This window comes from Nocardia sichangensis (assembly GCF_047200615.1).
GTDB classification, from domain to species: Bacteria; Actinomycetota; Actinomycetes; order Mycobacteriales; family Mycobacteriaceae; genus Nocardia; species Nocardia sichangensis.
Map to the genome: position 1 here is coordinate 1 of NZ_JBJZOK010000007.1, position 230686 is coordinate 230686.

Annotated in this window: 198 protein-coding genes and 7 pseudogenes (1 of these 205 cut by a window edge); 118 read left to right on the top strand and 87 right to left on the bottom strand. The window is 68.1% G+C overall.

From position 1 onward, the window contains the following. From ACL03I_RS11730 to ACL03I_RS11750, 5 genes are all read left to right on the top strand, one after another. Window positions 1–429 (top strand): cytochrome P450 (locus ACL03I_RS11730; RefSeq protein ID WP_412805885.1); only part of this gene is annotated, 429 nt, incomplete at its 5' end. Then, window positions 429–1235, top strand: coding sequence for an SDR family oxidoreductase (locus ACL03I_RS11735; RefSeq protein ID WP_412805886.1), 807 nt, complete (start codon window positions 429–431; stop codon window positions 1233–1235). The genes ACL03I_RS11730 and ACL03I_RS11735, both read left to right, overlap by 1 nt. A 9-nt stretch (window positions 1236–1244) precedes the next feature. After that, window positions 1245–1442, top strand: a complete 198-nt coding sequence (locus ACL03I_RS11740; protein ID WP_355075050.1) for a ferredoxin — start codon at window positions 1245–1247, stop codon at window positions 1440–1442. Between the two features lie 139 nt (window positions 1443–1581). Next, a complete protein-coding gene (locus tag ACL03I_RS11745) occupies window positions 1582–3174 on the top strand; it encodes a succinic semialdehyde dehydrogenase (RefSeq protein WP_412805887.1) in 1593 nt (530 codons plus the stop codon). A gap of 95 nt (window positions 3175–3269) precedes the next feature. Next, window positions 3270–3755 carry a glutathione peroxidase gene (locus tag ACL03I_RS11750; RefSeq protein ID WP_412805888.1) on the top strand — a complete coding sequence of 162 codons (486 nt, stop codon included), beginning with the start codon at window positions 3270–3272 and terminating at the stop codon, window positions 3753–3755. Window positions 3756–3972: 217 nt separating this feature from the next. On the opposite strand, the gene ACL03I_RS11755 is transcribed toward ACL03I_RS11750, so the two are convergent. From ACL03I_RS11755 to ACL03I_RS11765, 3 genes are all read right to left on the bottom strand, one after another. Then, window positions 3973–5337 (bottom strand): NtaA/DmoA family FMN-dependent monooxygenase, encoded by a 1365-nt coding sequence (locus ACL03I_RS11755; protein ID WP_355075055.1) that lies wholly within the window; start codon window positions 5335–5337, stop codon window positions 3973–3975. A 19-nt stretch (window positions 5338–5356) separates the two neighbouring features. Then, entirely contained in the window at window positions 5357–6391 is a 1035-nt protein-coding gene (locus ACL03I_RS11760) for an LLM class flavin-dependent oxidoreductase (protein ID WP_412805889.1), read from the bottom strand. Between the two features lie 171 nt (window positions 6392–6562). Beyond that, window positions 6563–8008 (bottom strand): MFS transporter, encoded by a 1446-nt coding sequence (locus ACL03I_RS11765; protein WP_355075059.1) that lies wholly within the window; start codon window positions 8006–8008, stop codon window positions 6563–6565. A gap of 255 nt (window positions 8009–8263) precedes the next feature. Here ACL03I_RS11765 and car point away from each other — a divergent pair, with 255 nt between their 5' ends. Beyond that, on the top strand, window positions 8264–11737 hold the full coding sequence (car, locus tag ACL03I_RS11770; RefSeq protein ID WP_412806036.1) for a carboxylic acid reductase: 3474 nt from the start codon (window positions 8264–8266) through the stop codon (window positions 11735–11737). Window positions 11738–11740: 3 nt separating this feature from the next. Here car and ACL03I_RS11775 read toward each other — a convergent pair whose 3' ends face one another. Further along, complete coding sequence (locus ACL03I_RS11775; protein WP_412805890.1) at window positions 11741–13405, bottom strand: sulfatase-like hydrolase/transferase; 1665 nt, start codon at window positions 13403–13405, stop codon at window positions 11741–11743. Between the two features lie 196 nt (window positions 13406–13601). Next, complete coding sequence (locus ACL03I_RS11780; protein WP_355075063.1) at window positions 13602–14291, bottom strand: TetR/AcrR family transcriptional regulator; 690 nt, start codon at window positions 14289–14291, stop codon at window positions 13602–13604. Window positions 14292–14440: 149 nt separating this feature from the next. Between ACL03I_RS11780 and ACL03I_RS11785 the strand changes: the two genes are divergently transcribed. Together ACL03I_RS11785 and ACL03I_RS11790 are read left to right on the top strand one after the other, a co-directional pair. After that, on the top strand, window positions 14441–15382 hold the full coding sequence (locus tag ACL03I_RS11785; protein ID WP_412805891.1) for an NAD-dependent epimerase/dehydratase family protein: 942 nt from the start codon (window positions 14441–14443) through the stop codon (window positions 15380–15382). 446 nt (window positions 15383–15828) lie between these two features. Continuing rightward, complete coding sequence (locus ACL03I_RS11790; protein WP_412805892.1) at window positions 15829–16272, top strand: nuclear transport factor 2 family protein; 444 nt, start codon at window positions 15829–15831, stop codon at window positions 16270–16272. Window positions 16273–16292: 20 nt separating this feature from the next. Here the strand turns inward: ACL03I_RS11790 and ACL03I_RS11795 are convergent, their stop codons facing one another. After that, a complete protein-coding gene (locus ACL03I_RS11795; protein ID WP_412805893.1) occupies window positions 16293–17402 on the bottom strand; it encodes a hypothetical protein in 1110 nt (369 codons plus the stop codon). A 435-nt stretch (window positions 17403–17837) separates the two neighbouring features. Further along, the gene (locus tag ACL03I_RS11800) at window positions 17838–18509 is read right to left on the bottom strand and encodes a chymotrypsin family serine protease (protein ID WP_412805894.1); all 672 of its coding nucleotides are present in this window, start codon (window positions 18507–18509) and stop codon (window positions 17838–17840) included. A gap of 301 nt (window positions 18510–18810) precedes the next feature. On the opposite strand from ACL03I_RS11800, the gene ACL03I_RS11805 reads away from it, so the two are divergent. Beyond that, on the top strand, window positions 18811–19389 hold the full coding sequence (locus ACL03I_RS11805) for a hemerythrin domain-containing protein (protein ID WP_355075075.1): 579 nt from the start codon (window positions 18811–18813) through the stop codon (window positions 19387–19389). A gap of 239 nt (window positions 19390–19628) precedes the next feature. Further along, window positions 19629–20678: an FAD-dependent oxidoreductase gene (locus ACL03I_RS11810; RefSeq protein WP_412805895.1), complete on the top strand. Its 1050-nt coding sequence runs from the start codon at window positions 19629–19631 to the stop codon at window positions 20676–20678. Between the two features lie 61 nt (window positions 20679–20739). Here the strand turns inward: ACL03I_RS11810 and ACL03I_RS11815 are convergent, their stop codons facing one another. The 4 genes from ACL03I_RS11815 to qcrB form a co-directional block, all read right to left on the bottom strand. Then, the gene (locus tag ACL03I_RS11815) at window positions 20740–21384 is read right to left on the bottom strand and encodes a TetR/AcrR family transcriptional regulator (RefSeq protein WP_412805896.1); all 645 of its coding nucleotides are present in this window, start codon (window positions 21382–21384) and stop codon (window positions 20740–20742) included. Beyond that, a complete protein-coding gene (locus ACL03I_RS11820) occupies window positions 21381–22358 on the bottom strand; it encodes an NADP-dependent oxidoreductase (protein ID WP_412805897.1) in 978 nt (325 codons plus the stop codon). The genes ACL03I_RS11815 and ACL03I_RS11820 overlap by 4 nt, the downstream gene beginning before the upstream one ends. A 241-nt stretch (window positions 22359–22599) precedes the next feature. Beyond that, the gene (locus tag ACL03I_RS11825) at window positions 22600–22842 is read right to left on the bottom strand and encodes a hypothetical protein (protein ID WP_355075083.1); all 243 of its coding nucleotides are present in this window, start codon (window positions 22840–22842) and stop codon (window positions 22600–22602) included. Continuing rightward, window positions 22839–24446: a cytochrome bc1 complex cytochrome b subunit gene (qcrB, locus tag ACL03I_RS11830; RefSeq protein ID WP_412806037.1), complete on the bottom strand. Its 1608-nt coding sequence runs from the start codon at window positions 24444–24446 to the stop codon at window positions 22839–22841. The genes ACL03I_RS11825 and qcrB overlap by 4 nt, the downstream gene beginning before the upstream one ends. 315 nt (window positions 24447–24761) lie before the next feature. Here qcrB and ACL03I_RS11835 point away from each other — a divergent pair, with 315 nt between their 5' ends. Together ACL03I_RS11835 and ACL03I_RS11840 are read left to right on the top strand one after the other, a co-directional pair. Further along, window positions 24762–25853, top strand: a complete 1092-nt coding sequence (locus ACL03I_RS11835; protein WP_355075085.1) for an AMP-binding protein — start codon at window positions 24762–24764, stop codon at window positions 25851–25853. After that, window positions 25853–27256, top strand: coding sequence for an aldehyde dehydrogenase family protein (locus ACL03I_RS11840; RefSeq protein WP_355075087.1), 1404 nt, complete (start codon window positions 25853–25855; stop codon window positions 27254–27256). Before ACL03I_RS11835 ends, ACL03I_RS11840 begins: the two co-directional genes overlap by 1 nt. On the opposite strand, the gene ACL03I_RS11845 is transcribed toward ACL03I_RS11840, so the two are convergent. After that, window positions 27253–27936: a PAS and ANTAR domain-containing protein gene (locus ACL03I_RS11845; protein ID WP_412805898.1), complete on the bottom strand. Its 684-nt coding sequence runs from the start codon at window positions 27934–27936 to the stop codon at window positions 27253–27255. The genes ACL03I_RS11840 and ACL03I_RS11845 overlap by 4 nt on opposite strands. A 345-nt stretch (window positions 27937–28281) precedes the next feature. On the opposite strand from ACL03I_RS11845, the gene ACL03I_RS11850 reads away from it, so the two are divergent. After that, window positions 28282–28977: a type 1 glutamine amidotransferase domain-containing protein gene (locus ACL03I_RS11850; protein WP_355075091.1), complete on the top strand. Its 696-nt coding sequence runs from the start codon at window positions 28282–28284 to the stop codon at window positions 28975–28977. Between the two features lie 97 nt (window positions 28978–29074). Here ACL03I_RS11850 and ACL03I_RS11855 read toward each other — a convergent pair whose 3' ends face one another. Beyond that, window positions 29075–30142: a glycerophosphodiester phosphodiesterase family protein gene (locus ACL03I_RS11855; RefSeq protein WP_412805899.1), complete on the bottom strand. Its 1068-nt coding sequence runs from the start codon at window positions 30140–30142 to the stop codon at window positions 29075–29077. A gap of 264 nt (window positions 30143–30406) precedes the next feature. Between ACL03I_RS11855 and ACL03I_RS11860 the strand changes: the two genes are divergently transcribed. The 7 genes and pseudogenes from ACL03I_RS11860 to ACL03I_RS11890 form a co-directional block, all read left to right on the top strand. Further along, complete coding sequence (locus ACL03I_RS11860; protein ID WP_379253851.1) at window positions 30407–31045, top strand: SgcJ/EcaC family oxidoreductase; 639 nt, start codon at window positions 30407–30409, stop codon at window positions 31043–31045. Next, window positions 31042–31761 (top strand): SDR family NAD(P)-dependent oxidoreductase, encoded by a 720-nt coding sequence (locus ACL03I_RS11865; protein ID WP_412805900.1) that lies wholly within the window; start codon window positions 31042–31044, stop codon window positions 31759–31761. Before ACL03I_RS11860 ends, ACL03I_RS11865 begins: the two co-directional genes overlap by 4 nt. An 11-nt stretch (window positions 31762–31772) precedes the next feature. After that, window positions 31773–32216 carry an SgcJ/EcaC family oxidoreductase gene (locus tag ACL03I_RS11870; RefSeq protein WP_412805901.1) on the top strand — a complete coding sequence of 148 codons (444 nt, stop codon included), beginning with the start codon at window positions 31773–31775 and terminating at the stop codon, window positions 32214–32216. Continuing rightward, window positions 32216–32839, top strand: a complete 624-nt coding sequence (locus tag ACL03I_RS11875; protein WP_355075100.1) for an NAD(P)-dependent oxidoreductase — start codon at window positions 32216–32218, stop codon at window positions 32837–32839. Before ACL03I_RS11870 ends, ACL03I_RS11875 begins: the two co-directional genes overlap by 1 nt. A gap of 99 nt (window positions 32840–32938) precedes the next feature. Beyond that, a complete protein-coding gene (locus ACL03I_RS11880; RefSeq protein ID WP_412805902.1) occupies window positions 32939–33526 on the top strand; it encodes a hypothetical protein in 588 nt (195 codons plus the stop codon). A gap of 360 nt (window positions 33527–33886) precedes the next feature. Further along, entirely contained in the window at window positions 33887–34858 is a 972-nt protein-coding gene (locus ACL03I_RS11885; RefSeq protein ID WP_397282402.1) for a DNA polymerase domain-containing protein, read from the top strand. Between the two features lie 497 nt (window positions 34859–35355). Next, a pseudogene (locus tag ACL03I_RS11890) lies at window positions 35356–35512 on the top strand (transcriptional regulator); the annotation flags it as partial. A gap of 349 nt (window positions 35513–35861) precedes the next feature. Here the strand turns inward: ACL03I_RS11890 and ACL03I_RS11895 are convergent. The 3 genes from ACL03I_RS11895 to ACL03I_RS11905 form a co-directional block, all read right to left on the bottom strand. Further along, complete coding sequence (locus ACL03I_RS11895; protein WP_280475415.1) at window positions 35862–36215, bottom strand: hypothetical protein; 354 nt, start codon at window positions 36213–36215, stop codon at window positions 35862–35864. Further along, complete coding sequence (locus tag ACL03I_RS11900) at window positions 36208–36663, bottom strand: hypothetical protein (RefSeq protein ID WP_412805903.1); 456 nt, start codon at window positions 36661–36663, stop codon at window positions 36208–36210. The genes ACL03I_RS11895 and ACL03I_RS11900 overlap by 8 nt, the downstream gene beginning before the upstream one ends. Window positions 36664–36770: 107 nt before the next feature. Continuing rightward, window positions 36771–37751, bottom strand: a complete 981-nt coding sequence (locus ACL03I_RS11905; RefSeq protein ID WP_412805904.1) for a zinc-dependent alcohol dehydrogenase family protein — start codon at window positions 37749–37751, stop codon at window positions 36771–36773. Between the two features lie 99 nt (window positions 37752–37850). Between ACL03I_RS11905 and ACL03I_RS11910 the strand changes: the two genes are divergently transcribed. Continuing rightward, the gene (locus ACL03I_RS11910) at window positions 37851–38420 is read left to right on the top strand and encodes a TetR/AcrR family transcriptional regulator (protein ID WP_355075111.1); all 570 of its coding nucleotides are present in this window, start codon (window positions 37851–37853) and stop codon (window positions 38418–38420) included. Window positions 38421–38570: 150 nt separating this feature from the next. Here the strand turns inward: ACL03I_RS11910 and ACL03I_RS11915 are convergent, their stop codons facing one another. After that, the gene (locus ACL03I_RS11915; protein WP_412805905.1) at window positions 38571–39536 is read right to left on the bottom strand and encodes a DMT family transporter; all 966 of its coding nucleotides are present in this window, start codon (window positions 39534–39536) and stop codon (window positions 38571–38573) included. 280 nt (window positions 39537–39816) lie between these two features. Here ACL03I_RS11915 and ACL03I_RS11920 point away from each other — a divergent pair, with 280 nt between their 5' ends. Both ACL03I_RS11920 and ACL03I_RS11925 read left to right on the top strand, forming a co-directional pair. After that, a complete protein-coding gene (locus ACL03I_RS11920) occupies window positions 39817–40380 on the top strand; it encodes an RNA polymerase sigma factor (RefSeq protein ID WP_355075115.1) in 564 nt (187 codons plus the stop codon). Next, window positions 40377–40748, top strand: a complete 372-nt coding sequence (locus ACL03I_RS11925; protein WP_355075117.1) for a hypothetical protein — start codon at window positions 40377–40379, stop codon at window positions 40746–40748. Before ACL03I_RS11920 ends, ACL03I_RS11925 begins: the two co-directional genes overlap by 4 nt. Window positions 40749–40960: 212 nt before the next feature. Here ACL03I_RS11925 and ACL03I_RS11930 read toward each other — a convergent pair whose 3' ends face one another. Beyond that, the gene (locus tag ACL03I_RS11930; RefSeq protein WP_412805906.1) at window positions 40961–41857 is read right to left on the bottom strand and encodes a LysR family transcriptional regulator; all 897 of its coding nucleotides are present in this window, start codon (window positions 41855–41857) and stop codon (window positions 40961–40963) included. Window positions 41858–41957: 100 nt separating this feature from the next. On the opposite strand from ACL03I_RS11930, the gene ACL03I_RS11935 reads away from it, so the two are divergent. Both ACL03I_RS11935 and ACL03I_RS11940 read left to right on the top strand, forming a co-directional pair. Next, window positions 41958–42800: a TIGR03620 family F420-dependent LLM class oxidoreductase gene (locus ACL03I_RS11935; RefSeq protein WP_412805907.1), complete on the top strand. Its 843-nt coding sequence runs from the start codon at window positions 41958–41960 to the stop codon at window positions 42798–42800. 51 nt (window positions 42801–42851) lie between these two features. Next, window positions 42852–42974 (top strand): annotated as a pseudogene (locus ACL03I_RS11940) (ABC transporter permease); the annotation flags it as partial. A gap of 124 nt (window positions 42975–43098) precedes the next feature. Here the strand turns inward: ACL03I_RS11940 and ACL03I_RS11945 are convergent. Further along, complete coding sequence (locus tag ACL03I_RS11945) at window positions 43099–43656, bottom strand: TetR/AcrR family transcriptional regulator (RefSeq protein WP_412805908.1); 558 nt, start codon at window positions 43654–43656, stop codon at window positions 43099–43101. 83 nt (window positions 43657–43739) lie between these two features. Here ACL03I_RS11945 and ACL03I_RS11950 point away from each other — a divergent pair, with 83 nt between their 5' ends. Together ACL03I_RS11950 and ACL03I_RS11955 are read left to right on the top strand one after the other, a co-directional pair. Continuing rightward, entirely contained in the window at window positions 43740–44957 is a 1218-nt protein-coding gene (locus tag ACL03I_RS11950; protein WP_412805909.1) for an FAD-dependent monooxygenase, read from the top strand. Between the two features lie 69 nt (window positions 44958–45026). Beyond that, window positions 45027–45497 (top strand): DIP1984 family protein, encoded by a 471-nt coding sequence (locus ACL03I_RS11955; RefSeq protein WP_355075129.1) that lies wholly within the window; start codon window positions 45027–45029, stop codon window positions 45495–45497. 433 nt (window positions 45498–45930) lie between these two features. Here the strand turns inward: ACL03I_RS11955 and ACL03I_RS11960 are convergent, their stop codons facing one another. Then, window positions 45931–46065, bottom strand: a complete 135-nt coding sequence (locus tag ACL03I_RS11960) for a hypothetical protein (protein WP_412805910.1) — start codon at window positions 46063–46065, stop codon at window positions 45931–45933. Here ACL03I_RS11960 and ACL03I_RS11965 point away from each other — a divergent pair. From ACL03I_RS11965 to ACL03I_RS11980, 4 genes and pseudogenes are all read left to right on the top strand, one after another. After that, complete coding sequence (locus tag ACL03I_RS11965; RefSeq protein ID WP_412805911.1) at window positions 46064–46303, top strand: hypothetical protein; 240 nt, start codon at window positions 46064–46066, stop codon at window positions 46301–46303. The two genes, ACL03I_RS11960 and ACL03I_RS11965, sit on opposite strands and share 2 nt — an antisense overlap. 650 nt (window positions 46304–46953) lie before the next feature. Beyond that, complete coding sequence (locus tag ACL03I_RS11970; protein ID WP_364432396.1) at window positions 46954–48174, top strand: PucR family transcriptional regulator; 1221 nt, start codon at window positions 46954–46956, stop codon at window positions 48172–48174. Between the two features lie 282 nt (window positions 48175–48456). Continuing rightward, entirely contained in the window at window positions 48457–48681 is a 225-nt protein-coding gene (locus ACL03I_RS11975) for a hypothetical protein (RefSeq protein ID WP_355075138.1), read from the top strand. Window positions 48682–48744: 63 nt separating this feature from the next. Continuing rightward, window positions 48745–48918: pseudogene (locus ACL03I_RS11980) on the top strand (CoA transferase); the annotation flags it as partial. Between the two features lie 56 nt (window positions 48919–48974). Here the strand turns inward: ACL03I_RS11980 and ACL03I_RS11985 are convergent. Beyond that, window positions 48975–49595 (bottom strand): hypothetical protein, encoded by a 621-nt coding sequence (locus ACL03I_RS11985; protein ID WP_355075140.1) that lies wholly within the window; start codon window positions 49593–49595, stop codon window positions 48975–48977. Between the two features lie 74 nt (window positions 49596–49669). On the opposite strand from ACL03I_RS11985, the gene ACL03I_RS11990 reads away from it, so the two are divergent. The 5 genes from ACL03I_RS11990 to ACL03I_RS12010 all read left to right on the top strand — a co-directional run bounded on the left by ACL03I_RS11990 (window position 49670) and on the right by ACL03I_RS12010 (window position 54779). Then, window positions 49670–49801, top strand: coding sequence for a hypothetical protein (locus tag ACL03I_RS11990; protein ID WP_355075142.1), 132 nt, complete (start codon window positions 49670–49672; stop codon window positions 49799–49801). 218 nt (window positions 49802–50019) lie between these two features. Then, window positions 50020–51870, top strand: coding sequence for an SCO2524 family protein (locus tag ACL03I_RS11995; protein ID WP_412805912.1), 1851 nt, complete (start codon window positions 50020–50022; stop codon window positions 51868–51870). 10 nt (window positions 51871–51880) lie between these two features. After that, window positions 51881–52795 (top strand): SCO2523 family variant P-loop protein, encoded by a 915-nt coding sequence (locus tag ACL03I_RS12000; RefSeq protein ID WP_355075146.1) that lies wholly within the window; start codon window positions 51881–51883, stop codon window positions 52793–52795. Next, window positions 52796–53806, top strand: coding sequence for an SCO2522 family protein (locus ACL03I_RS12005; RefSeq protein ID WP_355075148.1), 1011 nt, complete (start codon window positions 52796–52798; stop codon window positions 53804–53806). It begins immediately after the preceding gene. A 1-nt stretch (window position 53807) separates the two neighbouring features. Next, a complete protein-coding gene (locus ACL03I_RS12010) occupies window positions 53808–54779 on the top strand; it encodes an SCO2521 family protein (protein ID WP_412805913.1) in 972 nt (323 codons plus the stop codon). Window positions 54780–54791: 12 nt separating this feature from the next. Here the strand turns inward: ACL03I_RS12010 and ACL03I_RS12015 are convergent, their stop codons facing one another. The 4 genes and pseudogenes from ACL03I_RS12015 to ACL03I_RS12030 form a co-directional block, all read right to left on the bottom strand. Next, window positions 54792–55613, bottom strand: coding sequence for a hypothetical protein (locus ACL03I_RS12015; protein ID WP_412805914.1), 822 nt, complete (start codon window positions 55611–55613; stop codon window positions 54792–54794). 1 nt (window position 55614) lies between these two features. Beyond that, on the bottom strand, window positions 55615–56091 hold the full coding sequence (locus ACL03I_RS12020; RefSeq protein WP_355075154.1) for a GNAT family N-acetyltransferase: 477 nt from the start codon (window positions 56089–56091) through the stop codon (window positions 55615–55617). Window positions 56092–56282: 191 nt separating this feature from the next. After that, window positions 56283–56554, bottom strand: a pseudogene (locus ACL03I_RS12025) (hypothetical protein); the annotation flags it as partial. A gap of 57 nt (window positions 56555–56611) precedes the next feature. Beyond that, window positions 56612–57265, bottom strand: coding sequence for a TetR/AcrR family transcriptional regulator (locus tag ACL03I_RS12030; RefSeq protein ID WP_412805915.1), 654 nt, complete (start codon window positions 57263–57265; stop codon window positions 56612–56614). Between the two features lie 151 nt (window positions 57266–57416). Between ACL03I_RS12030 and ACL03I_RS12035 the strand changes: the two are divergent. Further along, a pseudogene (locus tag ACL03I_RS12035) lies at window positions 57417–57668 on the top strand (enoyl-CoA hydratase-related protein); the annotation flags it as partial. An 88-nt stretch (window positions 57669–57756) separates the two neighbouring features. Here the strand turns inward: ACL03I_RS12035 and ACL03I_RS12040 are convergent. After that, window positions 57757–58266 (bottom strand): threonyl-tRNA synthetase editing domain-containing protein, encoded by a 510-nt coding sequence (locus tag ACL03I_RS12040; protein ID WP_412805916.1) that lies wholly within the window; start codon window positions 58264–58266, stop codon window positions 57757–57759. A gap of 519 nt (window positions 58267–58785) precedes the next feature. Between ACL03I_RS12040 and ACL03I_RS12045 the strand changes: the two genes are divergently transcribed. From ACL03I_RS12045 to ACL03I_RS12055, 3 genes are all read left to right on the top strand, one after another. After that, window positions 58786–59115, top strand: a complete 330-nt coding sequence (locus tag ACL03I_RS12045) for a WXG100 family type VII secretion target (protein ID WP_355075160.1) — start codon at window positions 58786–58788, stop codon at window positions 59113–59115. 118 nt (window positions 59116–59233) lie between these two features. Continuing rightward, window positions 59234–59491 carry a hypothetical protein gene (locus ACL03I_RS12050; protein ID WP_412805917.1) on the top strand — a complete coding sequence of 86 codons (258 nt, stop codon included), beginning with the start codon at window positions 59234–59236 and terminating at the stop codon, window positions 59489–59491. Window positions 59492–59754: 263 nt separating this feature from the next. Further along, window positions 59755–60141 carry an HIT family protein gene (locus ACL03I_RS12055; RefSeq protein ID WP_412805918.1) on the top strand — a complete coding sequence of 129 codons (387 nt, stop codon included), beginning with the start codon at window positions 59755–59757 and terminating at the stop codon, window positions 60139–60141. Window positions 60142–60224: 83 nt separating this feature from the next. On the opposite strand, the gene ACL03I_RS12060 is transcribed toward ACL03I_RS12055, so the two are convergent. The 5 genes from ACL03I_RS12060 to ACL03I_RS12080 are packed head-to-tail and all read right to left on the bottom strand — an operon-like array spanning window position 60225 to window position 62894. Continuing rightward, window positions 60225–60539, bottom strand: a complete 315-nt coding sequence (locus tag ACL03I_RS12060) for a hypothetical protein (protein ID WP_412805919.1) — start codon at window positions 60537–60539, stop codon at window positions 60225–60227. A gap of 10 nt (window positions 60540–60549) precedes the next feature. Next, window positions 60550–61992, bottom strand: a complete 1443-nt coding sequence (locus ACL03I_RS12065) for a hypothetical protein (protein WP_412805920.1) — start codon at window positions 61990–61992, stop codon at window positions 60550–60552. A gap of 2 nt (window positions 61993–61994) precedes the next feature. Beyond that, entirely contained in the window at window positions 61995–62303 is a 309-nt protein-coding gene (locus ACL03I_RS12070; protein WP_412805921.1) for a WXG100 family type VII secretion target, read from the bottom strand. Then, a complete protein-coding gene (locus ACL03I_RS12075) occupies window positions 62300–62533 on the bottom strand; it encodes a hypothetical protein (protein WP_412805922.1) in 234 nt (77 codons plus the stop codon). The genes ACL03I_RS12070 and ACL03I_RS12075 overlap by 4 nt, the downstream gene beginning before the upstream one ends. Before the next feature lie 31 nt (window positions 62534–62564). Continuing rightward, window positions 62565–62894: a WXG100 family type VII secretion target gene (locus tag ACL03I_RS12080; protein ID WP_412805923.1), complete on the bottom strand. Its 330-nt coding sequence runs from the start codon at window positions 62892–62894 to the stop codon at window positions 62565–62567. Between the two features lie 571 nt (window positions 62895–63465). Here ACL03I_RS12080 and ACL03I_RS12085 point away from each other — a divergent pair. The 7 genes from ACL03I_RS12085 (at window position 63466) to ACL03I_RS12120 (ending at window position 69459) form a co-directional block, all read left to right on the top strand. Further along, window positions 63466–63780 carry a WXG100 family type VII secretion target gene (locus ACL03I_RS12085; protein WP_412805924.1) on the top strand — a complete coding sequence of 105 codons (315 nt, stop codon included), beginning with the start codon at window positions 63466–63468 and terminating at the stop codon, window positions 63778–63780. 4 nt (window positions 63781–63784) lie between these two features. Continuing rightward, window positions 63785–64084 (top strand): WXG100 family type VII secretion target, encoded by a 300-nt coding sequence (locus ACL03I_RS12090; protein ID WP_412805925.1) that lies wholly within the window; start codon window positions 63785–63787, stop codon window positions 64082–64084. 1 nt (window position 64085) lies between these two features. Next, entirely contained in the window at window positions 64086–65345 is a 1260-nt protein-coding gene (locus tag ACL03I_RS12095; protein ID WP_412805926.1) for a polymorphic toxin type 37 domain-containing protein, read from the top strand. Further along, window positions 65342–65650 carry a hypothetical protein gene (locus ACL03I_RS12100; RefSeq protein WP_412805927.1) on the top strand — a complete coding sequence of 103 codons (309 nt, stop codon included), beginning with the start codon at window positions 65342–65344 and terminating at the stop codon, window positions 65648–65650. Before ACL03I_RS12095 ends, ACL03I_RS12100 begins: the two co-directional genes overlap by 4 nt. Before the next feature lie 230 nt (window positions 65651–65880). Beyond that, complete coding sequence (locus ACL03I_RS12110; protein ID WP_412805929.1) at window positions 65881–66195, top strand: hypothetical protein; 315 nt, start codon at window positions 65881–65883, stop codon at window positions 66193–66195. A gap of 465 nt (window positions 66196–66660) precedes the next feature. Beyond that, a complete protein-coding gene (locus tag ACL03I_RS12115) occupies window positions 66661–68142 on the top strand; it encodes a phospholipase D-like domain-containing protein (protein ID WP_412805930.1) in 1482 nt (493 codons plus the stop codon). Between the two features lie 477 nt (window positions 68143–68619). Next, window positions 68620–69459: an alpha/beta fold hydrolase gene (locus tag ACL03I_RS12120; protein WP_412806038.1), complete on the top strand. Its 840-nt coding sequence runs from the start codon at window positions 68620–68622 to the stop codon at window positions 69457–69459. Between the two features lie 326 nt (window positions 69460–69785). Here the strand turns inward: ACL03I_RS12120 and ACL03I_RS12125 are convergent, their stop codons facing one another. Together ACL03I_RS12125 and ACL03I_RS12130 are read right to left on the bottom strand one after the other, a co-directional pair. Then, window positions 69786–69977: a hypothetical protein gene (locus ACL03I_RS12125; RefSeq protein WP_412805931.1), complete on the bottom strand. Its 192-nt coding sequence runs from the start codon at window positions 69975–69977 to the stop codon at window positions 69786–69788. Window positions 69978–70077: 100 nt separating this feature from the next. After that, on the bottom strand, window positions 70078–70275 hold the full coding sequence (locus ACL03I_RS12130) for a hypothetical protein (RefSeq protein ID WP_062977773.1): 198 nt from the start codon (window positions 70273–70275) through the stop codon (window positions 70078–70080). A 191-nt stretch (window positions 70276–70466) separates the two neighbouring features. On the opposite strand from ACL03I_RS12130, the gene ACL03I_RS12135 reads away from it, so the two are divergent. From ACL03I_RS12135 to ACL03I_RS12165, 7 genes are all read left to right on the top strand, one after another. Continuing rightward, window positions 70467–71453, top strand: a complete 987-nt coding sequence (locus tag ACL03I_RS12135) for a helix-turn-helix domain-containing protein (protein ID WP_412805932.1) — start codon at window positions 70467–70469, stop codon at window positions 71451–71453. Then, on the top strand, window positions 71443–71649 hold the full coding sequence (locus tag ACL03I_RS12140) for a DUF397 domain-containing protein (RefSeq protein ID WP_412805933.1): 207 nt from the start codon (window positions 71443–71445) through the stop codon (window positions 71647–71649). Before ACL03I_RS12135 ends, ACL03I_RS12140 begins: the two co-directional genes overlap by 11 nt. Window positions 71650–71876: 227 nt before the next feature. Continuing rightward, the gene (locus ACL03I_RS12145; RefSeq protein WP_412805934.1) at window positions 71877–72242 is read left to right on the top strand and encodes a hypothetical protein; all 366 of its coding nucleotides are present in this window, start codon (window positions 71877–71879) and stop codon (window positions 72240–72242) included. 32 nt (window positions 72243–72274) lie between these two features. Further along, complete coding sequence (locus tag ACL03I_RS12150; protein WP_412805935.1) at window positions 72275–73189, top strand: aminoglycoside phosphotransferase family protein; 915 nt, start codon at window positions 72275–72277, stop codon at window positions 73187–73189. A gap of 293 nt (window positions 73190–73482) precedes the next feature. After that, the gene (locus tag ACL03I_RS12155) at window positions 73483–73905 is read left to right on the top strand and encodes a hypothetical protein (RefSeq protein ID WP_412805936.1); all 423 of its coding nucleotides are present in this window, start codon (window positions 73483–73485) and stop codon (window positions 73903–73905) included. Window positions 73906–74241: 336 nt separating this feature from the next. Then, on the top strand, window positions 74242–75087 hold the full coding sequence (locus ACL03I_RS12160) for an LLM class F420-dependent oxidoreductase (protein WP_364432211.1): 846 nt from the start codon (window positions 74242–74244) through the stop codon (window positions 75085–75087). A gap of 130 nt (window positions 75088–75217) precedes the next feature. After that, the gene (locus ACL03I_RS12165; RefSeq protein WP_355075187.1) at window positions 75218–75964 is read left to right on the top strand and encodes a DUF6882 domain-containing protein; all 747 of its coding nucleotides are present in this window, start codon (window positions 75218–75220) and stop codon (window positions 75962–75964) included. 9 nt (window positions 75965–75973) lie between these two features. Here ACL03I_RS12165 and ACL03I_RS12170 read toward each other — a convergent pair whose 3' ends face one another. Continuing rightward, window positions 75974–77167 (bottom strand): hypothetical protein, encoded by a 1194-nt coding sequence (locus tag ACL03I_RS12170; RefSeq protein WP_412805937.1) that lies wholly within the window; start codon window positions 77165–77167, stop codon window positions 75974–75976. Between the two features lie 426 nt (window positions 77168–77593). On the opposite strand from ACL03I_RS12170, the gene ACL03I_RS12175 reads away from it, so the two are divergent. Together ACL03I_RS12175 and ACL03I_RS12180 are read left to right on the top strand one after the other, a co-directional pair. Next, the gene (locus ACL03I_RS12175; protein ID WP_412805938.1) at window positions 77594–78178 is read left to right on the top strand and encodes a hypothetical protein; all 585 of its coding nucleotides are present in this window, start codon (window positions 77594–77596) and stop codon (window positions 78176–78178) included. Between the two features lie 122 nt (window positions 78179–78300). Beyond that, entirely contained in the window at window positions 78301–80256 is a 1956-nt protein-coding gene (locus tag ACL03I_RS12180) for a GMC family oxidoreductase N-terminal domain-containing protein (protein ID WP_412805939.1), read from the top strand. An 18-nt stretch (window positions 80257–80274) separates the two neighbouring features. Here ACL03I_RS12180 and ACL03I_RS12185 read toward each other — a convergent pair whose 3' ends face one another. The 7 genes from ACL03I_RS12185 to ACL03I_RS12215 all read right to left on the bottom strand — a co-directional run bounded on the left by ACL03I_RS12185 (window position 80275) and on the right by ACL03I_RS12215 (window position 89439). After that, a complete protein-coding gene (locus ACL03I_RS12185) occupies window positions 80275–80649 on the bottom strand; it encodes a DUF742 domain-containing protein (RefSeq protein WP_355075194.1) in 375 nt (124 codons plus the stop codon). Further along, window positions 80646–81062 (bottom strand): roadblock/LC7 domain-containing protein, encoded by a 417-nt coding sequence (locus ACL03I_RS12190; protein ID WP_355075196.1) that lies wholly within the window; start codon window positions 81060–81062, stop codon window positions 80646–80648. The genes ACL03I_RS12185 and ACL03I_RS12190 overlap by 4 nt, the downstream gene beginning before the upstream one ends. Before the next feature lie 30 nt (window positions 81063–81092). Continuing rightward, window positions 81093–83420, bottom strand: a complete 2328-nt coding sequence (locus ACL03I_RS12195; protein ID WP_412805940.1) for a sensor histidine kinase — start codon at window positions 83418–83420, stop codon at window positions 81093–81095. 698 nt (window positions 83421–84118) lie between these two features. Then, entirely contained in the window at window positions 84119–85825 is a 1707-nt protein-coding gene (locus ACL03I_RS12200; RefSeq protein ID WP_412805941.1) for a 3-deoxy-7-phosphoheptulonate synthase, read from the bottom strand. 50 nt (window positions 85826–85875) lie between these two features. Beyond that, window positions 85876–87345: an NAD(P)/FAD-dependent oxidoreductase gene (locus ACL03I_RS12205; protein ID WP_356965660.1), complete on the bottom strand. Its 1470-nt coding sequence runs from the start codon at window positions 87343–87345 to the stop codon at window positions 85876–85878. Window positions 87346–88132: 787 nt separating this feature from the next. Further along, a complete protein-coding gene (locus ACL03I_RS12210) occupies window positions 88133–88615 on the bottom strand; it encodes a nuclear transport factor 2 family protein (RefSeq protein ID WP_412805942.1) in 483 nt (160 codons plus the stop codon). Window positions 88616–88782: 167 nt separating this feature from the next. Then, complete coding sequence (locus tag ACL03I_RS12215; protein ID WP_412805943.1) at window positions 88783–89439, bottom strand: TetR/AcrR family transcriptional regulator; 657 nt, start codon at window positions 89437–89439, stop codon at window positions 88783–88785. 172 nt (window positions 89440–89611) lie between these two features. Between ACL03I_RS12215 and ACL03I_RS12220 the strand changes: the two genes are divergently transcribed. Further along, complete coding sequence (locus tag ACL03I_RS12220) at window positions 89612–90103, top strand: GyrI-like domain-containing protein (RefSeq protein ID WP_364432241.1); 492 nt, start codon at window positions 89612–89614, stop codon at window positions 90101–90103. Between the two features lie 195 nt (window positions 90104–90298). On the opposite strand, the gene ACL03I_RS12225 is transcribed toward ACL03I_RS12220, so the two are convergent. Next, the gene (locus tag ACL03I_RS12225) at window positions 90299–90451 is read right to left on the bottom strand and encodes a hypothetical protein (protein WP_355075209.1); all 153 of its coding nucleotides are present in this window, start codon (window positions 90449–90451) and stop codon (window positions 90299–90301) included. Window positions 90452–90686: 235 nt separating this feature from the next. Beyond that, complete coding sequence (locus ACL03I_RS12230) at window positions 90687–91295, bottom strand: TetR/AcrR family transcriptional regulator (RefSeq protein WP_355075211.1); 609 nt, start codon at window positions 91293–91295, stop codon at window positions 90687–90689. A gap of 55 nt (window positions 91296–91350) precedes the next feature. Here ACL03I_RS12230 and ACL03I_RS12235 point away from each other — a divergent pair, with 55 nt between their 5' ends. Beyond that, window positions 91351–94536: an acetyl-CoA carboxylase family protein gene (locus ACL03I_RS12235; RefSeq protein ID WP_412806039.1), complete on the top strand. Its 3186-nt coding sequence runs from the start codon at window positions 91351–91353 to the stop codon at window positions 94534–94536. Between the two features lie 183 nt (window positions 94537–94719). After that, window positions 94720–94863, top strand: coding sequence for a hypothetical protein (locus ACL03I_RS12240; protein WP_412805944.1), 144 nt, complete (start codon window positions 94720–94722; stop codon window positions 94861–94863). 37 nt (window positions 94864–94900) lie between these two features. On the opposite strand, the gene ACL03I_RS12245 is transcribed toward ACL03I_RS12240, so the two are convergent. Continuing rightward, window positions 94901–96076, bottom strand: coding sequence for a serine hydrolase domain-containing protein (locus tag ACL03I_RS12245; RefSeq protein ID WP_412805945.1), 1176 nt, complete (start codon window positions 96074–96076; stop codon window positions 94901–94903). 155 nt (window positions 96077–96231) lie between these two features. Here ACL03I_RS12245 and ACL03I_RS12250 point away from each other — a divergent pair, with 155 nt between their 5' ends. The 7 genes from ACL03I_RS12250 to ACL03I_RS12280 all read left to right on the top strand — a co-directional run bounded on the left by ACL03I_RS12250 (window position 96232) and on the right by ACL03I_RS12280 (window position 102617). Continuing rightward, the gene (locus ACL03I_RS12250; protein ID WP_355075219.1) at window positions 96232–96645 is read left to right on the top strand and encodes a YciI family protein; all 414 of its coding nucleotides are present in this window, start codon (window positions 96232–96234) and stop codon (window positions 96643–96645) included. Between the two features lie 2 nt (window positions 96646–96647). Beyond that, a complete protein-coding gene (locus ACL03I_RS12255) occupies window positions 96648–97889 on the top strand; it encodes an RNA polymerase sigma factor (RefSeq protein WP_412805946.1) in 1242 nt (413 codons plus the stop codon). Window positions 97890–97969: 80 nt separating this feature from the next. Next, window positions 97970–98614, top strand: coding sequence for a pentapeptide repeat-containing protein (locus tag ACL03I_RS12260; protein WP_412805947.1), 645 nt, complete (start codon window positions 97970–97972; stop codon window positions 98612–98614). A gap of 168 nt (window positions 98615–98782) precedes the next feature. Beyond that, on the top strand, window positions 98783–99823 hold the full coding sequence (locus ACL03I_RS12265; RefSeq protein ID WP_412805948.1) for an AraC family transcriptional regulator: 1041 nt from the start codon (window positions 98783–98785) through the stop codon (window positions 99821–99823). A 294-nt stretch (window positions 99824–100117) separates the two neighbouring features. After that, window positions 100118–101140 carry a PP2C family protein-serine/threonine phosphatase gene (locus ACL03I_RS12270; RefSeq protein ID WP_412805949.1) on the top strand — a complete coding sequence of 341 codons (1023 nt, stop codon included), beginning with the start codon at window positions 100118–100120 and terminating at the stop codon, window positions 101138–101140. Window positions 101141–101175: 35 nt separating this feature from the next. After that, window positions 101176–102036 carry an SDR family oxidoreductase gene (locus ACL03I_RS12275; RefSeq protein ID WP_364432265.1) on the top strand — a complete coding sequence of 287 codons (861 nt, stop codon included), beginning with the start codon at window positions 101176–101178 and terminating at the stop codon, window positions 102034–102036. A 53-nt stretch (window positions 102037–102089) separates the two neighbouring features. Continuing rightward, the gene (locus ACL03I_RS12280; protein ID WP_355075229.1) at window positions 102090–102617 is read left to right on the top strand and encodes an AAA family ATPase; all 528 of its coding nucleotides are present in this window, start codon (window positions 102090–102092) and stop codon (window positions 102615–102617) included. Between the two features lie 16 nt (window positions 102618–102633). Here ACL03I_RS12280 and ACL03I_RS12285 read toward each other — a convergent pair whose 3' ends face one another. The 5 genes from ACL03I_RS12285 to ACL03I_RS12305 are packed head-to-tail and all read right to left on the bottom strand — an operon-like array spanning window position 102634 to window position 106298. After that, window positions 102634–104139, bottom strand: coding sequence for an FAD-dependent oxidoreductase (locus tag ACL03I_RS12285; protein WP_412805950.1), 1506 nt, complete (start codon window positions 104137–104139; stop codon window positions 102634–102636). A gap of 52 nt (window positions 104140–104191) precedes the next feature. Continuing rightward, the gene (locus tag ACL03I_RS12290; RefSeq protein ID WP_412805951.1) at window positions 104192–105127 is read right to left on the bottom strand and encodes a glycosyltransferase family 9 protein; all 936 of its coding nucleotides are present in this window, start codon (window positions 105125–105127) and stop codon (window positions 104192–104194) included. After that, complete coding sequence (locus ACL03I_RS12295; RefSeq protein WP_355075235.1) at window positions 105124–105441, bottom strand: hypothetical protein; 318 nt, start codon at window positions 105439–105441, stop codon at window positions 105124–105126. Before ACL03I_RS12295 ends, ACL03I_RS12290 begins: the two co-directional genes overlap by 4 nt. Then, on the bottom strand, window positions 105438–105896 hold the full coding sequence (locus ACL03I_RS12300) for a hypothetical protein (RefSeq protein ID WP_355075237.1): 459 nt from the start codon (window positions 105894–105896) through the stop codon (window positions 105438–105440). The genes ACL03I_RS12295 and ACL03I_RS12300 overlap by 4 nt, the downstream gene beginning before the upstream one ends. 57 nt (window positions 105897–105953) lie before the next feature. After that, a complete protein-coding gene (locus ACL03I_RS12305) occupies window positions 105954–106298 on the bottom strand; it encodes a hypothetical protein (RefSeq protein WP_412805952.1) in 345 nt (114 codons plus the stop codon). Between the two features lie 195 nt (window positions 106299–106493). Between ACL03I_RS12305 and ACL03I_RS12310 the strand changes: the two genes are divergently transcribed. After that, window positions 106494–106913, top strand: coding sequence for a CBS domain-containing protein (locus tag ACL03I_RS12310; protein ID WP_355075241.1), 420 nt, complete (start codon window positions 106494–106496; stop codon window positions 106911–106913). Window positions 106914–106925: 12 nt separating this feature from the next. Here the strand turns inward: ACL03I_RS12310 and ACL03I_RS12315 are convergent, their stop codons facing one another. Genes ACL03I_RS12315 through ACL03I_RS12325 form a run of 3 tightly spaced genes read right to left on the bottom strand, consistent with a single transcriptional unit; the run spans window position 106926 to window position 108484 of the window. Next, window positions 106926–107645: a metallophosphoesterase family protein gene (locus ACL03I_RS12315; RefSeq protein WP_412805953.1), complete on the bottom strand. Its 720-nt coding sequence runs from the start codon at window positions 107643–107645 to the stop codon at window positions 106926–106928. 5 nt (window positions 107646–107650) lie between these two features. Next, window positions 107651–107920, bottom strand: coding sequence for a BON domain-containing protein (locus ACL03I_RS12320; protein WP_355075244.1), 270 nt, complete (start codon window positions 107918–107920; stop codon window positions 107651–107653). Next, on the bottom strand, window positions 107921–108484 hold the full coding sequence (locus ACL03I_RS12325; protein ID WP_355075246.1) for a nucleotidyltransferase family protein: 564 nt from the start codon (window positions 108482–108484) through the stop codon (window positions 107921–107923). It lies immediately after the preceding gene. A gap of 141 nt (window positions 108485–108625) precedes the next feature. Here ACL03I_RS12325 and ACL03I_RS12330 point away from each other — a divergent pair, with 141 nt between their 5' ends. Continuing rightward, window positions 108626–109051, top strand: coding sequence for a ChaB family protein (locus tag ACL03I_RS12330; protein ID WP_355075248.1), 426 nt, complete (start codon window positions 108626–108628; stop codon window positions 109049–109051). Then, entirely contained in the window at window positions 109038–109550 is a 513-nt protein-coding gene (locus ACL03I_RS12335) for a DUF6328 family protein (protein WP_355075250.1), read from the top strand. Before ACL03I_RS12330 ends, ACL03I_RS12335 begins: the two co-directional genes overlap by 14 nt. A 1-nt stretch (window position 109551) precedes the next feature. Here ACL03I_RS12335 and ACL03I_RS12340 read toward each other — a convergent pair whose 3' ends face one another. Continuing rightward, the gene (locus ACL03I_RS12340) at window positions 109552–110763 is read right to left on the bottom strand and encodes a glycosyltransferase (RefSeq protein ID WP_412805954.1); all 1212 of its coding nucleotides are present in this window, start codon (window positions 110761–110763) and stop codon (window positions 109552–109554) included. 384 nt (window positions 110764–111147) lie between these two features. Between ACL03I_RS12340 and ACL03I_RS12345 the strand changes: the two genes are divergently transcribed. The 11 genes from ACL03I_RS12345 (at window position 111148) to thpD (ending at window position 120094) form a co-directional block, all read left to right on the top strand. Next, the gene (locus ACL03I_RS12345; RefSeq protein WP_355075253.1) at window positions 111148–111561 is read left to right on the top strand and encodes an STAS domain-containing protein; all 414 of its coding nucleotides are present in this window, start codon (window positions 111148–111150) and stop codon (window positions 111559–111561) included. Between the two features lie 90 nt (window positions 111562–111651). Beyond that, the gene (locus ACL03I_RS12350) at window positions 111652–112335 is read left to right on the top strand and encodes a PAS and ANTAR domain-containing protein (RefSeq protein WP_412805955.1); all 684 of its coding nucleotides are present in this window, start codon (window positions 111652–111654) and stop codon (window positions 112333–112335) included. A 168-nt stretch (window positions 112336–112503) separates the two neighbouring features. Further along, window positions 112504–112935 carry an ATP-binding protein gene (locus ACL03I_RS12355; RefSeq protein WP_355075255.1) on the top strand — a complete coding sequence of 144 codons (432 nt, stop codon included), beginning with the start codon at window positions 112504–112506 and terminating at the stop codon, window positions 112933–112935. Next, window positions 112925–113710, top strand: a complete 786-nt coding sequence (locus ACL03I_RS12360) for an RNA polymerase sigma factor SigF (protein WP_355075257.1) — start codon at window positions 112925–112927, stop codon at window positions 113708–113710. The genes ACL03I_RS12355 and ACL03I_RS12360 overlap by 11 nt, the downstream gene beginning before the upstream one ends. A 513-nt stretch (window positions 113711–114223) precedes the next feature. After that, window positions 114224–114571: a hypothetical protein gene (locus tag ACL03I_RS12365; protein WP_355075259.1), complete on the top strand. Its 348-nt coding sequence runs from the start codon at window positions 114224–114226 to the stop codon at window positions 114569–114571. Window positions 114572–115017: 446 nt separating this feature from the next. Then, on the top strand, window positions 115018–115728 hold the full coding sequence (locus ACL03I_RS12370) for a response regulator transcription factor (RefSeq protein WP_355075261.1): 711 nt from the start codon (window positions 115018–115020) through the stop codon (window positions 115726–115728). Continuing rightward, window positions 115715–116824 carry an ATP-binding protein gene (locus ACL03I_RS12375; RefSeq protein ID WP_412805956.1) on the top strand — a complete coding sequence of 370 codons (1110 nt, stop codon included), beginning with the start codon at window positions 115715–115717 and terminating at the stop codon, window positions 116822–116824. The genes ACL03I_RS12370 and ACL03I_RS12375 overlap by 14 nt, the downstream gene beginning before the upstream one ends. An 84-nt stretch (window positions 116825–116908) precedes the next feature. Further along, on the top strand, window positions 116909–117511 hold the full coding sequence (gene ectA, locus ACL03I_RS12380; protein ID WP_355075265.1) for a diaminobutyrate acetyltransferase: 603 nt from the start codon (window positions 116909–116911) through the stop codon (window positions 117509–117511). After that, the gene (gene ectB / locus ACL03I_RS12385; RefSeq protein WP_412805957.1) at window positions 117508–118785 is read left to right on the top strand and encodes a diaminobutyrate--2-oxoglutarate transaminase; all 1278 of its coding nucleotides are present in this window, start codon (window positions 117508–117510) and stop codon (window positions 118783–118785) included. Before ectA ends, ectB begins: the two co-directional genes overlap by 4 nt. Further along, window positions 118782–119180: an ectoine synthase gene (locus ACL03I_RS12390; RefSeq protein WP_355075269.1), complete on the top strand. Its 399-nt coding sequence runs from the start codon at window positions 118782–118784 to the stop codon at window positions 119178–119180. The genes ectB and ACL03I_RS12390 overlap by 4 nt, the downstream gene beginning before the upstream one ends. A gap of 8 nt (window positions 119181–119188) precedes the next feature. After that, window positions 119189–120094, top strand: a complete 906-nt coding sequence (gene thpD, locus ACL03I_RS12395; RefSeq protein WP_412805958.1) for an ectoine hydroxylase — start codon at window positions 119189–119191, stop codon at window positions 120092–120094. Window positions 120095–120184: 90 nt separating this feature from the next. Here the strand turns inward: thpD and ACL03I_RS12400 are convergent, their stop codons facing one another. From ACL03I_RS12400 to ACL03I_RS12410, 3 genes are all read right to left on the bottom strand, one after another. Then, a complete protein-coding gene (locus ACL03I_RS12400) occupies window positions 120185–121348 on the bottom strand; it encodes a lactate 2-monooxygenase (protein WP_412805959.1) in 1164 nt (387 codons plus the stop codon). A 66-nt stretch (window positions 121349–121414) separates the two neighbouring features. Further along, window positions 121415–122221 (bottom strand): 23S ribosomal RNA methyltransferase Erm, encoded by an 807-nt coding sequence (gene erm, locus ACL03I_RS12405; protein WP_412805960.1) that lies wholly within the window; start codon window positions 122219–122221, stop codon window positions 121415–121417. Between the two features lie 294 nt (window positions 122222–122515). After that, a complete protein-coding gene (locus ACL03I_RS12410) occupies window positions 122516–124672 on the bottom strand; it encodes a tetratricopeptide repeat protein (RefSeq protein WP_412805961.1) in 2157 nt (718 codons plus the stop codon). A gap of 405 nt (window positions 124673–125077) precedes the next feature. On the opposite strand from ACL03I_RS12410, the gene ACL03I_RS12415 reads away from it, so the two are divergent. Next, window positions 125078–126160: an NAD(P)H-dependent amine dehydrogenase family protein gene (locus tag ACL03I_RS12415; protein ID WP_355075279.1), complete on the top strand. Its 1083-nt coding sequence runs from the start codon at window positions 125078–125080 to the stop codon at window positions 126158–126160. Beyond that, window positions 126157–126648: a carboxymuconolactone decarboxylase family protein gene (locus tag ACL03I_RS12420; RefSeq protein ID WP_412805962.1), complete on the top strand. Its 492-nt coding sequence runs from the start codon at window positions 126157–126159 to the stop codon at window positions 126646–126648. The genes ACL03I_RS12415 and ACL03I_RS12420 overlap by 4 nt, the downstream gene beginning before the upstream one ends. 16 nt (window positions 126649–126664) lie before the next feature. Here ACL03I_RS12420 and ACL03I_RS12425 read toward each other — a convergent pair whose 3' ends face one another. Continuing rightward, on the bottom strand, window positions 126665–127372 hold the full coding sequence (locus ACL03I_RS12425) for a hypothetical protein (RefSeq protein WP_364432317.1): 708 nt from the start codon (window positions 127370–127372) through the stop codon (window positions 126665–126667). A 77-nt stretch (window positions 127373–127449) separates the two neighbouring features. Next, complete coding sequence (locus ACL03I_RS12430) at window positions 127450–129012, bottom strand: amino acid permease (RefSeq protein WP_364432320.1); 1563 nt, start codon at window positions 129010–129012, stop codon at window positions 127450–127452. A 151-nt stretch (window positions 129013–129163) separates the two neighbouring features. Here ACL03I_RS12430 and ACL03I_RS12435 point away from each other — a divergent pair, with 151 nt between their 5' ends. Beyond that, window positions 129164–130537, top strand: coding sequence for an FAD-dependent oxidoreductase (locus ACL03I_RS12435; RefSeq protein WP_412805963.1), 1374 nt, complete (start codon window positions 129164–129166; stop codon window positions 130535–130537). A gap of 5 nt (window positions 130538–130542) precedes the next feature. On the opposite strand, the gene ACL03I_RS12440 is transcribed toward ACL03I_RS12435, so the two are convergent. After that, window positions 130543–130932, bottom strand: a complete 390-nt coding sequence (locus ACL03I_RS12440) for an ankyrin repeat domain-containing protein (RefSeq protein WP_355075288.1) — start codon at window positions 130930–130932, stop codon at window positions 130543–130545. 28 nt (window positions 130933–130960) lie between these two features. Further along, window positions 130961–131596 carry a UdgX family uracil-DNA binding protein gene (locus ACL03I_RS12445; RefSeq protein ID WP_397074959.1) on the bottom strand — a complete coding sequence of 212 codons (636 nt, stop codon included), beginning with the start codon at window positions 131594–131596 and terminating at the stop codon, window positions 130961–130963. Window positions 131597–131721: 125 nt separating this feature from the next. Here ACL03I_RS12445 and ACL03I_RS12450 point away from each other — a divergent pair, with 125 nt between their 5' ends. Further along, a complete protein-coding gene (locus tag ACL03I_RS12450) occupies window positions 131722–133029 on the top strand; it encodes a glycosyltransferase 87 family protein (RefSeq protein ID WP_412805964.1) in 1308 nt (435 codons plus the stop codon). Between the two features lie 24 nt (window positions 133030–133053). Here ACL03I_RS12450 and ACL03I_RS12455 read toward each other — a convergent pair whose 3' ends face one another. Further along, entirely contained in the window at window positions 133054–133500 is a 447-nt protein-coding gene (locus ACL03I_RS12455; protein ID WP_364432333.1) for a nuclear transport factor 2 family protein, read from the bottom strand. A 73-nt stretch (window positions 133501–133573) separates the two neighbouring features. Further along, window positions 133574–133765: a hypothetical protein gene (locus ACL03I_RS12460; protein ID WP_355075296.1), complete on the bottom strand. Its 192-nt coding sequence runs from the start codon at window positions 133763–133765 to the stop codon at window positions 133574–133576. Between the two features lie 110 nt (window positions 133766–133875). Here ACL03I_RS12460 and ACL03I_RS12465 point away from each other — a divergent pair, with 110 nt between their 5' ends. Together ACL03I_RS12465 and ACL03I_RS12470 are read left to right on the top strand one after the other, a co-directional pair. Next, on the top strand, window positions 133876–135069 hold the full coding sequence (locus ACL03I_RS12465; protein ID WP_412805965.1) for a GNAT family N-acetyltransferase: 1194 nt from the start codon (window positions 133876–133878) through the stop codon (window positions 135067–135069). A 58-nt stretch (window positions 135070–135127) separates the two neighbouring features. Continuing rightward, window positions 135128–135892: a trans-aconitate 2-methyltransferase gene (locus tag ACL03I_RS12470; protein ID WP_355075297.1), complete on the top strand. Its 765-nt coding sequence runs from the start codon at window positions 135128–135130 to the stop codon at window positions 135890–135892. 13 nt (window positions 135893–135905) lie between these two features. On the opposite strand, the gene ACL03I_RS12475 is transcribed toward ACL03I_RS12470, so the two are convergent. Next, entirely contained in the window at window positions 135906–136190 is a 285-nt protein-coding gene (locus ACL03I_RS12475; protein WP_355075299.1) for an ANTAR domain-containing protein, read from the bottom strand. A 173-nt stretch (window positions 136191–136363) separates the two neighbouring features. Between ACL03I_RS12475 and ACL03I_RS12480 the strand changes: the two genes are divergently transcribed. After that, on the top strand, window positions 136364–136645 hold the full coding sequence (locus tag ACL03I_RS12480; RefSeq protein WP_355075301.1) for a hypothetical protein: 282 nt from the start codon (window positions 136364–136366) through the stop codon (window positions 136643–136645). Between the two features lie 37 nt (window positions 136646–136682). Here ACL03I_RS12480 and ACL03I_RS12485 read toward each other — a convergent pair whose 3' ends face one another. The 4 genes from ACL03I_RS12485 to ACL03I_RS12500 all read right to left on the bottom strand — a co-directional run bounded on the left by ACL03I_RS12485 (window position 136683) and on the right by ACL03I_RS12500 (window position 138554). Then, window positions 136683–136883: a hypothetical protein gene (locus ACL03I_RS12485; RefSeq protein ID WP_157170965.1), complete on the bottom strand. Its 201-nt coding sequence runs from the start codon at window positions 136881–136883 to the stop codon at window positions 136683–136685. Window positions 136884–137060: 177 nt separating this feature from the next. Next, a complete protein-coding gene (locus tag ACL03I_RS12490) occupies window positions 137061–137480 on the bottom strand; it encodes a MerR family transcriptional regulator (RefSeq protein WP_412805966.1) in 420 nt (139 codons plus the stop codon). A 9-nt stretch (window positions 137481–137489) separates the two neighbouring features. Continuing rightward, on the bottom strand, window positions 137490–138044 hold the full coding sequence (locus tag ACL03I_RS12495) for a class I SAM-dependent methyltransferase (protein WP_355075306.1): 555 nt from the start codon (window positions 138042–138044) through the stop codon (window positions 137490–137492). Between the two features lie 339 nt (window positions 138045–138383). Further along, a complete protein-coding gene (locus ACL03I_RS12500; protein ID WP_355075308.1) occupies window positions 138384–138554 on the bottom strand; it encodes a hypothetical protein in 171 nt (56 codons plus the stop codon). A 489-nt stretch (window positions 138555–139043) separates the two neighbouring features. Between ACL03I_RS12500 and ACL03I_RS12505 the strand changes: the two genes are divergently transcribed. From ACL03I_RS12505 to ACL03I_RS12515, 3 genes and pseudogenes are all read left to right on the top strand, one after another. Beyond that, on the top strand, window positions 139044–139805 hold the full coding sequence (locus ACL03I_RS12505) for a hypothetical protein (RefSeq protein ID WP_355075310.1): 762 nt from the start codon (window positions 139044–139046) through the stop codon (window positions 139803–139805). 72 nt (window positions 139806–139877) lie between these two features. After that, window positions 139878–141494: an FAD-dependent monooxygenase gene (locus ACL03I_RS12510; RefSeq protein WP_412805967.1), complete on the top strand. Its 1617-nt coding sequence runs from the start codon at window positions 139878–139880 to the stop codon at window positions 141492–141494. 86 nt (window positions 141495–141580) lie between these two features. Further along, window positions 141581–142252, top strand: a pseudogene (locus ACL03I_RS12515) (dienelactone hydrolase family protein); the annotation flags it as partial. On the opposite strand, the gene ACL03I_RS12520 reads toward ACL03I_RS12515, so the two are convergent. Both ACL03I_RS12520 and ACL03I_RS12525 read right to left on the bottom strand, forming a co-directional pair. Continuing rightward, window positions 142233–143354, bottom strand: a complete 1122-nt coding sequence (locus ACL03I_RS12520; protein WP_412805968.1) for a CapA family protein — start codon at window positions 143352–143354, stop codon at window positions 142233–142235. The pseudogene ACL03I_RS12515 and the gene ACL03I_RS12520 sit on opposite strands and share 20 nt — an antisense overlap. An 89-nt stretch (window positions 143355–143443) precedes the next feature. Further along, a complete protein-coding gene (locus ACL03I_RS12525) occupies window positions 143444–143983 on the bottom strand; it encodes a hypothetical protein (RefSeq protein ID WP_355075316.1) in 540 nt (179 codons plus the stop codon). Between the two features lie 732 nt (window positions 143984–144715). On the opposite strand from ACL03I_RS12525, the gene ACL03I_RS12530 reads away from it, so the two are divergent. Both ACL03I_RS12530 and ACL03I_RS12535 read left to right on the top strand, forming a co-directional pair. Beyond that, window positions 144716–145492: an MHYT domain-containing protein gene (locus tag ACL03I_RS12530; protein ID WP_355075318.1), complete on the top strand. Its 777-nt coding sequence runs from the start codon at window positions 144716–144718 to the stop codon at window positions 145490–145492. Window positions 145493–145658: 166 nt separating this feature from the next. Continuing rightward, entirely contained in the window at window positions 145659–146627 is a 969-nt protein-coding gene (locus ACL03I_RS12535; RefSeq protein ID WP_355075320.1) for a TIGR03557 family F420-dependent LLM class oxidoreductase, read from the top strand. A 177-nt stretch (window positions 146628–146804) separates the two neighbouring features. Here ACL03I_RS12535 and ACL03I_RS12540 read toward each other — a convergent pair whose 3' ends face one another. From ACL03I_RS12540 to ACL03I_RS12550, 3 genes are all read right to left on the bottom strand, one after another. Next, complete coding sequence (locus ACL03I_RS12540) at window positions 146805–147416, bottom strand: TetR/AcrR family transcriptional regulator (protein ID WP_355075322.1); 612 nt, start codon at window positions 147414–147416, stop codon at window positions 146805–146807. After that, entirely contained in the window at window positions 147413–149044 is a 1632-nt protein-coding gene (locus tag ACL03I_RS12545; RefSeq protein WP_412805969.1) for an FAD-binding oxidoreductase, read from the bottom strand. Before ACL03I_RS12545 ends, ACL03I_RS12540 begins: the two co-directional genes overlap by 4 nt. Before the next feature lie 100 nt (window positions 149045–149144). Further along, window positions 149145–150182 carry a cupin domain-containing protein gene (locus ACL03I_RS12550; RefSeq protein WP_412805970.1) on the bottom strand — a complete coding sequence of 346 codons (1038 nt, stop codon included), beginning with the start codon at window positions 150180–150182 and terminating at the stop codon, window positions 149145–149147. A gap of 363 nt (window positions 150183–150545) precedes the next feature. Here ACL03I_RS12550 and ACL03I_RS12555 point away from each other — a divergent pair, with 363 nt between their 5' ends. Continuing rightward, the gene (locus ACL03I_RS12555; protein ID WP_412805971.1) at window positions 150546–159653 is read left to right on the top strand and encodes a non-ribosomal peptide synthetase; all 9108 of its coding nucleotides are present in this window, start codon (window positions 150546–150548) and stop codon (window positions 159651–159653) included. On the opposite strand, the gene ACL03I_RS12560 is transcribed toward ACL03I_RS12555, so the two are convergent. Then, a complete protein-coding gene (locus tag ACL03I_RS12560; protein ID WP_412805972.1) occupies window positions 159643–160779 on the bottom strand; it encodes an NAD(P)/FAD-dependent oxidoreductase in 1137 nt (378 codons plus the stop codon). The two genes, ACL03I_RS12555 and ACL03I_RS12560, sit on opposite strands and share 11 nt — an antisense overlap. A 188-nt stretch (window positions 160780–160967) precedes the next feature. On the opposite strand from ACL03I_RS12560, the gene ACL03I_RS12565 reads away from it, so the two are divergent. From ACL03I_RS12565 to ACL03I_RS12595, 7 genes are all read left to right on the top strand, one after another. Then, on the top strand, window positions 160968–162335 hold the full coding sequence (locus ACL03I_RS12565) for a wax ester/triacylglycerol synthase family O-acyltransferase (RefSeq protein WP_355075331.1): 1368 nt from the start codon (window positions 160968–160970) through the stop codon (window positions 162333–162335). A gap of 187 nt (window positions 162336–162522) precedes the next feature. Continuing rightward, the gene (locus ACL03I_RS12570) at window positions 162523–162975 is read left to right on the top strand and encodes a pyridoxamine 5'-phosphate oxidase family protein (protein WP_355075549.1); all 453 of its coding nucleotides are present in this window, start codon (window positions 162523–162525) and stop codon (window positions 162973–162975) included. A 314-nt stretch (window positions 162976–163289) separates the two neighbouring features. Next, window positions 163290–164930 (top strand): MFS transporter, encoded by a 1641-nt coding sequence (locus ACL03I_RS12575; RefSeq protein WP_412805973.1) that lies wholly within the window; start codon window positions 163290–163292, stop codon window positions 164928–164930. A 156-nt stretch (window positions 164931–165086) separates the two neighbouring features. Next, window positions 165087–165989, top strand: coding sequence for a universal stress protein (locus ACL03I_RS12580; protein WP_412805974.1), 903 nt, complete (start codon window positions 165087–165089; stop codon window positions 165987–165989). A 213-nt stretch (window positions 165990–166202) separates the two neighbouring features. Beyond that, window positions 166203–169019, top strand: coding sequence for a cation-translocating P-type ATPase (locus ACL03I_RS12585; protein ID WP_412805975.1), 2817 nt, complete (start codon window positions 166203–166205; stop codon window positions 169017–169019). Between the two features lie 1192 nt (window positions 169020–170211). After that, complete coding sequence (locus ACL03I_RS12590; RefSeq protein WP_412805976.1) at window positions 170212–194679, top strand: non-ribosomal peptide synthetase; 24468 nt, start codon at window positions 170212–170214, stop codon at window positions 194677–194679. Beyond that, the gene (locus ACL03I_RS12595) at window positions 194673–195467 is read left to right on the top strand and encodes an FkbM family methyltransferase (protein WP_355075341.1); all 795 of its coding nucleotides are present in this window, start codon (window positions 194673–194675) and stop codon (window positions 195465–195467) included. Before ACL03I_RS12590 ends, ACL03I_RS12595 begins: the two co-directional genes overlap by 7 nt. 177 nt (window positions 195468–195644) lie before the next feature. On the opposite strand, the gene ACL03I_RS12600 is transcribed toward ACL03I_RS12595, so the two are convergent. The 3 genes from ACL03I_RS12600 to ACL03I_RS12610 all read right to left on the bottom strand — a co-directional run bounded on the left by ACL03I_RS12600 (window position 195645) and on the right by ACL03I_RS12610 (window position 201591). Beyond that, entirely contained in the window at window positions 195645–197996 is a 2352-nt protein-coding gene (locus tag ACL03I_RS12600; protein ID WP_412805977.1) for an arylsulfatase, read from the bottom strand. 313 nt (window positions 197997–198309) lie between these two features. Further along, on the bottom strand, window positions 198310–200145 hold the full coding sequence (locus ACL03I_RS12605; protein ID WP_412805978.1) for an acyl-CoA dehydrogenase: 1836 nt from the start codon (window positions 200143–200145) through the stop codon (window positions 198310–198312). A gap of 216 nt (window positions 200146–200361) precedes the next feature. Further along, window positions 200362–201591: a TetR/AcrR family transcriptional regulator gene (locus ACL03I_RS12610; RefSeq protein ID WP_355075346.1), complete on the bottom strand. Its 1230-nt coding sequence runs from the start codon at window positions 201589–201591 to the stop codon at window positions 200362–200364. A 219-nt stretch (window positions 201592–201810) separates the two neighbouring features. Here ACL03I_RS12610 and ACL03I_RS12615 point away from each other — a divergent pair, with 219 nt between their 5' ends. Then, complete coding sequence (locus ACL03I_RS12615) at window positions 201811–202323, top strand: MarR family winged helix-turn-helix transcriptional regulator (protein ID WP_355075348.1); 513 nt, start codon at window positions 201811–201813, stop codon at window positions 202321–202323. On the opposite strand, the gene ACL03I_RS12620 is transcribed toward ACL03I_RS12615, so the two are convergent. Continuing rightward, window positions 202300–202956, bottom strand: coding sequence for a TetR/AcrR family transcriptional regulator (locus ACL03I_RS12620; protein WP_412805979.1), 657 nt, complete (start codon window positions 202954–202956; stop codon window positions 202300–202302). The genes ACL03I_RS12615 and ACL03I_RS12620 overlap by 24 nt on opposite strands. A gap of 190 nt (window positions 202957–203146) precedes the next feature. Between ACL03I_RS12620 and ACL03I_RS12625 the strand changes: the two genes are divergently transcribed. After that, on the top strand, window positions 203147–203932 hold the full coding sequence (locus ACL03I_RS12625; RefSeq protein ID WP_412805980.1) for an alpha/beta hydrolase: 786 nt from the start codon (window positions 203147–203149) through the stop codon (window positions 203930–203932). Between the two features lie 171 nt (window positions 203933–204103). Next, window positions 204104–205549, top strand: coding sequence for an NADP-dependent phosphogluconate dehydrogenase (gene gndA / locus ACL03I_RS12630; protein ID WP_355075354.1), 1446 nt, complete (start codon window positions 204104–204106; stop codon window positions 205547–205549). A gap of 55 nt (window positions 205550–205604) precedes the next feature. Here the strand turns inward: gndA and ACL03I_RS12635 are convergent. Further along, a pseudogene (locus ACL03I_RS12635) lies at window positions 205605–207564 on the bottom strand (heavy metal translocating P-type ATPase). A 94-nt stretch (window positions 207565–207658) separates the two neighbouring features. On the opposite strand from ACL03I_RS12635, the gene ACL03I_RS12640 reads away from it, so the two are divergent. Both ACL03I_RS12640 and ACL03I_RS12645 read left to right on the top strand, forming a co-directional pair. Beyond that, window positions 207659–208021: an ArsR/SmtB family transcription factor gene (locus ACL03I_RS12640; protein WP_355075358.1), complete on the top strand. Its 363-nt coding sequence runs from the start codon at window positions 207659–207661 to the stop codon at window positions 208019–208021. Between the two features lie 94 nt (window positions 208022–208115). Beyond that, window positions 208116–209507: a DUF1214 domain-containing protein gene (locus ACL03I_RS12645; protein WP_412805981.1), complete on the top strand. Its 1392-nt coding sequence runs from the start codon at window positions 208116–208118 to the stop codon at window positions 209505–209507. Window positions 209508–209538: 31 nt separating this feature from the next. Here ACL03I_RS12645 and ACL03I_RS12650 read toward each other — a convergent pair whose 3' ends face one another. Further along, a complete protein-coding gene (locus ACL03I_RS12650; RefSeq protein ID WP_355075362.1) occupies window positions 209539–209883 on the bottom strand; it encodes an ArsR/SmtB family transcription factor in 345 nt (114 codons plus the stop codon). Window positions 209884–209944: 61 nt separating this feature from the next. On the opposite strand from ACL03I_RS12650, the gene ACL03I_RS12655 reads away from it, so the two are divergent. Together ACL03I_RS12655 and ACL03I_RS12660 are read left to right on the top strand one after the other, a co-directional pair. Then, entirely contained in the window at window positions 209945–210283 is a 339-nt protein-coding gene (locus tag ACL03I_RS12655) for a putative quinol monooxygenase (RefSeq protein ID WP_412805982.1), read from the top strand. Between the two features lie 89 nt (window positions 210284–210372). Beyond that, window positions 210373–211248, top strand: a complete 876-nt coding sequence (locus ACL03I_RS12660; RefSeq protein ID WP_355075366.1) for an LLM class F420-dependent oxidoreductase — start codon at window positions 210373–210375, stop codon at window positions 211246–211248. 96 nt (window positions 211249–211344) lie between these two features. Here ACL03I_RS12660 and ACL03I_RS12665 read toward each other — a convergent pair whose 3' ends face one another. After that, a complete protein-coding gene (locus ACL03I_RS12665; RefSeq protein WP_355075368.1) occupies window positions 211345–211827 on the bottom strand; it encodes an adenosine-specific kinase in 483 nt (160 codons plus the stop codon). Window positions 211828–211904: 77 nt separating this feature from the next. Next, window positions 211905–212672 carry a PP2C family protein-serine/threonine phosphatase gene (locus ACL03I_RS12670; protein ID WP_412805983.1) on the bottom strand — a complete coding sequence of 256 codons (768 nt, stop codon included), beginning with the start codon at window positions 212670–212672 and terminating at the stop codon, window positions 211905–211907. 647 nt (window positions 212673–213319) lie between these two features. On the opposite strand from ACL03I_RS12670, the gene ACL03I_RS12675 reads away from it, so the two are divergent. Further along, on the top strand, window positions 213320–214273 hold the full coding sequence (locus ACL03I_RS12675) for an EamA family transporter (protein ID WP_412805984.1): 954 nt from the start codon (window positions 213320–213322) through the stop codon (window positions 214271–214273). 242 nt (window positions 214274–214515) lie between these two features. Continuing rightward, window positions 214516–215913 carry a superantigen-like protein SSL4 gene (locus ACL03I_RS12680; RefSeq protein ID WP_412805985.1) on the top strand — a complete coding sequence of 466 codons (1398 nt, stop codon included), beginning with the start codon at window positions 214516–214518 and terminating at the stop codon, window positions 215911–215913. 19 nt (window positions 215914–215932) lie between these two features. Here the strand turns inward: ACL03I_RS12680 and ACL03I_RS12685 are convergent, their stop codons facing one another. Then, on the bottom strand, window positions 215933–216271 hold the full coding sequence (locus tag ACL03I_RS12685) for an MmcQ/YjbR family DNA-binding protein (RefSeq protein ID WP_355075375.1): 339 nt from the start codon (window positions 216269–216271) through the stop codon (window positions 215933–215935). Window positions 216272–216486: 215 nt separating this feature from the next. On the opposite strand from ACL03I_RS12685, the gene ACL03I_RS12690 reads away from it, so the two are divergent. The 5 genes from ACL03I_RS12690 to ACL03I_RS12710 all read left to right on the top strand — a co-directional run bounded on the left by ACL03I_RS12690 (window position 216487) and on the right by ACL03I_RS12710 (window position 222010). After that, on the top strand, window positions 216487–218037 hold the full coding sequence (locus ACL03I_RS12690; protein ID WP_412805986.1) for an acyl-CoA carboxylase subunit beta: 1551 nt from the start codon (window positions 216487–216489) through the stop codon (window positions 218035–218037). Between the two features lie 75 nt (window positions 218038–218112). Beyond that, on the top strand, window positions 218113–219570 hold the full coding sequence (locus ACL03I_RS12695) for a lipase maturation factor family protein (protein WP_412805987.1): 1458 nt from the start codon (window positions 218113–218115) through the stop codon (window positions 219568–219570). A gap of 160 nt (window positions 219571–219730) precedes the next feature. Continuing rightward, window positions 219731–219877, top strand: a complete 147-nt coding sequence (locus tag ACL03I_RS12700) for a hypothetical protein (RefSeq protein WP_355075381.1) — start codon at window positions 219731–219733, stop codon at window positions 219875–219877. Between the two features lie 192 nt (window positions 219878–220069). Further along, on the top strand, window positions 220070–221146 hold the full coding sequence (locus ACL03I_RS12705; protein WP_412805988.1) for a mechanosensitive ion channel family protein: 1077 nt from the start codon (window positions 220070–220072) through the stop codon (window positions 221144–221146). Between the two features lie 60 nt (window positions 221147–221206). Then, window positions 221207–222010: a class I SAM-dependent methyltransferase gene (locus ACL03I_RS12710; RefSeq protein ID WP_412805989.1), complete on the top strand. Its 804-nt coding sequence runs from the start codon at window positions 221207–221209 to the stop codon at window positions 222008–222010. A gap of 51 nt (window positions 222011–222061) precedes the next feature. Here the strand turns inward: ACL03I_RS12710 and ACL03I_RS12715 are convergent, their stop codons facing one another. Further along, window positions 222062–222562: a metallophosphoesterase family protein gene (locus ACL03I_RS12715; protein WP_412805990.1), complete on the bottom strand. Its 501-nt coding sequence runs from the start codon at window positions 222560–222562 to the stop codon at window positions 222062–222064. Window positions 222563–222770: 208 nt separating this feature from the next. Here ACL03I_RS12715 and ACL03I_RS12720 point away from each other — a divergent pair, with 208 nt between their 5' ends. Continuing rightward, on the top strand, window positions 222771–222923 hold the full coding sequence (locus tag ACL03I_RS12720; protein ID WP_355075386.1) for a hypothetical protein: 153 nt from the start codon (window positions 222771–222773) through the stop codon (window positions 222921–222923). Window positions 222924–222960: 37 nt separating this feature from the next. On the opposite strand, the gene ACL03I_RS12725 is transcribed toward ACL03I_RS12720, so the two are convergent. The 4 genes from ACL03I_RS12725 to ACL03I_RS12740 form a co-directional block, all read right to left on the bottom strand. Continuing rightward, the gene (locus ACL03I_RS12725; RefSeq protein ID WP_355075388.1) at window positions 222961–223317 is read right to left on the bottom strand and encodes a hypothetical protein; all 357 of its coding nucleotides are present in this window, start codon (window positions 223315–223317) and stop codon (window positions 222961–222963) included. Next, window positions 223314–224168 (bottom strand): MbnB/TglH/ChrH family RiPP precursor modification enzyme, encoded by an 855-nt coding sequence (locus tag ACL03I_RS12730; protein WP_412806040.1) that lies wholly within the window; start codon window positions 224166–224168, stop codon window positions 223314–223316. The genes ACL03I_RS12725 and ACL03I_RS12730 overlap by 4 nt, the downstream gene beginning before the upstream one ends. A gap of 13 nt (window positions 224169–224181) precedes the next feature. Continuing rightward, window positions 224182–225102, bottom strand: a complete 921-nt coding sequence (locus ACL03I_RS12735) for a TIGR04222 domain-containing membrane protein (protein WP_412805991.1) — start codon at window positions 225100–225102, stop codon at window positions 224182–224184. Between the two features lie 113 nt (window positions 225103–225215). Beyond that, window positions 225216–226442 carry a PucR family transcriptional regulator gene (locus tag ACL03I_RS12740; RefSeq protein ID WP_412805992.1) on the bottom strand — a complete coding sequence of 409 codons (1227 nt, stop codon included), beginning with the start codon at window positions 226440–226442 and terminating at the stop codon, window positions 225216–225218. A 170-nt stretch (window positions 226443–226612) separates the two neighbouring features. Here ACL03I_RS12740 and ACL03I_RS12745 point away from each other — a divergent pair, with 170 nt between their 5' ends. From ACL03I_RS12745 to ACL03I_RS12755, 3 genes are all read left to right on the top strand, one after another. Further along, on the top strand, window positions 226613–228082 hold the full coding sequence (locus ACL03I_RS12745; RefSeq protein WP_355075395.1) for a class I adenylate-forming enzyme family protein: 1470 nt from the start codon (window positions 226613–226615) through the stop codon (window positions 228080–228082). Between the two features lie 100 nt (window positions 228083–228182). Next, window positions 228183–230003 carry a DUF3556 domain-containing protein gene (locus tag ACL03I_RS12750; RefSeq protein ID WP_412805993.1) on the top strand — a complete coding sequence of 607 codons (1821 nt, stop codon included), beginning with the start codon at window positions 228183–228185 and terminating at the stop codon, window positions 230001–230003. A gap of 28 nt (window positions 230004–230031) precedes the next feature. After that, on the top strand, window positions 230032–230686 hold the start of the coding sequence (locus tag ACL03I_RS12755) for a phytoene desaturase family protein (RefSeq protein WP_355075399.1). The gene runs 752 nt beyond the window's last position; 655 of the gene's 1407 nt are visible here — the first part of the coding sequence; its start codon is at window positions 230032–230034; the stop codon falls past the right edge of the window.

Genomic DNA, 230686 nt, shown 5'->3' on the forward strand with positions numbered 1-230686 from the left:
CAGTACGCGAAGGTCGTCGCCGATCCCAATCTGGTCTCCGACTGGGTGGAGGAGACCCTGCGTTATGACACCTCGAGTCAAATGATCGCTCGTACCGCGACCGAGGACCTCGCGTATCACGGGGGCGTGGTTCCGGCGGGGGCGAAGGTGTTGTTGCTGATCGGTTCGGCCAACCGGGATGCGGCGGTGTTCGAGGACGGTGACAGTTTCCGTATCGATCGTGCCGATCGGTCCGGGCTGGTGAGTTTCGGGGCGGGTGTGCATTTCTGCTTGGGGGCGCACTTGGCGCGTGTGGAAGCGACGGTGGCGCTGACGGAGTTCGCGTCGCGTGTGCGGTCCTACGACGTCCTCGAATCCGGGATCGCCCGGGTTCATTCGTCCAATGTGCGTGGCTTCGCGCACCTACCCATCACCGTGGAGACCCGATAATGCCAAGATTCGCACCCCATCCGGAGCGCAGGCCCGCGCTCGTCGCCGGCGCCTCCTCCGGGATCGGCGCGGCCACCGCCGTCGCCCTGGCCGAACTCGGCCACCCGGTCGCGCTCGGCGCGCGTCGCGTCGAGCAGTGCGCCGAACTGGCGGACAAGATCCGGGCCGACGGCGGTGCGGCGTTCGCCCATCGGTTGGACGTCACCGAGCCGGATTCGGTGGCGGAATTCGTGCGTGCCGCCGAAGAAGCGCTCGGCCCTACCGAGATCCTGGTCTCCAGTGCGGGCGACATCGAGTTCGGGCAGGCGTACGCGATGGATCCGGAACGATTCGTGCGCCAGGTGCAGGTCCATCTGGTCGGCGCGCAGCGTCTCGTGCACCGGGTGCTGCCCGGCATGCTGCGCAGGCAGCGCGGCGACATCGTATTGATCAGTTCGGATTGCGCCTCCGAGCCGCGTCCGCGCACAGGCGCCTACAGCGCGGCCAAGGCGGGACTGGAAGCGATGGCCGCACAGATGCGTATGGAGCTCGAGGGTAGCGGCGTCCGCCTGTCCCAGGTGCGCCCCGGACCGACCTTGACCGGCATGGGCATGGACTCCACGCCCGAGATCGTCGGCCCGGTGCTGGAGGACTGGAAAGCGTGGGGGTTCGCCAGGCATCCGTACATGTTGCGCGCGAGCGACTTGGCCGCCGCGGTGGTCGCGGTGGTATTCACCCCGCGCGGCTCGCACTTGGTGCTGGTCGAAGTGCAACCCGAGGCGCCGATACGTCCCCTCCCGGACGACGCGGGACCGAACGAACAGTAAGGAGTCACGATGCGAGTGCTCGCCGATCTCGATCTGTGTCAGGGGCATGCCGTGTGCCAGGACGAGGCGCCGGAGGCGTTCCACGTCCCCAAACGCGGCAAAGTCGAGATCCTCGACGCCGCCGCGGACCCGCGGGCCCGCGACGACGTACAGCGCGCGGTCCGATACTGCCCGACCCAAGCGCTGTCGATCGCCACGGACGAATGAGCGGAATTCGTCCCTCGCGGCAGGTAGGCAGGGCGCGGCCGGGCGAATACGATGAATCCAAAATCGGAACGTGTTCTAATTCAGTCGCGCGGTCCGGCCCGGCACCTGCGGCGATGCCCGACGTCATGGAGAAGATCCGATGAGCACAGCACACACCGACAAGGCCGAGAGCACCTTGCCCGCCAGGATCACCGGGGAACTGCTCGCCCGGTTGACCGGCCTGGTCGCCGCCGACGGTGGTGCGGCGCCATATGAGATGACCGAGGTCTACACCGGCGCGCCGGTCGGTGCGCTTCCGCAGTCGTCCCCGCAGGACGTGCTGACGGCGTGCGCCGCCGCCCGGGCGGCGCAGACGGAGTGGGCCGCACTGCCGCTGCGTCAGCGGCTTCGGGTGTTCGAGCGGCTGCACGAACTGATCCTCGGCGAGGTGGAGACCATCGCCGACCTCATCCAGATCGGGTGCGGCAAGACCCGTCGCATGGCCGTCGAGGAATCCTGCGACGTGCCCATGGTGATCAGCCATTACCTCAAGACCGCGCGCCGGGTGCTGCGGCCGAAGCGGCGCGGCGGCGCGATGCCGCTGATCACCTCCTCGATCGAGCAGCACCGGCCCAAAGGTCTCGTCGCCGTGATCGCGCCGTGGAACTTCCCCTTCGCCATCGCCCTGTCCGACGCCATGCCCGCGCTGATGGCAGGCAACGGCGTGGTCCTGAAGCCGGACAACAAGACCGCGCTGTGCGTGCTCTTCGGCGTCGAACTGCTGCACCGCGCCGGGCTGCCCCGCGGCCTGGTCCAGGTGGTGTGCGGTGAAGGGCCCGACATCGGGCCGACCCTGATCGACAACGTCGACTTCGTCATGTTCACCGGCTCGACCGCCACCGGCCGGATCGTCGGCGAGCAGGCCGGTCGCAACCTCATCGGATGCAGCCTGGAACTGGGCGGCAAGAACCCGATGATCGTGCTCGCCGACGCGAACCTGGACGAGGTGGTTCCCGGCGCGGTGTTCGCCGCGTTCGCCAACTCGGGGCAGGCGTGCATGCACATCGAACGGATCTACGTGCACCGGTCCCTCCACGAGGAATTCCTGCGCCGGTTGGTGGCCGCGGCGGCGGAATTGAACGGAAAGATCGGCGGGGCCTACGACTACACGCCGGAGTTCGGTTCGCTGGTCTCCCCGCAGCATCTGGAACGGGTCGCCGCGCACGTCGACGACGCTCGGGCCAAAGGCGCCACCGTGCGCGTCGGCGGGCAAGCGCGCCCGGATGTCGGTCCCGCTTTCTACGAGGCCACCGTGCTGACCGGCGTGACACCCGAGATGACCCACGCGACGCTGGAGACCTTCGGCCCGGTCGTCACCGTGTACCCGTTCGACGACGAGCAGGAAGCGGTGCGCCTGGCCAACGCGACCGACTACGGTCTCAACGCCAGCGTGTGGACCCGGGATGCGGCACACGGCGAGCGGATCGCCGCACAGCTGCAAGCGGGCAACATCAACATCAACGACGGCTTCGTCGCGACCTACGCCGCCAAAGGCACGCCGTCGGGTGGAGTGAAGCAGTCCGGAGTCGGCACCAGGCACGGTGACCAGGGCCTGTTGAAGTACACCGATACGGTGAACGTCGGCGTGCTCAAGAAGCAGGTGCTCGCCGCGCGGGCCGGTCAGCCTTACGACAAGCAGCTGAAGATGACCTTGATGTCACTGCGGCTGATGCGCCGGACCAGGTTGCGCTGAAAGCTCGTAGGCCGATGCGCCCGCGGCGGTCGGAAACCCGGTGATCCGGTAGCGTGGCCGTCGGGGTGGATCTACGGAATCGAGAACGGATACCTATGAGCCTTCGAGAAGTCCCGCTACGCACGCTGTCCGGCGAGTCGACGACCTTGGCCGACTTGGTCGGCGACCGCGCCGTGCTGCTGGTGAACGTGGCCTCGAAATGCGGGCTGACACCGCAGTACTCCGGCCTGGTCGAACTGCACGAGTCCTACGGCCCGCGCGGTTTCAGCGTGGTCGGCGTGCCGTGCAACCAGTTCATGGGGCAGGAGCCCGGCACGGCGGAGGAGATCCAGCAGTTCTGTTCCACCACCTACGGCGTCGACTTCCCCTTGCTGGAGAAGACCGACGTCAACGGCGACCAGCGCCACCCCCTCTACCAGACCCTGGCCGACACCCCCGACGCCGAAGGCAACGCCGGCGACATCCAATGGAACTTCGAGAAGTTCCTCATCGACCGCGACGGCAAGGTAGCGGGCCGCTTCCGCCCCCGGACGACTCCCGACGCCCCGGAACTGATCGCCGCCATCGAATCCGTACTCTGACCGGACGCGAACCCGGAGCCGCCGTCACCCGGGACGGCGGCTCCGGTCGTATCCACTCACGAATGGCGCATCGCTGCGGCGAATCGCGAGTAGACCTCTCGATGGCGTGCCACTCGACAACTTCGGGCCCGATCGGTCGCGCGGCCTCCGGGCACAGGCGTGCGGAGTGGTTGCCGAGCCGTCGCACAAGTTGGGCGGCGGCTCGGCTGTCGTGCGATCAGGAGCGGCGGGTGAGGGGTTCGCGTAGGCCGAGGTGGGCGCGGAGGGTGGTTCCGGTGTATTCCGTGCGGTAGACGCCGCGGTCTTGGAGTTCGGGAACGAGCCAGTTCACGATTTCGTCGAGGCCGGTCGGGACCAGGTAAGGGGAGATGTTGAAGCCGTCGGTCGCGCCGTGGCGGACCCAGCGGGCCAGTTCGTCCGCGACCTGGGTGGGGGTGCCCGCGAAGCCGGAACGTTCGGTGGAGGCGATCACGACTTCGCGCAGGGAGAGGTTTTCCGCCTCTGCCCTGGCCCGCCATTCGCGGGCGATGGCGATCGGGTCCTGTCCGGAACGCGGTGCGCCTCGGGTCTCCGAGATCGGGCGGGGCTGCGGATCGTCCGCGGGCAGGGGACCGTCGGGGTCGAGGCCGGACAGGTCGCGGCCCCAGATCTGGCCGGCCAGCGACAGCGCGGTCTGGCCGGTGTACTGGCCGCTCTTCACCCAGCGCACTTTCTCCTCGACCTCGGATTCCTTCTCCGCGAGGATGATCTGCGTGCCGGGCAGGATCCGGATGTCGTCCTCGGGGCGGCCCGCCGCGCGCAGGCGTGTACGGATGTCGTTCGCGAAGGCCAGCGCGTCGTCGAAATGCGTTCCGTGCCTGGAGAAGATGACATCGGCGTGCGCAGCGGCGAAATCGCGGCCGGTGGGTGAATCACCCGCCTGGAAGATCACCGGATGCCCTTGCGCGCTGCGCGGCAGCGTGGGGGTGATCGTCACGTCGAAGTGCGGGCCGGTCCGCACCACCGGATGGATCGCCTCGGCACGCGCCCACGACGGGCTCTGCTGCGAGGTCGCGATCGCGCCGTCGTCCCAGGCGTCCCAGATCGCCCGCACCGTGGCGACGAACTCCCCGGCGCGCTCGTAACGCAGCGCGTGGTCCAGGAACCCGCCGCGCCGGAAGTTCGCGCCGGTCCAGGCGTTGTCCGTGGTGACCGCGTTCCAGCCCGCCCGGCCACCGGACAGCAGGTCCAGGCCGCCGAGTTTGCGCGCCAGGTCGGCGGGCTCGTTGTAGGTGGTGTTCTGGGTGGCCACCAGGCCGATGTGGCGGGTGACGCCCGCCAGCGCGGCGAGCTGGGTGATCGCGTCGGGGCGGCCCGCGATGTCCAGCTCCAGGATCGCGCCGTCCTGCTCGCGCAGGCGCAGGCCCTCACCGAGGAAGAACGCGTCGAACAAGCCGCGCTCGGCGGTCTGCGCGACCCGGCGGAAGGTTTCGAAGTCGATCTGCGAGCCGCTGGACGGGTCGGACCAGATGGTGGTGTGGTTCACGCCCTGGAAGAAGACGCCGAAATGGACCTGGGCGTCGGGACGCGGGAAGTCGGTCACGGAAACGATCTCCTGACGATCAGCGGGTGGTCGCGTAGCGGTTGGCGGGGCGGTTCAGGCCGAGGTTGGCGCGCAAGGTCGAACCGGGGATCGGGCGGTGCGCGACGCCGGTGCGCAACAGCGCGGGGACGACCTCGCGCGCGAGCACGGGCAGATCCTCGTCGATCACGGCGAGGTGCAGCCGCACACCGTCCAGGTGCGCGCTGAGTTCGGTCAGCAGATCGGTCAATTCCCCGGCCGATCCGGAGAACGCCAGGCGGCCCGGCGAACCGGAGGATTCGCCGAATCGCTGTGCTGCGCGCGTGCCCGGAACGTCCAAGGTCACTTCGACTTCGGCGAACGCGAGTGCGGCCCCGTCGGAGTCCGCCGCCACGGCCGCCGCGACGGAATCGGCGGCGACGAGCCGGACATCGACCTCGCCTTCGGTGCCGAACACCACGGGCTGACCCTGTGGCGGCCGCGGCACGATCGCGGGTCCCTTCACCGAGAAGGTCTCGCCCTGGAAGTCGATGTAATGCAGCTTGTTCCGGTCCAGGAATCGGCCGCTGGCGTAGTCGCGGATCACCGCGTCGTCTTCCCACGAGTCCCACAGGCGACGGGCCACCTCGATCGAATCCCGTTGCTCGCGGGCCAGATCGGCGTCTTCCGACACCGGTCGACGTCCCCAGGTGGCGGCGGCGCGCGGATCGTCGACGCGCTCGGCGATCCATCCGGCCCGTCCCCGCGAGGCGTAGTCCAGCGACGCCACCTGCGATGCCGTGTGGAACGGTTCGGCGTAGGTGGTGGCGACGGTAGGAACCAGACCGATCGTGCTGGTCGTCGCCGCGACGAAGGACGCCCGCGTCACCGCGTCGATGCGACCGGGAATCTCCTGCCCCGGCAGGATCGAGTCGGCGAACGTGGCCAGGGTGAACCCGGCGTTCTCGGCGGCGGCCACCCGCCTGTGCACGGTATCCGCGGTGAGCAGACGGTCCGGCGCGTGTGCCGCCCGCCGCCACGCCTCGGGGCGGAACCCCTCTCCGTCGAGTTCTACACCGAGCGCGAAAACGCCCATCCCGCACCTTCTTTCATCCCGCGAACGATGACGCGACGATCGGTGGCCCGAGCCGGGCACGATGCGGCTCGGGCCACCGGCGGCGCACCCCTTGCGAGCATGCGCGCAAGGGGCGGCCGATCGCGATGGTTTGCGTCGCGATGATTCGAAGGTTGTCGAACGGAGGGTCGGCTACCGTGCCGCACGAGCCGCGAAAGCGGCCGCCAGCAGGACCGTGACGCCCTCGGCGATCGCGGTGCCGCCGAGCGCATGCGCCGCACTGCGCACCGTGCTGCCCGCGAGGCCGAGGAACAGCGACCCGAAACCGGCGATCCCGACCACCACGCCGAGTTGCACGTTGGTCACCAGGATGCCGCTCGCGTCGGCCGCCAGGCTCATCGGGACCTTGGCCAGCGTGCGGGTCATGAGCGGACTGAAGGCGATACCGTTGCCCGCGCCGCACAGGCCGAGCAGGGTCAGCGCGAGCGGTCCGACCTCGCCGCCGTCACGTAGCAGCACGCCGAGGGCGACCATGCTCACCGCCCCGACGACCAGGCCGAGCGGGATCATCACCGGATGGAACCGGGCCGGGACGCGTTCCCAGTTCAGGCTGGCGACGGCGAAGGTCACGCCGAGGGGGACGAACAGCAGACCCGCGTGCAGCGCGCTGTAGCCCAGCGTGCTCTGTAGGTGGATCGCCATGACGAACATCCAGCCGCCGAAGGTCGCCATGGTCACGAACAGCGCGACCGCGGCGGGCACGAGGCCGGGCGCGGTGAGTACCGCCCGCGCGAACAGGGGCTCGCCGCCACGGGTGGCGACGACCCGCTCGATCGCCACGAACGAAGCGAAGCCGAGCACGCTGGCGGTCAGGGCGATCCACGACCACAACGGCCAATCCAGCTCCCGCCCCAGGACGAGCGGCAACACCAGCATCAGCACCGACGCGGTGAGCGTGGCCAGTCCCGGCAGATCGAGCTTGCGCTCGAGCCGCTGGGCCGAGGACGGCAGGATGCGCGGCGCCGCCGCGAGCAATACGAGGCCGATCGGCACGTTCACCAGGAACACGCCGCGCCAGCTGCTGCCGAAGAGATCGGCGTTGACGATCAGCCCGCCGAGGACCTGTCCGGCGACCATGCCGCCGGAGATGATGGCCGAGTAGACGCTCAGCGCCCGCGCGCGGGCATCGCCGGTGAAGGTGCGCTGGATGAGCGTCATGATCTGCGGCACCATGGCCGCCGCGCCGACGCCCTGGGCGAACCGGAAGACGATCAGCGATGCCTCGTTCCAGGCCAGACCGCAGGCCAGCGAGGAGAGGGTGAACAGCGCGAGTCCGGCGATGAACGCGCGGCGCTGGGTGAATCGGTCGCCGAGGCGCGCCCCGGTGACCAGCAGGACGGCGTAGGCGATGACGTACCCGGCGACGATCAGTTGCAGCGCCGCGCCGCTGGTGTGCAGGGAATTGCGGATGGAGGGAATGGCGACGTTGACGATGGAGGCATCGAGCACCGCCATGAACTGCCCGGTGAGAATGACGGCGAGGAGGGCAAGCGAACGCCGCGCTCCCAGCACGGCCGGTGCGGCCGCGGCCGCGGCGGCCGTCGTCGCCGCGGGCCCCGGCGATATGGTCTGTGTCATGCATCGAGCATGCGGTGCGGCGGGCACCGGTAACAGGAGCCCGATAACACTGGTACCGACAGCACCAGGCTGAGTGTGCGGCACAACGCAATACCGAGTAGTTTCCGGACCTTCCCGGCGCCGTGTCCAGTGTCACAGACGTGCGCGGCGGCTATTGCCTGACCAAAGTACTTAGTCGAGCTAACGTGTTTAGGAAGGCGCGTTCAAGGACCGAAGGAGGTCGTCGTGGCACCCGAAACACGCGGGGAGCGGCTCATGCGCCGCATCACCCGGCTATATGCCGAATACGACGACATCCGCAACGCCACACCGCGTGCGGACGTCGCCGAGAAGATTCGCGACCCCGGAGCGGGGCTCGCTCAGATCGTCGAGACGGTGATGGTCGGCTACGCCGACCGGCCCGCCGTCGCCCAGCGCGCGACCGAGCTGCGCACCGACGAGACCGGACGCACCACGCTGACGCTGCTGCCGCGGTTCGACACCATCACCTACGGCGAGCTGTGGGAGCGCGTGCGCGCGGTCGCCGCCGCATGGCACGGTGACGCGGACACACCGCTGCGGGCAGGCGACTTCGTGGGCATCCTGGGCTTCACCAGCAGTGACTACACCACGCTCGACCTGGCCTGCATCCACCTCGGCCTGGTCGCGGTACCCATGCAATCCAGCGCCCCGGTCGCCCAGCTCACCGCGATCGTGGCGGAGACCGAGCCGCTGGCGCTGGCGGCGACACCGGAACTGCTCGACACCGCGGTGACGTGCGCGCTGTCGGAGTCCGGGCCACAACGGCTGGTCGTCTTCGACTACCACCCGGAAGACGACGACCAGCGGGCGGCGTTCGACGCGGCCCGCGCGCGGCTGGCCGACGCGGGCAGCGCGGTGCGCGTCGAATCGCTCGACGAGGTGCTGGCGCGCGGCCGGACGCTGCCGCCGGCGCCGCTGTTCGTCGCCGAGCCCGGCGAGGACCCGCTGGCGCTGCTGATCTACACCTCGGGCAGTACCGGAACCCCGAAAGGCGCGATGTACAGTCAGCGGCTGGTCGCCAGGGGATGGGTGAACCGGCCCGACGTCGCCGCGATCAACTTCAACTACATGCCGATGAGCCATGTGGCCGGTCGCGGGTCGCTGACCGGCGTGCTGGCGCGCGGCGGCACCGCGTACTTCGCGGCCGAGAGCGATATGTCGACGCTGTTCGACGACATCGCGCTGGCCCGGCCGACCGAGCTGTTCTTCGTTCCGCGCGTGTGCGACATGGTCTTCCAGCGCTACCAGAGCGAGGTGGACCGGCGCTACGGACCCGGTGTGGACCGCGTCGCGCTGGAAGCGGAGGTGAAAACCGAACTGCGCGAACACTTCCTGGGTGGACGGCTGGTCATGGCGATCTGCGGGAGCGCCCCGGTGTCGGCGGAGATGAAATCGTTCGTCGAGTCGGTGCTCGATCTGGAGTTGCACGACGGCTACGGATCCACCGAGGCGGGCGGCGTGGTCGTCATCGACGAACGGGTGCAGCGGCCGCCGGTACTGGACTACAAACTCGTCGACGTCCCCGAGCTGGGCTACTTCCGGACCGACAAGCCGCATCCGCGCGGCGAGCTGCTGTTGAAGAGCAGCACCCTGATCTCCGGGTACTACAAGCGGCCCGAGGTCACGGCCGAGGTCTTCGACTCCGACGGCTTCTACAAAACCGGCGACATCGTCGCCGAACTCGGCCCGGATCACCTGGTCTACGTCGATCGGCGCAACAACGTGCTGAAACTCTCCCAGGGCGAATTCGTCGCGGTCTCGCGCCTGGAGTCGGTCTACGCGACCAGTCCGCTGATCCGGCAGATCTTCGTGTACGGCAGCAGTGAACGCGCCTATCTGCTCGCCGTGATCGTGCCCACCGAGGACGTGCTGGCCTGGGGCGATCCCGAGAAGATGAAGACGGCGCTGAGCGACTCGCTGCGACAGCTGGCCAAGGACGCCGAGCTGCAGTCCTACGAGATCCCGCGCGAGTTCCTGATCGAGCCGGAACCGTTCACCACCGCCGACGGGTTGCTGAGCGGCATCGGGAAGCTGTTGCGGCCCAAGCTCAAAGAGCACTACGAGCCGCGCTTGCAAGCACTCTACGCCGAGCAGGCCGCCGGGCAGGCGAACGAACTGCTCGACCTGCGCCGCACCGCGGATCACCTGCCCGTGCTGGAGACGGTGAGCCGCGCGGCGAAGGCCGTACTGGGCTGCGCGGACGCCGATCTGCGCCCCGACGCGCACTTCGGCGACCTCGGCGGCGATTCGCTCTCGGCGCTGTCGCTGTCGAACCTGCTGCACGAGATCTTCGAGGTCGAGGTGCCGGTGTCGGTGGTGATCAGCCCGGCCAACGGTCTGCGCCAGGTGGCGGCTTACATCGCGGCCGAGCGCGCCTCGGGGACGCGGGGCGCCACCTACGCCTCGGTGCACGGCGCCGGGTCGCAGGTCCGCGCCGCCGATCTGACCCTCGACAAGTTCCTCGACGCCCGCACCCTCGCCGAGGCGCCGAATCTGGCGCGCCCCTCCGCAACCGTGCGCACGGTGCTGCTGACCGGCGCGAACGGCTACCTCGGCCGTTTCCTGTGCCTGGAATGGCTGCGACGGATGCACGACAGCGGAGGCACGCTGGTCTGCCTGGTCCGGGGTTCCGACGCCGCCGCGGCGCGCAAGCGACTCGACAGCGCCTTCGACACCGGAGACCCCGGCCTGGTCCAGGAATTCCAGGATCTGGCCGCCGCGCATCTGGAGGTGATCCCCGGCGACATCGGTGATCCGAACCTGGGGCTCGACGATCGGACCTGGCAACGGCTGGCCGAACAGGTCGACGTGATCGTGCATCCCGCCGCGCTGGTCAACCACGTGCTGCCGTATCGGCAACTGTTCGGTCCCAACGTGGTCGGCACCGCCGAGTTGATCCGTCTCGCCCTGACCACGCGGCTCAAGCCGTTCACCTATCTGTCCACGGTCGCCGTGGCCACGCAGATCGACTCGGCCGTCTTCGCCGAGGACGGCGACGTCCGCGAGCTCAGCGCGGTGCGCGCGGTGGACGACAGTTACGCCAACGGCTACGGCAACAGCAAGTGGGCAGGCGAGGTGCTGCTGCGCGAGGCCAACGACCTGTGCGGGCTTCCGGTGGCGGTGTTCCGGTCGGACATGATCCTCGCCGACCGGCGTTACACCGGTCAGCTCAACGTGCCCGACATCTTCACCCGGCTACTGCTGAGCCTGCTCGTCACGGGGATCGCGCCGTTCTCCTTCTACCGCACCGACGCGAACGGTCAACGCTCGCGCGCCCACTACGACGGCTTGCCCGCCGATTTCACCGCCGAGGCGATCACCATCCTCGGCGCGACGGCGGGGACGGGTTTCCACAGTTTCGACGTGCTCAACCCGCACGACGACGGCCGCTCGCTCGACGAGTTCGTCGACTGGCTGATCGAGGCGGGCCATCGCATCGAGCGGATCGCCGATTACGACGAGTGGGTCACCCGATTCGAGACCTCCCTGCGGGCGTTACCGGAAGCTCAGCGCCAGGCCTCCGTGCTGCCGTTGTTGCACGCCTATCGACGACCGGCCCCGGCCGTTCGTGGCTCGGCATTGCCCGCGGACAAATTCCGTGCTGCCGTCCGAGCCGTGAAAATCGGCGCCGATCAGGATATTCCGCAGATCTCCCGGGAGCTGATCGAGAAATACGTCACCGACCTGGGCGTGCAGGGCTTGCTGTAGGAGCTAGGACGGCTTCGGCACGGCATCGAGCAAGGCGTTGCCGATGCGTTCGGCTTGGATCAACACGTTCGTCTGCGCCGAGAGGTAGTCGCCGATGCCTTCGTCCTGCGCGGCCCGCAGATACGGCGGCAGCGGTTGCTGGATCTCGGTGCGAATGACGTTGTCCAGCAGCGACTCCATCTCGCCGCGCAACGGATTCCCGGTGGCGGCTTGGTTGTCGAGTTCGAGCCTGCCGCCGTCGGTGCTGTAGTCGTAGAGCTCGAATTCCTGTGCGGCCGCCGGGTCGATCTGGATCCGGCCGTGCACCCAATGGGAATAGGAGGCGAATTTCGCGTCCGGGGTGCGCACCATCGCGACGTGGCCCGGGGCGTTCTGATCGAACAGCATCGCGGCTTCCTCGATCGAAGCCTCGTCGGTGGTATGGGCGACCCACGGCCTGCCCGCGGCTCCCGGGTTGCGGCACAGCGCGGCGATGTCGAGACGCCCGCTGAGATGTTCGTAGCGTCCGTCGCCGCGCCATTCGTCGCCGCCGGTGCCGATGGTGAGCAGCAGGGGAGTGAAATCGACACTGGAAGTGAGCTGGTCCCTGGTGCTCGTCCCGTTCACCGGGCTCAAGTGGCCGCGCGGATCGTGAACGTAGAGCGGGACGCGCAGCGCCTCGTCGTAGGCGGCGCCGCCTTTGCCGTGCAGGCCGTGGGAGCCCGCGTAATCACCGTGGTCGGAGGTGAAGACGACGACGGTGTTGGCGGCGACGTCCGGACGCGACTGCAAGGTGTCCAGCACGCGGCCGATCTGGATATCGACCTGCTGCTGCGCCCACAGATACAGATTGCGCATCTCGATCCAGGCCTGCATGGCTTCCGGCGTTCCGTAGGGCGCCGCTCCGAACGCTACCGCCGAGACCTCCACCAGCGCCATCTGCAGGCGCGGTTTGCGCGAAAGTTGTTCGAGCGACTCGAAATTGGGCGGCAGCTCGTTCATCCAGCGTGGGATGTCGGCGTTGAACTGGTCGCGACGGGTCCAGCGCGGCCACCATTGGATGTCGTGCGGGTTGACCAGCGACACCGTCGTGCACCAGGGCGCATTGCCGGAATCGTTGTGGAACCAGTCGACGAACTGGTCGACGATCTTCGGATCCATTTGCAGCCCTTGACCCGGCGCGCCGTTCGGTGAGGGATAGGTGCCGCCGTGGAATCCGTAGGCTTCGAGCGCGCCCGGTGTGCGATCCGGGTAGCTGCCGAGATGCCACTTGCCCCAGTATGTGGTGTCGTAACCGTGGTCGCGCAGCATGGACCCCCACGTCGGGAACAGCGGCGACAACGTCGATTCCGACACGACCATGACCCCGGTCTGCTGCGCGTAGAGGCCGGTCAGCAGGCAACCCCGGGCGGGCGTGCAGTCGTTGGCCGCCGTGTAGTGATTCTCGAACGACACGCTGCCCCGGCGGATCCGTGCGATGTTCGGCAGCACGGCGTCCAGCGTCTGCTGGTCGGGAAACCATACGGGTGTCCGCATCTCGTCCACGATGATCAACAGGATGTTCGGCTTGTCCGGATCGGTGTCCGCTCGGGCCTTGCCCGGCGCGGCTCCGGTCGTGACGGCGGCCGCGGCCGTGGCCGAAGTGGCCGCACTGGACAGAAATCCCCTGCGAGTGAACGAGCTCGGCAATGTTCCTCCACGAATGAGTCGTGTTCGGTCGAATGGAACGCGGAGAATCTCGGTGCTGTGTACCGTAGCGCCGCCCGGTGTGCGCTACCCGCACGCCGGTGCGGACACGCCGCCATGTCGTCGTACAGATGAGCTGGTCGGACCGGATCGAGGCCGGGCTGCGAAGAAGGCGGCGAGGAGACTGCCGGAGGCCGGGTTACGGCAGGCCGACCAGGTCGGCCATCACGTTCATGTGGTGACCGAAGTATTCGTCGCGGGCGTCGATGGTTCCGTTCAGGCGGCCGAAGATCTCGAAGCTGATCAGGCCGAACAGCTGGGTCCAGCCGACGAAGACCCGGTCGAGTACGTCTTCGGGCATGTCGGCGGGCGGCTTCTGCTCGATGAGTCGGCGCAGGTCGGTGCGGACGGGCGCGGGCAGCGGGGCCGGAAGCGGTGGCGGTGTCAGTTTTCCCGCCCCCTCCTGCGCGATGGCGACCAGCCGGAAGACCACGGCCGTGGCGGGGGCCACGGTGTCCTCGGGTGCGAAGTATCCGGGTACCGGGCTGCCGTAGAGCAGTCCGTATTCGGCCGGATGGGCCAGCGCCCAGTCTCGCACCGCCGAGCACACCGCCAGCCACCGGCCGCGTAGATCGGCGGTGGGAACCTTCGCGTCGGCGGTTTCGGCTTCGGCGGCCAGGGCGCGGTAGGCGTCGAGAATCAAGGCGGTCAACAGGTCGTCCCGGCTCGGGAAGTAGCGGTAGAGCGCGGACGGAACGATGTCCATATCCCGTGCGACCCCGCGTAAGGACAGGTTCGCGCCGTCCACGGCCAACCGTCTGCGCGCGACCTCTTTGATCTCCTCGGTCATCTCGGAGCGGATGCGGGCGCGTAGGGATCGGGCGGACATCTCCCCAGTGTAGAGAACAAGCAACCGATAACAGAACATATGTTGGTTCGGTGAACAGTGCTCTTGACTTCACGCATTGTTCTGACTTACGGTGAAGCCGCATTGAGAACACTGTTCTCTAAACGGAACGCCCGACAGGATGGATTGCCATGGTTCTGCACGTTGTCATCGGAGCCGGCCCGGTGGGCGCGACCACCGCCGCGTTGCTCGCCGCACGCGGCGCCCAGGTGCGCGTGATCACCCGGCGCGGCGTCGGCCCGGATCATCCGCTGATCGAGCGCGTCGCCGCCGACGCCACCGACTCGGCGGCATTGATCGGGCATTGTGCGGGCGCGGAGGTGATCTTCCAGTGCGCGCAGCCTCCGTATCACCGCTGGGCGAGCGACTTTCCGCCCCTGGCCGCCGCCGTGTTGCAGGCGGCGGAGGCTACCGGCGCCGCGCTGCTGAGCGTCGGAAACCTCTACGGCTACGGTCAGGTCGACGGTCCGATCAGCGAACAGCACCCGCTGCGTCCCAACAGCGTGAAAGGGCGCGTGCGCGCGGAGCTCTGGACCGAGGCGCTGGCGGCGCACGAAGCGGGCCGCGTCCGCACCGCCGAAGTACGCGGATCGGACTACCTCGGCGCCGGAGCGACGTCGGCGTTCACCGTCGCGGCGCTGCCCGCCGTGCTGGCCGGCCGCCGGGTGCTGTTCCCCGCCGATCCGGACGCCGCGCACAGCTGGACCGACGTCACCGACACCGCACGTACTCTCGTCGCGGTCGCCCACGACGAAAACGCTTGGGGCCGCGCTTGGCACACGCCCACCGCGCCGCCGATGTCCCTTCGCGAACTCGCCGGGCTCGCGGCGACGGTCGCGGACGCGTCGCCCGCGCGGGTGAGCCGGATGCCCGCCGCGGTGCTCTGGGTCGGAGGGCTCTTCGATCCCAACGCCCGCGAGATGCGCGAACTGCGGTATCAGTTCGATCGTCCGTTCGTGATCGACTCCTCGGCCGCGACCGCGGCCTTCGGCATCGAGCCGACGCCCACCGCGGAATCACTGCGCGCCACGATCGCCGCCCTTCGCGACGAGGCGTCCGCATCCATCGACTGACGTCCGGCGGACGATTCGTGGGGAGGGGACCCCGAACACGTCGTGGCGGACGAAGGCCAGGCGCTCGCTCGGGTCCGAGGAGTCATGAGCAGACCGGGCGCCGCGCCGCTACCGCCTGTCGGGAAGCGACCTCGTGCGACCCACAGGATGATTTCGACCTAGCTGCCGGGAACCACGGCCGTCACTCAGGGTCGCGGCCGCCGCGCGAAAGTAGATCTCGGTAGTCGCGCTCGCCGTCGGCGTGCTCATGCCCACTCCTCGGGTAGTCCCTCGATCAGCCGCGATGGGGTGTCCGACGCCGTCCGGACGGCGTCGGCCGGGTAGCGTCGACAACCTCGCCTATGACGAGAGACACCGGGGGAGAGGTAACACAACCGATCCCCGGTCTATCATGATGGCTGATTCCCGCCAGCGCGGGCGGGGTGGCGGTGACCAGGATCGTGCGCATGACAGCTGATGTGATGAGCACCCTGAGGGCCTTCTACGCGTCGGAGGCGGCGTATCTCACCGACGGGTCCGGGTTCGAGGAAACGGCCCGGCATCTGGCGCCGGATGTGGTCATGCGCCAGGCGTCGAGCCTGCCCTATGGCGGCGATTGGCATGGACACGACGGATTCCGGAGATTCCTCGCCGCGATGCGAGAGAGCTGGGACGGCTTGTGGTTCGACGAGCAGCATTTCCTCGACGACGAGGCCAGCGTCGTGGTCTACAGCCGGGGTCGTCTACGTGCGCGGCGCACCGGACGGATACTGGAAACCTCACTGCTGCAATGGATCAGCTTTCGAGACGGCCTGATCACCGAATTCCGGCCCTACTATCACGACACTTCGGCGGTCCTGGCCGCCCTGACCGAAGGGCCGTCGGCCGCGCAGCCTCCGTCGGCCGATTGACCGATCCCCTGGCCGAACGGCTAATACCACTTACCCGGATAAGAACCATTCGGGCTGTGGTACAGGACTCCGGTCTCGTAGCAGACGAATTCACCGCGGGTGTCGAAGCAGGTCGCATAGTTGTTCGAGACTTTGCCCGAGATCACCAGGATCCAGTCGCCGATGACATCCATCGGGCGCTGATGCCATCCGCTCGCGACTTTGTTCAGTGTCGTGAGGTCTATGACGGGGCTGTCATCGGCATTTTGGATGTAGAGATACTTGCCGGCGAGGTAGACGTGCTGGAACCCGAGGCCCGCGGCGTCGTTACCTGACTTCTGGACGACGAACGTCTTCTTGTTCATGTCGTAGACGTTCAGGTAGGCGCTGTCGCTGCCTCCCCGCCCATACGCGAGCAATAGGTTTCCGCTGCGTTGGAACGACTGCGCGAAGGGCGCGATCGGTCCGACGAGCGCGGCGGCAGCCGAATCGAAGTAGAAGAGGTGGTAGTCGGGCCGACCGGCCTGTGCGACGAAAAAGCCGTTGTCCGCTGTCGTATGCGGTGAATCGATGGCCGTTCCGCCCGCGAGGCCGATGCCATCGAACCGCGCGATCTCGGAGCCGTCCTTCGCGCTGTTGAATACGATTCTCTGGCCGCTCTGCGTCCCCAACTCCCTTGCGAGACTCCGACCGTTGTAGCGGTCGCTGTAGAGCTGGCCTTCGTCGAGCTGCCAGGCAACGGCGAGCGTATCGAGGTCGAATCCGACGACGCGCGAACGAACTCGGACGATGAAACCGTATTCTGTCGGGGCCAGCACCGAGAACTTGTCGAGTGCGAGGTCTGCGGGCCAAGGCGCCTGAGCGACAGGTGCTCGATCGTTCACTCCGAACGCTTCGATCCTGGTCGAGTACTTTTCGGCATCCAGACCCGAAGCAGGTGTGCGAACCGAGACTATGTACACGACGCGCACATTTCGAGGCGTACCCATCACCGTGCAGAAGTGGTTGACGAGTTGCTCGGGCGCTTTGAGAATCGGTTGGGGGATCGGCTTGTTCGTGCCGGTCAGCGGATCGAACACCTGGCCGCCGCGGGTGAATTTGTCACCGGCATCGGGAGTGCAGCCCGAGAACACCGTCCCCGGACCGCGCATGCGGTTGTCGCCTTGCAGGAGTGGCACCGTCTCCGGTGGCGGCGCGGCGCTGGACGCCGGTGCGCCGGGGGTTCTGGCGGTTGCGGTCGTTGTCGCGGCGGCCGCCGATCTGGTTGCCGGACCCGGCGAATCGTCGGATGTGGCGCAACCGGCGATCACGACCGCGGCGGCCAGGACGACAGCACCCAAGATTCGTTGCACACACTGACCCATTTCCAACCCCAGACCGTGGACGCACCCGTTCGACCGGGCGTCGGCGGTAGCCTTCACGATCGGTCGATTCGACACCGACCCGAATGTAGAGCATGCGCACCGCATCTGAATGTCAGCTGTTCGACCGATATTCCGGAACCGGAGGCGGGAGAAACGCTGTATTCGGGGCGCTACTGCGATGCCGAAGTTCGCTCGACCCGCGTGCTGGTCACACTGCTGGGATCAGATGGGACGGAATCCGGCGCCGACGTCGTCGCGGGAGTCGATGTCGGCGAGGATGGCGTTGATGTCGGTTCCCACCTCGGGCCCGAGACACCCCATGCCCCAGTAGGCGTTGACCATGCCGACCAGGGTCGAACCGATCACCACCGGCGCGCCGGAATCGCCCTTGAGCACACACATTTGGGTCCAGGTGTCGCTGCCGCGGCCCATCATGTCGCCCCAGGCGACACCGCAGGTTCGGCCGGTCGTGCGGCCCTTCTTGCACACCACGTCGGGAAATCGCGCGGGTGCGCCGAGGCCGTCGATGGCGAAACCACCGACGTCGCGGGCTGGAGCGACCCGCGCGTCATCGAATTGGATGATCGCGTAGTCCAGTTCGTGATCGGCGTAGACGAACCGCCCCAGCACCCCATAGCTGGGATAGGTCACCGACGCCACCTGCGCCCCGGGCTCGCCACAATGCCCCGCCGTCAAACCGACCAGCCTGCCGGCCGCGTCGTAGCCGATGGCGGTGAGCGTGCACTCGGCCCGGTCATCGATCACGATCCCCGATCCACCGCCGATCGGCGGCAGCGGCAACTGCGGTACACCGGCCGCCGCACCGGCTCCGACGGAAACCGGGCCGCACACCAGCGCGGCCGCGGAAATCACCTTCATCAGCGAACGAGACACCGTTCCTCCCACCGAGCCGAGCGAACCTCACCACCACCGAGCTACCCACACCTACCACGCGGAAACGGAGGATCGGTCGCAAAGCTGTCGCTCCCGAGGTTCGGTCAGCCGTTTCACGGCGAGGCACTTTGCCGTTGACGATCGCGATCGGGTATCCATGCGGGTTCCGCGGCGGAATGTGAGCGTCGGGCCGCGGCTCGGTAGTACGTTGTCGTCAGGTTCCCATGGACGTTCCGGCTGCCCGCGCGGCAGTCGGTCGTCGAGTCCAATGCTTACCCGAACGCGGCGTCAGGGAGGAAATGTGGACATTACCGAGCTGATTCTCGATGACCATCACGAGCAGCGGCGGCTGTTCGCGATCCTGGAGCAGATCGATCGCGGGGAAACCGCCGCGCTGTCCGCGATCTGGGACAGACTGGCGGCCTTCCTCGAGCTGCACGCGCAGGCCGAGGAGGAGATCTTCTATCCCGAGTTGCTCCAGGCAGGGATCGCGGCCCGGCGCGCGAGCGGGACGGAGGACGAGACACTCGACGCGATCCACGACCACAACGAGATCAGGGACGCGGTCGCCGAAGTAGCGCGACACCAGGTCGGCACCGACGATTGGTACGCGGCCGTAGCTGCGGCGAACCTGGCCAACAGCGACCATATGGCCGAGGAAGAACGTGAGGGGCTCACCGACTTCCGCCGCCTGGCCGGGTTGGCGCGCCGCCACCAACTCGCCGTCGCCTTCGCCGCCTACGAAGCGAGCAATTACGCCGGCGTCGAGCCCGTAGACAAAGACCCTCTCGGCTATGTCCGCGCGGCGGAGGCGACACTGCGCACCGGGGCGAGTGGATCGCTCAGTGTCGGCAGCCTGAAGCGAATTCCACCGAGCTGAGCACCGTCGATGCGATGGGGGAGCGCATGTCTCGACCGTGCCCACTCGGATTCTGTTGCCTCGAAGAGCTTTTGGATTGGGTGGCCCGCTCTTCCATCGTGAGACGTGCTCTGCGGAGGCGCCATCCCGCGCTCGGTCGATCAGTCCTCGGCGAAGGTTCGGCCGAGCATGGCAATCTGGATGAGTGCCCCTCCCAGCGGGTGGCCGTCGGCACGACAACGCTAGGAGATCGCAGTTACATGGTCAGTGTTATCGGTGGTGGGATCGCGGGTAGTTGCCTGGCCGGTGGTCTCGCGCGGAAAGGTCGTCAGGTAACGGTCTACGAGCAGCAGCGCCCCGGTCCCGGAGCCGGGGCGTTTCTGTTCATCGATGGGCGCGGGCACGACGCGATGGAGGCGATGGGCGTCGATCGTTCGGCGCTGCATGAGGTTTCGTATCCGCTGGCGGGGCTCGACTATGAAGACAGTCGCGGTCGGCGCAGCGAAATGCCCAGTCGCGGTCATCGCTTCTGGTTGCGCCGCAACCTCATGGGTGTGTTGTCGGAGTTCGTCGCGGGCTCCGGCGCGGAGCTGCGCTACGGCGAGCCGATCACCGAGGTGACCTCGGGTGACGACGGCCACGAGATCCGGCGCGGCGCGGACGTCGTCGCCGCCGAGGGACTGGTGGTCGGCGCCGACGGTATCGACTCCGTGGTCCGCGCGGGCCTGGAACCCGGCCGCATCCCGGTCTACGCCGGTGACGTCGTGCTGTACGGGATGACCGGCACGCCATTGGATTCCCCGCCGGCCACCGCACCCGCGGTCCTGCACTTCTTCGCCGAGGTCGCCGAAGACGGCAGTGCCGGTAGTACTTTCGGGCACATCTGGCGCCCAGAGGATCCGGCGGCTCTGTGGTTCGTGCGGATCCCGCGCGAACCCCTGCCCGCTACCCGCGACGATATCGGGATGCGGCCGACCGGTGAATGGGCCGAAACCATCTTGGCCGCAACGCCTTCCATCGAGGCGCTGGTGTCGGATTTCCTGTCGCACACGGAACTGGTGCACGTCAGCAACGCCCGCGACGTTCCCCTGGACGGAGCGCGCGCGCCTCAGGATTCGGTGCTCCTGATCGGTGACGCCGACCACGCCATCACTCCGGCCGCCGGAGTCGGCGCACGTGACGCGCTCGAGGACGGACGCGCGGTGTTCGAGGCGATCGTCGGCGCCGGCTCACCCGCCGAAGCGATGACGCAGCGCCGCAAGCAGATCATCACCGATCGCGAGGCAGCCCAGCGGGCCCGACGGCGATGATCCGGCATTCGGTCCGCCGCGGTGCGGTCGCTCAGCAGCCTTGCCCACAGTGGCGCTGCACTCAGCGACCGAGATTCGCCGCCAGGATCGCGTCGAGGAGTGCCGGAAGTCGCCGCCCGGGGCCCGCGCTGGAGAACAGGCCCGAGGTGGTGAATGTGCCGACGATCCCCAACTGGAGCTGGTCGGCGAAGGAATCGGGATCGGGCACGGCAAGGCGTCGACCTAGCCTGCGAAGGCGCATGCCCAGTTCCCGCTCGTGCTGGAGGCAGCGGTCACGGATCTCGTCATGTCTCTCGGAGAATTCGGCCGCCGTGTTGACGAAGGCGCAGCCTCGGTATCCAGGTGATGCCGCCATGTCGGTCATCCATGTGATCTGGGCCCGCAGCTCTGCCTCGGCATCGTCGGCGAACTGCTCCGCCACCTCGTCCCACCGTGCCCACAGTTGCTGGTCGATTCGGTCGAGAACCGCGAGGATGAGCGCGTCTTTGGTGGGGAACCATCGGTAGAGGCTGGCTTTGGCGATGCCGGCGCGGCGTACGACCTCATCCACACCGACGGCATGCACACCGTTGTCGTAGAAGAGTTGACAGGCGATGTCGAGCACCGCTTCTCGAAGCGCCGGCCCACGCAGCCGGGGGGCGCGTGAACCGGCGGTGCCCTGTTGCCGGGGCGGGGCTGCCGGCGTCCCGGTTCGCTGGGTGGTCATTCCGCTGAGTCCGGCATCACGATGACGGCCTTGCCGATGCCGGATCGGCTGGTCACCCACTGCTGTGCCCGACTCGCCTCCGCGAGGCCGAAGGTCGCTCCGATGTGCACGCGCAAGGAACCGGCTTCCGCGAGTTCGGATAAGGCTCTCAGGCCTACGGGATCCGGGTCGACCAAGCAGGACACCGCGTCGATCCCACGCGCATCAGCCTCAGCCCGGTAGTCCGGGACTGCCCAGCCCAAGGCGAGCGCAGCGCAGCCGCCCGGGGCGATCCGGTCGAACAGCCGTAGGGCCAGATCGCCGCCTACGACATCGCATAAGGCGTCGGCCATGTCGATGGCGGCCACCGCCGCGGCGTCCCGATAGTCCACGCAGTCGTCGGCGCCCCATGAGGTGACCAGCGAGTGGTGCTCGGGCCGAGCGAGCGCGATCACTTCCGCATCGAGCGCGCGAGCGATCTGCACGGCGAGATGTCCGACACCGCCGGAGGCGCCGTCGATCAGGACACGCTTGCCCCGCTCCACCCTCGCCGCTCGGAGCATCTGCCAGGCGGTCAGCCCGCACAACGGCAGCGCGGCCGCCTCCACCATGGTGAGGCCTGCCGGAGCGCGCACCACGTGGTGTGCGGGAGCCGTCACGTACTCCGCGTAAGCCCCGGCCGGATGGGGGAACCGGGCCAAGCCGAAGACCGGGTCGCCGACGCGGTGCCTCGCCACGCCGTACCCGACCGCATCGACGGTTCCCGCCACGTCCCAGCCCGGGATGAGCGGAAGTGTCATCGACTGGACGTAGCCGTTCCCGCGACCGGTGTGCATGTCGACGGGGTTGACGCTGGTCGCCGCGACCTTGATCCGTACCTCCCCGGGAAGCGGCACCGGCCGGGGCAGTTGGCCCACGGCGAGCGGCGCGCCGAATTCGACGTGATGGGCGGCGAGCATCGTGGCAGGCGTCTCCTCCGCGGCTCCGATGATCATGCGCCCGCCCGCAAGTCTGACTCCGTAGCCATGAAGGACTCCATCCGTCGCGCCGATAGAGACTGATCTGTCTCGTTAAAAATAGAGACAGATCAGTTTTGTTGGCAATAGGTACGTCCGAATCCACCGACAGGAGTCCTGTTCGCGGCGCTCCCAGCGCCACCGCTCCACGAACTGACCGCACGAGCGATGTCCACAGAATCGGCTTCGAACACACTGGCGACCACTTCGAGTGGCATCTTCAAGATTCAGGCTGGCTCGTATGGGCGCAGATCACCTCGTAGGCCCGCGCGGCGTCCTCGGGGAAGACGAGAACGAGCAGGCGGTGGAGTCGGCCGCGTCGGTCGGTCCGTCCCACAGTGGAACGGATCCCGTTGGCGCGCAGAGTGTCTCTGACGACGTTACCCGCGTGCTCGCTGGCGACGGTGGCCGCGGGGACCAGCAGGCCGTAGTCTTCGGCGTGCCCGGCGCGCCTCCGTCTCATCGGTCGTGCCTTTCGTTGTCGCGGCGCTGCTGGTATTCCCGGAGAACGGCAAGTTGCCTGCGTTCTTCGGTGTGCTCGGTCATCACCAGGCGCTCCGCTTCGGGCGCCGGATCCGGGCGCAGGAACGAGCCCGGTCCGGGCTTGCCCGCGAACCCCAGTTTGTTCATCTTTTTCGGTACCGGGGCGCCTTGATATTCGAGCGGAACCGGGTGGCCGTGGTCGTCGACTGGGCCCAACGGCTGGTGCATCTCGATGTATTCGCCGTGCGGTAAGCGTTTGATCACGCCGGTCTCGATGCCATGGGCGAGTGCCGCGCGATCGCTGCGTTGCAGACCCAGGCACATTCGGTAGGTAAGGAAGTAGGCCGTAGGCGGGCACAGCAGCACCGCGATGCGGAAGAACCAGGTCGTCGCGTTGAGCGAGATGTCGAAGTTCAGTGCGATGATGTCGTTGACACACGCCAGCGTCAGCACCACGTAGAACGTGAGGGCCATGGCGCCGATTGCTGTGCGCACCGGCACGTCTCGCGGCCGCTGCAGCAGATTGTGATGCGCGGTGTCCCTCGAAAGACGCTTCTCGATCCACGGGTACACCATCAGCGCCAAGAGCACCAATCCCATCGCCAGCGCGACCCAGAAGGCTGCCGGCACGGTGTAGTTGCCGATGTACAGTTCCCAAGGCGGCATGAGGCGTGCCATGCCGTCGGTCCACATCAGGTAGAAGTCGGGCTGCGAACCCGCCGATACCTGCGACGGGTTGTAAGGACCCAGGTTCCAAACCGGATTGATCTGGAAAAGGCCACCCATGAACGACACTGTCGCGAGGGTGAACATGAAGAAGGCGCCCTGATCGAGGGAGAACACCGGCACGATACGTGTGCCGACGACGTTGTTCTCGTTCCGGGCTGGTCCGGGAAACTGAGTGTGCTTCTGGTACCAGACGATTCCGATGTGTGCGACGACCAGCGCCGACATGATCGCCGGGAACAGCAGCACGTGCGTGATGTACAGACGGGGGATGATGATGTCGCCGGGGAAATCGCCCGCGAAGATCAGCCAGTGCAACCAGGTGCCCACCACGGGGATGGAAATCGTGAAACCCGAGAAGGCCGCGCGCATGCCGGTACCCGACAGCAGATCGTCAGGCAGCGAATAGCCGAAGAAGCCTTCGAACAGGGCGAGGATCAGCAGTAGTGAGCCGATCACCCAGGTGATCTCGCGTGGGCGGCGGAACGCGCCGGTGAAGAATATCCGGCACATATGCACGATCATCGACGCCACGAAAAGCAACGCGGTCCAATGGTGTACCTGCCGCACGAACAGCCCGCCGCGGACCTCGAAACTGAGATTCAGCGTCGACTCGTAGGCCCGGGACATGGTCAATCCCCGCATGGGCTGGTACGCGCCGTCGTATACCACCTCGCTCATAGAGGGATCGAAGAACAACGTCAGGTACACCCCTGACAGCAGCAGGATGATGAAGCTGTACAGGGCGATCTCGCCGAGCAGGAACGACCAGTGGGTCGGGAATACCTTGTTGATCGAGCGCTTGACGAAGGCGGAAGCGCGGTAACGTTCATCCAGGGCATCTGCTCCCCGTGACATGGTGCTCATAACTGGCGGGACCTCCCGGTCATCGACGGCTGCCCATAAGACATTTCGGGCCGCCGATTTCTGACACGATGTGATGGACATCACCAATGGATCCCCGTAGGCCGGGGGCGAGCGGCCGACGCCGCGGCGGGTACCACCGGTACGTGCTCGGCGAACGTGTACACGGCGTCGATCGCGGTTCTCGATATGAGTGTCCTATCGGCGGATCGAACTGGGCGACAGCGCGTTTGCCCTCGACCGGGCCGGGAGAGGATTGCGGCGTTCGAGCTGAAACCCCGATTCGGGGCACATCACTGGAGGCCGCGCATGCGCCCCGTAATCCTTGACCTCGCCGCGCACGACTACGCGATGATCGACGCGGAGGAATACCTGCGCGCCGTGCTGGCCTGGCATTTCAGCGAGGAGACGGGCAGCCCGTACTGGCTGCGCCGCGCGCGGACATTGGATTTCGATCCCGTCGCCGATATCCGGACCTTCGCCGATCTGCGCCGTTTCCCCAACGTCATCGACGAATTCCGCACGGTCGCGGTGGAGGACTTGATCCCCCGCGGGCTGACCGGCGCCGACCGCGTCATCGCGGGGATCTATGAGAGCGGCGGCACCACCGGTGCGCCGAAACGTTTCGTCATGTTCGACCGCTGGATGCAGTTCGCGCTCGGCTGGGACGAGCACCACTACGCCGGGCTCGGCACGGTGAACACCTTGGCCGTGGCGCCGAGTGGCCCGCACATGTTCGGCGAGTTCGCCGAACGCCGGGCGCGCAGGCACAACGGCGTGCGGTTCACCATCGACCTCGACCCGCGATGGATCAAGCAGATGATCGCGCGGGGCGACACCGAGAACACCGAGCGGTACGCCGAACACGTCGTCGACCAGGTCGCGCAGATCCTCACCACGCAGTCGGTGGGGATCCTGATCACCACTCCGCCGCTGCTGGAGCGCATCGCGCGTCGCGACGACCTGGTGGAGCAGATCCGCCGGAAGATCGAGTTCATCTGCTGGAGCGGCGCGCACATGGACGCCGACACCCGCGACATCTTCCGGCAGGAGATCTTTCCCGGCATCCCGCTCAAAGGGCTCTACGGCAGCACCACCATCCTCGGCATGTCCCGGGAGCGGGACGAGGAGCGCCCCGACGGACTGCCGGTTTTCGACCCGCCGAGCCCCTACCTGGCGTTCGAGGTGGTGGATCCGGAGACCGGCGACGACGTCGGCTACGGCGAGCGCGGTCAGGTCGTGATGCATCACCTCACGAAATACGCTCTGCTGCCCAACAATCCGGAACGGGACCTGGCCATGAAGGTCGAGCCGCCGAAGCAGGGTTCCGGCTGCTCGGTCGCCGATGTCGCGCCGATGACCTCCTTCGGTGGCGCCGAGGTCATCGAGGGGGTGTACTGATGGGCGAGTTCGTGCACATCGACGCCCTCGGTCCGCAGGGCAGCTATCGCGCCCGCGACCGCAAGCCCCTGACGACCTTGTCCGGCATCGAGATCGGGGAGATCTCCCAGGTGCCGCCGCTGTATGTGCGCCGGGCGCTGACGGCCATGCGCAAGGCGCCGGTGCTGCCCGCCGCCGAGCGATTCGCGGTGCTGGAACGGGCGGCCGACCTGTTCACCGACGCCGAGATCGGCGGGCTCGGACCCGACGAATACGCGCGACTGGTCAGCGTCGCGTCGGGAGTCCCGCTGGCCGTCGTGCGGCAGTCGGTGCAATGGGTCGCCGATGTACTGCGCGAGCAGCGCGACACCCTCGAACTCGCGATGCCGAAGGGCGCGGTGGCGGATTGGCAGGACCGGCGCACCCTCGCCGGATGCGCCGTCTGGACGCGCAGGGGCGATCTATTCGCGGTGCACGCGGCGGGAAACACCCCGGCGGTGCACGGTTTGTGGCCGGAGGCGCTCGCGTTGGGCTACAAGGTGGCGGTGCGGCCGTCGACCAGGGAGCCGTTTACCGCTTTTCGCCTGGTCAGCGCTCTGCGCATGGCGGGGTTGCCGCCGGAGCTGGTCACGCTGCTGCCGACCGACTACGAAGCGGCCGACGTGCTGGTGGCGGAGTCCGATTTCGCCATCGTCTACGGCGGGCAGGACGTGGTCGACAAGTACGGTGGCAGCGCGCGGGTGCTCACCCAGGGGCCGGGGCGCTCGAAGATCCTGGTGACCTCGGACGTGGACTGGCGAGCTGAGGTCGAGCTGATCGCCGAGTCGGTGAGCCACCTCGGCGGTACCGCCTGCACCTGCACTACCGCGGTGCTGGTCGAGGGCGATCCGGAGCCGCTGGCGCGTGCGCTCGCCGCGGAGTTGGGGGCCATTCCCAGCCTGCCGCCCGAGCACCCGGATGCCATCCTCACCGTGCAGCCCACCGAGTCCGCGGCGGCGATGGACCGCTACCTGCGTCGGGTCGCGGGCGACGCGCGCCCGCTGCTCGGTGGTGACACCATCGTGGACGAACTGTCGCCCGGCGCGGTGGTGCTGCGCCCCGCGGTGCACCTCGTCGGCAGCAGCACCGCGCCGCAGCTCGGTGTGGAACTCGCCTTCCCCTGCGTGTGGGTGGGGCCGTGGTCACCCGCCGACGGCGTCGCCCCGCTGCGCGATTCGCTGGTTCTCACGGCGATGACCGAGCGGCGCGAACTCATCGACGCGCTGCTGGACGAGCCGACGATCACCAACCTCTATCTGGGTGACCATCCGACCACGTGGTTGCGTCCGGGGGTCCCGCACGACAGCTATCTCGGCGAGTTCCTCATGCGGACCAAGGGAATGATCCGTTCGGCGGCGACCCGACCGCGCACACCGGTCGGCTAGCCCGCGCCAGGTTCCGTTGGCGTGACCCGTCGGTGCAGGGTCAGCAGGAGATGATCGAAGCGGGTGCGCTGCTGCACCAGCGCACCACCCATCGCGACGACGTCGGCGACGAGCTGCTCGGCCAGCGCGCGGATCTTGATGTTGGTCTCCTGCGAGCGCCAGCGCAGCACCCGGAACGCCTGATCGGCGTTGACGCCGTAAACGAACATCACGACGCCCTTGGCCTGTTCGATCACCGCTCGCGCGTCGATCACGTCCGGCAGCAGGTCGTCGAGGGCTTCCTGCCGGTTGTCTTCGAGCGTCTCGGTGACATCGATGAGGTAACCGGCGGAACCCACCACGGCGCCCTGCCCGTCGAACAGCTGGTCGCCGATGACGATCACGTCGTGCGTCTCGTTCTCGGTGTCGATGATCCGGTGACGGGTGCAGAACGGCGACGCGGTCTCGATGGCCTCGGCGAGCGTCTGGGCGACGCGCTCGCGGTCGTCGGGGTGCAGGTGGCGTTGCAGAAGTTCGGTGGACGGCTCGGCTTCTCCCGGTGCGTACCCGTAAATCGTGGCGGCGTCGTCCGACCATTCCCACCGCTGGTCGGCGAACCAGAAACTAAAGCTGCCGATATCGGGGCAACCACCGAGCATCTTGCGTGCAGTCTCCTGCTCGCACTGACCTATCTCCGTCACCGGTCCAGTATGGCGCGTAAACAAGTCCAGGTCAGGCGGGAGGGGCGGTGCTGCGTGACCGACCGGTGACCGGCTCGTGACTGCGCATCGCCCGGCCCAAGGAAGAAGTGAAACGGGAACGGCCGCGAATCGAAGTCGTCTGCGAAGATCCATTGAGAAACCGATGTCTGAAATCGGTCTTCTTATTGGTATTCCATGGTTGCCGAAGGCTAGCGTCGACAGTGTCGTCGCTGACGATCCAGACGCGTGGGATCGATACCTCCAGGTGCCACGTGGACCAGCGCGACGGGACTCGATGACGCGAACCCCGACCGAGCGGGTTCCGGACGACGGAGACAACACACCATGTCGAAGATCCTTTTCGTGATGACCGGAGTCGACCACTGGACGCTGGCCGACGGGACGAAGCACCCGACCGGCTTCTGGGCCGAGGAATTCGTGGTGCCCTTCGAAAAGCTGAAAGGGGCGGGACACGAGATCGTGGTGGCCACGCCCGGCGGCGTCGTACCGAGCGTGGACAAAGGCAGCCTCGCGCCCGAGGCCAACGGCGGTCAGGAGACCGCAGATCATCGAGCGCGGGTGATCGGCACGAGCGCCGAGTTGAACAACCCTGTCGACCTGGCGAAGGTGGACCTCGCCGACTACGCGGCGGTGTTCTACCCCGGCGGGCACGGGCCGATGGAAGATCTCGCGGTCGACGCCGACTCCGGTCGGCTGCTCGCCACCATCCTGACCTCCGGCAAGCCGCTGGCGGTCGTGTGCCATGCGCCCGCGGCTCTGCTCGCCGCCAAGGGTGAAGATGGCGCGAACCTGTTCGCGGGCTATGCCTTGACCGGGTTCACCAATGCCGAAGAGACCCAAGCGGGCTTCGCGGACAAGGCCCGATGGTTGTTGCAAGACCGGCTCGTCGAGATCGGCGCCGACTTCCGCGAGGCCGATCCGTGGGCGCCGAATGTGGTGGTGGACCGCACGCTGATCACCGGCCAGAATCCGGCTTCCTCCGCAGGGGTGGCGGACGAACTGCTGAAAACTCTCGGTTGATCACGGGACCCGTCTACCCGATCGCTGAAGGGTGAGCGGCGGCCGCGTCGCCGTCCCGATCGGGGCAGTCTGCATGCCAGGTCGGCCGCGGGATCGCTCAGGATCGGTGGTATGCCGGTGGTAGGCGGTACCCGCGGCCGGACAGCAGTGTGCGGAGTACGTCCGGGCGATTCGTGATGAGACCGTCCACCCCGAGGTCGAGCAGAGCGGTCATGGTGGGCTGGTCATCGACCGTCCATGGCACCACCCGCATGCCGCGGCGATGTGCGGCGCGGACGAGTTCGGGCGTGGTGAACGGCCGGTAGTCGGGGTCGTTGACGGTGCCGTCCTGCGGAGTGCCGTGCACCGGCGAGATCGCGGCCGCGCCGATGGCCGCCGCGGCCGCGACGTACTTCTCCTGCAACGATCCCGGAAAGTCGTCGATATCCATACCATCCAGCCACGGTGAGCCACCGGGCTCTCCGGCTTGCAATTTCGGCCGGCCGTCGGTCAACGCGACGGTCGGCAGCTCGGGGGCCATCTCCCGCAGGCGCGTCAAGGCGCCGAAGTCGAAACTCTGGACAGTGACCTGCCGCCCGATGCCCGCCCGGCGGATCTCCGCCACGACGGCGTCCACGAACTGCTCGCGCGGCGCGGTCTGTTCCGGGGCGGCGGCCTCGACCTTGGTCTCGATGTTCAGCATCACCTGATCGGCGCCATACGCGCGCACCAGATCGAATACCTCGGCCAGCAACGGCATTCGCGCTCCCGGCGCCCTGCGCTGCTCCGGGTGATCCGCGGACGGCACCGAACCGCAATCGATCGTCCGCACCTGAGCCAGCGTCAGGTCCCGGATGTAGGTAGTCCCCGGCACATACGGGAACTTCGGGTCGCCCGCGACGGCCGGCGCCGTGTCCACGCACTTCGCCGGACTCGGATCGCGATCGTGGGTGACCACCGCGTATCCGTCCGCGGTGATCTGCACGTCCAGCTCCAGCGTGCTCACCCCGAGTTCCAACGCGTTCGCGAACGCGGGCAGCGTATTCTCCGCCACCAGCCCCGCCCCACCTCGATGGGCTTGCAGATCGAACGCGGCCGGACCATCGGCCGCCACCGGTCCCGCCGCCGTCAGCGCACCGCCCGCCACCAGCCCCGCTACCACACCGGCTGCGCACATCCGCCGCATCACTTCATCGTGCCGCTCTGCGACCGCTCCGGGGTGAAGAAGCGATGAACGGACAGGCAACCGTCGAGGCGAACCCGGCCTCGACGAGACCGGGCCTGCGCACGTTGCCACCCCAGAGTGAATGGGGCAGCGCGGTCGGGATCGGCCTCATGCGGACGTATTGACAAGGCTGAGGCATCTTCTCTAATCTCTTCTCCAACGAAGAAACTGCACCAGAGATGAAACATCTTGTAAGCAGTAACTGCTGTGGGAAGGGATTTCACCATGACGTCGGCTATCGCAGGGACCGAACCGACTGCCTCGCGCAGTCCGCGACGACGCACCGTGGTCCGAGCCGTGGGGGTCGCCGTGCTGACGCTCGGCGTCGTCGGCGGAGGCGGGTACCTGTGGCTGGACCGGACCTCGGATGTCCGCAGTGCCGGCGTCATGGAGTGCACGCAGGTCGTTGCTGACGGTGGCAGCGCCGACGACCTGCGGGCCGTGTGCGGGACCATCGCCGCCATGACGGCGGCCTGGGCCCGCAACGACGCCGACGCGTTCGGCGCGACCTTCACCGAAAATGCCACCTACACCACCTTTCTGGGCACCCACTACGTGGGCCGCCGCGATCTGACCGAGGCGCACCGTGCCCTGTTCTCGGGATTCCTGAAGGGCACCGAACTCGCCGACTCCTTTCTCGGAGTGCGCTTCTACGGTGCCGACGTGGCGATCGTCACCAGCCGAGGTGACCGCTACGAAGGCGATCGCCCGGCGGAGTTGTCCAAGACGCAGACTTACACGTTGGTGCGCGAAGCCGACAGCCAGTGGCGGATCGCCAGTTTCCACAACACCAAGCGGCAGCCGGTCATGGAGCGCATCTCGTTCCTGTTCGACCCGGCGACGAAGCCGGAGGCCGAACGGTGAGAGCGTTGGTGACCGGCGCCAGCGCCGGGATCGGACGCGCATTCGCGAAATCGCTGGCAGCACAGGGCTATTCGGTGACCGTCGTGGCGCGCGGGACCGAAGCGCTGGAGATGTTGCTCGCCGAACTCGGTGACGGACACGACTATCTCGCCGCCGACCTCGGCACCCAAGAGGGACTGCGGGCGGTCGCGGAACGGCTTCGCGGCGGTGGTTACACGCTGCTGGTCAACAATGCCGGGACCGCCGCGCACGGCGATTTCACCGAGGTTGCGCTCGAAGCGTCGATCGCCACGTTGGAGGTGAACTGCCGGGCGGTGGTCGTGCTGGCCCACGCCTTCCTCGGTGCGGCCGCTCCCGGCGGCGTCCTGGTGAACGTGTCCTCCACGCTCGGGCACATACCGAAGCCGGGCCTCGCCGTCTACAGCGCTACCAAGGCGTTCGTCACGGCCTTGTCCGAAACGCTGTGGCACGAACAGCGAGCACGCGGCGTACGGGTGCTGGCTCTGTGCCCCGGCGTCACCGCCACCGCCTCGCAAACCGCCACCGATGTACCGCCCTGGCTGGTCCAGACACCCGAGCAGGTGGTGGACCGTGCGCGAAAAGCTCTGTCCGGCGGGTCCGGTTCCGTCGTACTCACCAGCCCGTTCAACCGGGCACTCATCGCCGTATTGCGGCTGTTCCCCCGCCGGGCCGCCCTGGCCCTGCTGGCCGACTGAAGGAGATCGAAATGACCACCAGCACCGACACCGCCGCCATCCGCGCCCTCATCGAGCGCAGCAGGCAAGCGTGGGATCGCGGCGACGGCGCCGCCTACGGCGCCTGCTTCACCGACGACGCCACGGACATCACCTATGTCGGCACCGTCTACCACGGCGGTGCGGAGATCGGCCGGGCCCACCAAGCGCTGTTCGACAGCTTCCTGAAGGGCACGCGTCTGACCGTGGACATCGTCGAAATCCGTTGCTACGGAACGGATGCCGCCGTAGTCGTGACCCGCGGTGAATCCTCGAAGCGGCGGCCGGGCAAGCTCGGCAAACTCGCGACCTACACCGTCGTCCGCGACACCGCCGGACAGTGGCGCATCGCGGCCGTGCAGAAGACCCAGCGCAAGCCGCTGATGGAGGCCGTGTCCTTCTTGACCCAGCCCGCCACCCGGCCCGCGGCGCACTGATGGCCGCCATCGCGGTCCTGGGCGCCACCGGCCGAACGGGGCGGATGGTGGTCGACCGGGCGCTGGCACGAGGACATCGCGTCACCGCGATCGTCCGCCCGGCCACTACCGCGGCGTCCGCGCTCGGATCGACCGTGGTGACGGCCGACCCGTGTGCCGCGGGATCGTTGACCGGCTTGCTCGGCGGGTACGACGCGGTGATCTCCGCGCTCGGCGCGACCGGGCGCGGCCCCGCCACCGTCTACTCCGCCGCCACCGCCGAGATCATCGCCGCCATGCGTCCGGGCGGGCGGCTGCTGGTGATCTCCTCGGCGGCGCTGGACGTCCCGGCGGACGCGGGGCCGGGCGCCAGAGTCCTCGCCGCCGTCCTGCGGAGGGTCATGCGGCACACTTACTCGGATATGGCGCGCATGGAACACCTACTCGCGCAGAGTGATCTGCGCTGGACCTCCGTCCGCCCCACGGGATTGACCGATGCGCAGGCCGACGGCAGCCCGCGCGTCTCGGTGGGAGCGAAAGGTAAGGTCGGTCCCCGCACTTCGCGCGCCGACCTCGCCGACTATCTCCTCGACGCCATCGACGACCCGCACACCTACCGGTCCGTTGTCGCTGTCTCGTCCTGATCGCGACCAACGCGGCGAGCTGTTGGTCGAGGCTTTCCGGGCACGGCTGACCGAGCGTGAGGAGTGGGCGCCGTTCCTCGACATCGGCAGGGTAGCTATATGGACCAGGAGACATCACGGCGAGGCGCCGACCTGCTGGCGGCCGACATCGAGTCGGCTCTCGGTTTCGAGGTGCACATCGATGAAACGATCCCCGAGCGGCTTCGCCGCCTGGCGGATCCACCGGGATGGCGGATCGAATTCACCGTCCCGGCCTTGAGCGTCGTAATTGGCACCACCCCCGTCGAGCGCACTCCCGACGGTGTGGCGTGCAGACTGGCCCGGGAAGTCCACGACGACATCCTGTCCCGCAGTGGAAAGATCTGGCCCGCCGACCCCGAGGGTGGGGACCAACCGTTGCTCCCCACTCTCGACGGATGGCGTGGCGCAGGCGGCTTGGTACCGTACGGGCAGGTCGACGCGGCGAAGGATCCTGATCCGAGCCTCGACGGTGTGGTCCGATGGTGGCTGCCCGACACCTACGACGGACTCATCGCCAGCCACTCCGGCGACGTATGGTTCTCCCTCTGGCAATACCAGGGCGACGAACAACTCATCACACCGGGCATGCCGGTGACATGGGTCATCGGCGAAGGCGGACACGGAAAGTACCGCAAGGCAAGCGAAGTCCGACCAGCTCAGCCGTAGCCCAGACGGTTCGGTATTCGGCCCCGGAACCCCGAAGCCTGACCGTGCGGGTCTTGCCCTCCGTTTGCCGACATCGGCTCGCGCATGCCGGAAACGATGGGTGACATTGCCACCAGATGGGAACGATGTGTCACGAAATGCCTGGTGACGGGGCCACCAGGGAACGTGTATCGTCGCCTATCAGCGGCACAGCGGCAGTTTGCGCAGGCCTGAACAGCAGTTTCCTCTCAGGCCATGGATGCGTGTGTCGCTCATTCGGTTCGGGCATCGGCAATTTTCGTGAATGTGCGAGAACGAGCGGGAAACCAGTTCGCCACCCCCGGTAATCGACCGGCGCACGGTGGTAGGGAGAGTGGAGCGATGGCGGGAGGCGAACTGCGTCACGGGGTCGAATTGTCCAATCTCGATCAGCCGTTGTTCGACGAGGCCGAGGCGAGCAAAAGGGATCTGGTGGACTATCTGGAGTTCGCCGGGGAACGGTTACTGGGAGTGTTGCGCGGACGGCCGCTGTCGGTGGTACGGGTGCGGCCGGGGCAGGAGCCGTTCATGCAGAAAAACCTCCCGAAGTACACGCCGGAGTGGGTGGCGCGGACGAAGGTCTGGGCGGAGAGTTCGCGGCGGGAGATCACCTACGCGCTTTGTGACCACCTGCGGACCCTGATCTGGTTCGGTAATCAGCGGGCGGTCGAATATCACCCGACCCTGTTCCTCGCGGAATCCGCACCGGAACCCACACATCTTGTGCTCGATCTCGATCCCGCACCGGGACAGACTTTCGCCGACGCCGTGGCAGGCGCCCGGCTGATCCGGGAAGCGCTGACTGCGGACGGGCTGTCCGGAGCAGTGAAGACGAGCGGTTCCAGAGGATTGCACGTGTTCGTGCCGGTGGTCCCGGGGACCGATGTCGAGGACGCGGCCGCGGCGACGCGGGCGGTGGCGGCGCGAGCCGAGCGGATCGATCCGTCGGTCGGCACGACAGCGTTCATCCGGGAAGACCGCCACGGCAAGGTCTTTCTCGACGCCACCCGTGCGGGTGGCGCCACCGTGGCCGCCGCCTACAGTCCGCGTATCCGTCCGGGTGTCACCGTGTCGTTCCCGCTGCGCTGGTCGGACCTCGACGAGGTGACGCCGTCCGATTTCACTGTGCGGACCGTGCCGGACCTGCTCGGCGACAACGATCCGTGGCAGGCGGAGATGCCTGCCCCGCAGCATCTTCCCCCGGATCTGATCGAGGAGGGACACACGATTCCAGTGGCCCGGGTTCAGGCCATGCACGAGGGCAAACGGCGCGCCCGGGCACGCCGCGCGGCGGACGCGCCCCCGACCAGCTGATCCCGTCCGTGTCGGCACCGAACACGCGCGAGTACGCCAGGAAGTCGCCGGTCAGCATGGACTTCACCGCTTCGAGATCGTGGTCGAGGGTTTCCGGCGTGTAGGACAACAGCGCGACCGTGCCGCGGGAGGCGGCATCGAGCGCCGCCGCGGCGTCGCCGTCGGTTCGGTTGTCCGCCGGTTATTGGAGGAACAACAGCATCCGGCCGAGGTGATCGAGGTACCGGGCGTGTCGAGTGGGCAGCGGTTCGAGATCGTGTCCGCCGCCCTGCCCGGCGGCAACGCCGAAGCGCCCGCGCCCCTGAGCCACGATCCGGACACGGTCGTGCAAGCAAACAAGACGAGTATCTGCGGGCCTTCCGCGACTACTTGTTCGGACATCGCCCGCAGCCGATCTACCCTCCCGGCCCCGGACGGCTTCCACTCGATGCGGGACAACACGATCCGAGGAACGAGCAAGAGCCCTCAGGGCCGAGAACATCCGACAACGCCGGATAGTGCGCAGATCATGGGAACTGCGCAGCGAGATCCGCGAGTTCCTGCGAACCGCCGCGCGCGGCTGACCCGCGGCAGGCCGGGCTGCCCGCCTACGGCGGCAACCGTCACGTGGCCGGGTTGCGCCGCGAAGAGGTCGCCCTGCTCGCCGGGGTGACATCTCTGCTACGCACTCCTTAATGCTCGCCTTGGGCAGTCACTCCCAACACTGGGACGAGCGGAGGTGAAGGGCGGGCACTGCTGCCCGCGCAACCCAGCGTGCGACCCCGATCGCCAACCCTCAACCAGGATGATCCGGCAACGCTGTGACCCGGTCGAACACGGAAGGTTATCGGTCGCCGGCTATTCCGTGCGTGCGTTCCGGTCCGTGTCCGGGGCCGCCACGGACAACGCTGGGTGCCCGACCAGGCGGCGTCATCACCGCCGCTTACGGGTGCCTCGCCTGCCCTATCCACAAGAGTTTTCCACTTCCGACAGACGCGTTAGTTGAGCACCAGGGGTAGTTGCGTTAGTTGAGCTGTTGCGGTACCGCCGTGAACCCCGTCTCGCCGACGGTGATGACGCAGTGCGCGTCATGCCGGTCGAGCTCGTGCAGCGCTTCCAACAAATGGGTGGACATCAGCGATTGCCACTGTTGCCATTTCTGGTCTTCGGGATAGAGCGAGGACTTGCTCACCTCGACGTAGTAGGCGCGCAGTTCATCGTCCGTGACCGCGAACTCGATAGGCACATCCAGTCGTTCACCGCCACGCCCGGTGATCTGCAAGCCCTGATCCGACGACGAGATCTCCACCTGCCACTCGCGGCCTGCCGCGATCACCGATTGCGTCAGTTCGGCTGTGGTGGGGTGCGAGCTAGGCACGACATTTACCTCCAGGGAACGCGGTGACGATGACGCCGTTATCGACGATGACTGTGGGTTCGACGGTTTTCGCGATCTGCCCGTTGACGTGGTTGACCAAGTATATCTGCCCTGAGTAACAGGTTCTGGCGCCCTGCGGGACAACGAGGTCGGGGGTATCCAACGATTTACTGATCGCCATGTCGGCGATGTCGCGCCAGTTGCGGTTTTCTATCGCTGCAAGCCCTTGCCACTCCTCGCCGTGCTTGGTTTGGATGTGCCGGAATCCATAGCCGGTGTTACCGCAGGTCAACCGCGCTTTGCTGTACTTCGCGACAACTTTGTCTTCGGGAGTGCTGATACCGCACGCTCCCCACACTTGCTGTGCGGAAGCTGTTGGCGCGGAACCGATCACGGCGGGAATCGTCGCTGCGATCAAGGCAACGATGGTGAGTTTCGTGTGGTTCATGGTCTCCCCATTGGGTGTTGCGATGCATGCGCATCAGCAGCGCCTCCGAATCCGTCCACGACGCCCTGGCCACCGCGCTGCAAGCCCCGCTGAACGCAACGCGAGGGTCAGATGGTGACGACGATTTTGCCGACCTGATGTCCCTGTTCCAGGTGGTGGTGTGCGGCGACGATGTCGTCGAGGGTGAACACGCTGTCGATCGTGGGGTGCAGGGCGCCGGTGCGGATTCCCGCGGTCAGGAATGCCGCGATGCGGCGCACCGCCACAGGGTCGAGGGTGTGCTCGAAGCTCATGTACCGGATCATCGTGATCGGGCTGGCCGGGAACGGCGCGGGCCGGGGATCGAGCCAGCCCACCGTGACCAGGGTGCCGCTGAATGGCTTTGCCGCGTCGGCCAGTTGGGCCAGGCCGGGACCCATGACGGAGTCCAAGACGATGTCGGCGCCGGCCCCGGCGGTGTGCCGGTGCGTGGCCTCGACGACATCGTCGTGGTCGGTGACGATGACAGCGGCGGCGCCGGTGGCCAGCAAGATGTCCCGCTTCGCGGCGTGCCGGGTGACGGCTAGGGGAACAGCGCCGATCTGGTTGGCGATCTGGATGGCGGCGAGGCCGACAGAGCTGGAGGCGGCGGTGATCAGGACATGGTGACCGGGTCGCATCGCGACCTTCTCGACGAGGGCGCCGTAGGCGGTGGAGTAGGCCACCCATAGCGCTGCGGCGCTCGTGGCGTCCAGTCCGGCGGGTCGAGCGATGACCCGATCGGCGGGCAGGACGATGTGTTCGGCGTAGGTGCCGTTGATGTCCATGTCGGGCACGGCGGTGACGACGACCGCATCGCCGATCGCCCATCCCTCGACCTCGGCGCCGAGGGCATCGATCGTTCCGGTTGCTTCGACTCCGAGACGGGCGTGTGGCATTCGGATCGGCCGCGGGGACATGCCCGCACGCACCATCTGGTCCAGTCGGTTGATGCCGATGGCTTCGACCTTGATTCGCACCTCGTCGATGCCCGGGTCGCCGACCGGCTCGTCGATGATGCGCAGGACTTCGGGGGCGCCGGTCTCGTCGAAGACGACGACTCGTGACATGGAAGGCTCCTGACTCAAATTTCTTGTACAGTCGTTCTAGGAACAATTTCTAGTACAGTCGTTTTAGGAATGTCAATCCGCGAACGAGGGAGCGCAACGATGGCAGGGCGGCCGGTCGACCATCGACACCGGGAAGAGCTGCTCGAGGCGGTGGTCGACTACACGATCGAGCATGGGCTCTCCGAATTGTCGTGGCGGCCGGTCGCGGCAGGCCTCGGGGTCTCACCGACCACCCTGGTGCACCACTTCGGCACCAAAGAACAAATGCTTCAGGCCATCCTCGAGCGGTTGCGGCGGCGCATGTTCGCTGCCACCGGTGATGCGGCGGGCGCGCATCCCGACCTGGCGACGGCAGCCCGCGCGGTCTGGACCCGCAGCTCCGACCCGCGGCGGTGGGCGGAGTTCAAGCTGTTCTTCGCCGTCTACGGGCGCGCTCTGCAAGCTCCGCGCCAATTCGCCGACTTCCTCGACCACGTCGTCACCGACTGGAAGATCGCACTGTGCGAAGCCCAGGCGTCCGACACCGACCCCGAGACCGCGGCTCGCACAGCCACATTGGTGATCGCCACGATCCGCGGCCTGCTGCTCGACCTGCTCGCCACCGGCGACCGCGACCGGGTCCAGGACGCCGCCGAGAGCTTTCTGGGAACCCTCGAGCGCCGGGCGTGACCATCGCGGTGACCCGCGGGCGACACCTCCGGAAATCTCGCTCGGCTAGACGGGGCGGCCGGTGAAGCCGTAGGCGCAGAAGTTCCACACCTCGGGGTCGAGTGGCGACGGTCATCTCGCACGCTCGACGAGCCTTACCGGCTGCGGATTTCAGGCGGCGGCGTTTCGCGAGTCGCCCAGTCGTTTCCGGACGGTGGCCGTGATCCGGCGTCGTCCGGAGCCGGACGTCGAAGCCGCGTAGGCGCTGACGAGTATCAGTGCGCAGCCGGACAACTGGAGCATCGTGGGCTGCTCGCCGAGGACGACCGCCGCCAAGGCGAGCGCACCGACCGGGGTCAGCATGAGCATGGCCGCGCTCACCGTGCTGCTCAGGTGGGCGGTGGCCAGGGCGATCAACAGCCAGCCGCCGATCTGTCCGCACACCGCCGTCAGGGCCAGCCAGCCCAGAGCCGCCCAGCCCGGCGTGAATGTGACCCCTGGCCACAGCGCTCCGACGACGGCCGCGGACAGGAGCACCACCCGGTAGGACTGGACCACCTGCCCGTTGTGCCCGCCGCGGCGCAGGAGGAACAGGAACGCCGAGTAGCACAACGCGGCGAGGACGGCGTGGACCGTGCCCGATACGGGGTCGCTGCCGGAGGCTCCGGTCTCGAAGACGCCGCCGGTGAGCAGGATGCCCGCCACCAGGAACGGCGAGACGACGAGGAACGCGCCCCGAATCGGCTCGCGGTCGATGAGCAGCGCCAGCAGCGGAACGATGACGACCTGCGCGTTCACCAGCACCGCGGTCAATCCGGCGCCGACCTCGTAGATCGCTCGCGTCCACAGCAGCGCATCCGCGGCGAACAGCACACCGGCGGTGACGGCGACCGCGGCCTGTCGCCAGGACAGCGCACCTTCCCGGCCCCGTTCACCACCGGCCAGCGGCCACAGCAACGGCAACGCGAGCGCACAACGGAAGAACGTGGCGGTGGCCGGTGCGACGCCGGACAGATCGATGAAGACCCCCGATGTCGCGACGCCGAGCGCGCCCACGGCCATCGCCGACCGGGGCCGTGCCCGAACTCCGCGCGACACCGCTACCAGAAATCGCTGCCGCCGCGAACCATTGAGCATCGGCCGACGCTACAACCGAAGGATCGGCGAGGGCATCCGATTATCCGCGCGATGGCGAGGTGCGCAGGCGATTGGACCGGAGCACTGGTTCGAACGCGCGTGGCGTCGTGCTGAGATTCGGTGTGAATCCTTTTCCCGAGGTCGGTCCTCTCATAGTCGTGCCGGCAACCGGGTCGGCACGATAACGAGGAGGTCGTTGTGATCATTGCCGCTATCGCTGTCGCCGCCGTGCTGGTCGGCTGGTGTAGCGTGACGCTGCTTCGCCGCCGGAGCCGCTCCCGTGACTGACCGGATCTGGCCCGACGAACAATTGGTCGTGGCGGCGCGCGAAGGCGACGCCGCGGCGATCACCACGCTGGTATCGGGCTCCTATCCGCATGTCCGCCGGTTCGCCCACACACTGTGCGCCTCCGCCGAAGACGCGGAGGACGCCGCACAGGAGGCGCTGATCATCCTCTACCGCAAGATCGGGACCTTGCGGGCCTCCGGCGCGTTGGCGTCGTGGATGTTCCGCATCGTCCGCAACGAGTGCCTGCGGCAGTGGCGAACGAAGATCAGGCAGCCCGAGCCGATTCCGGACGCCGCCGTGGCGTCGGCCGAGGAGGAGGCGGTGCGGCGGCTCGAAGCGGGCCGGGTGGCGGCCGTGATCGCGGCGCTGCCCGCCGACCAGCGGCGGGTACTGATCATGCGCGATGTGCAGGGATACAGCGGCCGCACGGTCGCGGGCATGCTCGGGCTCAGCGTCGCGGCGATGAAGTCACGGCTGCACCGCGCCCGCGCGACGGTCCAGCACGAGCTGCGGAACACACCGTGGCCGGACTCCGGAGAGGAGCGAACGAAATGACCGACGAGCGAAGCTTCGCCAGCGCCTCGGTGCCCCGGCACCTGGCCCGCGGAGTCGCGGGCTTCGGCGCGCTGATCGGCGCGATCGCATTGCTGCCGGTATTCGGGGCGTTCAGCTTGCTGCTCGCGCCGGTGGGTCTGCTCGCACTGCGCGGGTGCCCGACCTGCTGGGCGATCGGATTGGTGCAGACGATCTCCCGGGGCCGGTTGCGGCGTTCGTGCGTCGACGGTCAGTGTCGATTGACCCCTGCCGGGCACGGTCGGACAGAGCACACGACAGTCGATCAAGTGCCCGACTCGGCGGTATCGCTCTTCGCCGATCACCGTGTCGCGGTTCGGTCACCGCGGGACTTCTCACGCCGGGACTGACGGGGCCGTCGTCCATCGAGGCCGAGCGCATGATCGCGGGGTGCGCTCGGCTCGGTGCGGTCCGGGTCGCTGTGCGCCGCTGAGCTGCCGAATTCCCTCCGGACAGGTTTCAGCACCGATTCACGTGTCCATCAGCACGTTCCGGACACGAGTCACTGGCGCGCGACTTCGCGCCGGATGGGGAACGAAAGCGCGGGCCCATTCCGCCCGCGTCACATCCCGTTGTCCTCGTCTGCCGTGGCGTCGCCGAACGCCGCGACCGCGCAGGCGACGGTGCAGCTGGCGTGATCCGAGAGCTGCTCGAGGGTGATCACGCTGCCGGTGATCGCTATCGGTGGGGTGACCGGCAGTACGCGGACTCGGAGGGAATCGGTTTCGGCGATCTGGTCCGCCGGAAGCAAGGCCCAGCTGTGCGGGTCGGAACCGATCTCGACCACGGCGTCCTGGGTGGTTCCGATAGGCCGGCCGAACTTCGGACGGACTCCGGCTTCTCGGAACGCGGCGTCGATCGCGTCGTGCAGCGGCGGATCGGACTGCCGGGACGGGACCCGCAGTGCGTCCCCGGCCAGGTCGGTGATGGCGGCTACGCCGCGCGCCGCGGCGGGATGATCTCTGGACACCACCGCGCGCAGCGGTTCCGACCACGTCGGTGAGACGATGAGCCCCGGCGCGGAGACCACACCGCGGGCCAGCGCCAAGTCGAGTTCGCCGCGCCGCAACGCGTTCAGCCGCTCGACGACCGGCAGATCGACGAGGACGACTTCGAACGCCGGGGTGTGTTCGCGCAGCGCATCGATGCCGCGCTCGAGGCGGGCGGTCAGTCCTGCTGTCGTGCCGATGCGTACTGTCGCGGCGGGCCGACCGGCGACAGCGCGAACTCGGTCGGCGGCGGCGAGCGCGTCCCGCGCCGCGGCGAGCACGCGACGCCCCGCCTCGGTGAGCTGGACGCGGCGTGGCGATCTGTCGAACAGCCGGACCCCCAGTTCTCGTTCCAGTCGTGCGATCTGCTGGCTGACCGCCGGTTGCACGATGCGCAGCCGCTCGGCGGCCCGGCCGAAATGGAGCTCCTCGGCGACGGCGACGAAGTATCGCAGAGCACGTAATTCCACTGTGCCTCCCGTCGGTACCTGCGGCGATCACATCATGTTATTGCTGCGCAGCGGAATCGGGTCTGGCTGCCTCCAACCATCCCGTGCTGGAGTCGAAGTCATGAGCATCGAACTGGGTACGCTCGGAGCCCACCTGCGCCACAGCGAGGTGACCCTGCGGCAAGCGGCCGAAATCGAAAGATCCGGGTACGGCGCGTTGTGGCTGACCATCTCGCCACCCGCCGATCTGACCGTGGCCGAGCGGATACTCGACGCCACAGAGCATCTCGTGGTCGGCACCGCCGTGGTGAACATCTGGACCACCGACGCGAGGACGGTGGCCGCTTCCTACCACCGGATCGCGGCCGAACACCCCGATCGGTTGATCCTCGGGATCGGCGCCGGACATCGCGAAACGGATCCGGAGTACGCGTCGCCCTACGACGCGATGGTGGCTTACCTCGCCGAGCTGGCCGACGCCGGTGTGCCCTCGGACCGGGTGGTGCTGGCGGCATTGGGGCCGAGGATGCTGCGCCTGGTGCGCGACCGCGCCGCCGGGACGATCCCGGTTCTGGTGACGCCCGAATATATTCGGCGAGCGCGGGAGATCCTCGGCGCTCGCCCGCTGGTGTTGCCCGGCCAAATGGTGGTGCTGGACAGCGATGTCGAACGAGGCCGCGCGACCGGCAGAGCCCACGCCGCGGCCCCTGCCTTGCACGTCGCCAACTACACCGCCAATCTGCGCCGCATCGGCTTCACCGACGCCGACCTCACCGAGCCGGGCAGCGATCGCCTGATCGACGCTCTCGTGCTGCACGGCGATCCGGCCACCGTGGCCGCGGGCATCCGGGTCTCCCTCGAAGCGGGCGCGAACCACGTCGGCCTCACCGCCCTCGGCGACGACCCGATCGGCACGCTCCGTACGATCGCCGACGCGGTATTCAGCGCCGTGCCACGGAACTGACACCGGCTACCCGTTCGTTTACGAACCGCCTGGCCTCATCGAATTCGCCCGATGCAGGCCGTCGGAGGGCTGTTCGCCATGTCGACGGACGCGGTGCGGTTCTTGTTCCGGAGACCGTTCCAGACCAGAGCGTTCCTCGAGCAGTCATGGTTCATCGTGCGGGTTCGATCGGCACGGAAACGCCACCGGCACCGCTGTGCTGGTTCGGCTTCGAACCCGGTCGCTCGACACCACTCGCCACTGGAACCTCACCCGGGCGTGTGGCAGGCGAAAGTGGCGGTGTCCCGCGTCGGCGATCTCAACGAGTGGGATCGGTGATGCGGCGCAGGGCTTCGGCGAGGTCGCTTCCGGTCGGCGCGCTCTCGGGGTCGATGAGGTATTGCGCTGCGACGCCGGTGAGCAGGGCTTGATAAAGGGTGCCGAGACTGCGCGCCGCGCCGGTGTCGGTTTCGGCGACGCCGTCGAAGAGTCGGGCCAAGCCGGAACGGGCCTCGTCGAGGTTCTCGGCGAGCCGGGCGCGGGCCTCGGGGTGGGCCAGCGCGTCGAAGGTGGCCGACCACACCCCGCGATGGGCGGCGAGCGTGGCCAGCACCGCGTCCCAGCGGTCGGCGAAGCGCTGCCACGGGTCGGTCTCGTCGGGCAACTGGGTGAGCGCGTGTTCGAGATCGGTGCCCCATTCGCGGGTCGCCTCGGCCAGCGCTTCGGTGAGCAGGGCCTCTTTGGTGCCGAAGTGGTAGCCGATGGCCGCCATGCTCACCCCGGCGGCGGTGGCGATGTCGCGCACCGTGGTACGTGCGTAGCCCTTGTCGAACAGGCAGCGGCGTGCGCCTGCCAGCAGATCCTCACGGTTTCCCATATGGATCATGGTAGCGCAATCGCATTAGACATTTGTCTTGCGCAGATGCGCAACACGGTTGTACGGTTCGTGGCATGCGGCAGATGAGCAATCGAAACGTCCTGATCTCCGGCGCCAGCATCGCCGGTCCCGCCCTGGCCTTCTGGCTGAAGCGCTACGGGTTCACCCCGACGATCGTGGAGAAATCGCCGACCCTGCGCGAGGGCGGGCAGGCCATCGACGTGCTGGGCACCGCCACCGAGGTGGTGCGGCGCATGGGCCTGCTCGACCGGGTGCACGAGATGAGTACGGGCAAGCGCGGCACCTCCTACGTCGACGCCACCGGCAGAACGCGGGCCAGCATCAGCAGCGAGACGTTCAACGGTGTCGGTGCCAACGGGGACACCGAGATCCAGCGTGGCGATCTCGCGCGAGTGTTGTATGAGGCCACCAGCGAGGACGTCGAATACCTCTTCGGCGACTCCATCACCGCTCTGGTGCAGGACGAGGAGGGCGTGCGGGTGAGCTTCGAGCACGCCCAACCGCGCACCTTCGACCTGGTCATCGGCGCCGACGGCGTTCATTCCCACACGCGCACATTGGTTTTCGGGCCGGAGTCGCAGTTCGCGCGGCATATGGGCTACTACATCTGCATCTACACGATCCCGAACTTCCTCGACCTCGATCACTGGGAGCTGGACTACAACACTCCCGACAAGATCGCCGGAGCCTACAGCGCCCGGGAGAACACGCGAGCCAAAGCGATTTTCGCGTGGGCATCCGATCCGATCGACTACGACTACCGCGACATCGAGCAACAGAAGAAGATCGTCGCCGACACCTTCGCCGGCCTCGGCTGGCAGGTGCCGCAACTGCTCGCCCACCTCGATCCCGCGCCGGATTTCTATTTCGACGCGATGGCGCAGATTCGCATGGACAGCTGGCACAAGGGCCGCATCGCCCTCGTCGGTGACGCAGGCTACTGCGCGTCACCGCTGTCCGGGCAGGGCGCGGACCTCTCCCTGGTCGGCGCCTACACCCTCGCGGGCGAGTTGGCCGCCGCCGCAGGCGATCACAGCATCGCGTTCGCTCGCTACGAACAACGGATGCGGCCCATGGTCGACGCCTGCCAGAAGTTCGCCGAGGGCGTGGGCGGGTGGTACGCACCCGCGAGCAAGGCGATGATTCGCTTCCGCGATCTCAACGTGCGCCTGCTGCCGTACCTGCCGTGGCGGGGCCTGATCGGCGGCGCCCCGCAGAAAGTCGCCCGCACCATCTCGGCCGGAGATTACGCGGACCTCGAGCGAGCCTCAGGGCGTTAATTCGGGTGACTCCTACCGTGACATGGTCGATACTCGACCGTTCATGGGTCGATGTCCGGAGGCGGGGAAGTGAAGTTGGCGGAGGCGTTGGCGTTGCGCGCGGATTCGGCGCGCCGGATCGAACAGTTGCGTGCTCGGATCGTGAGTAACGCTCGCTTTCAGGAGGGGGAGGAGCCCGCTGAGGACGCGGCGGATCTGCTGGCGGAGGCGGGACAGGTGCTCGGTGAATACGAGACGCTGATCCGGCGCATCAATCGGACCAACGCCGCCGCGCGGATCGGAGACGACGGCACCTTGACCGACGCGCTGGCCCGCCGGGATGCGTTGCGGCTGCGGCACTCTCTCGTCACGGCTGCGGCGGACGCCGCGGCGGGCAAGGGGCAGCCCGGGTACGCGCGCCAGTTGCGATCCGAGTTGAAGATGTTCTCGGCGTTGCCGGTTGCGGAACTGCGCGGGCAGGCCGATGACCTCGCCAAGGAACTGCGGGAACTCGACGTGCGCATCCAGCGCTCCAACTGGGAGGTCGACCTGCTGGATTGACGCGAGAGGTGGAGCGGGTAGCCGTCACGGAGGCGTGCACGAACCCGACGGGCCGACGGGATATTCGGCCCACTTTCTCGGCGCACGAGGGGCAGTGCGAGGGGTTCGATTCCCCGCCTCACACCGCAGCCCAGCACCGCGCACACGAGACAGTGCACAGCACACAGCACACCACCATGTGCAGATCCGTGACGACGAGGGCGGGTAAGGGGCACTCCACCTCTCGCGTCGACCCCAGAGTGCGCCGCACGGCAGGGGGCGGCAGGCCGGGGCGTACGTCGTCGTCGACGGTGATGACGAATCCGCTGTGGGCGCCCAGGTCCGCGACGTCCGCGATCTGCGCCGTGCCCGCGTGGTACCCCCCCCGGCGAAAGCGCCCGCGTCGAAGGTCCGATCGGATTTCCGGCGCGCTCCGTGTGGGCGGCCCGGGACATCAGGGTGCCGGTCGCCCGGAGCGCCTACGCAGCAGCAGCAGCAGGGCGAAGAGCAGCACGAGGACGCTGGCGAAGGCCAGACCGCCCAGCCGGGTGGCGCTGCTCGCACCGGCGGCTTGGAGCATTTGGAGCATGTCGATCGGCTCGGCCGGTTTGCGCGCTGGGGTCTCGGTGGCCGGTGTCGCGGCGACACCGGCCACCGGCACCGCCGACAACGTGCCTGGCTCCGGCCCGGCATGCGCCGAACCCGATCTACGTGGTCCCGAGTTCGCCGAGGTCACCCTGTTCGAGTACGTCGGCGCGGACGACGACAGCGTCATCTCGGTGGCCCCGGCGACCTGCCGAAGGGCTGGGTCCCAACGCACCAACTGAGCACGTGCTCGGTGATTCGACCGCTTGCGCACACGGTCCTCGACGTGCTGCTCTTCGCCGGCGCGGCTCCCGCTTCTCCCACTCGCGCCCGGCCGGGAGTGGATCGGGAGATGTGCCACAGCGCTCCAGCGCCGAGTAGGTTTGTGCGCCGGCCACCCTCTAGGGCTTGGGTGACGCCGGCTCGATCCACCCGTATCAATGGCTCGATGCGCAACAGCAGGCCCGCTGGACCTTGATTAGGGAAACGAACTTCCGAGGGCTGTCGGACTTCCATTGGTCGCATGGTCGACCGAGTTCCGCGCGGCCCAGGCAGACCGTGTCTGCGGCGGATGCGTACGCGAGAGGGCGTGGATTCGCGCCGTTGCACTCGCCGGTTACTCTCTTTTCGACCACTTGCCCGGGCTATGCTCGAATCGTCGCTCGCGCCATCTCGGCCCATCGGCGGCAGTGCAGTCGAACCGCCATTGTGAACAATCACTATCGCTTGCCGACCGCGCTTGCCGAATATCACGTTACTCGGAGTAAACCGTTCTCTACGTTCTTGCGCTGGCTACGCTGGTGCAATAGCTCAGTTAACGGGGGTGGAAGGAAGCTCCACCATGGCTCTCACCTTCGCCGGACGGCAAGGACTCACTGTATCCGGTCGGCCCATGTCGCTGCCGCTGAAAGACGTGCGCGCCTTGTCGCGGCAGATGGTCGGGCATTTTGTCGAAACCGTCGCACCCTGCGGCACCTTGCCTGGTGACGCGATCCATGGCGACATCACCATCATCACCCGTGTGTGCTTGGAGCTGGCAGTCAGCATGTTGGACGGCAGCAACATTTCGGAGAAGACCGGGCAACTCGAGGAGGCTGCGGCGCAATGGGCTCGCGAAGGTGTGCCCATCGGTACCATTCACCACGCAATCCATGAGGGTTTCAAGATCGGCTTCGACCTGGTGGTGTCCACAGCCTTGGCCGAGCAGCGTGCCTCCGGCTCAGCTGACACCGATCCGATGCTCGCCGTCAGTACGGCCGATTATCGAAGTATCCTCGACGGCGCCAAACTCGTCGTCGAAATGCTCGACACCATGACCACGGCGGTCTCGGCGGCCTATGTGCGTGAACTGCGCGCGGTCGTGTCGGAGCACCACACCGCGGTGCACACGCTGACCTCGGCGCTGCTCGGGGGCCATCCCACTTCCACCATGGCCCGAGAGTGTGGCATCGACATCTCCGAGCGCTATCGCGTAATAGCCCTCGCCATTCCGTCTCACCCGGACGAGTCCAATCCGGTGCTGGACGCGAAAGTCGTTGCCCGCCGCAAACTCCGGCGGGTGCAGGCGGAATTGGCCACCCGCTGCGACGATACCGTGCTTTCGCTGCTTTCGGTCGACGGTGGCACCCTGCTCATCCCCGCCGATCACATCACCAAGGGCGCCCTGAAGGAACTGATCGGGCATCTGTCGCGGGCGGCTCGCGTGCACATCACCGCCACCGAGGTGACCGCCTCTACCGACACCGTGCCCACCGCCGCGGATCAAGCCCACGAACTGCTCGACATGGTGACCCGGCTCGGGTCGGTGCCGGACCTGTACCACTTCGACGAGCTGGCTCTGGAATACCAGCTCACCCGCCCCGGCCCTGCCCGCGAACAGCTCGGGTCGCTGCTCGATCCCCTGGATGAATATCCGGAACTGCTGGAGACTCTGCAAATCCATATAGCGCACAACCTGAACCGCCGGCGCACTGCGCGGCTACTGCACGTACACACCAACACCGTGGATTACCGGCTCAAGCGGATCGGTCAGCTCACGGGTTTCGATCCGGCCGAGGCGAGCGGGCTTTGGCGCCTGCGTTCTGCGTTGGTCGCCCGCACATACCGCACGTGATCGGCGTGCGGTCGAGTGGGTGTGGAATCACTCCAGTCGATCAGCGTGCGCCGTTCCCGGTCGCAGCGCGGTAGCGCTGACGCCGGGCGAGCGTCAGTAGATGCGATATAGGGGCATGTTTGCATTCTCCGTTCATGCCCGGACCCGACCCGACCGATTATCCGTGAACCAAAATCAGCAGGAGGCCGACATCGATAACGGTTGAAATGCATTGGGCCAGAGTCGAAGAGTTGGAAACCGAACATGAATGATATGCGAAGAACCGAGGTCGAAGGATTTCACGTGACATGGCGGCTGTTCCAGGATCACTTGATCTCCATCGTCGCCGTCCACGAGGCATCCGGCGTCACGCCGATCGTATCCTTCGGTCCCGAGAACTTTCCGGATCTCGCACAAGCGCGAGAACTCCTTCCGGAAATGACCAAGTTGTGGGACGCGGTACGCCATGACTTCTGGACGAAACTCATTCCGCCGCAACCGCGGTGCCGGCAGCGGCGATGGAAATGATTTCGAAACCAGATCAGTCCCGGCGTCAGCGCATTCGACCGCCCCACCCTGGGACAGCAGCGCCGCCCGCTCGGCATTCCCGCCGCCGCGGTCGGCGACCTGCCGGAAGCGCTGGATGCCAGCCCCGAAATCGTGGTGACGGCGGGGATATTTCGTTTGGTCGGCAGCCCGATCCGGATCGCCGGTTACGAGCCCAGCTACGCGCCACCGCCGCGATTGGGCGAGCGCGGCAGCTGAGGCCGTGACCGGCGGGCCTGTGCGGGGCGGCCGCGATCACGAAGCCGGACGAGGCACTAGGCCTCGGGGCAAGGCGTGAGCCACCACCATCCGCCTGCCAGCTCCGTCGTTGGGCAGATAGGATCGCCGAACCCGTCGTACGGCCCGGCTCCGGGTGTTCCGGTGAAGTGCCCGTAACCGATTGCGCCGTCCGGGATTCCGACGTAGTCGGGCACGAACCGTACCGGCTGTCCACCGCTGGTGCCGATGACCGCCACCTTGCAGTTCGCCGAAACGAAGCACAGGTGACGCGGTAGCGCGACACCGTAGTAGTCGCCTGCGCCATGCTCCGGCACTTCCACTGTGGCCGCCGCTGCGAACGCTGGGCGCTCGAGCTGAAACCGGGTCCACGCGGCGGCCTCGGGTTCGAGGATGAGGAAGACAGGTCCGCAGAGACCGATCACCGCGAGTACCGCCGTGACAGCCAAGGGCCACCGCTGCGCGTCGCGTCGCGCCTGCCACAGCGCGAGAGTGAACAGTGCGATCGAGATCAGGAACGCCAGCGCGGACAACGGCAAGGCGAGGAGCCACAGCTGAGTCAGTATCCAGCCGCGATGCAACGTATAGCCGAGTGTGACCACAGTCAGGAGAGCGGCCGCAAGAGGTGGCGTGGCCGAACCAAGCGTCTTCACGAACACAACGGCAAACCTACGTCGGCTGTGTGGAGAACTCGTGCGTGCGGTGTGCGGATGGTGTGTGCCGGGCGTGCTCGATGCGGTCACGACCGGTGGACGTCAGGGCGGTGCCGGCCGCCCTGGATTACGCGACGACCGCGGAGGATCTCTCCTTCCAGACCGCGGACTTCCACGCGGTGATCAGCAAACTCACCGCGGGCCGGGGCTGACACCGCGTCGCCGGTCGCGGGCAGCGACGCCGGAACAGTAGCCGTGCAATAGCCCGTCGGACGCGCGAAGATTGCGCGGAACCAGATGCACCGCAGGATATCTCGCGGCAACCGGCGGTCCTGGAAAGGGTGCTTGGCTAAGTGAACATTCGCGGGGCACACTCTAGGTAACGACGTCCGGCGCCGCCGGTCGAATGCGGGGGCGAGGTCCGAGAAAGATGAGGATTCGGCCGAGGCAGCAGTTGCTCGAGCTGTGGCGAGCGGTGCTGGCCTACTCCTATCGGAACGGAACGTGGACGTGGGGCGGGCGCGACGGCGCCAACTCGATCAGCGACGCCGAACAACTGCTCTGCCTGCTGTATCCGGCTACCGAGATCGCGGCGTTCGCGCTGGACCAGCCGAACGACATGAGTCCCGACGTCCGGTCCGCGCTCGCCCCGTTCGGCGAGGAGACCCGCATCGGCGGCGTCCTGGTCGACTTGGTGGAGGACTATCTGCGCCGCTACACCGGACCCGACGGCGAACCGGTCTTCGCCAGCGGCTCCTACTTGCGCTCGGGCGACGACACTCCGCTCACCCCGGGTCAGCAGGCGGTGGAGGTCGTCGACTCGTACTCGATGTCGTTGAGTCTGTGCATCGCGGCGCTGCGATTCCTGCGCGGATTCATGCGCTTCGTCAGCGGTGAGGTCCGGCTGGAGGCTCGCCAGCTGCGCGAGCGGATCCCCATGGTGATCGAACAGGTCAGCGTGCGGCTCACCGCGGCGATGGCTGGCCTGGTCCGCAGTTTCGTCATCCACACACCGGAGCCGAAGACCGAATACGGTCAATCGATCGTCTACATGCTCAATCAGTCCCGTACGCCGTCCGACGAGGTCATCGAACGGCTGTCGACACAGCTGGAACGCCTGCGGGTGCAGGCGGCCAACGAGGTCAGGCTCAGCCAGACCACCGAGATCGATATCGCCGACGACGGGCGGCTGTTCGAATGCGGATGGAGCTGGGGCATCGTGCGCAGCGCCGAACCCATCGACCTCGTGCCGGGCCGGGTCAGCAGCACGCCCGGGCACGCCGAATCCCGTCCCTACCTGTACTTCACGGCCGTCGCGCTGGACGGCATCAGCGACCTGTCGTCGCAGCGCATCCGGGAACTCGATCTGCTGACCGACGAGCAGCGCACGCTCGCCGACGCGCTGCAGTTGCGCTTCGAGCTGACCCGCAACTACTGGTCGAGGGTCGCCCGCTTCGACAGTGGCCGCTGGCCGCTGGAGGACATCCCGTGGCGTACCTCCGACGGCGAGGAATCGGAGTACTTCAGTCTCGTGGTCGCCGCCGTACTCATCCAGGACCTGGTCTACCGGGAGAGCACCGAGGATCTGGCGCGCACAGTGTCGGTGCTCGATCAGCTTGCCCGCCGGGGGCGCATCACCAGCCGGTTCACGGTCGATGATCCGGCCGCGCCATTGCACTTCCCGGGTGTGCGACTGAACCTGGCCGGCAGCGAGGACGTCGCCGACGGATCCCGATTGATCTGGTACGTCCCGGATTTCGCGACCTTGCTGCTCAAACGCTGCCTGGATGCCGCACGCCTGCGCACCGACGTGGACACCCGCGATCGGTTGATGGAACTCGCCGAGGCGGCGATGGATCACCTCGACCGGCGGGTGCTGCGGAACGGCTCGGTGGTCGGTTTGTGGGACGACATCGGCAGGCTGGTCGGCACGGGCGACATACGGACGGAAGGGCCGTCCTGGTTCGTCACGGAGCGAATGATGGAGTGCCTGGTCATCGCGTACAGCACCTTCGAGCAACCGCCGCTGGCTCCGCAGGCGATGGTCGCCCGCGCGGTGGACCTGCTCAGCGAGGCCGAGCATCTGCTCAATCAAGAGGAACTGGAGGTCGAGGGCCAGGATCGCTCGCCGAAACAGGCGGCGATCAACCGGATCCGGCAGTCGCTGGACCGGGCCCGCCGCGTGCTGCGCGAACGCCCCGGCACCGCCTACAGCCTGGCCACCCAGGCGTTGGTCCAGCTCGACGAACTGGCCTACGCCCGCCGGGACGCGACACGGTAGGGGCGGCATCGTGCTGGTGTTCTCCACCTCCGACAAGGGCGGCACCGGACGGTCGGTGACCAGTTGCAACATCGCCTACCGGCTGTGCCGTTCCGGCCTCAACGTCGTCTACGCCGACTTCGACCTCGGCTCGCCCACGGCCGGTGCGCTGTTCGAGATCGGCGCGGCCGAACGCGGCGTGCCCAGCGGCGGCGTGCATTCCTACCTGCTCGGCGAGAGCGGAACCGTCGCCCGCGTCGACGTGGGCGCGGCGACCGATCGGCCGGAACTGCGCCGGATCGGCCCCAACTCGGGGCGGCTGGTGCTGCTGCCGGGAGACGAGGGCGGCGCCGAATTCCTCACCGACGACGACGCGGTGGTCGAGCGCTGCGCGGAACTGCTGGTCGCGCTGGATCACGAGTTCCGGGTGGTGTTCGTGGATCTGAGCGCGGGCCGTTCCGCGGCGCTGCAGATCGTGTTGCAGGCGACCGCCTTACCGCAACTGCGCGGGCTGACCGCTCGATGGTTGATCTTCCACCGCTGGACGCGCCAGCACATCCTGGCCGCCGCCGGCCTGGTGTACGGCTCGCACGGATTGCTGAAGGCCGGAGCCGAGTGCGGCCACGACCCGGAGGAGTTGCTCGGGTCGGTGCGTTACGTGCGCACCGCGGTGCCCGACGCGAACTGGGACGGTGTCGCCCAGCGCCCGGCGCAGGCGGCGTGGCTGCAAGAGCAGGACACCGCGCTGCGGCGGCTGGCCACCGCCAAACGGCTCGGCACGACGGCGGTGCTCGGCTCGACCCCGATCGAGCCGGTGCTGCAACGGCGCGAGCAGCTCATTCTCGACGCCGACGTCAACGCCCAGATCGCCAACGAGCAGACCGCGCAGGCCTATGCCGAGCTCGCTCGACGACTGGTCGACAACGCGACCTGGGAGAGGCTGTAGATGGGGGAAACACAGGGCTACAGCGAGGCCACGGAACAGCCGCGAATCGCTCAGGTCCCGTTGTCGCACTTGTCGATCGAGGTCGGGCATTTCTATCTCAACGACATCAGTTCCGACATCGAACGGGTCGGCGCGGAGTTCCGCCGCATCGTCCCGCTGGTATCTGCCTTCACCGAGTCGGCCAAGGTGCAGTTCGGACCGAACGCCCGGGTCAGCACCTGCTACCTGATCGACGACTACTTCCAGCCCGACACCGACCCCGCCGCCATCCTCACCAAGCTGCTGGGCGCCGCGGACGAAGCCGGGTTGGTCATCGACTATCTGGCCCGGGAGTCCGCCTGCTGGCGGGCCTCGAGGTTCGTCGACGGTGTGGCGTTCGGTGAGCCGATTCCCGTGGCGGAGATGGTGGCCGCGCGCATCGTCGCCGAGCCCGCGCCGCCGAGCACGGGCCGCAGGCCGCCGACCGCGGAATCGGGCTGGCTGTGCAACGGGCGGCGGTCCTCCGAGGACGAACGCGGCCAGGCCATGCGGCAGCGGATCTATCAGCCGCCGGAGGAGTTCGGCCGCCGCGAGCATTCGATCTTCCTGGACGTGGAACTGTGGAGCAAGCACGTCGTCGACGGGGTGGCGGTGACGCGCTGGTCGTGCCCGTTCCTGGCCGCGGTCTGGCATCTGCTGCGGCTGGGCATGCTGCGCTACCACGGCGCCGCCGTGGTGGATCCGCAACCATGGCGCCGCGAGGATCTCGCGCCGCGCCGCTGGCACGACATTCCGCCGGTGGTGCGGCTCAATCCGTCCGCCGCGCCGTTCGCCGCTTACAAGACCTTGTCGATGCTGCCCAAGCGGTACATCGGCATCGAGCACGCGGTGCGGCTGGTGCTCGACCATCTCGATCTCGACGACGACGTGGTCGAACAGACCATCGTCCGTGGCGGCGGAGAGGTGCCACCGGTGCCGGTGCCGCGCGCGGTCAGCGAACGGCTCTCGCACCTGCTGCTCGACGGAGCCTGACATGGCCTCGACCACGCCTTTGGTCGTGCTCGGTGAAGTACGCACCTGCCTGCTGCCGTCGGCGACCGCGCTGACCGGACCCGAGGCCTGCGATCTGCTGGCGCTCATGCCGGGCTGCACGGTGCGCTGGCGGGAGCGGCCGGGCACGCTGGCGGTGTCGCCGACCACCGCGGTCGGCGTCGATTGCGATCTGGCCGTGGGCGAGCAGACCGCCCACATCGTCGGGACCGTGGCGACCAGCGCGGTCCTGTCCGGCGGCCGCGTGCTGCAGTCCAGCGCGCGCACCCAGGTGGTCCGCGCGGCCAACCGGCGCAGGCAGACGTGGTCGCACTACCTCAGCCGCAAGGGCGTGACCGAGGTCATCAGCCGCCTGCCCGAAAGAAGCGGCAGCGCTGAGGCTTTGGCCGAGGGTTATCTCACCGGTCCGGTCTGCTCCGAGACGTTGGACCTGGCTTCGATCAGCGAGCGGCTGCTGGCTCGCCTGCGCGCCGACACCAGGCTGGACCAGAAGCCGCCGGTGCGGACCGGCGCCACCCGGTTGCGCTGGGTTGCCTGGATCGGGGGCGGTGCGGGCCCCACCGCCAAGCTGCACCTGGACGACGCCACCGTGCGCACCGTCCGGATGCGGGTGCGCAACGAGGCCGATCTGCATGAGGCGCAGCGGTTCTGCGAGGACCTGGCCGCGCACGACTGGCTGCTGACCGTCGTCACCGACGCGCTGGCCGAGGCCGACCGCTTCCCCTCGCACAGTCGCGAACGCACCGACATCCTCGCCCCCGTGCTGGAGGATCTCACCGGACTGTGGATGCCGGGAGCGCACACTCCGGCATCGATGCGGACGTTGTGGCAGAAGTTGCAGACGGATCCCGGGTTGTCTCGCCAGTGGAACGCCCTCGTCGCGCGGTTGCAGAACCGTATCGCCATCGCGACGCTGGACGCGCTGCGGCACAAGGCTTTCGACGCCGAATGGTAGCGCCGCGTCGCGCTACATCCGGAACCACTTGCGCACCAGCAGCGCGAAGAACACCGACATCGACACCGTGCCCATCCACGCTTCCACGGCGAACAACGGCCGGGCGATCGGGCGCAGATCCTCGGTGTCACCGGGGCCCAGGGGATTGATGAAGCTGGTCACGCAGGTATAGACGGTGGCGGCGGGCGAGGGATTGCCGTTCAGGGCCAAAGCGGCGACGGTGAACAGCACCAGCTGCACCGCGACCCAGCCGAGCAGCCAGAACGGCCGGTACCCGTAGCCGCACAGCACATACGACAGTTGTCCGGTCCACCGCCGCCAGCCCGGCGGCAGCGCGAGCGTGCGCGCCCGCGCCAAGCGCAGACCGCAGCGGTCCTGCGCTTCGTCGTCCTCGTTCATCCGGTACAGCGCGGCGCCTCTGCGATAGGCGAGGGCGGCGTGACCGGGCAGACGCGCCGCGGAGAGCTGAGCGCCCAACTGCTCGTACACCTCGGCCAGCATGGTGTTCTGTCGACTGCTCAGCCGCAATGGGCCGCGGAATTCGAGTTCCGCGGCCAGCAGCGCCGCCGGGATCGCGCTCGGCACCCGCCAGCCGGCCTCGTCGGGTATCGGTTGCCGTGCGGCGGCGTACAGATGCCGGAACACCAGGGAATCGGAGCGCCGCCGCGTGCTGGGCGGGTCGTAGTCGGCCAGAATAGCCTCGGCGTGCGCTGCGAACCGCTCCAGTTCGATCTGCTCGGAGCGCTCACCCCGATCGAGTTCGGCGGTGTATTCGTCGGCGCGCCTTGTGATCCGGGTCGAGACGGATGCGACGAAGGGCGAGATCTCCCCCATGTCACGAGTCTAGCGGTCGGCCTTTCAGCCGGTATTCGAAAACGTCGCGGGGCTCGCCAGGGCCGAAATACCGGTCGTCGTGCTCGACGAACTCGAAGCCCGCTCGTTTGAACAGGTTGCTCGCGTGCTGATTGTCCGGCCGCACGGTCAGGTACACCACTTCGGCTCCCACTTTCCGGCACGTCTGCAGTGTGCGGCTCAGCAGGCCACGCCCGTACCCTCCGCCCTGGTGCCTCTTGGCCACCGCGAAGGTGAACAGCAACGCCCGGCCCTTCTTCTCCAGGGTCAGCGCGTAACCGATCACCGTGCCGTCCACCTCCACGACCAGCCATTCGGATCCGTGCAGGTCGAACAGTTGGCGCAGCATCAGATACAGGTACGGCTCGGCGAACACCTCGGCCTCGATGGCCGCGATGTCGTCCAGATCGGCGAAGCAGGCCCGCCGGTATTCCGGCTGAGGCGCTTTGGCGATGTTCATCCGCTCCCTACTGCCAGGGCATAGGCCGTCCGATTCCAGCTTAAACGTCACTCACCGAGCGGGGTCAGTGTAGAACCAGCGAAATCGTTCCCCGGCGCGGCGGGCGGTCGGTGTCGCGTCCGCGCCGGACGACCCGGGCGATGCCGCGTGGCTGTAACGGAGGCAGTCGGGCTCGCTCGCCGCGCAGCGGGCTACTTCGGCGGGAAGCGCAAGGCGGCGTCGAGGCGGATGACTTCGCCGTGGGGTAGTCGTTGTCGATGATGGCGGCGGCCAGCTCGGCGTACTCCTCGGAACGGCCCATGCGCTCGGGGAACGGCACCTGCGCGCCCCAGTAGGGCCTCCTCCGTGGGTGTCGACCGAGATGCGCAGGGGCCCCGAGCGATTCCGCTTCGGCGACGGCGGCGAGCACAGAGTCCTCTTCGGTGGCGTCGGTGTGCACGTAGCGGATTCCGGGTTCGGTTTCGAAGATCGGGCATGCACCCGGGTGTAAGTTAAGCTCTCTACTGAGAGCATGGAGCTCTCAGGCGCGAGCGAAACCGTGGGCGCAGAAGTTCCATACTTCGGACGCGGTGATCGGATGCTGCGTCTCGTCGTCGGACGCTCCCGCGGATTGCGCGGTGAACATGACGGTCTGCATGACCATGGCCGCCGTCCGGCGCGAATCGACCTCCGGGCGCAGTTGGCCCGCGTCCTTGGCCAGGTCCATCAGTTCGGTGAACAGTGCCAGCATCGGCGCGTGCGCGACCTTCACGTGATCAGGATGCGAGATCAGCAGTTGCGGTGCGAAATCGGTGAACAGTGGGCGTTGCGCCGACGGATCCGGCCGGCACAGCTCGAACAGCAGCTCGACGGCCACCTGGAGTTTGTCCAGCGGGTCGGTCTGGCCGTCGGCGGCGGCGCGCAGCTGGTCGGACGTGCGGCTCAGGGCGTCCTCGAAGAGGGCGAGCAGCAGTTCGTGTTTGCCGTCGAACTGCAGGTAGAAGCTGCGCAGGGACTGCCGTGAGCGGTCCACCACCTCCTGCACCGTGAAGTCCGTGCTGCCCTTCTCGGTGATGATCGCCTGGGCGGCGTCCAGGAACCGCTGCACGCGCTCCTCGGCGCGCAACTTCGCGGTGCGAAGGGAGCGCTCGACGGCGCGCTGCTTCCAGGCCGGTTTCTCGCTCGGGCTGGTCACGGGCGCCTCGGTCCTCGGTCATATGCAGAGAACATGAATGCACTGTACGGGAGAACGGTGTGTCATCGGGTTCTCGAGGCGCCGTGTCCGCCCAGTTGTGAGACTATCATTTCCTGATGCGAGAATAATATTCTCGCAACCGAGTGGCGTACTCGACGCCGCCTGGGTGCGTGCCGCCGAGGACGACGAGGTCGCGGTCATCGTGCTGCGCGGTGCGGGTAAGCACTTCTCCGCGGGGCACGATCTGAAGGACAAATCGTGGCCGGATCCCAGCAAGATCACCCTCGACCGCATCTACGGGCTGGAGTCGCGCCGCTACCTGGAGTATTCGCTGCGCTGGCGCAACGTGCCGAGACCGTCCATCGCCGCCTTCCAGGGCCGGTGCATTGCGGGCGGCATGCTGCAAATTCAGCAGTTCTCCCACGATCATCACCGGGATAGCCATTGCGGGCGGCGGAAATGCGCTTCGCGCGCCCGCTACTTCCCGGCGGTCACGGGCTCGTCAACGCGCGGGGCTCGGAGCTCGAGCGTTCAGCTCTCACGCCTTCGAGCCGGGCGCGATCGTTGCGGTCGGCATGAATCGGCGGGAAGCGGGTCATCCGTTGCTCCCACTCGCCGTCGCGTACTTCCATGCGCCAGGTCTTGTTCCAGCCGAATGGCATCATGTGCACGGCGAAGTCGTGATCGCGCAGGTGTTCGGCGATCCGGGCGAGCACGGTTCTCGCCGTCGTGGTGTCGCATTCGTGACCGGGCCGGGTGAGATGCGAGAAGCCATTGATGACGATCCAGGTAGTGTCGGTCTTGCGCGCGATACGGCGGATCGCTTTGGCTGCGGCACGGGCGAACGTCGAGTCTCCGCACTCGACACCGATGAGAAGAAGCAGGCACTCGCCGAATTCGTGTGTCACCCCGGGTATGTCGGGCTCGAGCGGCATCGCGGCGGAACTGGGAGTGGTTACGGCATAGTTGAGTGTTCGACAACGTTGACTCAATATGTTCACGCCGAGTCCTCACCTGGAAACCATCTGATCACCAGCCAACCGTCATCGCCCTTGATGGCCGGCCGCGGTGTGAACTATAAAGGCCGACCATCGCCGCGGCGCCTTCCCTCGGTTGGAGGGCTTGGGCCACCACTCGGACCGAGGAGCCTGCCGTGGTGTCGACTACATCGAACACTCAGATCTACACCTTGCGTGCCGACAAGGTCGGTTATGCCGAGATCTGCGTTCCGTGCCGACATCGCACAGGTCGCCGCTGACCGACCTGAAGCCCTCGATGAGCCCATGGAGTGTTACGAAACTGGGATGTTCTCGGGCACTCGATCGTCGGCCCTTGCTTCGACCTGCGGATCCCGGAGCCGCCCCCGCGCGGTCCGCCCGTCGGGCGAGGCTCGCCCATCACACTCGGTTTTGGGTCGGAAGATCCAGTGTGAGAGTTTGAGTTTTGGATGGAACCGAATGACTATCCGGTGCGTCCAACCATTCGAAACCATCCTGTGGGGGGATGAGAGGGCATAGCAGTTGACGTACGACCCGTCTGCCACAACCACGTTCACCGTGGTTCCTGAAACCGTCTCCGATGCAGGGCGCTATGTGCAACAGACCGCGCAGGCCCTCATCAGCGGGTTGCGTTCGGCCAGCGCCGAAGTCGACGGGCTCATGTCGAGCTGGCGCGGCGCGGCGGCCAGCGCATACGCGGGCGCCTGGGACGAGACCCATAGTGCCGCACTCGAGGTGTTCGAAGCGCTGGCTGACATGGCCGACTTGCTGGGCGTGGTGGTCGACCGCAGCGCGGCCGCCGATACGGAGGCCGCGAACCAGTACAGCTCGTTGAGCTTGCCCCCGATCTGACCGCGATCAAACCGAAACCGCTGGGAGAACCCGTGACCGAGTATCGCGTCGATCTCGCGCACCTGGAATCCGTAACCGCCCGAAACTGCCCCGGCCCTAGAAAGGACAAAGAAGGACGATGCCGAAAGAGGTCAACGGGAAGATTTTTTACGCACCCGGCGAATACCCGTATGAGGACAATATTTCAGACGAGGAACTGGCGAAGATCAAAGCGGGATTCGCGGCATTCAACGCACGCCGCGACGCCGTACCGGAAAACGAGCGAATCCACTTGCGCGACCGGTTCGGAGACGAAGACAAATTAGGCACCCCCCAGGAAGCCGAGTACCTGGCCGAAGTGGAAGAGCGCAAGAAGCGGGGCGAGTATTGGGGGTAACCACGGGAGTCGGGTCGGGGCGGATGCTCATCGGGCGAACTGTGAGCACTCGACGGCACGGTCTCCCCGGACCGAATCAGCTGGTCGGATCGGATCCTGAGCCGGAGTCGGGGGCGCTTGATTCCCGTACGAGAACTGGCTCTGAATCAGGGTGATGCCTTTGCGATCTCTCCAGCTCGGGGGCTCGCTGCCGCAGCAGCGGTACTGTGATCCGTATGTGGGGGTGCATGATCTGCGACAAACACCGTGGGAGCGGACCGCTGGTGAGCCCGGTGATCCATGCCGATGAACTCGTGCTGGTGACCCACCGGCCCGCCCACGGCGAATGGGCGCGGCCGGGGTACCTGTTCGTCGAGCCTCGCCGCCACGTCGCGGCCCTCGACCTGCTCGACGACGCCGAGACAGTAGCGCTTGCCCGCTCTGTCCGCTCGTCGATCGGCGCCCTGCGCCGGGTCCTCGAACCCGCCCACGTCTTCACCTTCGTCGCCGGCCTGAGCGTGGCCCACGTCCACCAGCACGTCTTCACCCGCCCATCCGACACCGCGCGAGATGTGCCGTGGCACAACGCCGATTCTCCGGACGCACCTCGGATCCCCGCATCCGAACTCGACGCGCTGTGCGCCGAACTGGCGGCGGCGCTGCCAGGCTGAGGTAGATCAACTCGACCGTCGGTTCGCCAGACTGAACGGCGGGCCGAACGGCTCACCATTCTGCGCTCGGCGCTGATTGCGGCTCAGTTGCCGGGATGGGCGTCGCGGTCGTGGCTGGTGGGGTGGCCGTCCTTGTCGTACCACTGGCCGTTCGCGTCGCGGGTCCAGCCTTCGAATTCGGTGCCGATCAAGCTGTCGACTCCCCAACGTTCCCCCAGGCCCAGCGAGGGGGACCGTGCAGGTTCGGGCGGGGCATTGCGGCGTTTCTCCTCGAATGCGGCGAGTAGTTCGTCGGCGCGCGCGAGTTCTTCGTCAGAAGGGATCAAGCCTCGTGCTTCCGATTCCTCTCGACTGTAGAAAGTGAAGCGACCGACTTTTTCCGAGTCCGGTTCAGGCATGGTATGTCTCCTATGGTTCGACCAGTGTGATAATAATGCGACCCGTTTTCGGATCGGGCACTTTGCTCTTGCAGAAGAACTCGGTCCCTGTTTTGAACATGACTTCGTCGGGAGTCCCTCCGTAGTCGTGGACCTGCCGTCCAGTCTTGCTCACTATCCGGAATTCGGTGTTCGTGGTGTTGGCCATGAGTTCGTTACCGGCGCGGCTGGAACTGTTCATGAACCCGTTCACCGGTCCCGTTTCGCCGGGCTGGAAGCGGGCGAGTTCCTGGGGCGTCATGTCAATATGCCGGGTCACCGTCCCCTGATACGGGGGTAACTTGTCCAGCGCGGCGTTGATCCGAAGAGCTTCCGCCTGCTGATCTGCGGTGAGGTTCCCCTCACGCAGCCCGCGAATCAGGTCCCGGCTAGGGCCGCGGGTAAGCATCCATCGTTCCTCGGTGGACATCCCACCGGTCATCCAGTCCTTGCCCGTGGTGCGCTGACCGAGCTTTTCCAGGTCACGCAGTTCGTCGGAATGCTTCGCGATGTCCTGCTCTATTTTGATTCCGTTTTCTAGCTTTTTCGACCCTTTCCACACATCGATGATCGCACGGATCGGTCGTGCGAACCGGGCTGCGATCTCCACCGCTTTCGCGGAAGCCACTGCGGCACCGATACCGAAGGTGACGAACGACGTCGCAATACCGATAGCGGCGGTGATCGCGAGTTCCTTGGCGAGTTCTTTCGCCAGGTCCTCGAGCTGGATTTTCAGTTTCTCGCGCAGGTCGCCGAGCGCGGTGGAATGGTCACGACACGCGGTCGCCAGGGTGCCGAACACAGCAGGAATCGACTCCGCGGCCGCTTTCAATTTACCGAGATCGGCCTCGATGTAGTCGCATTCCGGGGTTTGGATCTCGGCGAAAAGACCGGCCACACGCTGCACTTCCGCGGCGAGATCCGCGACCGCTTCCATGGTTTGCAGTTGCGTCCACGCATCGGCGACCGAGCCGAGCTTGGCGGTGTCGCCGTTCGGCACGACGATGCCCACCTTCTCGGCGATCTTCAGTGCCTCGTCCAGGCCGTTGGTCGGCCCGCCGGCGGATGGCAGGGGCACCCGGCAGGAATAGACCGCCGGGGGCGGGGTCGGCGGCGCTGCGGGCGGGGCACCGGCGTCGCCGTGAGTCGCGTTGTACTCGGCAGTCTCGTGGTTGTGGCCCAGAGTGCGTAGAACCGTCGCGTAGGCGTCCATGCCCTGCGCGGTCGCCGAGACCAGGCGCAGGGCCTCGTAAGCGTGCTGGTCGTAGCTTTCCGCCCACTTGGTGGCCTCGTCGTAGGTGCCGGCCATGTGCTCGCCGGCGGCCAGCAGAGACCACCGGTTGTCCACCTCGCGGTAGAGGTTGGCCGCGGCGGTATTGAGGGCGGTCGCGGCGTCGTAGTAGACCGCGGGCCGGATCACGAGTGCCGTCGTCACGCCTACCGCCCGAGGATGCCGAGATTGGTGGTCAGAGCGGCGGTATAGGCGCTGTGCGCGGTCGCGGCGGCCGAGCGCATCGTGTCGATACCCTCACGGACCTCGGTGGCGGCCTGCGCCCATTCCCGGTGCGCGGTGGCGTGCGCGGTGGCAGCCTCCCCGCCCCAGGTCAGATGCGCTGCGGCAATGCGTGCGTCCAGGCCGGCGAGAGAGTCGGTGACGAAGCCGACCAGCCCACCGATTCGAACGGTCACATTGTCGAGGTGTTCCAGGTCGACGTTGTAACCGTCGGCGGTGTCTCCAGTGGTCATGACAGGCGCCTCGCGATCCCGTCTTCGACTTCGCTGGCGGTTGGCATCGATTCCCGATGCGCGTCCTGGTGCCGCTGGGATGCGGCCCCGCTCCATTGCTGATGTGCGGCGGTGATCAGCCCGGAGAAGGAGGCCTGGGCGAAGCCGAGCAATCCCGATACGCGGGCGGTCACCGGGTCCAAATGGTCGAGGTGGATGTCGACTCGGTAGCTTCCATCATCAGTAGTCACGTAGCGGATCCCTTGATCAAATGTCAGCAGGTCAGGGCAGATTCAACGAGCTGGTGACGTGGGCTGTGTCCGCGGCGCGGCGGTCGTCTATATCGCTGTAGCCGACCGCGGCCACACCGAGTAGCTCGGCCATGGCTGCGAGGGCGTCCAGAACGTCCAGTGCGCCCTTCTTCGTTTCCTCCCAGCCTGCGAGGTACGCGCGGGCAGCGGTGCCCTTCCAGGTGGTCATGAGGGCCTGTACTTCGGTGTCCGCCATGCGGACTCCGTTCCGCAGCGCGGTCGCGGTGTCCTGCACGTACTTGCCGGCGTCGGACACCGTCGCAGGTACCACCAGAAACGGGCTCGCTTGAGCACCCGACATAGGCAAACCTCTCTAGCTGGGGCCGATCGCGCTGATCAGGCCATTGCTCGGTGAGGTCGACCGCCCGGACAGCGCCGCCGGCGGCGGCAAGGTGGATCTGCGCACAGTAGCGAGAGCCGACGGGCGCGAAGACGACCCTACCCCAGCGGCGGGCCGCGGCGAATCCCGCCGCAGACCTGCTCATCGGCCAACTTCACACGAGCACAATGAACTTCGGCGAGCGGCCAGCGACTCAACACCGGTCCGCGGCAAGGTCGCTGCCAGCCTGACAATCCCGCAGCCTGTTGTCGCGCCGCGCGCAGTTTGGCGAGGCGCGCACCGACGCGTGTTCCGACAACTTCAGCGGCTGGTCCGGCCGGTTGTGATCTCAGCGTGCAACCCTCGGCCACCCGGAGGTCGTACCTGCGAGTCAGATTTGCACGTTCCTTGAACGTGGTGCTCTCGTCACCAGTGCGATACACGGGCTCGATGCTGCGTTGGTAGCGGCAGTTCAACAGTCCAAGGAGTGATCGGCGCCGCGAAGAGCGGGTAAGGTCGGGGCGATGGTCTGGGGGCCGGGGAGGAGAGAACCATGGCGACAAACGACCAACCGCTGAACGTCGTTCCCGATGCGGTCGCGGCCGTGGGCAGGCATGCCCGTGACATGGCGCAGCAGCTGAAGTCGGGATCGATGGCATTGGACCGTGAGGTTCAGGCGTTGTTCGATACCTGGAAGGGGAGTGCCGCCGATGCTTATCGCGAGGGGTGGGATGACATGCAGGACGGCGCAATGAAGGCATGGGACGCGCTCACCGATCTGGCCTCGAAGCTCGGCGTCAGTGTGTCGACGCTCCAGGATCAGGACACCGCCAACGCGGCGACGATCAGCTCGCTGCAGTTGGACTGACGGCATGGGCTCTGAATTCGCGTTCGATCTCGATCACATCGATCAGGTGACCGCCCGCGCCCGCGGCTTCAAGGAGTTCTTCGCCGACCATCTCGATCAATTGGATCGCACCGTCCAGGGGCTCATGCAGAGCGGGCAGTGGACGGGCGCGGCTGCGGCGGCCTATGCCGAGGAGTATCAGGTTTGGGTGGCCGCGGCACGTGAGTTGCTCGACGGACTGGCTGAGATGGAACAGGCCGGCCAGACGGCACATGCGTCCTACTCGGACGCGGCGGCCGTGAACCTGCGCATGACGGGCGGATGACGTGGCTGTTGTTGCGCCGCAGTCCTATTACACAGCCGCGGAGGAGTGCTACAAGCTGTCAAGGGAGTTCCAGTCCGCGTACAACCCACTGCAGACGACGCTGCTCGAAACAAGTGGGATGGCCGGTAGTTGCCAGGCCGCGAAGGCATGGTCCGGAGCCTACGACGAGCGCGCGGGTGCATTCACCACCGCGGCCACTAACTTCGCCAGGGCGCTGCAGCATTTCGGTGACATCCTGATCGCGTCGGGCTACAACTGGGAATGCTCGAACTACGCGGCAAACCGCGACCCGAACAAGGGGACCGGTCCATCGTGCCCGCGCACCATTCCCTCCGAATTACCCTACGGCGCAGACGTTGTCCTCGGCGTGGCGTCGTCGCGGAACAACGGTCCCGGACTGGAGACCGAGTTTCCGGAACTGTATGACAAGGTCGTCGCCAAGCTCGCGGGTGACAAGGTCCCCGATGGCGATACCGACAAGCTCGAGCGCGCGGCCACGGCGTGGAAGGCCTTTGCCGACAACAACACGATCTACGCCGCCGGACCCCGGCTGCGAGTCGTCGCCGCCGGACTCGGCAAGTTCGATGCACCCGACATTCCGAACCTGACCGGCCATCTCGAAACACTGGCGAAGAACGCGGACGATATCAAGCTGGTCGCCGATGATCTGGCGAAATCGACAACCAGCCACCACGCCGCTGTCGTCGCAGTTCGCGCGGACATCAATACGCAGGTGGCGGCAACGCTCGTCGTCGCGTCGGTCGTCATCGCCGTAACCGCCGTCGCAATCCGCAACCCGCGCGCGGCCACAGTGGAGGGCCCCGCCCTGGACACCGCCGCGAACGCCATCGCCGGCGCCGTCGGGTCGTTCTTCACAGCACTGGCCGGGATCAAGTTCAGCACCGCGGCACTCGCGGTAGGAGCACTCGCCACCATCACCGGCCTGACCATCCTGTCCATCGCCGGCGACTCGACCTTCAACGCCAACTACAAGCCCCCGGCCAATGCCTACGATCCCGACGGTTCCAAAGCGCCTGGCCGGCCTGGCGAGGCGGAAGGATTCGTGCCGCCCAAAGGTGGTGACCGGTGGGTACCGAATCCGAGTCCCAAGGGGCCTCGCTTCGGCTGGGAAGATGCCGATGGAAATGTGTGGGTGCCGACCGGGCAGGGTCCTCTCGCCCATGGTGGACCCCACTGGGATGTGCAAGGGAAAGACGGCAAGGATTATGACAACGTTTATCCAGGAGGCAAACGGCGATGAGCGACACTGAGATCGCGCTGGAGGCAACCGGCGTAAGATACGGGTCGCCGTTCGATGAAGCGGCTTTTTTCGAGTGGCTCGACAAGATTCCTGCCGTGCGGTCATACGAAGGTGAGCTGCGAACCCTCTACATCAAGGTCGATGCCACAGCCGATGACGAATCCGTATACGAACTCGTATCCCTGTTCCATCGATACCACGTCGACATGTCGCAGTTGCGAGTGTTCGACACGGAGCGAATCGGGGAATGGTTCCGAAGGCCAGGAAGTTACTGGTACGCATCCGTCTTCGGTACGTCGAGCTAGGTCAGTTGTTCGCGCACAGGACCTCTTTCGAGCTCGCCCATAGCACTGGAGTTGCCCGAAGGCGATGACTGCGGGGCGGCCCGATCTCAGCGGTCGCGGCTACGGCTGGGAGCATGACGATGGAAATGTGCGGGTGCCGACCGGGAGGGCGGTGCTGCACACGGCGGCCCGCATTGGGATGTGAATCCCCAACGGCGGTTACGAAACGTTGGACCAGGAACAGGAAGCGGATGGGCGACGGGTCGACGGTGGTGTTGGAAGCGACCGACGTCTGGTACTACTCGCGCGGTGATGAGGCGGCGTTCTTCGAGTGGCTGGACAGGATCCCCTCGGTCCGCTCGTACGGTGGGCGGGTCAGCACGTTGGAGATCGTCGTCGAGACCCCAGTAGACGACGAGTCCCTGCGAGAGCTCCTGGCCATCTTCGACCGGTACCGGATCGACTTGGCTCAACTTCGCCAGCTCGATAACAGTCAAATCGGCCCTTGGTTCCGCGACCCTCAAAAGTTCTGGCACGAATATGTTTTCGGCACCTCCGCCAATTAATCACAATCCCCTGGACGATGCCTACGACCCCAACGGGTCCACGGTGCCCGAGGCCGGTCTGGTGAGCGCGCTTCCTGGCTGCCCAGAAACTGAAAGGTGAGATCCAACAGGGGTGGCCACACGTCGGCGATGAACGTCGGCAGGTGCCGCACGAAGTCGCCGGTCGAGTCGGCCGCCTCCTTGTCGCCCCCCTCGCCTTCGGAGGCGACCACCCTCATTCGCGTATCCGGGTCCAGTTGGCGGGGCACGGAACGGACGAGTCGCTGCAGGCAGTCCTGGACCCCGGCATCCCAGCCCAAGGGAGTCAGGAGGTCTTCCCGAACATTCGCTATTCGAAGTCGCGGACCAGCAGGGCGGAACGGGATCGCGGTGACGATGCTCACCGAGAAGGCGAGCGACCGCGCAGTACTGTGGATCGGTCACCTGCGGTGCGGGTGTCCGGCTGGACGAGAGAACTGACTACCCATGAGCGACGAGCGACAAATCCTCATACCCGGCGAAACCTGCTGGCAGATCGCACGGGCCGACCGGCTGGCATGCATTGTCGACGCGGCGGACTATTTCCGCTTTGCCAAGTCCGCCATGTTGCAGGCCCGTAAACGCATTGTGCTGATCGGCTGGGACTTCGATACCCGGATCAAGTTCGAGCCGCAGGAGAAGACTCTCGAAGGGCCGAATCGGCTGGGTGAATTCCTGTCCTGGCTGCCGAAACAGCGACCGGATCTCGACATCTACCTGCTGAAGTGGAATGTCGGCGCGTTCGCGGCGATCGGCCGTGGGATGACACCGATCTTCGTCGTCAATTGGATGACCGATCGGCGGTTGCACTTGGAAATCGATGGCGCGCACCCGATCGGTTCAGCGCACCATCAGAAGATCGTGGTGATCGACGACGCGCTCGCCTTCTGCGGTGGTATCGACATGACCGTCGATCGCTGGGACACCAGCGACCATCGGGACGACAACCACTACCGAACCGAGCCGAACGGCAACCGGTACGGACCATGGCACGACGCGACCACCGCCGTTGACGGCGACGCGGCGAAGGTGATCGGCGAATTGGCCCGGGCCCGGTGGAAGGCGGCGACGGGACAGCAGTTGGCCGCGGTCGACGAGATCGCCGGTGACACGCTGTGGCCGGACGGGTTGGAGCCGACGATGCGGTCTGTGGATGTCGGTATCGTGCGCACCTTCCCCGAGCTCGCCGACCGCGCCGAAGTCAGGGAGGTCGAGGCGCTGTATCTGGCGGCGATCGCGGGCGCTACGCGGTCGTTGTACATCGAGAGCCAGTACCTGGCCTCGCGCACTCTCGCCGAGGCGATCGCCGCGCGGCTACGTGAGCCGAATGGTCCGGAGATCGTGCTGGTACTGCCGCGTCACGCCGATGGCTGGCTCGAGCAACAGGCGATGGATGGGGCTCGCCGCCGCTTACTCCATCTGTTATGGAAGGCCGATACCGAAAACCGGTTCGGTGTCTACTACCCCGTCACCGAGGCGGGCGCGCCGATCTACGTCCACGCCAAGGTGCTGGTGGTGGACGATCGGCTGCTGCGGGTGGGATCGTCGAACCTCAACAACCGCTCGATGGGCTTCGACACCGAATGCGACCTGGCCGTCGAGGTCACCCCCGCCACCGAGGAAGGTGACCTGCTGCGGGACACCATCCTCGGTATCCGGCGCCAGCTGATCTGCGAACATCTCGATGCCGAACCCGCGAAGTTCGACGCCACACTCGCCGAGACGTCGTCGCTGCTGCGCACGGTCGAGACCCTGCGCGGCAACGGCCGGACCCTGGTGCGGTTCGAGCCGGGGACCGTCGAGGACGAAGACAGCCCACTGGCGGACAACGAATTGTTGGATCCCGAACGCACGCCACCGCGCCTGCGGAACAACCCGTTGCTGATCCGGGGTATCCGCAGGCTGAAGACAGCGGTGGGTGTGCGCTGACGTACATGGCTTGCCGCACAGCTGCGTCGGCGGCGCATAACGACCAACCGCCGAACGTCGTTCCAGATGCGGTGACGGCGGTCGGCGGCACGCCTATGACGTTGCGCAGCAATTGAAATCAGCATCGGAAGCGGTGGACCGTGAGGTTCAAGCGGTATTCGGCATCTGGAAGGGGGAAGTGCCGCCGATGCTTCTCGCGAGGGATGGGACGACATGCAGGACGGCGCGATAAAGGCATGGGACGCGCTCACCGACCTGGCCTCGAAGCTCGGCGTCAGTGTGTCGACGCGGCAGAATAAGGACAGCTCCAACGCGGCGCCGATCATATTTTGAACGCACGATGATGCCGATTCCGGGTGATCGGGAGAGTGTGGACGCGATCTCGGCTGCACCGATGATTTTCGGGTGAACCTGTCGTCGATACCTCTGGAGATGCCGACAGATAGGAGTCCAGGCATGGGATCGTTTCGGTCGGGCATGACGTCGGTGCGGGCGAACGGTGTGGATCTGGGCATCGAGAGCTTCGGTCGCGAGGACGATCCGCTGGTCCTGCTGGTCGGTGGCACGACGATGTTGTCCTGGCCCGACGCGCTGGGCGAGCGGCTCGCGTCGGGCGGGCGGCGCGTGGTCCGCTACGACCTGCGTGACTCCGGCGCGTCGACGACCCTCGACCCGGAGAACCCGGCCTACGACCTGCGGGATCTCGCCGCCGACGCTGTCGCGCTGGTCGAGGTGCTCGGCGCCGGGACCGCCCATCTCGGTGGTGTCGGCGTCGGTGGGATGGTCGCTCAGGTCGCCGCTTTGGACCACCCGGACATGTTCTGCGCACTGGCTCTCGTCGGCACCCGGCCGGTGGCGCCGGGCCCGGTCGACGAGGACCTGCCCGACCACGACCGCGCGGTCATGGGCGCGCTGTTCTCCCGCCCACGGCCGGACTGGACCGACCGAGATGCTGTCGCGGCGTTCGCCGCCGAGGGCGCCGCGCTGATGGGCGACGATCCGCAGCAGGCGCGGGCGACGGCGGCCGGGATCTGGGATCGGACACCGTCGAGCGATCCCGCGGTGCATCAGGCGAACCAGCTCGGGATGGTGTTCTCCCGGATCGACTGCGCCCCGCGCTGGCGGGAGCGGCTCGGTGAGCTCGACGCGCCCACGCTCGTGGTGCACGGTCGCGCCGACCCGTTCTTCCCGGTCGGCAACGGTGAGGTCCTCGCCGCCGAAATCCCGGGGGCGCGACTGCTCGTCCTCGACGACATGGGTACCGCTCTGCGTCCAGCGGCGGCCGACCAGGTCGCTGCCGCCATGCTCGCCCTGTAACCGCCCGGCTAGGAGGCATCCTGAGCCAGCGGCACGCACCATGATGCCGCTGATCGCGCTGACCGAACCGGCCCGGCGCGGCACCTCGGAAGATCAATAGCAGTAGTGCGCGTCCGACGCTGGCCGATCGCACCATCATGCCGAGTACAGGGCGTCCGCAGGAGCGTGTACACGACCTCGACCGCACCGATGAATTTCGGGTGGCTCCCTCGTCGAATGGAGTGTCGGACTCGAGGCGTCGCTTGCTGATGCCGAAAAGGACAAGATGCGCACACGTGGGGCTCGGCCTGCGCTCCGGCGCCAGCGTAAGGCGGCGAGTAGCTCGCCTATCCCGTCGGTGCGTGCCATCGCGTCGACAACTGGCATCCCACCGCGAACTCTTCGGCATCGCGCAGCGCTCTGCCCGCGATGAGGTCCAGTTCGAGCGAGTCGTCGCCGTATCCGATTGTCGCCGCGATCATCTGGCGGGCGGTGGACCGGATCGCCGACTTGTCGCCGGTCACTGTCCAGCGGTTCACGGCAGGCACGTGGATGAGCCAGCGTGGGCCGCAGCAGTGCACTGTGACGCGGTAGTGGCGCACGGTCACGGCCTTCGCGCTCGGACGGCCCGATGGCGGGTCACTCGGTCCACGACAGGGCTTCGGTGAGGGTCACCGGAGGCGGGGGAGGGGTCGGCACCCCGCCTCCGGGACGTTCGGGTGTGTCGGCCCACTGCCGCAGCGCGTCGGCGTAGCGCTCGAGCACGGGCAGCGGCACGCCCTTGTAGGGGGCGCGAGCCCGTGGGAACGGAACGCGTTGCGGTAGTGCGTTGGTCATGTGTCCTCCCGCTGTCCGAGTGGCGGCGAACGGGGAGTCACGCCGCGCCGATCTCGCGGTCAGTGGAGCACCGGATGCGGGCCGTATGGATATTCCCGCGCGAATTCGCGACAGAAAGTGGCGAAAGCCCTGGACACCTTCCAGCGACCCTGCACAATAGCCCCCGGTGGGGCGAAAGACCGCCTTCCACAATGACTTTCGGAACATTCCAGTCAGTGGGTGTGAATATTCCACGGAAGGGAGCAAACAGCATGGGGGAGAGCGATGCGGGCGCCGGTATTCGGCAGCTCAAAGCCGACATCCGCGGGACGGGAGGCGTTCCACACCGCAGCCTCGGCCGCTGCCTGCGCGGCATGAGGCAGGAGGCGGGGTTGTCCATCGAAGTGGCGGCGCGGGCCATCGGGCGCGGAGCGGGAACGCTGCACCGTTTGGAAACCGGTGCGCCGAACGTGGTCGTCCGGGAGGAAGATCTGCGGCGGCTGTGCAGGCTGTATCAGCGGGTGGACATGCTGCCGGTATTGAAATCGCTCGCTGCACAGGGGCGGACGCCGTCGTGGTTGGACGAGTTTCCCGATCAAGTGAATCCGACATTCAACGCCTACGTGCAGATGGAGGCGGCAGCGTCTCATATCACTGTCTATCGCCCCGATATGGTGCCCGGACTGTTTCAGACTCCGGACTACGCGCGGGCGCTGGATCGTGTCTACTTTCCGATGGACACCGCAGAGGAGATCGAGCGTCGCGTCCGAGTGCGGCGTAACAGGCAAGCGTTGATCTGTCGTGACTTCTCGCCGCTGGCAGCTGTGCTCGTGCTGGACGAGGCAGTGACCAGGCGAGTCGTCGGCAGTCCACGCGTGATGTCGACGCAGCTGCGCCACCTGGCCGGTCTGCCGCCGAATGTTCGCGTGCAGGTGCTTCCTTTCGGGGCAGGCTTCCCGCTGGGAGTCTCGACCGGTCCCTTCACGATCCTGGATTTCGCCGGTGACGGAGGGGGTCGGCCGCTGGAGCCGCCGGTGGTCTATGTCGAGAGCTACACAGGCAACATCTACCTGGAGCGCACCGGCACCGTGCGTCGGTACCGAGCTGGATTCGAGGTAATCCAGCGAGTAGCTTTGGATGTGCCGAATAGCAAACGCCTACTGCGGCAGGTAGCGAAGGAGTTCGACTGTGTCCGTTGATCTATCCGGAGCGCACTGGTTCAAGAGCACCCGTAGTGCTGCTGGAAACGACTGTGTCGAGATCGCGCATCTGGACGGCGGGCGCGTGGGGGTTCGTGACTCGAAGAATCCTCACGGTGGGGCGTTGGTGTTCACGCCCTTGGAGTGGGATGCGTTTCTGTCGGTCGCGCGGGGCGGCGAGTTCGACCGACCTTGAACTCCGCCTGCTCGATCGCCGGTGTTCATCGAGGACCGCAGTAGGTACGCTTCTGCGGCCAGCAGTACTTCCGAGACCGAGGGCTTCGACGGATATCGTGCGCTACATCGGCTGCGTCGGCGGGTCGGGGGACCTGCCGACCTCCTCGCGCAGTGCACCGCCGATAGCAATGATCGACGGTGTCTTCGGCATCGGCACCGCATACATTTCATGACGCGGCGAGACCGATGAGTACACCGATTCCGCCGCGAACGTTGACCGACCTCGAAACCAGTGTCGCCATGAAGCTGCTGTCGTCGGGCGACCCCGGCGCCTCCGAGTACCGGGCGCAGGTGCCGTATTCGCAGGTCGTCGCCACCTGGGGCATCGGTTCACCCAGCATCGATCTGGCGGTGCGGGCCGGTGCGGTGCGAGCATCCGGTTCGCCGGACGGGATCTTCGCCAGCGGAGGGGTCACCGACCGCAACGGATCACCGATCGGCGAGGTCATACTGTGGGTCGAGGACGGCTGGATCAGCGGAATCGAGTACGCCTGGTATACGGACGAACGCCCGCACGCGCTGCCCGAGCCCGGTCGAATCGAGCTTCTGTAGCGCGAGATGATGATTGGGCCATATTGAGCCGCATGCCGCACACCGAGATCGAGATCACCGCGGAGTTGGTGCGGGATCTGCTGCGTGACCAGCACCCCGACCTAGCCGACCGCCCTGTGCGGCTCGGCGCGCGTGGCTGGGACAACCAGCTGTGGCGGCTCGGTGACGACCTGGCCGTCCGATTGCCTTGGGCGACAGAGTCCGCCGACGCGTTGCTGCGCAAGGAATACACCTGGCTGCCTGACCTCGCTCCGCGTCTTCCGCTGCCGGTTCCCGTTCCGCAGCGCTTCGGTGAGCCCTCCGAACGGTTTCGGCGGCCGTGGATCGTCACGACCTGGGTGCAGGGCGAGGCTGCCGACCGAGCTCCCGTCACCCACGGCGCGAAGGCTGCCACCACCCTGGCCGCCTTCCTGAGGGCACTTCACCAACCTGCCCCCGAGCACGCGCCCGAAGGCCGCGACCGGGGAGGGTCGCTGGCCGGTTGTTCCGACAGGTTCGCCGAGCAGCTCGCAGCAGTCACCGAGTTAGGACTGATCGCCGATCCTGACGCCGTCCGCGCGGTCTGGGAAGACGCTGTCGCCGCACCGGATTGGGACGGCCCGGCGCTGTGGCTGCACGGCGATCTGCATCCGGCCAACGTCCTCACCGCGGATGGCGCGATCTGCGGGGTGATCGACTTCGGCGACCTCTTCGCCGGCGATCCGGCTTTCGATCTCGCTGCCGCGTGGATTCTGCTGCCCGACGGTGCCACCGACCGCTTTCATGACGCCTACCAGTCGTCCATGGATACGGCGACTCTGCGGCGCGCCCGCGGATGGGCAGTGTTACGCGCCTTCGCGGGCATCCTCATCGCAGACGCCGGGGTCCACGGCCGCCCTGGCGGCAAGCCGACATGGGGTCCACCCGCCCAGGCCGCACTGCGACGCCTCATCGCCACCCATCGCTGATCGTGCGCGTGCCCCGACGCTTCAGGAGACGGTGACGAATAGCGCAGGGTTCGAAAAGCTACTATCTACCGGTTGTCTCGCCGCTGCGATATCAGTGATGCGCTCGAGCTTCGGCTCGTGATCCCTTCGGGTCGATGCTGTATCTGCGGTACATGTCGTGCGGCGTAACGACTAGAGGTTGATCACGGATAAGACGTGCAGCCGGGCCGGTGTTCTCGAACTCCCGGTACCGAGGCCCGGCGGCCGTGTATCCGGGCATGTCGATCAGTGTGCAGACTCAGAGGGGAAAGATCATGCGCTCAGTTACCAAATTGGCCACGACCGCCGCTGCCGCCGTAGTGGCCTGCGCCCCGGCGTTCGTCTTCGCCGGTACCGCCTCGGCCGAGGCCGTCAACCTCCCGGTGCTCTACACCACGGCGACGGAAGCGGGCCTGTGCTACGGCACGATTCGCGGGAACGTGGACCAGGACTCCTCCCAGGGACTTCACCTCACCAGCGCCTTCGAGGGCATCGGCACCTGCGCCACCACCGCCTACGTCTCCTGGCACAACGTCGACACCGGCGCGCAGGGGAACACCACGATCAAGCTGGTCGGCTCCTGGTACAACTCCGCCACCATCCCCTCCGGCCCCGGCCACGTCGAGTTGTCCGTCACCACAAAGGAAATCTTCCACTCGCCCGATTCGGTCCAGGTGCAGTACGTCATTCCCGGATGATCGGCAGCTACCGCGCAGCAGTCGCGGCGGATCTGCGCAAGCCCGCCGATGGTGACGCGGCGCCGAACCCACGGTTCGTCCGCTCCGGCAGCAGAAGCCGCCGATAGCGCAGGCAGCGTTCCTACCGGCTAGCCGCCCGTTCTTTCCACGAGGTCGGCGCTTCGGTGGGCGCAACGTCAGCACCGGCTTCGCTTGCCTGGGCGGCCGCAGCCTTGGTGTGGTGGCGAATCCTGGTGGCACGCCGCTCGGCGGAGCCGGGATCGCGCTGTGCCCGACTCCGGTCCGTCACGGGGCGGCGCGTTGTCGACCTCGGGTTCGGCAGGTAACTTCGAGCAAATGGATGCCGGCGTAGCCTACTTCCCGACCCACGACGGCCTCGGGCCCGCGGAGCTCGCTCGAACCGTCGAGGAGCGCGGCCATCGGTGGCTGATGTGGGCCGAGCACACGCACATCCCGGCGGCGCGGAAGACGCCATGGCGCGGCGAGCAGGGCGCGCCGCCGCTGCCGCGAAAATACGCGCACACCTACGACCCCTTCGTGGCGAGCGCCTACGCATTGGGCGCCACGAAAGCGCTGCGGGTGGGGACCGGTATCGCGCTCGTGGCCCAGCGTGACCCGATCATCACCGCCAAGGAGGTCGCGTCGCTCGATCATCTGTCCGGCGGGCGATTCGACTTCGGCATCGGCGCAGGCTGGAACCGGGAGGAGATGGCAAATCACGGCACCGATCCGCGGACCCGGATGAAGCGCATGGGCGAGTACGTCCGAGCGATGAAGGTGATCTGGACGCAGCACGAGGCCTCGTTCGACGGCGAATTCATCTCTTTCGACCGGATCTGGAGCGACCCCAAGCCGATCCAGCGGCCGCACCCGCCGATCCTCGTCGGCGGCGGCGGGCCGACGGTGCTGGATCGCGTGCTCGAATACGGCGACGCGTGGATGCCCAATCACGGCCCCGGGATCATCGAGCGGATCACCGAGCTGCGCGAGCGGGCCGATCGCCCGATCGACGTCGTCGTGATGGGCGCCCCCGTCGACGACCTCGAGGCTCTCGAATCCTATGCGGAAGCGGGAGTCGACCGCGTGCTCTTCTGGTTGCCGTCGGCACGCCGGAGCGTCGTCGATCGCGAGCTCGATCGGGTCGAGGCGACGATGGCCGAGTTGCACGACCGCCCGGTGTGAAGTCGGAGGTGGAGTCGCCCCGGTTTCCTCCCGCACCCTTTGCCGGGACGGCCGCCCGCTCGGGGCTGAGCACGGCCCGACAGCCGGTCCGGAAGCGAAGCGATGGCTCCGCGTTGACTACGCTGACGCGGTGTCCCAATCCGTGCCACTGACGAGACTTCTCGATGACGCGGGCTTGCTGTCGCTCGAGCACCGCCTGCACCTCGAGGAGGTGCTCGGCGCACACGTGTTGGAGGCCGACCTGGACGGACGTCGGCTCGAATTCCTCGGTGACGAAGGCTCCTTCGTGTGCACCGACGTCCACCTGCTCGGAACGGCGGATGCCGACACGTGGCTGTGGGGATGGGTCAACCCGTGGGGCTACCCGCCGTCGCTGCTGCGCGCGGCGGAGACGGTGCGCGAGTTCGGGTCCCGCTACCGTGTCGCCGAATTGTGTTCGGCCGAACTGCCCGTGGTCCTCGGTGGCGCGGCGCCGGAGCCTTATCAGGTGGCCGGCTTGATGGCGGATGCCGCGAAGATCGTCTGCGGGCGCTGGAACTCCTACTGTGGTGTCATCGATGGCGCCTGCGTGGCGTTCCTCATCGACCACCCGGCCTTCGAATTGCCCGCGCCCACCCCCTCCGGCCTCGCTCGCGTGCTGGCGCACGGCTTCGGAGCACTGCCACTGACGGATCACCGGCGTGCCGTGTACAGCTACCTCACCCGGCGGGGACTGAACACCGAATTCCTCGACGACTACCGGTTGCTGGAATTCGGCGACGACGGTCTCGCCGGCGAGGTCGAGTTCGACGCTTCGGGCCGGATCGCGAACCTCGATATCCGGATCGTCATGGACGGGATCGACGCACCCTTCGAATCGCAGCCCCAGCCGGCGTGAGCCGCCCGGTCAGCTCGGCGGGAACTGTTGCTCGAACCAGCCGAGAATCTCGGGGACGGCTATCCGTGCCGTTCCGGCGTGGTCCACGTCGCCCAGGTCCCGCAGCGTGGCGTCGCCGCCGCCGAGAGCTTGCGAGCAGTGCTCGGCATTCGGAAACGGCACGGCGCGGTCGCCGCGGGCAGCGTAGAGGTGGACCGGCACCCGCGGCGTCCAGTCGCAGGTGCCGTCGCTCTCGGTGATAGCCGCCGCGGTGGCGCCGGTCGGCTCGGCGGCGGACCGGACGAACCCGGGGGTCAGCAATTGTCCGGGGGTGGGCGCCAGCGAGGTCACGATGGTGATCTCGGTGTGGAAGCCGTCGAAGAGTTCTTCGACTTTGTCGGCGTAGGGCTGCTGGAAGGCCTCGGTCGGGTCGTCGTAGAGGTGGTGGATCCGGTTCATGGAAGTGATCCAGTAGGAGAGGAAGAGCACCGCCGCGCCCGGTAGGACCCGCCCGTCCAGTGCGGCGGGCGCCTGGACGTGCCGTAGGTCGTAGGGTCCGCTTATCGGGGCCAAGGCAGCCACCCCGAAACCCGGGATCGCGCCGGAGGCCAGCGCTTTCCCGAGCGCCATCGCGGCGTGGCCGCCTTGGGAGAAGCCGGTCACCAGCACGTCCGGATCGAGCTCTCGGCGCTGCTGGGCCACGAGGGAAGCGGTCGCGCGCAACAGGTCGGCCGAAGCGCTGACCTCCGAAGGCGCATGGGTGTAGGGATGCGTTCCCGGACCGTTCCCGAGGCCCAAGTAGTCCGGTGCGGTCGCCGCGTAGCCCGCGGCGGCGAAGGCCACCGTACGTAGCCGATCGGGGAGGTTGCGGGTGTCGACCGACGGCGCGTCGCTCTTCAGCGCCATGGTTCCGTGCTCGTAGCTGACCACCCGCAGCCGCCGGGAGTCCGTGCGCGGCAGCGCCACCAGCCCGCTGGCGGTGGTCGGGTCGCCGTGCGGGGTGATCGTCCGGTACTCGATGCGGAAGGCGTCGACGCCGTTGCGCACCGGAGTGGAGATTCCACCGTTGGTCAACAGCGCGGCGGTCTGCTCGGGCGGCAGACTCAGCAGGGGCGTCGTGGAAACGATCTCACCGCGGGCGGGCGGCGGTTCGTGTTCGGTCCCGCATCCGGCGGCTGCCAACAGGACGACCACCGCGACCAGGCAGCGCCTCAGACGGTACATCCGTCGGTCCTCTCGACGATCATCGGCTTCGTTCCATCATCGCGCGTACGCGTACAGGTCGTCGGGCGGTGCGGCCGAGCCGCCGGGATCTGGGGGTGGTTTCGGGTCTCGTGGAAGGCTCGAAGTTCGCGGCGGGCGGAGGGAAGCCGCTCCGATCGTCCGCATCCCCCGCGTCCGGTGCCTGGTCGTAGCTGATCCGGCCACACGCAGTTCACCCGACCGTTAAGTAAATGGCTGTTTCAAGCAATATAGGGCTATCTACCAGTCCAGAGAAGCGATATGTTATGAATCATTATCGTCGACTGTGGTAGTTCGGTGTGGTTGCTACCCGGTCGGCGTGAGGTTGTCGACGCTACTCGGCCGACGCCGTCCGGGCGGCGTCGACACCCCATCGCGGCTGATCGAGGGACTACCCGAGGAGTGGGCATGAGCACGCCGACGGCGAGCGCGACTACCGAGATCTACTTTCGCGCGGCGGCCGCGACCCTGGTCGAGGCCGCGACGGTGCTTGCGGACTTCGGATGCTCGCCGGTGGATGTCTCCGGGATACTCGAGCGCTCGCGCCGAGTCGAGCACGCGCTCGGCGTGGTCATCGGCAACTTGACCGCCGCGCTGGAGTCCGAGCCCGTGGCCGCTGACGGCGCGCAATTGTCCGAACTCGGGCGGGCGCTCGGCCGCGTCGTCGAACGGATCCGGGCGGCAGCCGCGCTCGCGGACGCCCACCTCGTCACGTCGGTGCCGGACGAGGTGCTCGAAGTCGTGATGACGATAGGTCGCTGCGCGCATCTCACCGCCGCTGCGCTGGGCGCGTGCGACCAACCGCTGCTCGGGTCATATCGCGCCGAGTTGCTGCGTCTCGCGGTGCACGCCGAGCGGACGTTCACCCGGTGGTCGCTGTCGCGGCCACGGACCGGCGCGAACCCGACGGCGGAACTCGGCAAGGCGCTCGTCTCGGTCGTGCACGCGTTCCTGGCGGTCGGATGCGCGGCCGCGATCGTGATAAGGGCGTGAACGCTATGTGGCCATGCATTCTTTCCCCGGATCCGAAATCACCAGGGCAAACGGGTCTTTAGTTAGTGGTTGTTCATGTCGTGTGATAGAACTCACCGGCGAAACGAAGGGGACTGTTCGACATGGAACCAACAGCCAAGCAACGCGCGGCGATGAACGTCATCTGCGACACGTTCAACCCCGGCGACGGGTTGACGCTGCCGTCGGCGAGCGCGCTCGGAGCCGTTGACACCGTCTTCCAACTGCTGGGGCGCAATCCGCGCGAGGCGGAGAAGAAGCAACTGGCCACGCTGCTGAACCTGTGGGATTCCCGGCTGACCGGCCTGCTCACCGGCAGCGGTCTCCGGCGCTTCTCCCGCCTGTCGCAGGAGGAGCGGGAACGGGCATTGCTGCGGCTGGCCGATTCGCGTTTCGAATCCGTGCGGGTGATCTTCGGGGCGCTCAAACAAGCGTCGCTGCTGTCCTACAACATCACTCCCGGCCCGACGGGCGTCAATCCGCTGTGGAAGGAGATCGGGTATCCGGCCCCTTCCGGTCCGCTGACCACGGCGCCCGCGCCCGTGTTGACACCGCTGCGCTGCACCGAGACGACCGAATTCGACTGTGATGTAGTGATCGTCGGTTCCGGCGCCGGAGGCGGTGTGGCCGCCGCGGTATTGGCCGAAGCGGGCCTGGACGTCGTGGTGCTGGAACGCGGAAACTACTACGACGACCGCGATTTCGGCGCGGGCGAGCTGGACGGGTTGCAACACCTGTACGCACCGGGGCCGCCGGGCACCGCCGACGGTCAGATCACCCTCGTCGCGGGCACGTGCCTGGGGGGTGGGACGGTCGTCAACTGGAGTACGTCGTTGCCGACGCCGGAGGATGTCCGGGCGGAGTGGGCCGCCCTGGGCGCCGCCCAGTTCGCCGAGGACGATTTCGGCGACGCGCTCGACGTGGTGCGGCGGCGGCTCGGTGTCACCGATCGGCGGTCGGTGCTGTCGGCTCGCGACGGCGTTCTCGAGCGCGGCGCCCGCGCGCTCGGCTGGGAGGTGGACACGTTGCCGCGCAACGTGACCGATGCCTGCGACGCCGGTGTGGAGTGCGGCCGGTGCGGTTACGGCTGCCGCCTGGGCGCCAAGCAGTCGGTGACCAAGACCTGGCTCGCCGATGCGGCGGATCGGGGCGCGCGACTGGTCGTGGACGCCGACGTGCGGCGGATCAGTGTGCGAAATGGTCGCGCGGAAGGCGTTTCGGCGGTCACGTCCGACGGCGTGGCGATCGAGGTGCGCGCTCGTGCGGTGGTGGTGGCGGCCGGTGCGATCCAGACTCCGGCGTTGCTGCGGCGCTCCGGGCTGTGCAACCAGAACATCGGCCGCCATCTGCGCCTGCACCCGGCGGCCGCGGTGTTCGGGGTGTTCGAGGAAGAGATCCGGCCGTGGGAGGGCGGCTTGCAGACCCGGATCTGCCGCGAGCACAGCGATTTGGACGGCAACGGCTACGGCGTGATCTACGAAACCGGCCCGATCCATCCCGGTCTCGCCACCGGGTTCATGAGCTGGCGCGGCGCCGAGAACCATCGGACCACCATGCTCGATTTCGCGCGTTCGAACGCGATCGGCATCATCACGCGCGACCGCGATTCGGGCACCGTGTCCGTCGACCGCGGCGGTGAGCCGATCGTGAACTACCGGTTGTCGGACTACGATGCCGCCCATTTGCACACCGGGTTCGAGGGGGCGGCGAGCATTCTGGAAGCAGCGGGTGCGCAGCGCATCTTCTCCGGGCACCAAGCGGGCGTCTCCTACGAACCGGGCCGCTGCGGCTCGCACGCCGATTTCGCCGCCGCGTGCCGGGCCGCCGGGTACGGACCGGGGCAATGCTCCCTGGGCGCACTGCACATCATGGGTTCGGCGCGGATGGGCGGCTCAGCGGAAACCTCGGCCACCAACCCGGACGGCGCCACGTGGGAGGTGGCGAACATCGTCGTCGCCGACGCCTCCAGCTTCCCCACCGCGTCGGGCGTCAACCCGATGGTCTCAATCGAGGCGATCGCCTACATGAACGCGAAAAGGCTTGTCGCGCGGTTGAGCTGAATACCGGCCGGGGTCGGGTCAGAGCGCGCGAATGCCGTCGAGCACCGCGCGCAGGAGACCGAGATCCGATTCGGACCCGGCCGTGGGCTGCGCCGACCGGTAGATCAGCCTGCCGTCGTCGAGCAGGTCGCCGATGAGGACCTTCGTCATCGTCAGCGGCAGGTTCAATCGCGCGGACACCTCCGCTACCGACTGCGGGGTGCGGCAAAGCTGCACGATGGCGGCGTATTCCGGTTCGGTGCGCCGCAGTGCGGTGCCCGGCGCGCCATCGACCACCAGGGTGACCAAGTTCAGTTCCGGGCGCACGGCACGACCCCGGCCGCGGGTGATGGCGAAGAGCCGGACCATCGGACCGGCGTCTTCCTCGTACCAGGGATCGTGCTGATAACTCATGGCTGTGTCGAAGCGGGTGGGTGCGGGCGCGTGTCGACCGACAGATGTGTTCCGACTCGCTGCACCGTCTGATTCATTTCGTAGGCCACCATACCCATATCGGCGGTCTCGGACGCCAGCAGTGCCAGGCAGGCGTTGGTTCCGGCCGTGGTGACGAACAGCACGGCGTGGTCGAGTTCCACCACGGTCTGGCAGACGCCACCGGCGTCGAAATGGTGACCGACGCTGCGGGATAGGCTGTGCAGTGCCGATGCCATCGCGCAGAACCGCTCGGCGTCGGCCTTGTCCAGTTGCGCCGAATGGCCGATCAGCAGCCCGTCGGAAGACAGCAGCACCGCGGATTTCGCTCCGACCAATCCGGTGACCAGCTCGTCGAGCAGCCAACCGAGGCCGGTTCCCTGGGAAGTAGTCATCGTCGCCTTCTGCAAAGGGGGGATTGCGGACTAATCGAAGTCGGGACGCTTCCGGCGTCCCTGGCGGGTGCCGTTCTCGATGGCACTCATCAGATTGCGTGCTTCATCGGCGGTCCGCTGTCGTATCGGGGCGGCGGGCGCCGTCTGCTCCTGCTCCTGGGGAGATTGACGGCGGCGGCGTGGGAGCGGCGGCCTGGCGTCCGCGGCCGGACCGGGATCTGGTGTGGCCGCGGTGTCGAAGCCACGGTCGTCGCCGTGCGGGATCGGTGCCGGGGCCGGTTGCTCGGAGGCCGGGGTGAACCATGCCGATCGGCCCGGTACCGGCGCCGGTCGAGGCGGGAGGTCGTCCGGCGCCTGCGGCCGCACGGGCTCGATGGGGTCAGCGTCGCTCTGCTCGCGCGGCGAGGTCTCCGACCGCAGGAGTGCGCTCGGAATGAGCACCACCGCCCGCACGCCGCCGTAGGCCGACTCGCCCAGACGTACCGAAACACCGTGCCGGTGCGCCAATTTCGCGACGACGAACAATCCGAGCCTGGTGTCGCTGGACAAGGTCACCACACTGAAATCCGGTGGGTTGGACAGCAGTTCGTTGCGCGCGGCGAAGTCGGCCTCCGACATGCCCAAGCCCTGATCGATGATCTCGACCGCGACGCCGCGCCCGACCACGACGCCGGACACCTCGACCCGCGCCTGCGGGGGTGAGAAGGCTGTCGCGTTGTCCATCAGCTCGGCCATCAGGTGGATCAGGTCGGCGACGGCGTTGCTCGACACCTGGAGTTCCGGCAGCCTGCCGGTCTGGATCCTGGCGTAGTCGAGACTTTCGGCGACGGCGGCGCGGACCAGATCGATCAGTGGAACCGGCTTGCGCCAGCGTCTACCCGGCTTCTCGCCGCCGAGGATGATGAGGTTCTCGGCGTTGCGGCGGGCCCGCGTCGCCAGGTGGTCGAGCTGGAACAGCAGCTCGAGCTGGTCGGCGTTCTCCTCCTTGCGTTCGGCTTGATCGAGCAGCGCCAACTGGCGGTGCACCACGACCTGGCTGCGATGGGCGATGTTGAGGAATACCGCGTTGACGCCCGTTCGCGTCTTCGCCTCGGCGACCGCGGCGGACACGGCCGCGACATGGGCGCGGTTGAAGGCGTCGGCCACCTGGCCCAATTCGTCGGAACCGAAATCCAGTCGGGCCAACTCGGCCTCGGAGTCGATGCTTTCGCCTCGGCCGAGCCTGCCCATGAGATCGGGCAGCTGCTGGTCCGCCAGTTCCAGTGTGTCGCGCCGCAATCGCCGCATTCGCCCGATGAAGCGATTGGCCATGATCAACGCCGCGAGGAAGGCGATGGTCGCGACCAACAGCACCCCCGCGCCACCGAGCATGGACCGCCGCGCGGTTTCATCGCCTCGCTCGCGCGCGATCTGGTGCGCGTCGCGGCTCTGGTCGTCCCAGAGCTTCAGCAGGGCCGCCGAGACCTGGCCGGAGGCCTCTTGCCAGGCCGTGACACCCATGGGCAACGACGACGTGGTCCTGGAGGCCGAGCGGCCGCTCTGGGTCCTACCGGTACCGGTGGACTCGTCGGAGTCGGAGCCCGCCTCCACCGGACCGCGCACCAGCACCGCGTCCTGCATCGCGACGAGCTTCTGATAGGCCGATCCGGCGGTGATCTCCTGGAGTTGGGCGAGTCGCTTGTTCTTCAACACGCGGCCGGAGTAGGCGACCTCACTGCGGAATTCGCCTACCAACCGGCTGAATTCGGTCAATTGCGCGGGAGTGTTCTCGCCGACGGTCAGCGCCACCGCGCCCAGGGTGTCCGCCATCGACAGGGCTTCGGCCGCGCGTAGGGGCTCGACGCCGTAGTTCAGTTCCATGGCGATATCGGCTTCCGGCGCCACCCGGGCGGCGAGCGTCGACGCGGCGATGATCGTGCCGATGACCCCGCTGAAGACTTCGAAAACCTCGTGCGGCGCGGCCTGCCGGGTGTCGACCCCGCCGCGCAGCGTCGGAACCATCGCGAACAGCTTGTTGTAGCCCTCGATATCGGAGGCGGACCCGCCGGGATTCAGTTTGCGGGCGGCATCGCCTTTCGCCATCACTCCCGCCAGCGCCGCGTCCGAACGCTGGCGTGCGGCGGCGAGCCCGCGGGCGACTTCGGTGTCACCGGCCAGGGACAACAGCGACAGGCGACGCTCCTCCTGGAACGCCTGGACCATGAGGATGGCCGGTGCCGTCGTGCTGCTGGCCAGCTCCGCCCATTCCTTGGCCGCCTGGGCGGATCGCACCAGATAGCCGGCCGCGCCCACACCGATGATGAGTAGCGTGACGCTCGATATGAGCACGATCGCCAGCAGGCGTACCCGGACACTCACTCGACCACGGACATCACGCCGGCTCGACCGAACCACTCCCATAGCGGATTCGCGCAGCTCTGACCACTTGCTCACGGCTGGAAAATGCCTACCCTCTGACACGGCCCCGCCCGACCCGGGCGGCACCTCACCTGTACCCGTTCCGAAGAATAACGAAAGTGTAGCGGTTCGATCGCGAATCCCACGGATTCGCTTGGACCAACAAGTGAATCGAAATTATTCCGAAATTCGAGCACGCGAGCTCGGGTGCGCCGGGCTCCGCGCGTGATCGTCGACCGTAAACGCGCCCGGAAGGATTGCCACTCGGCGGTATAGCGTAGCCGATCCGCAGCTGCGAGAACCAGAGCGAACATCAATCTCTAACTTACCGATGGTTCTGGTCGTATATGGACAGCTCGTTCGATTCCTCAGCTGTCCGCCTGTGCGATATGGGTGATCGGTACCGTGTCATCGGACCAGACACCGAGAAGGGCAGCCCAATGTCCACGGAACCGGGTGATGATATAGCGCCCACTTCGATATCCGATTCCCGCTGCTGGCAATAAATCCGTCGCTCGATCGCCACACCGGCACTCGCCGCTGCGACCCGCGCTGTTCGTGCAAGCGTTGCGAAGTCCCGGAGCGCCGCCGGGTGCCCGGCGAACGATTCCAGCGTGGCCCTCGTTACCGGACCGTCGGCGCCGCGCCGGGAGTTCGTGTCATCGCGGTGACCAGGTGGCCCGCAGTTCGAGCGCGGCGATAACGCGATGAAGCGTTTCGACGGGGTCGGGGCCGCATTCGAGATGCAGGCCGCCGGGAACGGTGCCGGTCGTTCGGCACGTGTCGAAGAACGCGCGAATCACGTCGGCGACATCGTCGGCACCGAAGTCGCCGCCGCCGTGCGGCATGCGCGTGGACGGCATCGGATCGCACACCCAGCAGATCGGTGTGTCACACGCGGCGGCCGCGGCGAACAAGGACGGAAGCGTATCGAGGGTACGGGCGACGCCGAGTCGGGGGACCAGTGTGAGCCGCCCCGGCTCTTTCCGCGGATTCAATGTGCGACAGAGGAACTCGATGTCGTCCGGGGTAGTGGCGGAGCCGAGTGCTACCGCGACAGGGTTACCGGCATGGATGGCGACCCGCATTCGGTCGTGGGCGAGAGCCCCCGCCCGATCGTCGAGCCACAAAAGGTGTGCCGAGCGATCCCACCATCGTTCGTCGGGTCCCTGGCCGGGCGGGACGACCGGTTCGCGGGAGATGCGCAGCAGCGGTAGCCAATTGTGCAGTTCACTGGCGCCCGGCGGTGCGATCGCGGCGACGGGCAACAGCCCGCTCACCGCGCGGAGCAGGTCGCGTCGCACCGGATCGTGCGATCGGTCGGCGGCGCGGCGCAAAATGTTCACGCACAGCGTGATCGGCAAGCGGTCGGCGGGCCACTCGTCGAGCGCCGCGACAGCGCGGAGGTCGCCGCGGTGTCGTCCGGGCGCTCGTTCGATGGTGACCGTCGCCGCTCCCAGCCCATGCGTCATGACCGCGGCCGCCGCGTACGTCAGTGCCCTGCGCGCGGCGACCGTTCTGGTGTCGTCGCCGGCAGGGGCGTCGTCGCGGCCACCGAGGTGCAGGACGAAACCATCTCCCCGTGCTGCTTTCGCCAAATCCGCGGTGAGGACCTCACATTCGTGGGGTTGTATGGGCCCGGGCCGCGAATGCCGCAGGCGGATGGGTGGCGCTGCGGAGTCCGCACCCCGCTGTACGCTGCCCAGGAATTCGCGCGCCTCGAACAGTCGGCTCGCCACCAGGAACGACCCCGGCCGCGCGGGTTCCGGTTCGTCGGCCCAAGGCGGATCGGCACCGGCCGTGGCGGCGTGGTCGGGTGGGATGACGTCCGGGTTGAACGCCTCCCGGATGTAGCAGAGCGGCCGATCCCCGAGGGTCATGACGTATGCCCGTGCCGCGCAGAGGCGACCGTCCGGCCACCGCACCACGCCGGTCCGCAGGAGATGCCGCTGCTGGGATACGCCGCGGGAGATGAGTCCGGTCCCGATCGGCACCCGCACATCGTCCATACCGGAAGCCGCCGCGCCCGCGCGCACCGCGACGACGTAATTGATGGATGCGGTGACCAAGTCGGCGTTGACCAGGCAGGAGCGGCGGACGATGACGCGATCGGAACCGGATACGCCCAAAGCGTCGGTGACCGTGGTCGGCAGCCGGCCGGCCGCGATGTCGTCCTGACGCAATACCCGCACGTGCAGGTCGGTGCGAAGTATCGCCGCCAGCGCAGGGGTGGTGAATCCGTCACTCGCCAGCAGCATCCTGGTCAGCGGGTGGTCGAATCGCCCGATCTCGTCGTGGGTGCGCAATCCCGAACCACCGGGCGGGCGATCACCCGGTGGTTCGGGGCCGGTGTGCGTGATCGTCACGACCGGCTCCGTGCAGTGCCTGTCACGAGAAATCCGTGCCGGTACCGGCGCTAAAGGGTGGTGGCAGCCGTCGGGGGGAGAACCGGACGAGCCACGGCGGCGATCTCCGCTTCGGTCCGCGGCCGATCGGTGAGGCCGAGCACCGGCTCGGTCGTGATGCGCAACTGGCCGGTCGTCGTGTCCGCCAACGGATCGCGCCAGTGATCCCACACGACGGACATGTCGAGGTGGCCCATGTACTCGAGGTTCGCCGACTCCGCGTGCAGACCTTCGGCCGCGGAGATGATGGTCGCGGTCGCGGCGCGCTGTTGCACGCCCGAGGACTCGTCCATGTCGGTCAGGCCGGCCATGATCTCGGTGAACTGAGCCTGCTTCGTGTCGCCGCTGTGCCCGGTGGTCAAGGTGCCCGCGTGCGCGAAATACTCCTCCGAGCCCACATACTGCTCGTACATCCGCGACACCAGGACGAGGAATCGCGTGTAGGCCCGGCGATAGGCGTCCTCGTAGAAGGCCAGCGCGGCGGACTCGCTCAGTTCGCCGCGCAGGATCGTCGCGATCGCCGCCGCGGCGACCAGGCCGGAGTACGTCGCGAGATGCACGCCGCTGGACAACAGCGGATCGAGGAAGCAGGCCGCGTCGCCGACGACCACCCAGCCCGGACCGCTGAACCGGTCGGAGGTGTAGGAGTAGTCCTGCTCCGCCTTGACCTCCGCGACCTGCCGCGCACCGACGAGCAACTTGCTCATCGCCGCGCTGTCGGCGATGGTCTGTGCGTAGTACGCCTCTCGGCCGAGTTCGCGGAGTTTCGGAGCGGCTTTGCGCGCCGAGACGACATAGCCGACGCTGTGGCGGCCGTTCGAGAGCGGAATGTTCCAGAACCAGCCGCCCTCCGGCGTGGAGACGACGTTGATCGCGCCCTCCGGGCTGTCCGGATGTAGGTGTGCGCCTTCCCAATACGACCACACGGCGACGTTGCGGAAGGCGGGATGCTGCTGACGATCGACGACCTGGTGTTTGGCCAGCACGCCCGCGCGGCCGGAGGCGTCGACGAGGAAGTCGATCTCGGTGGTGTGCACTTCGTCGTCACCGTCGACGGTCCATTCCACGGCCGTCGGCCGGTCGCCCTCGAACAGGACGTTGGTGACCGTGGCCTGCTCGATCACTCGCGCACCCTGCTCGGCGGCGTTGCGCAGCAGCAGTTCGTCGAAGACGTCGCGTTGGACCTGCCAGGACCAGGCCTCGGCGTCCACGAGCTTGGACCAGTCCAGCAACCAGTTGTCGTCCTGCCACTGGAAGTGGCCACCTCGTTTGATCTGGAAGCCGTGGGCGGCCACCGCGTCGTAGGCGCCGGAGACGCGCAAGGTCGACAGGACCGAAGCCAACAGGCTCTCGCCGATGTGGTAGCGCGGGAACTTATCTCGTTCCAGGAGGGTCACCCGGACCCCCGATTTCGCGAGCAGGGCTGCGGTGGTGGACCCGGCTGGGCCGCCACCGATGACCAGAACATGCGGATTGTCCATAGCGAACTCCCTGGAACTGCCGACAACGGATCGTGCGCCCGCCTCAGTGGTGCAAGAACTCCGGGCGAGCCGCGGTCTTCGACGCGTCCGGATCTAGTTTTGCCACTGATTAGCTAAACTAACGGTGCACGGTTCGATTGTAGCAATTGATAGCCAAACCTCAATAGATACAAGCTATTTGGCAACCATCGGTCTATCCGCCCCCGGGTTACTGAAGGGTTGCCAAAATGCCCGCAGGAGACCTTGCCGCTGGACTGCCGTCACTGGGCATGAGCTGCGACGCCGAAGATGGTGGACATCACATCTTCTGTGGAAACCGTTGCGGGAGGAAGTGTTTCGCCAGCGCCATGCAGTCGCGGCGGGGAATGTGGAGGTCAGGGGGTAGGCGGCGATGACATAGGTCGTTCGGTCATCACCCCTCTTTCCCAACGGATCCAAGGATACGGCGGACCCTCGCGTTGCACGAGCCGTTCACCCAGAGTTACCGCGCTGGTGACCAGGTCTCGGCTTCGGCCAACTCCCGGCGACGGTCCAGGCGAGCGGACGACGTTGTGGCGCGGCCGATTTGCCGACCCTTCTGACCTGCGCGGTAAAGAATTTCGCGGTGTCGGTGGTTGTGACACTCCGGTGGGCGAACTCGGTGGCGTGCGCCGAGCCGTCATCGAGAGGGCGCGAACGGCGACACGACCGCCGAGTCATCCAGGAACGGGCGTTCGCGATCACGGAAGTCGGTGTCGCGTCGCGTGAAGGCGGCGAAGTGCCGGGAAATGGGCGAGAAGGGGCGAGTTCAGGCCGGGCCGCGTCCGGCGGCGACCCGGCCCGCGACCGGCCGTACGTCGCGGTGGGATATCAGCCACTCGCCGTCGTATTTCTCGTATCTGTCCTGCACCAGGCCGATGGTGGTCCAGTCCGCGGGGCGGTTGGTGTCGGCGAATTCCCTGGTGGCGAACCAATGCCATACCGTGGCGTAGGCGGTGAGCAGCGGGCCGTCCTCGGTCCACTCGATGGTGGCCTGCCCGGCGACATGCGCCACCATGGCGCGCTGGGATTTCGGCGCGCGGCTCATGTACGCGGTGAACTCGTCGCGTCCGTGGAAGCGCACCACCGGGCCGGGCATGATCCGGTACTCGATCAGCGCGTCCGGTGTGAAACATTCGACGAAACGTTCGCTCTCCCCGGTGTCCGCGAGTCGGAAGAAGTGATAAAACGTGCGGTAGATCGCCCGCTCGGCTTCGATGGTCGCGAGCAGATCTTCTGGTGAGCCGGTCACGTCGGTCCTTTCCCGGCGACAAGGTATCGCGCGGCGAGTCGTACGGTGTCGAATTCGGCGGCAGCGGTACTTCGCAGGTGCGCTGCGGCTCTCGCCAGGTGCGGCGGACGCGGTGCGCTCCTGCGCGTCGACGGTGGAGGCGGTTTCCAAGCGGACGGCCTACGGGCTCAGGGGGTTTCCTTCGCTTCGTAGGCGCGCAGGAAGGTGTCGACCCCCGTCGTGGCGACCGCGCGCATCTCGGTAGTGGAGACCTTGCGGGTGCCCAGCCGTGAGCGGCCCTCCATCGGGCCGGTGATCAGCGCGAGGAACTGTTCCGCGGCGGTGGCCGGGTCGCACGCGCGCAAGCGGCCGGACAGCGACAGGCGCGCCAGCCGGTCGGCCAGCGCATCGGCCAGTTGGTCGGACGTGCGGCTCACCACGATGTCGATCAGGTCGGGGAACTGGGCGACCTGCCCGTAGGTCAGCCACCGCAGCGACCGGGATCGCTCGGAGCAGCAGACCCGGATCAGCCGGTACGCCAGGTCCTCCAGCGTGGCGCGCAAGTCGGGGCCGGGGTTGCGCAACCGGTCCACGACCGCCAGGTTCTCGGCCAGCACCGCGTCGCCCGCGGCCGCCAGCGTGTGCCGGAACAGGGTTTCCTTGTCGTTGAGGTGATTGTAGATGGTCGGCTTGGCGACGCCTGCCGCCTCGGCGATCTCCTGCACACACGCCTGCGCGTAACCGCGGCGTGCGAAGACCGCGAACGCCGCGTCCAGGATCGCCTGCCGTTTGTCGATCCGCCCGCGCGAAGCCGCCTGTCCGGCTTGCGATGTCACTGCTGCCACTCCCGCAGTCTAGTACGCCGACGAATATCAGATTGAACCGGCTGGTACAAAGCTTCGCACGTTTCGGCTCGAGCCCGTGACCATGAGACCCGGCGCACGGCGGAACCGATGAGTTTCCGGCGGTCACGGCGTCGTTGGTGAGGGAGTATCCGCGACCTGAGCAAGGAGAATCATGACCGACGACCTGGCTGCCGCCTCCACGGCCGATCCCGAATTGCTCGATGTCCCGGAGGTCACCACGGCGGTTATCCGTGACCGTGTCCCACCCGCGGGCTTGCGAGACTTCTTCGACCGGTCGTTCCGGATCCTGCCGGAGGTCGTCGCCGGACAAGGCGCGACGATCGAGGGGCCGGCATTCTGCGTGTATCGGGCGGAGTCCGATGCCACGCTGGATCTGGAGGTGGGGTTCGCGGTCGACCGGGGCCTGCGCCCGGAGCGCGACGTCAGGGCCGGTTGCCTGCCCGCGGGCCGCGTGGCGAGGATCGTGCACGCCGGTGGATTCGACGGCTTGGCTGCCGCCTGGGAACACCTGCGGGCCTGGATCGATGAGCAGGGACTGGCCGCGGAGCCGCTGCGGTGGGAGGTCTACCTGACCAAGCCCGCTCCGGACATGGACCCCACGGATCTGCGCACCGAGCTGAACTGGCCGGTAGCGCAGCGATGATCGAACCCGCGCCCGACCGACGGCGCAGCCGGCGAACTGTCGGCGGCAGCTTCGGCGGGATTGCGTCGAATCGAAGACATCCCCGGCGCGAGCTACTCCGTTCGTAGGCCGGTCAGGATGACCCGCAGGCCGTTTCGGAAGTGGCGTCCCGGAATCTCACGACGCTGATCCTCGCGTCGGCCCGGCTTGGCGGCTTCACGTATCGGGGTCCTCGTCTCGGTCGGTGTTGGGCCCCGGGCCCGCCAGATTGCCGGAGTTCTCGGAGTGGCCTTCGAGAATGCCCTTTTCCCGCGCGTTCGATGTTTCGTGCGAGTCGTCCTTGTCGGTGGTGTCGTGGGGCTGATTCATGACTGCTTCTCCTCGGGAAAAGTCGGGTGTCCGGTCCGGGTGGGGCTATCGCGAATCGGCCTACCCCTGGAGCTGCGCGGCAAACCGAGGGGAGCGCCCGGTCCAGCCATATTGGACGCGGCGCTCGACGGGTTCAATCGCGCTGTAAGTCAATTGAATGCATGATGCACGGCTCTCGCGGTGCGGTGGCGGCGATCAGCAGGGAAAAGAATGACGCAGGTCAGGCGGTGACGGGCTACAGGCCGAGCAGAGTTTCCGCGACCTTTCCCATGGCCTCGCGATACTCCGCACGGCTGGATTCGTCGGCGGTCCGACGCGCGAGGATGCCCGCGGTGAGGGTGTAGCCGATCGTTTCCGCGATCACCCGCGGCGTCGCCACCGGGGTGATGCGGCCCGCGTCGAGTTGACGCTGGAGATACCGGGTGAAGCGGCGGATCGGCCGTTCGGTGATCTCCTCGGACAGCGCCGCAACCTTGGGGTCCACGGACCCGCGCTCATCGATCAGGCGCAGCAGAGGTCCCGCCGCGGCGACCGCTGTGGCGAAGGATTCGATGGTGGCGCGCAGCATATTCCGCGGATCTTCGTCCTCGATGCCCGGCTCCTGCGCGGCGAGGAAGTCGTCGCGCACCCGCTCGGCCAGCGCGAGGAAGATCTCCTCCTTGGAGGCGAAGTACACGTACATCGTCGCGCGGGAGACGCCGGCCTCGGCGGTGATGGCGGCGACGGTGGTGTTGTCGTAGCCGCGCTCGGCGAACACGCGGGTCGCGGCGTCGAGCAGATCGCGGTGCCGGGAGGTGTGCGAGCGCTCCCGCGCGGCGCGCACCGACCAGGTGGACTGGGTCACGCCGATATGGTGACCCATATTGACGTTGACGTCAATGTCAACGAGACTGGGCGGCATGCAGGTCGTCGTGGCGAACAGGGGAGAAGTAGCGGTCCGCGTGTTGCGCACCGCCCGGGAACGGGGTTGGCGAACCCTCGCGGTGCACACCGCCGAGGAACGAGACGCGCTGCACGTCCGTCTGGCCGACGATGCCGTGCCATTGCCCGGCGTGGGAGCCTCCGCCTACCTCGATGTCGCGGCCGTCGTCACGGCGGCGAGGAAGGCGGGCCCCGGCGCGTTGGTGCACCCAGGCTACGGATTCCTCAGCGAGAGCGCCGAATTCGCGAAGGCGTGCGCGGCGGCCGAACTCGTGTTCGTCGGTCCGTCGCCCGAAGCGCTCGACATCTTCGGCGACAAGACCGCGGCACGCGCGGCGGCCGAGCGCGCGGGTGTCCCGGTGATCCCGGCGAGCCCCCGCGGCGCGGACATCGCCGAGGTGCGGGCACTGCTCACCGCGCATCCCGACGGGGTGATGGTGAAGGCCGCGGCGGGCGGTGGCGGGCGCGGTATGCGTGCGGTGCGCGACGCGGCCCGCCTCCCGGAGGTGTTCGAACGCTGCCGCGCGGAGGCGCTGGCCGGATTCGGTGACGACGCGGTCTACGCGGAGGCGCTGATCACCGGCGCGCGGCACATCGAGGTTCAGATCGTCACCGACGGAGCCGTGGCGGCGGCGGTCGGCGACCGCGATTGCAGCGTGCAGCGCAGGCAGCAGAAACTGCTCGAGGTCGCGCCCGCCCCCGAATTGCCGGCCGGGTTGCGCGAGCGGTTGCATCGCTGGGCGGTCCGGCTCGCCGAATCCGTCGGCTGCCGCGGTGTCCTCACCGTCGAATTCCTGGCGCGCGGCGACGAGGCGTGGTTTCTCGAGGTCAACCCGCGGCTGCAGGTCGAGCACACCGTCACCGAAGCGGTTCTGGGAATCGATCTGGTGGCGGTGCAATGCGATCTCGCCCGCGGCGCCACGCTGGCCGATCTCGCGCTCCCCGATCCCGGTTCCGCGCGCGGTTACGCGGTGCAGGCGCGCCTGAACGCCGAAACCGTCACCGCGGGCGGCGACGTGCTGCCCGGCACCGGCACGCTGACCCGGTTCGCGCCACCGACCGGAGTCGGCGTACGGGTCGACACCGCCGCGTTCACCGGTATGCGGCAGGACGCGCGCTTCGACTCGTTACTGGCCAAGGTCATCGCTCGCGGACCGTCCTATCCGGCCGCGCTGCGCCGGTGCGCCGACGCGCTGGCCGAGACCGTCGTGACCGGGGTGGACACCAATATCGCCGTGCTGCGCGCGATCTTGACGGATCTGTCGGAGGGCCGCGTCGTGCCGACCACGTGGTTCGAGCGGAACGTCGACGAATTGGTCCGGCGGGCGGATGATTTCGCCGTCGTCGTGCCCGCTGCGCCCGACCGGGAAGAGAGCGCGGCCGCCGAAGTGACGCTGGACGGCGACGAGGAGGCGGTGCGGTCGCCCATGGGTGGCACGGTGGTCGCGCTCACCGAGCCCGGCGTCGTGGTCGCGGCGGGCGGCGAGGTCGCGGTGCTGGAAGCGATGAAGATGCAGCACGTGGTGCGCGCCGAGCAGGACCTGCGCGTGTGCCGCCACGTGGCGGCGATCGGCGCGGTCGTCGATTCGCACGCGCCGCTGCTGACCTTCGTCCCCGCCGAGCACGAGGGCGCGGTCATGGATCACACCGCGGTGGACCTGGATGCGGTGCGCGCCGACCTGGCCGAAGTCCACGCCCGCCGACGGGGAGTGCTCGACGAAGCACGGCCGGAGGCGGTCGCCAAACGCCATCGGCTCGGGCGGCGCACCGCCAGGGAGAACATCACCGACCTCGTCGACGCGGACAGCTTCGTGGAGTACGGCGCGCTCGCGGTGGCCGCCCAGCGCCTGCGTCGCAGTCCGGAGGACCTGATCGCGAACACGCCCGCGGACGGCCTGATCGCGGGCGTGGCCACCGTCGGCGCCGAGCGATTCGGTCCCGGCCGCTCGCGCGCGGTGGTGCTGTCCTACGACTACACGGTGCTGGCGGGCACCCAAGGGATGCGCAACCACGTCAAGACCGACCGTATGCTGGAACTCGCACGCGAACAACGGCTTCCGGTGATCTTCTTCACCGAGGGCGGCGGCGGCAGGCCGGGCGACACCGACTATCCCGGCATCTCCGGTCTGGACGTGACCACCTTCCGCGCGATGGGCGCACTCTCGGGCCGGGTTCCGCTGATCGGCATCGTGTCCGGACGCTGCTTCGCGGGCAACGCGGCGCTGCTCGGCATGTGCGATGTCGTGATCGCCACTCCCGACGCGAATATCGGCATGGGCGGCCCCGCCATGATCGAGGGCGGCGGCCTGGGCGTCTACGCCCCGGAGGACATCGGCCCCGTCGAGGTGCAGCGTCGCAACGGCGTCGTGCACATCGTGGCCGCGGACGAGGCGGAGGCGGTCGCCACCGCGCGGCGCTATCTCGCCTACTTCCAAGGCGACATCGAGGAATGGACCGCGCCGGACCCGCGGCTGGCGCGGCACGTGGTTCCGGAGAATCGGCTGCATGCGTTCGATATTCGTGCCGCGATCGAGGCCGTCGCGGATGTCGGGTCGGTGCTGGAGCTGCGCCGCGACTGGGCGGCCGGGATCATTACCGCACTGATCCGGGTCGAGGGACGGCCGTTCGGTTTGATCGCCAACGACTGCCATCATCACGGCGGGGCGATCGATGCTCCGGCCGCCGACAAGCTCAGCATGTTCCTACGTCTGTGTGACGAGCACGGCTTGCCGATCGTCTCCTTCTGCGACACACCGGGCTTCATGGTGGGCCCCGACGCGGAGAAGGACGCCACGGTGACGAAGTTCAGCCGCCTGTTCATCGACTCCGCCGCGCTGTCGGTGCCGCTGGGCACCGTCATCGTGCGCAAGGGCTACGGTCTGGGCGCTCAGGCCATGGCGGCGGGCTCGTTTCGCGCTCCCCGGTTCGTCATCGCCTGGCCGACCGGCGAGATCGGCGGCATGGGCCTGGAGGGCGCGGTCCGCCTCGGGTTCGCGAAAGAGCTGGCCGCCATCGAGGATCCGGGCGAGCGGCAGCAGGCGTTCGACAACCTGGTCCAGCTCGCCTATGCCAACGGCAAGGCTCTCACCGCCGCCACCGTTCTGGAAGTCGACGACGTCATCGATCCGGCCGATACGCGCCGCTGGATCCGTACGCTGCGCTGACCGGTACGGCAGCCAGGGATCCGGCGCGACCCGCCACGCGCTTCGGATCGAGATCATGATCCGCACGCGCGCCCTATCAGGCGCCGTGCCAGGACGGTCCGTCCTCACCACGGGATCGAGGACCGACGAGCCGGGCAACGCCCGCGACATATCCACGGCAGAGAGACCTGCCACGAGTTGACCGTGACCACCGATCCAGCGACCGGCACGGCGCGGAGGCGCGTGGCACTCGGCGATGACGACGCGACGACCACGCGGATCGCCGACCGGCTCGCCGGACTCGTCGACGTGCACGTTGACCGTGCGCTGAACCGCCGCACCCGGTGACCGGGTGGGCCTGCGCGCGTCGCGGCGGAGCGAACGCTCAGCGCGCGGTCGCGTGCACGCCGTTCAGCGCGTCGACCAGGTTGCGGGCGCGCAGATCGAGCGCGCCTTCGACGATATGGTTGGTGACGTAGGCGAAGGCGAGACGGCGTTCGGGATCGGCGAACGCGAGACTGCCGCCGCGGCCCGGATGGCCGAACGAGGCGGCTCCGCCCAGTGGCAGTTCCGCGGTGGGCAGCATGTACCCCGAGGCATAACGGCCGGGCAGCATCAGGACGTGATCGGTGCCCGCGACCTGTTCCCGGCTGGCAGCGGCGAGAGTGTCGGCGGTGAGCAGGCGCGTGCCCTCGACCTCGCCGACGAGTGCCGCGTACAGACGCGCCAGGCCGCGAGCCGTGCCGATGCCGTTGCTCGCTGGCAGTTCCGCGGCTTGGACGGCCGGTGAATTGAAGTCGATGTCCGCCGGGTCGGTGATCTGGAAGGCCCGATTGACCAGGGCCTGCGGATCACGCATCGCCGCGAGCAGCGGACGCAGCGACTCGGGAACGGCGTCCTCGGGCACCGCGGTCAAGTCGGGCGCGGGCGCGAACACCAAGCGGCTGACCCGGGCCTGCTCGGACGGTGGCAGGCCGATGAAGAAGTCGATATCGAGCGGACCCGCGATCTCCTCGGCGAGAAACCGGCCGGGCGTGCGACCGGACACGCGGCGGATCACTTCGCCGACCAGCCAGCCGTAGGTGCGCCCGTGATACCCGAACGCGGTGCCGGGGGGCCAATTCGGCGCTTGCGCGGCCAGCGCGTCCACCATCGGCGTCCAGGCCAGTGCGTCACCCAGTTCGACGGGCTTGTCCAGCGCCGCAAGGCCCGCTTGGTGCGTCAGCAGCCAGCGCACCGGGATGTCGGCCTTACCCGCCGCCGCGAATTCCGGCCAGTAGCGTGCCACCGGAGCGTCGAGATCGAGTTCGCCCCGTTGCGCGAGCAGGTGCGCGATGGTGGCGACGACGCCTTTCGTCGCCGAATAGACCAGCTGCAAGGTGTCGCGCTGCCACGGTCGCCCGGTATCGGGATCGGCCGTTCCGCCCCACAGATCGACCACCGGCCGCCCGTCCAGGTACACGCAGACCGCGGCGCCGATGTCGCCCTGCTCGGTGAAATCGGCCGCGAACGCCTCCCGCACGGCCTCGTAGCCGGCGGCGGCCGTTCCCTCGATGATCATGCGGGACAGCATGGCACGACGCGGCCGAGCAGAGCATCCGGCCTGGTGACCACCATCGAGAAGTTTTTTCCACCGCGATGTCCGAGAATGGTCAGCGGCTCCGACGTTCCAGACGAGCGGCGCCACCGGGGCGCCGACGACCCAGAGGAATCGCCATGAAATACATGATCCTGAGCTACGCCTCGCAGCGGGACTATGACGGCATGGTCGGCAAGGACACGGGCAAGCCCGCGTGGACGGCCGAGGAATTCGCGGCACTGACCCAGTTCATGACCGAGCTCAACAAGAAGCTCGAGGAATCGGGCGAACTCGTGGAGACCCGCGGACTGGCGGAGCCGGTACACACCAGGCGGCTGGGCATCAAGGACGGAAAGCCGTTCGTCACCGACGGCCCCTACGCCGAGACCCAGGAAGTGCTCGCGGGATTCTGGATCGTGGAATGCGAGAGCTTCGACCGCGCCACCGAGATCGCGGCCGAACTCAACAAGTGCCCAGCTCCCGCGCACGTGCTCCAATCGGTCTACGCCGATGTGCGCCCGATCGCCGAAGCCGCTCCCGAATTCGGCTGACCGTGCCCGATCCGGTGGCGACGGACCTGCTGCGCCCGTTGGCGCCGCAGGTCCTCGCCGCGCTCGTGCGCAAGTACGGGCACTTCGACACCGCGGAGGACGCGGTGCAGGAGGCGTTGCTCGCCGCGGCGACGCAGTGGCCCGCCGACGGTGTCCCGGCCAAACCGCTGGCCTGGCTGATCACCGTCGCCTCGCGCAGGCTCACCGATCTGCTGCGGGCCGAGCAGGCCCGCAGGCAACGCGAACAGACCGTGGCCCGCTGGGCGCTGCCGGAGGACTGGCTGACGCCGCCCGCCGACCGGCAGCCCAGCGACGCCGACGACACCCTGATCCTGCTGTTCCTGTGCTGTCACCCCGCGCTGTCGCCGTCCTCCCAGGTCGCGCTCACGCTGCGCGCGGTCGGCGGCCTCACCACCGCGGAGATCGCCCGGTGCTTCCTGGTTCCGGAACCGACCATGGCGAAACGCGTCGGCCGGGCGAAGCGCACCATCGCACGCAGCGGCGTGCCGTTCGCCCCGCCGTCCGCGGCCGACCGCGCCGACCGGCTGGCCGCCGTGTTACACGTGCTGTATCTGATCTTCACCGAGGGCTACGCCGCCACCTCCGGCCCGCACCTGCATCGGGTCGAGTTGTCGGCCGAGGCGATCCGGCTCACCCGCCTCGTGCACCGCCTGCTGCCCGAGGACGACGAAGTGGCGGGACTGCTGGCGCTGATGCTGCTCACCGACGCCCGTCGTGCCGCACGCACCGGCCCCGGCGGCGAGCTGATCCCGATGGAGGAGCAGGACCGTAGCCGATGGGACGCGGGCACGATCGCCGAGGGAATCGCACTGATCACCGCCGCACTACCACGGGGGATTCCGGGGCCGTATCAGTTGCAAGCCGCGATCGCCGCACTGCACGACGAGGCGCCCAGCTACGCCGCGACGGACTGGCCGCAGATCGCCCTGCTCTACGAACGCCTGCTGGCGGCGGCCGACAATCCGATCGTCGCGCTGAACCACGCGGTCGCGGTGGCGATGGCAGTGGGACCTGCGGCGGGGCTGAAGCTGGCCGACGATCTCGGCGAGCGTCTCGCCGGCGACCACCGATTGCCCGCCGTGCGCGGACACCTGCTGGAGATGCTCGGCGACATCGCCGGCGCCCGCGGGGCATATCTGGCCGCCGCGGAGCGGACAACGAGTATTCCGCAGCAGCGCTACCTGCTGTCGCGCGCGGCCCGGCTGGAGTCGAGCGGCGACTGATCTCGATCAGCGGCCGAACTTGTCGTTGCGCACCGGAATACTCGTCGCCGACCGATCTTCGTGACGAACTGGAGGAGTGCATGGCGCGCGAACTCGACGACCTGCCCTACGCGCGGTATCTCACCGCCTTGGACGGGGACCTCGAAGCGGAGGGCGATTACGACTGCGTCCGGGTCGACGGCGGTGCGCTGGACGACATCGATGTGTCGCACGCGCGCTTCAACGAGTCGGCGTTCAGCTCGAACAGCTTCACCCGCGGCACGCTGCGCTACAGCCGGTTCACCGATGTGTGGCTGCGCCACGTCCGCTGGGTCGGCACCGAATTGGCCGACACGGCGTGGCTGGACAGTGAGGTGGTGGCGGGCGCGATGTCCGGTGTCGACTTCGCGGGGGCGAACCTGCGGCGGGTGCGATTCGAAGGGTGCAAGTTCGACTCGGTGAACTTTCGCCGGGCCCAATTGCGCGAGGTGACCTTCACCGACTGCGTGCTGCGCGATTGTGACTTCGCCGAGGCCGCGCTGACCGAGATCACGGTGCCCGGTTCGGCGCTCGTCCGGCTCTCGCTGCGCAACGCTCGCGTGGTGAAAGCGGACCTGCGCGGCGCGACGGCACTGGATGTCGCCGACGGGCTCGACAGCCTGCGCGGGGCGACGATCAGCAGTCCGCAGCTGATGGATCTCGCGCCCGCCTTCGCGCGTTCCATCGGTATCACCGTGCGGGATTGATGGCGCCGAACTCACGCGACACCGGACACGGCTACCGTTCCGGCGACGAAAACAGCTGGCTGCCAGCGGCTGCCGTGACGACATTTCGGCGAACCGCCGGTGCGCACGACACCCGATTGATACATTGCGCCGATACCGCGCAGTACCGCTTCATCGAGGACGCGAGTCATGGTCGATCCGGATCCCCTCCGCAGCACCGCAGGCGTGCGTGCGCTCGTACGCATCGCCGGAGAGCGGGGCATGGCGCCCGCCGAGTGCCTGGCCGGTACCACGCTGGCGCCCGCCGATCTGGGCGACCCCGCCGCCGAGATCACCGCGCAGGACGAACTGCTGGTGGTGCAGACGGTGCTCGGCCGGTTCGGCGACGAGCCGGGACTCGGTCTCGCGGCGGCGGTCCGGCGCGATGTGCGGTCGCGCTGGCCGTGGGGTCTCGCGCTGCTGGGCAGCCGGACGCTGCGTGAGCTGATCGAGGTGGGGTCGCGCTACATCGGTCGCACAGTGCCGTTCGGGCGACTGGCCATCGAGGAAGCCGACGGCGAAGCGCGGCTGGTGTTCGACGACGCCGACATCCCGCCCGAGATGCGGGCGTTCTTCGCCGAAGCGGCCCTGGCCGGATTGCCCGCTTTCGATCGTGAATTGTTCGCCGTGGGCGTCCCGGTGCGGCGGGTCGGTTTCCGGCACGCCGGTCCGCGCGACCTCGAGCGGTACCGCGACGTCTTCGGGGTGGCGCCGGTTTTCGGTGCGCCGACGAGCGCGGTGGTCTTCGACCGCGGTGTGCTGGACCGGCCGCTGCCACCGGCGAACGCCGCCGCGCGGGACAACTGCGGACAACTGTGCCGCGACCTGCTGGACCGGCGCCGGTCACGGACCGGCGTCGCGGCGTCGGTGCGCGACCGCCTCGTTCGCACTCCGGGTGAGATCCCCGATCAGGCGACAGTCGCTCTCGGGCTGTTCATGAGCTCGCGCACCCTGTCGCGGCGGCTGAACGAGGAGGGCACCTCGTTCCGGGCGCTGCTGGACGAGGTACGCCAGACCATGTCGGAGGTGCTGCTCGCGCACACCGACATGACCACCGAACAGGTCGCCGCGCGACTGGGCTATGCGGAGGCGGCGTCCTTCATCCGGGCCTTCCGCCGTTGGCAGGGCTGTCCTCCGCAGACGTTTCGCACGCGGGGGCGGCGGTCGCATCGGTCGCCCGAGCTGGTCTGAGCGACGAGCGGCTGCCCTCGTGCGGATCATCCGGCGCGGGGTGCCATCTCTCGCGGGTGCGGGCAGACCGTCGGCTATCGTGCTGCCGGGCAGCGGGCAGGGAGATCCGGCACCGGGATCCAGACCCGGAACACTCCCGTACTATCGCGATCGGAGTCGGCCTGCCGGGGAGATGAAGGAGGAGGGTGTGGAAGTTCGCACCAGCAATACGCCACTGTGGTTACGGTTGGGCCAACGACTTCCGGAGCATGGCGCGCCCGCCGGCCGCGGCACTGTCGGCAGGGGAGCCGTCCGATGAACGATGAAGGTGCCGACCTACGCTGCGCCGGATGCTCGGCTGTCGGACTCGACGGCCTGCGGTGCGGGTCCTGCGGTCGGGAACTCGGTTATCGATACATAGCGCTGCCCGGTCCCGACGCGACGTCGTGCGCCGATTGCGGAGGCGACCACTTCTACGCCGACGGGCGCTGTGCGCGGTGCGGCCGGTCGCGACCGGTGGCGGATCGCTTCGACACCGATCTGGGCGCGGTGGCGGTGCTCACCGATCGCGGCATCGTCCATGCGCGCAACGAGGACGCCGTCGCGGCCGGGGTGCTGGAAGGCGTGGTGCCGGAAACGGACGCGTCGGTCGTGATCGCGGTCAGTGACGGCGTGTCGACTTCGTCCCGGCCGCAGGTGGCCTCCGGTGCGGCGGTCCGGGCCGGTGTCGGCGCGACCGCCGCCGCGCTCGCGGCCGGACAGCCCGCGACCGAGGCGATCATGGCCGGGTTGGCGGCCGCGGTGCAGGCGGTCCGCGACGTGGACGTTCCCGATGGTCCCGCGCCCTCGTGCACGTACGTGTCCGCCATCGTCGCCCACCACGGCTCGGAAACCGAGATCACCGTGGCGAACGTCGGTGACAGCCGCGCCTATTGGCTGCCGACCCAGCGCGACGAGCACGCCCAGCGCTTGACCGTCGACGACTCGTGGGCACAGGCACTGGTCGACGCGGGTGCGATGGACGAGCGCGCGGCGATGGCCGATCCCCGGGCGCACACGCTGATCCGCTGGCTCGGCGCGGACAGTCCGCCGAAGCCGTGGGCGGACAATTGTGTTCGGACGGTGCGCGTCTCGGGGCCCGGTGTGCTGCTGCTGTGCTCCGACGGGCTGTGGAACTACTCGCCCGCGCCCGCCACGCTGGCCGACCAGGTGGCAGCGAAGGCGCCCGCGGAGGCTGCCCGCGCGCTCGCGGAGTTCGCGTTGCGTTGCGGTGGCGGCGACAACATCACGGTCGCGCTCGCGCCGGTTCCGTGGGAGAGCCGTTCGCCTGTTCCATAGACAGTGGTGTTCATGGTTGCGTATGGTCATCGACTATGACGAAGTTCGCCGGCAAAACCTGTCTGATCACCGGCGCGGCCAGCGGTCTCGGTCGCAGCACGGCGCTCGCGGCGGCGACCGAAGGCGCTTCGCTCGTGCTGACCGATATCGCCGCTGACGGCCTCGCGCGGACCGCGGCCGACGCGCGCGCCGCGGGCGCGACCGTCCACGTCGCCGAGGCGGCCGATGTCAGTGACTACGACCAGGTCGTGGCGCTGGCGGCCCAGGTGCACGACGTGGTCGGCAGCGTCGACATCGTCATGAACGTGGCCGGTATCGCCACGTGGGGGACCGTGGACCGGCTGACGCACGATCAGTGGCGGCGCACCGTCGACATCGACCTCATGGGCCCGATCCACGTGATCGAAGCGTTCGTCCCGCCGATGATCGCGGCCGGACGCGGCGGTCACGTGGTGAACGTGTCCTCGGCGGCCGGCCTGTTCGGCCTGCCGTGGCACGCCCCGTACAGCGCGGGCAAGTTCGGCCTGCGCGGGGTGTCGGAGGTGCTGCGCTTCGACTTGGCACGCCACCGCATCGGCGTGAGCCTGGTGTGTCCGGGCGCCATGGCCACGCCGATGGTCGACAGCGTCGACATCGCGGGCGTCGATCGCACGGCCGAAGCGGTGCAGCGGGGCATGGCGCTGTTCATGCGGCACGCGGTCACCCCGGAGGCGGCGGCGCGCTCGATCGTGCGTGGTGTCGAGCGCAACCGCTACCTCGTGTTCACCTCGCCCGACATTCGCGTGGGCTTCTGGGCACAGCGGTATTTCCCGCCCGCGTACAACGCCGCGATGCGCGGATTGAATTGGGCGATGAACCGCTATGTCGAGCAGAAGGCAGGCGCTCGGGCGAACTGAGCGCGGCGGGGTCGCCGTAGCCGGTCGTGGCGGGGCGCGCCATGATCGTCGTCATGGCATCGGCTGTCTATCTGATCACCGGCATCCAGGCCGCGGGCAAATCCACCGTCGCCCAGGCGCTGGCCGAGCGGCTGCCGCGCTCGGCGCACGTGCGCGGGGACGCCTTCCGCCGGTTCGTGGTGAACGGGCGTGCCGAGATGACCGCGGACCCCTCGCCCGAGGCGCTGGCCCAGTTGCGGCTACGGCACAGCCTGGCCGCGGCGACGGCCGACTCCTATGCCGATGCCGGGTTCACGGCTGTGCTGCAGGATGTCTTCCTCGGTGAATTCCTGCCCTGGACGGCGGATCTGATCGTCACGCGACCGCTGTATGTCGTCGTGCTCGCGCCGCGCACCGAAGTGGTCTTGGCGCGTGAGGCCGGACGCGGAAAAGACGCCTACGACGAATTCACCGTCGCGGGGCTGGACAGGGTGTTGCGCGAGACCACTCCTCGGATCGGGCTCTGGCTGGACACGTCGGATCTCACGGTCGAGCAGACGGTCGATCGAATCCTCGCCGATGCCAGGCCGCTGACGGACTGAGCAGCCCGTCGCCGGTTCACCGGATGTCGCGCGGCTCGTGCAGGGCAGTGAGCGAGCTGGTGGCCGGGCCCTCGAGCAGCGTGCCGTCCGCGGCGAAACGCGAGCCGTGCAGCGGACAGTCCCAAGTGCGTTCGGCGTCGTTCCAGTTGACGATGCCGTAGAGATGCGGGCACACCGCCGAGACCCGGTTGGTGACGCCGTCCACCGTGCACACCGCCGTCGGGTGCAGGCCCTCGCGCAGGACCATGCCGCAGTCTTCGGCTGGAGCGTCGCCGTCGTGGTGGGTCGCGACCCGCAGCCAGCCCGCGGAGAGTTTCTGTGCCACGGCGCCGTTGATCTTCGTCGCCGCGGGCAGTGCCTTGAGCTCGTCCGGACGCCAGCTCGCCAGCGCGCCCGCCCATCGAGGTGCCGCCCCGGTGAACCGTCCGGCCAGCGCGATCGCCGCGGCGACCCCGTTGGTCAAACCCCACTTGGCGTAGCCGGTGGCCAGCTGAATGTCGTTCTGCCCCGGCAGCAACGGACCCACATAGGGAAGCTCTCCGATGGGGGAGTAGTCCTGAGCCGACCAGCGGTGCGTCAGCTCGGCGCCCGGGAACCAGGTGTGCGCCCAGTTCACCAGATCCTCCACTTTCTCCCGGGTCGATCCGCCGCGGCCGACGACATGACCGTTGCCGCCGACCAGCAGAAGCTCGCCGTCCGGTCCCTGCGCGCGGCGCAGGGAGCGAGTCGGGCTGCCCGCGCTGATGTACATATCGCGCGGAGCCGGTCGGTCCAGGCGGAAGGCCGTCAGATAGGAGCGTTGCGGAGTGAGGCGGGCGAAGAATCCGCCACGATCGAGGATGGGCGTCCCCGTGGCCAGCACCACCCGGCCCGCGCCGAGGTCGCCGTGTTCGGTGGAGACGACGAGATCACCGCCGCCACCGTGATGTACGCCGCGCACGAGGGTGGATTCGTAGATCGGCGCGCCGTGTGACTCCACGTCGGCCGCGAGCGCGGCCAACAGGGCCATCGGATCGAGTTGGGCCTGATCGGCCAAGCGCACCGCGCCGCGCGCGGGAAAGTCGACGTCCAGCTCGCGTAACAGCTCGGTGGGCAGGCCCGCCTTCTGCGTCGCGGCGTATTCCGCTCGCACGGCCGACATTTCGTCGTCGTTCTGCGCGTAGGTCAAGGCTGCTGCCCGCTCGACGGTCACGCCGTGCGCGGTACAGTACTCCAAGAGCCATTCCTGCCCTTCGCGATTGGCCGCCACATAGTCGCGCAGGACGTTGTCGGAATGGTGCCGGGCGATCTGCTGCGCACGCGTCCCCTGCAGCAGACTGACCTTACCCGTGGTGGCCCCGGTGGTGCCCGCACCGACGCGTCTTCCTTCGACCACGGCCACTTCCACGCCGTTCTCGACCAGCAGCAGGGCGGTCACCAGTCCGGTGAGCCCGCCGCCGATCACCACCGTGTCGAAGCGCGATCCCGGCGTCAACCGCAACCGCGCCGGAACCTGCGCGCCGTGCAACCATAGGGACGTCATATGCCCGAGATAGCCGGTCTCGACGGGGCGAAACGCCCGTGCGGATTCCTTCTCATACTCGCACGTGGCCGCTGAGCTGCCGATCGGCGGCGGCGAGCACCTCGGCGGCGCTGATCATCGCCAATCCGGGCGCGGGTGTGTCCGCCCGCGGGTCGCCGGGGTGCCCGGCCCACAACGCGACATGCGCCGCCCGTTCCGGTGGCGGCCCCCAGACCGCGGGCGAGTCGGGACCGAAGATCAGCACCGACGGTGTGCCGAACGCCGTGGCCAGATGCCCGACGCCGGTGTCGCCGCTGAGCACGAGGGACGCGTCGGCCACCGTCGCGGCGAGTTGGCGCAGCGTGAGTTCGCCTGCCAGGACGTCGTTTTCGGGCAAGCCCGCCTGGGCCGCGACGCTGAGGGCGAGCGGACGGTCCGCGGCACTGCCGACGATACGTACCGGACCTCCCCACTCGCGCAGGCCGGCGGCCACCGTCGCGAAACGGTCGGCGGGCCAGCGACGCGCCGGGGCTCCACCCGGATAGACGACGATGGAGCGCCGCTCTCCGGTGCACTCCGGTGGTGGCGTGATGTCCAGTCGGGCCGAATCGGCCGGGATGCCCGCCCAATCCAGTAGCCGGCACCACCGCACGGTGTCGGGCAGGCCTGGCTCGTACAGCGGACCCGGCACCTGCGGAAAGTCCTTGTGGCGGTGGGTGATCATCCGTTCCGGATCGGTCGCGAGCAGCGCGCGTATGCTCTCGGCCCCGCAGTCGTTCAGATTGACCGCGAAGGTCGGCGCCGCGGCGTTCCAGCGCAATCCGGCCGCCATCGGCGTCGCGTGGAGTTCGTCGACGCACGCGGCCAGTTCCACCACCGGGCGCAGCCATCCCGGCGCGGCCAGTACGAGCCGGTGTCGCGGGCGGGCGTCGTGCAACGCGCGCAGGGCGGGAACCGCGGTCAGCAGCTCCCGCAACCCGTGCGCGCGCAACGCGAGCAAGACGCTCATTTCGGCACGAAGATGCCGGTGAGGTCGGCCTTGCGGATCGGGGTGTCCGGATTGGCCTGCGCCGCGCACATCAACTTGATCGCCGTGATCGCCGCGTCGACGGTTCTGGCGTCGGGCGTCTCGTGACCCTCGCGCTCCTCTTCGAGGAACTTCTCGGTGGTGACGCGCTGCTTGTCGGGATCCTGGGCGACGTATTCGTTGCACGGTGTGTCACCGCCCTTGTTCACGATCTTCTCCGGCTCGTTGCCGCACCCCGCCGCGCACACCGCCAGCGCGGCAAGGACGGCGACGCCCATCCGGCGCGCGGCGCTCATCGGCCGAACCCCGCCAGCGCCGAGGCCAGGTCCGGTACGCCGAGCGCCTGCACCGCCTGTTCGCGCACGTCGGGGCAGGTCTGCGTAGTGACGGCGTCGACCGTGTCGCGGTGGGTGACGACGACGTCGTTGAGCCCGCCGTTACGGGCCGCCCAGTTGTGCACGGTGCCGTTGAACGTCACTTTGGCCACCGTGGCGCTCTGGCCACGCCAGGTGTCGATGTCCGCGCCCATCATGTCGCACAGCTGCTTCGCCGCTTCCGCCGTGATCTGGTCAGTGTTCGGCACCTGGGGGCTGCTCGGCCCCGGCATGGTGATCGAGACGGTCGCGGGCTGGGGCGTATCCGCGGCCGGATCGCCGCCGTCGACCGAACATGCCGTGAGCGCCGATCCCGCCGCCACAGCGCCGATGAGCAGGGCGAAGCGGCCCAAAGGCCGATTGGGCTGGTGTGTCATTCCTTCTCCTGGAGTTCGAAGCCGCATCCCCGCGGGCGGCACGCGATCGGGCGAGGATCAGTGACCGGCGGCGTCCCGTAGCCGCTTGCCTTCTCGCGCCTTGATCCGGCGGTGCTCGGCGACGATCACCAAGACGCCCGCGATGATGCAGACGCCGCTGACGATGCCCGCCACCACCGCCCACCCCGCGAATCCGTACCCGGCGGCGGTGAGCGTCAGGGCCATGGCCACGATGCCCACCGCGACCAGGATGATGCCCGGCCAGTTCCGGGCGTCCTCGATGGATTCTCCGGCGTGTGTCCGAATGGTGCGGGTGTCGTCCGGAAACGCGTGGGTCCGGGCCACGTGCTGCTCTTCGGCGCCGCCGGATCCCGCGGTCGGCTCGTTCGGTGCTGGCAGCATCGGATGTCCTTTCTGCTGAGCGGCAACGATTTCGGTGCGCGGGCCTCCCGCGGCCCGCGCCGTTGCGAGCGGGCCGTCCTGGGCGGCCATACCGGTCGGATGCCCGCGTTAAGGGATCCGAAACGGGGGTAGGACGTCAGCGAGCGACCCTGTTCCGGGCCGCTCGTACCCGCGAGAAGATTCAGGAGGATCCCGATGACAACAGCACGGGACATCATGACCCCGAACGTGGAGTGTGTCCGCTCCAGCGACACGGTGGTTGCGGCCGCGCAGCGCATGGCGGAGTTGAACGTCGGCGCCTTACCCATCTGCGGTGAGGACGACAAGCTGAAAGGAATGCTCACCGATCGCGACATCGTCGTAAAGGTGATCGCCCAGCGTAAGGACCCGCTCGGCGTCGACGCGGGCGAACTCGGGGGCGAGGAATTGGTCACCGTCGAAGCCGACGACGACGTACGCAAGGTGATGTCGGTGATGTCGCAGCATCAGGTGCGCCGCGTGCCGGTACTGGAGAAAGGCAAGCTGGTCGGAATCATCGCGCAGGCCGACGTGGCCACCACTGTCGAGAACACCCAGTCGGGCAGCACCGTGGAGGCGATCTCGACCGACTTCTGAGTCCGGCCCTACTCAGACCGCGGCCGGGTGCATGTCGTAGACCGCGTACGCCGCTCGGATCACCGGCTGGGCGACATTGCGCACCCGGATGCCGCCCGGAGTGGTGCCGCGCTCGGTGCCCGCGTGCGCATGACCGTGCAACGCCAGGTCGGCGCCGTGTTCATCGATCGCCTCGCCGAGCAGGTAGGAGCCGAGGAACGGATAGATCTCCCTCGGCTCGCCGTGCAGGGTGTCGCTGATCGGGGAGTAGTGCGTGAGCGCGACGGTGACGTCGGTGTGCAGATTCGCCAGCGCATCGCCGAGTGCGGCGGCCACGTCCACGGTGTGCCCGGCGAATTCACGCATCAGGGGTTCACCGAAGACGCTTGCGCACTTGCCCGCGAAGCCGCCGCCGAAGCCTTTCGTGCCCGCGATCCCGAGCGTGCTCCCGTCGAGGTGCAACGTCACCGAAGTGCCTTCCAGCACCGTGATGCCGTGGTCGGCCAGCACGGTGCTGATCTCCTGATCGGCGTCGCTGTGATAGTCGTGGTTGCCCAGGACGGCGACGACCGGCACGCCCAGGTCGGCGAACTCCTCCGCGACCACCCGGCCTTCGTCGACGGCGCCGTGGCGCGTCAGGTCGCCCGCCAGCAGGAGCACATCCGCTCGCGCGGACAGTCCGTCCAGTGCCTCCCGCCATTGCCCGCGCGAATCCACGCCGAGATGTACGTCACCGACCGCGGCTATCCGCATGCCGCTCAACTCCTTTCGGATCCGTCCGGCTCCAGCGTCTCGGTTTCGACGGGTGCCGTGGGACGGGTGACATGGACGTCGTTGTGGATCCGAGCGTGCGGAAGCTGTTCGCGCACGACGGTTTCCATCTGCTGTTTGCAGTTCTCGCTGCTCACCTCGCCGCACAGCACCACGACGTCGCCGCGAATGGTCACCTGCACACCGAGTTCGGCGGTGCGGGGATCCTCGGCCAGCGCCCGGCGCAATCGTGCGACCAGGTATTGCGGCTGCTCCATCTACTCCACCTTTCCGGTGCGGGTGATGCCGAGATCGTCCAGCAGGCCCAGGAAGGCCCGCGCGTAGGGCGAGGCCTTGGTCTGCTCGCGCACAACCTCCCAGTCGACCTGTTCGCGCAGGTCGCGCGCGATGTGCAGAATCGGGCTGAGATCAAGGCGGTGCGCGTCGAAGACGAGCATCTTGTCGATCATCAGGTCGGTACCGCTGATCACCGGGGCCTTGGCGGGCCCGATCCGCATCTCGGTGGCCCGGTCGAGCAGTTCGTCGGTCACCTCGCGATCGTTCGGGCGGTGGATGACGTCCACCAGGATGTCGTCGGCGTAGACCTTGCGTAGCCAGTTCTCCGGCGGGTCGCACACCCGCAGCCCCGCACGGGCCAGCGTTTGGATCGCCCGCCCGCTGTCGGCCGGTTTGACGAAGATGTCCACGTCGTGCTGGGAGGTGGGGCCGCCACGGGCGTAGACCGCGCAGCCGCCCGCCACCGCGAATCGGATGTCTGTCGCCGCCAAGGCGTTCACCGTGCGGGTGAGCGCATGCAGCAGCTGATCGGTGGTAACGGCCATGCAGCGGTGGTACCCGGCGGACACCGGGTTAATCGACGTTTCACCGGGTATGCGTCCGGATATCCGGAGGGCCCGATGCGGCCCGGCACCGGGCTTTCGGACCACTTCGGACCAACCTCGCGAGCAGGGAAGGAGCGACACATGCCCAAGACGACAGCGCGCGGCGATGTGAAGAAGTCCGAGTTGCCGAGCACGCTGAAGCGGTCGGAGGAGAAGGCGCAGCGCACCTTCGCCGAGGCGCACGACGCCGCGCTGGAGCAGTACGACGGGAACGAACAGCGCGCCCACCGCGTCGCCTATGCCGCGCTGAAACACAGCTACGAGAAAGTCGGCGACCACTGGGAGCCCAAGGCGCACCGCGGTCCCTCGGACGAACGCGCCAAGCAACACGGGCCGGACGCGCGCGGTGAGACGGCCGAAGGCGTCGATGCCAACGCGTCGAAACAACACCTGCTGGAGGTCGCCCGGCGACTCGAGGTCACCGGGCGCTCGCGGATGAGCAAGGACGAACTCGTCGAGGCGATCAAGAAACGCAACCGCCGGGAGGCCGCGCGTGCCCGAGGGTGAGGACGACGACTGGGCCCGCCGTGCGCGCGGCGAGACCGAGCTGGAACGACTGGACCGGAACTGGGCGAGCCTGATCCAAGAGTTGCGCGTTGTCCAGACCGGTGTGCAATTCCTGTTCGGGGCGTTGCTGGTGCTGCCGTTCCAGGCGTCGTTCGGCACGCTGGCGCCGGGCTTGCGAGCGCTGTACCTCGCCACTTTGGCTGCTGTGCTGGGGGCGACGGTGTTCCTGATCGCGCCGGTGTCCTGGCATCGGATCCTGTTCCGCAGGCACCGGCTGGGCAATGTCGTGTGGGCGGCGCACCGGTGCGCGATGGCCGGCGTCGCACTGCTGGGTCTCGCGTTGATCGGCGCGGTGGTTCTCGTGGTCGACTATGTGACGGGCACGGCAGCGGCGGTGGTGACCGGTATCGCCGCCGTCGCGTTGTTCGTGTCGACATGGCTCGTCGCCCCGTGGCGCTGGCGCAGCGCGTCCGAGGACGTCCGCGCCGAGCACTACTGATTCACCGCGCCCAGGAGACGACCTCGCCCGCGTGAGCGGGGGCGCCGCGGTGGTAGGCGCTGAGCGTCTCGACCGCGACCCGATCCCAGGAATTGCGGCTCGCGGCCCGCTGATAGGCTGCCGCGCCCCAGGTTTCGCGCAACGTCGAGTCCGCCAGGAGCGGGCGCACCGCCCGCACGATGGCAGCGGGTTCGGGCGGAGCGACGAATCGTCCCGTGACGCCGTCGACCACGGTATCCAGCAGGCCGCCGACAGCCGTGGCGATCACCGGCTTCCCACAGGCCATAGCCTCCAGCGCCACCCGGCCGAACGGCTCGTACCAGGGCGTGCAGAGCACGACGTCGGCGGAGCGGTACAGCCGGGGCATGGTCGGCCGCGTGACCGGTCCGGTCAATCGAAGCCGTTCTCGCACACCATGATCCGATGCGATGCGGCGCAGCCTGCGGCCTTCGGCGTCGTCCTCGTCGTCGGCGGCGGGGCCGCCGACGATCACCAGCTCGGTGTCCGGCAGCTCCGCCAGCGCTCCGATAAGGGGGTCGAATCCGCTGCGGCGCACCAACTCTCCGGCCGCGAGCAGCCGGTGCGTGGCGTGCCGATCGGCGACCGCGCCCTCCGGGGTGAACCTCGTGAGGTCGACCCCGTGCGGCACGATCGAGGTACGGAAGCGCGGCACGCCCATCCTGGCCAGCTCCCCGACCTCGTCGGAGCAGGTCGCCACCACGTGCGCCGCCCGCGTCGCGATGAGCCGCTCGAACCGGATCCGCGAGCGTGGGCTCGGGTCGGCGAGACCTTCGCAGCGCCGCTGCACGGTGCCGAGCCCGTGGAAGGTCAGCACCACTGGGATGCCGTGGGCGCGGGAGGCCAGTTCGGCGGCGAGCCCGGACTTCCAGTAGTGCGCGTGCACGATGTCGGGCCGATCGGCACCCCAGTGCCGTCGCAGCACGGTGCCGAAGTCACCGAGGTAGGGCAGGGTGCGGTCGCTCGGCAAGGGGTTGGGCGGTCCGGCCGCGACGTGCACCACGCGATAGCCGCCGTCGGCGAGCAACTCGGCCGGGGCGTGCGGACTGATACGTCGGGTATAAACCGTCACGTCGTGGCCCCGGCGGGCATAGGCGGCCGACAACTCCGCTACATAGGCGCCGCGGCCGCCCCCGTCGGCGGGGCTGCCTTCGGCGAGCGGGCTGGCATCTTCGGAAACCATGGCAATCTTCACCGGGTGCTCCGTTCTCGTCGCGGGCGGCATCCGGACGCGCGGATACGCGCGGTTGCCCTACGACCGGCATCGCGTGACGTTCGGGAATATGTTCGGTATATGCCCGCGGTCGGCCCGATGAAACCCCACGTCAGCGGCCACATTCCCGGCCGACCGGTCGGTTCGTCCCGGTCGCGGGCCCTCCGGCGGCGGGTCACGTTCTCCTACCGAACGCTGTCGGGAAGGGGTCGGCCGTGCCACACTGTAGGGAGGTTGAGATCACAGCCGACCCCGGTTCGACGCATTCGGCGCAGCCGGTCGATGGGACGGCACGGCAACCGATTCGCGCGCTGCCCTCTCCGGCCGTCGCGGAGGACTGGATACCCCCTACACGGGAGGTTCGACTTGTCTGCCATTTCTCTGCTACGGGACCACGCCGAGGGCGTGCATCTCAATGGTTCGGGACCGGGACGTCGTCGGGACAACCGGTTGTGGGCACAGCGGGTGGACCGCCGTCGCGAATGCGTGGTGGTCCGGGTCGAAGGCGAGTTGGACGCCGCCGTGTCGGCCGAGTTCTTCGAGACGGTCGAGCGTGCGTTGCAGTCACCGTGCGATGCCGTCGTGATCGATCTGCGAGCGGCGAGGTTCTTGAGTCTGCGCGCGGCCGTGCGGCTCGGTGCGCTGCGCAGAGAGGGGTTGGGTCGTCCGGACCTGCGCATCGTCGTGGGCGGACCGGGAGTCGAGCGGGCACTCGAGGTGACCGGCGTGCGGTCGTTGTTCCCCCGCTACCAGTCCATGCGCACAGCTTTGGACGCCTGAGCCGAAGACTGTCGCCCGAGACCGGTGCTCGCCGGTGTGACCGCTCCCGATCCGGTCACACCGGGCGCGTCGGCATCGGATACTTCAGCGGTGAGTGAAAGCAGGTCGGTCCAGCCCGAGAACGCCCTCGCGCTGGACCGGGTGATCGGTACCGGAAGGCCGCAAAGTGTCGGCAGTTTCCGTTTCTGGTTCGCCGACCAGCGTTGGGAATGGTCGGACGAGGTCGCGTCGATGCACGGTTACGCGGTGGGGACGGTGACGCCGACCACGGAGTTGTTGCTGAAGCACAAGCACCCGGACGATCGCGAAGCGGTGGCCAGCGCCTTGGCGCGGTCGATCGCCGACGCGGAACCGTTCTCCAGTCGCCATCGCATCATCGACACCGCCGGCGCGGTCCACCACGTGGTCCTGGTCGCCGACCGGATGATCGACGACTCGGGGCTGGTGGTGGGCACCTCCGGCTACTACATCGACGTCACCGACACCCTCGAGGAGCACCGGCAGGAGACGCTGGACGACGCCCTGCCCGAGTTGTACGCCGCCCGAGCGGTGATCGAGCAGGCGAAGGGCGCGCTCATGCTGATCTACGGCGTCGGCCCCGAGCAGGCGTTCCGCGTGCTGAGCTGGCGATCGCAGGAGACCAACGTCAAACTGCGCAAACTGGCCGCGCGGCTGGTCGCCGATCTGCCCGGGCTGGCCGGCGTCACGGTTGGCCTGCGCACCGAATTCGATCATCTGCTGCTCACCGCCCACGAGCGCATCGACGGCGACTGACCGGCGTTTCGATCCCATCCCGGCGGGTACGTCCCGGACGAGGAACGCGGCGATATTCCGCTCCACAGTCCGTGGCGTCCGCGGTGTTCCGGTGGCTGAGAAGGAGAACTCGGCGGCGGTATGCAGGCCGCAGTGGAGTGGCTGTGAGGACAAGGTGGTGATGGGCAAATGGGGGAGTCGACTTCCCGATCCTCGACCGATACGACGACAGTCGGTGTGCGGGTGCCCGCTCGGCTGGAACAGTTGACCATGCTCCGCGCGCTCGCCGAGACAGTCGCCCTCATCGCGGACTTCGCCTTGGACGAGGTGACCGATATCCGGCTCGCGCTCGACGAGGTGGCGACCTCGCTCATCATCGACGCCGCCGTTGGCTCGACGATCGACTGCGAGTTCACCTATGACGACGGCAAGATGTTCGTGCACGTCTCCTCGGTGGCGGTCACCGAGTCGGTGCTCGGGCACGCCGGGCTCGGCTGGCACATCGTACGCACGCTGACCGATTCGATCGCCGCCGCGCAGGGCTCCTACGACAGTGTGCTCGGCGGATATCCGACAGTGATCGACTTCAGCTGGGTGCGAGGTGCGCCGAATGGCGGGTGAGCCGAGGTCGCGCGGGGATACCTACGACAACATCGAGCCGCTGTTCGAGAAGATCGCCGCGCTGGATCCCGGCGATCCACGACGTGCGCCGATGCGTCGGGAGCTGATCGAACGATGCCTGCCGCTGGCCGAGCACATCGCCCGCAAGTTCGCCGGGCGCGGCGAGAACTTCGACGACCTGCTGCAAGTGGCCCGCCTGGGGTTGGTGCAGGCAGCGGACCGTTTCGACGTCACGCGCGGATCATCGTTCCTGTCCTTCGCCGTGCCCACGATCATGGGCGAGGTCCGGCGGCACTTCCGGGACAACACCTGGGCGGTGCGGGTGCCCCGCCGGACCAAGGAGATCCAACTGAGTATCGGTCCGACCGTCGAAACGCTGTCCCAGCGACTGGGCCGGATGCCACGCGCCAGGGAGATCGCGGCCGAGCTGGATGTCGAGCTCGTGGAGGTGACCCAAGCGCTGATCGCGGGCAACGCCTACCAGTCGTCGTCCATCGACGCGGCCGCCGGTGAGGACGCCGAGAACACCGCGCAGCCGCTACTGGACAGCCTCGGCGCCGAAGAGCCCTCCTATCACCTGGTCGAGGACGTGATGGCGGTCGAACCGCTGCTCGGCGAACTTCCCGAGCGTGAGCGTCAGGTGCTGACCATGCGTTTCTTCGAGTCGTTGACGCAGAATCAGATCGCCGAGCGGCTCGGAGTCTCCCAGATGCACGTTTCGCGCATTCTTTCCCGGACCTTGAACGCGCTGCGTGAGCAGGCGCTGCGGGACTGACGTCGGCCCGTTACACCGGATTCGGCGGAGTCGGGTCCGGCGACGGCCCGGGCAGACCGGGGTCCGACGAGGGGCGGCCGGGATCCGGCACGGGGGGCGTCGGCGCCGGTCCTGGTACCGGCGGACGTGGCGCGGGGCCTGGCACCGGTGGCAGCGGATGCGGATCAGGTTCCGGCGGAACAGGATTGGGCTCCGGAATGGGGTCCGGCTCGGGAATCGGCGGTACGGGATCCGGTTCCGGGATGGGCGGTACGGGGTCCGGCTCGGGCGTGGGCGGGACCGGCTGTGTCGCGCTGTCGGTGGACATGCGAACTCCTCCTCGTTCGGGTGATCGGCGTGCGCTACGGCTGTGACCGCGCTTCGTCCGGCCGATCATCGGCCGGTTACCCACCGATCACGGCGCCAACCGGTTCGCTCGGCAGCCACGGTTCGGCCGACCAGTTTGCATAACAGGCCCAACGGGTAGTTAGACAGGAACCGGACAACAGATGCCGATGGCTCGAGGAGCTCGTCATGACCGACCAGCGCCGCCCAGGCACCCGGAATCCGCGGTTCGGACCGGGTGGGCCGGGGGCGTCGATCCAGTCCCGAGGGATCTCCGTCACCAGGAACCACGATGTCATCCGCCGCTGGGCCGCCCAGCGCGGAGCCCGGCCCGCGACCGTGCCGGGCAGCGAGCACGACGGACGGCTCGGGGTGTTGCGATTCGACTTCCCCGGGTACGGGGGCGCCGTGCTGCGCCCGGTGCGGTGGGAAGAGTGGTTCGCCACGTTCGATGCCAGGAAACTTCGCTTCTGGTACGAGGAGCGCGGCACCGATGATCCGCCGAGCAACTTCAACCGTTTGGAGCCGCCGCGATAGCCGGGCGGCCGCTGGATTAGTCGTGAGACCGGTCACGGTCGTGCGCCCGTGATCGGCGCATCGGAAGCAATGTGACGCACGGCACGATCGCCTCGCGAAATCTGTTGTCGACCCTACGGTTCGCGCAGGCCCGGCCCGATGTGATCGCTTGTTCGAAAAGGTCTGTTACCGTGCACTTTTCGCGGTCGGTCTCGTTCTCCGCGTCGTGCCGCGGTGCGCGGAAGGCGAGTTCCTCTGCCGCCCCGGTGCTGCCCGAGTCGGGCGGGCGTATAGCGTCGATGGAACAACCAAGAGGCCCCACATCGGTCTGCCGGACGTTTACCGGCCGGGCACAGGGGTACTCGAAGCCGAGCAAAGGTTGCTCGAAAAGCGGAAGGTCGCGTCGGTATGGGGATGCGGTTGTCCGCATCGTGACGCGCTTCCGCATGTCTGCAAGGGATAAGGTCTTGAGCGCAAACCTGATGATCGTGGAAGACGACGACCGGGTCCGCGGTGCCTTACGGCTCGCTATGGAAGACGAGGGATACGACGTCGACGAGGCGGAGGAAGCCGAAGACGCGCTCACTCATCTGCGCAGCAACGGTGTTCCCGATGTGATGATCGTCGATCTGATGCTCGGCGGCATGGACGGGTTCGAGTGTATCCGGGAGATCCGCCGCGACCATGACGTCCCGATCATCGTGGTCAGCGCTCGCGACGACACCCACGACGTGGTGGCCGCCCTGGAGGCGGGTGCCGACGATTTCGTGACCAAGCCGTTCGAAATCAAGGAGATCACCGCTCGTATGCGCGCGGTGCGCCGCCGCTTCCGGCTGACCGCCGAACGGGAGACGCCGCAGGAGATGGTGCTCGAGGCAGACGACACGGCTCCGCTGGTCCTCGCGCAGGACAGCGGGGTGGTGCGCCGCGGCGACGAGGAGATCAGGCTGACGCTCACCGAATTCCGTTTGCTGTGTGAGCTGGCCGAGACGCCGGGCCGGGTGCTCAGCCGCACGGCGCTGCTCGAACGGGTTTGGGACCGTGGGTTTTTCGGCGACGAACGCATCGTGGACGTGCACATGCGCCGCTTGCGCACGAAGATCGAGCGGGATCCGTCCGATCCGCGCATCGTGGTGACGGTGCGCGGACTCGGCTATCGCCTCGATGTGCGCCGCTGAACGCTGCTCCGACGCCGAACGCTGGAATCCGAACGCCTGGAGCCTTCGCGCCCGGGTGACCGCCGTCTTCGCGACGATCGCCGCGCTGATGTCGCTGGTACTGGTCGTTTCGGTCTTCGTGATCAGCCGCGGCTACCTGGAAGCGCAGCGAACACACGCGGGCAGCGAATCACCGGGAGATCTCAACGCGGATCTCGATCTGCTGCGCAACGTGCTCATCTGCTGCGCCGTCGTGGTCACCCTGATCGGCGCGGCGGTCGGCTGGTGGGCGAGCAGGCGGGTGCTGACCCCGCTGCATCAGCTTGCGGGCACCGCCGCGCGGATCGCCTCCGGTGATCTCGACCAGCGGTTGCCCGCGACCGGGGACCAGGATCTGGCGATCACCGTCGAGTCGTTCAACACCATGGTGGACTCGCTGCAACGGCGCATCGAGCGCGAACACCGGCTCTTCGGTGACGTCAGCCACGAGCTGCGCACGCCCCTGACCACCCTGATGGCCGGCGTCGATGTGCTCAACCGGCACCGCGGGGATCTGCCGGAACGTTCGCAACGGACGCTCGGCCTGGTCACCGCCGAGGTGGAGCACCTGCGCAAACTGTTGGACGATCTGCTCGCCCTGGCGCGGGTGGAAGCGGGCATGCATCACGGCGACGCCGAGCCGCTGTCGGTGCGCGACCTGCTGGTGCACACGCTGAGCGACCGTCGCTATCCGAGCGAGCTGCTCACGGTGCGCCAGGACGTCACCGTGCGCGGCCGCAAGGTCGAACTGGAGCGCGCGGTGGCCAACCTGCTGCACAACGCCGACCGGCACGGCGGTGGTGTGGTCGCGGTCGGCATCGACCGCGACGGCACCGACGCGGTGCTCACCGTCGACGACGCGGGACCCGGCGTCCCCGCCGCGGACCGCGACCGGATCTTCGAACGATTCGCCACCGCCCGCAGCGGCCGCCGCTCGCCGGACGGAACGGGGATCGGCTTGGCGCTGGTCGCCGAGACGGTCGCCACACACGGTGGCGGGGTGCACTGCACCGACCGTCCCGGCGGCGGCGCGCGATTCGTCGTGCGGTTGCCCCGGCTCGGCGACATCCATCCGTAATACGACCGTAAAGAAGTCGACAGGTTCACCTCAAAGTCGCTTCGCAAGCCTGGATAAGTACAGCTGATCAGACGAGGGAGTTGTATGTCATCGCCAACCCTGTCCCCAGCGGAGATCGAGCGATCGCGCGTCGGGAACGCCGCCGCCGCTCTGGGGGCCACCCCGTCTCGGAGAAGCGCCGGACCCGCCGTGGTCCTGCGCACGCCCCGCTTGGGCGACGGCGCCCCGATGTGGCGCATCGCGAAGAATTCCGCGGTGCTGGACGTCAATTCGAGCTACGCGTACCTGATGTGGTGCCGGGACTTCGCCGGAACCTCGGTGGTCGCCGAATCCGACGGTCGCGTCGTCGGATACGTGATCGGATTCGTCCGTCCGCAGGCGCCCGACACCGTCTTCGTCTGGCAGATCGCGGTGGACCGCGCGCAGCGCGGCCGCGGCATCGGTGCCGAGCTGCTCCACACGTTGCTCAACAGCGTCGCGGCTCAGGGAGTTTCAGTACTCGAAACCACCATCTCGCCGGACAACGCCGGTTCCATCGCGCTGTTCACGTCGGTGGCCGCTGCGCGCGGCGCCGAGGTGACCAAGCGCCACTTGTTCGACGCGGGCGTCTTCCCCGACAGCCACGCACCCGAAGACCTGTATCGCATCGCCCCGACCGCCCGCACCACCGAGGAGGATCACCGATGATCAACGCGGACACCACCGTTTTCGAGAGTCTGGAGTCGAACGTGCGCGGTTACTGCCGCGCCTGGCCCACCGTGTTCACCACGGCGAAGGGCAGCTGGTTGCGCGACGAGGAAGGCAAGGACTACCTGGACTTCTTCGCGGGCGCCGGTGCCCTGAACTATGGGCACAACAACGATGTGCTCAAGCGCTCGCTGCTGGACTACATCGCCAGCGACGGCATCACCCACGGCCTCGACATGTCGACCGGAGCCAAGCGCGAACTGCTGGAGACGTTGCGCGACACGCTCTTCACCCCGCGCGGCCTGGACTACAAGGTCCAGTTCCCCGGCCCGACCGGCGCCAACGCGGTCGAGGCCGCGCTCAAGCTGGCGCGTAAGGTCACCGGCCGCGAGACCATCGTCAGTTTCACCAACGCCTTCCACGGCATGACCCTCGGCGCGCTGTCGGTCACCGGCAACGCCGCCAAGCGCGCGGGCGCCGGTGTGCCCTTGGTGCACGCCGCGCACATGCCCTACGACGGCTACTTCGACGGCACCACCGCCGACTTCCAGTGGATGGAGAAGGTGCTCGACGACACCTCGTCGGGCTTCGACCGCCCGGCCGCGGTGATCGTGGAGACGGTGCAGGGCGAAGGCGGCGTCAACGTCGCCCGCGCGGAGTGGCTGCGCCACCTCGCCGGGCTGTGCACGGAGCGGGAGATCCTGTTGATCGTCGACGACGTGCAGATGGGCTGCGGCCGCACCGGACCGTTCTTCTCCTTCGAGATCGCGGGCATCACGCCCGACATCGTGACGTTGTCGAAGTCGATCGGCGGCTACGGCCTGCCCATGGCACTGGTGCTGTTCAAGCCGGAGCTGGACGAGTGGTCGCCGGGTGAGCACAACGGCACCTTCCGCGGCAACAATCCCGCGTTCGTCACCGCGACGACCGCGCTGCGCCACTACTGGTCCGACGACGCCCTGCAGACCGCGACCCTGGCCAAGGGGGAGAAGATCGCGCGCAGCTTGTCCGAGCTGGCCGCGCACTTCCCCGGCGTCTCGACCCGTGGACGCGGACTGGTGCAAGGCGTGGTGTTCGACGATCCCTCGCAGGCGGGCAAGGTCTGCCAGATCGCCTTCGAGCGCGGGCTGCTGGTGGAGACCTCCGGCTCGACCGACGAGGTGGTGAAGCTGCTGCCGCCGCTGACGGTCACCGACGAGGAACTCGACCAAGGGCTCGGCGTCCTCGCCGGCGCTGTCGAGTCGGTGTGCGGCGGGATGGGGGCGATCGCATGATCGTGCGCAGCACCGCGGAGATCACCGGTACCGAGCGCGACGTCGCGGGCCGAGGCTGGCGCAGCAAGCGCATCGTCCTGGGCGGCGACGGCGTCGGCTTCTCGTTCCACGAGACCACCATTGACGCCGGGACGGTGCACGAGTTCCACTATTTGAATCACGTAGAGGCCGTGTGGCTCGTCGAAGGCGAGGGCACGCTGACCGATCTTGACAACGGCGTCACCTACGAGCTCGCGCCCGGCTCGATGTACCTGCTCGACGGACACGAACGCCACCGCTTGGAGGTGCGCACCACGATGCGGATGATGTGCGTGTTCAACCCGCCGGTCACCGGTCAGGAGGTTCACGACAGCAACGGCGTCTATCCGCTGGTCACCGCGACGATCGGAGGTTGAGGACACCAATGGTTCTGCAGCACACCGAAACACCGCCCGAGACGGCTCGCTACGATCGCTACCCGACCCGTCTCGGCGCGCCCGCTCCGCACTTGGAGCGTGCCGACCCCGCGGTGTGGGGGGAGGTCGAGAGCCCGGAACTGGCCTCGTTCGACGCCGATGGGTTCGCCATCCTGGATCAGCTGCTCACGCCCACGGAAGTGGGCGAGTACAGCGAGGAGATCACCAGGCTGGCGAACGATCCGGCGCTGCGCGACGACGACCGTGTCATCGTGGAGAAGTCGTCGAACCGGGTGCGTTCGGTCTTCGAGGTGCACAAGCTGAGCGAGGCGATCGCCGAACTGGTGCGTCAACCGCGGGTGCTCCGGCTGGCCGAACAGGTGCTGGGGTCGCCGGTGTACGTGCACCAGAGCCGGGTGAACTACATGCCCGGTTTCCGCGGCACCGGTTTCTACTGGCACTCCGATTTCGAGACCTGGCACGCCGAGGACGGCATGCCCGCGCCGCGCGCGGTGAGCCTGTCGATCGCGTTGACCGACAACTATCCGATCAACGGCAGTCTCATGGTGATGCCGGGCTCGCACCACACCTTCGTGCCGTGCCTGGGCAGCACTCCGGCCGAGCACTACCGGGAGTCGTTGCAGGAGCAGGAGATCGGCGTGCCGACGAGCGACGACATCACCGCGCTCGCGAACCGGTACGGGATCAGTCAGTTCACCGGCCGGGCGGGCTCGGCGCTGTTGTTCGACTCCAACCTGATGCACGGGTCGTCGAACAACATCACGCCGTTCCCGCGCTCGAACATCTTCGTGGTGTTCAACAGCGTGCACAACATGCTCGTCGACCCGTTCGCCGCGCCCGCGCCGCGACCGGGCTACATCGGCAGCCGGGACTTCACACCGCTGTCGGGGTGATTTCGAGCCGCCCCGCGCGTGCCGCCCGCCCTGGTCGTCGGGCGCGCCGTACGCGCGGGGCGTTTCGCCTGGCGTGCGGTTTCGTGTGGATCAGGCGAGCCGCCGGATCGCTTCCGGGCCGAGGTCGGCGATCGTCGGGTAGCCGTCCACCGCCATCAGCAGATCGGCCTCGGCGAGCAGCGAACGCACCACGTGCACGAGGCCGTCGACACCGCCGAGGGCGAGCCCGTAGGGGTAGGGGCGTCCGATGCCGACGGCCGTGGCGCCGAGCGCCAGCGCTTTGACGATGTCGGCGCCGGTGCGGACGCCGGAGTCGAACAGCACCGGCAGGCCGTCGGCCGCCGCGACCACCTCCGGCAGATGCTCGATCGCGGGGATGCCGCCATTGGCTTGTCTGCCGCCGTGATTCGAGCAGTAGATGCCGTCGACGCCCGCGTCCTTGGCGCGCCGTGCGTCGTCGGGATGGCAGATGCCCTTGAGGACGAGCGGCAGGTCGGTCAGCGATCGCAGCCACGCCAGGTCGTCCCAGGTCAGCGCGTTGCCGAACAGCGAGATCCAGGTGAGGATGGCGGTTTTCGGATCCTGTTCGGGTGGGCTGGGCAGCAGGGCTCGGAAGACCGGATCGCTGAAGTAGTTGGCCAGGCAGTGGCCGCGCAGCTGAGGAAAGTTGGAATTCGTCAGATCGCGCGGGCGCCAGCCGGGCACCCAGGTGTCCAACGTGACCACGATGGCCTTGAATCCCGCCGCTTCCGCCCGCTGGACCAGGCTCTGCGCGAGATCCCGATCGGTGGGGGTGTAGAGCTGGAACATCCCGGGGGTGTCGCCGAACTCCGTCGCCACGTCCTCGAGCGGATCGACGGTGAGGGTGGAGGCGACCATCGGAACGCCGGTGCGCGCCGCGGCCTTGGCGGTGGCGATGTCGCCGTGCCCGTCCTGGGCGCACAGCCCGATCACTCCGACCGGGGCAAGGAAGATCGGCGTCGGCAGCGTCATGCCGAACAGCTCGATCGAGAGGTCGCGCGTCTTGCTCGCGCGCAACATGCGGGGGATCAGGCCGAGTTTCTCGAACGCCGTGACATTGGCCCGCTGGGTGAGCTCGTCGCCCGCGCCGCCCGCGACGTACGACCAGATGCCCGGTGGCAGCGCCGCCTGCGCCTTGGCTTCCAGGTCGGCGTACGTCATCGGGAAATCGGGCAGCACACCGCCGAGCCCTTGGAAATAGATCTCGTTCTGGTAGTCGCCGAAGTTGGTCACGCTGCTCCTGTCCTCGCCTCGATGCATGAATGTATCCGATACGTTCCTGTAGCGGGTTGGTTCCCCTCAGGCGCGCAGCGCGCGATACAGGGTCAGCCAGCGATCCGGGGAGACCAGCCCGACCGGCTGTTCGAGCGGTACCCCGGCCGCCCCGCAAGCGCTGCGGACGGCACGCGCGGGAAACTCCCGCCGCAACGACGCGGCCACGCTTCCCCCGACTCCGGAGAAACCCAGCTCGACCAGCGCGCGGAAAGCGCCGAGCTGCTCGTGTGGCAGCAACGGCTCGGGCCGGTTGCGCAACCGCAGGACGGCGGCATCGACTCGCGGAACCGGATGGAAACTGTGCCTGCCGACGCGCGCGCCCAGTTCGATCGCCGTCGTCGGCCAGTGGGCGACGGTGAGCTTCGTCCAGCGGCCGTAATCACCGGAGTGCTTGCGAGCGAATTCGAGCTGGGTGAGCAGGGTCGCGGAGGTGAGCCCGCCCGCGGCCAGGCACCAGCGCACGATGTCGGTGGTGATGGCGAACGGCACGTTGGCCACGACGGCGAACGGCTCCCGAGGCGGGCGCACCGTGCGGAAATCTCGGTGGTACAACTGGATTCGCGGATCGTCCGCGTATCGGCGGCCCAGAAGTGCCGCGTAGCGCCGATCCTTCTCGTAGGCGCGGACCCGGCCGCTCACGGTCAGCAATTGCCTGGTCAGTATGCCGTCACCGGGTCCGACTTCGAGAACGAGATCGTCGGCGGTGACGCCGGAGGCGTGCACGATCAGCCGGGCGGCGCGTGCGTCGGTGAGGAAGTTCTGCGAGAGCCGCTTTCGCGTGGTCGCCGGGTCGCTGCCGCGGGCACGCGAAAGGGAATGATGGCGGGACATGGGTCTCCTCCGAACGGAGTGGTCGAATCGGGAAGGTCGATTCGCCCGGACCCATGCCAGGGCACGAAGAGTGCGGCGACCGCTACCGGTCACCGACGCGGATTCCGCTCGAACGGATCAGGAGATCGCAGCGGTACGGTGCACCGGCAGAGCCCAGGCCTCCGTACGCAGCCGGAGGTAATACGCGCCGACCGCGTACGCTCCGTTCATGCCGGGACTGCCACACATGTCCCGCACCGTACGACCTTCACCCAGCCGTGTGCCACTTCTTTTCCGGATGCGGCACCGTGGGGTTCAGTGCGGCGTCGACTGCCCGACCACGTCCGGGTCTTGCCGCTCGGCGGCGTAGGCCCGCCAGGACTTGGCCTCCGCGTGCTTGCCGAGCTGGTCGAGGAGATCGGCGAGTTCGGCGATGGCGCGCGGCTCGTGGCGGTCGGCGGCGGTGCGCCACCAGGATTCGGCCCCGACGGGATCGCCGCGCCGCAGCCGAACCATGCCGAGTTCGTAGGCGGCACCCGCGTGCCCGGCATCGGAGGCCTGCGCCCACAGTCCGCATGCCTGCTCTTCGTCGCCGCGGCGGTACATCGCGACGCCGAGGTCGTAGAGCGCACCGCGATACCCGGGGTCGCCCGACTGCCTGGACTCGCTCGCCCGGGGCGGGGCGTCGACCGGAGCGGGCCGTTCGTCGGACTGCGGGACTCCGTTCGGCACCGACGCCGTATCGGGAACCCGGGTACTCGGCACGCTCGCCGGGGGGCTGCTGTTCGTGTCCACCGGGTCGAGCTCACGGACGGGTTTCTCCGCTGCGGGGGACGTTTGCGACACCTGTCCGCCGAGCGGTGAGTTCGATTCTCGCTGGATGTGATTCGGCTCCGCAGCGCCGGAACTCGAAGGCGAAGTCTGCGCCGGGGGCTGGGTGTGCGTGCCGGCGAGGTCGAATGCGCGATATGGGTCCACCGTCGGACGGTTCGCGACCCGCGGGCTCGATCCGGAGTGCGGGCCGTCTGCCGAGGGGGAGGTGGTGGCCGGGACTCGAGTGTCCTGGGGGACGGGCCCGGACCCGGGAGGTGAGGTGCCTGTTTGGGGTTGGGTGTGTGTGCCGATGGGGTCGAGTGCGCTGGGGTCCGCCGCAGTTGGACGGTTCGCGACCCGCGGGCTCGATCCGGAGTGCGGGCCGTCTGCCGAGGGGGAGGTGGTGGGCGGGACTCGAGTGTCCTGGGGGACGGGCCCGGACCCGGGAGGTGAGGTATCTGTTTGGGGTTGGGTGTGTGTGCCGATGGGGTCGAGTGCGCGGTATGGGTGCGCGGTCCACGGATTCGCGACGATCGGGCTGGCTTCGGTGCTCGGGCCGTCCGCCGCGGGGCGCGTGGGTAGCGGAGCGTTCGGTGTGGGTGGCGTATTGCCGAGCAGCAGGCCGGTGCGGGAGCGTGCCGGGTCCTCGGGCGGGTGTGTATGTGCGACCGGAGGTCCGAAGGTTCCGTACGAGTCCGCCGCCGTTCTCTCGTGCGCGATCCTCGGATGGTGAGCGAGGTTCCGGGCGGGTACTTCGGACTCCGGCTGCGGCCCAGCCGACTGGGTGGTCGAGCTCGACGCAGGCTGCGCGCTGTCCGGGGCTCGGGAGCCGGGAGCGGAAGGTGGAGTTTCCGCAGTGGATCGTGTGGCGCGGGACGACTGCAGATTCACGAAGAGACTGCCTGCGCGGCGGGGCTGGGTCGCTTCCGTCGTTTTCTCGGCACCGCCACCGACGGCTGCCGAGGAAACCCCGGTGAGCCGTTCGGCCGCCGTCGCGGATGCGCTCGCGGCCGTAGCGGCGTCGATACGCGGAACGGGCATGGTAGGCGCGGTGGGCGGGCCCGCCGACGAGATCGCCTGCGGAATGGGCGGATTCATGCCGATCGGAGCCGTCGCGGGCGCGGCGGGAGCCGGAGGCTCCGGGGCGACCGGTGTGGGAGCGGTGGACAGTTCCACGACCAGGTTCGCGAAGTTCGGTGGTCCCTCGCCGATGCTGCACCACAGCACGACGCGACCGTTGGGCCGGTGCTCGACGACGATGCCGTAGTTGCCCGTCCACGACTTCTGCGTGCCGAATTCGTCCACCCAGACGGGGGTCAGTGTCACCAGGGTCACCGGCGCGGTGGGCGTGACGGCGAAGCTGACCCCCGCGGCCAACGCGTCGCTCCACGCGTCGACTCCGGCGAGTGAACGTCCGTGCAGGTCCAGATAGCCGTCGACGACCGACAGACCCATGCCGAGCCCACGCAGCCCTGCGGGCGGTGCGGCGGAGATCATGGTCAAGGCGATGGTGGTGGGCGCGGGGCCGACTTGCTCGGTGTACATCGGGTAGACCATGCTGCCGTGCCAGCGGATCGGATCCGCGCTCTGGTAACGCGCGGCCAGCGGCAGCTCTTCGGGCGTATTCCGGGCAGCCCACGACGAATACCGCTCGTTCACTGTCGCGCGCCTGCCTTTCCACCCGATCCCGACCGCCGCCCCCGCGCCGGGCAGCGGGATATACCGTACTCGCCGCGAACCGGAACTGCGCCGCGATCCCTGGCGGTAGGTAATGCCCCGAGCCCCAACGCTACCGGGTAGTTCACGCCATTTCCCAATGGTGCGTAGTGGCGAGCCGGGCGCGGAATCGGGCGGCGCACGCGTGTGCGGACCCTGTTGTCGATATCCGAAGCGAGGAGAAGGATCGCATCGGCGACGCCGCTGTCCCGCGCTGCCATGGGCGAACGGTCCGCTGCGACCGTCGCTCCCGGAACCGGCGGATGGAGTGCCTGTGGCGCTTAAGGGTGATCGGAGCGCTTTTCCGGAACGCCGAACAGCCGACCAAGCGCTTGCTACGCTCGATCGATGATCTCCACGGTGGTCTGGGGAACCGGCAACGTCGGCCGGGCGGCCATCCGGGCCGTCGACGCGCACCCCGCGCTGCGTTTGACCGGGGTGCTGGTGCACGATCCGGCGAAGGTCGGCCGCGATGCGGGCGAACTCGGCGGGCTGGATCGGGACTTGGGCGTCGCCGCGAGCGATGATGTCGGCGCCGTTCTCGGCGCACGCCCGGACGCGGTGGTCTACGCGGCCTCCGGCGACATCCGGCCGGACGACGCGCTCGCCGATATCGTGCGCGCGCTGCGCGCGGGCGCGGTGGTCGTCACCCCGGCTCTCTACGCCCTCTACGATCCGCGCAACGCACCGCCGGAGGTACGCGACCCGGTACTGGCGGCGATCGCGGAGAGCGGCGGATCGCTGTTCGTCTCCGGTATCGACCCCGGGTGGGGCAACGACGTACTGCCGCTGCTGATCAGCGGGCTCGGGAGCACGGTGGAGACGATCCGCTGCCAGGAGATCTTCGACTACTCCACCTACGACCAGCCGGACTCGGTGCGCTACCTGGTCGGCATGGGGCAGCCGATGGACTATCAGCCGCCGATGCTCGCGCCGTCGGTGCCGACCATGGTGTGGGGCGGGCAGATCCGGCTGATGGCACGGGCGCTCGGTGTCGAACTCGACGAGATCCGCGAGACGCTGGATCGGCGCTCCCTCGACGCCACCGTCACCACGACGTCCATGGGTGAATTCGAGGCAGGCACCCAGGGCGCCGTGCGTTTCGAAGTGCAGGGCATCGTCGCGGGGCAACCGCGACTGGTCGTCGAACACGTCACCCGCATCCATCCGACGTGTGCGCCCGATTGGCCCGTACCGGCCGATGGCGGCGCGGGCGCGCACCGGGTGATCATCGAGGGGCACCCGCGCATCGAAGTGACCGTCGAGGCGACCGACGAAGACGGCAACCGCTCCGCGGGCGGGAACGCCACGGCCGTCGGCCGCCTGGTCGGCGCAATCGACTGGCTGGTGGCGGCGAAACCCGGACTCTACGACGCACTGGATGTCCCGTTGCGTCCCGCCGTCGGCAAACTCGGAAGGAAGCACCCATGATCATCGACGTTCCCGAGGGCAAGGATCCGATCGGCTACGTCTGGGGTGAGATGGTCCCCGGCATCGGCGTCGCCGCCTCGAATTTCTCGCTGTCGGTGTACTCGCACAGCACGCTCGGCCTGCGTGAGTTCGAGGCGGCCCGGCTGCGCATCGCCCAGATCAACGGCTGTCTGTTCTGCATGGACTGGCGCACCGAACGCGACGGGGTGAAGGTCGAGCCCGAATTCGCCGACGCCGCCACGAACTGGCGCACCACCGACGCTTTCGACGAACGCACCCGGCTTGCCGCCGAATACGCCGAGCGTTACGCCACCGACCATCACAACCTGGACGAAGAGTTCTGGCATCGGATGCTCGCCCGCTACAGTCAGGCCGAAGTCGTCGAACTGAGCATGAGCATCGGCTCATGGCTGGCGTTCGGCCGGTTGAACCACGTGCTCGGCTTGGATTCGGTGTGCGTGCTGCCCGGCCATACCGGCAACCGGTGAACCGGCGCCGAAAACGCTAGACCGGCATTCTCGACACCCACGCGGGCTGCCCGTCGACCAGGCCCAGTTCGAACTCCTCGGGCGCGTCGAGCACGGCGCCGAGTTGGCGGAGCGCTCGATCGGCGGAGATTTCCGCCGGGAAACGGATGTATTCGAGGGTGGCGCCGGATATCCGGGCCCGGAATCGGTACCGGAATTCGACCTGACCCGCGTAGGTCAGCGCGATTCGACCCTGCCAGTCGATGTCGTGCCTGCCGTCGGATCGCCGGGTGAACGACACTTCCTGGTCGGCGACCGAGTCGTGCCCGAGCAGGTAGATGTTGAACGCAAGGTATCCGACGTCGTCGGCGTGCGCGAGGGGCAGCGGGTCGACCGTGAGGCGCTGCGGTTGTTCGGATTTCAGTCGAAAGGGCCGGCCCGGCGCCGCGGCGCGCAGGCCGGTGGCGTCGTCCTCGCCCCAGTACGTGGACGACAGCGTGCAGCTGTGATAGTTCTGCCACACGATCGGCGACAGCCAGTCCTCGCCGTCCTCCTCGCCGTGAGCGGGGTCGCGTTCGGCGTTGTACGCCGCGGAGCGCAGGTGCAGATCGAACCACAGGCTGCCGGCCTGGTCCATGCGGCCGGTCCACGCGAACTCCTCGATCGCGTGCCCTTCCGGCCACGGATTGCCCGGGAACACAATTCTCCCGGCGGGCGAAAAACGCACCAGGTCGGTCCTTTCCATGCCGACACACCCTAGCGACCGAGGCCGACAAACTCGATACGCCAGATCAGGGAAGCCGCGACCGGACCGGTCGTGCCTCAGGCGTTGGCCGGCGCCTCCTGCTCCGGCTGGTCGGCGGGCGGCTCGTCCACCGTCCGTTTCGGCCCGGTGAACCAGGTCCGAGCCGACGCCAGCCACCAGATGCCGATCGCGCCCACCACGCCGACCAGGGTGATCGGTGCGTAGTTCACGGTGTTCCAGGTGAATTCGCTGTGCCACGGATAGCCGCGGGCGTCGGTGGGCAGGATGAACAGGAAGCTGATCAGCACGATCCAGATCAACGCGACCACTCCGACCGGGCGATACCACGCGCCCAATCGCCATGGGCCGGTGCGGAATCGGCTCCCGTGCCGCTGCCGCAACAGGATCGGAATGCCGTAGGCGATGTAGAGACCGATGGTCGCGACCGAGGTCGCCGCGGCGTAGGCGGTCGGTGCGTTCGCCGCGGGCACCAGCATGGACGGAATCAGCAGCACGAACGCGAAGAACGAGATGAACAGCACCGCGTGCACCGGTACCTTGCGCGTGGAAAGCCGCGACCAGAACCTCGACCCCGGCACCGCGCCGTCCCGCGCGAACGCGAACAGCATGCGGGAAGCCGAAGTCACCGAGGCATATCCGCAGAACAATTGCGCGACCGCCGCGATGATCAGCAGCGAACCCGACCAGAAGCCGTTCAGCGAGTTCTCCAGGATGTAGATCACGGGATAGCCGCTGTTCTTCGCGGGATCCAGCGCGTCGTCCAGATTCGGGATGGCGAACGTCACCGCCATGATGAGCAGATATCCGGCGATCGCCGACACGACGATCGTGTTGATGATCCCTTTGGCCGCCATCCGCGACGCGTCGTGTGTTTCCTCCGACATATGCGCGGAAGCGTCGTAGCCGGTGAAAGTGTATTGCGCGTGCAGCAGGCCGAGCAGGAAGCTGAACGCGACCCCGCCGAATCCGATCGCGCTGTTGTCCACCGTCTCGGTGAAGACGAATCGGGCACTCTGGTGGTGTTCCGCTCCGAAGCCGAGGACGACCACGAAGATCGCCACACCACCCACGTGCCACCACGCGGACACATTGTTGATCACCGCCGACAGATGCGGGCCGATCACGTTCAAGACGGCGTGCAGGACCAGGATGGCGGCGAACACCAGGAAAATCGCGGTGCGGTCGGTGCCGATGTCGATTCCGACGACGTTCAACACCACGGTGGTGAAGATGGCGGCGCCGTAATCGATCGCCGCGGTCACGGCGATCTGCCCGATCAGGTTGAACCATCCGGTGAACCAGCCCCACACCGGTCCGCCCAGTTCGGCGGCCCACCAGTACAAGCCGCCGGAGGTCGGGTAGGCGGAGGCCAGTTCCGCCATGGCGAGTCCGACGAACAACACCATGAGCGAGACCAGCGGCCACCCCCAGGCCATGGTGATCGGGCCGCCGTTCGCCAGACCGATGCCGTAACTGGCCAATCCGCCGGTCAGGATGGACACGATCGTGAAGCTGATGGCGAAATTCGAGAAACCCGACCATGATCTGGCCAGTTCCTGCTTGTAGCCCAGTTCGGCGAGCCGACGTTCGTCGTCGGAAGGGGGTCGGATCTCGGTCATGTCGTGCTCCCGGGTCAAAACGCTGCCCTCATACCGCGTTTGCCAGAAGATCAGTGTGAAGTACGGATCGGTCACCCGCAGCGCAACCAGCAAATTCGTGGAACGGTGGCCCACGCGGCCGCCGGGTGGACGCCGAACGTAGCGTGAAGCCATGAGCGAGCGACTGGTGGTCATCGGCGGTGACGCGACCGGAATGTCGGCGGTCTCGCAGGCGCGCCGGATGAAGGACGCCGGCGCGCTGGAGATCGTGGTCTTCGAACGCGGCGGGTTCACCTCCTACTCGGCCTGCGGCATTCCGTACTGGGTCGGCGGTCACGTCGTCGACCGGGATGCCCTGATCGCCCGCACGCCCGAGGAACATCGGTCCCGCGAGATCGACTTGCGGCTGCACACCGCGGTCACCGAGATCGATGCCGAGCAGGCTCGCGTGCGCTATCGCGACCGGGAAACCGGCGCGTCGGCATGGATGTCCTACGACCACCTCGTCATCGCCACCGGCGCCCGCCCCGTCCGGCCGCGGCTGCCCGGTATCGACGCGAACGGTGTGCACGGTGTGCAGACGCTCGACGACGGGCAGGCGCTGCTCGACACGCTGGAGCGGGCGCGCGGCAACCGCGCCGTCGTGGTCGGGGCCGGTTACATCGGCGTGGAGATGGCCGAGGCCCTCATCCGGCGCGGCTACGACGTCACGATGGTCAACCGCGGCTCGGAACCCATGTCCACGCTCGACCCCGACATGGGGGCTCTGGTGCGCGACGCGATGTGCGGAATGGGCGTCAAGGTGGTCGGCGACGCCGAGGTGTCCGAGTTCCGGACGGATGACGACGGCCGGATCGCCGCGGTCGTCACCGACACCGCGGAATACCCGGCCGACGTGGTGGTGCTCGGCATCGGCGTGCGCCCGGAGACCGAGCTGGCCCGCGCCGCCGGTCTGCCGCTGGGGGAGTACGGCGGGCTGCGGACCGATGTCGCCATGCGGGTACGCGGGCACGAGAACATCTGGGCGGGCGGCGATTGCGTCGAGGTGCTGGACCTCGTCTCGGGCCGGGAACGCCACATCCCGCTCGGCACCCATGCCAACAAGCACGGTCAGATCATCGGCGCGAACATCGGCGGGGGATACGCGGTCTTTCCCGGCGTCGTGGGCACCGCGGTCAGCAAGGTCTGCGAACTCGAGGTCGCCCGCACGGGTCTTCGGGAGAAGGACGCCAGGGCAGCGGGCCTGCAATACGTGACCGTCGCGGTCGAATCCACCAGCCGCGCCGGCTACTACCCGGACGCGGCGCCGATGACGGTGAAAATGCTCGCCGAGCGGCTCACCGGACGCTTGCTCGGCATCCAGATCGTGGGACGGGAGGGCGCGGCCAAGCGCGTCGACATCGCCGCGGTCGCGCTGACCGCCCGGATGACCGTCGAGCAGATGACCATGCTCGATCTCGGTTACGCACCGCCGTTCTCCCCGGTGTGGGATCCCGTTCTGGTGGCAGCGCGCAAGGCCGTCACCGCTGTGCGCAAGCGCGGGTAGCCCGCTCAGCCGAAGATTTCCAGCAGCTCGGTCTTGCCGAACATGACCGCGGCGTCGCGGGCCGACGGGGTGCCCGCGTCGGGGTCGGCGCCCGCCGCTGCGAGTTGTCGCACGATCTCGCTCTCGCCCTTGAAAACCGCCCCGGCCAGCGGAGTCTGGCCCTTGTCGTTGGCACGGTCCGGATCGGCCGACCGTTGCAGCAGCGCCGCCACGGCATCGGCGTGCCCGTGGTAGGCGGCGAGCATGAGCAGGGTGTCGCCCGCGTCGTTGGTGAGGTCGACCGGCACGCCGGCGTCCACATAGGCGGCCAACCTCGCGGTGTCTCCGCGCCGAGCGAAGTCGAACACCTTGGCGGCCAGTTCCAGCAGTTCCGGGTCGATCTCGTCGGTGCTCATCCACTCACTCCTGTCCTGGGCCGCGTGATCAGCGCGCCGCCGCCGACTTTCCGAGTTGTTCCCGCACTATGCGCAGATCGTCGACGAACGCTTCGTAGGCGGCGGTACGGTCGGGCGCGCGCAACACCGACGAGGGGTGCACGGTGGCGATCGCGCGGAAGTCGGCCGTCTCGACGACCTCGCCGCGGCGTGCGCTGACCTTGAACGCGGGACCGAGCACCGCCTGCGCCGCGATCGCGCCGAGGCACACCACCAACCGCGGACGCAGCAGATCGAGTTCGGCGTCGAGCCATGCCGAGCAGGCGACCACCTCGGTGCGGCCGGGTTGCTTGTGGATGCGCCGCTTGCCGCGCTCCACGAACTTGAAGTGTTTCACCGCGTTGGTCAGGTAGACCGCGTCGCGGTCGATGCCGACCTCCGCCAGCGCCCGGTCGAGCAGCCGCCCCGCCGGACCGACGAACGGATGGCCTGCCACGTCCTCCTGATCGCCGGGCTGCTCGCCGATCAGTACCACGTCCGCGTCCTGGGGCCCCGCGCCGAACACCGTCTGCGTGGCATGGCGGTAGAGATCGCACCCGTGACAGTCGCAGGCCGCTTGCCGCAGCCGCGTCAGATCCGCGTTCTCGGGGACGTACATCGCGGCGCCGGGCGCCTTCGTCACCATCGGCCGACCTCCTCTGCCCCTCGTGCTGGTGGCGGCTTACCCGTTTCCGCAGCCCTCACGCGACAGTCGCGAATCTGCCTCCCATGTGGTGAACGAGCGGACCCGGGTCGGTATAGTCGCCGCGGATGAGTAGTGTCACCGCCACCGCCGGAACGCCGATGTCCCAGAACCGTCGACTCGCGCGCGTGCTGCGCCCGGCGCCGGTTCTCGCACTCGCGTTCTCCGCGTTCTGTCTGCTGACACCGGTCTGGCCGTTCCACAAGATCACCGGCGGGTTCATCGACCTGCAGGTGTATCGCCTCGGCGTGGACGCCATGCGGCACGGCGCCGACATGTACGGGCAATTGCCGCAGACCACCATCGGAGCGGGTCTGCCGTTCATCTACCCGCCCTTCGCCGCGCTCGCGCTCGGCCCCTTCGCGATGCTGCCCTGGGACGTCGCCGCGTTGAGCTTCTTCGTCTCGTCGGTGGCCGCGTTGGCCCTCACGCTCTATCTGGTGGCGCGGCGGGTGTGGCCGGACGAGTCGCAGCGCCGGTTGGCGGTCTGGGCCACCGCGTGCGCCACTCCGCTGGGGCTGCTGCTGGAGCCGATTCACTCCACGCTGGACTTCGGTCAGGTCAACCTGTTGCTGATGGCCCTGGTCGCCGCCGATTGCCTCACCCACAAGTCGCGCTGGCCCCGGGGCATGCTGATCGGCGTCGCCGCCGCGATCAAGCTGACGCCCGCGGCGTTCGTGCTCTACTTCCTGGTCCGGCGGGACTACCGCGCGGCCGCGACCGCCGCGGTCACCGGCGCGGCCGCCACGGTGCTCGGCTTCGCGATTCTGCCGAAGGAGTCCGTCAAGTATTGGTTCGGCGGCCTGGGCAACGTGTCCGGGCTGAGCGGTTCGGCATTCCACACGAATCAGTCGATTCAAGCGGTGTTCTCTCGTTTCGAAACGCCCGAGCCCGCGTTCACCATCATCTGGTTGATCCTCGGCGCGTTGCTGCTCGCGCTGGTGGTCACCGCCATGCGCCGAGCCGCCGACTTGCCCGCGCTCGCGCTGTCCCTCAACGCCGTCTTCACGCTGCTGGTTTCGCCGATCTCTTGGTCCCACCACTGGGTGTGGATCGCGCCCGCGTTGTTCGCCATGGTCGGTCACGCGTCCCGCCTGCCCGGCAGGCGGGCGATCGGGTGGTGGGTGACGTTCGTGGTGACCGCGGCGATATTCGTCATCGGCCCGCACAACTGGCTGCCCGACGGCGAGCACCGGGAGACCGCGTGGACACCCTGGCAGCATTTCATCGGCAACACCTACGTCTGGTTCAGTGTGGCGCTGGTCGTGCTGTTCCTGGTCGCCCGCAGGCGGAAGGTCGCGGGCGACGGGAGCCCCGCCCGCGAGGAACCGGCCCCCGCGTCCGAGGCCCCGCCCTCAGCGCTGTCGGCGCGCTGAGGAGCCGCGGCGGTCTCCGTCGCGTCAGCCCATGCCGGGAGCGGACGGCGCGACGAAGAGGAAGCTCTTCTCCTCGACGCGCTGCTTGATCCGCCACTGTCCGTCCACGCGGACGAACGCGTCGTGGTACCAGAGACCGCACAGCATCATCGTCGGCGGTCCGTCGCCGCCGGACACGAGCATCGGGTTGTGACACATCGTCCGCCCGGTGGCGGTGTCACCGTCGACCCGGATGGACGAGTTGCTGATCAGGTGTTGGAAGGCCGGGAAGTTGGGCAGGACGGCGGCCAGGAACTGCTTCGTCGCCGCCAGATCGCCCACCGATCCGCCCATGGCCGAGTAGTCGATGTGCGCGTCCGGGGTGAACACCTCGTCCAGCAGGTCCCACTGTCGAGTGTCGACCGCGTGCGAATACCGCACCATCAGGTCTTCGATCTCGAGTCGATCCGAAATCTCCTGCAACGACAGCATGCCTGCCTCCCGATTGACGTCGATACCGGGTAGATGCCACCAGGATTCGGCGTGCGAGGCAAGGTCCGCGCGGTCAAGCCTTGCGCGGCAGGATGTTCAGCACGAGTGTGAGCCCCGCCACGATGCTCACACAGGCCACGAGCGTGGTGAACGCCGATTGGGTGAGCGCGGCGATGCCGATCGAAAAGGCAAGGCACGTGGTCAAAGCTAGCGCGCCGGTTCCCGGTTCCACACCGGCGATGCGGGTTGGTCGGTGATCCGTCATTGCTATGTAATACCCACCGCAGCCCGTTACGAAACCGTGATGCCGACTGATTTTCCGCCGGGGCGTGCCAGCAGGTCAGCGCCCGATGGCGGCTCGGGCAGGATCGAGTCGTGACCGTCGCTGTGCAGACCCTCCTCGATGAGGACGACATCCGTTCCGCCAACGCCCTTTTCCGCACGGCCATGGTGGGCTTGCCGCCGCTGACCCCTACCGCGGAGCTGTCGGAGCCCGGTCGCACGCTCGGCGCCTACATCGATGGCGAACTGATCGGTACCGCGGAGTCCTACACCAGCAGGCTGGTCGTCCCCGGCGGCGCGCGCCTGCCGCACGCGGCGGTCACCCACGTCGGAGTGCTGCCGACCCACACCCGCCGCGGGGCGCTCACGGCGTTGTTGCACCGTCAGCTCGCCGACATCGCCGAACGCGGCGAAGCGGTCGCCACGTTGCGTGCGTCGGAGGGCGCGATCTACGAACGGTTCGGCTACGGGATCGCCAGCTCGTTCGCGCGGGTGGAGTTGCAGCGCCGTCGGGCCCGGCTGCGTGACACGGTGGCGGCGTCCGGTCCGGTGCGTTTCATCGACGGCGCCGCGGCGTGGAAACTGCTGCCGCAGATCTACGCGACGGCCGACGTCGCCTGGACCGGCGCTGTCGATCGGCCCGAATACTGGTGGCGGTTGCAGGAATTGCTGAGCACGGAGCCGAACTACTGCCTGGTCCACGGCCCGGCCGGCGCCGAGGACGGGTTCGTCCGCTACCAGCCGGTCGATCCGAGGAGCTGGCTGTCCCGGCCGGAAAAGCAGGTGGTGATCAACGATTTCGTCGCGACGACGCCCGCGGCGTATCGCGGGCTGATCCGCGGGCTGATGTCGATCGACCTGGTCGATACGTTCGTGTTCCCGTTCCTCGCCTTGGACAGTCCGCTGCGCCACCTGCTCACCGACGAACGCGCGGTGCGCGTGCTGTCGACCAGGGACGAGACGTGGTTGCGCCTGGTCGATGTCGGGCACGCGCTGGCGCGGCGCACCTATCGCCAGGCCGCCGCGGTCGTGGTGGAAGTGCGGGACCCGATCCTGACGGCGAACTCCGGCCGCTACCGGATCGCTGTCGACGGCGTGCGACGAGTTCGGGAGAACCGGGATCTCACCACGAGTATCTCCGAGCTCGCGGCGGTCTATCTGGGCGGAACGACATGGCGCGAACTGGCTTTCGCGGGACGTGTCGACGAACATCGTCCCGGTGCGGTCGCGGACGCGGACGCGCTGTTCGCCACCGACTCGTTGCCGTTCTCGGGGACCTTCTTCTGAGCGCGAGGCAGGCGTACAGTACGTACGTACGGTTTGGTAGCGAGCCTCGGAGTGGCCTATGTGGGATCCTCAGCAGTACCTCGCCTTCGACGATCACCGGTCCCGCCCGTTCTTCGACCTGCTGAGTCGGGTCGCCGCGGCCGAACCGCGGGTGGTGGTGGACCTGGGCTGCGGTCCCGGGCATCTCACGGCGGTCCTCGCGCGGCGCTGGCCGGGCGCGATCGTGCGAGCGCTCGACTCGTCGCCGGAAATGGTCGCGGCCGCGCGAGATCGTGGCATCGATGCGACGCTCGGGGCGGTACAGGAATGGCAGCCGAGCGCGGAGACCGATGTCGTGGTCTGCAACGCCGTCCTCCAATGGGTGCCCGGGCATCCGGACTTGCTGGCTCGGTGGATGCGAGAGCTTCCAACGGGCGCGTTTCTGGCCGTGCAGGTGCCCGGAAATTTCGACGCGGCCTCGCACCGGGCGATCCGCCAGGTGGCCGCTCGCGACGATTGGCGCGACAGCCTCGGACGAGCGGGCATCCTCGAGCCGAGGGCGGTGCTCGATCCCGCCGGATACGCCGACCTGCTCGCCGCCGCGGGTGGGGCGGTCGATGCCTGGGAGACGACGTACCTGCAACGCTTGAGCGGAGAAGATCCGGTGCTCGAGTGGGTCACCGGCACGGCGTTGCGGCCCGTGCGCGGGGCCCTCGATGACGCGCAGTGGCGGGAATTCACAGCGCAACTCGCCCCACTGTTGCGCAACGCCTACCCTCGACGCGCCGACGGCACCACTTGGCTGCCCTTCCGGCGAGTCTTCGCCGTCGCCCAGAAGCGATAGGCCGCAGCGGCGCTCAACGGCCGTGTTCGTGCGCGGTCGACAGCAGCCGGTCGACCCGGCTGCGCAGTTCGCTGGTCAGGGCGGGCATGCCGACCGACGGTAGCTCGGCGGCCACATTGGCGGCGAGAACGCGCAATTTGGTGTTGGTTTCCTGCGACCGCACGCGCAGGATGGCGAACGCTTCGTCGGCGTCGAGGCCATAGACCAGCATGACCGCGCCTTTGGCTTGTTCGATCACCGCCCGCGCGGCTACCGGGTCGAGGTCACCGTCCGCCGTGCCGTCACCGTCGTAGCTCACATGCACGCACTACCCGTCCACGGCGGTTCGACACGGCTTCGCGCGCGGGAACACCGGCGTTGCGGTGGCCTCGGCCGGTGAGGGGTTGACGCGAGCCTCCGGGATCGCGATACTTCGAACGTCATAGCGATTGCGTATAACTTGTCCTGCGGAAACGCGACGGAGACAGATCAATGACGATCCATACGGCAGTCGAAGCATTTCTTCTGGCTCAGGTGGACGACCCGGTCCCCGAAGCCCCCCCGAACTCGGAAAAAATTCTCCAGCTGTTCCGGTATTTCACGTGGTTCGTGATTCTCTCCGGAGTCACCGGGATCGCCTATGCGGGTGGAAGATTCGCCTGGGAAAAATGGAACGGCGGTCCGCTCGCGTCGGCGAAAATGGTCGCGGGCGGAATGCTCGGCGGCGTCATCGCCACCAGCGCGGGGACGATCATGAATGCGCTGATCGGTTGAATCGGTCGGCCGGCGCATCCGAATCCGGCCGCCGCGGTCAGTCGGTAACCTCCAATTCGACCAATTGACCCGGCGTGAAAGACTTTTCGCGCCGGTTGGTCTCGACGCCGAAGACCGCGACCACGAGGTCGCCGCCCGGCTGGACCACTCCTGCTTGGGTGAGGGTGCCGTACCCGACGATGGATTCGCCGACATGATCGGCGAGTTCCACCGCGGGAATTCGAATCGTCCTGCTCACGGGGCACCTCTATCGAGTCGAAGTGTTACTGGCTGCTGTGTCCGAGTTCGCAGGACTCGATCCTAATCCCAGAAAAGCGGCGCAGCACCCCCTGTCGCCGCCGATTCACCGCGCCGTGCCCGCACGGCGGCAAACTACGCCGTCAGGACGGAATTCCGTGCGCCATAACGATTTACCTCATGGCCTTGACCGGTTCGTGACCAGCGCGAGCGCCTCGGCGACCTTGGCCTGGAAGTGCGGGCACTCACGGAAGTCCGCGGCGGCGCAGTCGAGAGCGTGCGTAATGGTCTCCAGCGCCGCGGTGGACTGCGCGATCCGGCTGACGAGCTGGTCGCGGTGGGCACGCAGCAAGTCGCGGCGAGCGGAGCGGTCGGACGCCTCGGCGAAGAGCGTGGCGAGTTCCTCCAGCGATAAACCCACCTGCTTGCCGATCAGGATCATCGCCACGGTTTCCGCATCGCCGTCGCGGTAGCGGCGACGGCCCGCCCCGTCTCGCCGCGGCGCGAGCAATCCGGCATCCTCCCAGTGCCGCAGCACATGGGTGGCCAGACCGAACCGCGCCGCGAGTTCACCGATCGGCATGTCGTCGCCCGCCATATCCGCACTCTAGGCGGCGCGGGCGGTGAGCCGCGTGTACAGCCCGATGGGCTGACGCCGCGGACGTACCGCTTCCCGCCGCACGGTCGCCGCCTCGAACGAACGGCGCAACGCGCTGAGCGCGGCCGCCGAGCGCAGGAAACGGAAGTCGTAGATCGCCACGGCGCCGCCGGGTCGCGATACCCGCGCCAGCTCGGCTATCGCGCGGTCGACCTCCGGCCACTCGTGCATGCTCAGGCTCGAAACGACCAGATCGAAGCTGTCGTCAGGGTAGGGAAGCGCGGCCACGTCACCGACCGACAGTTCCACCGCGCCGCCGGACAGCTTCGCGTCGGCGAGGTCGATCATGTGCGGCGACAGGTCGACGCCGTGCAGCCGCAGATCCGGCCGCCGAGAACCCAACTGCGCCAATAGTTCCCCCGGCCCGGTCCCCACGTCGAGCACACACGCCCCCGATTGCGCGATTGCGTCGACGTCCGCGGCGATCCGGCGGTACAGGCCCCCGAGCAGCCGGGAAGCCCGCTGGTCGTAGCCGCGGCTCTGCTTTGCTCCGAACGTTGTCATGGTCACCTCTCCTCGTGCTGCGCTCAGCTTGCGAGTTGAGGTCGACCTGAAGTCAAGAGCTGCTTGCGGCGCCGAGTCGCCCAGGCTTGCCACCCGCATCGCGCCTCAGTGGACGACACGGCGATCGCGGGTGTGGCACAAAGGAGGTCCGATGGTGACAGTGCCGCCGCGACGGTCGATCCACGTGCGGCGGCGACTGCGACGATCTGCCTTCCTCATGTCGGTTCGCGTGACACTGGGCGGGCTGCCTCGCACACCGCCGATCATCGGAGCTGGAAAGACTTCCAGCCGAGAAGTGCGGCCCCGCCGGAACGCGGCGGGGCCGCACAACAGGCGCTCTCAGATGCACCAGACGGCGCTGCCGAGCGGTATGCAGAAGACTACCGAGCCGAAAACCGGCGTCGCGGCGCCGGACGGCGTCGTTTCGGCGGTAGCGGCGGGAGCCGCGATGACGCCGAAGGAGACGGCCATTGCGGTCGCTGCGACGATTTTCGTGATTTTGGTCGACATTGTGCATCCTTTGACTCGAGTGAAACTTAACTCTGACTCACGAGATTCATGCTTCACCCATAGTCCGGTGAGCACCAGGCAAGGAAACGTCAAGTTCCCCGGCATTACGTAACAGGACGATCACCGATGGCGCTTTTTCCGGGGTAGTGGCAGCCAACCCGGGCGAAAAACCTACCGGCGGATTCTTTTTGCCCACAATCACCGGAATTACGTGCTTCGATATGTGTTCGAATCTCCTTTGCCCAATGGAGACCTGGCTATCTCCGATCGTGTCGTGGAGTGATAGCCGTCGGCCCGATGCGTTGCCACGGCAGGCGCTGTGTGGATTGGTTCGGCGCGGGGGAGAGCCGTTCGGTAACGGTGATCGTTACGCCCTCGTAGCGGGGTGGGGCCGCCCGTTGGGCCGCGCCGCCGCATCCGCATGGAGACTTCCCACTGTTGGTGAGTTGGGCCCGAATTCGGTCGGTGCCGCGACCCTAAACTGAGGTAATGGTGCAGCCAACGCCCTGGCAGTCGGACGAAACGCGAGACGACCGGTCCGCCCGGCAGGACCGGGCGGGAAGCGGCGCCGTCGTGCCGGCGAAGGCAATTCTGGCCGCGCTGCGCGGATATTGGGGCTATGTGTGGGCCGCGGTCGGAAGCCTGGTGACGCTCGTGCTGCTGTTCCAGCCATGGCTCACCGCCGCGGGCGCCGATGGCAAGGTCAGCACCAACGCGTTCGGCCGGATGGAGATCACCACGCGGTTCCTCAACGTCTGGTCGCGATCGGCGCCTCCCGGCGCCCGGATCACCGGCTTCTGGGCGTTGCTCGCCTGTGCCGCTATCGTCATCGCGCTTTTCGCGATCGTGGTGAACCTGCGCCTTCGTATCGAGGCGCTGAATCGGCTGGCGACGCTGGCCACGTTGGTCGCCGCACTGTTCGTGGTGTTCACCGTGCTCTACATCAACAGCAAGGGCCCCGAGCTGAAGGCGATGGTCGGACGCAAGACGGATCTGGGCGGGCAGATCGGATCGTTGATGAACTGGGCGTTCGGCAACGGCAAACTCGTCGTGCCCGGTATCGGGCAGGTCGCCTACACGTCCGCGACGCTCACGCCGTGGGCGCTGCTCGCGGGCGTGACTTCGCTGGGCTCGGCGGTCGCCGCCGTCACCCAGTGGGTCCGCAACCGATCGGGCAACCTGTTCCGCCTCCCGTTGCGGATCAATGTCGTCACGTCGAAGCCGTCCGCCGAATCCGAAGACGCGGACTGATCGTCTACCCCCGCAGGGCCGAGTAGACTCGCCCGAATCACTGTGTGAGTACGCAGTCCGAGGCGGTAACGCATGGTCGGCACAGAGGTACTCATTGCCGGTGCTGGGCCGGTCGGGTTGACCGCGGCAATCGAGTTGGCCCGGCGCGGTGTCGCCTGCCGAATCGTGGACGCGCTGCCCGAGCCGCCCCGATACGCGAAGGCCGTGGGCATCCAACCGCGAACGCTCGAGGTGTTCGAAGGGTTGGGTGTCCTGCGCCGGATGCTCGACGCATCCCTCCAGTTGCGTGGCCAGCTGGTGTACGTGAACGGCGCCGAGGTGGCCAGGACGGAACTCACGCTGCCCGCGGACGTCCCCTACGGGTTCATCGGGCTGCCGCAATACGTGACCGAGCGAATCCTGCGGGAGCGATTGGCCGAGACGGGCACCCGGATCGAACGCGCCACCTGGCTGACGACCTTCGAGCAGGACGACAGCGGCGTGCGCGCGGTGCTCGTCGACGCCGACGGCGAACACACCGTCGACGCGCAGTTCCTGATCGGCTGCGACGGAGCGCACAGCATCGTCCGCAAGCGGCTGGGTCTGTCCTTCGGGGGAGCGGCGTTCGCCGAGCAATACATGCTCGGCGATGTCGAACTCGACTGGTCGCTGCCCCGCGGCTACGTCATCCGCTCGACGCACCGCACCGAAGGCGTCACCGATGACCTGCTGGTGTGCATACCGTTGCCGGGACGCGGCCGGTACCGAGTGTCGATGCTGGTCCCCGACGAACTCACCACGGCGGAAACGCCCAACCCCGACCAACTCGTGCACGGATTCGAAGGCGGCCCCACGCCGCGGTTGCACCATATCCAAGCCGTCCTCGACCGCCTCGCTCCCGAGCCGGTCACCGCGTCGAAACTGCGGTGGTCGTCGGTCTTCCGGATCAGTCACCGCATCGTCGATGCCTACGCGCGCGGACGGGTTTTCGTGGCAGGCGACGCAGCGCATATTCATCCGCCCACCGGCGCGCAGGGGATGAACACGGGCATTCAGGACGCGCACAATCTCGCGTGGAAGCTCGCGCTGGCGGTCAGCGGCGACAGTGCACCGAAACTGCCTGCCAGCTACGACGCCGAGCGCAGGCCGGTCGGCGACGAAGTGGTCGGACGCACCGTGCGCAGTGCACGGGAGGGTATCGGGGCCGGGGAGTCGGACCTGGATTTCGTCATCCGGCGTGAGGCGCAACTGCTGATCGACTACCGGGACAGCCCGATCGTGGCGCGCGCGGCCGACCGCTGGCCGGGTCTGCGGGCGGGACTGCGCGCTCCCGACGCCGCCGGGTTGGTCCGCGGCGCGGTCACCTTTCCGATCCGCCTGTTCGCGCTGTTCGGACGGACCGATCACACCCTCCTGCTCTACGCCGACGACAGCGCCGGGACCGAAATCGGGGCGCTGGCCGATCTTGCCGCAGCGGCGCGCCGCCGAGCGCACCGGCACCTGGACGTGTACCTGCTCGCCGCACCCGGAGCGCGGGTCGACGATACGCTGCTGCCGGTCGTCCGCGACCGTGACGCCGATTTCGCGAAGGCCTACGGTGCCACCGGCGCAGCCGCGTATGTCGTGCGTCCCGACGGATACCTCGGTTACGCGGGGTGGGCGTCCTCGATCGACGATCTGACCGAGTACCTCGGCGCGACGTTCCGCTGACGGCGCCACGCCCATTGTGCGGACGAAGGACCTTCCCCCCTTGCGTGCGACCGACTCGATCGGGTACGCCGGATAACAGGAGGTGTTCGATGCCGTCCGCACACCCGTCCCCGACGCGGACAGAAGAGGTCATCGTGCCGTCGGAGTCCACCCGACTGGCCGGGGTGCTGGCTGTGCCGCCGGAGCGCACCGCGCTGATCGCCTTCGCCCATGGCAGCGGCAGCGGCAGGCGCAGTCCGCGCAACCGGTTCGTCGCCGAGGTCCTCAACCAGGCGGGATTCGCGACGATGCTGGTGGATCTGCTGACCGTCGAGGAGGAAGGCGACCGCGCCCGCGTGTTCGACATCCAGTTGCTCGCTCACCGGCTGGTCGAGGTGACGCACTGGCTCCGGACGCGGCCGGAGCTCGGTGGCCTGCCGACCGGATATTTCGGGGCGAGCACCGGCGCGGGCGCGGCACTGTGGGCGGCGACCGAACCGGGCACCGAGATCGCGGCGGTCGTCTCCCGTGGCGGTCGTCCGGATCTGGCCGGTTCGCGGTTGGGCTCGGTCCGCGCACCGACACTGCTCATCGTGGGTGGCAACGATCGATGGGTGCTGGAGATGAATCGGGAGGCGCAGTTACGGATGCCGTGCCCGAGTGAGCTGGACATCGTTCCCGGCGCGACACACCTGTTCGAGGAACCCGGTGCGCTCGAACAAGTCGCCGACTCGGCGGTAGCGTGGTTCCTCCGCCATCTCACCGTCGTGCGCCACTGAACACCACGGGGAGGTCGTCGGTGCCGGGCGCGACGCGGGTGCCGAAACCGCGGCTGATGTCTTCGAGTTTGGCGCAGAGCCAACGGGATTCGGTGCGCGGGGCCCATTCCAGGCGCATGTGCCGCACCTGCAGTGGAATCAGCCGGACCTCCGCCGAACCGTGGTCCACCGCCACGAGATACAGCGGATGCAGATCGGTGTGGTACCGCTCGTGGCCGCGGATGCCTTCGTAGTCGTCGATGACGTCGCCGCACCCGTAGAGGATCGGTTTGCCACGGTAGATCTCGATCGGACGCGGATGATGCGCGGAGTGCCCGTGCACCACGTCGACTCCGGCGTCGATCAATCGGTGTGCGAACTGTGTTTCGGTTCGCGTCACGTCGTAGCCCCAGTTCGGCCCCCAATGCACGGAAACGATGCCGATGTCGTTGTCCCGCTTGTGCGCCGCCACCTCGGCGGCGACATCATCGGCCGCCGTGGCGCCGGGGGAGTAGCCCACTCGCCACAGGCCCGGCCGGTCGCGCCGTGCCGACCAGGATTCCGGAACACCGCTGGATCCGGCGGCGACCGACACGATCACCACGCGACGGCCGTCGGCGAGTTCCACCGTGGCGGGGGCACGGGCGCCCGCGAGGTCGGCCCCCGCGCCGGCGCGGTCGATATGCGCGGCGTCGAGCGCTTCGAGGGTGTCGGCGAGCCCGGGAATTCCGAAATCGAGCACGTGATTGTTGGCCAGCGCGCAGACCACCGGTGCGATCGCGGTCAACGCGGGCACGTTGTCCGGATGCATCCGGTAATGAATGCCCTTCGCGGGAGCGAACGCGCCGTCGGCGGTGATCGACGTCTCCAGGTTGAGCAACCGCACCTCAGGGTCGAGCTGGGCGAGCAGCGGCAGCACATCACCCCACAAGTGCCGGTATCCGACCGGATGAGTGAACTCGCCGTGCGCGCGCTCGGCCAGCTCCACGTAGGTTCGTGCGTCGTTGACGTACCGTTCGCGCAGCCTCGGGTCGCCGGGATGCGGCAGGATCTGGTCGACACCCCGGCCCAGCATGACGTCGCCGCCGAGCAGCACCGTCGCCATGTCACCATTGTCGATCATCGCGGCCTCGATGTGAACGCGCCGCTGGTCGCGTGCCGCACCCGAGTATCGGGCGTGACCCGTACTCGCCGACCTCCCGGAGTGGTCGGCTACCGAGTCGCCTGCCGGGCCATCGAAAGCAGCTGCTGCGGGTCGTCGGCGTAGACGGTGGCGATGACGTTCGCTCGCGCGGCGAGATCACGGGCGAGATCGCGGATCTCCTCCGACGCGGCCGGGTCGGCGTCGATCCCGGTCAGCAGATCGCGGGTATGGATCGCGGTAGCCTGCGCGCAGCGTCGCAGGCGTGCTTTCGCGACGGTGTCGAGCGCGGCGGGACTGAGATAGCGCTGAATGTGCTCGCCGCGGTCGGTGACCTGGTTGACGATCGGTTCGGTCGCCGCGTCGGTGAGCCAGCGTTCGGCGTCGGCCGTGATCTCGAAGACGAGATCGTGGTCTCGGATGTCGGTCGGATTGGCGGAGGTGGTCAGCAGGGCCATGCTCGCCCGTCCGATCGCGAGGAACCCGCTCATCGCGTGGGCGAGCAGGATATGCGGGTTTGCTGTCGGCAACTGGTGTAGACGTTCCCCCACGACGGTGACCCAGCAGGCGAGGTGTTCGGCTCCGGTGTCGATCGACGTCGCTGTCGGCATAGCGCGACGATACGCTGTTACCCAGGTGAGATATACGGAGAAACGCTGAAAGTTCGCCAGAAGTCGCGATTGGGCGTGCTCGCCGGCTCGTCTCGCTCCGTTGCGCCGCCGCGGCAGCGCCGGAATCGGCGTTCCCGATCGTCGCGTTCATGCTGGCCTCGCCACGACGATCCCGGGGGATACGAGGGTGTGAAGGTCTCTGCCGGAGTGGGTCATCGGGGACGGAGTCCGGCCGTCGCGTCCGGACTTGGGCGTTAACTGCGATTGTGCTCGTGCTCGACTTCCGAAAGGTTCGGCCGCCGTGCCGAAATCGCATTCGCACGTGCATCCGACCAGGAGTCCGGTTGACCGATACGGCCCTTCGAAGTTCGGCTACCGCTCGGATGCCGGATGCCGGATGCCGGATGCCGGATGCCGGATGCCGGATGCCGGATGCCGGATGCCGGATGCCGGTACCGGCGGCCACGGGTCCGGTGAGTGGGATACGGGTCGTGCTGCCGTCACGTGGAAGCCAGATACTAGCTGTCGAGCGCCCTTACGCGCGGAGGTGGCGCTGTGGGCCGAAGCGCCGTCGCTTCGATGGCCTACCAGCGCACTTCCCGCTATTTGGAACTCATCCTATGTTTATAAAGAGGATAGTAGTACTCTAAACTATCTACCTGCAGTTTCACTATGTGAGATCCGGGCTTCGCGTCGCCGATGGCTCGAATCTATCCAGCGAGGGAGTGTCGCGTGCTGGAAATCGACCACTTCAGTCACGGATGGCTTACGCCCATCGTCGCCTACGTCATGTCGTTCACCGGATCATTGCTGGGACTTCGATGCGTGGCCAGATCTCGTACCGGGTCCGCACGCGACGGCTGGCTGATCGCCGCGGCGGTCGCGATCGGCGGCACCGGCATCTGGGTCATGCACTTCATCGCGATGCTCGGCTTCGCCATCGAGGGGGCGACGATCCGGTACGACGTTCCGATCACCCTGCTCAGCGCCGTGATCGCCATGGTGGTGGTGTGGATCGGACTGCGCATCGCACACCAGCGAGCGCTGGGGCCGGTGGGACTGCTGGCCGGCGGCGGGGTGACCGGTCTGGGCGTCGGCGCGATGCACTACGCGGGCATGTACGCCATGAAATCCGACGCGATGATCGGCTACGACGGACGGATCGTCGCGTTGTCCATGGTGATCGCCGTCGTCGCGGCGACCGCCGCGTTGTGGTTCACGCTGCACACCCGCAGCACGCTCGTCACCGTCGGCGCGGCGGCGGTCATGGGTGTCGCGGTGTCCGGCATGCACTACACGGGCATGCTCGCGATGCACGTGCACGAAGCCGAGCACATGCACGCACCCTCCGGGGCCGGCGCGACGCAGTTGCTCACCCCGCTGATCGTGAGCATCAGCCTGGTGACGGTGCTGCTACTGCTGCACCTGGGTGTCACGGAAGTCGACGACGAGAACACCTATGTGCCGCAGGGCCGGCACGCTGCCAGTTACTGGCCGACTCGTGAGTGAACCGACCGGGTAGCGCTTTGTCGCCGGTCGGCCGAATGACGCGGCAGCCCGTTGCCCCGGCACCGCCCGGGGCGCGGCGACGTTTTCACCGCCGCATGCCGGGTACGCGCCCCAAGAGCCGGTTCGCGCGGTGGCCGGACGCTCCCAGTTGAACCAGGAGGTGGCGATGCGCATCGGGTACAAACTGGCGGCCGAGGCATTCGGTCCGAACGAGCTTGTCCGGCAAGCCGTTCGGGCGGAAGAGGCGGGTTTCGACTTCGTCGAGATCAGTGACCACTTCCATCCTTGGCTGGACAACCAAGGGCACTCACCGTTCGCCTGGACAGTGCTCGGAACCATCGCGGCGAAGACCGAGCGGATCGAGCTCGCGACCGGAGTGACCTGCCCCATTCTGCGATACCACCCCGCGATCGTCGCGCAGGCGGCAGCCACTCTGGCGATCTTGTCCGGCAACCGCTTCACCCTCGGTGTCGGTTCTGGTGAACGTCTCAACGAGCATGTCGTCGGCCGGGAATTCCCGCCCGTACGCATCCGGCATCGCATGCTGCGCGAGGCCATCGAGATCATCCGCTTGCTCTGGAGCGGCGGCTATCACTCCTACGACGGGGAATTCCTGAGCCTTTCCGACGCACGGGTCTTCGATCTGCCCGAGACCCTCCCGCCCATCGCCGTCGCCAGCGGTGGGCTGGAGGCGGCCTGCATCGCCGCGGAACTCGGCGACGGCCTGTTCGCGACCGAGCCCGAGTCCGAAATCGTCGAGCGCTACCGCGCGTCGGGCGGCGCGGGCCCCCGATACGCGGAAGTCGGCATGGCGTGGGCGCCCGACGAGGAAACGGCGGCGAAGGCGGTGCTCGATACCACCCGCTGGGCCCTGACGGGCTGGAAGGTGATGAGCGAGTTGCCGAACCCGGTCAATTTCGCCGCGGCGACCACCACCGTCCGGCTCGAAGACGTCCTCGACAACTTCGCCTGCGGGCCGGACCCGGCCCGCTATCTCGATGCCGCCCAGCAGTACACCGATGCGGGCTTCGACCATCTCGTGATGCAGAACGCCGGTCCCGACCCCGACGGCTTCCTGGACTTCTACCGCCGTGAACTCGACAAACCTCTCCGTGCACTGACCCCGAGCGTCTGAGCGCGAAACTTCCGTCACCGACGGGCGCGCGGTCGTCGTCGGTATCTTCCGTCGCGCCGTGCACGTCGCGGGTGGGCAGCCGCTCACGCCCGCCGGCGTGCGGCGCATGTCCGCTTGTTCCGCGCGCAACGCGTCGCCCGCGACGAGGTGTTGCATTGCGACGCAAGGCGACCGCGATCAGGTCCGTCGAGTGGTCGTTCCACGGACCGTGGTGAACAGGCGCAGGCAGCGCTGGGTCATGTCCTCGGGCGTGTGGTCGGGATGGTCGCTCCACCACGAGATGGTGGTGGACACGATGCTGAACCACAGCGCCAGCAGCAGCGAGTGATCGCCGGGATCGGAGATGCCGGCATCGGCCAGAATCTCCGATACCCCTGCCGAGCCCATGCCGTTCAAGGCATCCTGATAATGCCGGGCCACCGCGAAGGCCGCACCCGGACGTGGCAGTGTGGGGTCGTAGACGATCTTCCAGTTCTGGGTGCGTCCGTCCAGTGCGTGGAAGATCCCGGTCAGTGTCGCCAGCGCCCGGTCGTGCGCACCATGCGTGGACTGGGCCGCCGCGACCGCGTCGACCAAGCTCTTCCCGGCGCGGTGCACGCAAGCCGCGTGCAGTGCGTCGCGGGAGCCGAAGTAGGCGTACACGAGCGGCTTGGACACGCCTGCGGCCGAGGCGATTTCGGCGACCGAAGCCTTGGCGTAGCCGCGTTCGCCGAATTCGGTGGTGGCGATGTCGAGGATCTGCTCTTCCCGCCGCTCGCGCGGCACGCCCTTGGTGCCCGGCCTGCTCACCGGTCCTCCCCGGTGGCCCGGTGTACGACCGGGTCGATCAGCACACCGGGATTGAGGATGCCCGCGGGATCGAGTGCCGATTTGGCCGCGCGCAGCGCCGCGGCGAAAGGTTCGGGTCGCTGGCGGTCGTACCAGGGGCGGTGGTCGCGGCCGACGGCGTGATGGTGCGTGATGGTCGCGCCGTTGCGGTGCAGCGCCTCCGACACGGCCGTCTTGATCTCGTCCCATTGCTCGACGGTCCGTCCCCACCGGCCCGCGGCGTAGATGCCGAAGTACGGCGCGGGTCCGTCCGGATAGACATGGGTGAACCGGCAGGTCGAAACACCGGTCACACCGGCGGATCGGAACGCGTCCGTGGTCGCTTCCCGCACCGCCGCTCGCAGGGCCTCGAAACGGTCCCAGGTGCAGGCTGTTTCGAAGGTCTCGACGATCATGGATTGGGCGGCGAGCGCGTCGCGCTGGTAGGGCATGCGGAGGAACGCCGAGCGCCACGCGTCGGCCGCGCCCGTGCGCGCCGAGTCTTCGGCGGAATCGGTGGTGCGGACCCCGTCCGGAATCGTGCCGCCGTGCTCGCGGCAGATCCGCACCGCACGACGCATCGACTCGTCGACGGGATGGTCGGCGGACTCGAAGCCGAGGACGAGCACCCCGCCCGCCGCGCTGGCGCCCGCGTTGATGAACGCCTCCACCGGATCCAGCAGCCGGCAGTTCGCCGGATACAACGCGGACTGGGCGATGGCGCGCGTCGCGGCCACGGCCGCGCCGTAGTCGCCGAACACCACCGACGCCCCGGACCGCCAGCGCGGACGATCCTGCAAGCGCATCCACGCTTCGGTGATGACGCCGAGGATGCCCTCCGAGCCGAGGAACATCCGATCGGGTGACGGACCCGCGCCGGACGCGGGCAGCCTGCGGGATTCGCTGATCCCGGCCGGTGTGACCACCCGTAGCGATTCGACCATGTCGTCGATGTGGGTGTAGACGGTCGCGTAGTGCCCGCCCGCCCGGGTGGCCAGCCAGCCGCCGAGCGTGGAGAACTCGAACGACTGCGGAAAGTGCCGCAGCGTCAGACCATCCGGCCGCAATGCCGCTTCCAGCGCCGGGCCGAGTATGCCCGCTTGGATTCGTGCGGCTCGGCTGGTGCGGTCGAGTTCGACGATCCGACTCAGGCGGCCGGTGTCCAGCGACACCGACCCGGCGTAGGCGTCGGCGCCGCGGAGTTCGACACCACCCACCACCGACGTTCCGCCGCCGAACGGCACCACGGCGACGCCCGCGCTCGCGCACCAGTCCAGGATGTCGAGGACGTCCTGCTCGGTCCGCGGCCGCAACACCTGGTCGGGTACGTGGTCGACGCGGCCGAGCAGATTGCGCACCACATCGCGGAATGCCTGCCCATGGCCGTGTGCGACCCGGTCGCCGAGGTCTTCGGAGGCCAAGGGGGTCAACGCGTCCGGCACCCGGACGCGTGGCGGAGGCACGCTCAACGACGTCAGGTCCGGCGCCTCGTGCACGGTCAACTCGGCTTTCGGCAGCAGTGCCGCCACGCGTTCGGTCAGGACCTTCCGCTCGGTCCCGGTGACCGCGTCCTCCCGGTTGCCCCAACCCCACCACGATTTCGTCGCCATCGCCGCGCTCCGTCCGCTGAATTGACTCGATGGTAAATTACCTGACGATCAATTGGCAGCGAATGCGTCGACGTCGCGGGCGGTCGACGCCGCGCCGCGACTACCGGACGAGTGCGTTGTTCCGCGTGACGATCAACGGATCGCTCGGCGTGAAGGGCAGGTCGGGAAGTGCGTCAAGGGCGACGCCGAACGTCGCGGCGAGCACTTTCCTGGAATAGGCGCTCATCGAGGCGCGGTAGCCGATGTCCGCGGGCGTGGGTTGGTCGAAGAAGATCAGCAAGTGGATCTCGGGGGAGTCGACGACTTCGATGTGGTGCGGGTAGGCGCGCGGGACGAAGTACACCTCGCCTTCGCGCACGATGTAGGTGTCCAAGGTGCCGTCCGGATCCATGATCGTCATTCGCGCCGAGCCGCGATGGACGTAGCCCATTTCGGCGGTCACCGGATGCCAGTGCGGTTCACGCATGCCGTCTTCGCGCACCCGCAGCGAGTACATCGAGATGTCACGCAATGCGGGCCAGAACTGGGCGCGGGCGGTGCGCGCGGAACCGACCGGCGAGTCCACCGGGGCGGGCATCGCCTCGATCGCGAAGTGGTGCGGATCGCCGTAGCGGGCGGTGCACGGGATGTCGGGCTCGCCCTCGCGTCGCACGACGAGTTTCGCTGTGGTGTCGCGCCGGATCTTCGCGAAGTCCTCGGCGGGCAGGTCGTAGGTGTTGCCGAGCACCGAATCGGTCATCGCGCCGAGGCTCGCGCTGAATCCGAAGTCCTCCGGTCGTTCGTGGCGGAAGGCGAGGATGAACTCGGCCTCGGTATCGCCGACGTTCTCCACGTGATGCAGCGCGCCGGAGTCGATGTGGAACATCTCGCCCGCGCTCACCAGGAACGAGGAGAATCGGCTGCCGTCGTCCAAGACCGAGACCAGGGCCCGGCCCGCGGTGCAATAGGTGAGTTCGGCGGCGTTGGCGTGCCAGTGCGGTTCGCGGATCGCGCCGGGCGCGAGCGTCAGGCGTTTGATCGAGAGCCCGCTGAGGATCGGGAAGCTGTCGGCGGTGAGCCGGGTGAGCGAGCCGAGTTCGCTGCGGTGGATCTGCTCACCCTTCCGTAGGGAGGCCACATGGATCGATGGTGTCTGCACGGTTGCTCCTCGCTCGCGGTCGAAGGATCGGTGTTGCGCGCTCGCGCCGGTATCGGCGCATGGCAGCTCGGGGAGACCGCGCCCCATGCGTCATAGCTGAAAGCCTTGCATAGTGATTTGCGTCACAATGAATAGTGTTGATGGGTGGTGCCCAAACGAATGTTTTTCACATCACACCATGTCATAGCCCAATGCGGGTGCGGGTAATCCTAGGACCTTTACCAACCTCGGCGCGCCGATCCGATCGGTGTTCGCTAAGGTCCGTTCTGCACGCTCGGGTCATGGTTCACGCATTTGAGGCACCGCTTCTGGCTCCATAGCCGGAGCGGACGATGATCGACCAGAGAGTGAACTCGCCGCCGCATGACCCCGACACGCCGTTCCGCACGTCGCACCCAGCATTCACGAGCACGCAATCTTCTGTTCCCGCAACTGCTCACGGCCGCGGTCGACACGGCGTTCGACTCGGCGGCCCTCCGGTACAATCCCACCGGCGATCCCGTGGACCAGCGTGAGCTCAGCTACCGGGAATTGGACGAGATGTCGTCGCGATGGGCCCGCTACCTGATCGGGTTCGGCGTAGGGCCGGGAGACTTCGTCGCGGTGGCCGTCACCCGCTCGATCGAGTCGGTGCTCGCGGTGTGGGCGGTCGCGAAGACCGGTGCCACCTACGTGCCCGTCGATCCCTCCTATCCGGCGGATCGAATCGCACACATGATCGCCGACTGTGGCGCCGTCGTCGGCCTCACCACATCGGCGCATCGCGCGGCACTCGTCGCGCCCGGCATGACGTGGATCGAACTCGATTCCGAAGCGCACCGGGAGAAGGTCGCCGCCGCGCCCGGCCATTCGATCTGCTACCTGGACCGGCTTCGTCCCCTCACCGAACAGCACCTCGCCTACCTGATCTACACCTCCGGCTCGACGGGCAAGCCGAAAGGCGTAGCGGTCACCCATGCCGGTCTCGCGGGCCTGGTCGAGCACGAGATCGCCGCCCGGGCGGTGAGCCGGGCATCACGCGTCTCGCATCTGTGCACGCCGAGCTTCGACTTCTCGGTGATCGAGATGCTGCTCGCCTTCTCGGCGGGCGCGACGCTGGTCGTGGCGCCGCCCACGGTGTTCGGCGGCGCCGAACTGGCCGATCTGCTGCGGCGCGAGCGGGTCACGCATCTGTGCATCACCCCGGGAGCCCTGGAATCCATCGAGCCGGCCGGGCTCGACGACCTCAGGGCCATCCTGTGCGGCGGGGAGCGTGTGGGCCCCGAGCTGGCCGCACGGTGGGCGACCGGCGCCCGGTCCTTCTATATCGTCTACGGCCCCACCGAGACCACCATCTTCGCCACCGGCACCGAGGCGCTGTGTGCGGGCGGCGCGACCCATATCGGCACTCCGGTCCCGGGGCTGGGCGTCCACGTGCTGGACGCGCGGCTGCGGATGGTGCCCACCGGCGTGATCGGCGAGCTGTATCTGTCCGGACCGGCGCTGGCGCAGGGGTACCTCGGACGCCCTGGGATGACCGCGGACCGATTCGTCGCCAACCCGTTCGCGGCGGTACCTGGCTCTCGCATGTATCGCACCGGCGATCTGGTGCGGCGCGACTCGGCGGGACACCTCGAACACCACGGGCGGGTGGACTTCCAGGTCAAGATCCGAGGGCTGCGGATCGAACTCGGCGAGATCGACAACGCGCTGACCGCCCACCCCGACGTCGACTACGCCGCGACACTCGGCACGACACTGCCGTCCGGCGCCACCGCGCTGGTCTCCTACGTGCTGCCACGAGCGGCGACCGGCCCGGACGGCAGCGTCCGGGTGGCGCTCGACACCGCCGAATTGGCCGATCTCCTGGCGAAAACCCTTCCGGCATACATGATTCCGGCCGCGATCACGGTGCTCGACGAACTCCCGCTGACACCGGTCGGCAAGCTGGATCGCGCCGCGCTGCCGGAGCCGGTGCTCAACACCAGACAGTTCCGTGCGCCCGCCACGCCGACCGAGCATGTGGTCGCCGACGTCTTCGCCGCGCTGCTCCTCCCGCCGGGCGACTCCGAAACCGCCCGGGTCGGTGCCAACGACGACTTCTTCGAACTGGGCGGCAATTCGCTGATCGCGACGCAGGCCGCGGCGCGGCTCGGTACCACGCTGGGCGTCCGCGTTCCGGTCGCGCTGTTGTTCGAGGCCTCGGTGGTGGCGAAACTGGCCGAACGCCTGAACGAACTGGCTCGAGTCACCCACCCGGCGCCGCGACCGATGGCGCGACCGGACCGGGTGCCGCTGTCGTACGCACAGCGCCGGATGTGGTTCCTCAATCGGTTCGACCCGGCCGCGGCGAGCAACAACATCCCACTGGCGGTGCGGTTGAGCGGACAGCTGGACGTGGACGCGCTGCGGGCGGCGATCCGAGATCTGGTCGAGCGGCACGAGGTGCTGCGGACCAGCTATCCGGAGCGCGACGGGACGGGCAGCCAGCGGGTGCACGCGCTGTCGGAGCCGGGCGCGGTGCCCGAGCTGCCGGTGCTCGACGTCGCCGAAGCCGAAGTCCTCGAGCACACGGTGGCCGCGGTGGTCGAGGGCTTCGATGTCACGGCCGCGCCGCCGCTCCGGTTGCGTCTGCTGCGTTCGAGCGAGTCCGAGCACGTGCTGGTCGGCGTGGTCCACCACATCGCCGCCGACGGCTCCTCGATGGGCCCGCTGACCGCCGATCTGATGAGCGCGTACTCGGCCAGGACCGAGGGCCACGCTCCCGCTTGGCAGCCGTTGCCCTTGCAGTACGCGGACTACACGTTGTGGCAGCGCGAGATGCTCGGCGCCGAGAGCGATCCGGACTCGACGCTCGCCCGCCAGCTCGGTTTCTGGCGGCAGCGGCTGGCGGACCTGCCGGAACGGCTGGACCTACCCGCCGACCGGCCGCGCCCCGCGGTGTTCTCCGGTCGCGGCGCCACCCACGAATTCAAGATCGACGCGGCGGTGCACGCCGCACTGGACCGGCTGGCACACCGCCACGACGCGACGTTGTTCATGGTCGCGCACGCCGCGTACACGGTCTTGCTGGCCCGGCTGTCGAACACCCGCGACATCACCGTCGGCGCGCCGGTGGCCGGTCGTGGCGAGGCCACGGTGGACGGCCTGATCGGCATGTTCGTCAACACCCTCGCGCTGCGTACCGAGATCGACCCCGGCCACAGCTTCACCGAGCTGCTCGAGCAGGTGCGCAGGCGGGACATCGAGGCCTTCGGCCACGCCGACGTGCCGTTCGAACGCCTGGTGGAGGAGCTCGACCCGGTGCGGTCGAGCGCGCATCACCCGCTGTTCCAGACCATGCTGACCTTCCAGAACTTCGCGCCGACGACACTGGAACTGCCCGGGCTGCGGGTTTCCGCGGTGGACTTCGCGCTGCCGCTGGCGAAATTCGACCTCGAGCTGACCATGGTGCCGCACGAGGACGAGCGGACGCCGCTGGGCATCTCGGCCGCGTTCACCTATTCCACCGACCTGTTCGACGAGGCCACGGTGGCGGGATTCGCCCGGCGGCTGTGCGTGATCCTCGCGGCCGTCGCGGATTCGGCGGATCGGGCGGTCGGGGAGATCGACTTGCTCGATTCCGCGGAGCGCGCCGCGATCCTGACCGGGTGGAACGACACCCGGCACCCGATCGCGGCGGGGCTGGTGCTCGACGGGTACCGGCGTGCGGTAGCCCGGCACCCGGACGAGATAGCGGTGGTCCACGCGGATACGCAGTTGAGCTACCGCGAGTTCGACGAGCGGGTCAACCGGCTCGCCCGGGTACTCGCCGATCACGGCGTCGGCGCGGAAACCCTTGTGGCGCTCGCGGTCCGGCGGTCGGTGGATCTCGTGGTCGGCATGTACGCGATCCTCACCGCCGGTGGCGCGTACGTACCGCTCGACCCCGATCACCCCGCCGAGCGGATCGCGCACGTGCTCGAGGTCGCGAAACCGGTCTGCGTGCTCACCACTTCCGCCGACGCGATCCCGGTACCCGATCATGTCGCCGTCCTGTCCCTGGACGCCCTCGGCGCGGACCAGCGCTCGGGAGCTGCGATTCGTTCCGACGAACTGAGGCGGGCGGTGCTGCCGCAGCACCCCGCCTATGTGATCTTCACGTCCGGTTCGACCGGGCGTCCGAAGGGTGTGGCGGTCTCGCACGCCGCGATCGACAACCAGATCGAATGGATGCTCGCGCAGTACCCCATGGGCCCGCGGGACGCATACCTGCAGAAGACCGCGGCGACCTTCGACGTCTCCTTGTGGGGCTACCTGATGCCGTTGCGCGCGGGCGCGAAACTCGTGCTCGCCGACCACGACGGGCATCGTGACGCCGCCTACCTCGCCGCGGCCGTCGCCGCGCACCGTGTGACGGTCACCGATTTCGTGCCCTCCATGTTGACCGAGTTCGCCGCCCATGCGACGGCGGAAAGTCTCGCGACACTGCGGGATCTGTTCGTCATCGGGGAAGCTCTGCCGCCGGAGACCGTGCGCGCGGTCCGCGCGGTCTCCGGCGCACAGGTGCACAACCTGTACGGACCCACCGAGGCGGCGGTCTCGGTGACGTACCGGCCCGCCGGAACGGGCGACGATGTGACGGTGCCGATCGGGCAGCCGCAGTGGAATACCCAGGTATACGTGCTGGATTCGCGCCTGCGGCCGGTTCCGGCCGGGGTACCGGGCGAGCTGTACCTGGCCGGCGAACAGCTGGCCCGCGGATACGTGCGGCAAGCGGCGCTGACCGCGGACCGTTTCGTCGCCAACCCGTTCGGCCGCGGAACCAGGATGTACCGCACCGGCGACCTGGCGGTCTGGCGTGCGCCTCGCGCGGACGAGCCGCAACGCCTGGAATACCTCGGGCGCACCGACTTCCAGGTGAAATTCCGCGGCCAGCGCATCGAACTCGGTGAGATCGAGACGGCGCTGCTCGCGCAGCCGTCGGTGAGCCAAGCGGTCGCGGCGGTGGTGGCATCGCCGTCGGGAGATCGGCTGGCGGCCTATGTCGTCGCGCGTCCGGGGCAGGTCATCGATCGTGGCGAACTCGTTGCCGGGATGTCGGCGGTCCTGCCCGCGTACATGATCCCGTCCGCGCTGGTGGAGCTGGCAGCGCTGCCGCTGAACGCGAGCGGGAAACTCGATCGCACAGCGCTGCCCGAACCCGCCATCGAGACCACGGCGTTCCGAGCGCCGCGCAACCCCGCCGAACAGGCCGTCGCGCAGGTGTTCGCCGAACTGCTCGGCGTCGAGCGAGCGGGCATCGACGACGACTTCTTCGCGCTCGGCGGCAATTCGCTGCTCGCCACCCGGGCCGTCGCACGGGTCAACGAGGCGTTCGGATCGCGGGTCACCGTGCGGGATCTGTTCGAGGCGCCCGCGGTGTGGGCACTCGCCGCGCGGGTGGTCGCCGGTGGGACGGGCGTGGCTCGCGCGCCCTTGGCGCGAGTGCGACGACCGGATCGCATCCCGCTGTCGCCTGCGCAGCAGCGGATGTGGTTGCTCAACCGCCTCGAGCCGGACTCGCCCGCCTACAACATGCCCTTCGCCGTCCGGCTGACCGGCACTCTCGATCTGCCCGCGCTGCGCCAGGCGCTCGCCGACGTGATCGAACGGCACGAGGTGCTGCGCACCCGCTACCCGGTCGCCGCCGACGGGCAGCCGTATCAGGAGATCCTTCCGACCGATGCGGTCCTTCCCGACGGCATCGTGATCGAGCACGGTGTCACGGATGCCGCGGCCATGGTGGACGCGCTGATGTCCGCGGGCTTCGACGTGACCGCGGACGCGCCCGTGCGCCTGCGGCTGTTCACCTCGGGCCCAGATCATCTGCTCGTCATCGTGACCCACCACATCTCGGCGGACGGGTCGTCGCTCGCGCCGCTGGCCCGCGACCTGGTGACCGCCTACGTGGCCAGGCTCGGCGGCGGCGCGCCGGACTGGTCGCCCCTGCCGGTGCAGTACGCCGATTACGCGATCTGGCAGCACGGCACGATCGGATCCGAGGACGACGAGGATTCCGTTGCGGCGCAACAGCTGTCGTATTGGCGCGGGCAGCTGTCCGGGCTCACCGGACCGCTGGAACTGCCAGCCGATCGCCCGCGCTCCTCGACAGCCTCGACGCGCGGCGCGTCGACCGGCTGCACGATCCCGGCGCGGGTACACGAGCGGCTGACCGGCATCGCGCGCGAGCACAACGCGACGCTGTTCATGGTGGTGCACGCGGCCCTCGCCACGCTGATCGGACGCCTCTGCGGCGCCACGGACGTCGTCATCGGGACCCCGGTGGCCGGGCGGGGCGAACATGCGCTGGACGACTTGGTCGGGATGTTCGTCAACACGCTGGCGTTGCGCGTCGACGTCGACCCCGACGTGCGGTTCCACGATCTCGTCGAGCGCTCCCGTGAAGTCGCCGTCTCGGCCTTCGCCAACGCGGATGTTCCTTTCGAGCGAGTGGTCGAGGAGGCCGATCCCGCGCGCAGCGGAGCGCGCACCTCGCTGTTTCCGGTGATGCTGTCGTTCCAGAACCTCGAGCAGCCCACCCTGGAGTTGCCGGATCTGACGGTCACCGCCGTCGACAACGGCGAGATCACGGCCAAATTCGATGTGCAAGTGGTCGTCGAGCCGCGGGCGTGCGGCGACGGCCGGACGGAATCGGCGGTGACCTTCACCTACGCCACGGACCTGTTCGACGAATCGACCGTCCGCGCCTTCGCGCGCCGGTTCGAGCGCATCGTGTCCGCGGTCGCCGAAGATCCCTCGGCGCGGGTGTGGGACATCGACATCCTCGACGAGAGCGAACACTGCCCGGCGGTCGCGCACGAGGCGCGGGCCGGGACCGAACCGGTGGCGACCCTGCCCGAGCTGATCGGCGAGCAGGCACGGCGCAGTCCAGAGGCGGAGGCCGTCCGGTTCGGTGCCGCCACACTGAGTTTCGGCGCGTTGTACAAGCGCGCGAATCGAATCGCCCGCGCGCTGATCGCCGCCGGAGCGGGCCCGGAAACCCTGGTCGCCGTGGCGGTCCCGCGCACCGAGGACCTACCGGTCGCGTTGCTCGGAGTGCTGGCCGCCGGTGCCGCGTACCTGCCGATCGACCTCGGCTATCCGGCGCAGCGGCTGGCGTTCGTGCTCGCCGACGCGGCACCGGTGTGCGTGCTGACCACCGCCGCCGAGCGCTCCGCCATCCCGGACACCGACCTGCCCACCGTGTTGCTGGAGCAGACGGCGGAGTTCGCCGACGATCCGATCACCGACGCCGACCGGGCGTCGCCGCTGCTGCCGGACAATCTCGCCTACGTCATCTACACGTCGGGTTCGACGGGCGTGCCGAAGGGTGTCGGCGTGACGCATCGCAATGCGGTGCGACTGTTCACCGAGGCGCGGCCGCTGTTCGAATTCGGCGAGCACGACGTCTGGACGTTGTTCCACTCCTTCGCGTTCGACTTCTCGGTGTGGGAGCTGTGGTGCGCGCTCGTGACCGGCGGCACCGTCGTCGTGGTCGACTACGCGACCTCGCGCTCACCGGAATTGTTCCGCGAGCTGCTGATTCGCGAGCAGGTGACGGTGCTGAACCAGACGCCGTCGGCATTCTGTCAACTGGTCGAAGCCGATCGGGACGCCTCGGCCGCGTCCGGCGAATTCGCGCTGCGGTATGTGATCTTCGGCGGTGAGGCGCTGGATCTGCGGCACTTGCGACGCTGGCGTGAGCGTCGTCCGGGGGAATCGCCGCGACTGGTCAACATGTACGGCATCACGGAGACCACCGTGCACGTCTCCTTCCTGGACGTCGGCGCGGAGCTGATGGAAAGCCCGGCCAGCCTGATCGGACGAGCGCTGCCCGGGCTGGACACGCACGTGCTGGACATTCGTCTGCGACCGGCGCCGGTCGGTACGCCCGGTGAGATCTATGTCGCGGGCGGTCAGCTCTCCCGCGGCTACGTGGGGCGGCCCGGGCTCACCGCGACGCGGTTCGTCGCGAATCCCTTCGGGCCGCCGGGATCGCGGATGTACCGCTCGGGTGACCTCGCGCGCTGGAACCGGTTCGGCGGCGACGCCGGCCTCGCCTACTCCGGTCGCGGCGACCAGCAGGTGCAGTTGCGCGGGTTCCGGATCGAACTCGGGGAGATCGAATCGGCGCTGGTGCGGTGTTCCGGCGTGCGTCAGGCCGTCGCGCTGGTCCGGACCGATCCGACGCTCGGTGACCAGCTCGTGGGTTATGTCCTGCCCGAACCGGGGGCGCGGCCGGACCCGGCCGAGTTGCGCGAACAGGTGGCCGAACACCTGACCGGCTACATGGTGCCCGCCGCGATCGTGGTGATCGACGCCATCCCGTTGACCCCCAACGGCAAGCTCGACAAGCGGGCGTTGCCCGCGCCGGCGTTCCGCGCGCGCGAGTTCCGCGCTGCTGTCACTCCCGTGGAGGCGACCGTCGCGGCCGCCTTCGCCGCGGTGCTCGGCGCCGAGCGCTTCGGCATGGACGACAACTTCTTCGAGCACGGCGGCAACTCACTGCTCGCCGCGAAGCTGACTCTGCGGCTGTCGTCCGCGCTGGGCACCCGGATTCCGGTGATGCGGGTGTTCACCGCGCCCACACCCGCGGAACTGGTCGCCGACCTGGCCCGCCGGGCGAGCGGCGAAGTCCAGACCGAGGCGGCCTTCGACATGCTGCTGCCGCTGCGTCCCGGCGGTTCGGCCGCGCCGCTGTTCTGTGTGCATCCCGTGTCGGGCATCTCCTGGTCGTATGCGGGCCTCGCCGCCTACCTCGACCCGGAACGGCCGCTCTACGGCCTGCAAACGCCCGTGCTGGCCGGCGATGAGGTGATGCCGGATTCGATCGAGGAATGGGCCCGCCGCTACCTCGAGCTGATCCGCGCGAAACAACCGACCGGTCCTTACCATCTGCTCGGCTGGTCCTTCGGCGGCGTCATCGCGCACGAGATGGCGGTCCAGCTGCAACGCGAAGGCGAGCGAGTCGCGCTGCTCGCGGTGATGGACAGCTACATGGCGGATCCGCCCGGCACGCCGCCGGGTGACGCGGGCCAGGTCCCGGTGGCCGAGTTGATCGGCGGCCTGCTGGGTGAGCAGGCGGGCGACCTCGGCAACGTCGCGGAGGTGGACTGGGTCGCGCTGCCGCAGAAGATGACCGAACTTCCGGAGCCGTTCGCGTCGTTCGGCTCCGACCGCGTCACCCGGATCCTGGACGCGGCGGTGCACTCGGTCGCGCTGCGCGGCGCCTACGTCCCGCCGGTGTACCGGGGAGATGTCCTCTATTTCACCGCCGCGCTCGACGATCCGACCGGCTGTGTCGGCGCGTCGATCTGGAGCGAGGTCGTCGACGGCCGCGTGCACAACCATCCTGTGTCGACGACGCACTGGCGAATGACCGTCGCGTCCGGCCTGGCCGAGATCGCCGCGGTGCTGACCCGCGCGTGGCGAGCGGGCGAGCCGGGCGGTGAGGACTCGGTCAGCCGGTGAACCAGCGGTGCAGCCGGACCTCGGCGGCGGCGGCCTTCTCCCGGGCGAGTTCCACCGAGGGCACGCTGAACGGTGCGACCGGCGCGGGACCGGAGAGGAAATCGGCCTCGACCTTGCCGACCAGCCCGCCTCCGAACTCGATATAGCAGGTGCCCCGCCCGCGATACTGTTCCTGCGGCGCCGAGCCGCCGAACCCGGCCTCGATGCCCGCGGCGACCGTGCGGGCGGCGTCCTCGGCGAACACGCCCGCCCGCGGGACCGGCGCGTCGGCGCAGTCGCCGAGGGCGTAGACGCCAGGAAACGGCGTCTCGAGGGTGTGCGGGTCCACGGCGATCCAGCCGTCGGTCCCGCCCTCGGTGAGCCCCGACGCCTCGACGACCGCGGGAACCCGGTGCTTCGGGATTCCGATGAACAGGTCGTAGGGCACCTCGCCGGTCCTGGTGACCGCGATGTGGCGGTCCGGGTCGAGCGCGTGCACCCGGCGCCCCGGCGAATAGGCGATGCCACGCCGCGCCAGCGCTTCGACGATGGCGGCGGAGGTTTGCGCGGACACCGGAATCGGTGCGTCCATGGGGGTGAAGAACTGCATGTGGGTACGGTTCCGGATTCCGCGCCTGGTGAGCGCTTCGTGCAGGAGCATCGCGCCTTCGTAGGGCGCGGGCGGGCACTTGAACGGGACGCTCAGCACCGCGAGGACGACGGCTCCGCCGTCGAAACCCGCCAGGCGTTCGCGCAATCGACGGGCGCCGTCGATCGAGTAGTACTCGTAGCCGTCCTCGACGAAGCCGGGGGTGGCGCCGGGATCGTAGTCGGCGCCCAGCGCGACGACGAGGATGTCGGGGTCGTACACCGCCTGGTCGGTGCGGACGCGGCGTGCTCTCGGGTCGATCTCGGTGACCTCCTCCTGCCGGAATTCGACGCGCGGATGGGTGAAGCGGGAATACGGCACCCGCGCTGTCTCCGGGGGCAGGTCACGGAACAGAATGTCCAGTTTGGCGAAGCCGAAGGTGAAGGAGTCGTTTCGGTCGATGATGACGACACGGAGTTCGTCGGCCGGCGAACCCGACAGACGGGTGGCCAGCTCCAGCCCTCCGAACCCCGCACCGAGAATGAGTACGGTTCGCATACGCCGATTCTTCCCCTGGTGACGCCGCCGAGTCGAGGATTGCTTCCAAGCCTGCCGACGGCCGAGTCCCGGTCCGGCGACGGGCGCGCCGTGGCCGGAGTGCCCTGCGTTCGGTGACCTTCGGCCATCATCTGAACCGACGCTTCGCGCGATGCTGGAGAGACGAAGCGACTCGAATGAGCATCCCCATGACAGAACTACGACCCCTCGATTCCGGCTTCATGGAACTGGAGGACTCCGACCGGCATATCAGTCTCGGCATCGGCGCGGTGGCGATCATCTCCGGTGCCCCACCGAGCAGGTCCGAGCTGAGCGGCGTAGTCGCCAAGGGCGTGCAGCGGAACGCGCGCTTGCGCCAGAAGGTGCGGCGGGCGCCGCTCGACCTGGCCACGCCGGTGTGGGAGGACGACCCCAATTTCGATCTCGCACACCATATTCGGTGGACCGCACTGCCCGCGCCGGGTGACGAGGGCGCGTTGTGCGAATTGGTGGCGACGGAACTCGAGGAGCGACTCGATCGCGACCATCCGCTGTGGCAGTGCGTCGTCGTCGAACACCTCGCGGCGGACCGCTGGGCACTGCTGGTCAAAGCGCATCACAGTCTGGTGGACGGCGTATCCGGCATCTCGGTGTTCCGAAGTTTCTGCGATGCCGTGGCCGAGGAGCCGAACGATCCGGTGACCGAGCCACCGAACCGTACCGAGGTGCGCCGGCCGGATCTGGTTCGAGAACTGTCGCGGCTACCCGTCGTCGTGCCGCGGTCGGTGGTCGCCATGACGCGCGGTCTCGCGCCGCTGCTGTCCGCCGTCGTCTCGCCGGCCACCGAGTGCTCGCTGAACGGCCCCATCGGACGCCAGCGCCGGTATGTCGTGGCCCGGGCCGCCCTGTCGGATGTCCATGAGATCGGCGCGGTGTTCGGCGTCACGGTCAACGATGTCGTCCTGGCCGCGGTCGCCGCCGCTTATCGTGAACTGTTGGTCGGCCGCGACGAACGGCCGTCTCCGGACAAACTGCGTATTCTCGTCCCGATCTCCATGCGCTCCGAACAAGCGAAATACACACTGGACAACCGAGTTTCGGCGGTGCTGCCGTTCCTGCCGATCGAGGTCGCCGACCCGGTGGAGCGGCTGAGGGCGATCCGGGAACGGATGAACCGGCACAAGTCGGGAGGCGAAGCGCAGGCGGAGAAATCGGTGCTCGCGCTGGCGGGCTTGCTGCCGTTCGCGCCCCTGGCGTGGAGTCTTCGTCTGCTGGCACGGTTTCCGCAACGAACCGTGGGGGCGCTGGTGACGAATGTGCCCGGCCCGCGTGAACAGCTGACCGTGCGCGGGCGTGTGGTGTCGGAACTTCTGCCTGCCATGCCGATCGCCATGCGGTTGCGCACGGCGGTCGCGGTCCTCAGTTATGCGGGCCACCTGACCTTCGGCATCACCGGAGACTATGACACCGCTCCCGATATCGCCGTGCTCGCCGAAGGCATCGAGCGGGAGATCCGGCGGCTGCGGGAGCGGGCCGGGATCCGGCGAGCGTCCCGGCCCGAGGAGATCCGACCGTGACGCGCCTTCACGGCGGTGCGGCCCGAGCCGCCGGGACCGGCTGCGCGAAGAGGACGGATCGGGGACTTTCTGCCCTGTCCGGCAGTAGGACTCGGTGATGATATGGGAGGCCGTGGTGTCGAGTGAAGACCGGAAAGCGAGGTTGTTGCCAGGTGGATGCACGCGCGATGTGCCCCGGCCCGAGATCATGATCGCCTCGAACGGCCGTGTCGCGGACCGCGGCGTAGCGGGCCGCACAATGGTCGAGATCGACCGCGAGGAGGCGCTGCGGCTGCTGGCCGGCGTCGCCTACGGACGCGTGGTGTTCACTCGCGACGCACTGCCCGCGATTCGCCCGGTCAACCATTTCGTCGACGGCGGTGTGGTCATCGTGCGTACCCGGGTCACCTCACGGCTCACCGACACCGTTCGTGCCGATCCGTCCGTCGTCGTGGCGTACGAGGCCGACGACATCGACGCGGTGAGCCATGTGGGCTGGTCGGTCGTCGTGACCGGTCTCGCGCGTACGGTCACCGACCCCGAACGGATCGCGCGCTATACGCGGCTGCTGCGCCCGTGGGCCGATGGGCTCATGGACACCGTCATCGCTATCGAACCCACGATCGTGACGGGTGTCAGACTGCTCGGCGAGCAGGGATAGGTCGCCGTAGCGAAGCGCAACGGGTCGGTGACCCGAAGCCGGTCACCGCGAGCAATTGCGGGTCCGCGGTGGACGTCTGTGATCAAATGAGGTGGATGTTGCGGCGTTCCCTTCCGACCGTCGGCGGTCGTCCGACGGCGGGGGCGCGTGGTCGATTCGGCCACCGGACCAGAACACCAGGCAGGTGGCCCGGCAAGTCGCCCGCCGACAGATCGCCGACGCCAGGGCGCTGCTCGGTTCCGGCACGGCGACCGCCGCCGTAGCCGAGTGGCTCGGGCCCCGGCTCTCGGCCGAGACCGGGACGGAACCGAGACATGAGCATCGAGAGTTCTTCGGTATCGCAGGCCAGGCCGAACTCCGTTCTGGTACTGGGTGTACTGGCCGCGGGCCAATTCCTGATGACGCTCGACAGCTCGGTGATGAACGTGTCGATGGCGACCGTGGCCCAGGACGTCGGTACGACGATCACCGGAATCCAAACCGCGATCACCCTCTACACGTTGGTGATGGCGACGCTGATGCTGACGGGCGGGAAGGTGGGCTCCATCCTGGGCCGTCGCCGGGCGTTCGGCCTCGGGCTGGTGATCTACGGCGCCGGTTCCTGCACCACCGGCCTGGCGCCGAATCTGCCGGTTCTGCTGTTGGGTTGGTCGCTGCTCGAGGGGATCGGAGCGGCTCTGATCATGCCCGCGATCGTGTCCCTGGTCGCGGCGAACTTCGCGCCGGAACGCCGCGCGGCGGCCTATGGATTGGTGGCGGCGGCCGGCGCGATGGCGGTCGCGGTGGGGCCGCTGCTCGGCGGCGCGGTGACGACATACGCGTCCTGGCGGTACGTGTTCTTCGGCGAGGTCGTCATCGTCGTACTGATCCTGCTGGTGCTCCGCAGGATCGAGGACGCCCCCGCGGAGCAGGTACGGCTCGATCTGGTGGGCTCGCTGCTGTCGGTGGCCGGTCTCGGCATGGTCGTCTTCGGCGTCCTGCGGTCGAGCACGTGGGGCTGGGTGCGGGTGAAGCCGGGCGGTCCCGCCGTGCTCGGGCTCTCCCCGGTCATCTGGCTGCTGATCGCCGGACTGCTGGTCTCGTACCTCTTCCTGCGGTGGCAGACCCATCTGGTCGACACGGGCCGGGAGCCGCTCGTCGATCCGGGATTGCTGCGTAATCGGCAGCTCACCGGCGGCCTGAGCATGTTCTTCGCTCAGTTCACGGTGCAGGCGGGGGTGTTCTTCGCGGTTCCGCTGTTCCTGTCGGTGGTGCTCGAACTCAGCGCCGTGGAAACGGGCGTGCGGATCCTGCCGCTGTCGGTGGCGCTGGTTCTGGCGGCGACGGCGATTCCGAAGTTCCGGCCGCGGGCGAACCCGCGGCGGGTGGTACGGCTGGGGCTGGGCTCGATGATCACCGGCATCCTGATTCTGGTCGCCGGGATGGACCCCGGAGCGAACGCCGGGGTGGTCTCGATTCCGATGCTGCTGATGGGACTCGGACTGGGCGCTCTGGCCTCGCAGTTGGGGGCTGTCACCGTCTCGTCGGTGCCCGATGCGCAGAGCGGCGCGGTCGGCGGGCTGCAGAACACCGTGACCAATCTCGGCGCATCGCTCGGCACCGCCTTGATCGGCTCGGTGCTGATCGCGACCCTGACCTCGTCGGTCGTCGCGGGCATCGAAAGCGATCCCGCGGTTCCCGCGTCGGTGCAGCAGCGGGCGACCACCGAACTCGCGGGCGGCGTGCCGTTCCTGTCCAACACCCAACTCGAGGATGCCCTCCATGCCGCCGGAGTGCAGCAGTCCACCGCGGACGCCGTCATAACCGTCAACACCGAGGCGCGGCTGGAAGCCTTGCGGGTGGCGTTGGCCGTGACTGCCCTGCTCGCCATCGCGCCGCTGTTTGCCACCGGCAGGTTGCCACTGCGGCCGGCCGCGCGGAGCCGGGATGACCCGGCCGAGACCGACGAATCGTAGAAGCAGCCTTCGGCAGAGGTCCGACGGCCCGCCCGGCGAATGACCTTCGTCTCTGCCGCCTTCGTGGGGGACGCGAGATGCTCGATGCCGATGGCAGCGGCGGCGCGGACGGCCGATGGGATGCCTGCGGCGCCGCTCTCGACGGAGGGAATCTTCATGACCACCGAAAGCGCCTCGCGCGAAACGAATCTCGCCTTTCCCATCTTGGCGGCCGTCGACGGCTCGGCCAGCTCGTACCAGGCGGTCGCTTGGGCGGCGGTCGAAGCCGCGCTGCATCACCGCTCGCTGCACATCGTCACTTCGATGGCGATCCAGACCGGTTTCGGCCCCGAGATGTCGCTCGGAGAAGCCGATCTGGAGTGGTTGCGCGACGACGGCGAGCGCATCCTCACGGAGGCGGCGCGGGTGGCGCGCACGGCGGTGCCGGGCGCCGAACCCGCCATCACCACCGAGGTGACTTTCGAACTGATCATTCCCATGCTCATCGAAAGGTCCGCGCGAGCGTGGATGCTGGTGGTGGGCAGTCGCGGGATGGGTGCTTTCCAGCGGGGGCTGCTCGGCTCGGTGAGCACCGCGGCCACCCATCACGCGCGGTGCCCGGTCGCGGTGGTCCATGGCATCGCGGCGATCGACGCCGTGTCGGCCCGGCAGCCCGTGCTGGTGGGCGTCGATGGGACCGACAACAGTGTGGCCGCCGTCGAACTGGCGTTCGAGGAGGCGTCGCGCCGAAAGGTCGACGTGGTCGCGCTGCACGCGTGGAGCGACACCAGCGGTCCGGACGCACCGGTCCGCGGCTGGGACGGCGCCCGCGAGTCGGCGGAGGCGGTGCTGGCCGAGAGTCTGGCCGGTTGGGCCGATCGCTACCCGGACGTCGCGGTACGTCGCGTCGTCACGGCGGGCCGGCCGGGGCGATCGTTGCTGGACGAGTCGGCGAACGCACAGTTGGTTGTGGTCGGCAGTCACGGCAGAGGAGGGTTCGCCAGCATGCTGCTGGGCTCGACGAGCAACACCCTGCTGCACTCGGTGGAGGTGCCTTTGATCGTCGTTCGAACGCGGTGAAGGTCGTTTGCGAGCCGCGATGACCAGCACTGACCGCGCGTCGGTCGCGGTGCTGTCTCTGTTGGGTCAATCCGGTGTGCCCATCGCTTGCCCGTGGTTGTCTGGATACCTCACTGCGACATCATGGCGATCGGGGCCTCGTGCCCGCTCACGTCCGGATCGGGCGCTGGAGAACCTGCCATGCGGTCCCAGCCGAGAAAGGACCAGCGGGACATGGCAACGACGGAATCGGCGCGGGACCGCGTACGTCAGGCCGGCTCGGAGAGGCGACCGGTCTGGTACGCGCAGGACGCGGACGCGGTGCTGGCGGCTCTCGGCTCGGACCGGCAGTCCGGCCTGACCGCACTCGACGTCGAGGAACGGCGAAAGCGATACGGGCCCAACGAGCTCGCCGCGGAACCCGCGCCGTCGGTCTGGGCGATGGCGTTGCTGCAGTCGAAGGATCCGATGAACCTGATGCTGCTGGTGGTCACGGTGGTCAGCGTGACCATCGGCGAGATTCCGACGGCGATCGTGGTCGGGGTGCTGGTCGGGCTCAATGTCGTGCTGGGTACCCAGCAGGAGGTCAAGGCGCGGGCCAGCGTCGACGCGCTGGCGAAGATGCAGACGCCGCAGGCGCGGGTTGTGCGCGACGGGTCGCTGACGCGCTGTGCCGCGACCGAGCTCGTGCCGGGCGACATCGTCGAACTGGAGGCAGGCGACATCGTCCCCGCGGACGGCAGGCTGTTGAAATCCACCACCCTCGAGACCCAGGAAGCGGCGCTGACGGGGGAGAGCGCGCCCGTCGCCAAGGACGCCCACACGCTCGGCGCCGCCGACGTCGCCCTGGGCGACCGGGCCGACATGGTCTTCCAGAACACATCGGTGACGCGCGGCACCGCCGCCATGGTGGTCACCGAGACCGGCTCGGACACCGAGATGGGCCGGATCGCGTCGATGCTCTCGGCGGTCGCCCCGAGCAAGTCGCCGTTGCAACGCGAGCTGGATGCGCTGACGAAGGTGCTGGGCGCGATCGCCTGGATGGCGGTGGCGATCATCGTGATCATCGGGGCGATCCGCGGGCAAAGCATCACGGCGGTGCTGTTGCTCGGGATCTCGATGGGCGTGTCGGCGATCCCGACCGGCTTGCCCACATTCGTGCAGGCGATGCTGGCTTACGGGGCGCGCCGGCTGGCCGAGGCCAAGGCCGTCGTCAAGAACCTCACCGATGTCGAGACACTCGGCGCGACGAGCGCCATCAACTCCGACAAGACCGGCACGCTGACGATGAACCAGATGACGGTGCGGTCGCTGTACTTCCACGGCCGGTGGTACACCGTCGAGGGCCAGGGGTACGACAAGTCCGGGGCGATCACCCACGCCGCCGGGCAGGCGGCGCCGGACTTCACCCTGCTGGCCTACGGGCTGTGCCTGGACAGCGACGCCACCGTCGCCGACAGCGGGGAGGTCGTGGGCGATCCGACCGAGGCGGCGCTGGTGGTGCTGGCGGCCAAGCTCGGCGTCGACGCACCCCTGACCCGCCGAACCTACCCCCGGGTCGCCGAAGTGCCGTTCGATTCGGCCTACAAATTCATGGCGACGTTCCACCACCTGGAAGTCGACGGGAGCACCCGCTTCGTCGAATTGGTCAAAGGCGGGCCCGACGTCGTCCTGGACCGGTGCGCGACCGCGTACCGTCCGGGCAGGCGAGCCGTGCCGATCGACGACATGCGGCACGAGATCGCGGCCGCGAATCGCGGCATGTCGGAGAAGGGGTTGCGCGTGCTGGCCTTCGCCGCACGCTTGCTCGACGAGCAGGAGGAAGCCGCCGTTGCCGACCCGATGTCGTTCGTCGCGGAACTCACCTTCGTCGGCATGGTCGGGATCATCGATCCGCTGCGGCGCGAGGCGATCGAGGCGGTGCGCACCGCGCGTGCGGCCGGCATCGAGGTCCGCATGATCACCGGAGATCACGCGATCACCGCGTCCGCGATCGGGGCCGAACTCGGCCTCGGGCCCGGTGCGATCGGCGGCGGCGAACTCCAGGCGATGACCGACGAGCAGTTGTCGGCGGCCCTGCCGAATCTGCACGTGTTCGGGCGGGTCACCCCGCAGGACAAACTGCGGCTGGCCGACCTGATGCAGCGCGGCGGTGACGTGGTGGCCATGACCGGCGACGCGGTCAACGACGCCGCCGCGCTGAAGAAGGCCGATATCGGCGTGGCGATGGGATCGGGCAGCGAAGTCACCAAGCAGGCGGGCAAGATGGTGCTCACCGACGACAACTTCGGGACCCTGATCACCGCGATCCGGCTGGGGCGCGGCATCTACGACAAGATCGTGTCCTATATCCGCTATCAGATGTCCAAGCTGTTCGCGCTGGTGGCGCTGTTCCTCGTCGCCAGCGTCTTCGACATCAACGACGGGGTCGCGCTGACCCCGCTCATGGTGCTGTTCCAGCACTTCTTCATCACCCTGTTCCCGGTCGCCGTGATCATGCTGGATCCGCCGCCGCCGGACCTGATGAACAAGCCGCCCCGCGACCCGGCGAAGCCGATCGCGAACCGGAATTCGTTCGTGCAGTGGCTGGCCTACGGTGCTCTGCAACTGGCCGTGACGCTCGCCGCGATGCTCCTCGCGCCGGGGGAGATGAGCACGACTACGGCGAGTGTCCCGATGACCATGGCGTTCGTGGTGCTGTCGTTCGGTTCCATCCTGAGCGGCCTGGTCATGCGCCGCGACCCGGAGTCCGGCGTCACCGCACCGGTTCTCGGCGCGGTGAAGATCCTGTCGATTCCGGTCGTGGTCACCGTGTTCGCGGTCGAGATCGGCTTCCTGCAGGATCTGCTGATGACGAGGTCGCTGACGGGTGGTCAGTGGCTGGCCTGCCTGGGCTGGTCGCTCGTGGTCCCGATCGTCATCGAAGCAGAGAAGGCGGTGCGACGTCGGCGCCGATCCGGCGCGCCCGCGCCGATCCCCACAATGGCGGCGGTCGGTCCGGGACGGGCGAGTGAACGAGCGGTGCTGCCGGACATCGCGTCGTCCCGGTGATTGTCCATACGCCGGGTCCTGGCGTGCGGCAGGGGACACCACGCCAATTTGCCGAACTCTCCTACCAAGAATTTTTGCGGCCGTATCCGGTGGACCGGCACACGGCTGCGGCCCCGCCCCGATTCCCTTGCGGGCAAAATGTCTTCAGCGTTGTGCCGGTGTGCGTCCGGCACGGCGGTCGTGCCGATTGCTCCGGCATGGTCGCCGGTGCCTGCCCGGCCTGCTATCGGCCGTCCGAATCCACGGCCTGACCGGGACGATGTCCGTCGTGAGCGCTGATCGACCGCCGTCCGGCCGTGCGTGAAAGCGTGGTGGACGCTGGACTTCTCTCGGGAACCACCCCTTTCCGGCAGCGATCTTCGGCGCACGCGGAAGCGTGGAAACAATTCATCGCCTGATATGAGCGCCCTGCCGAACGGAAGTATGTACTGCGAGACGGTACCCGATGCAGATTGTTTCGGGGTCGATTAATGGGCACTCGTATGGAATTGTCGGGGCGCTGCAACGATTGATGGAAGTGGTGTCTATTGGTAACAAGAACCGAGATTGCCAGTTTATTGCTATAACTGCCGACCGGTAATTCATTGTCGATCGAAGGCATAGGAGGGGAGTACTGCGGCCCCTCGCTCGGCCGTCTGGGCGGCCGCGGACGTACCGGCTTGATTCCGCCCCTGACCCGGCATGTACTATGCCCGATCGCAGGTGTCTCTCCTCGGTTACATGGCCCTGAACCAGGATCTTCTTCGGGGATGCGCGATCGAAGTAGCGGCGCCGTGCGAGATGTGCCACGGGTCCGCGTCGCTGGAATCGGGATCCGAAACACCGGCTTCCGTGCGGGGCCGAGAGGTTTGATACGACTAGACTCAGCCAGGCTGCTGTCAGATAGCTTGTCCCACCAGAGTGTCGATGCTCCACCGCAGATTCAAAAGTTCTGTTTTCAGATTTTGAGACGACTGGAAATGCCGACAAACAGGAGGTGTGGGAGCCGCCGTAGCGGCCACAATGGTGTCCGATTCGGATGCCGGGAACTGGCTGATCGAGCTACACGCGAAACCTGAACGGCGCGGCGAACAGCAGGGGTACGCCGCTTCTCAGCAGACCAAGTGCATATATAAGCCAGATTTCGGACGCGGTGAGCCTGCGTGGTTCCGCCATGCCTTCGCGCGTCCGGGTAGGAATAAGGGGTCATGCGATGCATCTGAATTCAGACGGAACCGCCGATGGCGAACCGGGATTGATTCCGCTCTCGAGCGCGCAGTACGGCATGTGGCTCGCGGATCATGTGCCCGGTGGACCGGCTGTCAACATCGCACACTACGTCGAGATCGATGGCCCGGTGGACCACGACGCGTTCACCCGCGCGGTGAACGACGGCGGGCACGAAACCGAGTCCCTCGTGGTGCGGGTGATCGAATCCGACGGACGCCCTTATCAATTCGTGGACCGCGGCATTATCTACGACGAGCCGGTGCTGGATTTCAGCGATGCGGAGGATCCGATCGCGGCGGCGATGGAGTGGATGCGCCGCGACTACAACACGAAGGCGGTCGATCTCAGTCGCGACCGGCTCACCCGCACCAGGCTGATCCGGGTCGGCGAGGACCACTACTTCTGGTACGGCCGCGCGCATCATCTGGTGGTCGACGGGTACGGCGCCTTCAACAGTCTCACCCGAATGGCCGAGCACTACAACGCGCAGCTGGAAGGCAGGCCACCGACGCGGCTGGACGCGGCGAGTCTGCACGACATCGTCGAAGCGGAGCGCGTCTATCGCGCCGGCTCGCGGTACCAGGCGGACAAAAAATATTGGCTGGACAAGGTTTCCGATCTGCCGACACCGGTGAGCCTGTCCGGCCGAACGGCACGTTCCGGCAAGGTGGACCGCGTCGCGGGCCTGCAGCTCCCGGCGCACCTGTCCGACCGGCTCGACCGCTTCGCCGATGAGGTGAACGCATCCGCCGCGCAGGTGGTGATCGCGGCGTTCGCGGCGTTTCTCGCCCGGATGACCGGCACCGAGGATGTCGCGCTGTCGCTTCCGGTGACCGCCCGGGTGACCAAGCGCCTGCGCAACTCCGCCGCGATGTTGGCCAACATGGTGCCGATTCGTTTCGCCGTGCGCCATTCGACCACCGTGGAGGAGCTGGTCCGCGCCTCGGTGTCGGAGCTCGTCTCGGCCATGCGCCACCAGCTGTACCGGTTCGAGGATCTGCGCCGCGACTCGGCCGCGATCGATTCGTCGGCGAACTCGTTCGGCCCGATCGTGAACATCTTGTTCTTCGACTCGGAGATTCGCCTCGGCTCGGCCGTCGGCCGCTACCGCGCGCTGACCTCGGGCGCGCTCGACGATCTGCAGCTCAACCTGTACCGCTCGGGCGCGGACGCGCCGCTGCTCATCGAGTTGCACGGCAATCCGAACCTCTACGGGCAGAACGAACTCGAGTCGCACGCCGACCGGTTCCTGGATTTCCTGCAGCGGATGATGGACTCGTCCCTGGACACCCGCATCGGTGACATCCAGCTGGTCGGCCCCGCCGAGGAACTGCGCATCGTCGAGGAACTCGCCGGTCGCGACGGTGAATCCCCTTCGGCCACACTGGTGGATCTGCTGACCCGGCAAGCGGCGGCGACTCCGTCCGCGGTGGCCGTGACGTCCGAGGCGACCACTCTCACCTACCGCGAGCTCGACGAACGATCCACCCGGTTCGCCCGCGGGCTCATCGCACTCGGCGCGGGACCGGAAGCACTGGTGGCCATCGCGATGCCACGCGACGCCGACCTGATCGTCGCCGTGCTCGGCGTGCTGAAATCGGGCGCGGGGTACCTTCCGCTGGACACCGCCCATCCGGCCGAGCGGCTCGAATACGTACTGGACGACTCGAACCCGATCGCGGTGGTGACCACGCGGGGCATGCGCGAGCACGTGCCGGGCGATCCCGGCCGCGTCGTGCTGTTCGACGACGTTCTCGCCGCGGAGCAGGCCGCCGACCCGATCACCGATGCCGATCGGACCGGCCCGTTGCTTCCCGATCACCTCGCCTATGTCATCTACACGTCCGGGTCGACCGGCCGACCGAAGGGCGTATCGATCACGCACCGTGCCGTGTCCACCTACCTGGTGAACTCGTGCGCGGAGATCGGGATTCGATCCGACGACGTCTGGACGCTGTTCCACTCCTTCGCCTTCGACTACTCGGTCTGGGAGATCTTCGGCGCGCTGGTCACCGGCGGCCGGATCGTGGTCGTGGACAGCCTCACCACCCGTTCGCCGGACGACGTGGTGCGCCTGGCGGCGCGGGAGAAGGTCACCGTCTTCAGCCAGACGCCGTCGGCGTTCTATCAGTTCGCGGCCGCGCGCCAGCGGTACGCGCACGCGGGAGAGCCGGAAGGTGAACTGTCGCTGCGGCTGGTCGTCTTGTCCGGCGAAGCTCTCGATCCCGCCGGGCTGGCCGACTGGTACGAGCACAACCCGGACCTGCCGGTGCTGGCCAACAGTTACGGCATCACCGAGACCACCGTCTTCGTCACCTACACCGCCCTCACGCCGGACGTCGCCGTCCCGGGCGCGCCGAGCACGGTCGGCCCGGCATTGCCAGGCCTGCGAACCTATGTCCTGGACGAGCGGTTGCGTCCGTGCCCGCTCGGCGCATGGGGCGAGATCTACGTCGCGGGAACACAGCTGGCTCGCGGCTATCTCAACCGACCGGCGTTGAGCGCGGGACGTTTCGTCGCCGACCCCTTCGGCGGTGCGGGCAGGCGTCTCTACCGCAGCGGCGACGTGGCGCGCTGGAATCACCGGGGCGAACTGGAGTATCGCGGCCGCGCCGACCAGCAGGTGCAATTGCGCGGGTTCCGGATCGAGCTGGACGAGATCCGCAACGCCCTGCTGGCCCACGACAGCGTCGCCGCGGCGGTCGTCGTGGTGCATCTGCCCGGCACGGAGGCTGCCCGGCTGGTCGGGTACGTCGTACCCGCCGTCGGCGCCACCTGCGAGCCGGACGACTTGCGCACCCACGTCGGCGGGATGCTGCCGGAGTACATGGTGCCGTCGAGCGTCGTCGTGATCGACGCGGTGCCGCTGACCGTGAACGGCAAAGTTGATCACCGGGCACTGCCCGAGCCGGTGTTCGATTCGGCCGCGGCCTACGTCGCTCCCCGCACGGTCGTCGAGGAGTCGATCGCGGACGTCTTCGCCGAGGTGCTCGGCACCGACCGGGTGGGCGTGTTCGACAGCTTCTTCGACCTCGGCGGCAACTCGATCACCGCGACCAGCGCGGCGGTGCGTATCGCGGAAGCGACCCGGTGCGATGTGTCGGTGCGCGACCTGTTCGTCAAGCAGACCATCGCGGAACTCGCCGCGCACATCGAGGACGGACACCGTTCCGGCAGGCCCGTGCTGCGGGCGGCGGGCAGACCCGATCCCATTCCGCTCGCGCCGGCGCAGAACAGGATGTGGCTGGTCAACCAGACCGACCCTACCTCGGCCGCCTACAACATTCCGCTGATCGTCCAGCTCACCGGACGTCTCGACGCGGCGGCGCTGCGTGCCGCGCTGACCGACGTGATCGATCGGCACGAATCGCTGCGCACCGTCTACCCCGCGGTGAACGGCGAAGGGACACAAGTGATTCTGCCTGCCGACGAGGTTGTCGCTGGGCTCGACCTGACGCCGCGGCCGACCGACCCGGACGAGATCGAGGGCCGAATCCGCGACCTGGTTTCGGTCGGGACCGATCTGCGCGAACGCGCTCCGATCCGGGTGGCGCTGCTCGCGACCGCCGACCGCACGCGGCATGTCCTGGCGGTGGTCCTGCACCACATCTGCTGCGACGGATCGTCGCTGCGGCCCCTCGCGGCGGATGTCGCCGTCGCCTACGAGGCGAGGGCGCAGAAGAAGATCCCGGACTGGGAACCGCTGAGCGTCCAGTACGCCGACTACAGCGTCTGGCATCGCAGCCTGCTCGGCGACCCGGACGACCCGGATTCCCGGGCGGCCCGCCAATTGCGGTACTGGTCGCAGCGTTTGGCGGGGATGCCGCCGGTCCTGGAGCTGCCGGCCGACCGGCCGCGTCCGGCCCGCCGGACCATGCGCGGCGACGTCGCGGACACGGTGATCCCCGCGGAGACCTTCGCCGGAATCGAGCGGCTGGCGCGCGCGGCCAACGTCACGACGTTCATGGTCGTCCACGCCGCCCTGGCCGTGCTGCTGGCGCGGATGTCGGGCTCGGCGGACATCACCATCGGCACGCCGGTCGCCGGTCGCGGCGAACGCGCGCTCGAGCCGCTCATCGGCATGTTCGTCAACACCGTGCCATTGCGTACCGAGGTGTCCGCCGAGGAGTCGTTCACCGAGTTCCTCACACGGGTCAAGGGCATCGACGTCGACGCCTTCGCCAACAGCGACCTGCCCTACGAACGTGTCGTGGACGAACTGCATCCGAAGCGGTCCCCGGCGTACGCGCCGCTGTGCCAGGTGTATCTCGCGTTCGAGAACATGGACCGGGCGAACTTGGAGCTGTCCGAGCTCACCGTCGAGCTGCTGGACCCCGGCGCCGAACCGGCGAAGGTGGACATCATCGTCACCGTCGCCGAGAACACCGCCGCGGGCGGCGATGTCGCGCTGCGCGTCAACTACGCGACAGACCTGTTCGATCGGGAGACCGTCGAAGAGCTCGCCGAACGACTGAATCGGGTGCTCGACGCGTTCGTGGCGAATCCACGGGCCCGAGTCGGCGACGTGGATTTGTTGTCGGGAGTCGAGCGTCTGGGATTGGTCCCTGCCTCCGGTGGTCGTGCCGAGCCGCCCCGGGTGCTGGCGGATGTGTTGCTGGTGGGTGAACGCACCGCGCCTGCCGTGGTGGCGGGGGATCGCGTGCTCTCCTACGGGGAGTTGGACGACTGGTCGAATCGTCTCGCACGGGTCCTGATCGACTGGGGGGTGGGGCCGGGGGATCAGGTCGCGCTGGCCATGGGGCGGTCGGTCGAGTTCGTGGTCGGTGTGTGGGCGGTGGCGCGGGCAGGCGCCGCGTTCGTGCCGGTCGATCCGCGCTATCCGAGCGAGCGGGTCGCGCACCTGGTCGCGGACGCGAATATCGAGGTCGGGCTCACCGTCGAGGCGTCGTGCGGCATGCTTCCCGGTCACGTGCGGCAATTGGTTCTCGACCATCCTGGCACCGAGGCGTTCCTCGCGGCGCAGTCCCCGGCTGTGGTGACCGACGCGGAACGGGTGCGGGCCTGCCGTGTGGCCGACGCGGCCTACGTGGTGTACACCTCGGGCTCGACCGGCAGGCCGAAAGGCGTGGCGGTCACCCACGAGGGCTTGGCGAATTTCGCGATCGAGCAGCGTGAGCGGTATCGGGTGGATCGCAGGTCACGCGTGTTGCAGGTGGCGGCGCCCGGCTTCGACGCGGTGATGCTCGAGTTGCTCATGGCGCACGCCAACGGCGCGGTGCTGGTCGTCTCGCCGCCGGAGGTGTTCGCCGGGGCGCAGCTGGCGGAATTGATTCGCGCACAAGAGGTCTCGCACGCGTTCGTGACGCCCAGCGTGCTGGCGACGATGTCGCCCGCCGGACTCGATTCGCTGCGGGTGCTGGTGGCGGGCGGAGAAGCGGTATCGGCCGAGACGGTTTCGGTATGGGCGCCGGGGCGTCGGCTGCACAACGGGTACGGGCCGACCGAGACCACGATCATGGTGGCGATCAGCGATCCGCTGTGCGTCGGCGACCCGGTAACCATCGGCGGCCCGATCCGCGGCGTCGACGCGGTGGTTCTCGACGAGCGGTTGCGGCCCGTCCCGGTCGGGGTGACCGGACAGCTGTACGTCTCGGGCGTGCAGCTGTCGCGCGGGTACCTCAATCGTCCCGCCTCGACCGCCGCCACGTTCGTCGCCAACCCGTACGGTCCCGCGGGCACCCGCATGTACGGCACGGGTGACCTGGCGCGCTGGACCGCCGACCACACCTTGGAGTACCTGGGGCGCACCGACTTCCAGGTCAAGATCCGCGGACAGCGCATCGAACCGGGCGAGATCGAAGCCGTCCTCGCCGGGCACCCCACCGTCGCGGCAGCCGTCGTGGTGGGCGTGCACGCCGAGACCGGGTCGCGCCTGGCGGCGTACGTGGTGCCCGCCGACGGCGTGGTCGATACCGCGGAACTGACCAGGTATGCGGCGCAACGCCTGCCGTCGCACATGGTGCCGGACACGGTCATGGTGCTCGACACGCTCCCACTGTCGTCGGTGGGCAAAGTCGATCGCGCCGCCCTGCCGGAACCGGAATTCGCCCCCGCCGTGGAGTTCGTCGCGCCGCGCAACGCCACCGAGCAGATCGTGGCCGACATCTGCGCGGGCGTGCTGGGCGTCGAACGCGTCGGCGTGCTCGACGGTTTCTTCGATCTCGGCGGCAACTCGCTGTCGGCCACCCGCGCGGCCGCGCAGCTCAGCGGTGCGTTCGGCGTCGAGGTGCCGCTGCGCGCGATCTTCGAGACGCCGACCATCGGGGCGCTGGCGGAGCGCCTGCGCAGTGCCGACGCGGCGACCAGGGCGCCGCTGGTGCCGCAGGAGCGCCCGGACCGGATCCCGCTCTCACCCGCCCAGGCCAGGATGTGGTTTCTCAACCAGTTCGACACGAGCTCACCGGTGTACAACATCCCGCTGGTCGTGCGGATGTCGGGAGACCTCGACGTGGCCGCGATGCACGCGGCGATCGCGGATGTGCTCGAACGGCACGAGGCGCTGCGCACGGTGTACCCGGACAGCGACAGCGGGCCGCACCAGATGATCGTGTCGGTGCCGACGGCGCTGCCGCCGCTGACGCCGGTGGCGGTCGCGGACGGTGCGGTCGAGGCGCGCGTCGCCGCCGAGGTCGCTGTGGGCTTCGACGTCACCACCGAGGTTCCGTTCCGGGTCGCGTTGTTGCGCAGCGCGGCCGACGAGCATGCCTTGGTGCTCGTGGTCCATCACATCAGCTTCGACGGGTCCTCGCTCGCGCCGCTGGCCGCGGACCTGATGGCCGCTTACCGTGCCCGGGTCGGGAACGAAGCGCCGCAGTGGGCCCCGTTGCCGGTGCAGTACGCGGATTACGCGCTGTGGCAACGGAAGCTGCTCGGCAGCGAGGACGATCCGCACAGTCCGACCGTCGCCCAGACCCGGTACTGGATCGCGGCTCTCGCCGATCTGCCCGAGGTACTGGATCTGCCCACCGACCGTACGCGGCCCGCGAAGCAGTCGTTCCGGGGCGCGACGGTCTCGGCCACCCTTCCCGCGGATCTGCATCGCGAGGTGATCGCGCTGGCCCGCAGCCACGACGCGACGGTCTTCATGGTGATGCACGCGGCCTACGCGGCACTGCTGGCGCGGTTGTCCGGTACCGGGGACATCGCGGTCGGCACACCGATCGCCGGTCGTGGCGAGCCGGGGTTGGACGGCCTGGTCGGGATGTTCGTCAACACGCTGGTGTTGCGGACGTACATCGAACCCGGCGCGTCCTTCGTCCGGATCCTGGACCAGGTCCGGGCCACCGACCTGGCCGCCTTCGAGAACGCCGACATCCCGTTCGAGCGTCTGGTCGAGGTGCTGAATCCGCCGCGCTCGACGGCACACGCGCCGTTGACGCAGGTGGGCTTCTCGTTCCAGAACATCGAGATCCCCACGGTGCGGTTCGAGGGCCTGACGGTCTCGGCGCGGATGGCCGATCCGAGCGTGGCGAAGTACGACCTGCACCTGAATCTGGTCGACGCCTTGGCGGCGGATGGCGAGCCGGGGGACATGGCGGTCGAATTCGGCTACGCGACGGATCTTTTCGACGAGTCGACGGTCGAGTCGATGTTCGACCGCTATCTGCTGTTGCTGCGCGCGATCGTCGGTGACCCCACCCGCGCCATCGGCGACATGGATCTGCTGACCGCCGAAGAGGCGCACCGGATCGCGGCCCGGTCGAGCGGCGTACGGACGCAGGCTCCGTCAGCGACGATCGCGGACCTGTTCGCCGCACAGGTGGCCGCGACGCCGGAACACCCGGCGGTGCTCGACGCCGCCGGTGGTGCCCGGCTCGACTACCGGGAATTCGGGGCACGGGTGAATTCGCTGGCCCGCGCGCTGATCCGGCGCGGCATCGGACCGGAGACCATTGTGGCGGTGGCGATGCGCCGCTCGGTGGACCTGCTGGCCACGCTGTACGCCATCCACGCGGCGGGCGCGGCCTACTTGCCACTGGACCCGGACCATCCGGCCGACCGGGTGAGTTCCGTCCTCTCCGCCGCGCGTCCCGCCGCGATTCTCACCCGTACGCCCGACCGGGCGAGTCTGCCCGGCGACGTGCCGGTCTGGACGCTCGGCGAGCTGGAGGCCGAGCGCCTGGACGCGTCGGCGCTGACCGATGCCGATCGGATCCGGCCGCTGCGCCCGGACGATCTGGCCTACGTCATCTACACCTCCGGTTCGACGGGTGTGCCCAAGGGCGTGGCGGTTGCGCACGCGGCGGTGGTGAATCAGCTGCGCTGGATGCGCGATCACTACCGGCTCGGTGGCGGCGACGTCATGCTGCTGCGCACCCCGGTGACGTTCGACCTCTCCGTCTGGGAGCTGTTCTCCGCGCCGACCTGCGGCGCTGCCTTGGTGGTCGCCGGTCCCGACGCGCACGGCGATCCGCGCGAGATCGCCCGGCTGATGGCCGAGTATCACGTGACCACGGTGGATTTCGTCCCGTCGCTGCTCGCGGCGTTCCTCGAGGTGGCGACTCCGGATCAGTTCCCGGACCTGCGGCGCGTACTGTGCATCGGTGAGGCGTTGTCCGCAGAGATCGCGCGCCGCTTCCGGGATTTCAGCGACGCCCGCATCGACAACCTGTACGGCCCGACGGAAGCGGCGGTCAGTGTCACCGCGCACCGGATCGACGTGGTCGAAGGCGCGACCGTGCCGATCGGCGTGCCCGAGGCGAATGTCACGGTGCACGTGCTGGACTCGCGGCTGCATCCCGTGCCGGTCGGCGTCACCGGCGAGCTGTACCTGGGCGGCGTGCAGCTTGCCCGCGGATACCACGAACGCCCGGACCTGACGGCCGCGACGTTCGTCGCCGATCCCTCCGGCGCCGCGGACGGCGCGCGTCTCTACCGCACCGGTGACCTCGTGCGCTGGGACGGCGACGGCAACCTGCGCTATATCGGCCGCGCCGACACCCAGGTGAAGGTGCGCGGCCTGCGGATCGAACTCGGCGACATCGAAGCGGCGCTGCTCGCGCACGAGCAGGTGCGCGCGGCCGTCGCGCAGGTACGCGGCGACGGCGGCGAGCAGCGGCTGGTGGCCTACGTCGTCGCGGATGGCGCGCTCGACGCCCGGCAGGTACGGAATTCGCTGCTGGACCGGCTGCCCGCCTATATGGTGCCGTCGTCGGTGACCCGGATCGACTCGATTCCCTTGAATGCCAACGGCAAGGTGGAGTATCGAGCGTTGCCCGAGCCGGACCCGAGCGCCCAGGACACCGAGTTCCGGGCGCCGCGAGGTCTGATCGAACAAGCGATCGCCGCGGTTTTCGCGGAACTGTTCGACCGCCCCGAAATCGGCGCGGACGACGATTTCTTCGAGTTGGGCGGCAACTCGCTGGTCGCCACGCGCGCGCTGAGCCGGATCGGGGACGTCGTGGACGTGACCATTCCGGTGCGCGCGATCTTCGAGGCGCCGACCGTGTCGGGGCTGGCCGAGCGCATCGCCCAGTTGCGCGCGGTCCCGAGTCTGCCCGCGCCGACGCGGGTCACGCGGCCGGACCGTATCCCGCTGTCGCACGCGCAGACCCGGATGTGGTTCCTCAACCAGTACGACCCCGCCGCGCCCGGATATGTCGTGCCACTGGCGATCCGGCTGGAAGGCGCGCTCGATCCGGCCGCGTTGACGGCCGCTGTCAGCGATGTGCTCGAGCGGCACGAGAGCTTGCGCACGATGTATCCCGCGGTCGACGGCACGCCCACCCAGGTCGTGCTGAACGCCGAAGACGTGCTCGCGACCTGCGATCTCACCCCGCAGGCCGTCGGTGAGCGGGAACTGCCGCACCGGCTGGCCGAATTCTGCGGCACCGGATTCGACGTGGCCGAGGGTGTGCCGCTGCGGGTGGCGCTGTACCAATTGTCCGACGAGGCGTGGACGCTCGCGCTGGCCGCGCACCACATCAGTTGTGACGGCTTCTCGGTGGCCCCGCTGGCGGCCGACCTGGTGACGGCGTATCGGGCGCGCTCCGGCGGTACCGCGCCGGATTGGGCGCCGCTGCCGGTGCAGTTCGCCGACTACGCCTTGTGGCAGCGAGCGGTCCTCGGTTCCGCGGACGACCAGGACTCGCCGGTGGCCCGCGACATCGCTTACTGGCGAACGCAACTCGCGGGCGTACCGGAGCTGCTCGAATTGCCGAGCGACCGGCCGAGGCCGATCGAGCAATCCCAGCGCGGGGCGGTGATCCAGGTCGCCATACCCGGTGAACTGCAAGGCCGGGTGGAATCGCTGGCACGGCGCTCCGGTGCCACCACGTTCATGGTCGTGCACGCGGCCCTGGCGGTGCTGCTGTCGCGACTGTCCGGCAGCGACGACGTCACCGTCGGTGTGCCGCACGCGGGCCGGGGCGACCGGTCGCTGGACCACCTGGTCGGCATGTTCGTCAACACCTTGGTGCTGCGGTCGCGGGTCACGCTCGACCAGACGTTCGCGAGTCTGCTGGACCAGGTGCGGCGCACCGACATCGAGGCGTTCGATCACGCCACCGTGCCGTTCGAGCAACTGGTGGACGCGCTGAACCCGGTGCGATCGACCGCGCATACGCCGTTGTTCCAAGTGCTGCTGGCCTACCAGAACATGACCCGGGCTCGCGTCGAACTGCCGGGACTCACCGTGGAGAACGTGGACCCCTGCGACAGCGCGGCGATCTACGACCTGTTGCTGATGATCAGCGAAGGCCACGGCACGCACAACGAGCCGACCGGCATGACGTTGCGCCTGACCTACGCCACGGATCTGTTCGACGAGGACACGGTGCGCGGCTTCGCCGACCGGTTCGTCCAGGTCCTCGATACCGCGGCCCGCGATGCCGAGGCCACCGTCGGGGAGATCGGCCTGCTCGACGAGGCGGAGCGGTCCCGAGTGCTGGAGCGGTGGAACGACACCGGTGGCTCCGCCGCACCGGGCCGGACGCTCGTCGACGTCTTCGACGAACAGGTCGCGCGCACACCGGACGCCACGGCGCTGCGGCTTCCGGACGGAAGTACGGCGACCTACCGGGATTTCGACGCACGCGTCAACCGGCTGGCTCGCTGGCTCATCGGGCGCGGTGCCGGGCCGGAGACGATCGTGGCGGTGGCCGTCCGCCGATCGGCCGAGCTGGTCACGGCACTGTACGCGGTCGTGAAGGCGGGCGCCGCGTTCCTGCCCATCGACCCGGATCACCCGAGCGCGCGGATCGCGCACGTCCTCGGCGCGGCCGATCCTCTGCTGGTGCTCACGACCGCGGACGACGGCCAGGGCCTGCCCGACGGATTCGAGTACGCGCGGATCGACCGGCTGGACGTGACCGGTCTGTCCGGCGCTCGGATCACGGACGCGGAGCGCCGCACACCGCTGCGGCCGAACCATCTGGCTTATGTGCTGTTCACCTCCGGGTCCACCGGGGCGCCCAAGGGCGTGGCGCTGACCCATGCCGCCACCGTGAGCCAGCTGGCATGGGCCCAGCAGCGGTGGCCGCACGGAACGTCCGACGCGGTGCTGCACAAGACGCCGATCACGTTCGACATCGCCGTGTGGGAGTTGTTCTGGCCGTTGCAGACCGGCGCGCACATCGTCGTAGCCGAACCGGGCGGACATCGCGATCCCGTTCACCTGGCGAAGGTCATCGCACGGCACGAGATCACCACCGTGCACTTCGTCCCGTCGATGCTCGATGTCCTGCTGGAATCGGCCGGGGTCGCGGAACTGCCCTCGATCCGGCGGGTGTTCGTCGCGGGTGAGGCGCTGGCGCAGCGCACGGTCGACGCCGCGGCGCACGTCTTCACGCACGCGGAGCTGGTGAACTGGTACGGGCCCGCGGAGGCGGAGGTGGTCACCGCGCAGCCGTGCGCGCCGGGTGCGTCGGCCGTCGCGGCGGTGCCGATCGGAGCGCCCGCCGGCGGCATGAAGGTCTACGTGCTGGATTCGCGGCTGCGGCCGGTGCCCGTCGGGGTCGTCGGGGAGCTGTACGTCTCGGGTGTCCAATTGGCGCGCGGATACCACGCGCGCGCCGATCTCACCTGCGGCGCCTTCGTCGCCAACCCGTTCGGCGTTGCGGGACAGCGGCTGTACCGGACCGGTGACCTGGTCCGGTGGCGCAAGACCGGCGAGCTGGAATACCTGGGGCGCGGCGACTTCCAGGTGAAGGTGCGCGGTCAGCGGGTGGAGCCCGGTGACATCGAAGCCGCGCTGCGCGCCTGCGGGCAGGTAGCGCGTGCCGTGGCCATCGTGACGACGGAGCGCATCGTCGGTTACGTGACGTTGGCGCCGGGCGCGGTCACCGACGGCCGCGCGATCCGCGAAGAGCTGACCCGGACGCTGCCGTCCTACTTGGTTCCGGACGTCGTGCAGGTGCTCGACGCGATGCCGCTCACCGCCAACGGCAAGCTCGACCGGTCGGCGCTGCCGCGGCCGGTGTTCGACGACGGCGCGGACTTCGTCTCGCCGCGCACCGACGGCGAGGTGGTGCTGGCGCGTCTGGTCGCCGAACTCACCGGCGCGGAACGGGTGAGCGTGACCGCGAATCTCTTCGAGATCGGTGTCAACTCGCTGTCGGCCGCTCAGCTCGCGGCGCGGGCCCAGGCGGTCGTCGGCGTCGATGTCGGCATCAAGGACGTCTTCGATGCGGCGACCATCGCCGCGCTGGCGGAGCGGATCTCGGCACGGACCGGATCCACCGCTGTTGCGCTGACCGCGCGGCCACGCACCGGCGCGGTCCCGTTGGCGGCGGCGCAGCGGCGGATCTGGTTCCTCAACCAGTTCGACACCTCCTCGGCGGCCTACAACATCTGCTTCGCGGCCCGCCTGACCGGGCCGCTGGACACCGAGGCACTGCGTGCCGCGTTCCTCGACGTGGTGACCAAGCACGAGCCCTTGCGGACGGTGTATCCGCTCGTCGACGGCGAGCCCTGCCAGGTGGTGCGGGAGATCGCGACGATCGCCGCGGACATGGCCTTCGAACCGGAGCCGGTCGTCGGCGAGACGGAACTCGCCGACCGCATGCGCAACGCGGTCGAGGCGGGATTCGACATCGCCGAATCGGTACCTGTGCGGGCACGGTTGTATCGCACCGCGACGCGGGAACATGTGCTGGTGGTGGTGGTCCATCACATCGCCGCCGACGGGGCGTCGATGGCTCCGCTCGCCCGCGACGTGTTCGCCGCGTACCGGGCGCGGGCGGGCGGCCACCCGCCCCGGTGGGAATCGCCGGTGGTCCAGTACGCCGACTACGCGATGTGGCAGCAGGAGCTGCTCGGCTCCGAGGACGATCCGGCGTCGCTGATCGCGCGGCAGATCGATTACTGGACCGACGCTCTGGACGGTTCCCCGGAGCTGCTTGCCCTGCCGACGGACCGGCCACGCCCCGCCACCCTCTCGACCGACGGCGGCAACGTCCGGTTCGAGCTGCCCGCGCGGCTGCACGACGACATCGTGCGGCTGGCCCACCGCGAGGGCGTCACGGTGTTCGTCGTCCTGCACGCGGCCCTGTCGATCCTGTTGGCGCGCACCGCGCACAGCGACGACATCTCGGTCGGCACGCCGGTCGCCGGTCGCGGCAAGCCGGAACTCGACGATCTCGTCGGCATGTTCGTCAACACCGTGGTGCTGCGGACCCGCATCGATGAGGATCGCTCGTTCCGGGAGCTTCTCGCCGTAGTGCGCGATGTCGACCTCGAAGCGCTCGCTCACGCCGACCTGCCCTACGAGCGGCTCGTCGACGTCATCGGCCGTCCGCGTTCGACGGCGTATTCGCCACTGTTCCAAGTGATGTTCGGGTTGCAGAACACCGGAGCGGCCCGATTCGAGCTGCCCGGAATCGACGTCGAGATCATGGACCCCGGCATCGCGCAGGCCAAAGCCGACCTCACCGTGCTGGTGACCGAGCGGCGCGAAGGCGATCGGCCCGCCGGAATCGACGGCGAGATCATCTACGCCACCGATCTTTTCGTCCAGTCGACCGCAAATGCTCTGGCGGAGAGGTTCGTCCGCGTCCTCGAGGCGGTCACCGCCCATCCGGCGCGGGCGATCGGCCACATCGATCTGTTGAGCGCCGCCGACACCGAACGCTTGGTGCCCGCGCGAGGCGGCGACGACGCGCGGCCTTGCTTGCTGCCGGATCTGCTGGCGACGGCCGTGGCATCGGCTCCGGCGGCGGTGGCCCTGATCGGGGACGGCGAAACCCTCACGTACGCGGAGCTGGACGTCAGGGCCAACCGGCTCGCTCGACACCTGCTCACCCAGGGAGTCGGGCCGGGAGTGTTCGTGGCGCTGGCCGTGCCACGCTCGATCGAGTATCACGTCGCCATGTGGGCGATCGCGAAGACCGGCGCCACGTTCGTCCCGGTCGATCTCCGCTACCCCGCCGAGCGGATCGCGCACATGGTGAGCGATTCCGGCGTCCGCGTCGGGCTCACGCTCGCGACCGCACGCGGGGAGCTGCCGGACGCGGTGCGCTGGCTGATGCTCGACGATCCGCGCACGGCGCAGGAGATCACGGCGCGGTCCGGCGAGGCGGTGACCGATGCCGATCGCGGGCGTGTGCTGCGGATCGAGGACGCCGCCTACCTGATCTACACGTCCGGTTCGACCGGAACACCCAAGGGTGTCGTGGTCACCCATGCCGGGTTGGCGAACTTCGCGGCCGAGCAAACCGAACGCTACCGGGTCGACGGCACGTCCAGGGTGCTGCAAGTGGCGGCGCCCGCGTTCGACGCGGTGCTGCTCGAAGCGCTGATGGCGCATGCGGCGTGCGCGGCGTTGGTCGTGTCGCCACCGGAGGTGTTCGGCGGGCCGGATCTGGCCGCGCTGATCCGGACGCATCGGGTGTCGCACGCGTTCCTGACGCCGAGCGTGCTGGCGACCATGGCGCCCGCCGGTCTCGAGTCGGTGCGGATGCTCGCGGTCGGCGGCGAGATGGTGCCCGCGGAGCTGATCGCCACCTGGGCGCCGGGTCGCCGGTTGCACAACATCTACGGCCCGACCGAGACGACGATCGTGATCACGATGAGCGATCCGGTGCGGCCGGGCGATCCGATCGTGATCGGCGGCCCGATTCGCGGCGCGGAGGCCTTGGTGCTGGACGCGCGCTTGCGCCCGGTGCCGGTCGGAGTCGCGGGGGAGCTGTACCTGTCGGGTGCACAGCTGGCGCGCGGCTATCTCAACCGGCGTGCGGTCACGGCCGGTGCGTTCGTCGCGAATCCGTACGGTGGCCCGGGCGGGCGGATGTACCGCACTGGGGACATCGTCCGCTGGACGACGCGGCGCACGCTCGAATACGTCGGCCGCAGCGACTTCCAGATCAAGATCCGTGGCCAGCGCATCGAACTCGGTGAGATCGACGCGGCGCTGCTCACGCATCCGGCGGTGGCCGCCGCGGTGACCGTCAGCCGCACGGGGCCGGGCGGGCACCCGGTGCTGGCCGCGTACATCGTGACCGAAGCCGCGACGGTCGCCGACCCGGAGACCGTGCTCGAACACGTCGCGTCGGTATTGCCCGCGCACATGGTGCCGTCGGTGCTCACCGTGCTCGATCGCATGCCGATCACCTCGACCGGCAAGGTGGATCGGAAAGCATTGCCGGAGCCGGTCTTCCGCGCCGATGGAGATGATGCGGAGGCGGCGTCCACCGATCTGGAACGCACCGTCGCGGCCGCGTTCGCGGATGTTCTCGGCGTCGCGTCGGTCGGTGTCTCCACCTCGTTCTTCGCCCTCGGCGGCGATTCGATCCTGTCGATCCAGTTGGCTTCCCGGTTGAAGTCGGCAGGTGTCGTCGTGACGGCGCGGGACATCTTCGAGCAGAAAACTGTCCGTGGCCTGGCGCGGGTCGCCGCGGCCGCCGAACGGTCTTCGCTCGCGGAGTTGCCTGGTGGCGGCGTGGGCGAGATCCCGTTCACCCCGGTGGTTTCCTGGTTCACCGAGCGTCTCGGCGCCGCTCCTCGGTTCGCTCAGTCGATGCTGGTGCGCTTGCCGCGCGACGCGCGAGTCGAGGACGTGACCGCGACGGTGCGGGCGGTGCTGCGACAGCACGACATGCTGCGCGCGCGGCTGCGCGACCAGTGCTTGGAGGTGCCGCGGCCGGAGGCCGCGGATGCCGCGGACGTGGTGCTGACCCGCACCTTCCGCGCGGATGAGACCCCGGGCACTGACGGTTTCACCGCGGTGGTGGAAGCGGCGCTGGCCGAGGCGTCGGACCGCCTCGACCCGGCGGCGGGCCGGATGGTGCAGGTCGTGTGCCTGCTGCCCGAACCGGGCCTCGACGCCGAGGCGCGGGCGCTCGTGGTCGTCCATCACCTCGTGGTCGACGGTGTGTCCTGGCGAATCCTGATTCCCGACTTCGCGACAGCCTGGCAGCAGGTCACGCGGGGACGAACGGTGGAATTGCCCGCGCAAGGGACATCGATGCGCCGATGGGCGCACGCGCTGGCCGATGCCGCCGCGGCCCGTGCCGGGGAGTTCGACCTGTGGCACCGGATGGGTGCGGCGCCGGATCCGCTGCTCGGCAGCGCGGTGCTCGATCCCGCCGTCGACACCCAGTCGACCGTGCGGCATCTGACGGTGTCCCTCCCGGTGGACGTCACTTCGGCATTGCTCGACGCGGTGCCGAAGGCCGCGCACGGCAGCGTCGACGACGCGTTGCTGGCCGGCCTGGCCGTGGCGGCGACGCGCTGGCGCCACCGGCGCGGTATCGCGCACGCGGGTGTGAAAGTCCTCTTGGAGGGGCACGGCCGCGCGGAACAGATCGCCGAGGGAGCGGATGTCTCCCGCACGGTGGGCTGGTTCACCAACACCTACCCCGTGGCGCTCGACCTGAGCGGGGTGAATGCGGATGATCCGCGTGCCGCGGTGAAATCCGTGAAAGACCAGTTGCGCGTGATCCCGGACAAGGGGATCGGCTACGGCCTGTTGCGTTACCTCCACGCCGACACCCGCGACCGGCTCGCGGCACTGCCGGAGCCGCAGATCGGTTTCAACAATCTCGGCCGGGTCGGCGTCGACCTCACGACGCTGTCGGACCTCGCGTGGATTCCGACCGACGAGCCGTTCGACCGGTGGTCGGCCTTCGATCCCGACATGCCCGTGGCGGCGGCCGTCACGATCGACGTGAACATCGTGGACACCGAAGCGGGACCGCGCCTGTCGGCGCGGATCGGCTACGCGTCCCGGCTGTTCGAGCGCGACGACGTGGCCGAACTCGCCGACGAATGGATCGGCGCGGTGACCGGGATCGCGACCGCGGCCCTCGCGGACGAGGACTGGGGCTTCTCACCCGCCGACGTTCCACTCGTTGAGGTCACACAATCCGACCTGGACGGGTTCGCCGACCGTTACGGAGCGCTCGGCGATGTCTGGTCGCTGGCGCCGCTGCAGGCGGGACTGCTGTTCCATGCCGAACTCGCCGCGGGTGACCTCGACGTCTACACGGCACAATCCACCCTCGCCCTCGCCGGTGTGATCGATGCGGATCGGCTGCAGCGCTCCGCCACGGCCTTGCTGGAGCGTCATCCGAATCTGCGAGCCGCCTTCGTGCGCACGGCCGATGGCACTCCGGCGCAGGTGATTCCGGCGGCCGCCGCCGTGCGCTGGCGGCGGGTCGATCTGCGCGACGGCACGACGACCCCCGAGGAGCTGATCGCGGCCGAGCGGGCGGTCCCGTTCGATCCCGCCGATCCTCCGCTGCTGCGGTTCCTGCTGATCGATGTGGCGCCGCAGGAGTTCCGGCTGGTGCTGACGGCGCACCACCTGCTGTTGGACGGCTGGTCGTTGCCGTTGCTGTGGCGCGAGTTGATCGGCCTCTACGCGGTGAGTGCGCGGGCCGAGTTGCTGCCCGCCGCGGCGTCGTACCGCGGCTACCTGGCATGGCTGGATCGGCGCGAGCCGTCGACCGGCATCGAGGTGTGGCGGGAGGTCCTGCGCGATTTCACCGAACCGACGGTGATCGCCGACGCGCGCACGCACACGACGGTCGGCATCCCGGTCGACCTTGCGGTGGTGCTGGATCGTGCCGTCACCGCGGAACTGGTGGAATTAGCTCGGGCACGGGCGGTGACCATGTCGACGATCGTGCAGTTCGCCTGGGCGGTGGTCCTGGGGAACCTGCTCGGCACCGAGCGTGTGGTGTTCGGCAGCACGGTGTCGGGACGTCCCGCCGACCTGCCCGGCGTGGAATCGATGATCGGCTTGTTCATCAACACGATCCCGGTAGCCGTGCACCTCCCGCGAACCTGGACCGTCGAGGACGCGCTGCGGCGGTTGCAGGCCGACAACACCCGCGTGCTCGATCACCACGACGTCGAACTGTCCCGGATCCTGGCGGACACGGGCGCTGCCCAGCTGTTCGACACGCTGGTCGTCTTCGAGTCGTATCCGGTCGACAGCAGCGGCCTGGGCGACGCGGACATCGACGGCATGCGGGTGGTCGCGGCCGACGGAAGCGACGCAGCGCACTACCCGATCACGGTGCAGGCGCACCAGACCGATCAGCTGCACGTCATGATCCGCTACCAGCGGGCCCGCGTGGACGACTCGACGGCCGCCGGTCTGGCCGCCCGGATGGAGACCGTGCTGCGCGCCATCACGACCGATCCGGGCGCGCGGCTGGGCGCGGTCGACCTGCTGACCGCTGCCGAGCGCCGTGACCTGGTACCCGCCACCGGCGGACCCGCCGCAGCGCCCCGAGTTCTCGCTGAGCTGTTGGCCGCCGGTGTCGCGGTGGATCCCGAAGCGGCAGCGATCGTTTCGGACGGGCACACGATGTCGTACGCCGAGTTGGACGCCTGGTCGAACCGTGTCGCGCGCGAGCTGATCGACTGGGGTGTCGGCCCCGGCGAGCAGGTGGCGTTGGCGATGGCCCGATCGGTGGAACTCGTGGTCGGCATGTGGGCGGTCACCAAGACCGGCGCCGCGTTCCTGCCCGTGGATCCGCGCAACCCCGCCGAACGCGTCGGGCACATGGTCGCGGACTCGCAGGTGCGGGTCGCGGTCACGGTCGAGGCGTGGCGAGAGCTGGTTTCCGGGCCCGTCCGGCGGCTGGTACTCGACGATCCGGAGACCCGTAAAGCGATCGAGGCACGGTCCTCGGACGCGGTGACCGACACGGATCGAACACGGACGCCGCATGTTCGCGACACCGCGTACGTGCTGTACACCTCGGGCTCGACCGGGACGCCCAAGGGCGTCGCGGTCACCCACGAGGGGCTGGCCAATTTCGCGGCCGTGGAACGTGACCGCTTCGGCGCGGACAGCCGGTCGCGGGTACTGCACGCGTCCGCTCCCGGTTTCGACGTCGTGGTCCTCGAGTTGCTGCTGGCCCACACCAACGGCGCGGTACTCGTGGTGGCGCCGCCGGAAGTGTTCGGCGGCGCTGAACTGGCGGAATTCATTCGGCAGCAGCGCGTCTCGCACTCCTTCCTGACGCCGAGCGTGCTGTCGACGATGTCACCGGAGGGGTTGGATCGCCTGCGGGTACTGATGGCCGGTGGCGAGGCCGTGACGCCGGAGATCGTCACACAGTGGTCGCCGGGCCGGCGACTGCTGAACGGGTACGGCCCGACCGAAACAACGATCCTGGCCGGAATCGGTGGCCCGCTGCATCCCGGTGCGGCCGTCACGATCGGTGGTCCGATCAGCGGCGTCGAGGCCGTCGTGCTGGACGCCTGGCTGCGGCCGGTGCCGGTGGGCGTGGTCGGCGAGTTGTATCTCGCCGGTGTGCAACTGGCCCGCGGATACGTGAACCGCCCGGTGGCGACGTCGAACGCGTTCGTCGCGAACCCGTTCGGTGCGCCGGGATCCCGCATGTACCGAACCGGCGACCTGGCTCGCTGGACGCCGGAGCACACCGTGGAGTACCTCGGTCGTCGCGACTTCCAAGTCAAGATCCGCGGTCAACGGATCGAGCTCGGTGAGATCGAGGCCGTGCTGGCCGCGCAACCCGGCGTGGAACACGCGGTCGTCGTGCTGCGCGAAGACGAGCGCGGCGTCGGCAGACTCGTCGGCTACCTGGTCGGCGCCGAGAACCTGGATCCGGAGCAGATCAGGGCGGCCGCGCGGCTGCGGCTGCCCGCGCACATGGTGCCCGACATCTGCGCGGTGCTCACCGAATTCCCCCTCACCAGAACCGGAAAGCTCGACCGCCTGGCACTGCCCGCGCCGCGGTTCTCGGCGGCACGGACCTGGACCGCACCGGGTACGGAGACCGAGCGGCAAGTCGCGGACGTCTTCGGAAGCGTCCTCGGCATCGACCGGGTCGGAGCGGGCGACAGCTTCTTCGACCTCGGCGGCAACTCGTTGTCGGCGACGAGGGTGACCGCTCAGTTGGGTACCGCGCTCGGAGTGAGCGTGGGCGTTCGCGACCTGTTCGAAGCGCCCACGGTCGCCGGACTCGCCGCCCGTCTGGACGCCTCCGAGCGGACGGTCCGCGCACCACTGGTGCCGCGCACCCGCTCCGGGCTGGTGCCGTTGTCGCCTGCACAACAGCGGATGTGGTTTCTCAACCAGCTCGACACCTCCGTCGGCGCGTACAACATCCCGCTGGTGATCCGGTTGACGGGCGAACTCGACATCGACGCGTTGCGGCGCGCGTGCGAGCTGGTCCTCGATCGGCACGAGTCACTGCGAACCAGATTCCCGATGACCGACGGGACGCCACATCAGGTCGCGGTCCCCGTCGAAGAGGTCACGATCGGGCTGACCGCCGTACCGGTCGAGGCGGATCGGCTGATGGAGCGAGTGCTCGCCACCGTCTCGGCGAGCTTCGATGTCACACAGGAGCCTCCGCTGCGCATGGCGTTGTTCCGGCTCGGAGCCACCGAGCACGTCTTGGTCATCGCCGTGCACCACATCTGTGCCGACGGGCAGTCCATGATGCCGCTCGCGCGAGACGTGGCGGTGGCCTACCAGGCGAGCAGACGAGGGACACAACCGATCTGGCCCGCTCTCGCGGTCCAGTACGCGGACTACACGCTCTGGCAGCGCGATGTACTCGGTGACGAGCGCGACCCGGGCTCGGTCATGTCCCGGCAGTTGCGCTTCTGGAAGGACACTCTCGCCGGGCTGCCCGAACTGCTCGAACTGCCCACCGACCTGCCGCGTCCGCCGGTGGCGTCGATGCGTGGCCGGACCGTGGATTTCGAGATCTCCGCCGCGTTGCGGGAACGAATCGGCGCGCTGGCGCGCGCGGCGAACGCGACTGTCTTCATGGTCGTGCACGCCGCGCTGGCAGTCTTGCTGTCGCGGTCGGCCGGTGTCGGCGATGTCGCGGTGGGTGCTCCGGTGGCCGGACGCGGGGAGCGCGAACTCGACGATCTGATCGGCATGTTCGTCAACACCCTCGTGCTGCGGTCACGGGTGTCGTCGCGTCAGTCGTTCGCCGAGCTGCTCGCGGCGACGCGGGAAACGGATCTGGCGGCGTTCGCCCATGCCGACGTGCCGTTCGAGCAGGTGGTGGAGGCAATCAATCCACCGAGGTCCACGGCCCATCTGCCGCTGTACCAGGTGACGCTCGATGTGCAGAACCTGAGCAAGGCCGCGTTGGAACTGCCGGGCCTCACCGTCGAGCCGGTCGAGAACGGCTTCGAACCGGCGCAGGCCGACCTGAACCTGAATCTCGTCGAAGGCTCCGGCGCCGGTGGGCAGGCGGAGGGCATCCGAGGTCGCCTGACCTACGCCACCGATCTCTTCGTCGAGGAGACGATGACCCGGTTCGCGGCGGCCTTCGTGCGGATCCTGGAGCAGGTGACCGCCGATCCGCAGGTCGCCGTCGGTGACATCGACCTCGTGGGCCCGCAGCAGCGTCGCGAGCTGCTCGGCGCGGCCGGTGTCGCCGGGGTCGCGGTGCCGGACACGACCCTCGCGGAACTGTTCACCGTCCAGGCCGTCGCGCGACCGGACGCGGTCGCGGTGACCGACGGCGAGTCGCAACTGACCTACGCGGAGCTGGATCGGCGCTCCGCCGCGGTGGCCGCTCGGCTGGCGGAGCGGGGAGTGGGTCCGGAATCCCTGGTGGCCGTGGCGTTGCCGCGGTCGGCGGACCTGGTCGTCGGCCTGCTCGGCGTCGTGCGCGCGGGTGCGGGATATCTGCCGCTGGATGTGGCGTATCCGCCTGAACGATTGCGCTTCATGCTCGACGATGCTCGTCCGGCCGCGGTTCTGACCTCGGCGGACCTGTCCGCCGCGGTGCCGGAGTGCGCCGCGCCGGTACTGCTCATCGAGGAGTGCGCGAACGACGACGCGGCGGCCTCCGATTCGGTGGTGTCGCCTGCGCGGCCGGGCAACGTCGCCTACGTGATCTACACGTCGGGATCGACGGGCCGCCCGAAGGGCGTGACGGTCGGCCACCGGGAAGCGGTCACCCTGTTCACCAACGCGGCCGAGCGATTCGACCTCGGACCCGACGACGTGTGGACGATGTTCCATTCCTACGCCTTCGATTTCGCGGTGTGGGAGATCTGGGGCGCGCTGCTGTCCGGCGGCAAGGTGGTCGTGGTCGACTACGACACCTCCCGGTCGCCGGAGGCGTTCGTGGACGTCGTGGCGCGGGAGGGCGTGACCGTGCTGAGCCAGACGCCGTCGGCGTTCTACGGATTCGTCGACGCGGAGCGCCGCTATCGGGAATCCGGCTGCCCCGCAGGAGATCTCGCGTTGCGTTATGTCGTCTTCGGTGGCGAGGCGCTGGACGCGTCGCGGTTGGACGACTGGTTCGCCGCGCACGCGCCTGGCATGCCACGGCTGATCAACATGTACGGCATCACCGAGACGACCGTGCACGTCACGTTCTCCGAAGTGACGCAGACGAGCTCGGCCGGGATCGGTGTGCCGCTGCCCGGGCTGCGGGCGTACGTTCTCGACGACCGGCTGCGTCCGGTGCCGATCGGTGTCGCCGGAGAGATCTATGTGGCCGGTGGGCAGCTTTCCCGGGGATATCTGGGGGCCGCGGCACTGACCGCGGGCCGATTCGTGGCGAATCCCTTCGATCCCGACGGCGCCCGGCTCTATCGATCCGGGGATGTCGGCCGCTGGCGGAAGTCCGCGAGCGGGCTGGAGTTGGCGTACGCGGGCCGGGCCGACGCGCAGGTGCAGTTGCGTGGTTTCCGCATCGAACTCGGCGAGGTGGAGTCGGCGCTGTTGCGCCATCCGCTCGTCACCCAGGCCGCGGTCACGGTGCACCGGCACGATCGCGGTGTCGATCAGCTGATCGGCTACGTCGTCGGCGTCGACGGCGAGCGGATCGATCCGGCGGAGGTCCGCGAGGCCGCCGCCGAGGTGCTGACCGGCTACATGGTGCCCGCGACGATCATGGTGTTGCCCGCGCTGCCGTTGACGGTCAACGGCAAGCTCGACCGAAAAGCACTGCCCGACCCCGAGTTCGACGAGTCGACGATCGCGTTCGTGCCTCCGAGGACCCACACGGAGAAGGTGATCGGCGACGTCTACGCGCAGGTCCTCGGCGTCCAGCGGGTCGGGGCATCGGACGGCTTCTTCGATCTCGGCGGCAACTCGCTGCTGGCCACCATGGTGGTGACCGAGTTGCGCGGCCGCGGCGTGACGATCCAGTTGCCGTGGATGTTCGACGACGCGACGCCGCAAGCCCTGGCGGCCCGGGCCGACGGCACGGCGGGCGGTTCGGGGCTGCAAGTATTGCTGCCGCTGCGCGCGCACGGCCCGAAGCCCGCGGTGTTCGCGGTGCATCCCGCGGGCGGGCTGGCGTGGTTCTACGGCGGAATGGTCGAACATCTGGACAAGGACCGGCCGGTCTACGGCTTGCAGGATCCCCATGTCGTGGCGGGCGAACCCGGTGCGCGTTCCGTCGACGAACTCGCGGAACGCTATGTCGCCGAGATCCGCCGAGTGCAGCCGAGCGGGCCGTATCACCTGCTGGGGTGGTCGCTGGGCGGTGCGATCGCGCATGCCGTCGCGGTCCGGCTCCAGCGGGAAGGACAGCAGGTCGGCGTGCTGGCCATGATGGACAGCGCGGTCGGCGACTCCGAGGCGCTGGCCGCGGCGATGAGCGGCACCGCGGACGAGCCCGCGCCGAGCGAACTGATGGCCGATCTGCTCGGTGGCTGGCGTGAGCTGTTCGACCTCGGCGCCGAGGTGACCGCGCAGACCCACGAGCAGGCCTGGGCGGTGATCCGCGATCAGGTGACCGCCACCGGGATGTTCACCGCCGAACAGGTCGATCGGGTGATGGAGAGCTTCCGGACCGCGAGCGATATCGCCAGGGAGCATCGGCCGGGTGTCTTCGACGGCGATCTGATCTTCTTCACCGCAGGAAAAGACCGCACGGACCACGACGCCGTCGTGCGGACGTGGCGGCCGTTCATCACCGGCGATCTGCACAACACGGTCGTCGACGCACGACATCTCGAGTTGACCCATCCGCACGCACTGGCCGTCATCGGCCCGATCCTCGAAAGGTTCGCGAACGCATGCTGAAGACTCTCGATCAACTCCAGCAACTCCGGCTCGAGGACGGCAGGACGGTCGCCTGTACCAGTCCGGCCGAGGCGCGGATGTTGTGGGGCGAGATGTCGACCGACGGCTTCTATCGGCTAGCGGCCGCGCTGCTGCGTCCCGGGGACATCGCACTGGACATCGGCGCGAACATCGGGCTGAGCGCGATGATGTTCGCCGAGACCTGCCCCGGCGTCCGGGTGATCGCCGCCGAGCCGGCCCCGGCGACCTTCGACTGTCTGCAGCGCAATATGGCCGCTCATGTGCCGGACGGCGTGCCGTTGCAGGTCGCGGTCGGCGCGGCGCCCGGCAGCGCGCCGTTCACCTGGTACCCACGGGCGTCGGCCAATTCGGGTCTCTACGCCGACCGCGCGGCCGACGACCGGGCCACCGAGATCTACCTGCGCAACAGCGGCCTGAACGACGAGGCGATCGCTCTGATCACCGCCGGGCTGCACGAAGGCGAGCGAATGGAGGTCGAAGTCACCACCGTTTCGGCGATACTCGACGAGCACGGCGGGAACGCGGAGGTCGGCTTGCTCAAGGTGGACGTCGAGCGAGCGGAGCTCGATGTCCTGCGCGGCATAGCCGCCGCGGACTGGCCGCGCATCCGCGCCGTCGTCGCCGAGGTGCACGATCGGGACGACCGTTTGGCCCAGTGCCGCGAATTGTTGAGCGGACACGGTCTGTACGCGCGAACGCGCCAGGACCCGAGCCTGGCCGGAACCGAACTGCACGAGATCTACGCCGTCAGGCCGGAGAGCGTCTGACGGTCCCGCGCCGTCTTGTTCCATCTCGGCACGGGTCCAGCCTGCGGATACTCTCCCAGGCTGTTCCCGTGCCGGATCGCCGCCTTCCCGCGCGCTCTCCGGAACAGCCGGATCCCACTGTCGCGGGTGTGGCGACGACCCGGGTACTAGAGATAGAGAGCGCGGCGGGCGTATCGGTTACTGCCGAGCCATGTGCATGCGCATCTCGCTCTTGGCGTCCGTCGTCAGTTCTCCGGACAGATCCACGACGACCGTGCGCAACGTGCCGGTGAACCGGAAGGGCGGCCGGTAGTCGGGCACCACCGCGGAGCCCGGGTTGGCGCCGCAGGTCATCCCACCGGGGTTGAACGCGACCGGCGTGATGAACGGGAAATCGGCTTCGCCTGCCGGGCTGCGGTCGATGTAGAGCCGGGCGGTGCCAGGGGTGCCCTTGCCATTGCCGAAATCCGGTGCGCCGGTGGGTTCGAACTCGAAGCGCAATTCGTGGCGGCCTTCCGGGATGGTTCGTGTCGAGGCGACGCGGTGCACGGTGCGCCGCACGTAGTTGTGGGCATAGTGCAAGTGGCCGTCTGCGACGAAGAAGGTCCAGCCTCCGGCATTGGTGCCCTGGCACAGCAAGACGCCCTCGGCGCCGCCGGACGGGATCTCCACTTCGGCGGTGACGCTGTGCGGGCGGTTCAGCACCCGCGGCGAGACGGCCGCAGGCAGCGTCTCGGTGTCCGGGCGCAGGGTGTATCGGGTCTGCGCGGGCGTGATCTGCGGGCGCTCGGCGAGCAGGCGTTGCAATCCGCTGCCGTCGATCGGCAGCACGTCGTAGCGGCCTGCTTCCACATACCACAGGGCGATCATCTCGTTGAGCTTGTCTCGACGTTCAGCGGCGAGGTCACGGGTCTCGGCGAAGTCCTCGGCGACGTGGTAGAGCTCCCAATCGTCGGCGTCGAGCCGGCCGAGGTCATCGGCCGTGATCGGCGTGCCGAACGGCCGGTCCGCTTCGGCGAAGGACGGGCCCGGCCAGGGGCACACGGCCCGCCAGCCGTCGTGGTCGATGGCTCGGTGGCCGAGCATTTCGAAGTACTGCGTGTGGTGCCGGGTCGCGGCGGTGGAATCGTCGAAAGTGTGGGCGAAACCGACACCGTGCAAGGGGGACTGGGATACGCCCCTGATGGTGTCCGGCGGTTCGAGGCCGAAAGCGTCGAGAACGGTGGGAACGACGTCGATCAGGTGCGCGTACTGGGTTCGGATCTCGCCCTGTGCGGTGATGCCCCGAGGCCAGTGGACCAGGAAGGGATCGCTGACGCCGCCGCGGTAGGTTTCGCGCTTCCACCGCCGGAAGGGGGTATTGCCCGCCCAGGTCCAACCCCACGGATAGTGGTTGAACGTGGTCGGACCGCCCAGTTCGTCGATGGCGCGCAGGCTGTCCTCGATCGGTTCCGGGGCGTTGTTGAAGAATTGCAGTTCGTTCGTGGTTCCGGTGACCCCGCCCTCCGGACTGGCGCCGTTGTCGGACACGAGCATGAGCAGGGTGTTGTCGAGCTCCCCGATCTGGTCGAGGAAGTCGAGCAGTCGTCCGATGTGGTGGTCTGTGTGGGTGAGGAATCCGGCGTAGACCTCCATCATTCGTGCCGCCAGGCGGCGTGCGTCGGCGGACAGCGCGGCCCATTCGGGCACATCCGGATCACGGCGGGAAAGCCGCGCGTCCGGTGGTACGACACCGAGCTCGCGCTGCCGGTCGAACGTGTATTCGCGATAGGCGTCCCAGCCGCCGTCGAATCGGCCGCGGTAACGGTCCGCCCACTCCCTCGGCACGTGGTGCGGCGCGTGTGTGGCGCCGGTGCAGAAGTTCAAGAAGAACGGCTTGTCCGGAGCGACCTGTTTGGCACCGGCGATGAAGGAGATCGCCTTGTCCACCAGATCGGCGGTCAGGTGGTAGCCGTCTTCCGGGGTGGCGGGCGGCTCGACCTGATGGTTGTCGTGGACCAGATCCGGATACCACTGGCTGGTGTCGCCGCCGAGGAAGCCGTAGAACCGCTCGAAGCCCCGCCCGAGCGGCCAACGATCGTACGGGCCTGCGGCGGATTCCTGCTCCGACGGCACCAGATGCCATTTGCCGACCATGTAGGTGTTGTAGCCGTGCTGCAACAGCATCTCCGAGAGGAATCCGTTCTCGAATGGGATGTTGCCGTTGTAGCCCGGATACCCGGTGGCGATCTCCGTGATGCCCGCCATGGCGTTGGCGTGATGATTACGCCCGGTGATGAGACAGGAACGCGACGGTGAGCACAACGCGGTGGTGTGCATATTGTTGTACAGCAGTCCGCCTGCGGCCAACGCGTCGAAATGCGGCGTGGAAATGGGACTGCCGTAACACCCGAGCTGTCCGAATCCGGTGTCGTCGAGCACGATGAACACCAAGTTCGGTGCGCCGGGAGCCGCCCGTACCGGTTGCGGCCATGCGGGTTTCGACACATCCGTCGTTCGCCCGATGATTCCGGGAAAAGCCGTTCCCCGTTTGTATTCTTCCAGTGACATCTACCCGCCCTCCGTCCTGCGGATGGACTGGACACCGCCAGCCTGGTTGTCCGAATGAACGCGTGCGATGCCACTGCGTCGACGAGCGGTGCCGCTGGTGGCACTGCGCAATCAAGTACTGCCGCGGAGCCGGGTGGGTCCTCATCGTCGGAAGTCGACGCCACCGAAGCGTCCGATATCGGTTCCTCGCCCATCCGCTATCGCGACGTGAGTCAAATGCTAGACGACGCGGGCGCGACTGTCAGTGGCGGAAGCCGACCGGCCGCCGCATCGTCGGATGCGGCGGCCGGTGCGACGGTGATCGCCGAGGGTGTCAGAATGCGGCTTCGTCGAGATCCATGACGCTGATGTCGACGTCGGAGATGACCGACCATTCCGCGCTGAGGTGCGGCAGGACAGTTTTGGCGAAGAACGACGCGACGGCGATCTTGCCCTCATAGAAAGCGCGGTCTCCGCCGCCCGGCTCGGCATCCAAGGCCGCGGCGGCGATCTCGGCGGCGACGATCAGACGCCAGGCGATGAGGAGATCGCCGACGGCGAGCAGGAACCGGACGGAATTCAGTCCGATCTTGTACAACTCGGTGGGTTGCTGCTGGGCGGCGATCAGGTGCTGAGTGAATCGGCCCGCCATGTCCTGGACATCCTCCAGCGCGGTGGCCAGCAGCACCTTCTCGGTCTTGAGCCTGCCGTTGCCCACGCCGGATTGCGCCGTGTCCCGGATCTTGCCCGCGATGTGCGCGAGCGCGACGCCGCGATCGCGGGCGATCTTGCGGAAGAAGAAGTCCTGCGCCTGGATCGCGGTGGTGCCCTCGTAGAGCGAGTCGATCTTCGCGTCGCGGATGTACTGCTCGATCGGGTAGTCCTGCAGGAAGCCCGAACCGCCCAGGGTCTGCAGCGACTCGGTCAGGTACTGGTAGGCCCGCTCCGAGCCGACGCCCTTGACGATCGGAAGCAGCAGGTCGTTGACCCGCGCGGCCAGCTCGGCATCCGCCCCCGAGATGTGCTGGGCGACAACGTCGTTCTGGTGACCGGCGGTGTACAGGTATACCGCGCGCAGGCCTTCGGCGTAGGCCTTCTGCATCATCAGCGACCGGCGCACGTCGGGGTGCCGGGTGATGGTCACCTTCGGTGCGGACTTGTCCGCCATCTGGGTCAGATCGCTGCCCTGCACCCGGTTCTTCGCGTATTCGAGGGCATTGAGGTAGCCGGTCGACAAGGTGGCGATGGCCTTGGTGCCCACCATCATCCGAGCTTCCTCGATGACGTGGAACATCTGCGCGATGCCGTTGTGCACCTCGCCGACCAGCCAGCCCTTGGCCGGGATGCCGTGGCCGCCGAAGGTGAGCTCACAGGTGGCGGACGCTTTCAGGCCCATCTTGTGCTCGACGTTGGTGACGAAGACGCCGTTGCGGTCGCCCAGCTCACCGGTTTCGTGGTCGAAGTGGAACTTCGGTACGAAGAACAGCGACAGGCCCTTGGTGCCCGGTCCCGCGCCCTCGGGGCGGGCCAGCACCAGGTGGGCGATGTTGCCGAACAGGTCGTCGGCGTCGGCGGAGGTGATGAACCGCTTCACGCCCTCGATGTGCCAGGTGCCGTCTTCCTGCTCGATCGCCTTGGTGCGACCGGCGCCGACGTCGGAACCGGCGTCGGGCTCGGTCAGCACCATCGTGGCGCCCCAGTTGAGTTCGGTGATGAATCGCGCCCAGCGCCGCTGCTGCTCGGTGCCGATGCCGTCGATGATGTGGGCCATCATCGGCCCGGTCAGATACATGTAGGCCGCGGGCTGCGCCCCGAGCACGAATTCGCTGATGGCCCAGCTGACCATCGAGGGGGCGGGCACTCCGCCGACCGCCTCGGACTTGCCGACGCGCCACCATTCGGCGTCGTACCAGGCGCGCACCGCCTTCTTGAACGACTCCGGCAGGCTGACCGAGTGGGTGGCCGGATCGAAAACCGGCGGGTTGCGGTCGGTTTCGGCATACGGTTCGGCGACCGGCCCTTCGGCCAGGCGCGCGGCCTCCGCCAGCATCGATCGCACGGTGTCGCCGTCCAGGTCCCCGAACGCTCCGGTCCGCAGGATGTCGTCGAGTCCGTACACCTCGAACAAATTGAACTCGAGGTCACGCACGTTGCTCTTGTAATGGCTCACGAGCCAGGGCCTTTCGAGAAACGGCCGGTGTACCGGCGAGGGATTCGGCGGGCGCACGGATAGGTGCTCACCCACGGCACACTGTGCGGCACCGATGACGCGAAAGCAATCTTATGTTAATAACCACTAAGTAGATGGTCGGATGTCCAACGGCATTCAATCCGCTGCTAGCACGTAATTGGCGCAGCTAAGTTAATGCTCGCTAAGTGGTATAAATCACTGCGAGGGGGTGCGGCCGGGATTTCCCGCCGTTTCGATCCGCTCCCCGATGGCTACGAGGACGTCGACGAGATCGGCGCGCCGCCGGAAGCGGGGATTGCGTACGGCATCGATGACGACGGTGACGATCGCGCGGCTGAGCACCCGCGCGACGGGCGCGGATAGATCCGGCCGCACCGCCTGCAGCATGCGGGCCCACTGGGCGATGCCGTCGAGGCGCACCCTCCGGTAGCGCTGCACCCCGTCGCCAGGAAGATGCCGGGTCTCGCTGACCGTGATCGCCAAGAGGTCGGGTTCGTCGACGCCCAATTGCGCGAAGCTGCGCATGAGCGAGCGCAGGGACTCCTCGGCGCTGCGGCCCTCGGCGATCGCTCGGGCGAGCAGCAGTCGGAGCCACTCGTCCTGGCGCCGGACGATCTGGTCCAGCAACTCCGCCTTGCTGGAGAAATGGTGATACAGGGCGGGTCCGGTGACGCCGACGGCCGCACCGATGTCCTCGATGCCCACCGCGGCGTAACCGCGGGTGCTGAACAGTCGCGCCGCCTCGGCGAGCATTCGCTCCGAGCGCAGCGCTCGGTCCAGTGCGGTGTTGCCGATCTCGGTGCGCGGTGGCCGGCTCGGCGCGTGGCCGTTCGGGTGTTCGGGCATCCGGGTCGTGATCACCGCCGCGACGGCGGCGTCGAGCACTTGCGCGGCGGCCGGCGCGGGCAACTCGGCGCGGTGATAGGAGGGGCTGACCGCGATCGACAGCACGCACCAGCTCAGCAATTCGACATCGGCCGTGCTCAGTTCGGGTCGGCGTAAGTGGATCGTGTGTCGTAGGTAGCGGGTGAGCCGCGCGGCGCGGACGAGCACCGCGGTCTTGTCGGCGGCGGTCAGATTGCGGAACTCCAGTTGCCACAGCCGCGGCAGGCCGCGCAACTCCAGCGCGACCCGGACCAACTCGGCCGTTACCGCGCCGCCGGAGTCATCGGCGCGATATGCGGCGTCCAGCCGGTTCAAGGTGTCGTCGAGGCCAACCAGCAGGCATTGGCCCAAAAGTTGCTGTTTGTTGCGGAAGTGTCGATACAACGCCGTCGCCGAGATGCCAACCGCAGCCGCGATGTCGGCCATCGTCGTGCCGTAATAGCCGCCGTGCGTGAAGGCGTCGACCGCGGCGGCCAGGATCATCTCGCGTCGATGCGGTGGTCTCCGCCGTGGTTGTCCGCTGTTCGCCTGTGTGCCCATCGCGGTCAGTGTCGCGCATCGGGCGGTCCGCACCGGCTATCGGGCCGCCCCCCGGGGTCGACCCGATAGCTGGTGGGCCGTGGGGATCTGTCGCGGCCACCGGTCCGTATGACGATTTCGTCACGGGCCACGCCGATGTCCTACTGTCGAGTAGGCTTCCCGCAGCTATCACCAGCCCGGGGATCGTTGTCCCACCAGGTAAGCAGAGGGAGCCCGCCCGTGAGCGCTGACACCGCGGACGCCACAGCACTGTCCACCATCGCGGCCCGGCTGCGCATTGCGACGACCGTCATCCTGCGGCGCGCCCGGAGAGATCCCGACGAACGGCGGCTGTCCGCGACGCAGTGGGCGGTCTTAGGACGGCTGCACCGATACGGCGCCATGGCCGCGGTCGACTTGGCGCGGCTGGAGATGCTGCGGCCGCAGACGATGCGCAACGTGGTCGACGGCTTGCGCGACCAGGGTCTGATCATCGGTGTGCGCGACCCGAACGACGGACGCCGGGTGAATCTGACTCTCACCGACGAAGGCCGCGCGTGGGTGTGCGGACATCAAGCGTCCGCGAACGACGCGCTGGCGCAAGCGTTGTCGGAGAGTTTGCGGACGGGTGAGTTGCACAAGGTCGGCGAGGCGCTGGATCTGCTCGAGCGCATCGCTTACGGTGACCGGGGAGCGGATGCACTGATCGCGGGCGGTCTCGGCGCCGGGTCACTGGTGGCCGATTCGCGATGACTCGGCCGCCGCCCGGCCGGGGTCCGTGGGCGGCGTGAGCGCCCGGGTCCAGAGATCGATGATCGCCCGGCCGCATTCGTCGGCGGTGCGGCCGGGCGGCGGATCGAGGACCGCGCCGTGGATCTGCGCCTCCACCGCCTGCACGAGCAGCAATGCCGTCAACCCCGGGTCGTCGCCGCCGACCTCGAGGCGGCGCAGATGGAATTCCACTTCGTCGGCGAGGACCCGTTCGAGTTGTCGGAGGCGTTCGACACCCGCGGCGGTGCGAGGGGCCTGATCGAAGAGCAGCCGGTGCATATCCGGTTGAGCCGTGTGCAACCGCGTCACGGCGACGACCAGTTGCCGGATGGTGTCGACCAGAGGCGGCTGTTCGGCACGCAGGCGCCCGGCCGTTTCCAGCAGCGCCTGGGAAGCGTGCCGCAGGTGCCGTTCGGCGAGTGAGTAGAGCAGTGCGTCCTTGTCGGGGACGTAGTGATAGAGGGTGCCGATGGAGACGCCGGCGAGTTCGGCGATCTTGTTGGTCGTCGTCGCGGCGTAACCGTGCTGCTGGAAAAGTCGAGCAGCGGCGTCGAGGATCGCGTCGAAGGTGAACTCCGACCGCTGCTGGCGCGGGATTTTCCTGGGTGTCGACATGGCGTCCTGAAGTCGAGTTGGCAAAACCGAGGATTGCTCGAATTATTGTCACATGCACGCTTCTTACCTCGCCTTTCTCCCCGATGACCTACGCCGGAGCTGGGATTTTCGGCCCCAGTCGAGCACTTGGTCGTGGCGCGGCCATCAAGTCCACATCGAACGGGTCCACCGGCCGGACGCGGACGTTCGGATGATCTTGATCCACGGCGCCGGTGGTCATGCCGCGGCGATGTGGCCGTTCGCGGCGCTGGCGGCGGCGCGCGGTTTCGACGTGCGGGTCCCCGACCTGCCCGGCTACGGCCACACCCGCGTCCCGTCGTCCCGCGCGATCCGGTATGCGGACTGGGTGGACTGCGTCGACGATCTGGTCCGTGCGGTCAAGGCGGCGGATTCGCGGCCGTTGGTGCTGGTGGGGGCGAGCGTGGGCGGGATGCTGGCGTACACGGTGGCGGCCCGCACCGGCATGGTGGACGCGCTCGCGACCACTTGTCTGCTCGACCCACGGCTGGCGCGAGTTCGCGCGGCGGTCGCCCGTCGCCCGTGGCTGGGTCGGTACGGAACACGGTTGCTGGTGCCCGCGATCGACGATCTGCGAATCCCGATGCGGTTGCTCGCGAATATGTCCGCGATATCGAACGATCCCGAGCTGACCCGGGTCGTCTCGGCCGATCCCCACGGCGGTGGCGCCTGGATGCCACTGGGATTCCTGCGAACCTATCTGCGGTCCGATCCCGGTCTCGAACCGGAGGATTTCACCTCCTGCCCCGTATGGCTGGTTCACCCCGGCGCCGATCGGTGGACGCCCTTGGCGCTGAGCCAGTCGTTCTTCGATCGGATCGCCGCTCCCAAACGCCTGGTCGTGCTCGACGCGGCGGGGCATTTTCCCGTGGAGACGCCGGGCATCCACCAGTTGGCCGACGCGTTCGCCGAGATTCGTGACCGGTTGGTCTCCGGTCCCGTGCCGGCCGGGACGTGAAGTCGCGTACGCGCCGACGCCCGTATGGTCACGTGAGCGGCTCGTGATGCGCTCCGAGCCCGCACCGGCGGGGTGGGTAAGGTCTGAAGCGTCGTGGAACGGACGCCACGATGCCGCCGCCGAACAGCTTCGCGCGGACGCGCCGCCCTGCCGAACGAAGAGAGCTGATTGATGCCGACCTCTACAGCGCGCGCACAGATCGGGGTCACCGGTCTGGCGGTCATGGGTAGCAACATCGCACGGAACTTCGCCAGGAACGGCTATACCGTTGCGCTGCACAACCGCAGCATCGCCAAGACCGACGCACTGCTCGAGGCCCACGGCGACGACGGCGACTTCGTGCGGACCGAAACGATCGAGGAGTTCGTCGCCGCGCTGGAGAAGCCGCGCCGGGTGCTCATCATGGTGAAGGCAGGCGCCGCGACCGACACGGTCATCGAGGAACTCGCGGACGCGATGGAGCCGGGCGACATCATCATCGATGGTGGAAACGCCCTCTACACCGACACCATTCGGCGGGAAGCCGCGATGCGCGAGCGCGGGCTGAACTTCGTCGGAGCGGGGATCTCCGGGGGCGAGGAGGGCGCCCTCAACGGCCCCGCGATCATGCCCGGCGGCCCCAAGGAGTCCTACGACTCGCTCGGGCCGCTGCTGGAATCCATCGCGGCGAAGGTCGACGGAACGCCCTGCTGCACCCACATCGGCCCGGACGGCTCCGGACATTTCGTCAAGATGGTGCACAACGGCATCGAGTACGCCGACATGCAGTTGATCGGCGAGGCCTACCACCTGTTCCGCGACGCGCTCGGTTTCGACGCCAAACAGATCGCGGACGTGTTCACCCAGTGGAACTCCGGCGACCTGGAGAGCTACCTGGTCGAGATCACCGCCGAGGTGCTGAACCAGGTCGACGCGAAGACGGGCAAGCCGCTGGTCGACGTGATCGTCGACGCGGCGGAGCAGAAGGGCACCGGGCGCTGGACGGTGAAGTCCGCGCTCGACCTCGGCGTGCCGGTGACCGGAATCGCCGAAGCGGTGTTCGCGCGGGCGCTGTCGGGTTCGCGCGAGCAGCGAAAGGCCGCGCGGGGTCTGGCTTCCGGACGGCTGGCCGACAAGCCCACCGACGTGGAGCGGTTCACCGAGGACATCCGGCAGGCGCTCTACGCCTCGAAGGTGGTCGCCTACGCGCAGGGCTTCGACCAGATCGCCGCGGGCAGCGCCGAATACGACTGGAACTTGCGCCCGGGTGATCTCGCGACGATCTGGCGTGGCGGCTGCATCATCCGCGCCCGGTTCCTCAACCGGATCAAGGACGCCTACGACGAGAACCCGGCGCTGCCGAGCTTGATTCTCGCACCGTACTTCCGTGAGGCGATCGAGACGGCCATCGACAGCTGGCGCCGCGTCGTGGCCACCGCGACACTGCTCGGCATTCCGGTGCCCGCGTTCGCTTCGTCGCTGTCCTACTACGACGCCCTGCGCGCCGAGCGTCTCCCGGCCGCGCTCACCCAGGGGCAGCGTGATTTCTTCGGTGCGCACACCTACGAGCGGGTGGACGCCGAAGGCAAGTTCCACACGCTGTGGAGCGGGGACCGCGGCGAGGTTCGCGCCGACTAGCCGGACGCGCTGTCGCAGTGCGGGATTCGTTTCCGCACTGCGACGGAGGTCGCTGTCACTCCCGTGATCCGGCAGCTCGCTCCCACGCACCCCGGCGGAGCAGGCGTAGCCCGTTGAGCCCGACGAGGACGGTGGATCCCTCGTGCCCGGCGACGCCGAGGGGGAGCGGCAGGGTCCCGGCGAGGTCCCAGACGACCAGCACGCCGATGCAGGTGGCGGCGATGGCCAAGTTGGCGATCACCACCCGTCGCGCCTGCCGGGACAACGCGATCACCGCCGGGATCGTGGTCAGGTCGTCGCGCACGACGACGGCGTCCGCGGTCCGCAGGGTCAGGTCGGATCCGGCGCCGCCCATGGCGATGCCGACCTCGGCCGCGGCGAGCGCAGGGGCATCGTTGACGCCGTCGCCGACCACGGTCAGTTTCCGCCCGCCGGCTTGCAACTCGCGCACCGCGATCATCTTGTCGTCGGGCAGCAGTTCCGCCCGGACGTCGGTGATGCCGACACATTCGGCGAGCCGATCGGCGGTGGCGGTGTTGTCGCCGGTCAGCAGTATCGGCGCGCTGCCGGTCAGCGCGGTCGTCGCGCGCACGGCCGCGACCGCTTCGGGCCGGAGCTGGTCGGTCAGTGCGAGCACTCCGATCGGTTCGTGCTCGCAGGTCACGACCACGGCGGTGTAGCCGCTCGCGTGGAAGGCGTCGACAGTTGTGTGGGCGTCGCGGGTGGGTTCCCACGCGGCGGGGGAGCCGACGCCGATGAGACGGTCACCGACACGGGCGGTCACGCCGCGACCTGGGTGGGCCGTGAATTCGGTGACCTCGGGCAGCCGCAGCTCTCGGGTGCGGGCCGCGCGCACGATCGCCGCCGCGAGGGGGTGCTCGCTCGGGTGCTCGGCCGCGGCGGCGAGCCGAAGCACCTCGGCGTCGGTGAATCGCTGGTCCAGGCAGCGGATCTCGGCGAGTTCCGGGATGCCGCGGGTCAGGGTGCCGGTCTTGTCGAAGGCGACGTGCGTGGTGGCGCCGAGCTTTTCCATGACCACCGCGGATTTGACCAGGACACCGTGACGCCCCGCGTTGGCGACGGCCGCCAGCAGGGGCGGCATGGTGGCCAGCACCACCGCGCAGGGGGAGGCGACGATCATGAACGTCATCGCTCGCAGCAGCGCTCGCCGCACGTTGTCACCGAGCAGCAGCGGGATGGCGAACACCGCGAGGGTGACCGCGACCATGCCGACGGAGTAGCGCTGTTCCACCTTCTCGATGAAAAGCTGGGTGCGCGCTTTGGTTCGGGCCGCCTGCTCGACCAGGGCCGCGATGCGCGCTACCACGGAGTCCCGCGCGCGGCGCACGACGCGGATGCGCAGGGCCCCCGTGCCGTTGAGGGTGCCCGCGTACACCTCGTCGCCCTGGATTTTGTTCACCGGCAACGGTTCGCCGGTGATGGTGGCCTGATCGACCTCACTGCCGCCGGAGAGGACGGTCGCGTCCGCGGCGATCCGCTCCCCGGGCCGCACCACGAGGACGTCTCCGACACGCAGTTCGGTGGCGTGGACCGTCTCTTCCTCGCCGTCGCGCGCGACCCGGGTCGCGGTGTCGGGTGTGAGGTCGAGCAGTCCGCGCACCGAGTCCTCGGTCCGGGCGGTGGCCAGCGCTTCCAGGGCGCCGGAGGTCGCGAAGATGACGATCAGCAACGCGCCGTCGGTGATCTGGCCGATGGCCGCCGCTCCGATCGCCGCGGCGACCATGAGCAGGTCGACGTCGAGCGTCTTGTCGCGGAGAGCCTGTAAGCCGGCCCACCCGGGTTCCCAGCCGCCTGCGGCGTAGCAGGCCAGGTACAGGCCCCAGCGCAGCCACTGGGGGGCCATCGGTCAGCTGCACCGCCAGCCCGGCGCAGAAGAAGACCACGGCCACTGCGGCCCAACGGGCTTCGGGCAGGGTGAACAGCCGGGTCCGGCGCACGGGCACGCGACCGGATGGCGGAGTCGGACGAGTCGGCGCGAGCGTCGGCGCGGCCACGGGTCACCTCCAGAACGGCAACGAACAGACGGCCCGAACCATACCAGAACACATGAACATGTCTTCATTTGTTCCTAGAGTATGCTGTTCTGTCATGGGACACGGCGTCGAAGGCAGGGACCGCCCTGCCGTGCGCTTGGATCCCGAATCGGCCACCCATGTGGCGACCACGTTGCAGGCGCTGGCCACACCGAGCCGCTTGATGATCCTCACCGAACTGCGCCAAGGGCCGCTGCCGGTGAGCGCGCTGGCCGACGCCATCGGCATGGAACAGTCCGCCGTCTCCCACCAGCTTCGGCTGCTGCGCAATCTGGGTCTGGTCACGGGCACTCGCACCGGCCGCAGCATCGTCTACAGCCTCTACGACAACCACGTCGCCCAACTGCTGGACGAGGCGATCTACCACAGCGAACACCTGCGCCTCGGCTTGTCCGACCGTCCCGAGGCCGCGGTCTGACCGACCCTGCGGCACTGGCGATCCGGCTGCTCGGCAAGGCTTTCACCCGATTCGGGTGATGTCGGCCCGGTACGGCGGTGGCACCGTCCAGGAAATGACGGCCCCGGCGATGGTGGACAACCGGTACGAGTTCGCGAATGGCTATCCGATCGGGTCTTCCGCGACTCGGGCATGGGACGACAGCGTGTTCCAGCGCGCCGTGGTCGCGTACCGGTTCTGGTATCCGACCGTATCGATGGAAGGAATTTTCAACGGAAACAGGGAGATCGGACTGAACGACAACCGCGCGGTCGGAATCGCCTCGACCGGGCCGCGGCATGTCGGGTTCACTCTGAATTCCGATACCCCGTATGGCGCCGCGGTGCTGGATCTGTCGGCGGGGCCGATGGTGGTCGAGCTTCCGCCGGGACCGTACATCGGCCTGGTCGACGATCATCATCAACGGTGGATCACCGATCTCGGCATTCCCGGGCCGGACCGAGGGCAGGGCGGCACTTACGTCATCGTTCCTCCCGGCTACGCGGGGGCGCTGCCGGATCGGGCGCACGTCGGGCGATCCGCGTCCTTCAAAGTGCTGCTCGCCGTGCGCGCGCTACCGCTCGGTGGCGACCTGGCCGAGGCGATGGATGCGCTGCGGGCGGTCCGGGTGCATCCGCTCGAGGAGGCGGGCGCGGTGCTGGACATCATCGACACCACCGAGTTGGCTATGGACTCCACCTGTTTGTGCTGGGAAGCCGACATCTCTTACTGGCGGGTGCTGCACGGGATTCTCGAGACGGAACCGGTGGTGCCGGAGTTCTTGCCGATGTATGGGCTGCTCGGGGCGATCGGTCTCGAGCGAGGCGTTCGGTTCGCGCCCGACCGCCGGTCCGCGGCGCTGTTGACGGCCGCGGCGCGGACCGGGCGCGGTCAATTGCTCGTTTCCGCGTTCGCCAGTGGCCGGCCGGACCGCGTGGCCTGGCCGGACCGTCGCTGGGAATGGGTGGGACTGGTCGCCGACAACGGCGACTTCCGGACCGCCTCCGGTCTCGACCTCGAAGCGCGCGACCGGTGGTTCGCCCAAGCGATCATCGCCTCACCGGCCATGTTCCGGCGGCAGGTGGGCGGCGGATCGCTGTATTGGCTCGCCATGCGGGACGGGCGAGGGGATTACTTGGACGGTAGTGCCACTTATACCCTCGATATACCGCGGCCGGTGCCGGCCGGGCTGTTCTGGTCCGTGACGGTCTACGACGCGCAGACCCGCTCGCAGATCCAGGCCGACCAGGGCAAGGCCGCCCTCCGGTCGCTGTTCGAGTTGTGCGACCTCCCGCCCGACGGCCCCGTGCGGCTGCACTTCGGCCCCATTCCTCCTGACGGCGACGAGACCCGCTGGCTGCAAACCGTCCCCGGCCGCGGATGGTTCGCCTATCTGCGCATCTACGGACCCGAGGAAGCGGCGTTCGACCAGACTTGGCGGCCCGGCGATTTCGAGCGCGCGAGCTGATCGAATGTGGCGACGGCCCTCGTGGCTCGGCCTATGGGGCGGGATGGCAGCGCTTGCGTCTCTGGTCCGGGATTTCCGCGCGGAGCAACTCGATCAAGCCAGGGAATCGGTGCTGGAGTTCGGCTCTGCGTAGTTGGGCCATATTGCTGTTGCCGCGATCGACCTGACGGATCAGCCCGGCCTGGCGAAGAACCCGAAAGTGGTGCGTGAGTGTCGCTTTCGATACCGGGAGGCCGAACGAACTGCAATGGCGCTCGGTGCCGTCGGGCTCGGCGAGGAGCGTGAGGATCACCTGGCGGCGATGCCGATCGGCGAGCGCGGCGAACACCGAACCGAGTTCCATCTCCTCCGGTGCGGGCTGATCGCTGCCGGGCACGGCGAACCTCCTCCATAGGTACGTCTTGCATCGTACCTCAGTGGCCGCTAGCGTCCGAGGTATGAAAAATCTCGTACCTGATCACGCGCCCTACGTCCTCGTCGGTTTCGCCCACCCCAAACCGGAGCGCGCGGCGGAACTGCGTGAGTTGCTGTTGTCCTTCGTCGAGCCCACGCGCGCCGAAGAAGGTTCGTTGGAGTATCACTTCCACGAGGACAAGGACCGGCCGGGCACGTTCGTCTTCTACGAGGTATGGCGGTCCAAGGAAGATCTCGATCGTCATTTGGCCCTGCCGCACATGCGGGCGTTCTGGGACGAGCGCATGGACTACCTCGAACGGGATCTCGACATCCGCTGGCTGTCGATGCACAGCCCGTATCCGCGCCCGGTCGCAGGTTGACAACCCGATCGATCCGCTGCTTGACCTGGAGCGCACTCCAGCGCTTAGGGTGCGCTCATACAGGGTTGTCCAGCAGAAGGGATCACTTCATGGAGCTCGGTTTTCACATACCAATCTTCGATATCGACGGTGGCACCACCGCCATCGCCGGTGAGCTGGCAAGGGTGGGCGCGGCGGCGGAAGAATCCGGCGCGACGTGGCTGTCGTTCATGGACCACTACTTCCAGATAGAGCCGACCGGCCTGCCCGCGGAGGCGAACATGCTGGAGGGGTACACGACCCTCGGCTATCTGGCCGCGCACACTTCGCGCATCGACCTCGGACTGCTCGTCACCGGCGTGACCTACCGTCACCCCGGTCTGCTCGCCAAGATCGTCACCACCCTCGACGTCCTCTCGGGCGGCCGGGCGGTCCTCGGGATCGGCGCCGCGTGGTTCGAGCGCGAGCACCGCGGGCTCGGTGTGCCGTACCCGCCGACCGCCGAACGGTTCGAGCGGCTGGAGGAGACGCTGCGCATCTGCCGCCAGATGTGGGACCCGCAGGACAACGGGCCGTTCGACGGGAAGTACTACCAGCTGGCCGAGACGCTGTGCTCGCCGCAGCCCATCAACCGGCCGAAGGTGCTCGTCGGCGGCGGGGGAGAGCGCAAGACGCTGCGGTTGGTCGCGCAGTACGGCGACGCCTGCAATCTGTTCGGCTCCTCGCCCGGGGACGTCGAGCACAAACTCGACGTGCTGCGCAGGCATTGTGATGACGTCGGCCGCGACTATGACGAGATCCGTAAGACGATCATCGCCAACAACCCGCGGCCGAGCCCGGAAAACCGCGACGAATTCGTCCGGCAGATGGCCGACTACGCCGAACTCGGCATCGAGACGGCCATCGTCACTCCGACCACAGGCTCACCGGCGGCATGGATCGACGGCATGGCGCCTGCCGTCCCGCAACTGGCGGAACTCGGCTGAGGTATCCGGCGCGGGCCCGGATCGCTTGCGGGATTCCGGGCCCAGCCGGTGCGCCGACCATCGGTGCGCGCCGTACGAACCGGCGGGGCAGCGGTCCTACAGTTTGTAGCCGATCTGACGCAACAGCTGCTTCCGGGCCGCCTGGTCGTCGGCATCTTCCACGCCGAGCGGCGGCGAACCGTCGATCACGCCGATGATTCCTCTGCCGAGTTCGGTTTCCGCGATCAGAACCTCGACGGGATTGGCTGTGGCGCAGTAGATTCCGCAGACCTCCGGGACCTGCTGCACGGCGTTCAGCACGTTGACGGGGTAGCCCTCGCGGAGAAAGACGATGAACGAGTGTCCCGCACCGATGTCGACCGCGTTCTTGGTGGCAAGCTCGACGAGTGCGTCGTCGTTGCCGGAGCGGCGGACCAGGCGCGGTCCGGAGGCCTCGCAGAACGCCAGCCCGAAGCGCAGGTGCGGACCGACTCCGACCAGCGCCTCGTGCAGGTCTTCGACGGTCTTGATGAAATGGGACTGTCCGATGACGACGTTGAGATCATCCGGTTTGTCGATGCGCACGGCTGTCAGCTCCACAGCGACATACTGCGCCCCGACGACGTCGATTCATAGCATTTCGACATTTGTTCCGCGCGTCGCGAACGGTCCCGGAATCACCCACCGTGGGTGCCCCCCGGCCGGAAAGGCAGGTCCACGACCAGTGCGGTGGCGTTGTCCCTTCCACCGGCCAGGAGGGCGGCATCCACCAAAGTGTTCGCGATCGTGGGAGCCGCGTCGCCCTGCGCGAGGATGGCTTTGACCGCGGCTATGCCGAGTGGCTTGTGTACGCCGTCGGTGCTCAGCAGCAGTCTGCCCGTGCTCGAGCCGGTGGCGGCGTATCCGATCGCGTCCGGCCGCACGGTGCGCGCCGAGGTGGTGACCAGATGATCCATTCGCGGGGTGGAGGCGAGCCCGCGGGTGCGGTACAGCTCGGCTACGGTGTGGTCGGTCGTGATCTGGTGCAATACTCGCCCGTTCCACCGATACGCGCGACAGTCGCCGACCCACGCCACCTCGCAGGGGCCATCGGGTTGATCGGCGGCCGGAAGCACCGCGACCACGAGCACGCTGTCGGCCGAAGGCTCCGGGACCTCGCGCAGGAGTTCCTCCTGGGCCGCGAGAATTCCCGCGCGCGCTCCGTCGGCGGCGGCGGAGCGCGCCGCCGCGGCGGCGACCGTGCGTGCCGCGCGGGCTCCGAGCAGATGATCTCCGACGCCGTCGGCGACGACGTACGCCGTCGCTCCGGTCACGGCGTCGGTCTCGATCGCCACCGCGTCGGCGTTGATCGACCGTGACGCGCGCCGACTGGCCGAAGCGCCGGTCGTTCCGCCCAGCCGCGGTGTCTGGATCCGCGGCATGCTCGCGGTGGTACCGGTAAACACGAACTGGTCTCCTCGTAGCTGGGCTCTGAGTGCTGCCGACCAGCACCCTTCAAGGACACCGCATCAGTATTTGGACTTGGCGAGAGTCCGTTGTGTGAACGCTGAGAATTCGCTCTCGATCAGGTCACGACGGGCGTCCCCGCTAGTGGCGCTGCCCGCCTTCCGGCCGGAGCAGACGCTGTCGCGTGCTGCCGCCGGCGGGCGGACGAAGGGCGCATTGATCGATCACCGCTGTACCTTGTGCCGCAGTCCACAGCGCGGGACGCATTTCGCAACATTGTTTCTGGATTCCGGCAATCGATCGGCTCACTGTTCGTTGCTCGGGGCATTTACGTTCTCCGCTGTGAAGCAGGGGTGCACGCAGCGCGCAAATCACCGAAGCCGGTCACGTTTGTCCGATTTGTTCGGCTCTCGCCGCACAATTCGACGGATATCTGTGGCGACCGCAAATTCGGAGCCGTCGGCTCGTTACGTCCCAGCGCGGGTGCCCGACCGGTGCGTGTCCACGTCTGTTCGGCGCTGACGCAGCCGACAACCGCTCTGCCACAGATCAATCGACGCGCCGAGTCGGGCCGTGCAGCGGATCCGTCGGCGTCCGACAACGCGCGCCGCCCCGGGTACAGGCGTGTTCAGGAACGGAGTACTACGTGGTCATCAGTCCCGCCGAGGACGCCTCCCTACGATTCGCGCCGCGGCTGATCCCGCCGCGCGGAGGTGTGCCCACCCCGGTGCTCGTGGTCGCCGCGATGGTCAGCATCCAGCTCGGCGCGGTCATCGCCAAGCACCTGTTCACACTCGCGTCGCCGGTAACGGTCGCGTGCGGCCGGATCATGCTCGCGGGCGTGTTCGCCGTGCTGCTGTGGCGGCCGTCGCCGCGGCTCGAGCGCAGGGCCCTGCTGCCGGTCGCCGGGCTCGGCGTGGCCATCGCGGGCATGAACCTGTGCTTCTATGCGGCAGCCCTGGACCGCATCCCGCTGGGCATGGCGGTGACGATCGACTTCATCGGTCCGCTCGCCGTCGCCATGATCGGGTCGCGGCGCACCCGCGACGCGCTGTGGGTGACGCTCGCCGGAGCGGGCGTTCTGCTGCTGGTCGACAGCGAAGGGCCGGTCTCGTGGAGCGGGGTGCTGTTCGCGGCGGCAGCCGGTGCGGGATGGGGCGCTTACATCGCGTGCGGCGCCGTGGTGGGCAGGCACACCGCCGGACACGACGGACTGGCGTTGGCCATGGGCCTCGGCGGACTGCTCGCCGTGCCGGTGGTGATCGCGAATGACGCTGTGGCGCTGACGGATCCGGTGTTCCTGGCGGCCGCGGCGGCGTTGGCCGTGCTCTCGTCGCTGCTGCCGCATGCCATCGAGATGGCGGCCTTGCGCCGGATCACGCCCGCGGTGTTCGGCGTCATGATGAGTTTGGAACCCGTGGTGGCCGCGGGCGTCGGGCTGCTGTTGCTCGGCGAGCAGATGCGGGCGGCGCAGTGGTCGGGTATCGGCCTGGTGGTCGTGGCGTGCGTGGGAGTGGCGCGCGGTTCCCGTGCCGACGCCGTCGGCGATCGGGCGTATGCCGAAATGGCGGTGTCCAGCGCTGTAGACAAAACCACCTAGGTTTTCCGGATGTCGGCAGCGCTCACGTATTTCCGTCGCGGCTGCCGACAGACATGATGACTAGGCAGAATGCATTCCGCACGCGACGATTTCGCTAGAGGGAGAAGTTGTCGGTGACGTAGACAACATCCGAAACTCGGTTGAATTCCCCGCCTTACCGGCGGGTACGTGATCGAATGCTCTGCAACTGATGTCGCGAACCCGTGTGATGCACCGGTTCAGTATTCCGGGAGGTTGTGGCTGTGGCCGACGCAAGCGTGCCCACGCTGCGTCCGTCCGAGCTGGAGAGGTTGGCTCAGCTCGACGAACACAACGAACTCTCCGCCGACCAGGTGCGATCGAGCTCGCAGCGGATGGGCGTGCCGGAGGAGGACCTGTGGCGGTGGCTGGAGGACCGCCGCAGTGCGTCCGCGCCCACCAGACGCATCGATGTCCCCGAGCGGCCGACCGCCCACATCGAGGTTCCCGACCCGCCGACCGCCCACGTCGAGGTATCCGACCCGACCACCACACGCGTCGATGTTCCCGACCCGCCGACCACGCGCATAGATGTCCCTGATCCGCCGACCACCCGGATCGATGGCCCTGAGCCACCGACCAGGCACGTGGGGTATGGGGAGATCAACCACCGGCAGTCCCGCATCATCACGCTTCCCGAAGCGGCCGGAGGCGGGCTGCTGCCGCAGATCTCCGACGGGGACGTCACCACTTTCCGGGCCGATGCCTACCGGAGCCTGCCACCGGAAGAATTCGCGCGCATCGACGCCGTCTACGCCGACGGGATCCAGCTGGCCTGCCGGTGGCTGGCCGAACACACCGGGCGACCGTGCAGGCACGACCTGAACCAGAACGGCGTCGGCAGCTGGCTGGGGCCGCGCGGGGCAGGCCTGGCCGAATACATGCTCTCGGTGCTGCAACCTCGCCTCAGCGTGCCGGACCGCTTCCAGCAGGGCGCCGGTTTGGTGGACGAGTGGAACGACATTCTGAGCCTGTACCGATTCCTCGGCGGCCTCGTCGCCGACAGCCCCAGCCGCGGGCACACGATCACGCGCCTGCGCGGCGCCCAAGCGGCGTTCCTGCTGCACGGGATGCGCCTGGATCTGCCGCCGGACCTGGCCTACTCGGTCGGGCCGGGGCTGACGACGGTCCCGATCGATGACGACCTGGTCGCCCGGGTCCGGGCCAGGACCGCCGATCCGGTGGACGCGGCGGCGATCGTCACCGCGCTCTTCACCGGCGCCACCGCGATGGAACTCAACGCGATCCCCTGCGTCGCGCTCGCCGCGGACGCGCTGATCTTCAACGGCCCGATCGGTTACACCCACGCTCCGGACCTGTACGTGTGGGTGATTCCGCCGTCGGCGCGGCCTCTGCTGTACGAAGCCCGCGTCCACCAGGAATCACGCCCCACACCGAACACCAAGCTGTTCGCCGGCGCCATCGGCGGAGCGGGTTTCCGCCTCCGCAGGCTCGCCGCGGCGTGCGAGGTGACGCTGCCGGATCTGTACCACTGGCATCACAGCTGGATCCGCGAAGCGGGACTGCTCCGGAAGTCGGAACAATCGACACCGGTCCGCAATACCGATCTGCTCTTCGGTCTGAGACTCGCGCCACGGCCACGCCGCCGCCGCGCACGCTGACGCCGGGGCGTCGAGCAGGTCACCCGGCGTCGTCGAGCAGATGCCGTGGTGCGGCCTGCCGCCACGAGTCGTGCACGATGGCTTCGAGTTCCTCCCGGTCGTCGAGGGCGGTCAGCCGCGCACGGACCCAGGCGTTGCCTGCTTCGTGCGCGGCGATCCAGAACTTGTCCGGTTCGGCGACGACGAGTTCGTCGCGGTCGGCGATGGGGCAGCGGACCGCCATCGAGGTCTCGGACTCGGGAAGGGTGAGGAACAGCTTGCCCGCGACCCGGAAGGTCGGCATCCCCCAGGTGAATTGTTCGGATGTCTCCGGTAGCGACAGCGCGAAGGCCCGGACATCGTCCCCGGTGAAACTCATGCACCGAATCCTGCCAGCTCGCAAGGGAAGTCTCGGACCCGGTCGGATCACGGCGGAGATCGCCCACGCGATGCCGGGCCGATCCATAGGGCACCGTGCCAACGCGGCCGTCCGCGCGTTGTGAGCTACCCAGTAATCGACTCGGCGCCACGGCGTTCGCCGTCCAGCCCCCTATCGTCTGCGCAACAGCCAGTGAGGTCGAGAGGCAGTTTCGGATGGTCGGCACGCGCGAGAAGTTGGAGCAGTTGCGGGGCACCCTCGCGATCGCCGAGGAGCCTGCCGGTGCGTCCGGTATCGCGAAACGACAGAACAAAGGCATCCCCAGCGCCCGCGAGCGGGTGCGATCGCTGCTCGACCCGGGAACGTTCGTCGAGATCGGCGCACTCGCGCGCACGCCGGGAGCGCCGGACGCGAAGTACGGCGACGGAGTGGTCACCGGGCACGGTCGCATCGACGGGCGGCCGGTCGTGGTCATCGCACACGACCAGACGGTCTACGGCGGCTCGGTCGGCGAGATGTTCGGCCGGAAGGTCGCCCACATCCTGAAGTTCGCCTTCGAGAAGGCGTGCCCGGTGGTGGCGATCAACGATTCCGGTGGCGCCCGGATCCAGGACGCGGTGACTTCGCTGGCCTGGTTCGCGCACATGAGCCGACGCCAGGAACGGCTGTCCGGGTTCGTTCCGCAGGTCTCCATCATGCTCGGCAAGTGCGCCGCCGGTTCGGTGTACGGCCCGGTGAACACCGACGTGCTCGTCGCGACCGAGAACTCCTACATGTTCGTCACCGGACCCGAGGTGATCAAGACGGTGACCGGCGAGGACGTGACCGCGGAGGAGTTGGGCGGCGCCCACGTGCAGGCGCGCAACGGCACGATCCATCACGTGACCACCACCGAGCAGGAGGCGTTCGACTGGGCCCGCAAATACCTGAGTTACCTGCCGTCGAGCTGCTTGGAGCAGGCGCCGATCGTGAACCCGGGTCTGGAACCCGAGATCACCGCCACCGATCTCGAGCTCGAGTCGATCATCCCGGACTCCGACCGCGAGGGATACGACATGCACGAGATCCTGCTGCGCATCTTCGACGACGGCGATTTCCACGAGATCCGTTCGGCCACCGCGGCGAATCTGATCACCGGCTTCACGCGCGTGGACGGCCGCAGCGTGGGTGTCGTCGCCAACCAGCCGCTGGTTCTCGGCGGCGCGGTCGACGCGAAATGCTCTGACAAGGCAACGCATTTCATCAGGCTGTGCAATGCCTTCGGCATTCCCCTGGTGTTCGTGGTCGACACTCCCGGCGTGCTCCCCGGCGTGGAGGAGGAGCGCAACGGTGTCATCGTCCGCGGCGGTCGCGTGTTCCGCGCGATCATCGAGGCGACCGTGCCCATCATCAACGTGGTGGTGCGCAAGTCCTACGGCGGCGCGTACGGCTTCATGGCGTGCAAGCAACTCGGCGCCGACATCAGCCTCGCCTGGCCCACCGCCCGCATCGCGGTGATCGGTGCGGAGAGCGCGGTCGACATCGCGGGCAGACGTCAGCTGTCACAGGTGCCGGAGGAGCAGCGCGCAGCCGTACGAGAGTTCATGATCGACCAGTACAACGCTACCGTGGCGACGCCGTGGATCGCGGCGGAACGCGGATACATCGACGCCGTCATCGAACCTTCCCGGACCCGGCTGGAAATACGGCACGCGCTGCAGCTCCTGCGGGACAAAGAGGCGGCTGCCGAACACAACCCGCGCAAGCACAGCCTGTACCCGATGTAGTAGCGGTTTCCCTGCCGCCGGGCCGGGTATGCGCCCGGATGGGAACGAAGGTCCGCGGTCGGAGGAGTTGCGGGCATGGACTGGTTCACCGCATCCGAATATTGGTTGAGCAGGCAGCTGCTGACTCGCGGTGTCGCAGCCGTCTATCTGATCGGCTTCGTGGTCGCCGCCCGCCAATTCCGGGCGCTGATCGGGGAGCACGGCATGCTGCCCGTGCCGCGCTGGCTGGCCCGGCGCTCCTTCCGGCGCACGCCGAGCATTTTCCATGTCCACTATTCCGACCGGTTCTTCGCCGTCGTGTCGTGGTTCGGTGCGGCGTTGGCCGCGGCGATGGTGGCCGGCGCCGCCGATCTGGTGCCGCTATGGGCAGCGATGCTGATGTGGGCGCTGTTGTGGGTGCTCTACCTGTCGATCGTCAACGTCGGGCAGGACTGGTACGCGTTCGGGTGGGAGTCACTACTGCTGGAATGCGGGTTCCTGGTGATCTTCCTCGGCAACGACCGCACCGCGCCGCCGGTGCTGGTGCTGTGGCTCGCCCGCTGGTTGCTGTTCCGGGTGGAGTTCGGCGCCGGACTGATCAAACTGCGCGGTGACCGGTGCTGGCGCGATCTGACCTGCCTGTATTACCACCACGAGACGCAGCCGATGCCGGGGCCGCTGAGCTGGTTCTTCCACCATTTGCCCAAGCCGCTGCACCGGGCGGAGGTACTGGGCAACCACTTCGCGCAGCTCGTCGTGCCCTTCGGGTTGTTCGCGCCGCAGCCGGTGGCGAGTATCGCCGCGGCCGTCGTCGTCATCACCCAGCTGTGGCTGGTGCTGTCGGGCAATTTCGCCTGGCTGAACTGGCTGACGATCGTTCTCGCGTGCAGCGCCGTGAGTGGGTCCGCGGCCTCGGCGGTGCTCCCGGTGCCGGCAGCGCCGTCGCTGCCGGCACCGCCGGCGTGGTTCACCGGCCTGGTCATCGCGTTCGCCGCGTCGGTGGTCTTCCTGAGTTACCGTCCCGCCCGCAATCTGATCTCGAGTCATCAGGCCATGAACCGGTCGTTCGACCCCTATCATTTGGTCAACACCTACGGAGCGTTCGGCAGTATCGGCCGCACCCGTTACGAGGTGGTCGTGGAAGGCACCGACGAGCCGGCCGTCACCGACCGGACGCGGTGGAAGGAATACGAGTTCAAGGGCAAGCCCGGTGATCCGCGCCGGCTCCCGCGCCAATGGGCCCCGTACCATCTGCGGCTGGACTGGCTCATGTGGTTCGCCGCCGCCTCACCGCGTTACGCGCAGTCGTGGCTGGGCCCCTTCTTGACACGACTGCTGGAAAACGACGCGGCCACGCTGCGACTGCTACGGAACAATCCGTTCCCGCAGGCCGCACCGCGCTTCGTCCGGGCGCAACTGTATCTCTACCGCTTCACCACACCTCGCGAATTGGCTCGCACCCGAGCGTGGTGGGACCGCACGCTGGTGACCCGATACGTTCCGCCCCTCTCACTGGACGACCTGCATTACCGCAGCCGTTCCGGTCGGCAATGACGCGTTGGTCGGCTCCACCGCGGGCCGAGAATCCATGCCGGACAACGGCTTGCGCTCGAAGCACAGGCCGGGGGTGGCATTCGCCACAACGGGCGTGGCGACGATCGACGGAGAAACCGGGTATGCGCCCGAATGACGCAATCGACCGAAGGAGGATGTCATGTCCATCTCGGCCTCGCGCTCGCAGTATCGCGCCGCCCGACGCGGCGGCAGCGGCTATCCCGGCACGGAGCTGCCCGTCGAATGGACCATCGCGGCATGGGTTTTGGTGTTGACGGTGCTGAGCCTCGCGCTGGCGCTCCTGTAGGAACGCCACCCGGCGAAGAGCGGGGACCAGCTGAAGGCCCGCTTCGCTGGAGCAGGAAGCTCAGCATTGCACTCACCTACGCGGGAGCTGAGCGGCATCGTGCGCTCGAGAATACTGGCGATGCGCTACCGATGCGGCGAAAAGTTCTGCACCGCGGCAGGGTGAGTGGACGAGGAGAAGGAGTTCGATCCGTTGGAGGAAATACTACGGCCGCTCATCGTGCTTCTCGGTACGGTGGCCATCACCGTGACGGCCGGTTTGCTGTTCGATCGCTTACTGCGTTACAGCGCCCGTAGACGCCCGGGCAACCAACTTCCCACTCTGTTGCGCCGGGTGCAATTGCCTGTGCAGGTGTTGCTCGGCGCGATGGCCTTGCATGCCACCTACCCGTTGGCCCACCTGGATTTGCGCCAGGACGCGATGATCAGGACCGTCCTGGCGACGGCGGCGATCATGGCAGCGGCATGGGGCGTCATCCGTGCCGCCGACGCGGTCGCGGAGAACACGCTGCGCTCGTATGCCCGGCGCACCCAGGACATCACGCGGGTTCGGCAACTGCGCACCCAGCTCGGCCTGGTGCGCCGGATCGTCACCTCGGTCCTGGTGGTCACGACCGCCGCCGTCGTGATCCTGCTGCTGGTGCCGAGCCTGCGGACCCTGGGCACCTCGCTGCTGGCCTCGGCGGGGGTGATCGGCATCATCGCCGGTGTCGCCGCCCAGTCGACACTGAGCAACCTGATCGCCGGATTGCAGATCGCGTTCGGGGACTCGGTCAAGATCGGGGACACCGTTGTGGTGGAGGGAGAGTGGGGCATCGTGGAGGAGATCACCCTCGCATTCCTCACCGTCCGGATCTGGGACGACCGCAGACTGACCATGCCGGTCTCCTACTTCAACAACAAGCCGTACGAGAACTGGTCGCGTGGCGGGCCGCAGATCACCGGTACGGTTTTCCTGTACCTGGACCACAGCACACCGGTGCCGCTTTTGCGTGAGCACTTGCAGGAGTATCTGCGAACGCGCGCGGATTGGGACGGTCGCGCCTGGGGTCTGCAGGTCACCGACAGCACGCCGACGAACATCGTGGTGCGCGCGACGATGTCGGCCGCCGACGCCGACGACGTGTGGAACCTGCGCTGCGCGGTCCGTGAGGAAATGCTCGACTGGCTCGGCCGCAACCACCCCTACGCCCTGCCCAAGATCTCCACCGCGATCACCGAGACCGCCACCGATCGTCATCTGGCGCTGGCGGGCGACCGCGGCGACTGAGGTTACTATCGAGTCTCCGTGTCGCTCCCGGACGAGTTCCGGGACGAAGGGGGGCCGATCATGACCGAAGCAGCCGACGGGATCACAGACGACCTGTTCGCCGGAACCGCTTGGCACTACGCGCGCTACCGGCCGGACTATCCGCGGCGGTTCTTCGACGAGCTCGTCCGGCGCCTGCGTCTCGACGGCGCCGGACGCCTCCTCGATCTGGGCTGCGGCACAGGCCAACTCACCGTCCCGCTCGCGCGGCACATGGCCGACGCGGTGGGCATGGATCCCGAACCCACGATGCTCGTCGAAGCCGCCCGCCGTGCGGAAGCCGCCGGGGTTGCGAACGTCGCGTGGACGCAAGGCGGTTCGGCGGATCTACCAGCTGGGCTCGGCCGCTTCCGGCTGGTGACCATGGGCCGGTCGTTCCATTGGATGGACCGTGCGGAAGTCTTGGCGGCCCTGTCCGGCATGATCGAGGAGAACGGCGCGATCGTGCTCGCCAACGACAGCTGTCTCGTGCGTCCGGCTACGACGTGGCAGCGAGCCATCGAAGAGGTCCAGTGCCGTTTCCTGCCGCCGGAACAGTGGTCGGGTAGGACGACGCCCGCCGAGGGCCAGGAGTCGCACGAAGACATCCTGGCTCGATCGTCCTTCCCGCGTGTGCACCGGGTGGTCCACGAATTTCAGCGTTCGTGGACGATCGAGCAGGCGATCGGGTACCTCTACTCCACCTCGTTGCCGCTGTACCGGCTTCTCGGTGACCGGCGGGCCGCTTTCGAACAGCTGGTCACCGACACATTGCTGGCGATCGACCCGGGCGGATGTTTCATCGAACCGGTGACCCTGGAAGTGCTGACCGCGACCAGGCGCTGAGGCGAGTGCGCACCGTGGGAAGCGGCGTTCGGAGTGCGGTGCGCCGAGAGGTCAGCGGTTCGGAACGGTGTGCAGCGTTACCCCGCTCAGCCGCCCGGACTGTATCCGCGCGGTGAGATAGGTGTGTTCCGGTTGGCGGCGGCGGTCGGTGGGCGAGCCGGGATTGAGCAAGCGCAACCCGCTGTCCGCGACGCTGTCCCACGGAATGTGGCTGTGGCCGAAGACGAGTACGTCGGTATCCGGGAAGTCCCGGGCGCAGCGTTCCTCCCGGCCCTTCGCGGGTCCGGTTTCGTGCACCACCGCCAGCCGGAGTCCGTCGAGTTCGGCGCGGGCGACCTCGGGCAGCCGCGCACGCAGCTCCGGACCGTCATTGTTGCCGTAGACGCCGACGAGACGCGCGCTACGTGCCTCCAGGCGGTCCAGCAAGGCGGCCTCCACCCAGTCGCCCGCGTGTACGACCGCGTCGGCGGCGTCGACCTCGCGCCAGAGCAACTCCGGCAGATCCCGCGCACGCTTGGGCACGTGCGTATCGGAGATGATGAGCAACCGCATGGTGACCGGTCTACCACGGTTGCGGCGGAGCGCCGATTGTCCCGGTCATGGGGCAGACGACATGGCAGATTGCTTGTGTGATATCTATCACACCCCCTCGGGCTGCCCGGTCGAGATTGGACCTCCGGTCGTGGGTATGCCGGGCGTGACGGTGACGCAGTACAGCGCACCGGTGCGACAGTTTCCATCGCGTTGTCCGGGAGGGCTTGTGTCTTCGATGCTTTCGTTTCTCATGCTCATGCTGATGCTGCCGGGGATGGCGACCGTCGCTGCGTATGTGACGGTGGCGATCAGTGTGTGGCTCGAGGAGCGTCGCGACGCCGCCGACCCCGCGGTCCGGGTGGAAGCGCGCCGCTCGTAGACCGGGGCCGGTCCGAACTCAGGCAGGTCTATCCGCGTCACCGGCGCAACCAGCGCGTTACCCCCCGGCGGCGAGGTGCGGCCCTCCAGTCGAGACCGGTGGCGGTCGCGAAGGCGGCGGCGTCGGCGGAGGTGGTCGTCTTCGGGTGATTCCGTGCCCATGCCGTGAAACGGGCGGTGAAGTCACCCTCGCACGCGTGCACCAGCAGCGGGAAACGGCGTGCCACCTCGCCGGCGCGCTTGCGCAACAGCGCCTCCGCCGCGGCGCCGACGGCCTCGGCATCGAATCCGGGCGGCACCGTGGCTCCCGCGACGAGCGCACGCACCAGCGCTGCTTGCCGCTGGGCCAGCGTCGCGTCGTCAGGCGGCCGCGCCGGTCGGGACGCGGCGCTCACGCCAGTACCGCCCTGGCGCCCGCGGTGATCGGCGGGCGGTCGACGGCGGCCGCGATGGCGTCCAGTTCATCGAGCAATTCGGCCGCGAGCGGATAGTTGCCGTCGCGCTCCAGCATGATCGGCGCCGGACGATGCGCGGTGTATTCCGCCACGAGCGCGAGAACTTCGCCGGGAACCGGGTCGGTGTGGGTGTCGTGATAGCGGCCGCCGGATTCGTGACCGCCCGCGACGTGGCAATACGCCACGTGTTCGGCGGGCAGGCGAAGGAGCTCGGCGAGCGGGTCGCGACCGCGGTTGCGGGCGTTCGCGTAGACGTTCGCGAGATCGAGCAGCAGCCATACCCCGGTGCGTTCGACGAGTTCGGACAGGAATTCCGCTTCGGTGTATTCGTCGTCGGGCCAGTCGAACAGCGTCGCGATGTTCTCCACCGCGAGCGGGACGTCGAGCGCCGCCTGGGTCCGGGCGATATTGCGGGTGAGTGCGTCCAGCGCTTCGCGGGTCCGCGGTACCGGTAGCAGGTGACCTGCCTCCAGGCCGCCCGCGCGTACGAAAGCGACGTGCTCGCTCACCAGCGGAGCCGCCACCGCCGCCGCGCAGGCCGCCAAATGCTCGACGCGATGGCCCGCGACCGGCTCCGCGCCGCCGAGCGACAGCGAGATGCCGTGCGGCACCACGGCGACGCCGCGCGCCCGCAGAGCGGCCAGTTCCTCGGGGACGGCGAGCTGCCCGGCGTGGCGGGGGTCCCGGGGTAACGACTCCGCGATGACCTCGCAGAATCCGAGCCCCGCCAAGGCGGCTATCACCCCGCAGATCTCGGGTCGCCAGCCGATACCGAGCGCGTCCGGTGGCAGCGGGCCGGGGCGCTCATCCACCGCAACCGCCGCAGCCGCCGCCGCAGCCGCCGCCACATCCGCCTCCGTCCCCGCCACTGTCCCCGCCGCTGTCGCCCCCGCCGTCCCCTCCGCCCGACGCGCTCGGCGGCGCGACTGCCTGGGCAAGTCCGGGATCGAGCGCGACGAGCGCACCGATGCCGAAAACAGCTGCCGCGAGTGCCGCGCTCTCGGCGCCATAGGTCGCGTAGGAAGGCGAATTGCTGGGCCGCAGATACCGATTGCGCTCCGACGCGGCGTCCCGGGCACGCACACCCAGCGCGGTGAGCCGGGGCTTGCGCACCACCAACCAATAGCCGAGCGCCTGCGCGATCACCAGCACCACCAGCACCCCGACCGGGTTCCCGTGCGAAGCGCCCGCGATGATCCGCACCACGCCGAGCGCGCCGGTGACGAGAAGCGGCATGCCCGCGTCACGCAGACCGTGGCGCATGTCGGGCCCGGGGAAGTACCCGAGGTCGACCATCCTGGTGCGCAGCGCGTCGAGCGACCCGCCGACGATCGCGCCGACGGTCTTGCGCTGCCCCGCCGCCAGCCGGTCGTACACCGACACGGTGAACGGATTCAGCTGCCCACGCTCCTGCGCGGTGAGTGCGCGAACCGGCGCGGCGCCAGAATCGATCGCGTCGACGCCGCGCAACCGCGCCATCGCCGCGAGTACGGCGTTCTGGTCGCCGTACAGCATTCCCAGCTCGGGCGAGGTCAATTCCGCGCCCGGCGCGGCGACCGCGTCGGTTTCCGGATCCGCGCCCGTCACCCGCGATCGCAGCCAGATCCCCACGAACAGGGCCACCAGCACGAGCGGTATATAGACGGCGAGGAACTGCGGCCCGGAAATACCCCAGGTATCACCGGCCGCGACAAGTCCGTCCGAGCCCACCCCGATCACTTTCATCTCCCACCTCGGAATCGGTCCAACCTGCTCCAAGTATCGGGCCGCCGCGGCTCACACGCCACAGCGAATCGCCGTGGCGCGCATCGGCAGCGGTCGTGACCCGACGGCCCGGCTCACTTCACGCGGCCGAGGCCGAGTTGCTCGGCGAGCATCAGGGCGATCTCGGTCTCCAGCCGATTCACCGTCAACGGATGACCGAGCACCTCTTCGGCCCTGCGTATCCGGTAGTGGACGGTGTTCTTGTGGACGTGCATGCGCGCCGCGGCGTCGGTGAGGCTGCCGCGGGCCTCCAGATACGTCTGCACCGTCTCGCGCAGACGAGCGGTGGTCTCGTCGTCGCGCATGAGATCGCCGAGCACCCGATGGACCCACGCTCTCGTGTCGGGCAGATGGTCGATGAGCAGGCTCGCCAGCGCCACCCGGGAGTGCACGGTCAGCGGACGACCGGGGTCGGCGAGCAACGCGAGGCCACGAGCGCGCTGGGCATCGCGGAAGGTCTGCCGGAACCCGGCCAGTCCGGGGCCGGGATCGCCGATCGCGACGCGAATTCCCGGGCGGCGGCGCAGTTCTCGCTCGAGCCGGTCGGCATCCAGTGACGGTTTGCCGACCGACGATATCCACGCCCAGCAGTTCTGCTCGTCGACCAGGACCGTCAGCGGGTGTTTGCCGGTCGCGGTGGCGAGCATCGACGTACCGGCGCGCAGCAGTTCGATCGATGCCGCGCCGGGTTCGGGCACCCAGAGGACGGCGGCCATATGCCACCCCCGCAGCGAGGCGGACAACATCTCCTCCGCGGAGGCCACGTCGAGGTTCTCGGTGTCGAGCACCGCGCGGATCTGGGCCGCGCGGGTGGTGTCCGAGCGCGCGTCCCAGCGGCGTCGTTCGCTCTCGTAGATGTCGATGACACCTTCGATGACCTGGTCGATGTAGCTGTTGACCAGCACGGCGACCCGGCTGGTGGTCGCCAGGGCGAGATCGGCGGGTGTCTCGGCACGCCGGAGCGCGGCGATGGTCTGCTGCATGAACATGTGTTCGCCGAGGCGGTACGCGCGCAGCAGGGCCTCCAGGGACATCCCGTGCTGGGCGAACCGGCGAGCGTACTCGGCGGCGGCGGGCGGCACGGTGATGTCGTCGCGCGAGATGCTCAGCATGAGCATGTCGAGGATCGCGGTGAGGTTGGACGCGGTGCTGGCGATCATCAGCCGTCGCACTTCGTCGTCGTGGCGGAATTCCGGGATCACCTCGGCGAACATCGTGGTCATCTCGGCGGTCAGCCGGTCCAGATCGGCTTTGACGCGTCCGGCGACATCGCGGATGGTCGTGTCCACGTCAACGCTCATGCCGGGACCGTACCGGAACCGGCGCGGCGGCTCCGACGCATTCCGCTTTCTTTTGTGCCATCGGCACAAAGCCCGCCGAAAACTCTGGGATGCGGGCCCGTAGCCGGGTTCTCGCACCCGATCTAACTTGGATTGTAATCCCCGTCACCCCGAAGTAGGTGAGGACATAAGTGCAGCACGTTGTGGAAATTCCGGAGGTCAGGGCGACCTGGAATCCGTCCGGCCCCTGTATTGCGGACGACCGCGAGCAACTCGACAATCAGACTTTCGTGAAACGGGTACGTACGGCCGCAGCCGTCCTGTACGCGAATGGCGTTCGTGAAGGCGACGTCGTCGCGGTCGTATTGTCGAATCGACTCGAATTCGTCGTCATTCTTTTCGCGGCATGGCGGCTGGGTGCCGCGGTCAGCCCCGTGAAGCCGGATTCGACCGTCGAGGAGGTGCGTTATCAGGTCGAGGACTGCCGGGCGAAGGTGGTCGTGACCGAAGGCGGACGCGAAGGTGCGACGCTGGATGTGACCGAGGTGGCCGGACCGGGCGCCGAGGTCGCCGGGCCCGAATCGGCGCAGGTGGATCCAAGCGCCGCGGCGCTGATCATCTACACCAGTGGCACCACCGGGCAGCCGAAGGGCGTCGTGCTCGACCACGCCAATATCGCCGCCATGTGCGCGATGCTGGTCGGGGCACTGGCATTGAACGACACCGACCACAGCTTGCTGATCCTGCCGCTGTTCCACGTCAACGGGATCGTGGTGAGCGTCCTGTCGCCGCTGCTCGCCGGTGGCCGGGCCACGATCGCGGGCCGATTCTCGGCTTCGGCGTTCTTCGGCATCGTGGAACGTGTTCGTCCGACCTATTTTTCGGGCGTTCCCGCGATCTACGCGATGCTCGTCGCGCAGCCGGAGAGTTCGGCGCCGGACACGTCGTCGTTGCGCCGTGCGATCTGCGGAGCCGCGCCGATGCCCGCGGAACTGATCGCGCGGTTCGAAACGCGTTTCGGTGTTCCGATCGTCGAAGGCTACGGACTGTCCGAGGGTACCTGCGCGTCGACACTGAATCCGCCCGGCGGACCGCGGAAGCCGGGCACGGTCGGGCGGCCACTGCCAGGGCAGACCGTGGCGATCATGGATGCCGACGGTCGGGTCGTGCCCGCCGGGACGAGCGGGGAAGTGGTCATCCGGGGTGCGAACGTGATGCGAGGCTATCTCGGCCGACCCGAGGCGACCGCGCACACGGTGGTCGACGGCTGGCTGCATACCGGTGACGTCGGCTATTTCGACCCGGACGGATACCTGGTGCTGGTCGACCGGATCAAGGACATGATCATCCGGGGTGGCGAGAACATCTATCCCAAGGAGATCGAGAACGTCCTGCACGCCCATCCCGCCGTTCTGGAAGCCGCGGTGGTGGGGGCGCCCGATCCGGTCCTCGGCGAGGTACCGGTCGCGCATGTGGTGACGATGCCCGGCGCGCGGGTCGATGCCGCGGATCTCGTCGAGCACTGCCGGAGAACTCTCGCCCGCGCGAAGGTTCCGGTGTCGATCGAACTCACCGAAGCGCTGCCACGGAATCCGGTCGGCAAAATCGACAAACGAAAGCTCCGCGCGCTGGTCGCCGACGCGATCGTCACCACCACATAGAAACAATCCGCTCGGCGGTGAGCGGAACTCCCATGATCCGAACCGCATTCGGCCGGGTCCTCGCATGCGCTTTATTCATCGGATAAGAAAGGTCCGAACAATGGGATTCAAAACAGCGGATTTCCCGCCCGTCGACGTGACGACGTTCCTCGATCAGCCGTTGCGGGAGCGGATGAGAACTTTGGCCCTGCATTGGGTCGAATTCGGTTTCGGCTCGCCGAGGATGATCCACACGATCTATCTGCTCAAGGTTCTGCTGGTCTCGGCGCTGGGCGGCGTCGCCGTGGCGACCTGGAGTTCCGGCGTCGGCCCGTTCTGGGATGTCGCGGCCTGGTGGAACGAGCCGATCGTCTACCAGAAGCTGGTGCTGTGGACCGTCTTGATCGAGGCGCTCGGCATCGCCGGGTCGTGGGGGCCGCTCGCGGGCAAGTTCAAGCCGATGACCGGCGGAATCATGTTCTACGCCCGCCCCGGCTCGATTCGCATGCGGCCGTGGCGACGGGTGCCGTTCACCGGCGGTGACACCCGCACGGTGGCGGATGTGCTGCTGTACCTGGCGTTCCTCGGGACGCTCCTGGCGGCGATCGTGCTGCCCGGCGTGCCGAGCGCCTCGCTGAGCGCGGCGCTGCCGGACAACACCTCCGGCCTGGTGAATCCCGCGCTGCTCGTCGCTCCGATCGTGTTGTACGTACTGTGCGGCTTGCGGGACAAGACGATCTTCTTGACCGCGCGCGGCGAGCAGTACCTGCCCGCATTGGTGTTCTTCGCGGTGCTGCCGTTCGTCGACATGATCATCGCCGCCAAGTTGCTGATCTGCGTGGTGTGGATCGGAGCGGGCGTGTCCAAGTTCGGGCAGCACTTCACCAACGTGGTACCGCCGATGATCTCCAACAGCCCGGGCGTGCCCGCCAAGTGGATCAAGCGGCTGCACTACCGTGACTTCCCCAGGGACATCCGGCCGTCGAAGGTCGCCTCGTTCATGGCCCATGTCGGAGGCACGACCGTCGAGATCGTCACGCCGCTGGTGTTGCTGTTCTCCACCAACCACTGGCTGACCCTGGCCGGAGTGGTGCTGATGGTGGTCTTCCACGCGTTCATCACCTCGACGTTCCCGCTGGCGGTGCCGTTGGAGTGGAACGTCCTGTTCGCCTACCTGAGCATCTTCCTGTTCCTGGGCTTCCCCAACGGGGGCGGCTACGGTCTGGCCGACATCTCCTCGCCGTGGCTGGCCGTGGCGATCGTCGCGGCGCTGGTGTTCTTCCCGATCCTCGGTAATCTGCGCCCCGATCTGGTGTCGTTCCTGCCGTCGATGCGCCAGTACGCGGGCAACTGGGCCTCGGCCCTGTGGGCCTTCGCGCCCGGTGCGGAGGAGAAGCTGAACACCATCGCGCACCGGCCCACCGTGAACCAGATCGACCAGCTGCGTGCGATGGGTTACCCGCCCGAGGTCGCGGAGATCACCATGCAACAGACGATCGCGTGGCGCTCGATGCACAGCCAAGGCCGCGGCCTGTTCTCCCTGCTGTACACCCACATTCCCGATATCGATCGCTGGACCGTGCGGGAAGCGGAATTCGGCTGCAACTCGCTGATCGGGTTCAACTTCGGCGATGGTCACCTGCACAATCTGGACCTGATCGAGGCCGTGCAGTCCCGAGTGGGGTTCGCTCCGGGAGAATGGATCGTGGTGTGGGTGGAATCGCAGCCGATCCACCGCGGCGTCCAGGAGTATCAGGTCATCGACGCGGCGCTCGGCGTCGTCGAACGCGGCACCTGGCGAGTGCGCGACGCGGTCGAGGCGCAGCCGTGGCTGCCCGACGGCCCGATCCCGCACGAGGTGACGTGGCGGCGCGCGGGCTACACCGTGCCGACGCCGCTGGAGGAATCGACTCGGGTGCTCGCGCCGCAGACGGTCGGCTGACGGTCGGCCACGAGGGACGGAGAGCGACATGAGCAGCGCAGTCGTGGTCGGCGGCGGCCCCAACGGTTTGGCCGCGGCCATCACCTTGGCCCGAGCCGGTTGGGACGTCACCGTGCTGGAGGCCGCCGACGAGATCGGGGGCGGCACTCGCACCGGCGAGGCGATCGTGCCCGGTCTGCTGCACGACCACTGCTCGGCCATCCACCCGATGGCGGTCGGCTCTCCTTTCCTGCGCGGTCTCGACCTGGAGCGCTACGGATTGACCTGGGCCTGGCCGGAGATCGACTGCGCCCATCCGCTCGACGACGGCACCGCGGGCGTGCTGCTGCGCTCGGTCGCGGAGACCGCGGCCGGGCTCGGCGGTGACGGCCGTGCGTGGCGACTGCTGTTCGAGCGGACGGCGGCGGGCTACGACCGGATGAGCCCCGACATCATGCGGCCACTGCTGCGTGTGCCGCGCCACCCGGTGCGGCTGGCGCGCTTCGGGATTCCCGCCGTGGTTCCGGCCACGCTGCTCGCCGGACTGTTCCGCACCGAGCAGGCGAGGGGGTTGTTCGGCGGCGTCGCCGCGCATGCCTTCCACCCGCTGCACCGGCCGCTCAGCGCGAGCATCGGCCTTGGCATCCTCACCGCGGGCCACGCCTACGGCTGGGCGGTCGCCGCGGGTGGATCGCAACGGATCA

What these genes read in the sequence shown, in the direction of transcription:
- ACL03I_RS11910 (WP_355075111.1), top strand. Translation starts at nt 37,851, where the DNA reads ATGGCAGGGCGGCCGGTCGACCATCGACACCGGGAAGAGCTGCTCGAG.
- ACL03I_RS11965 (WP_412805911.1), top strand. Translation starts at nt 46,064, where the DNA reads ATGTCGATCGGCTCGGCCGGTTTGCGCGCTGGGGTCTCGGTGGCCGGT.
- ACL03I_RS12285 (WP_412805950.1), bottom strand. Translation starts at nt 104,139, where the DNA reads ATGACGTCCCTATGGTTGCACGGCGCGCAGGTTCCGGCGCGGTTGCGG.
- ACL03I_RS11745 (WP_412805887.1), top strand. Translation starts at nt 1,582, where the DNA reads ATGAGCACAGCACACACCGACAAGGCCGAGAGCACCTTGCCCGCCAGG.
- ACL03I_RS11840 (WP_355075087.1), top strand. Translation starts at nt 25,853, where the DNA reads ATGGGCGAGTTCGTGCACATCGACGCCCTCGGTCCGCAGGGCAGCTAT.
- ACL03I_RS12490 (WP_412805966.1), bottom strand. Translation starts at nt 137,480, where the DNA reads ATGGCGGGCGACGACATGCCGATCGGTGAACTCGCGGCGCGGTTCGGT.
- ACL03I_RS11885 (WP_397282402.1), top strand. Translation starts at nt 33,887, where the DNA reads ATGGCGGGAGGCGAACTGCGTCACGGGGTCGAATTGTCCAATCTCGAT.
- ACL03I_RS12545 (WP_412805969.1), bottom strand. Translation starts at nt 149,044, where the DNA reads ATGGCGACGAAATCGTGGTGGGGTTGGGGCAACCGGGAGGACGCGGTC.
- ACL03I_RS12080 (WP_412805923.1), bottom strand. Translation starts at nt 62,894, where the DNA reads ATGTCGGGTGCTCAAGCGAGCCCGTTTCTGGTGGTACCTGCGACGGTG.
- ACL03I_RS12430 (WP_364432320.1), bottom strand. Translation starts at nt 129,012, where the DNA reads ATGACCGAGATCCGACCCCCTTCCGACGACGAACGTCGGCTCGCCGAA.
- ACL03I_RS12525 (WP_355075316.1), bottom strand. Translation starts at nt 143,983, where the DNA reads ATGCCGACAGCGACGTCGATCGACACCGGAGCCGAACACCTCGCCTGC.
- ACL03I_RS12295 (WP_355075235.1), bottom strand. Translation starts at nt 105,441, where the DNA reads ATGAGCGCCGCGCGCCGGATGGGCGTCGCCGTCCTTGCCGCGCTGGCG.
- ACL03I_RS12595 (WP_355075341.1), top strand. Translation starts at nt 194,673, where the DNA reads ATGCTGAAGACTCTCGATCAACTCCAGCAACTCCGGCTCGAGGACGGC.
- ACL03I_RS12420 (WP_412805962.1), top strand. Translation starts at nt 126,157, where the DNA reads ATGATCATCGACGTTCCCGAGGGCAAGGATCCGATCGGCTACGTCTGG.
- ACL03I_RS12070 (WP_412805921.1), bottom strand. Translation starts at nt 62,303, where the DNA reads ATGACCACTGGAGACACCGCCGACGGTTACAACGTCGACCTGGAACAC.
- ACL03I_RS12365 (WP_355075259.1), top strand. Translation starts at nt 114,224, where the DNA reads ATGACCGACCAGCGCCGCCCAGGCACCCGGAATCCGCGGTTCGGACCG.
- ACL03I_RS11900 (WP_412805903.1), bottom strand. Translation starts at nt 36,663, where the DNA reads ATGAACCACACGAAACTCACCATCGTTGCCTTGATCGCAGCGACGATT.
- ACL03I_RS12565 (WP_355075331.1), top strand. Translation starts at nt 160,968, where the DNA reads ATGACAGAACTACGACCCCTCGATTCCGGCTTCATGGAACTGGAGGAC.
- ectB (WP_412805957.1), top strand. Translation starts at nt 117,508, where the DNA reads ATGATCAACGCGGACACCACCGTTTTCGAGAGTCTGGAGTCGAACGTG.
- ACL03I_RS12445 (WP_397074959.1), bottom strand. Translation starts at nt 131,596, where the DNA reads ATGGTGACGAAGGCGCCCGGCGCCGCGATGTACGTCCCCGAGAACGCG.
- ACL03I_RS12640 (WP_355075358.1), top strand. Translation starts at nt 207,659, where the DNA reads ATGGGACACGGCGTCGAAGGCAGGGACCGCCCTGCCGTGCGCTTGGAT.
- ACL03I_RS11935 (WP_412805907.1), top strand. Translation starts at nt 41,958, where the DNA reads ATGAGCATCGAACTGGGTACGCTCGGAGCCCACCTGCGCCACAGCGAG.
- ACL03I_RS12495 (WP_355075306.1), bottom strand. Translation starts at nt 138,044, where the DNA reads ATGACAACGTTCGGAGCAAAGCAGAGCCGCGGCTACGACCAGCGGGCT.
- thpD (WP_412805958.1), top strand. Translation starts at nt 119,189, where the DNA reads ATGGTTCTGCAGCACACCGAAACACCGCCCGAGACGGCTCGCTACGAT.
- ACL03I_RS11995 (WP_412805912.1), top strand. Translation starts at nt 50,020, where the DNA reads ATGAGGATTCGGCCGAGGCAGCAGTTGCTCGAGCTGTGGCGAGCGGTG.
- ACL03I_RS12355 (WP_355075255.1), top strand. Translation starts at nt 112,504, where the DNA reads ATGGGGGAGTCGACTTCCCGATCCTCGACCGATACGACGACAGTCGGT.
- ACL03I_RS12625 (WP_412805980.1), top strand. Translation starts at nt 203,147, where the DNA reads ATGATCTTGATCCACGGCGCCGGTGGTCATGCCGCGGCGATGTGGCCG.
- ACL03I_RS12645 (WP_412805981.1), top strand. Translation starts at nt 208,116, where the DNA reads ATGACGGCCCCGGCGATGGTGGACAACCGGTACGAGTTCGCGAATGGC.
- ACL03I_RS11880 (WP_412805902.1), top strand. Translation starts at nt 32,939, where the DNA reads ATGGACCAGGAGACATCACGGCGAGGCGCCGACCTGCTGGCGGCCGAC.
- ACL03I_RS11820 (WP_412805897.1), bottom strand. Translation starts at nt 22,358, where the DNA reads ATGATCATCGGAGCCGCGGAGGAGACGCCTGCCACGATGCTCGCCGCC.
- qcrB (WP_412806037.1), bottom strand. Translation starts at nt 24,446, where the DNA reads ATGTCACGGGGAGCAGATGCCCTGGATGAACGTTACCGCGCTTCCGCC.
- ACL03I_RS12360 (WP_355075257.1), top strand. Translation starts at nt 112,925, where the DNA reads ATGGCGGGTGAGCCGAGGTCGCGCGGGGATACCTACGACAACATCGAG.
- ACL03I_RS12700 (WP_355075381.1), top strand. Translation starts at nt 219,731, where the DNA reads ATGTCCATCTCGGCCTCGCGCTCGCAGTATCGCGCCGCCCGACGCGGC.
- ACL03I_RS12135 (WP_412805932.1), top strand. Translation starts at nt 70,467, where the DNA reads ATGACTTTCGGAACATTCCAGTCAGTGGGTGTGAATATTCCACGGAAG.
- ACL03I_RS11855 (WP_412805899.1), bottom strand. Translation starts at nt 30,142, where the DNA reads ATGCGGCGGATGTGCGCAGCCGGTGTGGTAGCGGGGCTGGTGGCGGGC.
- ACL03I_RS11925 (WP_355075117.1), top strand. Translation starts at nt 40,377, where the DNA reads ATGACCGACGAGCGAAGCTTCGCCAGCGCCTCGGTGCCCCGGCACCTG.
- ACL03I_RS12155 (WP_412805936.1), top strand. Translation starts at nt 73,483, where the DNA reads ATGCGCTCAGTTACCAAATTGGCCACGACCGCCGCTGCCGCCGTAGTG.
- ACL03I_RS11795 (WP_412805893.1), bottom strand. Translation starts at nt 17,402, where the DNA reads ATGCGCGGTCCGGGGACGGTGTTCTCGGGCTGCACTCCCGATGCCGGT.
- ACL03I_RS12425 (WP_364432317.1), bottom strand. Translation starts at nt 127,372, where the DNA reads ATGGAAAGGACCGACCTGGTGCGTTTTTCGCCCGCCGGGAGAATTGTG.
- ACL03I_RS12695 (WP_412805987.1), top strand. Translation starts at nt 218,113, where the DNA reads ATGGACTGGTTCACCGCATCCGAATATTGGTTGAGCAGGCAGCTGCTG.
- ACL03I_RS11990 (WP_355075142.1), top strand. Translation starts at nt 49,670, where the DNA reads ATGCGGTCACGACCGGTGGACGTCAGGGCGGTGCCGGCCGCCCTGGAT.
- ACL03I_RS12560 (WP_412805972.1), bottom strand. Translation starts at nt 160,779, where the DNA reads ATGCGAACCGTACTCATTCTCGGTGCGGGGTTCGGAGGGCTGGAGCTG.
- ACL03I_RS12185 (WP_355075194.1), bottom strand. Translation starts at nt 80,649, where the DNA reads ATGAGTTATCAGCACGATCCCTGGTACGAGGAAGACGCCGGTCCGATG.
- ACL03I_RS12275 (WP_364432265.1), top strand. Translation starts at nt 101,176, where the DNA reads ATGACGAAGTTCGCCGGCAAAACCTGTCTGATCACCGGCGCGGCCAGC.
- ACL03I_RS12235 (WP_412806039.1), top strand. Translation starts at nt 91,351, where the DNA reads ATGCAGGTCGTCGTGGCGAACAGGGGAGAAGTAGCGGTCCGCGTGTTG.
- ACL03I_RS11950 (WP_412805909.1), top strand. Translation starts at nt 43,740, where the DNA reads ATGAGCAATCGAAACGTCCTGATCTCCGGCGCCAGCATCGCCGGTCCC.
- ACL03I_RS11875 (WP_355075100.1), top strand. Translation starts at nt 32,216, where the DNA reads ATGGCCGCCATCGCGGTCCTGGGCGCCACCGGCCGAACGGGGCGGATG.
- ACL03I_RS12260 (WP_412805947.1), top strand. Translation starts at nt 97,970, where the DNA reads ATGGCGCGCGAACTCGACGACCTGCCCTACGCGCGGTATCTCACCGCC.
- ACL03I_RS12685 (WP_355075375.1), bottom strand. Translation starts at nt 216,271, where the DNA reads ATGAGTTTCACCGGGGACGATGTCCGGGCCTTCGCGCTGTCGCTACCG.
- ACL03I_RS12600 (WP_412805977.1), bottom strand. Translation starts at nt 197,996, where the DNA reads ATGTCACTGGAAGAATACAAACGGGGAACGGCTTTTCCCGGAATCATC.
- ACL03I_RS12580 (WP_412805974.1), top strand. Translation starts at nt 165,087, where the DNA reads ATGACCACCGAAAGCGCCTCGCGCGAAACGAATCTCGCCTTTCCCATC.
- ACL03I_RS11815 (WP_412805896.1), bottom strand. Translation starts at nt 21,384, where the DNA reads ATGACCACCCAGCGAACCGGGACGCCGGCAGCCCCGCCCCGGCAACAG.
- ACL03I_RS12090 (WP_412805925.1), top strand. Translation starts at nt 63,785, where the DNA reads ATGGGCTCTGAATTCGCGTTCGATCTCGATCACATCGATCAGGTGACC.
- ACL03I_RS12015 (WP_412805914.1), bottom strand. Translation starts at nt 55,613, where the DNA reads ATGGGGGAGATCTCGCCCTTCGTCGCATCCGTCTCGACCCGGATCACA.
- ACL03I_RS12205 (WP_356965660.1), bottom strand. Translation starts at nt 87,345, where the DNA reads ATGGACAATCCGCATGTTCTGGTCATCGGTGGCGGCCCAGCCGGGTCC.
- ACL03I_RS12305 (WP_412805952.1), bottom strand. Translation starts at nt 106,298, where the DNA reads ATGCTGCCAGCACCGAACGAGCCGACCGCGGGATCCGGCGGCGCCGAA.
- ACL03I_RS12010 (WP_412805913.1), top strand. Translation starts at nt 53,808, where the DNA reads ATGGCCTCGACCACGCCTTTGGTCGTGCTCGGTGAAGTACGCACCTGC.
- ACL03I_RS11760 (WP_412805889.1), bottom strand. Translation starts at nt 6,391, where the DNA reads ATGGGCGTTTTCGCGCTCGGTGTAGAACTCGACGGAGAGGGGTTCCGC.
- ACL03I_RS12120 (WP_412806038.1), top strand. Translation starts at nt 68,620, where the DNA reads ATGACGTCGGTGCGGGCGAACGGTGTGGATCTGGGCATCGAGAGCTTC.
- ACL03I_RS12655 (WP_412805982.1), top strand. Translation starts at nt 209,945, where the DNA reads ATGAAAAATCTCGTACCTGATCACGCGCCCTACGTCCTCGTCGGTTTC.
- ACL03I_RS12085 (WP_412805924.1), top strand. Translation starts at nt 63,466, where the DNA reads ATGGCGACAAACGACCAACCGCTGAACGTCGTTCCCGATGCGGTCGCG.
- ACL03I_RS12245 (WP_412805945.1), bottom strand. Translation starts at nt 96,076, where the DNA reads ATGATCATCGAGGGAACGGCCGCCGCCGGCTACGAGGCCGTGCGGGAG.
- ACL03I_RS11915 (WP_412805905.1), bottom strand. Translation starts at nt 39,536, where the DNA reads ATGCTCAATGGTTCGCGGCGGCAGCGATTTCTGGTAGCGGTGTCGCGC.
- ACL03I_RS12060 (WP_412805919.1), bottom strand. Translation starts at nt 60,539, where the DNA reads ATGCCTGAACCGGACTCGGAAAAAGTCGGTCGCTTCACTTTCTACAGT.
- ACL03I_RS12735 (WP_412805991.1), bottom strand. Translation starts at nt 225,102, where the DNA reads ATGAAAGTGATCGGGGTGGGCTCGGACGGACTTGTCGCGGCCGGTGAT.
- ACL03I_RS12620 (WP_412805979.1), bottom strand. Translation starts at nt 202,956, where the DNA reads ATGTCGACACCCAGGAAAATCCCGCGCCAGCAGCGGTCGGAGTTCACC.
- ACL03I_RS12570 (WP_355075549.1), top strand. Translation starts at nt 162,523, where the DNA reads ATGATCGCCTCGAACGGCCGTGTCGCGGACCGCGGCGTAGCGGGCCGC.
- ACL03I_RS11835 (WP_355075085.1), top strand. Translation starts at nt 24,762, where the DNA reads ATGCGCCCCGTAATCCTTGACCTCGCCGCGCACGACTACGCGATGATC.
- ACL03I_RS12480 (WP_355075301.1), top strand. Translation starts at nt 136,364, where the DNA reads ATGACGATCCATACGGCAGTCGAAGCATTTCTTCTGGCTCAGGTGGAC.
- ACL03I_RS11740 (WP_355075050.1), top strand. Translation starts at nt 1,245, where the DNA reads ATGCGAGTGCTCGCCGATCTCGATCTGTGTCAGGGGCATGCCGTGTGC.
- ACL03I_RS11735 (WP_412805886.1), top strand. Translation starts at nt 429, where the DNA reads ATGCCAAGATTCGCACCCCATCCGGAGCGCAGGCCCGCGCTCGTCGCC.
- ACL03I_RS12170 (WP_412805937.1), bottom strand. Translation starts at nt 77,167, where the DNA reads ATGTACCGTCTGAGGCGCTGCCTGGTCGCGGTGGTCGTCCTGTTGGCA.
- ACL03I_RS12415 (WP_355075279.1), top strand. Translation starts at nt 125,078, where the DNA reads ATGATCTCCACGGTGGTCTGGGGAACCGGCAACGTCGGCCGGGCGGCC.
- ACL03I_RS11860 (WP_379253851.1), top strand. Translation starts at nt 30,407, where the DNA reads ATGACGTCGGCTATCGCAGGGACCGAACCGACTGCCTCGCGCAGTCCG.
- ACL03I_RS12160 (WP_364432211.1), top strand. Translation starts at nt 74,242, where the DNA reads ATGGATGCCGGCGTAGCCTACTTCCCGACCCACGACGGCCTCGGGCCC.
- ACL03I_RS11810 (WP_412805895.1), top strand. Translation starts at nt 19,629, where the DNA reads ATGGTCAGTGTTATCGGTGGTGGGATCGCGGGTAGTTGCCTGGCCGGT.
- ACL03I_RS12535 (WP_355075320.1), top strand. Translation starts at nt 145,659, where the DNA reads ATGCGCATCGGGTACAAACTGGCGGCCGAGGCATTCGGTCCGAACGAG.
- ACL03I_RS12330 (WP_355075248.1), top strand. Translation starts at nt 108,626, where the DNA reads ATGCCCAAGACGACAGCGCGCGGCGATGTGAAGAAGTCCGAGTTGCCG.
- ACL03I_RS11785 (WP_412805891.1), top strand. Translation starts at nt 14,441, where the DNA reads ATGGTTCTGCACGTTGTCATCGGAGCCGGCCCGGTGGGCGCGACCACC.
- ACL03I_RS12450 (WP_412805964.1), top strand. Translation starts at nt 131,722, where the DNA reads ATGAGTAGTGTCACCGCCACCGCCGGAACGCCGATGTCCCAGAACCGT.
- ACL03I_RS12145 (WP_412805934.1), top strand. Translation starts at nt 71,877, where the DNA reads ATGAGTACACCGATTCCGCCGCGAACGTTGACCGACCTCGAAACCAGT.
- ACL03I_RS12315 (WP_412805953.1), bottom strand. Translation starts at nt 107,645, where the DNA reads ATGCGGATAGCCGCGGTCGGTGACGTACATCTCGGCGTGGATTCGCGC.
- ACL03I_RS12020 (WP_355075154.1), bottom strand. Translation starts at nt 56,091, where the DNA reads ATGAACATCGCCAAAGCGCCTCAGCCGGAATACCGGCGGGCCTGCTTC.
- ACL03I_RS12740 (WP_412805992.1), bottom strand. Translation starts at nt 226,442, where the DNA reads ATGAGCGTTGACGTGGACACGACCATCCGCGATGTCGCCGGACGCGTC.
- gndA (WP_355075354.1), top strand. Translation starts at nt 204,104, where the DNA reads ATGCCGACCTCTACAGCGCGCGCACAGATCGGGGTCACCGGTCTGGCG.
- ACL03I_RS12310 (WP_355075241.1), top strand. Translation starts at nt 106,494, where the DNA reads ATGACAACAGCACGGGACATCATGACCCCGAACGTGGAGTGTGTCCGC.
- ACL03I_RS12500 (WP_355075308.1), bottom strand. Translation starts at nt 138,554, where the DNA reads ATGTCGACCAAAATCACGAAAATCGTCGCAGCGACCGCAATGGCCGTC.
- ACL03I_RS12325 (WP_355075246.1), bottom strand. Translation starts at nt 108,484, where the DNA reads ATGGCCGTTACCACCGATCAGCTGCTGCATGCGCTCACCCGCACGGTG.
- ACL03I_RS12470 (WP_355075297.1), top strand. Translation starts at nt 135,128, where the DNA reads ATGTGGGATCCTCAGCAGTACCTCGCCTTCGACGATCACCGGTCCCGC.
- ACL03I_RS12585 (WP_412805975.1), top strand. Translation starts at nt 166,203, where the DNA reads ATGGCAACGACGGAATCGGCGCGGGACCGCGTACGTCAGGCCGGCTCG.
- ACL03I_RS12005 (WP_355075148.1), top strand. Translation starts at nt 52,796, where the DNA reads ATGGGGGAAACACAGGGCTACAGCGAGGCCACGGAACAGCCGCGAATC.
- ACL03I_RS12180 (WP_412805939.1), top strand. Translation starts at nt 78,301, where the DNA reads ATGGAACCAACAGCCAAGCAACGCGCGGCGATGAACGTCATCTGCGAC.
- ectA (WP_355075265.1), top strand. Translation starts at nt 116,909, where the DNA reads ATGTCATCGCCAACCCTGTCCCCAGCGGAGATCGAGCGATCGCGCGTC.
- ACL03I_RS12460 (WP_355075296.1), bottom strand. Translation starts at nt 133,765, where the DNA reads ATGACGGATCACCGACCAACCCGCATCGCCGGTGTGGAACCGGGAACC.
- ACL03I_RS12750 (WP_412805993.1), top strand. Translation starts at nt 228,183, where the DNA reads ATGGGATTCAAAACAGCGGATTTCCCGCCCGTCGACGTGACGACGTTC.
- ACL03I_RS12280 (WP_355075229.1), top strand. Translation starts at nt 102,090, where the DNA reads ATGGCATCGGCTGTCTATCTGATCACCGGCATCCAGGCCGCGGGCAAA.
- ACL03I_RS11780 (WP_355075063.1), bottom strand. Translation starts at nt 14,291, where the DNA reads ATGTCCGCCCGATCCCTACGCGCCCGCATCCGCTCCGAGATGACCGAG.
- ACL03I_RS12270 (WP_412805949.1), top strand. Translation starts at nt 100,118, where the DNA reads ATGAACGATGAAGGTGCCGACCTACGCTGCGCCGGATGCTCGGCTGTC.
- ACL03I_RS11790 (WP_412805892.1), top strand. Translation starts at nt 15,829, where the DNA reads ATGACAGCTGATGTGATGAGCACCCTGAGGGCCTTCTACGCGTCGGAG.
- ACL03I_RS12250 (WP_355075219.1), top strand. Translation starts at nt 96,232, where the DNA reads ATGAAATACATGATCCTGAGCTACGCCTCGCAGCGGGACTATGACGGC.
- ACL03I_RS12265 (WP_412805948.1), top strand. Translation starts at nt 98,783, where the DNA reads ATGGTCGATCCGGATCCCCTCCGCAGCACCGCAGGCGTGCGTGCGCTC.
- ACL03I_RS12610 (WP_355075346.1), bottom strand. Translation starts at nt 201,591, where the DNA reads ATGGGCACACAGGCGAACAGCGGACAACCACGGCGGAGACCACCGCAT.
- ACL03I_RS12225 (WP_355075209.1), bottom strand. Translation starts at nt 90,451, where the DNA reads ATGAATCAGCCCCACGACACCACCGACAAGGACGACTCGCACGAAACA.
- ACL03I_RS11945 (WP_412805908.1), bottom strand. Translation starts at nt 43,656, where the DNA reads ATGGGAAACCGTGAGGATCTGCTGGCAGGCGCACGCCGCTGCCTGTTC.
- ACL03I_RS12320 (WP_355075244.1), bottom strand. Translation starts at nt 107,920, where the DNA reads ATGGAGCAGCCGCAATACCTGGTCGCACGATTGCGCCGGGCGCTGGCC.
- ACL03I_RS12710 (WP_412805989.1), top strand. Translation starts at nt 221,207, where the DNA reads ATGACCGAAGCAGCCGACGGGATCACAGACGACCTGTTCGCCGGAACC.
- ACL03I_RS12175 (WP_412805938.1), top strand. Translation starts at nt 77,594, where the DNA reads ATGAGCACGCCGACGGCGAGCGCGACTACCGAGATCTACTTTCGCGCG.
- ACL03I_RS11850 (WP_355075091.1), top strand. Translation starts at nt 28,282, where the DNA reads ATGTCGAAGATCCTTTTCGTGATGACCGGAGTCGACCACTGGACGCTG.
- ACL03I_RS11870 (WP_412805901.1), top strand. Translation starts at nt 31,773, where the DNA reads ATGACCACCAGCACCGACACCGCCGCCATCCGCGCCCTCATCGAGCGC.
- ACL03I_RS12050 (WP_412805917.1), top strand. Translation starts at nt 59,234, where the DNA reads ATGCCGAAAGAGGTCAACGGGAAGATTTTTTACGCACCCGGCGAATAC.
- ACL03I_RS12115 (WP_412805930.1), top strand. Translation starts at nt 66,661, where the DNA reads ATGAGCGACGAGCGACAAATCCTCATACCCGGCGAAACCTGCTGGCAG.
- ACL03I_RS11825 (WP_355075083.1), bottom strand. Translation starts at nt 22,842, where the DNA reads ATGAGACGGAGGCGCGCCGGGCACGCCGAAGACTACGGCCTGCTGGTC.
- ACL03I_RS12690 (WP_412805986.1), top strand. Translation starts at nt 216,487, where the DNA reads ATGGTCGGCACGCGCGAGAAGTTGGAGCAGTTGCGGGGCACCCTCGCG.
- ACL03I_RS12505 (WP_355075310.1), top strand. Translation starts at nt 139,044, where the DNA reads ATGGTGCAGCCAACGCCCTGGCAGTCGGACGAAACGCGAGACGACCGG.
- erm (WP_412805960.1), bottom strand. Translation starts at nt 122,221, where the DNA reads ATGTCCCGCCATCATTCCCTTTCGCGTGCCCGCGGCAGCGACCCGGCG.
- ACL03I_RS12300 (WP_355075237.1), bottom strand. Translation starts at nt 105,896, where the DNA reads ATGACACACCAGCCCAATCGGCCTTTGGGCCGCTTCGCCCTGCTCATC.
- ACL03I_RS12100 (WP_412805927.1), top strand. Translation starts at nt 65,342, where the DNA reads ATGAGCGACACTGAGATCGCGCTGGAGGCAACCGGCGTAAGATACGGG.
- ACL03I_RS11960 (WP_412805910.1), bottom strand. Translation starts at nt 46,065, where the DNA reads ATGCTCCAAATGCTCCAAGCCGCCGGTGCGAGCAGCGCCACCCGGCTG.
- ACL03I_RS12510 (WP_412805967.1), top strand. Translation starts at nt 139,878, where the DNA reads ATGGTCGGCACAGAGGTACTCATTGCCGGTGCTGGGCCGGTCGGGTTG.
- ACL03I_RS12575 (WP_412805973.1), top strand. Translation starts at nt 163,290, where the DNA reads ATGAGCATCGAGAGTTCTTCGGTATCGCAGGCCAGGCCGAACTCCGTT.
- ACL03I_RS12375 (WP_412805956.1), top strand. Translation starts at nt 115,715, where the DNA reads ATGTGCGCCGCTGAACGCTGCTCCGACGCCGAACGCTGGAATCCGAAC.
- ACL03I_RS11750 (WP_412805888.1), top strand. Translation starts at nt 3,270, where the DNA reads ATGAGCCTTCGAGAAGTCCCGCTACGCACGCTGTCCGGCGAGTCGACG.
- ACL03I_RS12435 (WP_412805963.1), top strand. Translation starts at nt 129,164, where the DNA reads ATGAGCGAGCGACTGGTGGTCATCGGCGGTGACGCGACCGGAATGTCG.
- ACL03I_RS12715 (WP_412805990.1), bottom strand. Translation starts at nt 222,562, where the DNA reads ATGCGGTTGCTCATCATCTCCGATACGCACGTGCCCAAGCGTGCGCGG.
- ACL03I_RS12290 (WP_412805951.1), bottom strand. Translation starts at nt 105,127, where the DNA reads ATGAGCGTCTTGCTCGCGTTGCGCGCGCACGGGTTGCGGGAGCTGCTG.
- ACL03I_RS12220 (WP_364432241.1), top strand. Translation starts at nt 89,612, where the DNA reads ATGACCGACGACCTGGCTGCCGCCTCCACGGCCGATCCCGAATTGCTC.
- ACL03I_RS12520 (WP_412805968.1), bottom strand. Translation starts at nt 143,354, where the DNA reads ATGATCGACAATGGTGACATGGCGACGGTGCTGCTCGGCGGCGACGTC.
- ACL03I_RS11970 (WP_364432396.1), top strand. Translation starts at nt 46,954, where the DNA reads ATGTCGCTGCCGCTGAAAGACGTGCGCGCCTTGTCGCGGCAGATGGTC.
- ACL03I_RS12590 (WP_412805976.1), top strand. Translation starts at nt 170,212, where the DNA reads ATGCATCTGAATTCAGACGGAACCGCCGATGGCGAACCGGGATTGATT.
- ACL03I_RS12455 (WP_364432333.1), bottom strand. Translation starts at nt 133,500, where the DNA reads ATGCTGTCGTTGCAGGAGATTTCGGATCGACTCGAGATCGAAGACCTG.
- ACL03I_RS12130 (WP_062977773.1), bottom strand. Translation starts at nt 70,275, where the DNA reads ATGACCAACGCACTACCGCAACGCGTTCCGTTCCCACGGGCTCGCGCC.
- ACL03I_RS12190 (WP_355075196.1), bottom strand. Translation starts at nt 81,062, where the DNA reads ATGACTACTTCCCAGGGAACCGGCCTCGGTTGGCTGCTCGACGAGCTG.
- ACL03I_RS11765 (WP_355075059.1), bottom strand. Translation starts at nt 8,008, where the DNA reads ATGACACAGACCATATCGCCGGGGCCCGCGGCGACGACGGCCGCCGCG.
- ACL03I_RS12440 (WP_355075288.1), bottom strand. Translation starts at nt 130,932, where the DNA reads ATGAGCACCGACGAGATCGACCCGGAACTGCTGGAACTGGCCGCCAAG.
- ACL03I_RS11905 (WP_412805904.1), bottom strand. Translation starts at nt 37,751, where the DNA reads ATGTCACGAGTCGTCGTCTTCGACGAGACCGGCGCCCCCGAAGTCCTG.
- car (WP_412806036.1), top strand. Translation starts at nt 8,264, where the DNA reads ATGCGCCGCATCACCCGGCTATATGCCGAATACGACGACATCCGCAAC.
- ACL03I_RS12555 (WP_412805971.1), top strand. Translation starts at nt 150,546, where the DNA reads ATGACCCCGACACGCCGTTCCGCACGTCGCACCCAGCATTCACGAGCA.
- ACL03I_RS12660 (WP_355075366.1), top strand. Translation starts at nt 210,373, where the DNA reads ATGGAGCTCGGTTTTCACATACCAATCTTCGATATCGACGGTGGCACC.
- ACL03I_RS12150 (WP_412805935.1), top strand. Translation starts at nt 72,275, where the DNA reads ATGCCGCACACCGAGATCGAGATCACCGCGGAGTTGGTGCGGGATCTG.
- ACL03I_RS12110 (WP_412805929.1), top strand. Translation starts at nt 65,881, where the DNA reads ATGGGCGACGGGTCGACGGTGGTGTTGGAAGCGACCGACGTCTGGTAC.
- ACL03I_RS12390 (WP_355075269.1), top strand. Translation starts at nt 118,782, where the DNA reads ATGATCGTGCGCAGCACCGCGGAGATCACCGGTACCGAGCGCGACGTC.